Source organism: Paenibacillus sp. cl141a (assembly GCF_900109305.1).
GTDB lineage: Bacteria > Bacillota > Bacilli > Paenibacillales > Paenibacillaceae > Paenibacillus_AQ > Paenibacillus_AQ lautus_A.
Window position 1 is genome coordinate 230,687 of record NZ_FNZO01000004.1, and the last position, 230,686, is coordinate 461,372.

Genomic DNA, 230,686 nt, shown 5'->3' on the forward strand with positions numbered 1-230,686 from the left:
CGTTGGGACCTTCCATCATGCTACGGCGCAAAACGTGATGAAGGTCAACGTCAGCGAGTCTTATTTTCTGGAGCCGCTCACCCGGATCCATCTGGCCAAGAACAGCACGATTTTTCTGTTGAACGAGCAGGGAAGCCCGATTCTATCCCAGCAGGCGCATGAACTCGGCGCCGGAGCCCTATCGGAGATCGATCGCATTCGAAACGGCCCGCTGAAATCCGGCGTCGTCTATCTGACCAACGATGAGGGGCAGCGCGACATTCTGGTTTACAAGAAGCTGGGGCGCACCGGCTGGATGCTGGCCGGCCTGGCGCCGGAGAAGGAGCTGTACTCCTCTCTTCACAAACTTCAGAGCACGATTCTGGTGGTCACGGTCGTTCTGATCCTAGTCTCCCTGTTTGCCGCCGCATGGCTCTCCTATGGCGTCACCAAGCCTTTAACGCGTCTGGTGCTGGCCATGAGGCAGGTGCAGCGCGGAGCCTTCGACCAGGCCGAGTCCGTTCTGCCTCCTGACAAAAACGTAAAGAGCGAGGTCAGTTACGTCATCTCCACCTTCCGCTATATGATCAGCCGCCTGCGGCAGCATATCCAGAACGAATTCGAGCTGAAGCTGCTCCGCCAGCAGGCGGAATATAAAGCGTTGCTCATGCAGATCAATCCCCATTTCATGTTTAACACTCTGGAGCTGGTGAGCAGTCTTGCCATGCAGCGCCGGACGGACGATACCGTGCAGGTGATCGAGGACCTGGGCAAAATGATGCGCTTCTCCATGAATACCAGCGACGACCGGGTCCCCCTAACCGAAGAACTGGCCTATGTCCGCCACTATATCTCCATTCTGCAAACCCGCTTCGGGCATAAACTCGACATCTCCATCCACGAGGAAGGCCGGCTGGATTCGCTGGTGATGATCAAGTTCATTCTGCAGCCGCTGATCGAGAATGCGGTCAAATACAGCTTTCAGCATCAAACCACGGCACAGGTGGACATCCAAATCAGCAGGCAGGACAACCGCCTGTTTCTCCGCGTTGCGGATAACGGTCCCGGCATGCCCTCCGAGATCATCCGCAAGCTCCGGGATCCCGCAGCTGCCTCCCAGTTGGAGCCGATCCTCCGAAGCGAGAGCTGGCACATTGGACTCGGCAACGTAATTGCTCGCTGCCGCTTGCATTACGGCGACTTATTTGCCGTTCATATTCGGAACGGGAGCGAAACCGGCACATGCATCGAACTGATTCTACCGGTACAGGAGGAATATCATGTACAACGTATTGATCGCAGATGACGAGATCGAGGTTCGTGAAGGGCTGAAGCTGAAAGTCGACTGGGAAAGCATGGGCTTTGCCATTTCGGGGGAGGCCGGGAACGGCCTGGAAGCTGAAGAGCTCTTGAAATCCCATTCGTATGACCTGCTTATTACCGACATGAACATGCCTGTCATGGACGGCGTCCAGCTGCTGGACGTTTGCCGGAGCCACAATCCGACCATCCAGATCATCATCATTACAGGATACGAGGATTTTCAATACGCCAGAGCGGGCGTCCGCAGCCAGGCCATGGACTACTTGCTGAAGCCCGTTGCCCGGGACGACCTGAAATCCGCCTTAGGCAAAATCAAACACGAATTGGATAAGAACCGCAAGGTACGGGACGATTCGGAAATGATGCAGTGGCGGCTATCCCAATATTACAAAGAAATGAAGGAACGCTTCCTGCTGGATCTCGTGCGCGGCAACCGCCTGCCCCCCGCCTCCATGCCGGAACGGATTCGACTGTTTCACCTGGAGGATTGGCAGGACGGCCGCGTATGCTTCATCACCGCGGGCATGAGGGAATCCGGCATGCAGAAAGCATCCGAAGGCCGCGCGCCCGAGCAGCTCCGCCTTCCGTTTCAAATGGTCTGCCATGAAATCGCAGAGTCTTATCCGGGCGGCATTCAAGTGTTTCATGATGCAACTCATCCCGGTATCATGCATTTCATTGCGCTTGACGGCATTCAGCATGCATTCGCGGATAAACTCGCCGCGCAGGCATCCTCGTATTTAACCGTGGAGGTGCAGGTAGGATTAGGGCTGCCTGTGTCGGGGCTTGAGCGCTGGAAAGAGGGTTATATCCACTCCCTCCTGGCCTGGAATCTGGCAGGACGCCAGAACGGACCGGATCAGGCACCCGTAACCGACCAAAGTCCGTTGCTGCCGGACGAAACAAGCCGCGCGCTTCATCGCTGCCTGATCCGGGGCGAATTGGAATCCTTCCGCAGCATCATTCGGAGGGAGCTGGGCGAGGCATTCCGGCTATCGCCTTCCCGCTTGGTACGAAGCCTTTTTCAAATCACGCTGATTATGGAATCCGCCGCTTTCGACAACATACGGCATTCACGGGGAGGGGGGCCTTTATGGATTTCACCCGAATGGGTTTTATGGCTGGAGACCCCGGAGCAGGCGGAACGCCTGCTGATGCAGTGGGCACAGGATTTTGTTGACCACCACCTGGAATCCGGAGACGGAGACGCTACCCTGATTGAATCCGCCAAGCGGTATATCGAGGAAAATTATATGCAGGAATTATCGCTGACCTCGCTGGCCGAGCAGTATAACTACCACCCTACCTACTTCTCGGAAATGTTCAAGGAAGGGGCTGGGGTCTCGTTCATCCAGTACGTTACGGAGGTTCGGATGAAACACGCCGTACACCTGCTGCAGGAGACCCGATTGACGGTATGGGACATAGCCGAGCTGACGGGTTTCTCTTCACCCGGCTATTTCAGCTCCAAATTCAAAAAAATGTTCAATCAAAGCCCTTCCGAGTTCCGACTGTCGCAATCCGAAAAAATCGAACACGATGATCCGAAGAAATGAGATTCCGCCCTCTCTCCTCCCCCGGTATGATATGTTTACCGGGCGCACCGACATACCGATTGTAAGCGCTTCAGGCCATCAGGTAACCGCCCATGCTCATTCATCCTGAAGGGAGGCACATTATGAGAAAGCTGTCCAAGCCCTTATACGGCCAGCAGAATAAGACAGCCTACTTGTTTCTTCTGCCTTGGCTCATCGGCTTCTTCTGTCTGACGCTGGGGCCGATGATCGCATCGCTGTACTTGTCCATGACCAAATTCAACCTGCTGTCATCGCCGACTTGGACGGGACTCAGCAACTATGTCCAGATTTTTACCGAAGACGATACGTTTCAACGATCCTTGTGGCTAACGTTCTATTATGTATTCTTGTCCGTGCCGCTGAGACTTGCGTTCGCGCTGCTGATCGCCATGGCCTTGAACAAGGGCATCCGCGGACTCGGCATTTACCGGACCGTGTATTACATCCCCTCCCTATTGGGAGGCAGCGTTGCCATTGCCATCGTCTGGCGCCAAATCTTTGACGGCAGCGGGCTGGTCAATCAGTTCCTCGGCTGGTTCGGCATCACGGGCCCCTCGTGGATCGCCCACCCCGACTATGTGGTGTATACGATTATCACGCTGTCCGTCTGGCAGTTCGGATCGGCCATGGTCATCTTCCTTGCCGGTCTGAAACAGATTCCGACTGATTTATATGAAGCATCCGGCGTAGACGGTGCCGGAAAGATCCGTCAATTCTTCGGCATCACGCTGCCGATGCTGTCACCCGTTATCTTTTTCAATCTGATCATGAGCATGATCAATTCGTTTCAAGCCTTCACGCCGGCCTACGTCATCGGGGACGGGCGGGGAGGACCGCTCGACGCCACGATGTTCTACACCTTGTACCTGTATCTGAAAGGCTTCTCGTTCTTCGATATGGGTTATGCCTCGGCTCTGGCATGGATCATGCTGGTCATCATCGGGGTGTTCACCGGAATCGTTTTTCTTACATCAAAATTCTGGGTCTTCTACGGGGATAACCAGGAAGGGAGGTAATGGATATGCCGCTTAAGCGACAACTGGTTCAAGCCGGGAGGCATGCCGCCATTATTCTCCTCGGCCTGCTTATGCTCTACCCGGTGCTATGGCTCGTCTTCAGCTCGTTTAAACCGAATCATCTTATCTTCACCAACAGCAGCCTCATTCCGACGGCCTTCACGCTGGATCATTACGTGAACGGCTGGCGCGGGCTTCAGGGCATTTCCTTCGGCCGATTCTTCGGCAACTCCGTGCTGATCTCGGTCATGAGCGTCATCGGGAACATCGTCTCCTGTTCCCTGGCAGCCTACGCCTTCTCCCGATTGAAGTTCAAATTCAAAGGCCTGTGGTTCAGCATCATGCTGGTGACGATTATGCTGCCTTACCACGTAACGCTCGTGCCCCAATACATTCTGTATAACGAGCTTCATTGGATCAATACGTATTTCCCGCTCATCCTGCCCAAATGGCTGGCGCATGACTCTTTCTTCATTCTGCTGATGGTTCAGTTCATCCGCGGCATTCCGCGGGAGCTGGACGAGAGCGCGACCATCGACGGCTGCGGACAATCGCAGATCTTCTTCCGCATCGTGGTGCCGCTTCTCGTCCCTGCGCTGATTACGACGGCCATCTTCACCTTCATCTGGAGCTGGGACGACTTCTTCAGCCAGATGATTTATTTAAGCAAGATTGATTTGTTCACTGTACAGCTGGGGATCCGATCCCTGTTCGATCCTTCGGGGCAATCGGATTGGGGGGCGCTGCTTGCCATGTCCACGTTGTCGCTGCTGCCTGTGACAATCATCTTTCTGGTGTTTCAACGCTATTTTCTCGAAGGCATTGCCACGACCGGCCTGAAGTAATCTCTAGAAGCTCTGTCGTTCGAAGGCGTGCTGCAAATGAATCAATTTTGATTAGACTAGGGGGATTATCCATGTTGAAAAAATGTTTCGTTGGCATGTTGGCTTCGCTCCTGTTATTCGTCACCGCCTGTTCCGGAACGGATCACACGGGAGAAGGCGGGAATGCGGACGCAGGGGCCGAGCCGAGCAGCCAAGTCGAGCTGCGTTTGATGTGGTGGGGCGACCAGAAACGGGCCGATATTACGAACGAAGCCCTGAAGGTGTTCCTGAACAAACATCCGAACATCAAAATCGTCGGCGAATTCTCGCCTTCCTCCGGATATTTCGATAAGCTGAACACCCAGCTCGCTTCCGGCACCGCGCCGGATATCTTCTTCCTGGGCGGAAACGTGGTGGACTATGCCAAAAAAGATGTGCTGCTGAACCTGGATCCGTATGTCGGCAGCGAACTGAAGCTGGACGGCATGGATGCCACCATGGTGGAATACGGCCGCCTGGATGGGAAGCTGCAGCATATTTCGGCCGGCGCAAACGCCCGGGGAATCGTCATCAACAAGGCACTGTTCGAAAAGGCAGGCATTCCTCTGCCGGAGCAGGATTGGGATTGGGAGGACTTTGCCGCCATCAGCAAAGAATTGTCCGATAAGCTTGGCGACGGCGTGTATGGTACCTATAATTTCACCGTCGACGGAATGGATATCTTTCTGAAGCAGCGCGGAAAACAGCTGTATGATATGGAGAACGGAAAGCTCGGCTTCGCGAAGGAAGACATTCAGGAATGGTTCGAGTATTGGGAACAGGCTTCGAAGTCCGGCGGTGTCGTTACGCCTGAACTTCAGGTGTCCAATCCGCACGATGATACCAGCAAATCCTTGTTGATTACGGGTAAAGCGGCCATGAGCCTCCTCCCTTCCAATCAGCTGGCCGCATTCCAGAGCCTGACGGAAGATCCGCTCATCCTCCATCCGGTACCTAGAGGTCCGAAGGGTACGGGCGTGGTATTCGAGTCCAGCCAAGGACTATCCGGATATGCCAACACCAAGCATCCGAAGGAAGTCGCCACGCTCATGGACTTCTGGATCAATGATCCCGAAGCGGCCAAAATCCTCGGAAACGACCGCGGCGTGCCGGTGACGGAAGCCAACCGCAACCTTCTCCAGGAGGAAGCGGGTCCTGTGGAAGAGATTGTGTACAATTATACGAGCCTCGTATCGGAAGCCACGAAGACCGAGCCTTTTGACGTGAGTTATAATCCGCCGGGATTCGCCGAGTTCTCCAAGCTGGCCCAGACGACGACCCAGGAGATCGGTTTCGGCCGGAAAAACGTCGAGCAGGCCGTTGCGGACTTCTACAACGGCACCGTGCGCATATTTGAATCGAATCAATAACAAGCTTTCAAGGAGGCGGACATGACAGAAGCTATGCTGGACCGGCTGCGCCGGATTTCGATACCGGATCGGGTACAGCCGGGCAAACCGGAAGACCGGAAGCTGCTGCAGGAGTGGCAGGCGACAGGCGTCCGATTCGCGGCATCGGGCGGACGGCTGGAAACGGCTTATTATACCGCGCTGGAGAAGCTGCTGACCTGCATCGTGCCGATGAACGGCTGCGATCCGATTCTGCAGGAGGGCGGTATCTATCTCGGCTGCTGGCTGGAGAGCACCGGCACTATCAACGCGGAGCTGCTATCGCGACTGATTCCCTCGGTCTCGGGAACAACCTACCTCGCCTTTGCCGATCAGCAAAGAGAGGATGGGCTGCTCCCTTATAAACTGACGGAGAACGGCCCTTCGTTCCGCCAGATCCAGCTCGTCACGCCGCTGGCGCGCTGCGTCTGGAACCACTATGAGCTTCATGGAAGGGATCTCTCCTTCCTGAAGACCATGTACCAAGCCGTGTCGCGTTACGACGATTGGATCGCCCGTTATCGCAACACCCGGGGGACCGGATGCGTGGAGGCTTTCAGTACCTTTGATACCGGGCATGATCTGTCGCCCAGGTTCTGGCATGTTCCGGACACGCCATATAGGAACGATGCCGCCGCCTTCCACCCGGATTCCCCGATTCTGCCTTTCCTGGCACCGGATTTGACGGCCAACATCCACTGTCAGCGCATGTATTTGGCCCGCATGGCCGAAGAGCTCGGCGAATCCGGGGCCGATTGGAGGGCCAAAGCCGAAGCCAGCCTAGACAGCCTCTTCCGTCACTGTTATGACGAAGACGATCAATTCTTCTATGACCGGGATCGGAACGACGAGCTGGTCCGGGTCCAATCCGACGTGCTGCTGCGCGTGATGGCCTGCGAGGTGGGCGACGCCGAGCTGTTTGGCAACATGCTGCGGCGGTATTTGCTGAATACCGGCAAATTCTTCGCCAAATATCCGTTTACGTCCATCGCAATGGACGATCCGCGGTTCGATCCGTCCTCCGCATACAACAGCTGGGGCGGGCCGTCCAATTTCTTGAGCTTGATCCGGGCCCCGCATGCCTTTGAACATCACCACCGCTATGTCGAGCTAACCTGGGTGCTGCAGCCGATTCTGTCGGCCTTGTCCAAGGCCAAGCGCTTCCCGCAAACCTTGAGCCCTTGGACCGGTGAAGAGGGCTTTACCGAGGCGTATTCCCCTTCCATTCTGTGCCTGCTGGATTACGTGGAACGGCTCTGCGGCATCATGCCGATCGGATCGGATCGACTGTGGTTTACGGGATTGCTTCCGGTCGATATGGACCATGGCGAAGAAGTCGCCAGCAACACGGCCTATAGCCGAACCGTGAACGGGTTGCACTACGAACTGGTGAATACCCCGGACAACGTTACCGTATACCGGGAAGGCCGCGTTCATATTCAAGGCCCCGCCGGGATTCGGCTGGTCACGGACCAAAGCGGACAATTGGAGGGCGTGATCGGCATGAGCGCGCGTACCATTGAAGGCGAGCTCCGCTATCAAGACGCATCCATTCCGATCCGGATCAAAGGCAATGAGATGCAGCAGTATTCAGACGGAGAGTTGAGAACGGAGAGGGATATCGGCATCATCTATCCTGCCTATCGTTAATTGAAGGAGGTGAACGCTTAAGCGTGAAAACTGCAGACATTCAGCTTCGGGACCCCTATGTACTGCCTGACCCGACACAGCGAATATACTACATGTACGGCAGCACCGACAAAAATATCTGGAAGGAAGGAAACGGCTTCGATGTCTATATCAGCCGGGATCTAAACGATTGGGAGGGCCCTTATCCGGTCTTTCGCAAACCGGACGGTTTCTTCGCGGACGTGAACTTCTGGGCACCCGAAGTCTACAATTACCACGGGCGTTACATCATGTTTGCCACCTTCCGCCGAAAAGATAACGATCTGCTGGGCACTGCGGTGCTGTCGGCTGAACAGCCGACAGGGCCCTTCTCCCTCCATAGCGAAGGGCCCGTGACCCCTGTCGACTGGAGTTCCCTGGACGGCACGCTCTATATCGACGAAACGGATCAGCCGTGGATGGTGTTCTGCCGCGAGTGGCAGCAGGTCGGCAACGGCGAGATCTGCGCCATGCGCCTAAGTCCCGATCTCACGGAGGCCGCCTCGGAGCCCGTGACCCTGTTCCGAGCCTCCGAAGCCGCTTGGGCCACGCCGTTCCACTCGCCCCGTTTTCCCGGATCGGGAAATTATGTGACGGATGGCCCGTTTCTGTTTCGGACAACATCGGGGAGTCTGCTCCTATTATGGGCCAGCTTTGTGGATGGCCGATACGCGCTCGGCGTTGCCAAGTCGCCAACCGGCAAGCTGACGGGGCCCTGGCTTCAAGAGCCCGAACCCTTATATTCCAGCGACGGCGGGCACGGCATGGTGTTCCGCACCTGGAACGGGCAGCTGATGCTGACCGTGCATACCCCGAACCGCACGCCGGATGAACGGCCGATCTTCATTCCCGTCGCGGAAGATGGTGATAGCATCAAGGTGGATAGGATGTATCGGACAACGCGTATACCCAAGTAAAATCCCTATGCTTTGATTTGATTTGCAGTACAAACAAAAGGAAGCCGTACGCATACGGCCTCCTCTACACTCATTTATTACAGCTTCACGATTTTACCGGTCTCTTGGGATTCGAATGCACCCAGGATCACGTTCAAGGAGCGAAGTCCTTCCTCACCGGAAATGCTAGGCGGCGTGTTCGTGAGAATGGATTCGACGAACGCGTCGATGACGCCGCTCGGAACCTGCTTCTCATTGGTTGCCATGGCGCCTACCTTGTAGGTCTCCACCGTACCGTCGGTCAGCTCTACAACCACCTCGTCGCCGTTAACGGTACCGATCTTCATGGCACCTTTCTCGCACCACAATACCGTTCCGTTATCGCCGGATCTGTAATGCGTCCAGCTTGCCATCAGGGTGCCCACGGCCCCGCTCTTCATGCGAACGATGCAAGTCGCGTTGTCGTCCACATCGGTTCCTTCTTTATGGACCGTTCCGATAAAACCTGCCACTTCCACGATCTCATCGTTCAGCAGGTAACGGATAAAGTCGGATTTGTGCACGCCGAGATCACCCATGGCCCCCATAATCGCTTCTTCCTTGCGGAAGAACCAGCTGTCGCGTCCATCCAAGCTCCAGCCCTCCGGACCGCCGTGGCCGAAGGAAGTACGGAAGGTAAGCACTTTGCCGAGCTTGCCGGAATCCAGAATTTCCTTCGCTTTGACGTGCGGAGGCATGAGGCGCTGATTATGACCTACCATCAGGTACACCCCATTCTTGCGGGCGGCCTCGATCATTTGCTCTCCTTCTTCAGCCGTCGTAGCCATCGGCTTCTCCACCAGCACATGAAGGCCGGCATTCGCAGCGGCGATGCTCATTGGAGCATGCAGATAGTTCGGCGTACAAACGCTAACGGCGTCCAGCTTCTCGTTCTTCAACAGTTCTTGGTAGTCTGCGTAGGCTTTACCGCCATACTGGGCTGCCATCTCTTCGGCGCGTTCCTTCACCGGATCGGCAAAAGCAACCAGCTCCACGTTAGCATTGTTCGCGTATTCAGGAATATGTCTGCGCTGGGCGATCGCGCCGCAGCCAAACACTGCCACTTTAATTTTGCTCATTGAAAGTCTCCTTTTTTGCTTATAGATTAAAATTGGTTCAGGTAGTTCTGCTTCAGCCAGTTCATGCTGTTCTCCACGCTTTGCAGCGGCGGATTCTGACATACGTCCTGCTCGACGATCAGCCATTCCGTGCCTGCATCGGATGCAGCCTGAATGACGCCCGGCAGGTTAACCGAGCCTTGGCTCAGCTCCAGCGTCTTCATGTTGCCTTCCGCATCCTTGCTGAAGTCTTTCAGGTGAAGCAGCGGAAGACGTCCGGCGTATTTCGGAATGTAGGTGAGCGGATCTTGTCCGGCGAATTGTACCCAGCATACGTCCATCTCCACTTGCACGGCTTCCGGCGTCGTGGCGGAATACATCGCATCAAAAACGAACTGGCCATCAACCTCGGCTTCGAATTCGAATGCATGGTTATGGTATCCAAAGATCAGTCCCTGCTTGCGGGCTTCGGCCCCTACTTCCTCCAGGAAGGAGAAGAGGTTCTTCCAGTCCTCGGCATCTTTACGATCTTCTTCGGCCACGTATGGACACATCATATATTTAGCGCCAATGGTCTTCAGGTAATCAATTTCCTTCTGCAGGTCTGCTCGAAGCAGATGCAGACCCACGTGACTGCCGATCGCTTTCAGGCCAAGCTCTTGAAGAAGCGTTTTCATTTCCTCGGCCGGAATGTCTCCATAACCTGCGAATTCCACGCCTTCATAACCCAATTCAGCAACTTTGCGGAGCGTACCGCGGAAATCCTGTGCCGTTTCATCGCGCAGCGTATACATTTGCAAACCAATGTTCATTCTTCTCATTATAGCGCACCTCGATTCCAAAAATGAGTTACTGCTCTATCTGCTACTATCATACATGCAAATAGGCTAAAATGAACATAAACAATATTGCTGCAACATGAACTATCTGCTTATATTTTTACTGGGGGTTGTTACCATTATGGAAGCTAGGCTGCTCATCTGCGACTATTCCTATCACTTTCAGCAATTCAGCAACAGCCATCGCGGGGGTTTGACGACCTATCTGTTCCGACTTCAAACCGAAGGCTCCTGCGAAATCTATTGCAACGGCATCGAGCACCACGTGCAGGCAGGCGACCTGCTGCTGCTGAAGCCCGGCGATGAATACGAACTGCGGGTGAAGGAAGACGGCGAGGATGGCCGCGTGTCCAGCGGGGATTATTTTATATTCTGCGACGGCTCCTGGATCGATGATTGGTGGAACCGCATCCCCCGCCCTGTCGTCAGTCATGTCGGGCTCGACGATTATTTGCTCGGTCTGTGGAGACAGATGCTGCTGGAGAAGCGGCGCGGCCTTGAAGGGGAAATCGGGGAGCTGACCGACTACCTGTTGCGCAGTCTCTGCCTATGCCTGGACCGCGCCATTACCGAGATCAAGCCGACCGATCGCCTTGCCTTCACCGCCCTGCGGCTGAAGCGATTCGTGGAGGAGCACGCCACCCTAACCTTCAAGCTGGAGGAGGCTGCTTCCCATGTCGGGCTAAGCTTATCGCGGGCGGTCAAACTGTTCAAGGAGTATTACGGAAAAACCATGATCCAGTACGCCCTCGAGATCAGGCTGAACGCAGCCGTCGAACGCATCAAATACAGCACGATGACGTTGGAGGAAATCGCGGAAACCTGCGGCTTTGCAAGCTACTCCTATTTTCACCGGGTATTCCGGGCGAACTATGGCGTGTCCCCGGTGAAATTCCGGGAAACGGCAACGGTGCCGGCAAGGCCGGGGCAGGAGAAAAGCCCCCGCTGATTTTTTTCTACCATAATATAAAGAAGCAGCCCATCCTCCTCCTTAAAGGCAGGGCTAGGCTGCTTTGTACTTTAGTAACTCGAAATATTCTCCAAAATGCTTTTTTCGGCCACATTCATATCATCGCGGCCCAGGCGGCGGCAAAGACAACGCCGACCCCTATCAGATGATTCCGGAGGGAGACGTTCCAAATTATAGCATAGCAGGTGCTTCCCCGGGATTTGCGTTCCAGCCAATCGCCGAACATAAGAATCCCCATCCTTTATAAGGGAAGGGGATTCTTGGTTCCGGCACTCATGGACTGCTCATGATGCAGCAGCCACTGCTTTCGCGACAGACCGCCGCCATATCCGCCGAGCTCACCGCTTGTATTGATCACGCGGTGGCATGGAATGACGATCGCAAGCTGGTTGGGCCATTCGCTTGGGCAACGGCACGATACGCGGTCGGTCTTCCCATCGCCGCTGCGATTTCGCCATACGAAGACGTTTGTCCGGGGGGAATTCGCAGCAATCGGTCCCACACTTCTTGTTGAAACGGCGAGCCCAGCAAGAACAACGGCGTCTTGAATTCCGTTAACTTCCCATCAAAATACCTTGCGAGCTCCAGCTCGATCGAACGGATCGGAGCCGTATGGCCCGGAATGATCGCCGACTTGGTTCTCTGCCGGAGGCGTTCAACCTCACGCTCCAGGCCCCGGCGGTCCACGAATTCGAGCAGATACAGCGCCTCTTCATCCGCGATGGCCATCATCGGCCCGAGACGCGTGTCGATCCATGAAGCCTTTAAGATGTTATGGTGCCCCGATCGGCTAGGCGCCGCGCCCATGATGCGCGAAAATGCATCCCTAAAACCGCTGCTCGACTCGTAGCCGGTCGACAGCTGCGCATCGATGACGGCATGCCCCTCTCGGATTTGCTTCAGGGCAAGCCCCATTCGCCGAGCCCGTGCGTATTCAACGAAGGTCATCCCGAACCGCTTCTTGAATTGCCGCCGTGCCGTCGAAGCATCCACGGACAGCTTCTGAAAGTCCTGGTGGGTCCACCTTTTCTCCGGATTCTCCTCAACGGCTTCTACTAGCAGCCGGACCAGGTCCGATACCTGATTGGGGTGCGATAGCGGACGGCAGCGTTTGCAAGGCCTGAAGGATGCAAGCAGCGCTTCTTGAGCCGTCTCGAAAAATTCGCAGTTTTCCATCTTCGGTTTCCGGGCCGGGCATGTCGGGCGGCAGAACACTCCTGTAGTCTTCACGCCTACATAAAACACGCCCTCGTACTCCGATTTCTTTTCCAGCAGCGCCTGGTAATACTCCTGCTGATGGGCAGCCGATATCACTTGGGTTCCTCCCCGCTCTGATGTACTTTCTAAAGGGCCATTCGCTTGTTCGCCTTAATCATCATGCTCTCTTGTTCTCGTGTTTCTATTATATTTCTTTTGCCGGCATGACGTGGCCGAAAAACGTGCACGAATATTTTCGTGAGTAAATAGCGCCGACTCCGATGACCCTGATTAACCAATCATACGAAAAGCCCCTTCCGTTGACCAGAAGAGGCTTTTTCTTTCAAGAATATGAATTTCGCATGAAGTTTAACCTTTGATGGATCCTGCCACCATGCCCTTCATGATCTGCTCCTGCAGGATCAGGTAGGCCACGATCGTCGGAATGACCGCGATCGCCATCGCTCCCATCGTCAGGCTGTAATCCGTGCCGAAGCCGTCCGAGAACAGGGACAAGCTAAGCGGCAGCGTCTTTAATGCCTGCGTATTGATGAATACGAGGGCGAAAGAGAAATCATTCCAGAATCGGAGGAATGCCAGAATCGATATCGTTGCCACAATCGGCGTACAGAGCGGCAGAATCATTCGGCCGAAGATTCCCCACCAGCCGCTGCCGTCGATCATGGCCGCTTCTTCAATCTCTCTTGGTATGGATGACATGTACGCCATCGCCAGGAAGATCGCGATCGGCAGCTCAAACGCCGTATATGGCAGGATGAGTGCGCCGTACGTGTCGAGCAGGCCGATATTTTTCATCATAATGAACAGGGGCACCAGCGTACTGTGGATCGGAATCAGCAGTCCGGTCGTGAACAACACGACCACCAGCTTTTTAAACCGAAACTGGAATCTGGACAGCACATACGCCGCTAGTAAACTAAGCAGAATGGTCAGCACGACGGCCGTAATCGTTACAACCGTCGAATTGATCATCGCTCGGCCCATATTTCCGAGCTCCCATGCCCGGAATAAATTCTCGGTCATCCACTCCTTCGGCAAGCCGTAAGGGTTGTTGAAGAAATCCTGGTTCGATTTAAACGCGCTCGTAAAAAGCCAGTACAAGGGATAGAGCGTAAGAATCGCATACACAATCAGCAGCAATTTTACGAATCCGGTTAACCCCTTCGTGATGACGCGTTTCCCTGAGGCACTTCCGGTCCCGGTCGTTTGTAAATTCACATCGCTCCCTCCTTCATGTTAGCTTGACTTTCTGCGCGTTGCGAAATAGTTAAGCGCGATAAGAATGGCGCTGACGATCATGATCATCGTGGAAACGGCGGAGCCGTAACCGTAGCGGTACACGCTGAACGTGCTGTTGTACATATAGGTAGCAAGCAGCTCGGTCGATTGTGCCGGTCCGCCGCCTGTCATGACGATGACATGGTCAAAAGCTTTCAGGCTTCCCGAGATACAGAGCACAATGGTTACGACCACCGTGTTCCAGACCATCGGCAGCGTGATTTGCATCAGCTTGTTCCAGCCGGTGGAGCCATCGATTTTGGCCGCATCGTGGATCTCTGGCGAAATATTTTGCAGCGCTGCGATAAAGATGACCAGATAAGGGCCGATGTTCGCCCAGTTAATCGGGATCGATATCGCCAGCATGTTGACCTTCGGATCGGACAGCCAAGCACGGGTCCATGACTCCAGGCCGAGCATCTCCAGCGCATAGTTGGCAATCCCGAACTGCGGGTGGTAAATGTAACCCCAGATGAGACCGACAACCACCGTGGATAGAACCATCGGCATGAAGACGGCAGACCGGATGAACCTGGAGAAGAACGAATTCTTGAACAATACGATAGCCAGAATCAACGCGATTGGAACCTGGCCGATAATGGACGATACGACCAGAATCAGGTTGTTTCGAAGCGCCCGCCAAAAGATCGGATCCTTGAACATCTCTCTATAATTGTCAAGGCCGATGAACGTGGCGTCTCCGAACCCTTTCCAACTGAAAAATCCGTAGTATGCTGACCAAAAAACCGGAATGATGACAAATATCAGAAACAACAGAAGCGCAGGAAGAAGAGCTATGGCTATAAATCCTTTGCTTCTCATCGCTGTAGGCATGGCAGCCTCCTCCCTCCTAATCCTGATGCAGCAGTGAATCTATTCTTATGGAGTAGCGGATCGGGCTTGCGCATCCTGCAGCTTCTGAGCCACGCCTTCGACGGCACCGCCCATCATGATTTCCTGCAGGCCGTTGTTGATGACTTCAGCCGCTTCTGCTGACAGATAAGCATCGTATACCGGCGTAATGCCTGTGGATTTCACCAGGTTAAAGGCTTTGTAGTACAGGGAAGTAACTTTGGACTCGTCGATCTCGGTATCGTACATGACCATGGAGTTGCTCTCGGCAATCGCTTTTTGCGCTTCCGGTCCACTCACGGCATAAATCAGTTCGAGCGCCAATTCTTTTGCTTTCCCTTCCGTTCTGCTGCTAAGGGCCAGACCGCCGCCAGCTCCGCCGGAGATGGTGTTAGCTTCGCCTTTGCCTCCAGGGATCGCAGGCAGAGTCGTCACTTCAATATCCTTCATCTGCTCTTCGGAGGAAGAAGCCGCCAAGTTGGTGAGCGTCCAGGCGCCGCTGATCATCATTGCTGCATTGCCTTGGATGAAATACTGCTCGGCTTGCGTGTTGTCGATGCTGTTGGCACCTTCTTGGAATGCTTTGTTGTCGACGAGCTCTTTGAAATAGCCAAGCGCTTCGATAAACTCAGGATCGGTGAATTTCGCGCCATCCTGTGCTGCCGCTTTTTTGAACCATTCGGTGCCGGTCACGCGGTCGGCAATCGACCCGATAATGGTGGATTGCGCAACCCATGGCGCTTTGTTTCCGAGGGCGATCGGCGTAATGCCGTTATCGTTGAACGTTTTAACCGCCGCCATCATTTCTTCCCAAGTTGTCGGAACTTTTACGTTATGTTTGTCAAACAACGCTTTGTTGTAGTAGAGAATCGATGTTGCGGACATGCCCAGTGGAGCGGAGTAAATCTGGCCGTCCTCGAACTCGTATGGATCAAATGCGCCCGGCAGGAATTTGTCCTTCCAATCGGAATGGGCGTCCAACACTTCCGTGATCGGTTGAAGCAGCTTCGCTTGATGAAGCTCGGCCGACTGACTTCCCGCATAAACGAAGAACACGTCCGGCATTTCATTCGCAGCCGCAACGGTGCTCAGACGCTGACGGTAACCGTCCGGCGGAATCGCTTGCGCGTCGAGCGTAACTTCAGGATGGTCCTGAGCAAATTGATCGATAAAACTTCGGACTGATTTCGCGCGCAGGTCGTCACCGGCAAAGTTATGCCAGATGGTCAGCTTGACCTTTTCTTGATCGCCTTCGTTCCCTCCGGCCTGCTCTTTGCTTTGCCCGCCTCCGCAAGCTGCAAGAACCAGTGTCATCATCAGCAGTACAAGACCTATTTTACGTTTTGGTCTCATGGTCAATCCCCCTTTTAATATACGAAAATGATGAAGCTTCAAGATGATTAGCCCAAGTATAAAAGAGGATGTAACGCTTACATAGGGGATATAATTCAGTCCATAGAGGGACAAAATTCAGGATTCGGGATTTGCCCGATACTCCGAAGGGGTCAATCCGGTCCATTTTTTGAACAAGCGGTTAAAATATTTGATATCCTCGTAGCCGATTTCATTCGCGATTTCACTGATTTTGGCGGGCGTTTCCCGCAGCAGGTGCATCGCTTTCCGAAGCTTCGCCTGGGTTACGAATTCGATGTAATTCTGCCCGGTCTCCTTCTTGAACATTTCGCTGAAATAGTTGGGGTTCATATGAACATGCTTGGCCACTTGTTGGAGAGACAAGCTCTGTCCCAGATGCTCATGAATGAAGGAGATCGCTCGCTGGACAGGACTTGTCGTCGACACCATATCACGGTACTCCTTCATGATGAGCCCGAGCGAATCGACCAGCACCTTCTCCGGATTCTTGGTCAACTCCCGGATATCGTACGTCTCTTCCACTTTCACCGGACTGGTATAGCCGATAGACGTCGCAGCCCGTATGAGCCAGCGCTGTGCCGAAACGATCAGGGAATGCAGGTAAGCCTGAACCGAACCGGGCGTCGCCTGGCCCTGGCTTTGGATGCGCCGCAGCAGATCCGCCACCCATGCCTGCAAATCGGCGGATTCTCCCGAACGCAGCAGGGATGACAGTTTGGTTTCTTCTTCCATCGAACATACCGTGCGGATGCCTGTACGTCCTTCGATATCTTCATAACGGATATGCCGTTCCGATTGCAGCAGCCACTCGTAGGAGTTGGCCTCTACCGCGGTAGCCAGCGCAATGTGCAGCTCCCTGGCGCTTGCGACCCGTCGGCCGCTGGCAGCCGTGATGCGGCAGGCATGCGTAGATTCCATCTTATGCAGAGCGGAATCTACCCGCCCCCAGCCATGATTCGGCTCCGCCCGCACCAACAGAAGCAGGGAGCCGTTCCATTCCAGCCACGCGCATTGCAGCACTTCGGCCAGCTCCGTGCCGATTAATCGATGCAGCTCGCTAACATTCGATTGTTCCGCCTCTTCTGGATGCTGCGGATATACCGACAGCATCCAGATCTGCAGCACCGAACCGTTCGATTCCACACACAACTCCGGGTATCGCTCACACAATTCGGCCTCCGCATGCTCATCCAGCGGAGTGCCGGAAGCAAGCAGCCTTCGCAGAAAGCCCCGGTTAACCACCATTTCCTGGGCCTTCCCCTTCGCTTGTGTAAGCCTTCGCTGCAGCAGCCGTTCCCTGGCTTGGACAGCAGCCTCGATAATTTCCCCGGGCCTGCTCGTCTTCAGCAGGTAATCGCTCACGCCTTCCCGCATCGCCTGCTGCGCATACGCGAATTCATCGTATCCCGAGATGACGATGATCTCGATCTCGGGATGCTGCTGCTTGACTTGATGCGCCATCTCCAATCCGCTCAGGCCTGTCATGCGTATGTCCGTAAATATGATTTCGGGCATTTCCACGGGAATACGCTGAAGGGCTTCCTCCGCCGAAGCCGCGGGCGTCAGCACTGTAAAGCCGTTATCCGCCCAATTGATCACGGTACTCAAACCATTTCGAATGATCACTTCATCATCAACGATCATGACCTTCAATGTCGCCATCCCCTTTGCCGGATATTTCCGATTGTTGAATTTCAGGTGAATCAGGTATCGTAAACATCACCCGTGTCCCGGTACCCTCGGTGCTCTCCACACGCAGCCCCGCATCCTTCCCGTAATGCAGGAGCAGCCGCTTATGGACGTTCCGCAGCCCGTAGCTGCCGCGCGGGGTTTGTCCCTTCTCGTACTGCAACGGATTTTCGACCAACTGCTCCTGGAGCCATTTCAGGCGCTCCGCCGTCATCCCGATGCCGTCATCCTCCACCACGAAGCGGATCCCCTCAGGTTCGCGGTGTCCGCGAATCGTAATCGTCCCTATCCCGTCACGGCTCAGGATGCCATGCAGCATGGAATTCTCCACCAACGGCTGCAGCAGCAGCTTCAGCATGGTGTGCTGATACAAATCCTCTTCCACATGATCCTCAAACTCGAATTTTTCCGGATAGCGGATGGTTTGGATATTCACGTAGTGGCGGACATGCATGATCTCCTGCTGTATCGTGCAGTATTCCTGCCCGTTGTTGAGGCTGAACCTCAAAAAATCGCTGAGCGATCCCACCATCTCGGCAATCTTCACATCCTGGTTCATCAGCGCCAGCCAATGGATCGATGACAGCGTATTGTAGAGGAAATGCGGATTGATCTGCACCTGCAGTGCATGCATATCCGCCTCCTTCTTCAGCGACTCGTTCAGCTTCACTTCATCGGTAAGCTTCACGATCCGGGAACTGAGCCGGTTGTAACTGATAATAAGCTGCCCGACCTCGTCGACCGTCTTGACCGGCAGCGCCGGCAGCGGCTCTTCCGGGCTTGAGTTCTTGAGGAATTTCGTTAAGACGGACAGAGGATTCGTAATCTTCTGGATCAGGAAAAGAACCAGAACAATGGCAAGCAGGATGGCCACCGTGACCGCAACCGCCGTCAATTTGATAAAATACTGGTTCTGGGAACGGTATTCCTGCGAGGGAATGATGCCGACGAGCTTCCAGTTCACGCTGGACATTTTCTTATAGAGAATGGTCTTCTTGCTGCTTCCCTCGCCATAGTCAATATTGCCGCTGAGCCCCTCGAACTCTCCAATCTCAGGATAATAATCCGCCAGCGTCAAATTGGTCTCCATATCCGGCGGACCGGCGATAATCCGGTTATTCTCGTCAAGAAGAAGGACGAATCCGGTCTTCTCCAGAACGGCCTGCCGGAACTGATTGGCAATGACGCCCTGATCCAGATTGATCTGCAGGTTCCCGATCGGCTTGTATTTATCCGTGCTCCGAATCGGCCTGGCCAGCGTGATGACCTTCCTAACGCCTTCAAAGGTCCACTGCCGGTGAACAAAAGACCACCATTTGGGATGGTGTTCGTAATAATCGGGAACCATTTCGGTAATATTCCGGAACTCGGAGCGTACCAAGGATTTATGCGAAATCGCATCTTTGCTGCCGAGCGGTTCAACGATGATGTTGGCGATATAATCTTTGGAAAAGGCCAGGTTCGTCAAAAAATTAATAACCGTCGTCTGCTGAACGTAGTTGCTCTGCTCGGTCTTCAGATAGGCCTGAACACCGGTATGCCCGATGAGAAACAGCGAGATATTCTCCACGTCCTTGACCATCGTATCCAGGTAAGCTTCCAGCTGTCGGAGCGTATTCATCCCCGTAATTTTGGCCTTCTCTTCGGTCAGGCTTTTGGCTATGTTAAAGGAGAAAATACCCAGAAACAGCAGCGGCACCAGCGTAGCGATAATGATAAGCAACGACAATTTATGCTTTAGCGATTTCCCAAGCCATTGCTGCATACATACACCCCGTTTTAAAGCCCCTATGGTATGGACTTGTTATATTACTTAACATTGAATGCGTTTACTTCAAAATCAATCTCCATGATTCGCTAAAATGTGTCAGGTTTATTAACTATCTTAGAGGAATCTTAAGACTCAAGTAAATGGTAATAAAGTCCTATGATAGGGGATGAAATCTTCTTGAAACATATGGTGAACGCCCATTTCGGCGATCGGCTACGGAGATGTAAACGGCGTTGAATCTATAAAAACACAGCACAAAAAAGGGCGCCGCAGCGCCCCTCACATTCGCTATTCACATCATCCGACCGAAACCTTCCGCTTCTAACCCATGTTAATAATAACCTGCCGGAATGCGTTTGTGTGTAGTCCTAAAGTTGTATGATGAAAAACCGCTCTTACCCTCGCTCTTCCAAACGACGATATTCCATCTCATCCACCTCAAACCGGTTCAACTCTTCATTAAAACGGTATGTTATTCGGAGATCCCCGGCAAAACCGGCCGGGCTCATGCTTCCTGCCGCTTCCGTAAGAAGCCGTCCTTCCGCCAAACGATGTCTGACAACGGCTCCGAAGCCAAGCTTATCAAATAGATAGCTTTTATCTTTGGAATCGTCCTGGAACTTCTGGACAATTTCCTCTCCGTCAACCGTAACCTTAACCGTAAAGTGATCCGCTTCCTTCTCGATGCTGGATTTCACATGGCTCGATACGGCCTGCTCCAGCGATTCGATCGGGATTTCCTCCAGAGAACCGGCGTCCACTACATGCATCTCCCCCGCGTACAGACCGGTGCCCGTCCCGTCCACGTAGAACACAACAACGTCCGGCTTGCCATCCCCTGTGACATCCTGGTAATGAATGACGGGTTTACGCGTAGCCTCTCCTCCATGCCAGTCCTTAAAGACCCGCTTCCTGCCTTCTACCTCGACCACCATGCCTTCATATCTGCCATATTTCGATGCGCTGACCGGATACAGCTTCACATTGCTGTTCTCCTCCGCCGTCAACAGGTCAACCTCCGGCGTATAAATGTAAACCATGCCATCCTTCGTATCCAAGCGGACTTCCGCATCGTACAGTTCCGTCATGAATCGGGCGGGAACCATGACGCGACCATCCATAAGCTGCGCGGGAACGGACAGGGCGTAGGTCTTCTCTTTTCCCTCGGCAACGTCGCTTCCCATTTTCAAGGTGACCTGATCGGTGCCCGTGTTAACGGTTAGCGTCTTATTCTTGTTATTCCAGCGGAGCCCCATAGGCTTCAAGTATTCCTTGACCGTGTTCAGGGGGACCAGCACTGTGCCGTTCACGATGACGGGTTTGACATCCGGCGTCATTACATAATGATTAACGTTTAAAAATTCCAAGTCCTTCTTGTGCGCAGCCTGGGCCTGTACCGCCGCACTTAACAGCAGCGCGGCCGCTATAGCGCCGCTTGCAGCCATTTTCGTCCATTTCCGGGTTATCATGTTCGCTAATCTCCTTGGCTTGTAATATTCAGTAATGCATCTATATCTAAGACGCAAGGTGAACGCAATTGGTTCGTGCTTATCCATGAAAAATGACGAAAAACGTCTCCATTTCAATTATTTTTTGATCATCATCCGTAAAAATTGCCGCTTTTAAACTTAAATTCATGACCGCATTCCAGATGATATGTTAGAATCAGAAATGATTGTTATATTATGGAATATACTTGATTCAAGGTTCACGGCATTCATTCGGGATACCAACGATAAGTATGTCATGGATCGGGTACGAACCCACCTGTATCCGAGCTCCGAGCTTCAGCGGGGAGTCAAGCCATCGCCTGGTCTTAAGGATACGACAGCTGGAATCTTCGATATGATTCGTAAAACAGTACTTTGAAGGGAGGTGAGCTCCTTGAACCAGGGGATATCCTTTTTCGGCATGTTTTCCATGCTTAGCATTATCGTATACGGGCTATTCGCACTTCTCGGTTTATATGCTTTGTATCTCCTCATCAAATTGATGATCCGGGCCATAACCGCGCTGAACTCTACATCGACGAGAAACGCAACCGACGGTTGTAAAGGCAAACTTCGGATAAACCGAGTTTGAAACCACGGAACAGCCTATGGTAAAGTCTAGGCAGCCAGAAATGAAAGGGTGAACCCAAAGCCAATGATCTACTAATCCTGTCCCAAGCATTTGGAAAACACTTCGATTTCACGATACGGGGTTTTTCGGGATAGGATTCGTGCGGCTTTTTTTATATGTGACGGGTGGATGTTTGTAGACCTCCCCATGTAGAGTCCGCATCTTCTTGGTTCGTATTAGCCTCCTATTCCGAAATCTCGGAGCGGGAGGTTTTTTCTATTATATCAACACCAATTGAGAGGCTGGAGGTTATCCTTGACAGGAACTCATCCAAGCATCCAAGGGAGCCTTCCCCTTTCCGGGAAATCCGAACGCGAGATTTGAACACGCTCAATCTAATGAAGAATCCGCTTTAAGCATCCTAACAACTTTCTACAAGGAGGCATGTTTGCATGCAGATCACGGCACAGGAGTACAAAATAGCGAACCGGGAGTCGGGACCGTATGGCATTGCGGCAGGACGAGACGGGGCCATCTGGTTCACGGAGCAAAAAGGAAACCGGATCGGACGAATCACCCAGGGAGGGGATATGCGTACTTTCGATGTCCCGACGCCGGATGCAGGGGTCATGTCCATCCTCTCCGCCCCTAACGGTGACCTCTGGTTCACGGAGTACAAAGCGAATAAAATCGGACGGATGACAACGGAAGGGATATTCACGGAATTCGAGCTGCCGGAAGCATGCTCGTCTCCTTACGGCTTGACGGAGGGCCCGGATGGAGCCATATGGTTCACCGAGTTAATCGGCAACCGGATTGGCCGGATTACGACGGCAGGCGTTATCACGGAATACGATTTGCCACGAGCTGGCTCGTACCCTTCCTATATTACGGCCGGTCCGGACGGCGCGCTGTGGTTTACGGAAAACCAAAACAACTGCATCGGCCGGATTACGGTAGACGGGGAGATCGCCGAGTACCGGATTCCCACCGAACAATCAGGGCCTGTCGGCATCACGGCAGGTGCCGATGGCGCCCTGTGGTTCGTTCAAATCAACGGCAATCAAATCGGACGGATCACGACGGCCGGGGAGATTACGGAATTTAAGCTCCCGTCCGGGAATGCCAGACCCCATGCCATCGCGGCGGGGGCTCGCGAAGATTTATGGTTTACGGAGTGGGGAGCCAACCGGATCGGACGAATAACATGTACCGGGGATATTACCGAGTACCCGATCCCCACCCCCTCAGCCGAGCCTCACGGCATTACCGTGGATTCCGGCGGCGAGGTATGGTTCGCCGAGGAATGCGACCAAGTCGGCCGTTTCATCGTTCAATATGAGGATTCCTGATCGAACGCTCTACGCCGGGAAGCCCGTGCAGCCCGCTGCCGGGCTTTTCCAGCGCGAAGCTGCTCCGGCTGGTTTCTTCATCTAGGGGAATGTGATAGATTAAATGGATACTTAGAATTATTTCTCTTAGGAGACCGTCCGATGATGAACCCAAACTTAACTTTAGATGATCTGCAGTGGCAAACGCTCATTCAGCAAACTGCCGGTTATTTCAGCGATTTGACCATTAAACGGGGATTTCAATATTACAAGCAGGGCCGTGTCCACGCAAGCGAAAAGACGGATGCGTCCGGTGTGATCGAGGCTTCCGTGGATGGAACGGAAACCTACCGTATCAGGCTTCAGCTGCATTCCCTGAGCGACAGCGAATGCAGCTGTCCCGTTAACGAGGGCTGCAAGCATATGGTGGCCGTTCTGCTTGACTATGCCCAGCTTCAGGGGCGATCCATCCATGCTTTGGTTAATGCGCATTCCACTACGTATGCCGCATCTTCTTCGTATGACCGAAGCGAGCCCGCCTTGAGCCAAGGCCATGAACGGCTGCCTGCCGGAATTTCGAAATGGAGGGTCAAGGCCGACCATTTGCCCGAGCTGCCGATCTCCGCATGGCATGAGCTGTTCGAGGTTTGCACGGCTTCGCTGGGAGCTAATACGCAGAATTCGTTTTACGCCAAAAACGCGCTGGCTTCCCTCCATCACATTAAACCGCCGCTGCCGCCGGACATGGATCCGTTATACGAGCTCCATGCCCATCTCTTCATTCTCGAGAAGCTGGTCAAGCAGCCAGCCAGTGCTTGGAATGCCTCAGGCTCTTACATCGGCTATCATACGCAGGTAGCAGCGGATCATATCCTGGCCAGAATCGAGCGAATCCTTCATGAAGGGCTGGAGGACAGCGAGCCCGAAGAGGCATTCGGACAGCGGCTGACCGAGACGATTTCGTTTGTCCGGCGGAGCATGCTAAGCGAACCGCGGAACCGTAAATTTTACGCCCAGGTCTATATGCAGCTCTGGAGGTACTGGATTCATCCGTTGGCGAAAAAAAACGACGGCTTGATCAAGGAGGAATTGGAGCAGTTGCAGGCAGCCGAATCGGAACTCGGCAGCAGCCTTTCGCGCGCCTCATGGTATATGGCGCAGAGCTTCATGTCCTTCTATCTCGGAGAAGACGAATCGTCCTGGGACCTGATCAGGGCAGCGGAGAAGGTCAGCAGCCTGCCCCCGGCTTCCGTCCTGGGCTTCTTCGACATGCTGCATTCGGGACAAGACTGGGACCGCTTGGCCCGTTGGCTCCCGGAGATCGGCCCGCTGCTTGGCAGTCACCGCAACGAGCACCTCAGCAGCTATCAATTCTACTGGGATGCCGTCATAGAGCACCTGCCCGGGGAAGCGGAACGGATGTGGAGCAGTCTTGCCGACATGCTCCCTTATTCGAAGGACATCTATCAGAATGCCTTGATCACGCACGGCAGATGGCGGGAATGGATCGACTATCAATTAAGCACAGGCCGGGAGCCGCTGGAGCTTCGGGTCAGCGAACTCGCGCCGATCGAGAAGAATGCGCCCGAGCTGCTGCTGCCTTTTTACCATCAGGCCGTCGAACGCTATATCCTTCATAAGAACCGAGCCGGCTACAAAGCAGCCGTCAAGCTGCTCAAACGGTTGGCCAAGTTATATAAAAAGCTCAAACAGCAGGAGCGCTGGGATCTGTTCATTATTTCCTTGTCCGTACGCAACAGCCGGCTTCGCGCATTCCAGGAAGAGCTTCGGAGAGGAAAGCTGATATCATGAGCAGATACACGGAAACCATTACGGTCCATATGGCATTAAGCGAATACGGAGATGCCGTGATATACGGCTCTACCGTCATGCGGGGTTACGTATCCGGACAATACCTGAAGCACCGTTTATTCGCTTGGCATGAAGCCTCCTTCTACGGAACAGAGCTTACCGTCCAATCCGTTCAGGATATGGAAGTCATCATCTTGCCTTCCGAGCAAGTCATACCGTTCTTTGCGGACGGCCGGCTGCTCGAACATATCGAATGGGTTTGGGACGAGGATTGCCTTCCCTTCATTGAACTTGCGCCTTCGCTGGCAGCCTGCATTCAGGATAAGCAATACGCGCCCAGCTTGAGCGCCTTCAAGTCGGGCAAGCTGCAATGGATCTGGGATGCGGAGGCTTTCTCAGCCGAAGAGCAGGCCCGCCTCTCCGTCTTGAATGAAGACGAGATATGGAATGAAGGCTTGCGCGCCGCGTTCTCCGCCACCGTTCAAGAACAGTGGTACGGCAGCGAAGAAGCCGCGGCTGACCTGCGCAGGGAGTATCCCCTGCTGTTCTCGCCGAGTCGTACCGCTGCCGAAGGGATGGATGACAAGTCCTGGCTGATCTCCATCGGATGGCGGCCGGATACCGCTCCGTTCCGGCCCCTGCTGCAATTGCTGGAGCCGGACGAGGAAGAAGCCGAGTGGCGTCTTCGGCTCGTATTGCAGGACAAGCTGGACGCAGCGGCGCTTGCAGCCGTTCGTCTGGCCGAAGACGGGCAGGCATACGGATCGTGGCCGGAGACATGGACCGCCCATATCAAGGAGCGGTCCTCCGGCTGGCTCCAAGGTTTGCGGGCAGCACTGCCGGCCCGGGTGCTTCACGCTCCGGCTGAAGACATGCTCGGCGCACCGCTGTCCGACGAGGCCGCGTGGCAGTTCCTGACCGTCGACAGCCAGCGGCTCCTCCAGTCCGGATGGCTGGTGCTGCTGCCGGCTTGGTGGGAAGCCGCCAGCAGGAAGAAGCCCAAGCTGCGGGCGAAAGTCCGCTCCGGCGAAGGCGAGAGCGCGGAACGAAGCAGCGGCGGGTCCCTGTTCGGCTTGGATGCGCTGGTCAATTTCGATTGGCGCATCGCCATCGGCGAAGCTACCCTTTCCGAAGCGGAATTCGCCGAGCTTGTTGCCCGGAACGAACGACTGGTACGGTTCCGGGGCCAGTGGATTCCGCTCGATCCCGCTCTCGTCGCCCAAATCCGCCAGATGATGGCGGGCGTAGACCGTGAGGAAGGCCTGTCGTTTCAGGATATTCTGCACTTGCATCTGCTCGGGAACAGCGATGAGACGGAGCAGGTTCGTCAGGATGAGGAAGAAGCACGTGATCCGGAACGGATCAAACTGGAAGTGGAGCTGAACGAGCATCTCGTGAAGCTCATCGGCCAACTCGGCCGGCAAAGCGAATGGCCGAGCCTCCCTGTCCCCGCCGGTCTGAAAGCCGAGCTCCGGTCGTACCAGCATGACGGCTTTGCCTGGCTTGCCTTTTTGCGGCGTTACGGGCTCGGTGCATGCCTTGCCGATGATATGGGCCTTGGCAAAACCGTGCAGTTTATCGCCTACCTGCTGCACGTGAAGGAGACGACAATGGAGCGGGAAGAGAGACGCCTCCCTTCCCTGCTGATCTGTCCGACCTCGGTGCTTGGGAATTGGCAGAAGGAGCTTGAACGGTTCGCCCCGTCGCTCCGGGTCATGCTGCATTACGGTGGGAAGCGCAGCAGCAGCGACGATTTCTATCATGAAGCTTACCAAGCGGACATTATTCTTACTTCCTATGCGACGGCAACGCTCGACCAAGAGATGTTAAGGGACATGAAATGGGAAGCGATCGGCATCGACGAGGCCCAGAACATCAAGAATGCCGACACCAAGCAATCCGCCGCCGTGCGAAGCTTCCCGGCAAGGCACCGCGTTGCGCTTACAGGTACACCGATTGAGAACCGACTGTCCGAGCTGTGGTCCATCTATGACTTCATCAACCCCGGTTATCTCGGTAGCCTGCGGGCATTCAATCTCCGGTTTATCCAGGCCATCGAAAAAGACAAGAACGAGCAGCGCACAGCCGATCTTCAGAAGTTGATCAAGCCCTTCATGCTCCGCCGCAAGAAAAAAGATCCAGCAATTCAGCTCGACCTGCCGGACAAGAACGAGATGAAGACCTATATCCATCTCACGGCCGAGCAAGGCTCGCTTTACGATCAGACTGTGAACAGCCTCCTGGAACGCATGCAAAAGCTCGAGGGCATCGAGCGCAAAGGCGCCATTCTGGCAGCTCTGACGCAGTTCAAGCAGCTCTGCGACCATCCGGCTTTGCTCACGAAGGAGCCGCTCCCGGAACTCCCGGGGGGAGGCGGCTTGCTTGACACCGAGGTCGTGGTCAACCGTTCGGCCAAGCTGGAGCGGCTGCTGTCCATGGTGAAGGAACTGCGGGACGAGGGCGAACGCTGCCTGATCTTCACCCAGTATATCGGCATGGGCGAGATGATGCGGCAGGTGCTGCATCAGGAGCTGGGTGAGCCGGTGCTGTACTTGAACGGCAGCACGCCGAAGCGGACGCGCGATCGCATGATCGAGCAGTTCCAGTCCCGGACGCTCCCGCCCGAAGAGCAGCCGAACGTCATGATTCTCTCGATCAAGGCCGGCGGCGTCGGCCTGAATCTGACAGCGGCGAATCACGTGTTCCACTTCGACCGCTGGTGGAACCCTGCCGTGGAGAATCAGGCAACCGACCGGGCCTATCGAATGGGGCAGACCAAGGACGTCCAGGTCTACAAGTTCATCTCCATGGGAACGCTCGAAGAACGGATCGACGAGATGCTGGAGAGCAAGCAGCAGCTGAGCGATCAGGTTATTGCAAGCAGCGAGGGCTGGATTACCGAGCTGTCTACCGATGAGCTGAAGGATCTGTTCACGCTGCGGCGCGATTGGGCGTAATCGTTGTGTCAAGGAGTGAGCTGCTAGGCGATTGTAGAGCTCCGCTTCCGTTGGAGCATAGCGCGGAATGCCTGTGGAACGCCTAGATCGCTTCCAGTTGTCGCTCTATAACAACATCATTGCGCGTAGCAAAAAGCCCCGTGTGTGCAGACACGGGGCTTTTGTTATATGCGGGGTTGACGAGCTGCGAGAAGATTTGCATTGTTACGCGTTTGAAGCTTGTATGACAGGGCGATGTTTTCTATTAACGGACACAGAATACGCTATTAAGCCAAAACCCATGATACTGGAACACGAACCGGACTGTGAGTCCGTTATTTGCTCCAAAATATGATGAATATGCCGGTTATGAGCCCAATAACGGATCTTGTGTCCGATAAAGTTGTAATTAGGGCGTAATTTCGTCAAATAACGGAACTGGAGTCCGATTAGTCGGGAACAACAAGTAGTTTGGCTACTTCAAGAACAGTAAGTGCCGGCGCGGAGTCAGGAATTACTGGTGCAGCAAGCGCAAAATGCACGGAATCCATTCTTTCTGGCATAACAAGTACCATCAGTATCGCAATCCGTCACATCAAGCACCAAGCGCAAACGGCATGGAGCCCTATTACTTCGGCGTAGCAAGTGTATCCCGCATCCGTTACCTCTGGCGCAACGAGTGCACTCGCTCCCCTCACTTCTCCTCCATCAGCTGCCGCAGCTTCGCTTCCGTGGTCGTGTCGGGAGCCGGCGTATAGATGCTGCACCGCAGGTCATCATTTCCGTACACTTTGAGCGACGTGAGCTCATATACCATTTTCCCGGCCTTGGCATGCCGGAATTCCAGATGCACCTCCGGGGCGTAGCTGACCTGGCTCTGCTCCCACATGCGGTTGAAATCGGGGTGCCCGTTCTTCATTTCCTCCAAAAAATGGTCATACCATTCATCCTCGACATATTGACCGTAATAGCTTCGGAACATCGACAGGAAGCCGCTGGCAAACTGCTCCCAGTTCACCGCCAGTCGCTGGAATTCCCTGCGGGTAAAGAGCAGCCGGATCATGTTCCGCTCCTCGGGCGGGATCCGGTCAAAATCTAGGAACACGTACGCAGCCGCGCGGTTCCACCCCACGATATTGCACTTCCGATCGGATATCATGACGGGACAATATTTTAGCTCGGTGATGATTTTTTGCAGGGACGGGCTGATCTGCACCGCTTCGTGTTTGACCGTATACGGCTCCGCCCCGCTCTCCAGCGCCAGGGAGTACAGATATCTGCGCTCGTCCGCGTTCAACTGCAGCGCACTTGCGACGCAGTCCAGCACGGATGACGACACCTGGATGTCGCGCCCCTGCTCGAGCCAGGTGTACCAAGTGGTACTGACGCCGGCCAACTGGGCGACCTCCTCCCTGCGCAAGCCCGGTGTTCTCCTCCGGGTACCGGGCGGCAGCCCGACGGACTCGGGAGAAATTTTGGCACGCTGCCCTTTCAAAAAAGCGGACAACGCTTGCAGCCTAACCTGGGAATTCATCTATCATCCTCCTTCCTTCAACAAGGATAGCAGTTTTTATACTAGGATAAACGGTATCTTGTAATAGGATACTATACGTGACATTATAACCTTAAGATTGACAAGTTATAAAGTCCTAAGGAGGCTGTTCATCCATGGAAAGAGTCGTTATCACCGGTATGGGCGTCATATCGCCGCTCGGCCATGATGTTGATACGTTCTGGTCCCGGCTTGTACGAGGAGAGTCCGGTATTGCACATATAGAAAATTTGGACACATCAAGACAAAAGGTACAAATAGCAGGAGCCGTGAAAGAGTTTGACGCAAACGCGCTGTTCGGTGCGAAGGAAGCCCGGCGGTTGGACCGCTTCTGCCAGTTTGCGCTGGCTGCGGCGGATCAAGCGATAAGCCAGTCGGGCCTTGATCTTGATCAGATCGATCATGAGCGCATGGGAGTCTACGTAGGCTCCGGCATCGGCGGCATCCAAACCCTGATGAATCAGAGCGGCACGCTGTCGTCTCGGGGTCCCGAGCGGGTCAGTCCTACCCTGGTACCCATGATGATTCCCAATATGGCGGCCGCGCTCATCAGCATTAAATACAAGGCGCTGGGCTCTACGCTGGCACCGGTTACGGCATGTTCGATCGGCAATACGGCGATCGGCGAGGCTTTCTTTAACATCCAAGCCGGCCGGTCCGACATCATTATCGCGGGAGGATCCGAAGCCGCATTGACCGACATCTCGCTGGCCAGCTTCGCGAATGCCACCGCCCTGTCCTCCCGCAACGAGGAACCAGGCCGTGCCAGCCGGCCGTTCGATGCGGACCGCGATGGATTCGTCATCGCGGAAGGAGCCGGCATCCTCATCCTGGAGTCGCTTTCCCATGCCTTGCGCAGAGGCGCCGTCATACTGGGCGAAGTTATCGGTTACGGTGCCAGCTCGGATGCCTATCATATGGTCGCAACGCCGGAAGACGGCAGCGGCGCGGCACGTGCGATGAAGCTGGCACTGGCCGAAGCGGACCTCTCCCCGGCCGACGTGGACGTCATCAGCGCCCATGCCACCAGCACGGTCATCGGTGACCGTTCGGAGACGGCGGCCATCAAGCAGGCATTTGGCGAGGAGGCATACCGCATCCCGGTAACAGCCAACAAGTCGATGACTGGACATATGCTGGGCGCATCCGGCGGCGCGGAGGCCATTGCCCTCGTGAAATCCCTGCAAGAAGGCATCATACCGCCGACGATCAATCTGGATCATGCCGATCCAACCTGCGATTTGGATTATGTGCCCAACGAGGCGAGAAGCGCCAAGCTCCGCATCGGCATGTCCAATTCCTTCGGCTTCGGCGGACATAATTCAGCAATTATTTTAAAGAGATATGAGAACGAATAACCATGAGTCTACGCCCCCAGCGATAACTGGGGGCTTTTTCTTGTTGCGATAATTGGAGGATGGGCCGAATAATGGGACTGAAACAGAAACAACGGCTTTTATAAATTTTTTTTCGCAGAATCAAACTTTTTGAACGACTCGCACGTCTTGCTTCCGTAAATCAATTGCAATTGATGGTTACCCGCGCGGGCCCAAAGGAGTGTCATATTTACATGAGAGGCGGCCGGAAGCTTGAGAAGCTTCTTATCCAATGCATAACCGAAAATCAGGACAGCGCCTACCGGCTGGCATACAGCTACGTCAGAAATAAAGAGGATGCCCTCGATATCGTTCAGGACGCGATCCACAAAGCATTTTTATCCATGGAAAAGCTGAAGCAGACGGGTTCACTAAAAAGCTGGTTTTTCCGAATTATTGTCACAACCTCCCTGGATCTCATTCGAAAACAGAAAAAAGTCCGCGTCATGGACGACGAGAACCTGGAGTTCATCTTACCCTGCAGTCATGACCACTATCCGAATCTGGATCTGGCCCAGTCCCTGGAGGATCTGCCTGACAAGTATCGGGTCGTCATTATTCTCCGGTTTTTCGAAGATATGAAGATGGACGAAATTGCCGAAGTGCTCCATGAGAATGTCAGCACGGTGAAAACGAGGCTATACCAAGGACTGCAGAGACTGCGGGTGAACCTAAGCGAGGAAGACCAAGAGGAGGCACAACGATAATGCATGACAAGCTGAATAGGATGAAAGAGCAGTACGAGAGCACTCCTATTCCCGACGAACTAAGCTCGGTGGTCAACAAAGCCATTGCAGCCAGACGAACAAAAAATAGAGCAATGCCCTGGCTCGCCGGCGTGGCCGCTGCATGCGCACTGCTGTTTGCCGGCGTGAACGCAAGTCCCGCATTCGCCAAGGCCATGTCCGGTGTGCCCGTTCTGGGCGAGATCGTCAAGGTGATGACCATCCGCGAATATGCCGAGCAGGACGGCAGCACGGAAGTGCATATCGAAACGCCCGGCATTGCCAACCTGGGCAATCCGGAGCTTGAGCAAACGCTGAATAACAAATACCTGGAAGAGAACAAGAAGCTGTATGAGGACTTCAAAGACGAAGTCGCCCAGATAAATCATAAAGGCGGCGGGCATCTCAGCCTCGATAGCGGTTATGAAGTCGTGACCGACAATGAACAGCTGCTGACGCTTTCCCGCTACGTCGTAGAGTCCGCAGGTGGCTCCGCCGAGTCCAGACAATACGATACGATCGACAAGATCAACCATTTGGTGATCACACTGCCAAGCCTGTTCAAGGATGATTCCTACATCCAAGTCATCAGCGACAATATCAAGGAGCAAATGCGCCGGCAGATGCAGGATAATCCCGAAATCACCTACTGGGTAGAGCAGCCTGGCGTCCAATCCGATATACCGGAGGATCTATTCCAATCAATCGCCAAGGATCACAATTTCTATATTGATAAGCATGGCAAACTGGTCATCAGCTTCAACGAATACGATGTGGCTCCCGGCTATATGGGCGTCGTGGAATTTACGATCCCTACGGAGGCCATCGCGGATCAGCTCGTCAGCAACGAATACATTCGATAGATCCGTCTTCCATCACCAACATACGAATGCAGACCGTTCTTCCGATCCCTGTTGCCCCTAAATTTTTCTTTTTGAAACTTTATGAGTCCGTGGGAATCCGGAGGACAAGGAGACGCTTCGCTTCTCCAGAACGCTTCCGCCTTCTCAACCTTAAAGATATCAAACCATAACCCTGGAGGTAATCACGATGAAAACAATGAAGCATACCAGCCCACTGGCCAAAACACTCGCGGCTGCCGGATTAGCCGGCGTCCTGATGATATCCGCTTCGGGTCTGCCATCCGCTCATGTCCATGCCGAAACCCAAAACGCCGCGAGCACGGAACAAGTGAAGGCTCCGACCGCTCCCCCGCAACGGGTAACGTTCAAGACATGGCACTCCAAGGAAAAATGGCTCGAAACAGATATCAAGATTCCTGTATTCCAGGGTCTGGCCGATACCAAGTACCAAGATCAGCTAAATGACATCATCGAATCCCATGCTTCCAAGGATATCGCCAAATGGGAGAAGGAAGCTTCCGAGGCTGCGGCAAATGCGGAACAGAACGGCTATACCATGCACCCATATCAGCTGACGATCACCTATGAGCTTACATCGGATGGCACGGACGACAGCCTGATCTCCCTTAAGGTCATCACGGAAGGCATGGGAATGAACAATGGCGATCCCCGCGTGGATACGTATAACTTCACGAACGAAGCCGAAGCCCGGTGCGTGACGCTGGAGGACCTGTTCGGGAAAAATTACAAATCGATCGTGGATACGGCGGTCAAAACCGCGATTGCCGCGGATCAGGACCATTACTTCGCGAACGAAGACGGATTTCAAGGCATAGACGCGGAGCAATCCTTCTATGTCGCGGACGGAACAGCCTACATCGTATTCCAAAAATACAGCATCGCTCCAGGATCCACGGGAACGCCGGAATTTGCCGTGAAGCTGCCGGATACAGCACCCGAAGAGAAGCCCGTTTCCGCCGTCTTGAAGCCAGGCGCTTACTACAAGGATAACACCGGCAAGATGATGGTTCCCGCGGCCCGCGTGCTGCGTCAGCTCCAATTCGACGTCAAGTGGAACGGCAAGAGCAAAACCGCGGAAATCTCCAAAGGCGCCGTCTGGAGCGTGGTGACGCTGAACAAGGATGCGTACGCATTGGGCAAAACGGCTCCGCGCTCGCTAGGCGCGTCTCCTGCTATGAAAGACGGCCACGTCTATGTTCCGCTCGCTTTCCTCACGGACATTCTGCAGCTGCAGGCTGACCAAAGCCCATATGGCGAGATTACGGTGACGGAAGCACAATAGCTTTTTTCCACGCAATCAGATCGTCCCTGCTTTCCATAAAGAGCTGGCAAAGTCGGGACAACGGCACAGCAGCATGGCTGCAAAAAAAGAGGCCTCTCCAACACGGAGAGGGCCTCTTCTTATTTCAATGACTGGGGGAATTGCCTGACGCGGCTTTCAGTACCCCGTTTTCAGCAATGAATTGGTCAACAATGCCCCTCCGCCAAGGCTTCTCCAGCCCTGCCGCCCCATTCATCGTCCATCAAATATCGGGCTTGGACATACTCTCCTTCACGCACGAAAGTCAGACGGTAATACACCTCTTCATCCTCGCAAATCTCAAAATACAAGGCATACCGCCCTTCTTGCAGCGGAAGCTCGATGACGGCGTCTGACATGACGGATAGCAGCTCCAGCTTGCCAGGATCCAAAACGTCAAACGGCACGACCATTCGGCGCTGCGCGTTCGGGTCTTCCGTGAACGCCTCTGTCAGGGCCAGCTTCACCCAAGCGCCGAAAGCATCGTCAGGAATCGGATCAAAGGTCAGATAACCGGGATGAATGACCGCGCCCTGCTTGATATTGATTTCTCCCCACTGGCACAACTCCTCGTCAAAATCCCGCGAGCGGACTTGAATCTGATGGTGCGAGATGGTGAGATCCACCTCTTGGGTCATTTTTGTATGCTGCATTGTACGGCACCTCGTTCGTAAAAAAATTCTATTTAAGCTGCTCCATATGGATCGTGGCCAGCCGGCGCTCTTTATCCACCTGAACCCGCATGCCGATGCCCAGCTTCTCCTCGAACAATCGGGTAACATTCAGATACTTATCCTCCACCACGCCCGACCCTCCTTGGCCGTTAGAGCGCGTCATGCCTGCGGTGATAATCTCCTTCACCATATCCCCGTCCGCATTGGCTGTCGGGTCGTATGTAAATATGGGCTCTTTACGGTCATTATAAAAGATGATGTCCTGCCGATATTCCTTGGCGTTCACATACTCTTTCCGGGTCTCGATATAGTCGTTCTCCAGATGGTCATACTGGACCCTCCCTGCCAAGAACGGATTGTCCTCCGAAGCCTCCACCTCGAACTGTCCATATGCCAATTGATACAGCATGTTGAGGTCCGACCCTTCCAGTCTGTAATAGAGCGGGCGCAGCTCCCCCTTCTTATCGGTTGCGGCGAAGCCAGCCAGCAGCGGCCAAGCATCCACTTGTTCACCATCCACATCAACGGCGAGCTGGTATTTGGTCAAGACCTCCTCATGCTGAAAAAGCCCATACGTTCGCGCAATAAAATAGCCGGGTGTCAACAACACGGCCGCCACCAACAGGATGACTCCCCAGAGGACCCGTCTGTTGTTCATGCTGTCACCTCTCCTCGCTGGTTCTTCATCCGACTCCTAACAACCGCCTTTAGGCAAAGTTATGGGCATTAGGAGTGGTGTCTTCTGCTTCAATTAGTAGTCCACTTCTTCAATGTCGGTGCGCAGATTGCGGTTGGACCCCTGAAGCAGCTCCGTGAAGGAAGGCGCGATATAGTACACAAAATCAGGATCATGCACGTACATGATGATCTGCCCGGACGTTCCCGGCTCAGCCGGATCGAAATCCAGCATTAGATACAATGAACCGCCCGCCATCGTGGCAAACGGATACCATGCCTTGTGGAACAGGTACGGTTTAATTTCCGGATCCAGCCGCTGTACCTCCTCTGGACCGTAGTACGCATCGAGCCGTTCGTCCCGCTCGCAGAAATATGATTTGATTTCCCTCATCTCATCCAGGCTCATCAGATAGAACGGGGTGTATTCGCCATCTCCCTCGTTACCGGGATAGAGCACGTGGAATGCGTACCCGCTGCCGTCCTTCTTGCTGTAGAACGAACGGAAATCCTCCGGCAAAGCGATCCCGAAATCCTCTTCAAATTGCTTCAATCGATCCGAGGGCGCTCCCTCCAATTGTTTATATTCGCCCAGCAGATCCCGAAGATCTTCGGCCACCTTCTCCTCCAGCAGCTGCTCCAGCTCGGTCATCAGACCATCGATGACAGCATTCATATAAACATCCCCTCCGTTTACAGCATGTCCGCTCACTCCAAGCGGAACGCTTTCCCTTTACTAAAAAGTATATAGAACCCGCTCCAATGAAAACAACATGTCCAGCGGCATGCAAAAAAAGGGACAAAATCCCTGTTGAGATGTCTATTTTTGTTCTTTTATGAAAAAGCCCCGGGTATTTTCGCTTCCGGCTGCTGCGCTTGTCATCCATACATAAAAGGCCGATAATGGAAGCAGATTTCGATCACGAAGATAACTTGGAGATGGGGAGGCTAAACGATGGAATACGTCTATTTGGGAAGAACCGGACTTGAAGTATCCCGCTTCTGTCTGGGGACCATGACTTACGGAGATTGGGATTTGGACGAGAAGACCTCGCTCGGCATTATCGACAGGGTGCTGGATTCGGGAATTAATTTTATCGATACGGCAGATACCTATGGCAAGGGTACGAGCGAAGAAATTATAGGCAAAGCCCTTCAAGGACGAAGAGACCGGGTGATCGTCGCGACCAAATTCAAGGTGCGGACCGCCGAAGGACCGAACGGAGAAGGCGCCAGCCGTTACCGCATCATGAGACAGGTCGAGGCCAGCCTGAAACGGTTGAATACGGATTACATCGACCTCTACCAAGTGCATAGACCGGATCCTCATACCCCGCTGGACGAGACGCTGCGCGCGCTCGATGATCTGGTTGCCCAAGGAAAGGTACGATATATCGGCTGCTCGAACTTCGAGGCTTGGCGTATCGTCGAATCCCTGTGGACCAGCGAAAAAATGAACCTCGAGCGCTTCGTTACCAATCAGCCTTCATACAGCATCTTCAACCGATATATCGAGCAGGAAATCCTGCCGGCTTCACAGCGCCACGGCCTGGCTACGCTGGCCTACTCCCCGCTGGACGGCGGCTGGCTGTCCGGCAAATACCGTGCCGGGCAGCCGCTGCCGGTCAATTCGCGGGGCGAGCGCATGGATATGAATGCTCCCGGCAACCGCGCCAAACTGGACAAGGTTGAACGGCTCGCCCGGCGTGCAGAGGACAAAAGGATCACGCTGGGCCAGTTCGCGCTGGCATGGCTGCTGCAGCGCAGCATCATTCCCGTCGTCGGCATCCGCAGCGAGCAGCAGCTTGCGGACAATCTGAATGCACTGAACGTGCAGTTGACCGATGAAGACTTGAAACTGGTGGACGAGGTGTCCCCAAGCCCCTACCGGGACTTCTCCCAAGACGGCAGCTTCTGGTTCAATGAACCGCGTGCTTACCGGTTTAAGTAAGCTTAAGCGGGACCCGTAAGGCATCACCAAACCAAAAAAGCTATATTCAATGCTGCACGCCCGGCATCGGTCAATCGATTCCGGGCGTGCATGCTATGTGGCATCCACAAACTCCAGCCTTCCGAAACGCGAGGGGATATGGTAATTGACCTCTCCGGTGGGGCTCCATGCCTGATATTCCCGGTTTCCTTGGTCGTCCTCGTCAATGCGGTAAAAATTCACGTTCCAGCATCGTCCCGCTTGCGGCGGATTCTGAAAGTTCTGCGCCGGAATGCGAATCTCGTAAACCAAATTTCCCTTACCGTCGTTCTCTACCGTGGTCAGAAGGCCGGTAAGGTCCCACTCGACATCGCTGTCCGTGATCGACTTTTGCCCATCGTTACGGATCCGCGCATCAAATACAACATTGTTCGGGCTCACCTCAAGCTCGATATATTCCAAACCTTCCCCTGCTTCATCCATAAACAGCTCCACGACATCCTGCTCATACAGCGGGTCATCCCGATGCCGATACTCCGAGACGATATGTGAATCCTGGCAAACAAACTGCACGTAGAAGCATTCGGCGCTCCAGCAGGCGCGCACCTCCGTCGCTTCCTTCGCGGCAAGCCCGGTCACGGTGTCGCTCAGGGCCACAGCTTCATAGCGGCTCCAATCGACGCTTCCCCGATTCTCTCCCTGTTGAAGGTATATGGCGGGCTTGCATGGGTAAATAGCGGTATAACGCATGATCATCCCTCCGAAACATTTTCAATTGTAGTCATGATATCCTCTATGATAAGTCATACAGATTCGGTTCGCTAATCCGTGGTAAGAATAAGGAACATACGGAAATCCCATCTTTTGTTCTATGCTCCCATAGTGAAAAGAAGCGCATGCTGTGCTACAATAATAAAATTGCAAACTCTAGGGAGGGTTATGGATTCGCCATGCTCATAATTGGTATCGCCGGCGGCACCGGATCGGGCAAAACAACGGTTGCCCGCTCTGTCATTGACCGTCTTGGTTCAGATAAAGTCACGTTTATTTCGCAGGATAACTATTACAAGGATCATAAAGAGCTCAGCTTCGAGGAACGCGAAGCGATTAACTATGATCATCCGTTCGCTTTTGACAACGAGCTGCTCGTCGAGCATCTCGGCATTTTAAAAAGCGGACAACCCGCTTTCGCACCGGTATATGATTTTACCGCCCATGCCCGCTTCACGGATCAGACCATCGAGCTGAAGCCGAACAACATCGTCATCATCGAAGGCCTGCATGTGCTGTCCGATGAGAATCTGCGCAAGCTGCTTCACATTAAGGTGTTTGTGGATACCGATCCCGATGTGCGCCTGCTTCGCCGGGTCGTACGCGATATTGAGGACCGCGGCCGAACCATCCAGTCGATCCATAATCAATACCTGACAACCGTCAAGCCGATGCATGAGGCGTTCATCGAACCCTCCAAGAAATACGCCGACCTGATCATTCCCGAAGGCGGAGAGAATGAAGTCGGCATTCGCCTGCTCTCCATCTTGACCGAGAAATATCTGACCGGCGACCGCACGCTGTCGGGCGAATCATAAGACAAGCTTGTACGTCAGCCTTTAGGCATGCTGGCAGCATGAAAAAGAGCCCGCGGATCTGTAATGACAGGTCAGCGGGCTTCTTGACGTTGTCCGTTCGCTTACGCGCTAGTAAGCCAGCCTGCGCGTATGGCTTGCATTCTTCCGTTTCCGAGCGTTCTGCGGTCTGTGCGTTCTTTTTCTCCGGAATGTACGTCCGGTGTTTTTGTTCTCCGGAATGTTGCGTTATCCGCATTATCCGCGTTTTCTGCGATTCCTGCGTTTACTGCTTTTCCTGCACTTTCAGCATTCCCAAGTCTCCTGCGTCACCGGTCCCCTCAAAACATTCAGTTCCCGGCGCTTCAGCCGTCATACGCGCGGATCGTAATCCGCAACCAAGAGCACGTCCATATGCCTTGAGGATCGCAGCAGGCTCCTGATCCATTTTCGCCGAGCGAACAGCTTCCATCCGGCCATCTGCGGCTGGCCGATAATGAATTGGGTCGCCTTGACCTCGTCTGCTGCGGCGACCAATCGGCCAGAACAGGTGCATGCCGGTCCCCTTTTTACCGGCAGCGGCAGCATCGTGAAGGTGCCCCCAAGACGCTCCGTTAACGTCTGAAGCGCCGTCAAGCGCTGCTCTTCGTCATGAGACAGGCTGTGATGACGCTCCAGAGGGAATGCCACATACCAGGCTGCCTTCAGCCGATGGGCGATCCGGAAGCCGCGGCGAATGAGCCGCTCCGCTTGCGGCCCCCTGCCGACCACGACATAGATAATTTCCTCGCGCCGCCACGGCCCCCGAAGCGAGCCGCTGCGCTGCCAGGACTCCAACCTTTCGTCCACATCATCCGCAATCTCCCTTAAGGCAAGCTCTCTTAGGGCGATCAGGTTTCCCGTCTTGAAAAAATGGCTGAGCGCCTGATGAATTTTTTCCTTCGCATAGATGTTCCCATCCTTCATCCGCTGCCGCAGCGACTCCGGCGTCACGTCGACTAGTTGAACCTCACCGGCCGATTGCAGAATATGATCCGGTATCGTCTCGCGGACACGGACGCCTGTAATCTGCTCGACGGCATCATTCAAGCTCTCCAGATGCTGCACGTTCACGGTCGTAATGACGGAGATGCCGGCCGACAGAATATCCTGCACATCTTCATACCGTTTCTTGCGCTTGCTTCCGGGCACATTCGTATGCGCCAGCTCATCCACGAGGACCACGTCCGGCCTCCGGCAAAGGATCTCATCGGTATCCATCTCCTCAAGGCGCGATCCCTTGTAGTCCACCCTTTTTCGCGGAAGGGCCTCCAGATTGCCCACCTGGGACAGCGTATCCTTCCGGCCGTGCGTCTCCAGCAGACCGACGAGAACCGTCAATCCCTTCTTCAGCAGATCGTTGCCTTCCCGCAGCATCGCATAGGTCTTCCCTACGCCCGGGGCGGCGCCGATATATACCTTGAACCGTCCCCGCTTGACCTGCTCAATCTTCTGATCCAGCTCCTGTTCGTTCAAGCGGTGAAACGATTCGGAAGGGAGCCGCAGCGGATGGAGCCGGGCCGGAATGATCCGCTCCCCGTCATGTTCCGCCCGATCCGCCACCATAAAAATATCAATCCCGCGCGTTTTCTTGAGCAGATCCTGAATAATCGAACCCTGCCAAAGCTCTTGCATGCGCGTCTGCTTCGAATGGCCAAGCACAATGCGTGTAACGTGGTGCTCCAGCGCATACTGAACCAGCATGTCAGCGAGCTCCCTCCTGGAACGGAGGGGCAGCTCCTCCAGCTTGGCGCCGATCCGCACCGCGAGCTTCGCCATGGAGCGCTTAAAGGCGGCCTGTTCTTTCGTAAGCTCTACTTCCGGCTTCACAAACGTAACAGCCAACAGTTCGCCGTTTAAACGCTTCGCGATCTGCTGCCCGCGCCGCATATAGATGGAACCGTTCCAATGGTATTGGGTGGACACCAGTATTCGCTCATCGGCTCCCGATGGGCCGACGAGCCCCTGTTCCTTGCGGTACCGCTCCAGCGAATGGCTCACGCCTTCGGCAACGAGGCGGAGCGTCAATTCCCGGAGCACGGCCAAATTGCCCTGCTTCCATATGCTGCCGCCTCCAAGCAGGCCGCCTTGTGCCCGTTCCAGCATCGTTTCGGGCGTTACGTCAATAAGCACCACCTCGTCGGCGCTCTCCAGCGTATCGGCCGGTACCGTATGACTGGCTATAATGCCCGTCAGCTTGGAGGCAATGTCCTGCACATCCTCCAGCTCATACACGTTGACCGTTGTGATGACGCTGATTCCGCAGCTTAACAGGAATCGGATATCATCCAGCCGCGCAGCATGCCGCGCTCCCTTCCGGTTGCGATGGGCAAGCCCATCGACAAGCACCACCTCCGGGTTGCGCTGCACCAGCAGATCCAGATCAAGATCCTTCTTCTCTACGCCGTTCTCTATCCAATGAATGCTGGGCACCCGTTCCAAATCGCGGACCTGCTCCACCGTTTCCGGACGCTGCATCGTGGATACTGCGCATATGACGACATCGATGCCTTGCAGCCTCAAGGTCTGCCCTTCGCGAAGCATATGATAGGTTTTTCCCGATCCGCTCATAGCCCCGATATATACCTTGAGCCGTCCCTGATGGAGCTTGGAAATCGACCTTAAGAGCTCCTCCGGTGATTTTCTCCGAAAGGGATCCATGATCAGTTAAGGTTAAGAAGCTCTTGGAGCCCCAGATTCAGCTTCAACACATTCACGCGCGGTTCACCGAATACGCCCAAATCCCGTCCCTCCGTATGCTTCTTTACCAGCTGATCAAGCTCTGCTTCCGCAATTCCGGTCAGCTTGCTGATCCGCGGTATCTGAATATACACTGCCTGCGGCGATAGGTGAGGATCCAACCCGGAGCCGGAATTCGTTACCAGATCGATCGGCACCTCGCTCACCGGAACGTCCGGGTTGTTCTCCGTCCACGCTTCAATTGATGCCTTCGTTCGTTCAATCAAATCCGGGTTGGAAGGGGCATAGTTATTGCTGCCTGAGCCGGCCCCGTTGTATTCAATGCTGGACACCCTGCCGTGAAAATATTGCGGCTCCGTAAAGTCCTGGCCGATCAATTCCGATCCGACCACCTTTCCGCCCCGATCCGTGACCAAACTGCCGCCGGCTTGCTTCGGCATGAGCAGCTGCGCCGCTCCCGTCGTGACCAGCGGATAAAGAATTCCGCATAACACGATAAATACAAGACTCGTTCTCAGGGCCATGCCCAGAGAGACACGGGCCGCGCCCACCCTGACGCGAGGGGCCGGCGATGATTTCTGCAATGGCTTATTCATGGTTCCTCGATCCCTTCTTTCATATCTTCCTCTAATAGCAGCCTCCGGGATATCTCGATAGGACGGCTGCTGATTCCGGCCTAAATCCAGAGATGCACGATCATATCAATCAGCTTAATCCCGATGAACGGCACGATCACGCCGCCTAATCCGTAGACCAGCACATTGCGCTGCAGCAGCTTCGACGAGCTCATCGGCTTATAGGCCACACCCTTCATCGCAAGCGGAATCAGCAGCGGAATGATAATGGCATTAAAGATCAGCGCCGACAGAATCGCCGATATGGGAGAACCCAGTCCCATGACGTTCAGAACGTCCATGCTTGGAATAGCAGCCGCGAACATCGCCGGAATGATGGCAAAATATTTGGCGACGTCGTTCGCGACGCTGAAGGTGGTCAGCGCGCCGCGCGTCATCAGCAGCTGCTTGCCGATGGCAACCACCTCGATAATCTTCGACGGATCCGAATCCAGATCCACCATATTGGCCGCTTCCTTGGCTGCGGTGGTACCGCTGTTCATCGCCAGCCCCACATCGGCCTGGGCCAGCGCCGGGGCATCGTTCGTCCCGTCCCCGGTCATCGCCACCAGCTTGCCTTCGGCTTGTTCTCGGCGGATGACGGCAATCTTATCCTCGGGCCTGCTCTCCGCGATGAAATCATCGACGCCCGCTTCACGGGCAATCGTCGCCGCGGTGAGCGGGTTGTCGCCCGTGCACATAATCGTCTTGATGCCCATCCGGCGCAGCTGGTCAAACCGTTCCTTCATGCCCGGCTTCACGGTATCCTTCAGGTAGATCAAACCAAAGATGCGGTTATCCACGGCGACGGCAAGCGGGGTTCCCCCCTCTGTGGCGATGGCATCGCTATTTGGCGACAAATCCGAAGGGATGGGGCCTCCTTGCGACTGCACCCACGCCTTGACGGCATCCACCGCGCCCTTGCGGACTTTCCGGCCATCCCTCAGGTCCATGCCGCTCATCCGGGTCTCTGCCTTAAATTCGATAAATTCCGCCTCAGCTGTCATACTTTCATCTACTTCGATACCTTCCTTCTTCAGCAGCTCCAGTACGGAGCGTCCTTCCGGCGTCTCATCTTGCAGCGAGCTCACGGCCGCCCACTGGGAAACCGAGGCGAGCGATTCGCCGCCGACGGGAATCAACTGGCTGGCCATCCGGTTACCAAACGTAATGGTACCCGTCTTATCCAGAATCATCGTGTTGATGTCACCGGCGGCCTCAACCGCTTTGCCGGACATCGCCAGCACGTTGAACTGCGTTACCCGGTCCATGCCGGCAATCCCGATCGCTGACAGCAACCCCCCGATCGTGGTCGGGATCAGACATACCAGCAGCGAGATCAGCACCGGAACGGTCAACTCGATGCCAAGATACTTCGCTATCGGAGCGAGCGTAACGACAACGATCAAGAAGATCATGGTTAACACGATCAATAACGTGTTCAGCGCAATTTCATTCGGCGTCTTCTGACGGGAAGCTCCTTCAACAAGCGAGATCATCCGGTCGATAAACGATTCCCCCGGATCGCTCGTAATCCGGATGCGGATCGTATCGCTGACAACCCTGGTCCCCCCCGTGACCGAGCTGAAATCGCCGCCGGCTTCTTTAATGACGGGGGCGGATTCCCCGGTAATCGCCGATTCGTCAACGGATGCAAGGCCCGCAATCACTTCCCCGTCCCCGGGAATCATCTCGCCCTGCGCGACAATCACGATATCCCCTTTGCGCAAAGCCGTGGACGGCACGGATTGTGCCCCGCCGTTCTCCATCACTTTGCGGGCTGTCATTTCCTGCTTCGACTGCTTAAGGGAATCGGCCTGCGCCTTGCCGCGCCCTTCGGCAAGCGCCTCTGCGAAGTTTGCGAACAGCAGCGTGAACAGCAGGATGACGAATACGGCCAGGTTAAATCCGATACTGCCCTCGGTACCGAAATAGGACGGAAATACCGTCATAAGCAGCACAACCAGAGTCCCGGCCTCAACGACAAACATGACCGGATTTCTCATCATCAGGACGGGATTCAGCTTCGTGAAGCTGTCCTTCAGCGCCTGACGGACCATCTCTTGGGACATCGCTTTTTTTCTCGTATTATTCATGGTAATAGGCCACCTTTTCTATTTAACGAATCGTCAGATGCTCGGCAATCGGTCCCAGCACCAGCACAGGCAGGAAGGTCAAGGCACCGATGATCAGGACCACCGCGATGAGAATGCCGGCAAAAAGCTTATTATCTGTCCGGAACGTTCCGAGCGTCTCGGGAACCCGCTGCTTCCGCATCAGTGAGCCGCCTACCGCCAGCAGGGCAATCATCGAAATATAGCGCCCGATCAGCATGACCAGTCCGGTGCTGATGTTCCAGAACGGCGTGTTATCCGCAAGGCCCTCAAACCCGGAGCCGTTATTGGCGGCGGATGACGTGTATTCGTAAAGCACCTGCGAGATGCCGTGAAAGCCCGAATGGGCAATGCCCGCCTGTCCCGCATCCGTCATGAGCGCGAGCGCCGTCGGAGCAAGGATGATCAATGGGTGTACCAGAATGACAATCGCGATCAGCTTCATCTCCCGGGCCTCGATTTTTCTGCCGAGAAATTCGGGGGTACGGCCAACCATAAGACCGGCCAGGAACACCGCCAGGATCGCGTACATGAGCATATTCATCAGCCCGACGCCTTTTCCGCCAAAAACGGAATTCAGCATCATCAGGGACAGCGGCGTAATCCCGCCGAGCGGCGTGAGCGTATCATGCATGTTATTGACCGACCCGGTCGTGGCCGCGGTTGTCACCGTCGTAAACAGGGAGGATTGGGCGATCCCGAACCGGACCTCTTTGCCCTCCATGCTGCCTTGCGAGGCGTCGATGCCCAGCTGGTTTAATGCCGGGTTGCCGTTGGTTTCCGCAGCATAGTTCAAGGACAGGAAGCCGATAAACAAGGTCATCATTACCGAGAATATGATCCATCCCTGCTTGCGGCTCTTCGCGAACAAACCAAATGTGTAAGGAAGCGCCGCCCCCAGACTCCACATGGACAGAATCTCGATCACATTGGTCAGCGGGGACGGGTTCTCGAACGGATGCGCCGAGTTGGCCCCCATAAAACCGCCCCCATTGGTGCCCAGATGCTTGATCGATTCGAGCGCAGCCACCGGACCCGCCGCTATTTGCTGCTCGCTTCCTTCCAGCGTCGTGACGCTGAGCGTAGGCTTCAGGGTCTGCGGCACCTGCAGCGCCACCAGCACCATCGCAATGATGAAAGCAGCCGGAATGAATACCCGGGTATGCGCCTTAACGAAGTCCTCAAAAAAGTTGCCGACGGTCGTGCCCTTGCTGGTCACCGCCCGGATAAAAGCAATCGCCACGCACAGCCCGGTCGCTGCAGACGTAAACATCATCATCGTAATGACGGCCATCTGGGCCAGATAAGACAATCCCGACTCGCCGCTGTAATGCTGAAGATTCGTATTGGTCATAAAGCTGATAATCGTATTGAACGACACGGTCGGTTCCATAGGGCCAATGCCGTTCGGGTTCAACGGCAGCACCTTCTGCAGCCGCAGAATCAAGTAGCCCGCCGCAACCAGCACGATATTCGTTAACACAAAGCTGACGGTATATCCTTTCCATGTCATCCCCTTGCGTTCTTTCAAGCCGATCAGAGCAAAGATCGGTTTCTCCGCCCAGGAGAACCATCTGTCCGTTCCATTGCTTTCATAACGAAACACCTGATATAGATAAGTTCCCAGCGGCTTGACCAGCAGCACCAGAACGAGTATAACGATGGCAATTTGTAAAATGCCCATGACGAATGCCTTCCTCCTTCAGCCGTTTCCCTAGAATTTTTCAGGGTGAATCAGCGCATAAATCAAATAGAGAAAAATAGAAATCGTGAATATCAACATGATCATCACGGCTGATCAGCCTCCGGTTCCGAAACCACGCGCCCGCACCAGGACATAAACAGCATGAGCAGTCCGTAGGTTCCTCCCAAAATGAGCACCATATATAAATCCTGCATGAATGTAACCTCCCCTAACTCTTGTGGCGTCAGTCCACACGCTTAGCTCATTACGGATGCCATCAGAAAGGACACCTGATGATGATTCGTATGAAGCACCACATCGGCACCCAGCCCTTTGTATATCAAGCGCGGATTGCCGGAATGGGTGATCACGTAAATCGACTCCGAGGTCCATGTCCGGCAGATCCGTAAATAGCGGCAGCACAGATTCAAGCTGCTTTCGAACAGAAACACCTTGCTGACGGGAAACTCGGGAATGATCCAGGTCTGCTCGTCTCTTGTATCAATCAAAATGATGGGTTTGCAGCCCAGTTCTCGCAGCCTCTGCTGCTCAGCCCGGTTGTTGGCTATGGCCGCAAACGGAACACGTTTGTGAATCAGCTGGCGGACGAATTCCTCCCCGGCCTTGTTCGGCGCGGATACCAGGATGAATTCCTGTGGTTTCTCCATCTTCGTTTCTCCTCCTAAGGTCAGAAAGAGAAGGCAACAACAAAGAAGCCTGCGGAAAGAGAAGAACTCTTCCCGCAGGCTTCTTAACAGGACACGGTGAAATACACCGTAGCCCAAGTCCACGACAATCGTTGCCTCTCTCGATACGCTTACGAGGTTAGCTGACGGATTCGGGCGTGAGAGTCGCCCTACCCATAGACCGTTATCTTGTCTATAGGATTCACCCCAGAGAGATCAGATTTATCTCCCGACTGGTTCCCCCGTTCCTTTTCCATTCAAGGACTCAGCGAAAATTAAAAACGAGTAGCATGTTATTCTATTAGCCATTGACTTGTCATCCAGACTGGGCATAACAGCACAGCAACAGGAGGTTCACGCGGTGAGAGTCGCCTCTACCTTCAAATCTCAGCAAGGCCCATGGTGCCTTCTCCTAAGATTCGATCCATATAAAGAACCCGGCGTAGCTCTCACACTGCCTTTAGATCTTTGTGGAACGACTGTCCGTATGCCTTGGTCGTTGATGACCGTCAATTCATAGTTCGTATCATACGTCCGGCCCTGCAGGATGTAAATGTGAGCAAAAACACATCTGGCGTTATGTCGAACAGGAACCAAGCAGTATTTCGTCTTTATCTTCCGAATACTGCTCTATACTATGTATTTCTCTTGTTTTCTCTTATTTATCGCAATCCAACGAGATACCGAGTTTTTGCCACGATAATAGATGACACGGCCGATTGTACGCGTTTTCTTTTACCGTTTTCATCACATTTCGGAATCTATTGGTCCCATACGGTCATTTACTTTTCGTTTCCTCCGGCGTATGATTCATCCATCTATTCGAAACACGTTATACGCCGAGCTCCCGACAGACCGGGAGACGGGGGAACCAAAGTCACCAGTCTTCGATTGGTGACTGGGGTGAATCCGCTGCGCCTAGGATCGAAGGGCCCAGTGGTAGGGTGCTCTCAGTCCGAATCCGTCAGCTAACCTCGTAGGCGCGTTGTTGAGAGAGAATACCATCCAAGCTTTGGCATAGCGGCCGCCGGTATTGGGCCTCTAACCATAAATAGGCCTGGAGAGCATCTCTGCTCACCAGGCCTATTTGCCGTGCATATAACATGCTTATAAAGGAGCGTAGATCATATCATGACGAAACTCATCGAGGCAGCGCTTACACCCGTCATCGAAACCGCAGTGCCTGCATTAGGTGAAGAGACTATCGGCCATATGGAGATATTTCGTTTCGATCGGGGCTCGGCCGAATGCTTTATCCCCTGGAGCGATCAAGGCTGGAACTGCGGCTTGTTCAAAGTCAGCTGCAAAGACGCGGCAGGATATGTCGAATATGCCCTGCCAAGCACGAGAGAATTTTCGGACCTGGTCCGCTGGGCATCCGTCTTCTCAAGGCTGAGAGGCATGTCCGTGACTGAGGCCATTCGCTATGCCCGAAAGCAGCAGCAGTGGGGACCCGCACGGATGCAACTTGCTGTATCCGCCCTCGCCGATCTGGAGATCAACCTGCATCGGCACATCACCCGAGAGCGGTTAGGCGGACTGCCACTGGAGCGCTCTTTCCTTATGAATTGCTCGGAGGCGTATTATCATTTCTAGGGGCAACAGCTACAGAGAGCTACTATCCCCGTTTCCTTTGGATTGGGCACTTCTAAGCAGCCTGATGTTTTTTGAAACCATGAAGAACCCCGTCAAAAAGCCGCTTATTTTATCAGGCATTTTGACGGGGTTCTGCAATCGGATCCCGCTCACTTGAACATATTTTTGAGCACCATCATCAGGTTGGCCGGCTTCTCTGCCAGCCTCCGGGTGAAATACGGGTACCACATCGTTCCATAGGGCATATAACACCGGATACGGTAGCCGTCCTGCGCAAGCGCTGCTTGATCGTTCATCCGCAGTCCATACAGCATCTGAAATTCATAGTCCTGTTTGTCTATGCAACTCTGTTCGGCAAATACCTTCACCCAGTCGATGATGTTGTCATCATGCGAGGCAATCGCGACGTAGGAACCTTGGTCGAAATGCATTTTAATCAATTTCTTGTAGTTGTCAATGACCTCCCGCTTCTGCTGAAAGGCGATGGTCCCCGGTTCTTTGTACGCCCCCTTCACCAGCCGCAGATTAACGCCGGCCCTGAGCAGGTTCTTCACGTCCTCCTCCGTACGGAACAAGTAGGCCTGCATCACGGTCCCCACATTCGTCAGCCCCTCCTTATGGAGGCGGAGTGTCATATCGATGGTCGCCTGGGTATACGGCGAATCCTCCATGTCCAGGCGAACGAAGTTCCGGTACTCTTTTGCCTTTCTTACCACTGACCTGATGTTTTCGTAAGCCTTCTCGGGGTCCAGGGCCATGCCCATCTGTGTCGGTTTCAAGGATACGTTCGATTGCACTTCGCGCTTCGCAATCCCTTCCACCAGCTTCAAATATTCCTCTCGGTACCCGGCCGCTTCGTCCAGCGTCGTAATGCCCTCCCCCAAATGATCCAACGTAACGAGAATGCCCTTCGCGTTCAGCCTCTCGATTTCGTCCAGCGCCTCATCCAAGGTATCGCCGGCAATGAATCGGCCAGCCAATTTCCGGCCGTACTTGATCGACAGCCATTTCACGAGTTTATTGCCGGACACCGTCAGGATCACTTTACGGTACAGCTCGGTTCCGTCCATGCGCGCGCCCCCTTTGCAAGGTAAACCAAAATGCACTCTATCTAACTCATATGCAAAAATCATGACGGCATGCAGGAAGACATACATATTTAAATAGAGGTTTTCACCAGGAGATCCTATCATGCCACCATGACGATCCGCAGCTGGACCATTTGCCTGAAGCTTCGATTCATATCATGTTAAGGAGGGGCCTCCCCATGCGAGCACCTTTTCGGAACGAACCATTTATGGACTTCAACAACGAGTGGAACAACAAGTTATACGATGCGGCGTTATCCGGGGTCGAAGCCGAGCTTGGCCAATCGTACCCCTTGATTATCGGCGGTGCCAAAATCCATACGGAACGTACCGCAAAGTCGGTCAATCCGTCGCGCAAACGCCAAGTCATCGGCGTCGTGTCCCAAGCGGATACCGAGCTTGCCGAGCAAGCCATTCAGACGGCGGCGCGTACTTTTGAGACGTGGAAGCACACCGAGGCGAACGAGCGGGCACGCTACCTGTTCAAGGCCGCGGCAATCATGCGGCGGCGCAAGCTCGAGTTCTCCGCGCTGATGACCCTCGAAGCCGGCAAGACGCGTGCCGAAGCGGACGCGGATACGGCCGAAGCGATTGATTTCATGGAGTTCTATGCCCGCGAAATGCAGCGCCTGAGCGCGCCCCAGCCGCTGACGGTCCACGAGGAGGAAGAGAATCATCTCGATTACATCCCGCTTGGCGTCGGCATCGTCATTCCGCCTTGGAACTTCCCGCTCGCGATTATGGCCGGTATGACCACGGCGGCCATCGTCTCCGGCAACACCGTTGTGCTGAAACCGGCGAGCACCACCCCGGTCATAGCCGCCAAATTCGTGCAGCTTCTGGAAGAAGTCAGCCTGCCTCCGGGTGTCGTTAACTTCCTGCCTGGTCCGGGTCAGGAAGTGGGCGACTATTTGGTGGATCACCCTTTGACCAGGTTTGTCAGCTTTACGGGTTCCCGCGACGTTGGACTGCGAATTCAAGAGCGTGCGGCCAAAACACAGCCGGGGCAGCGATGGATCAAGCGCGTCATCGCCGAAATGGGCGGGAAAGATGCCATCATCGTGGACAACGAAGCCGATTTGGACCTTGCTGCGGATGCGATTACCGCTTCGGCCTTCGGTTTCTCCGGCCAGAAATGCTCCGCCTGCTCCAGAGCCATCGTGCATGAGGACGTCTATGATACCGTGCTGCAGAAGGTCATCGAGCGCTCCAAGAAGCTGGTGATCGGAAACCCCTCCCATGCCGAGGCTCAGGTGGGACCCGTCATCGACGATAAGGCGTACCGTAAAATTCTCGACTATATCGAAATCGGGAAAAGCGAAGGCAAGCTGGTACTTGGCGGATTTCCGGGCGATCCGGAGGGGTATTTCATTCAGCCTACGATTTTTGCCGATGTGGACAGCACTGCCCGTATTTCCCAGGAGGAAATCTTCGGCCCGGTGGTGGCCTTCACGAAGGCAGTCTCCTTCGACGAAGCGATTCAATTCGCCAATAATACCGATTATGGGCTGACCGGCGCGGTGATCTCGAACAACCGCGCGCATCTGGAGCAGGCACGGCGCGATTTCCATGTCGGCAACTTGTATTTGAACCGGAAATGCACCGGCGCCTTGGTGGGCACCCACCCGTTCGGCGGCTTCAATATGTCCGGAACGGATTCCAAAGCCGGCGGCCGCGACTACCTGCTCCTGTTCACGCAGCCGAAGGTGGTATCGGAACGGTTCTGAATACGGCGTGCCAAAAAAACCTCTCCATGATCATGGAGAGGTTTTTAATGTTCCTTGTTTTGTCGGCATTATGCCCTGGCTTTGCCCTTAATCTCCCGGACCACTTTGCCCTCGAAGGATTGGTTCATCCAGTAGGCAAGTTGAATGCCTTCCTCGCTGAAGGTGCATTCCGTCGTTAAGTAGAACGGCGTCTCGGTCAGCCTGACGGTCAGCTGCAGCGTCCGGTCATCCTTCCAGGTCATGGAGGCAGCATACGCTTGATCCGTCATCATGATCAGCTTCGTGGTTCCTGACTTCCACTCGCTCCGGCCTAGGGCAATCGAGTTGACGCCATGTTCCCCCGTAAACTCCATCACTCCGCCATCCTCTTCAAACCGGACGGAGAACGAATGCAGCTTCTCCTCGTTCTCTTCGAGATCATAGACGATCCCGGATACGTCCTTCTCCATCGGAGATAACGCCTTCTCGCTTGGCGGATCCAGCTTAAGCGCTTGCAGCGTTCCGGCAAGGGATGAGGCCGCGTCGGCATCGGCCGGCAGCGGGTCTGCTCCCATCGCCGGCAGCACATGCTCCCATACCTCATTCAGCACGGCCTGCATATCTCCAAGGCCGGAGGTGATCGCCAGGACTGCATCCTGCTCTGGGAACACGATGCAGAATTGTCCGAACGCGCCGTCGCCGCGGTATGCTCCATGGCGGCACATCCAGAATTGATAGCCGTATCCTTCAGTCCAGTCCGAAGAGGAATCCGCAGGTCCGTTGGATATCTGCTTGGAGGTCGCTTCTTCAATCCAAGCCTCCGGAATCAGGCGCCGGCCATCCCATTCTCCCTTCTGAAGATAGAGCTGGCCAAACTTGGCGATGTCCTCGGTCTTCAGCTTAAGACCCCAGCCGCCGGTGTTGATTCCCTGCGGGCAGCTTTCCCATGCAGCCCCCTGAATGCCGAGCGGTTCGAACAGACGGGGCTGCAAATAATCCAGCAGCGTAATGCCGGTGACCTTCTGCAGAATGGCCGAGAGCATGTATGTCGCTGCGCTGTTATATACAAAGTGGGTTCCAGGTTCATGCTCGACTGCTTGCTTGAAGAAATCATCCACCCAAATATCGGACTGGATGGCAGGCTCCTGGGCATGTCCCGTGCCCATGATCAGCAAGTCGCGTATCGTCATCGCGGACAGATTCGGGGACGGATCCTCCGGTTTATTTTCCGGGAAAAAGCCGATCACCCGATCCTCCAGCGTAATCCGGCCCTCCTGGACCAGGAGTCCAATCGCGGTAGAGGTAAAGCTCTTGCTTAGCGAGAACAGCATATGCGGTTTGTCCGCGTCGTACGGCTTCCACCAGCCCTCCGCAACGGAATGCCCGTGCCGAACCAGCATGAAGCTGTGTAGCTCAAGCTCCTTCTCCTGAATCGAGTCGATAAAACGTTTGATGGACTGAGATGAGATTCCTTGGTTTTCGGGGGTACTTCTTGGCAATAATCGAACCGTGTTCGTGTTCATCCTATTCCGCCTCTCCCTATATAACAAGATAAATTCATCATGACTCTTCCATTATACACCAGATATCGGCACCGCTTCATCATATCGCACGGCACGGAAGCCCCAACGTTCGCTAATCTCGTTCAAGTCCTCCCGTGCAAGGAAAGCGGCCTCCTGATCACGCCCTCGTGCCAGCTCCTTCCCATCCACTTGAGCATTGCCGCACTGCACCATTTCCTCCGAATACAGCGCCGGATGGGACAGGAAGAAGTATTGTTCGTCCGTCAGGCCGCCAAGCACCCTTTCAAACGACTCGGCCCCGTCCGGAACGCCGCCGGGGAAAAAGTTGTAGTAATATCGGTGGTTGATAAGCCCCTTCGCTTCCATCCAGCGGTCCAGCTCCGCTTGCAGCCCGGGAATGAAGCGCTCGGGCAGCATGTGGGAATCCGCGTAAGAAATGTTGAAGCCAGCCGCAGTCAGTTTATCCAGCTGCGCTTCGCACTCTATAAGGATCTCCTGCAGCGAAGGCGGATGATGTTGAAACAAGCTCGGGTCCTGATAGAAATACCCGGCCCGATCGACAAGCGAAGGGACCTGTTCCTTCGCGGCAACAGGTCCCCAGCGTACGTTATCCCATTCGGCGTTCAGCGTCATATGGAAGCCGAAGCAGATGTCCTTGCGATGCGCCAGCAGCTGCGCGGCCTCGGCAAGATAAGGACCGGGCGCCATGATGGACACATTTTTGATGAATCCGGCCTCTACGGTCCTGGCAATCGCAGCATTCGCGGATCGGCTGGAAGCATAATCGTCGGCTCTCGTAATGATCCGCCTCATTTCACAGCACCTGCGGCAATCCCTTTGATAATGTATTTCTGCGCGAAAACGTAGAAAATGACAACCGGGATGATCGTCAGCGTCAGACCGGCCATCGCCTGGTTCCACACGATCGTGAATTCTCCGAAGAAATAGAAGGTCGAGAGCGGGATTGTCCGCAGCCCTTTGTCCGACAGCGTCAGCGATGGAAGCAGATAGTCGTTCCACAGCGCGATGACGTTCAGGATCGCGATGGTCACGCTGATGTTCTTCAGCAGCGGGAACACGATCCGCCAGAACACGCCCAGCTTGGAGCAACCGTCAAGCGTAGCCGCCTCCTCCAGCGCAACGGGCACGGATTTGATGAACCCGTGGTACAGGAACACCGCCATACTGGACGTAAAGCCGACGTTCATATAGATCAAGCCCTCATGGGTGTTGAGCATCGGAATGTGCAGATTGGTGCGGATCCAGTCCATCACCTGCATCAGCGGCATCATTAGCGTCTGGAACGGAATCAGCATGGTCGCCACAAACGTGAAGAAAATGACCTTGCTCAGCTTATTGTCCGTCCGCACCAGCATCCATGCCGTCATGGAGGCGAGCACGATGACGATGATCACCGAGATGACGGTGACATACAGCGAGTTACCTAGTGCCGTGAAGAAATTCATCTTCTCCATCGCGGATTTATAATACTCAAAGCTGAAGGAAGAAGGCAGCGCAAGCGCATTCTCATACAGCTCGGCACGATCCTTAAAGGAGTTGATCAGCATGATGAAGACCGGAGATAAGAAGACCAGCGAGGCGAGGAACAGCAGGATATCGAGCAGCCATTTCCCTGATTTCTTCATTACATCTGCACCTCTCTTCTCTTCGTGATGATGACTTGCGTCAGCGTGAGTCCGGCCACAATCAGGAAGAAGATGATCGCTTTCGCCTGACCTAATCCATAATTACCGTAAGCGAAAATTTCGTTGAAAATATTCATCGCAAACATCTCCGTCGCATTGCTCGGACCGCCCTTGGTCAACGACAGGTTCACGTCATAGATTTTGAACGCCCCGGACAGCGTCAGGAACAGACAGATCGTGAACGAAGGCATTAACAGCGGGAACACGATGCTCTTCAGACGCTGCCACAGGTTGGCGCCATCGACCTTCGCCGCTTCCATCAGCTCATCCGGAATCCCCTGGATGCCCGCGATGTAGATGATCATCGTATAACCTGCCAGCTGCCAGGTGAATACCGCAACGATCGCATACAGCGCAAACTGCGGATGCAGCAGCCAGTTAAAGAACACGCTGTCGAATCCGGTCTTCTCTCCCAGGAAGCTGAACGCATCCGTAAAAATAAACTGCCAGATGTAACCCAGAATCAGGCCGCCGATCAGGTTCGGCATGAAAAACATCGTCCGCGCCGCATTTCTCGAGCGGAGCTTTGTCGTCACCAGCAGCGCAAAGCCCAGTCCCAGTACGTTGACGCATACCAGCGCGAGCAGCGTGAATTGAACCGTATGCCAAGCCGATGACAGGAATCGGTCGTCCTGGAACAGCTGAACGTAATTGTCGAACCCTACGAATACTTTCGGATTCGCCGGAATGCCGTCCCAATTGACGAAGGAGTACACGATCCCGATAATGAACGGGATGATGACCACGGTCGTGAAAATAAACAGAAGCGGCACCGTAAACAGGGCAAACCAGGCTTTATCCTTTCTTTTGCTCATAATCCATACCTTCTTTCCGTTCCGGATGATTCCCGCAAGGCGGCATCAAACCTTGAAGTCGTGATAGAAAAAACAAAAGCCTAACGCTCATCATCAGAACGTCTGAGGCTAGGCTTTCGTTTTCATGGAATTGTGATATCAGATGATTGCCTTTTCGGCTTCAATTAGATTATTTCGATGCTTTCGCCCATACTTCATCGAGTTTCTGCAGGAACTGCTCGCCTGTCATGCCCGGATTCATGAAGTACTCCTGCGTAGCCGGAGCCAAATCGTTGGTGATGATACCCGATGGGAAGTAATTCAGCGCCCAAGTGATCGTCTCGCCCTTCGTGGTTGCTTCGTGCACCGCTTGAGACAACGGATCCAGATCGCCTGCTTCAATGTTCGTTAGAGCCGGGATGAATTTGAAATCGTCCACGATGGCCTTCTTGCCCGTCTCGCTCGTGAAGAGCCAGTTCAGGAAAGCGTTTGCGGCTTTGACTTCCTCGGCGTCCGCCTGGTTGTTGACGACCCAGTAGCTGGCTACGCCTACGGCGATCTTATCGTTGCCGGCAAGCGGGAACGGCATCATGCCGACTTTGGAGCCGAAATCGCCGAAGTCCGCAAGCATGGAATAACTCCAGTTGCCCTGATGCACCATAGCCGTTTTTTCCGTTGCAAAGTCGCCCATCTGGCTATCGTATTTCACTTCCAGCGGATTCTTGGTGTTGGCCTTGATGACATCCATGAATTTCGCCCATTCCTGGAACTCCTTCGTGTCGGCCATTTTCACTTCGCCCTTGTTCAGCTGGTCGATGAAGGCCAGCGGATCGGATTGAAGCGCAAACGGCGTGTTGATGATGTGTCCGATCAGGAAGTAAGCCTCCTGGGACAGGCTCAAACCGTTCTTGCCGTCAGCCTTCAGCTGCTCCAGCGTCTTGGTGAAGGAATCCAGGTCCTTCATGTTAGCCGGATCCACCAGATCCTTGTTGTATACGAGACCGAAGCCTTCTACGCCGTACGGAACGCCGACGGTCTTATCTTCGACCTTCAATTCCATGTCGGGCGCAATGTTCTTCACGTACTCCTCCCCGCTCAAATCGGAAAAATAGGATTTCAGCTTCTCGGACTCGGGTCCAGGAGCCACGCTGAATATCGTTGGGCCCTGGTTGCTGCTGAGCTTCGCCACCAGCTGCTGCGAATAAGCGTCGCCAGCGGCACCCCATACTTCAACCTCGTTGCCGGTTTCTTCTTTATAGGTTTTAACCAAGGCTTCAAGAGGTTCCGTAATTTCGACTTTCGATTGGAAGAGGGTAATTTTCTTCAGCTTATCTCCCCCATCTCCTCCGGCTGCTGCTCCAGAATCTTTGTCAGATGTACCGCCGCAGGCCGCGAGTGTCGCAACCAAAGCCGTTGCCGTAAGTATGCTCAATACCTTTTTTACTTTTTTCAAGTGACACGCCTCCCCCTCAAGGACTCTATAAAGTAAAACGTTTACAAACCCATCATAGGGCGGTTTACCTAGAATGTCAATAAAAATGTACGCGTTTTCATAAAAATACTAAGTAAAAAAACTAGTAAAATTTATGATATTTTACTCGATGTAAAAATAAAGTTTATCTCACCGTTTTTCTCCACTGGATCGTGGCATTCAGTTTAAAGGGCTCCCTGCCCGTCGTTCCCTTAATCATCTCGAGCAGCTCCTTCGCCGCCAAATAACCGCTTTCATAACGCGGGATCGCAATGGTCGTCAAGCCGGCCATCGCCGCCGCGTCCGAATTATCGAAGCCGGTGATCGAAATGTCCTCCGGCACCCGTATGCCGTTCTCTTCGAAAGCTTTGATCGCGCCCAGCGCCATATTGTCGTTAGCGCAGACCAGCACTTCCGGCAATGCGTTGCTAAGGATCAGGATCTTGGCCGCCTGATATCCGCTTTCCTCGCTGTAATCGCCATGGAAGTAATTCCGCCTGTCAAACGCGATGCCATTCTTCGAAAGCGTATCCATAAATCCGGCGAAGCGTTCCTTATGATCCAGGGTAAACTCCAGTCCGCCAATGTATCCAAAGATTCTGAACTGTTTATCCACCAGCGCCTGAACCATTTCGCACATCACGGGGTAATTGTCCACGATCACGCTTTTGGTATTGGCATACTCGTTATCGATAATCCGGTCCATGAGAACGACGGGGAACTGCGGCGTGGCTACCGAGACTAAATATTCGTCCGTCATGTTTCGGTCGAGGCTTATGGTACCGCTTGCAAACTTGCTGCGCATAAAATTGGTGCTGGATTTATTCGTGCAGATGATGAGGTCATACCCATTCTCCGTGAGGCAATGGCTGATCCCCTTGATGATTTTTAAATAATAATCGCGATCAAAGTCGCTGAAGACGAATATAATCGTGTTGCTTTTATCGGATTTGGTTGACTTATGCGGAAAATAGCCGTGCTCCGAGCATAACCTCAGCACCCGCTCCCTCGTCTCCCGCCCCACGTTCTTGCGCCCGTTCAGCACGTTGGACACCGTAGACACCGAGACCTCCGCGAGCTTTGCAATTTCCTTCAAACCACTCATGAATCCTATCCCCTCTCCAAAGGCGTTAGTAAATTTAATATAACATGGATTTATTTTTAATAAAATTTACTTATTTTGCTGGGACAAAATTTTTCTTGGATTTTCCCTTGTCATAACTTATCGTGATACCTGCTCAGGCCAGAAAACCTTTGCTTGTCATGGCAAAAAAGCAGGCCGCACGAATGGCATCGTCGCGACCTGCTAAATTCGAATATATTAGATTTCTTGCCTTTATGCGGTACCGCATCGCTCCTTGATCATGAATGGATCCTTTGTTACGTCCACTCGTCCAGGCCGGTTCACCAGATAAATGCCAAGCCCAATACACACTGTGCCAGCCAAAGTGTACCAGTGCAGCTGCTCACCTAGTATAAGCCATCCGGATAATACGCCGAACACGGGAATGAGGAACAGATAAACGTTGGCTTTATTGGGATCGCTGTTGCGCAGCACATAATACCAAGTGACGAATTGGGCAATCGAGCTCACCAGAATCATCCAGCCCAGAACAAAGAGCTCCTTGACGATCTGGGACGAATCCCATACAAAATGCGGCTGCTCCAGCAGCGGGCTTGCGATGAGCAGGAGGATTCCTCCGATCAACATCTGATAGGCAGCCATGACCCAAGCGTCAAACTCCTTGCCCCAACGGGAACTTAGCAGCGTCGCCATGCCCCAAGCCATCCCCGCGCCCAACGCAAACCAGAATCCGCTCTGCATCTGCATCTGCAACCCTTGCGTAATGAACACGCCGACAAAACCAATAATTACGCCCGCCCACTGAAGAAGACGGTACCTTATACCGAAAATCAGGAAGCTGAACACGATGAACCAGATCGGGTTGCTGGAGGATAAAACCGAGGAGCTGCCGGAGGAAATGGTCTGCATGCTCAGGTAGATGCCACTCATCACGAGTGCCGATTGAAACAGACCGATCGCGGCCAGCTTCAGCCAGGCAGCGCCGCCCCTGGGATGGGGCCTTCTTACAATGAAAGGTAGCATCAGAAGCCCCGCTCCCACGAACCGGATCGCCAGCAGCACGAATGGGGAACCGAAGGACAGCGCAATTTTGCCGACCGGGAAGTTAAGTCCCGCGACCAGCATCGTAAATATCGTCAGAAACAGCATACGCGGTTTGCTCATGCCAATGATTTCCCCTCTCCTTAACTAAGTGTATCCACAGTTTATTCCGACCTTCATATCATGTAAAATAATTAAATAAGATTCGAACCATCACTGTGAATGATGGATATAAGGAGGCTGCTAAGGTGGAGAGTGGGGATCTGAAGATATTCCAGGCCGTTGCCCGTGAAGGAAACATAACCAAGGCTGCCGCAAGCCTGGGTTACGTGCAATCGAACGTGACCGCTAGAATCCGGCAGCTTGAATCCGAGCTGAACACGCCCCTGTTCTATCGGCTCAGCCGCGGCGTTGCCTTAACCTCGGCCGGCTGTAATCTGCTCAAGTATGCCGATCAGATTACGCGTTTGCTTGACGAAGCCGTGAAATCGACGCAATTCTCGGAAGAACCGTCGGGACCGCTGCGAATCGGCTCATCGGAAACCACAGCCGCGGTACATCTTCCCGGTATCATGCTGGATTATCATAAACGCTACCCTAATGTGAAACTGTCATTGATTACAGGCCATAGGGCCGACTTGATTCGAGCCCTGAACGAATATGAACTGGACGGGGCGTTTATCAGCGGACCTCTGGATTACCCGGACTTTAACGAAATCCGGGCCTTTGACGAGGAGCTTGTCCTCATCTCGGAACCCACGGAAGCTGCGCTTCGCGATTTGCTCACCAAACCGCTGCTGTTCTTTGGCAGGGGCTGCTATCACCGTAAACGGTTGGAGCAATGGCTTCATGAGGAGAATGTGGGGCCCATGAACATTATGGAGTTTGGCACGCTGGAAGCCATCATGGGCGGTGTGGCCGCCGGGCTGGGTATCTCGCTGTTAACGCGTTCTTCCGTCCAGGACTGGGTGGATGACGGGAAATTGCAGGCCTTCCAAATTCCTAAGCGTTACCGCAGCTCCAAGGTCCATTTTGTATTCCGGCGCGACCTGTTTCGCACCAGCGCCTTTAATCATTTTATTGAGCCGTTTGAGAAGACCGAATAAATACTTCGACCGGAACAGGAAACAAAGAAACCGTGGCCCTAAGGGTCACGGTTTCTTAATGAGCCAAGCACGCTTATCCCGGAATTCGATCTGCCGAAGGCAACAGAAAACCCGACACCTCGGGAGCCAGCACTTCCGGCGCCATCACGACGGCAGAATGGTCCTGACCAGGCAGCATTCTGTGCTCACACTGAGGGAGCAAGTCGACCAATGCGCTCGCGGCCCCATGGAACATAGCTCCGCTGTTCTCGCCCGTCATCACCATGACCGGGACATCGACAGCCCAGCGATCCGTCGGCAGCGGTTGACCGGATTGCGTGCTCCCCATAATCATGCCGTCATAGGCCAATGTATGCGCCATGCCCTCCATGACCTGCCAAGAAGGATCTGCCTTCATGAATTCTACATATTCAGCGGGGATCCCCAGCGCTGCTGTCATGAAATATTCTACGGCTTCGCTGCGCCGATTCCCTGCCATCAGCGCATTCAATTGCTGCACGTATTCCGCCGGTACGGGTGCACGGCTGTCGTCAATGATAAACGGCGGCTCGTATAGAAACAGTTTACTAACTTTACTGCCGCCAAGTCTGCTCGCCGCATCCAGAGCCAGAACAGCGCCCGAGGAACTTCCGAATACATACGCGCTGCCGCCCGCCTCCTGAATAAGGGCATCGATATCTTCGATCTCACGTTCAACGGCATACGGAGCCGCATCCGTGCTGCTGCCCCGTCCCCGCCGATCATAATTGTAGACGGTGAAATGTTCAGACAGAAACTCTCCAAGGCGCGTTGTATCGTTGTGATCCGAAGCTGCGGCAGCTACAAGAATGACAGCCGGACCAGTCCCTTTCTTTTCATAAAAAATACGGGTACCGTCATTAGACATCACGTAATTCATGATCATCTCTCCTTTTATTGTCCTTTATGTACAAACTTATTTCGTTCTCAAACCGTTCCAGCGTATCCGCGTATCCTTCCACCATTCCCATGCCTCCAGCAGCCTCAAGCTGCTCTTCGCTCGCAAAATGGGTGATGATGCTTAATCGGGTCCCATCCTTGACTGCTTCGAAGGTAACCGAGGTCAACATGTCGCTGCCTGCAACGGGGTTCCAGTCCTGATCGGTAAATGTATCCGTATAAACGAGCTTCGATAACTCCGCCACTTCGGAGTACGTCGCCTTGCAGAAGGCTTCTTCCCCTTCTCCCGCCGCATCGGGAGCCAGTCTGTAGCGCCATACGCCGCCAGGTCTGACATCCATCTCATATACCGTGGCATTCCAGTTTTTTGGTCCCCACCAGCGTTCGATGTGTTCCGGCTTCGTCCATCCCTGCCAGGACAGCTTCAGAGGTACCGATACGACACGCTCTACGGTCAGCTTCCGCTGCTCCCGGTCTTTCGTGATGATGGTCTTCCTGCCCATGTGAATTCCTCCTATCTGTGAAATCGGCTCTGCGTGCAGAGCCGCATCTTCCTGTGGAGCTAGTAAACGAATTGGCTTAACTCTCCTCTCCGTTAAAGTCGCTCATATAGTCCTCGAACTTGTCGAGTCGCTCCTCCCACAATCGGCTGAACGAATCGAGCCAGACGTCCAGCTCCTGGAACGGCTGGGCTTCGAGACTATAAATGCGCTGCTGTGCGTTCTTGCGGACTTTCACGAGCCCGGCCTCGCTCAGTATCCGCAGATGGCGGGATACTTGAGGTTGGCCGATACCCAAAGCCTCTACGATGTCGCTGACCGATCTCGACCCTTGCTTTAAGAGTTCAACAATGTTGAAGCGGTTCGGCTCCGAGATCGTGAAGAGGGTTAATTGCATAGCTGAAGTATTCATGGCTATAATATACACCAATGCGTATATACACGTCAATGTATATATTATTTTTTTCAATATGCTTTTGACATCAAAAAACGAGACAGCACATCAACTCCCTTCGCTCGCAAGCTGCATGATCTATCGGATGCCCGAAGAGGATGATCATGAACCATTGGCTGGTGAACCCTATCTCCTGTCCCAGCACCGAACAACATCAAAAAAAGAGGCCCCCGGATAGGAGCCTCTTGCTGTAGATTCTCTTCATATCATGACGATTCAAAGCTATAAAGCTTTCAGGACGTCCTTATGGCTGAATGGACACTTGATGCAGCTGCATAATGCCGTTCGGATGCCGCCAGAAGCCCTCCACCTTGCTGCTGACTCCGTTTAGATACTCCTGATGATGGATATACAGCATCGGCGCTAACTCAACCAGCTTCTCCTGCGCCTGCTTATAGATGAGCTTGCGTTGCTCCGGATCGTTCTCTTTACGCCCGGCATCCAGCAGTTTATCCAGTTCCGGATCCTTCGTGAAGGTACGGTTGCCCGGCTCCCCTACATTCTTGGAATGGAATAACTCATACATGCCATAGTCGGCATCGGCCGTTACCGTGGACCAGCCGAGAACAAACATGTCGTGCTTGCCTTCTGCGGTTTGGGCCAAATACGCACCCCACTCGACCACTTCGATTTTGACTTCGACGTTCAATTCCTTCAGCTTGGATTGTACGTACTCGGCGATCTTAATTCGTTCCGGATTGTCATTGGTCCAGATGGTCGTCGAGAAGCCACCCTCGTATCCGGCCTCTTTCAACAGCTCTTTCGCTTTGTCGATGTTATGTTCGATCGGCTTAACGGAAGCATCATAGCCATTCACGTCCGGTGCCAGCGGACCGACGGCAGGAATGCCCGTGCCTTCGTAGATGCCCGAGATGATGTCATCCTTATTGATGGCCATCGACAAGGCTTGCCGCACCCTCACATCGTTAAACGGCTCCTTGTCGTTATTAAATCCGATATAAGACAAGCTGAGCGAAGCCTGGCGGTTCAGGGACATGCCGTCCGTGCTCTCGATACGACTGATGCTGCTCGGCGACACCGGGTCGATAATATGCGCATAACCGGTTTCCAGCTCCGCGATCCGCGTTCCCTCTTCGCTCACCACTTTGAACGTGACCCGTTCAACCTTCGCTTTATCTCCCCAATAATCGGCGTTCGCCACCAGCTTTACTTCCTGTCCCGGGTTCCAGCTCTCTAGTTTGAATACGCCTGTGCCAACAGGGTTCTGCGCCAGATAAGCACCTGCCTTCTCGCCTGCCTTCAGCTTCTCGTAATCCAGCTTGATGGCTTCCGCACTAACCATGCTGACCGCAGAGTGGGCCAGATGGGCAAGCAGCGGCGAGAAAGCATACTCGGTCACGAGCTGTACCGTATATTCGTCAACGACTTTAACCTCTTTAATCATGCTCACGAGCGAAGCGCGCGGAGAAGCTACCTCCGGATCCTGCATACGGTCGATGTTGGCTTTGACCACCTCTGCATTGAAAGAAGAGCCGTCCGTAAACTTCACGCCTTGTCTCAGCTTGAACTCCCAGGTCAATTCATCGATTGCCTTCCAGCTCTCGGCGAGCCCCGGTTGAATATTCAGATCCTTATCATGAATCACCAACGTGTTATAAATATGCGTTGTCATTACGCTCGTTTGCTGGTCCGTCGACATATGTGGGTCCATGGATGGCGGATCAGAAAGCCAGGCAATCACAAGCTCATTCGCACCGGTGTCGGTTGTTCCTTCGGGAGGATCTTTAGCCCCCGGTTCAGGTGCCGGCGTATTGGTGCCGTTTGGCGGCGTTTCCGGGTTACTGCTCTTGCTTGGACTGCCGCACGCCGACATCAGTACGGTAAGCATGACCAGAATGCAGACAAGCCATTTGAATCTTCTATTACCTGTCATGTGAAACAAACTCCCCCTTCTCAATCAAAATAGGAAAATATTTTATACACAGTTAACATATATTTTACTATTTGATATTTATACCAGAAGAAGCCAGATTTACCTCACGTTTATACGACACCAATTCTGACATCCATACTTGGAGAAAGGATGATTTCACGTGCCTAACATGACCGCTGATGCCAGAACACCAGAATCGCTCCCTAGTGGAACCCGCCTTGTACAATGGAAATCTTTCTACCACCGTCTGAAGAAGAACAAAGCGGCCTTATTCGGGGGCTATTTTCTCCTGCTGATGATCCTTATCGCGATTTTCGGCCCCCTGCTCACCCAGTATGATCCGACCAAAGTGGATTATTCTACGAAACTGCTGAAGCCGTCCGCCGACCATTGGTTTGGTACGGACCACAACGGCCGAGATATTTTCACGCGGATAATTCATGGCATGCGTCTCACGCTCTCGGTCGGTTTTATCTCGGTGATCATCGGGGCTGCCTTTGGTGTCGTGCTCGGAATCATCTCCGGCTATTACGGAGGTAAATGGGATGCGCTCATTATGAGAATGACCGATGTCATGCTGGCGTTTCCCGGCATTCTACTGGCATTGGCGGTTGTCAGCGTCCTTGGAAAAAACCTGTTCAACGTGATCATTGCCGTCAGTATTTTTTCGATCCCCACCTTTGCCAGAGTCGTTCGGGGCTCCACGCTGGCCGTCCGCAAGCTCGAATATGTTGATGCCATGCGTTCGCTGGGCGCGAGCGATGGCCGAATCATCTTCGGGCATATTTTGCCGAATATCACATCCCCTATCATCGTGCAGGCGACGCTGCGGATTGCGGTAGCGATCCTGACCGCCAGCGGCCTGTCCTTCCTCGGTCTTGGCGCGCAGCCGCCCACGCCGGAGTGGGGAGCCATGCTGAATGATGGGCGCAACTATATCATGGACCACCCTCATGTGGCCCTGTTTCCCGGCTTGTCGATCGTGTTCGTTGTCATCGCATTTAATCTGCTGGGTGACGGCTTGCGGGATGTCCTTGACCCGAAAATGAAAAAATAATGAAGGGAGCTGCCGGGCCATGCTCATCTATTCCATTCGAAGGCTGATTCAAACGATACCTGTCGTCATTGGCGTGACCATCGTTGTCTTCCTGCTGATGCACCTCATTCCGGGAGATGCGGCGCAGGTCATTATCGGGGAAGGGGCGCCTAAGGAGCAGGTCGAGAAGATCCGCGAGAACCTCGGATTGAACGATCCGCTGCCGCTTCAGTATTGGAACTACGTGAGCGGATTGCTTCAGGGGGATTTGGGCGATTCGATCCGCAGCAGCCGCCCCATCGCCGATGAAATTTTCAAAAGCCGATTCTGGATCACCGTTGAGCTTGCCGTGTACTCTACGATCCTGGCTGTATTCCTCGGCATTCTGGCCGGCATCATCTCCGCCGTCAAAAAAAGCTCCCCTGCCGATATCGGCGTCATGTTCATCGCCCTGTTCGGGCTGTCGATGCCGAACTTCTGGCTGGGGCTCATGCTGATCCAATATTTTGCCGTGGACTTAGGCTGGTTCCGTCCCTCCGGCTGGGGCACGTGGTCGCAAACGGTTCTGCCCGTGATCACGCTCGGGACCGGGGGCGCCGCGATTATTGCCCGAATGACCCGGTCCAGCATGCTGGAGGTCATCGGCCAGGACTACATCCGAACCGCCCAGGCGAAGGGCGTCCGAGAGCGCGTCATCATCTACCGGCATGCCTTGAAAAATGCCATGATTCCCGTCATTACCGTCATCGGGCTGGAATTTGGAGGCCTGCTGGGCGGGGCGGTGCTGACCGAGTCCGTATTTGCCGTGAACGGCATGGGACGGTACGTCATCGACTCGATCCGGGCGCGGGATTTCCCGGTCGTACAGGCAACCGTGCTTGTGCTCTCGATCATGTTTGTGCTCGTAAATCTGCTCGTGGACATCTCCTACCGGTACTTCAACAAGCGCATTGATTTTGATTGATTGGCGATTTTTCGTTGATCACGGGTTGAGTGTAGGCGGACACGGCGGGATTCACTATCTGCCTAAAAATGAGCTGTTTGGGGCTCATTGCGGACACCCAACCCACTAGTTGCTGTATTGGAGTCGTTAGGCAGCTCATCCGGACACACGATCCACTATTTGCCGATAATCGACCTATTTTCGAGGCTATGCGGACACACGATCCGTTAATGCGCCCGAAATCACCGATTAATCCCGGAATTTCTCGCAATAGCGGATCTGGTGTCCTCAACCTGCTGCTAAAAAGGCAGAAAATCAAGTAATAGCGGAACCAGAGTCCTCAACTATGCTAATGTGGCCAACTGAGTTCATTTTAAGTCCATGCACACCCGAGATTACAGCAGCTACGGGCCATTGCGGATTTTTAACCCACTAATCACTGTAATCCAGCCGTTTGGGAGCCCATCCGGGACACACAATCCGCTATTCGCAGATAATCGACCTATTTTTGAATCCACGCGGATATTTACCCACTAGTTACTGTAATTGAGCCGTTGGATAATCGGTGCACACTTACGATCTGCTAATCGAGCCGTTTGGGGAGCCCACCGGACACACGATCCACTATTTGCCGATAATCGACCTATTTTCGAGGCTATGCGGACACACGATCCGTTAATGTATCCGAAACCACGGATTGATTCCGGAATATCTCGAAATAGTGGATCTGATGTCCTCAACCTGCTGCTAAAAGGCGGAATTTAATGAAATAGCGGAACCAGAGTCCTCAACTAAGCTAAAGCGGCGAACTGAGCCGTTTTCAGTCCATGCACGCAAAAGCGGAAAATCAAAAATAGCAAAACTATAGTCCTCAACATCGGCAAATACAGTCAAACCAATTGAATGCGAAGGGAGCTACGACAAGATGGAAGAGCACGCACCAAACCTGCTGACGATCAAGAACCTGCGCACCTCTTTTTTTACCGAACTGGGCGAAGTGAAAGCCGTGGATGATATCAGCCTAACCGTACGCAAGGGGAGGACGCTCGGGGTCGTGGGCGAATCCGGTTCAGGAAAAAGCATACTGTCCCTGTCCATCCTGCGGCTGATCTTTGATCCGGGGCGAATCGTCGGAGGCGAAATCCTGTATAACGGCGAGAATCTGCTCAAACAATCGGACCGGCAGATGCGGAAAATCCGGGGCAACCAAATCTCGATGATCTTCCAGGAGCCGATGACTTCGCTCAACCCGGTCTTCACCGTCGGCGACCAGATCGCGGAGGCCTATCAAATCCATGAAAATCTGAGTAAAAAACAAGCCATGGACAAAGCCGTCGAGATGTTGAGGCTGGTCGGCATCCCCTCCCCGGAAAAGAGAGTCCGGCAGTACCCTTTTCAGCTGTCCGGGGGTATGCGCCAACGTGTCATGATCGCCATGGCGCTGGCATGCAATCCGGATCTGCTCATTGCAGACGAGCCGACCACGGCGCTGGATGTGACCATTCAGGCTCAAATTTTGGAGCTGATGAAGGAGCTGCAGCGGAAGCTGCAGATGTCGATTGTTTTTATCACCCATGACCTGGGCATCGTCGCGGAAACCTGCGATGACGTGGCGGTCATGTACTGCGGAAAGGTGGTGGAATACTCCGATGTGCGGACCCTGTTCAAGCATCCGAAGCACCCCTACACCATCGGCCTAATGAACTCGCTGCCGCGGCATGATATCGATAAGGAAACGCTCGAGCCGATTAAGGGCTCGGTTCCGAGCCCCTATGATCCGCAGGAAGGCTGCCGCTTCGCCCCACGCTGCCCCCATGCAGCCAAGCTGTGTTACGACAAACTGCCGGAGCTTCAGGTACTGGATGATAACCAACAAGTCAGGTGCTGGAAATACACCGATCAGTGGGAACCGGAAAGCGAGGTGAACGTTCTGTCATGAGCAAAGAGCTGTTAACCGTCAAAAACCTCAAGCAGTATTTTCCGATCAAAGGCGGCATCTTGGGCCGTACCGTCAACGTCGTCAAAGCCGTGGATGACATTTCGTTCTCTGTGCACGAGGGGGAAACGGTCAGTATCGTGGGTGAATCCGGCTGCGGTAAATCAACCACGGGCCGGGCTATTCTGAGACTGGACGAACCGACCTCCGGCGAGGTACTGTTCGAGGGAACCGATCTGCTCACCCTGAACAAAGCGCAGATGACCCGAAGGCGTAAAGACCTGCAGATGATTTTTCAGGACCCCTACGCTTCGCTTAATCCCAGAAAAACAGCCCTCCAAGTACTCGAAGAAGCGATGGACATCCAAAATGTCGTGCCAAAGAAGGATCGTCGGTCCCGTGCCATTGAGCTTTTGGAAGCGGTCGGCCTGGCCGCCTATCAAGCCAATCGGTACCCTCATGAATTCAGTGGCGGACAAAGGCAGCGAATCGGGATCGCCCGTGCCTTGTCCGTGAACCCCAAGCTGATCATCAGTGATGAAGCGGTCTCCGCGCTCGACGTGTCCATCCAGGCACAGGTGCTCAATCTGATGAAATCGCTGCAAACCGAATTCAAGCTGACCTATCTGTTCATCTCTCATGATCTTGGGGTCGTCCGGCATATTTCGGACCGAATTATCGTGATGTATCTGGGGACGATCGTGGAAATCGCGGATAAACACTCCCTCTTCCGGCGCCCGCAGCATCCCTACACCCGCGCTCTGCTATCGGCCATCCCCACAATGGATCCCGAGCGCAAGAAGGAACGCATCATTCTCAAGGGGGATGTTCCGTCCCCGATCAACCCGCCTTCCGGCTGCCGGTTTCATACCCGCTGCATGTATGCCACGAATCGCTGCCGATCCGAGGCGCCGATGCTTCGGGAAGTCGAAGAGCAGAGAGGCCATCAGGCGGCCTGTCACTATATTGAAGAGATCGCGGCCGGTGCGTTGGAGAAGGTGTAGTTATACGCCAGCGAACAAATGATGACGCTTCTCTATAAACGAGAAAAAAGCGAGAGCCCAAGATCTCGCTTTTTCTTTTACAAAATTTTAGCCCGCTAACCGAAATCGAAGAATGATCTTCAGCGACCTCCACTAAGCTACTCTCATCGGAGCCGCTTCTCCCATCTCGCTTGGGATCATGTTTTTGCGTCTGTAAATGGAGAGGAGCAGGCCGACTATGGCAAAATCCAGCATGTTGTTGACGCCGCCATACGAGATAAAAGGAAAGTCCAGGCTCACAATGGGTACCACTCCCAGTCCCATCAGGATTGGCATGAGCAGGCGCAGTCCCATGACCACGATGACGCCGGTCACGATATTTTTTCCGTAGGAATCGTGAAGTACATGGGCTATGCTCCACATTCTGGCGAGGAACAAAAGAACGACCATGCCCACCACGATGCCAAACATCCAACCGAAGCAATAAATCAGATAGGGGTATATGGAGTCGCTATAAACGTACGGGATCCCTGGATTCGGCGCAGCAAAGCCTTGACCGAACCAGCCGGCGGAAGAAACGGCATCCGCGATGACCCGCATGAGATAACCGCCATCCCCTTCGCGGTCTGCGAGCCCCTCCAATCTCCACATGAGGTATACCCTTTTAGTAAACAGAATATAGACCACACCCATAAACGACAGTAATGTTAGTATCGCAAATTGTTTAATATTCCTTTTCGTCGTCCAGGTCAGTACCAGGAATCCCAGCAAATAAATGAACATATACACCATCGAACCACTCATGCTGTAGAGTGCGATCGGCAGCCCACCCCGATACAGGATGTGGAATACGGTCTCCCATGGTCCCCACCGATTCGCAGGCTTCATGCCTGCCAAGGAGAAGAGGAGAATAAAGACGGAAACCGTTCCAAGCATGGGAATCACAATAGGCCCGACGTGAAGATAGAGGTTGGCTCCATTTATATTCGTCCCGAAAAATTCCGTCATCGCCATCAGGCATAGCATGATAAAAAACAAAGCCCTTGAATATTTCTTCAGCTTTCTGTAGTCCAAGAAATAGAAACCGATGAGAAGGATCAAGCCGATACCGAAGAACACCACTTTTCTCGCGAACATATCTGTGATCTTTTCCGTACCGGAATAATCCACGCTCAGTGCCCCGAACAACCCAATCAGCGAAAGTAAAGCCAGCAGGATAAGCAGCTTCCAATCCAACTGAGGCCGATGGGCCAAATGCAGGCTTTTGCCGATATCCCCCGGATCCCCCATCTGTTTCACCGCTTCCTGCACCGCCGGCTCCTCCGCATTGCCCTCCAGCATCAGAAGCTCCGTCCGCTCCTCAATATGGCCGAGCAGTTCTTCGCGGATTTCCGGATGCATGGCTCTTGCGCGTACCTGCTTGCACACCTGGGTCAGGAAGTCTTGGACAACCTTGTATTCTTCAACCGGTCGCACGCTAGCTTCCCTCCCCGATGACCGTATCCACCGCCGTCCGGAATTTGACCCACTCCTTGGTCTTCTCATGGAGCTGCTCCCTGCCGCGTTCGGTAATCCGGTAATATTTCCGTTTGCGTCCATCATGCTGGCTCCAGGAGGAATCCAGCCAACCTTCCGCCTCCAGCGTGTGCAGAATCGGGTATAACGTGCCTTCCTTCATCAGGAACACCCCATCTGAGTTTTGCTCAATCTCCTTGATCAGCTCGTACCCGTACATTTCCCGCTTGTTCAAAACGGTAAGCAATAAAATGACGGTACTGCCTTTCAGCAGCTCTTTGTTAATGCCCATTTCCCTATCACTCCAATACCTAGATAATCTATGTATCGTATAACTATGTATATGAGTATAGAATAAGCGTCTCCATAATGCAACGCATGTTTTCAAATTATTGGGCGATTCGTCAATTTGCCAGAACACCGAAAAGCCCGGCAGCTTTTGCCGCCAGGCTCATGTATCAGCCATTCATTTCTTCACTTTCAATGAGCATCCGCCGCCCATAACCACCAATTGTAGTTTGGAGCATACAACCTGCCGTTTTGCCCATCATACCGGTAATCGAACCATCACTTTAGAAGACAGGAACTTTCGTTTTCATTAGTAGCCCTTATCCGGCCCTCACCGCTCCTGTCACGTGCAGCGCAAAATCCTCCGCATGACGCCGCAGCTCTTCATCTGTCAGCTGCATGGCATTATGCACGGTAAATACCGGCAAGTAGACCGCCCCTACCAGACTGGCCGTCACTTCAAAAGGCCGGGTGAGCTCTTCCACCGTGTATCGGTTATATCCTGCGTTGCCATAGGCTTCCGCTGCTCCGCCGGTCGTCACGGCCACGCCCCACTCTTTCCCCCGGAGCTTGTCGCCGCCCGGGCCATAAGCCCATCCGAAGGTCAGCACCTCGTCGAACCAATGCTTCAGAAGAGGCGGCGAGCTGTACCACCAGAAAGGGAATTGAAACACGATGCGGTCATGCCGAAGCAGCAATTGCTGTTCGGCCGCGATGTCGATGATGCCATCCGGATACCGCTGATACAGGTCATGCACCGTCACCTCAGGATGATGTCCCACCGTTTCGGTTAGCTCGCGATTGATCCGTGATCCCTCATGCAGACCCGGATGTGCAACGATCACTAGTGTTTTCATGTATGATCCCCACGCTTTTCTCGCCTAGCGTTATGTATACAAAAAGTATCAAGCCTCGGCAACGCCCGAATATGAGAAATGTCACAGGTAGCCTTATCTGTCTGTGATACTGTATCAAGGAACATAGCGGGCGGAAAAAGTACGCCAAGGGAGGAGAATGAGAACGTGGCCCTTGTTATTCAAAATGTCAGACTGGCCCATCGCATCTATCGACTTACCGTTCAAGGCAGCTATTCGGCACGAATGGGACAGTTCTTCATGCTTCGCTGCTGGGATGCCTATCCCGTGCTGTCACGGCCGATCAGCGTTCATAACCTGACGGAGGATTCCGTTTCCTTCTTATATCGCGTGCAGGGAACCGGTACGTGGCTGCTGTCGGCGCTTCAAGCGGGTGACAAAATACAGCTGGAAGGGCCTTTCGGGCAAGGGTTTCCTGAACCCCAAGGACGGACGGCATTGGTGGGAGGCGGTATTGGAGTCGCTCCGCTGCTGCTCGCAGCTAAGGAAATTCCCGAAGCCAGCGTGTATCTGGGATACGCCGGCGTTCCCTTCGGAGTCAACGGATTCCACGAAATCAGCCGGGATGTCACGGTGAAGTCCGGCGGCACCATCGTCGATGCCGTGGACCCGAGCCGCTATGACACGATATTTGCCTGCGGCCCGGTTGGGATGATGCACAGCTTGGCGCAAAAAGCCGAAGGTACAAACGCGAAGCTCCACATCTCCATCGAGAAGCGAATGGGCTGCGGCATCGGGGCATGCAACAGCTGCACGTTAACTGCCGCGGGTTCGAACCGCAAGGCGTGCACCGACGGCCCCGTATTTCTGGCGAAGGAGGTGAACTGGAATGATCTCCATCGATTGTGAACTGGCCGGCGTGCCGCTGTCGAATCCGATATTGGCTGCCTCCGGCACGTTCGGTTTCGGCAAACCGTATGCGGATCTGTATCCGCTTCGCAAGCTCGGCGGCATTGTCTCCAAGGGATTGACCCTGACCCCGCGGCTAGGCAATACGGGTACGCGGATCTATGAAACGCCATCGGGCATCATGAACAGCATCGGCCTGGAGAATCCGGGAATCCGGGCTTTTCTGGAGCACGAATTATCCGACATGGCTTCGCACGGGACGGCGGTCATCGTCAATCTCGGCGGCGGCACCATACGGGAATATGCGGAGGGGGCCGAGCTGCTTACCGAAGCCAGCCGCAAGCTGCGCTCAGCCGGCAAACGGGCGGTCGACATGATCGAGCTTAACATCTCCTGTCCCAACATCAAGGAAGGCGGGCTTGCCTTCGGCATCGAGAATGAGCAGGCACGAGAGGTGGTTCGCGCAGTCCGCAACGCCACCACGCTGCCTCTGCTCGTCAAGCTCTCTCCCGGGGCGAAGGATTTGAGGGAAATGGCACGGATGTGTGAAGCCGAAGGGGCCGACGGCCTCTCGCTAATCAATACGATTCAGGCGATGGCGATTGATATTCGGGAACGCCGCAGCGTTTTTGACAGAGCCTACGCCGGATTATCCGGGCCGGCGATTAAGCCGATCGCCCTGCGGATGGTCCATCAGGTAGCCCGGTCGGTGTCCATCCCGGTGGTGGGAATCGGCGGCATCTGCAGTGCCGAGGATATCCTCGAATTCATCATGGCAGGCGCTGCAGCCGTACAGATCGGTACGTACAACTTCATCAACCTCCGTGCGGGGGATACCCTCGCTGAAGAACTGATTCAACTGATGGAGAACGAGGGCATTCAATCCCTGGATGACATTCGAGGCATTATTTGACGGATGCTCAACTTCCTGAAATTCAGCATGATCGCCCGAACATGAAGCACCGTGTCAGTTTGTGATTTTTTTCACCGATAACTATTCTTTTTCAGAATACAATGAACTCAAGAACAATATTTGTGAAGTAATTCACAAAATTATAGGAGGAAACCAGAATGAAAAGGACACTCTCTCTATCCCTCTCCGTCATGTTGATGTTTGCGCTGCTCGTAGGCTGCGGAGGCAACGGAGACAAAGAGCCTGTCACCACGGACAAACCGGCAGAGAGCCAAAACACGGATAATGCCGGAAACGCGGAGCTACCGGCCCAAGAAGGAACGGCCCTGCAGGACGGCTTATATTACGCCGAAGGCGAATTTGCCGAGGATTCCGGCTGGAAGGAACTCGTCGCGATTAAAGTCGAAGGCGGTAAAATCGTCAACGCCAACTGGAACGGTCTTCATAAGGACGGCGGGTTGGACAAAAAGACATTTTCCGAAAAAGGCTTCTACGGCATGAAGGAAAAAGGCGGCGCTCAAGCGGAATGGCATGAGCAGGCAGCCAAGATGGAGGAATACCTGGTAGCTCAGCAGTCGGTTGAAGGCCTCGCCTTGAACGACGAGGGCCGTACGGATGCTGTATCCGGGGTGTCGATCCATGTCAACGGTTTTACGGAACTGGCAGCCAAAGCGCTGGCCGCGGGACCTGTTGAAGCAGGACCATACAAAGACGGCAGCTACCACGCGGAAGCGGCTGACTTCGATGCCAAATCCGGCTGGAAGGAAACCGTCGACGTGACCGTAATTAACGGTAAAATCGCTGCAGTCAGCTGGAACGGCGTTCATAAAGACGGAGGCACCGACAAAGTCACCCGTTCCAAATCAGGCGAGTACGGCATGAAGAACGGCGGGGCTCAATCCGAATGGCACGAGCAGGCTTATCAAGCCGAGCAGTATCTGATCGAAAAGCAAGACCCGCAGGCCATCGTAACGGGTGAAGACGGCAAAACCGATGCCATCTCCGGTGTATCCATCCACGTCAACGGATTCGTAGAACTGGCAGCGAAAGCGCTCGAAGGCGCCAAATAAGCCACAAGTACGATAGAAAGAAGACAACTATTCCTTGAGGGGAGATTCGCATGAAACAGATTATCGTGCTGGGCGGCGGATACGGCGGTATACTTACCGCCAAGAAGCTGGCTAAACGACTGCGCAAACAGAAGGATTTGCGGATAACACTCATCGACCGCAAACCGTATCATACGCTGCTGACCGAGCTTCATGAAGTGGCCGCCAACCGGGTCGAGGAGGATTCCATCAAAATCGACCTGAAAAAAGTGTTCTCCGGATTCCGCAATGTAGACGTGGTGCTGGATGAAATCGGCGGCATTGACTTTGACGGTCAAACACTCCGTGGAGAGAAACAAACCTACAACTACGACTATTTAGTCATCGGAACAGGCAGCAAGCCAACCTTCTTCGGCATACCGGGTGCGGATCAACACGCCTTTACCCTGTGGTCTTACGATGATGCGGTCCGCCTGAAAGAACATACCCTGAATATGTTCCGCAAAGCGGTTCTCGAGCGCAACCCGCAGGTCCGCAAGGAAATGCTGACCTTCGTCGTTGTCGGCGGCGGATTCACCGGCGTGGAAATGATCGGCGAGCTGGCCGAATTCACCCAGCAATTATGCAAGGAATTCTACGTGGACCCAAGCGAGGTAACGCTTCACGTTGCCGACATGGTCGACAAGATCCTTCCGATCCTGCCGGAGCCGTTAATACGCAAAGCCGAGAAGCGGCTGCGCAAAATGAACGTCAACATCATCACGGGCTCCAAGATTACGGAGGTTAAGCCGGACGGCGTTACCGTCGGCGGCAGCGACATCAAATCCCGCACCGTTATCTGGACCGCGGGGGTGGAAGGCTCCGATGTGGTCGGCAGCATGGATGTCGAGCAAAAAGGCCGCAAGCGGATTTTGACCAACGACAAGCTGCAAGTTCCTGCTCATCCGAACGTATATGTCGTCGGGGACAATATTTTCTACATTCCTGAGGGCGCGGCTGCACCCGTACCTCAAATGGTGGAAAACGCGGAACTCGCGGCCCCGGTCATTGCGCATAACATCGTCGCTGAAATATCGAACAAACCGATGAAATCCTACAAGCCGACGTTCCACGGCACGATGGTGTGTATCGGCAGCCGCTACGGGGTAGCCAACGTCGGCGTGCCGGGCCATATGTTCAGGCTCAGCGGCTTCCCGGCCATGCTGGTCAAACATCTGATCAACATGCTCTATCTGTTCCAGGTTTGCGGCTTCAACAAGGTATACCATTATATGCTGCATGAATTCTTCCATGTCCGGAACAACCGCAGCTTCGTGGGCGGGCATTTTGCCAAACGCTCGCCGAATTTCTGGCTCGTTCCGCTGCGGATTTTTGCCGGATGGATGTGGCTGTCCCAAGGGTGGGATAAGATTCACAAGATCATTGACGATCCGAATAAAATATTCCTCATTCCTGCCAAAGCAGCTGACGGCGTAAGCGCAGCTTCCGCTGCAGGCGCCGATGCAGCCGGAGCCGGTGCGGCAGACGCGGTGTCCGCCGCCTCCGCTTATACCGCAGAAGCGGTCTCCGCCCTTCCGGTGCCGGATTTCTTGAAATCCATCGTCGACTGGTCGATGGACCTGATGTTCTATACCGGAGACGGCGGCTATACTTCGCTTGCCTATGTGTTTCAGACCTCGATGGTATTGGCTGAGCTGATCGTCGGCATCCTGCTGATCGTCGGATTGTTCACGGCACCTGCAGCCGTAGCCAGCGTCGCCATGGGCGCCATGGTTTGGGTATCGGGTATGGCACCTAACGAAATGCTGTGGTACCTGGCAGCAGGAATCGCCTTGATCGGCGGATCGGGCAGCACGTTCGGACTTGACTACTATGTGTACCCTTGGCTGAAAAAGGTGTGGAAGCGAATACCGATCGTAAGGCGCTGGTACGTGTATACGGACTAATTCTTCTCTATTCAATAGAACGGCTGATCGTATCGTGCTTTGCCGAAACATGCTCAAGCCCTAACCGTTCTGCCGGCATTCACACTCTGATCAACACGAGCCTTCCGGAAGGAGTCAATAACGATGGATATGAAGCTATTACAGGATACGATCGACCTGCTTCGGTCGCATATCGATTCCGGAACGGATATCGATTGGATGGAGATGGATAACAGACCGGTGAGGGACATCGCCGATATGCTCAACGCTTATGAACTCGCCTATTCACGCAAAATGACGGTGCTGGCTTGCTGCATCCTGATTCATACTGCGCTAAACAAGCATGGCAAGCTGCAAGCGAAGGATAACGAGAGACTGACGCGTTTGCTGCTGGACGGCGATTATTTGACCGGACTCATGTACCGGATTGCCGTCAAGCGAAAGGAATGGAAGCTGCTGTCCCGGCTTCTCCCCTTTCATAAGCGCATGCAGCTCAGCCTGCTCAAGAACGTTTCACCCGAAAGGATATTCAACGAGCTGAAGCGCGAAATCCGCAGCTATCTGGAGCAGCGGAGCGCGTAAGGATCCATCCATGGAAAGGGGCACGGATACAGATGAACCTTCATAACCGAATCGGAGTGGATCTCGCTTCCTTCGATCGCCTGCTCCGGGAGGTCGTCAGCTCAGACCGCGACCTCCCCCCTTCCTCTGTGGTGCTGAGCAGCGTCATGGATCTCATTAATGCCGGCGGCAAGCGGCTGCGCCCGCTTATGGTCGTGCTCGGCAGCCGTTTCGGGGAAAGCGGCCATGAGCCGGCCGTCATGAAAACCGCCGTACTGCTTGAATATCTGCACATGGCCTCGCTGGTGCACGATGACATTATCGATCAATCCGATATGCGGCGCGGCAGGCCGACCCTGCACGAGACGACCGATGTCCAGACGGCGGTGCACATCGGCAACTACATGATTGCCCGTGCCATCGAATGGGCCGCCGGTCATCCGGGCGGCGACCCGGACGGGAGCAGCGAAGACGTCTCCGAAGACGAGGCCTACCGATTAGCCGAGCTTGCGGCGCTGGTCACCGAGCTCTGCATGGGAGAATACGATCAGCTTCAACACCGCTTCGACTTCGGACTGACGATGGAGCAGTATTTGGAGAAAACGCGCTGCAAAACGGCCCTGTTGATGGCCCACTGCCTGAAAGCGGGCGCGGAAGCAGCCCATGCGGATGCCGGAACCGCTGAACGGCTCTTTCAATTCGGAGAGTCGCTCGGCATGGCCTTTCAAATCCGGGATGACCTGCTCGATTTCACGAAGCCCAAGGAGGCCATCGGCAAGCCGGCTGGCGCAGACCTGCGAAACGGCAACATTACGCTGCCGGTGCTTTACGCGCTAAACGATCCTGCCCTTGCACCGAGGATCAGGCAGCTCGGCCCTCATTCCGCCGCCGCAGACATGGATGACGTCATCCACCGCATCGCCGCAAGCGGCGCGATCGAGCAGAGCGAAGAGCTTGCCCGTTCCTATGCGGAACATGCCCGGCGCATGATCGGCGACTTCGCGGATCACCCCGCTCAGCATGATTTGCAGGCATTGCTCCATTATTTCCTGCCCTAAAGACAGACATGAAGCCATATACTCCAAACGAACAGGGATACGTCCATCATGGATGCATCCCTGTTCGATATGAAAGGATGTTTAAGAGACATGCATCGCACACGAATCTGGCGGTGGCGAATTGCGCTGACGGCCTTCCTGCTCCTGCTTGCTGCCGGGGGCTTCATGCTATTCAGGACATCTCCTCTTGCGGAACAGGAGACCGTTGACACGCAAGTGAGCTCCATCGCCATCTTTGCGCTCAAGGGCTGCGGCGGCTGTTCCAAGGCGCTGGGCGTCATGGAGCAGATGGAAGCAATCTCGCCGGACTACCGTTACCAGTATTTCAGCATTTCGGAGGATACAGAAGCCGTTAACCGGTACGGTATTACGAAGCACCCGACCATCCTGTTCCTGAACGCTCAGGAGGAAGAACTCGGAAGACTGACCGAAGATATATCAAGCGACGGAATCCTGCGCGAGCTGGAAGATATCGCTGCGAACGGTACACGTCCGCCCAAGGGGACGATTCTCTCGGCCATCCCCAGCACGATGCCCAGCGTAACCCTCCATGCCTATGACCCGCATTCCGGTTTATTCACGCCGGTATCCCAGTACGTGCAGACGGATACCTCCGTCCGCTATCCCAAAGTCAGTGCCATGACGATGCTGACCCAGCTTTCGGATCTGCTGCCGCCCGAACTTGAAAGTGCCATCCCGGCCGGCGTAAACTTCGTAGAAATCCGAACCGAACACGGAGTGACCGTGGTGGAGCTGTCCCCATCGTTTCGTGCCTTTACCGGCTCCGAGGAGGGAGAACGGGCGGAAGAAGCCATCGCGCTTACGCTGCAAACCTTTGAAGGCGTGAACGTTGTTCAAGTAGTAAGCGGCGCGTATCGCAGCGACATCCTCTATGCGGAAGCCCTTGCTGGCCGTTCCGACGGAAAAACCGACTACCTGCTGCATCCCGATACGCCTCTACCGCATATGTCCAGCGTGAGGGAATACAATGCAGCCATCCTCCATGCCCGCCACTTGGCCTTTATGCCCTGCTTCTGCGGATGCGGCGATGCCGGCCATAGCAGCAACCTCAATTGCTACTATGCTCAAGAGGAGGACGGCAGGCTCACGCCAACCACGCACGCGAAATTCTGCCAAACCTGCTTGGACGTCACGAACATGTACCTGGACGGCAGGCAGCAGGGGCTGAGCCTAAAGGAAATCCGGCAGTCCGTGGACCGGGCCTACCAGGGGATCGAGCCGACGGATACGCCGATGCCGATGAATGAATAGGCATGACAAAAACACCGTTCCGTAAAGGATCGGTGTTTCTTTACCCCAATCAGGGAAATTCAATACCAATCAACATGTCCCGCCGTTACAGCAGCGCGGCTGCGGCCACGGGCAGCAGAAATGCCGCCACGAATATCGTGTCCGCCCGCTGCCATACAAACGACCTGAACCTGCTTCGCGGCGCACCCAAGCGATAGCCCCGGGCCTCCATGGAATCGGCCAGCCCGATCGCGCGCCGGAACGCGCCTGTCGTTACCGGGACCAGCAGGGCAGTGATCAGCCGTGCCTTCTCCCTCAGCGGGCGGGATGACAGGTCCAGTCCCCGGGACTGCTGGGCCTTCCACAGCCGCTCGGCTTCCTCGAAGATGGTCGGTATGAACCGGAGGGCAATGCCGAGCATCAGCACCAGCCGATCCGTCGGCACGCCGAGGCAGGTCAGCGGCCGCAGGAGGCTGCCGAGCCCCTGGGCCAGCTGCTCCGGCTGGGTCGTGAAGGTCAGCACCGCCGCCAGCATGATGAAGAGTCCCATCCGCGAAGCGGACACGATGCCTTTTTCCAATCCGCCGGCATATACCTTGAACGCGCCCACATCCAGCAGTTTCCCGCCTCCCGCATCATAAAGGATGTGAAATACCAGGATGAACAACAGCAGGAACATCAGCGGTTTCATGGCTCTGATGTAATAGCGGTACGGGATGCGCGTGGTCCGGATCACCACCGCAGTGAACAGCAGCAGCGCGAGCACCCCCATATATCCGTCCACCAGGAACACGGCCATCATAAAGAGCGGCATGGCCGCCGTCTTGGCGCGGGGATCCAGCCGGTGAACCCATGAATCGCCTTCCATATATCGGCCCAGAATGATTTTTCGTTTCATGTCGGCTCCCTCCCCTATCTCCTCTGCCTAGCCCTGTCCTATGATCCCAGCAGTTCCGCATACCATTCCGCCAATGCAGCCGCATCCGGCAGCATTTCCGCGGGTTCGATTCCAAGCTGTGCGGCCAGCATACCCGCCATCCGCACGGAGGAAGGAGCCATCAGGCCCCCCTGCTCCAGCACCTCCTGCCGGTGTACAAGCTCCCCGGCCGTTCCTTGAAACAGGACCTTGCCGTCCTTGATTACCACGAATTCGTCAGCAAAGGCCACGATTTCCTCCAATCGGTGAGTGACGACGAGGACGGTTTTGCCTTGCATCCTCGTTAACCCATGCAGCCGCTGCATCAGATCCTCCCGGCTGGCAGGATCGAGGGAGGCCGTTGGCTCATCCAAAGCCAATATGTCGGGATCCGCCGCCAGTACGGCCGCAACCGCCGCTTTCCGCATTTGGCCCGAGCTTAGCTTGAAGGGACTCTGTCCCAGCAGCTCTTCATCCAATCCGACGAAGGATGCCGCTCTGCGGACCGCCTCTGCGGCTTCGGCTGGACTCCGTCCGAAATTAAGAGGTCCGAACAAGAGATCCTTCTCCACCGTTTCTTCAAACAGCTGCTGCTCCGGATTTTGAAACACCAGGCCGACCCGCTGCCGCAGCCCGGCGGGAATTTTCTTGCCGTCGCCCGATGCAAGGCGGAAATCCAAAATGCGAATCAGGCCGTCATCCGCCCGAATCAAACCGTTCATATGCTGGAGAAGCGTTGATTTCCCCGAGCCCGGCGCACCGAGGACGGCAATCATTCGGCCTTCCTCCAGCTCCAGATTCAGGCCGTCGAGCCCAAGAACCGGACTCATCCCCCGGTCCCGGTAGCGGTAAGAAACCTCTTCGAATGATATGACCATAATGCCTCCAGCACCTCCTTCTCCCTGACCAGCTCGCCGATATCGATTCCTCTCGCTTTCAGCTCCCTGCACAGCTGGAGGGCAAAAGGCGCCTTCAGCCTGCACCGCCGCAGCAAGTCGTCCTGCAGAAGCAGCTCCTTTGGACTGCCGTCCGCTGCCACCATACCGCCGTCCAGCACGATCATCCGGTCGGCTTCGGCCATCTCCTCCACATCATGGGTGATGGAGATGAGCGTGTACCTGCCTTCGGCGTGCATGGCCCGCATCAGGCCCAGCAGTTCATTCTTGGCCTTCTCATCCAGCATGGAGGCCGCCTCGTCCATGACAATGATGGACGGCTCCATCGCCAGCACAGCAGCGATGGCCGCCCGCTGCTTCTGTCCGCCGGACAGAGTGGCCGGATGCCGTTGGAGCAGATGGACGATATCCAGCCGCTCCGCACAGGTTCGAATCCGCTGCTGCATTTCTTCCCGGCTCAGGCACAGATTTTCCAGGCCAAACGCGATATCATCCTCTACGGTGAGGCCGACAAACTGATCGTCCGGGTTGGCAAACACCATGCCGATATGACGGCGAATGTCGCCCAGCGTGCGGCCGTTCAGCTCCAGCCCATCGATCAGAATGCGTCCCCGGCTCATGAGGAGCAGGCCGTTCAACAGCCGAATGAGCGTGGACTTGCCTGCCCCGTTCCTTCCGGCGATGCATACCCACTGTCCATGGGGGATCGCCAGCGAGACATCTTTGAGCACGTTCGTGCAGCCCTGTCCGTAATATACATGCTTGAGCTTTACTGCATGCTCTGACTTATCGGTTATGCCCGCCATGCCTAACGCCTCCCCCTTAGCTTTCTGTGTGAAACATGCCGAACGGATCAATACGCCGCAGGGATTCGATCAGATATTTTGCGGCCCATCCGACGAAGATCCCGGTCACCACGCCCGCCCCGAGCAGAAAGGGCAGGTAATAATAGATTTTTGCCGTCCCCAATACCAGCGAGGCTGCCGTCAATTGCCCGATATTATGAGCGATGCCGCCAGCGATGCTCACGCCGGTTAAGCTGAAATTGCTCCCCCCGAGCCTCAGCATGACATACATCACCAGATAACTCGCCAGAGCGCCGAACATGCTGAACAGAAAGGTCGAGAAGCTGCCGAGTATAAAGGCGGTCAATAATGTTTTTAAGACAATGAGCCACAGGGCATCCCTGCCCCCAAGGCAGACCAGACAGGTCAGAACCATAATATTGCCGAGCCCCAGCTTTGCGCCGGGTATCGTGACCGCGAACGGAATCAAGGCTTCCACAATGCCCAGCACCACCGATAATGATGCGCAGATGGCGATCACGACCAGCTTGCGGAGCGCATAGGGATCAGGAGACAACGGCATCCGGCTCACTTCCTTTAATTTGTTCTCCGGTCACTTCAACGAACACGCGATTGGGCAAACATACGATGGTGCCATGGATGTCGTGAACGTGGCCGAACCCGATGCAGAGCTGATCCGGACAATCCGACTCCACCATCTCGATCCCTTCGCGCGAGATCCTCAAGAGGTTGTATCCCCGCTCCGTCCGGATTTCTATGTCTCGGGGCTCTTCCGTCAGCGCCACCGTATCATAATGCTTTCCATTCACCTCGATCATGGCATAGGTTCCCTTTCCCGTTCCGTCTTCCCCCATAAACTTGGATATTCCAAACCAGGCGACAGCCGCTATCAGCACAAGCGCTATTCCAATATCTCCGCGTTTCATCAGCATCTCTCCACTTCGCTTTGCTTATCTTCATTATCAGGGCTGCACCAAGCACCAGAAATGATTTTTCTCACATTCAGCGGGGTAAGGGTCTGATACGCTGAGATCATCGGAACTCGATGCAACAACAGCATCAGAATTCGAAGAGGAGGCACTATCATGTATAGGAAGTTTCTTTCCTGCGGCAGCCTGTTGATCATGCTCACCCTGCTGATGACGGGAGCGATCGGCTGCACAACCAAAGCGGATCAGAAGACAGCCGCCAGCACCGAACCCGCAGCCGAACGTTACTTTATATTCGATACCATTGTAAGTCTCCGCGTTTACGATGAACGGATGACACCCCGGCATTTCGACGAGGTTAGGGCTCTGCTGGAGCGGATCGACCAGCGCATGAACCGGCAGCTGGCGGGCAGCGAGATCGATCAGGTCAATCAAGCGGCAGGCAAATCCGAGATCAGCGTTTCGGAAGAGTCCTTCAAGGTGGTCCAGACCGCCATCGATTACGCAGCGGCTTCCGGCGGACATTTCGAACCGACCGTAGGCCCGCTGGTGGATCTCTGGGGCATCGGGGGCGAACACCCTGCGGTGCCAAAAGAAGATGAGCTGGCCGCCGCCATGCAGCGAATGAACTACAAGGATGTGATTTTAAATCCGGCATCGAACGCCATCCGGCTGAAGAAGGAGGGAATGTCGCTGGATCTAGGCGCCATTGCCAAAGGATATGCCGCAGATGTCATCGCGGACTATTTGCAGCAGCAGGGTTTTCGCTCCGCCATCATTGACCTCGGAGGCAACATCCTGGCCATGGGTTCAAAGCCGGACGGCTCAACGTGGAATATCGGCATCCAGGACCCTGAGAAGGATCGCGGGCAATCCCTGGGAACGCTTGAAGTCGTCAATAAGACGATCGTAACCTCCGGCGTGTACGAGCGTTTCTTCGAAGCAGGGGGAAAAGTGTATCACCATATTCTGAGCCCCTTCACCGGTTATCCGGTCGATAACGACCTGCTCAGCGTAACGATTGTGACCGACACGTCCATGGACGCCGATGCCATGTCGACATCCGTCTTCTCGCTTGGGCTTACGGAAGGTCGGAAGTTCGTCGAGAGCCGGGATGACGCCGAAGCCATTTTCGTCACCACCGACCATCAAATCTATCTCACCTCAGGCCTGACCGATACATTCAAACTGACGAATGACCATTATCAGCTTGCCGAATAAGTTACGAAAAGGAGAAGATCGTATGAAACAGATTCGATCTGCAAGGTCCGATGCGAAGGATGGAGGGCTGTTTCCTGCGGGCACTTCCTCCGTCTTTTCGCCGCCGCATCTCGCTTTAATCCTGGAAATGGCCGAGCCAATCAGTTTGTTTGCCGGCGATTGTCTGTATCAGGAGAACGATCCTGCCGACCGGCTGTACTTCGTAAACCGGGGAAGCCTGAAGGTATCCAAGCTGCTGGAAGGCGGATTGTCGGCAACCTTGTCGCTCCACATCCCGGGCGATCTGTTCGGTGAGCCCGATCCGTTCGGACGAGCCGTGCATCATTTCGAAGCCAGGGCCATGGAGGATAGCGAGGTCGGCGTCGTGCCCCAGACCGAGCTGGATAAAATCATCCGCATCAACGGTGACTTTGCCGTGGAATATACGGGCTGGATGGCGCTCATGCAGCGTACCACGCAGAGCAAGCTGCGCGATCTGCTGCTGCATGGCAAATCCGGCGCCCTATGCTCTCTGCTGCTGCGGCTGTACAATATGTACGGCACCGGCGGGACCGCCAAGGATCACAGGGCTATCATCGGCAAGCGGATCACGAATCTGGAGATGGCGGAGATGATCGGCTCTACTCGTGAAAGCGTCAACCGTATCTTGAACGAGCTTAAGGATCTTGGCGTGATTACGACCGAGCGGGGGCGAATCGTGCTGAATGACCCCGCCTATTTGCGGAATATTTGCCACTGTGAGGACTGCCCCAAAGAGATTTGCCGAATGTAACGGACATCAACAAAAAACCTCTGAATGGAACACGGAGTCAACAGCAATCTCTCACCCGTGCCCAAACAGAGGTTTCTTATTCTCATGACCCCTTTCATGAATTACATTTACACGCCAGCACCCAAGGATTCGTGATCACCACATGATTCCATTACCCGCTCTAGAAAAACGAATTCTCTCCTGAAATGATACTGCCGTCTGATTAACAACCTCCCTTCAAGCATGCAGAGGTTCGGCAACCATTCGAGATTTCCACATGAAAACTGCGCTAATTCTCGGTGTATCATGACTCCGCCTTGCGCGCTATGATGGAGTTGGTTTAACGGTTTATAGGGAATCGCCCACTTGTTGCATGTATATCTGAGAGCGTTTCCATTCCAACTCTGCTTAGAAATGAGGTTTTGCCCATGAAATATCCGTTCCAGGATCCGGATCTACCGCTGGAAGAGCGGGTTCACGATCTGGTATCCCGATTGACCTTGGACGAAAAAATCGAATTAATGTGCCAATACCAAACGGAAGTCCCCCGTCTCGGCGTGCAAAAATATAAACATGGCACCGAAGGCGCCCACGGCGTGGCATGGCTTGGCGAAGCGACGGTCTTCCCGCAAAACACCGGACTTGCGTGCACGTGGAATCCCGAGCTGATGCGTGAAATTGGCTCGGTCATCGCGGAGGAAGCCCGGGTCTATTACCAGCGCGACCGGGCCATCAACGGACTGACCATCTGGGCGCCGACAGTGGATCTGGAACGCGACCCCCGGTGGGGACGAACGGAAGAAGCCTACGGGGAAGACCCGCACCTGACCGGGGAACTATCCACCGGGCTGGTGAAGGGCATGCAGGGAGACCATCCCTTCTACTACAAAACGGTAGCTACCCTGAAGCACTTCTACGGCAATAACAATGAAGCCGACCGCGGCAGCGCCTCGGTAAGCATCGATCCGAGGAACAAACGCGAATATTATCTGAAAGCTTTCGAGGCTCCGTTCCGGGAAGGGAAAGCCGGTTCCATGATGACCGCGTATAACGGCATCAACGGCACGCCGTGCAACCTGAACCATGAAGTGAACGATATCGTCAAGCAGGAATGGGGCATGGACGGATTCGTCGTAGGGGACGCGGGTGACGTGCTGGGTACCGTCATGGACCATCATTATGTCGCTTCCTACGCAGAGGCCGTTGCGGGTTCCGTCAAAGCCGGAATCGACAGTATCACCGACGATCAGGACATCTCCTTCCGCGCTCTCCGCGATGCTTTGGAGCAAGGATTGCTGGAGGAGCAGCATCTGGACCGTGCCCTCCGCAATACCTTCCGCGTCCGATTCCGCCTTGGCGAATTCGACCCGGAAGAGCGGAATCCATACAGCCGCATACCGGAGACGAAGCTCTGCGCGCCGGAGCATGCCGAATTATCTCTTCGAGCCGCCCGTGAGTCGATCGTGCTGCTGAAGAACGACGGTTTGCTGCCCCTTCCGCGTGATCCGTTCAAATCCGCGGCCGTGATCGGACCGCTCGCCAACGAAGCGTTCACGGATTGGTACAGCGGCACGCCTCCCTACCGGATTACGCCGCTTCAGGGCGTGCAGGCCAAAGCGGGAGACCGCAACGTTCAATTCCATACGGGATTGGATCAGGTGCGCCTTCGTTCTGCCGTCAATGGTACGTATGTCGCCCTGTCTTCCGAGGAGCAAGGCATCCTGCTTGCAGGCACGTCAGCATCCGCCGATGCCGCCGTATTCGAGCGAAACGACTGGGGCTGGGGCTCTGTCACGCTCCGCCTGGTCAGCAGCGGCAAATTCGTGACCGAAACGGAGACGGGACTGCAAGCTGCGGCCGATGAGGCTCGCGGCTGGTTCGTGAAGGAGGCTTTCGACTTCGATGCGTTACCGGATGGAAGCTTCCTGATGAAAAACTGGGAAGGCAAACCGATCCTGCTCGATGAGCATGGCCGGCTTGTTGTTGGCGGCATCGAGGAAACGGGAACGCCGTTTACCATCGAAACGGTTCAGGACGGCATCGCTGAAGCCGCTGCAGCGGCCGCATCGACTGAAACGGCCATCGTCTTCGTGGGAAACAGCCCGTTCATTAACGGCAAGGAAACGATCGACCGTCCCGACATCACCCTTCCGCCTGCACAGCAGGCCTTGATACAGGCGGTGTTCGAAGCTAATCCCCACACGGTGGTGGTCATCGTAGGCGGGTATCCGTTCGCGGTGAACTGGGAACAGGAGCATGTGCCGGCCATCCTCTTTACGTCTCACGCCGGGCAGGAGCTGGGCCATGCGGTGGCCGACGTTCTGTACGGAGATTATAATCCGGGCGGCCGCTTAAACATGACGTGGTATAAGTCAACCGAACAGCTTCCGGACATCATGGATTACGACATGATCAAGGGAAAACGGACCTATCAATATTTCGACGGGGATGTACTCTACCCGTTCGGTCACGGCCTCAGCTATTCCCGCTTCCAATACAGCGGTCTGTCGCTGAGCCAGCCGAAAATCACGGCCGAAGGCGGCGTAACCGTCACCGTTGCGGTAAGGAACGAGAGCCGGCTGGCCGGGGATGAGGTGGTTCAGCTGTATGTGAAGGCTGACTCCTCCCGCGTCATCCGTCCTCTCAAAACGTTGAAGGGCTTCCGCCGCGTTCATCTGGCTCCAGGCGCTTCGGAAACGGTAACCTTTGAGCTCAAAGCCGAGGATCTGGCCTTCTGGGATGTCACCCGGGAGCGCTACTGCGTGGAAAGCGGGACCTATACGCTCATGGCTGGACCATCCTCCGGCCGCCTGCCGGTCACCGCAGTCCTTCAAGTCGAAGGAGAGACGATCCCGCCACGCACGCTGCGGGAGCCTGTTCGGGCAGTGAATTATGACGACTACCAGGGTGTCTTCCTGGATGAATGCCGCGAAAGCGGCGAAAGCATCCGTTTACACGGCGACTCGGGATGGATCGCCTTCCATGATGCCGATCTCGGCAATTCTCCGGCCACGTTCGAGGCCAGGGTAAGCGGACATATCAAGGGCGGCGACATCGTCGTTACGACCGGCAGCCCGAATGGCCCCGCAGCCGGAAGCTGCAGGGTTCTGCCGACCGGAGGACGCCAGGCCTGGACGACGGTTCAGGCCGATCTGACGGGGTTAGCAGGACGGGCCGACGTCTTCCTGATCATGAAAGGCGAGGTCCAAATCAGCTGGTTCCGCATAGCTTAAGCTGCCAGCGATAAAGTGATAAACTCTGTAATATGTGAATCGGTGGTTCTTACGAGCCTGCCAGCGGCACCCTATCTTACAGATATCCATAGAACATCTGCGCTACGTTTTTATACGGTGGGCAGATGTTCTTTTTTGTTAGAATGAAGTCAATCCGAAAATATAAGATAATGTCCCCGCCTTCGTTATAAGGCCACCTCCGCAAAAAAATATGAACCCTTTCCAAGGGTCATTTGTTTATTAGACATAACGCAAAGAAAGGAGTGCCTTGGATTGACGGAACGCGAGTTATTCGATTCATACAACAAGGACGTGTACCGTACCTGCTACTACATGCTGCGGAACGCCCAAGATGCGGAAGATCTCTGCCATGACGTATTCGTCACCGTATTTCGCCAGGATTGGAGAAGCGTAGAGCATACACGCGCCTGGATCATGCGCATCGCGATGAATCATTGCCTGAACCTGCTTAGAAGGAATCAGACCCAGCGGGAAAAGCAAAGCCAGGTCGAGTGGCTCCACGAGCAGACCGCGGCATCGGTTAAATCCGTGGACACCATCGTATTGGAAAAAGCAGCGGCGGCGGAATGGGAGAGCCTGCTGCGGCAGCTTCCGGACAAGCTGATGGCCGTGGTTACGCTCCGCTATATCGGCGAGCTGTCGATGGCGGAAATTGCCGAAACGTTGAAGATTCCTGTAGGAACGGTTAAATCAAGGCTACACAAAGCATTGAAAATCATGCGCAAAAAGCTCGAGCATCATAACGGCTTTTGGCTGAAGGGGGAGAAACAATTTGGAACGTTTTGAGAACAACCTGAAAAATCAGATGAACACAGCGAATAACGTGTCTTATCCTGATTTTGACCGGATGTGGAGCAGCATACAGCAGGACGAATTGAAGGTGGCCGGAGGGGAATCCATTCCGATTCGTCCGCGTAAGCGAAAGCGGATTGCGATCATTACCGGGATATCCGTCGCCCTAATGGCCACACCGGTCTATGCAGCCTTGAATTATGACTGGTCCCATCTTCTGTCTTACAAGGCCGGGATCCAGACTGCGCTAGAACAAGGGCTTGGCCAGACGATTGAGAAATCCGTTACGAAGGATGGCATCACGCTAACGGTGCACACGGCGTTTATCGATGAGAACCGCACGTTCCTGCTCTACAGCCTGGATCCTGGCTCGACGCGGGCCGGCGAACAAATCGCTTTTGATCGAATCGGGCTTAAAGATAAGGAAGGTCATTCCGTCGAGGGCCATTATTCTCATCAGTGGAACGAGGAGTTAGGCGTATTCCAGGGGTATTTCGAGACCGATTGGGTTGCTGAGGGCCAGATCGCGGATATCGAGTTTGCGATGGAGAATATCCGTTTTACCGGCGACGGAACACAGTCCATTCCTTACGACCCTCAAAACCCGAATACGCAGGTATTCCCCATTCAAAAGGATGGCATTGACAGCGTGACCCTGCAGTCCTTCGAGCAGGCCGAGGGCAATGTCCTGCTCCAATCGGCCATTAGATTTACGGACCCTGAAATGAACAGCAGAAGCTGGGTGCGAATTCAAGCGACCGATGACAAGAATGAGATGATTAAGGAGGTTAAACCTTCTACTTTCGGAACTCCGGCAGCCACCGGAGAATACCTGGGCCAGCAAATATTCAATTCCGATTCCCTGCGTGCGGAAGGCACGACATTCCAGCTGGCTTATGATCGCACGCTGCAAAGCGCAGACGGTATCTGGAGCTTGAATATGGCCCTGTCCAAGAAACAAATGGCCAACGGCACATGGAAGGACGTGCTGAATATCCCTGTAGATCAGGTGCCTGGCGAAACGAAGATCCATGAAATGATCGTGACGCCAACCCAAGTCCGGCTGATCTTGACCCATGAAGAAAAGTATACCCGTTTTCCTTTCATGGATTATCAACTAGATATAGGCGGAACGCTGTTGAACGGAGGTGTATGGTTTATTCAGGGACAATCCAATAAAACAGAGCTTCGCTTTGAAATGGCCGGACTGAATGCAGCCTCCCTGGCGAACCAACCGGTGTCCCTGATCGCCAAGCACCGCGTCGACGAATTCGCCGGAGATAAGAATCCGATCCGCTTGACCGATATTTCGGCTGAGCATCAGACCTTAACATCCAGTATCGCCGGCTATCCGATCACGTGGACCTATTACATGAAGGACCACAACCTCTATGTGGAATCCTTGAGCTCCGACCCGGCGTTCGGCGGCGTCAACCAGACTTATTATCTGGACGGCGAAGATCGGAACTATGGCATGCCGGCCATAATCGGCCTGCTCGGCGATGACAATAATAAACATATGGACGTGTATGAGAATTTCGACAAGACCGAACTCGAGGTGTATATTTCGAACTATACCACCCATAAACGAGACGATGTCTTGCGCATACCGCTTAAGGCTGGAAAATAATATATAACGCGTAATAAACGACAAAAGAAACCCTCAGGATGAACTTGAACGCTCCCCCGGAACGGCGCTTCTGCCAAGAAGCGCCGTTCCTCTTTCGGTCTTTCGTTCTCCACCATTTGAGGATTTATTTCTTTTTTTCGTTAGAACATGTCACAATTCTGGGCGGCAGACTGTCATATTGGTGAACATCAATCATCAAACGTAAAGGGGAACTGAACATGGAACTGCGAATGAATTACCGGTCGGCCAATCCCGAAGCCTTCAAAACCCTGCTTGCCCTGGAGCAAGCGGCTCAAAAAAGCGGACTGGATCATAAGCTGTACGAGATCATTAAGCTCCGGGCGTCCCAGATCAACGGCTGCTCCTTCTGCGTGGATATGCATTCGAAGGATCTGCTCTCCATGGGCGAGAGCGTGGACCGTCTCCTCCTTCTGCCGATGTGGCGCGAAGTGCCGATCTATTCCGACGAGGAACGGGCCGTCATCGAATTGACGGAGTGCGTGACCAAGCTGACCGAAGCCGGCGTTCCGGCCGAGGTATACGAACGCGTGCGCAAGCATTTTGACGAGAAGCAATTCGTCGATCTGGTCATGGCGATCACGACCATCAATGCCTGGAACCGGATCGGCGTTGCTACAGGGCTGTTCCCGGGCTGTTTTGATTAAACAGCTGCAATTTATCCGGATTGACCACAAGAAAGATCCGGCTGATGCGGGACAAGTCGGGTTCCCACTCTGCCGTAAGCACCATGGAGACCCTGCCTTCCCGCTTCAGCAATACGCCGGGCTCCCCATTGACGGAGACGGGTTCAAACCCTTCCCGAAACGAGCCTTTGGCGGACAATCCCTCGAAGAAAGCCCGTACCCGCTCCACGCCCAGTATCGGATTGATGGCTGCTTTTGCTTTGCCGCCGCCATCCGACAGCAGCGCAACCTCTTCCTTCAGGAAAGAGAGCAGCGGTTTAAAATTTCCCATATCGGACGCCCGCAGGAAGGCTTCAACGAAGCGTTCCTGCTTTTCCGTACGGGTCCCCTCTCCCACCGGCCTCTCCGTATGTTGGCCCATTTTTTGCTGGGCACGGCTGAAGGTCTTGCGGCAGCTGATCTCCGTCTTTCCAAGCATCTCCGAGATTTCATGATATTCGAGGCCCAGCGTATCCTTGGCGATATAGATGGCACGCTCCAGCGGCGTCAGGCGTTGAAGCAGCACCAGATAGGCATAGCCGATATTCTCGCGGCGTTCCGCAGGATCGGACTGCTTTATCATGTCATAATCCGGCATCGGCTCCGGCAGCCAGGGACCGGTATACGTTTCGCGCTGGCGCCTGGACGATTTCAGCAGGTTGATGCAGCAGTTCGTTGTCATTTTGGCCAAATACGCCTTCTCGTTTAACACCTCTCCCCGATCCATCTGCACAAATTGGGAAAAAACATCCTGCACGATGTCCTCGGCATCCGCCGCACTCCCCAGCATCCGGTAGGCCAGGCCGAACATCATCGGCTTGTATTCGATATAGATTTGATCCCATAACATCAGGCACACCTTCTTACTCTGTATATTGTCGGCAGTAAGCTACACCACATATAAGACAGATGAACACTACCGTCTGTGACATCAAGACGCCCTAATCCTACACTATCCTATCGATCCTGATCTCTGAAAGGGGCAGTTTATCAGGGAGTTTGAGGGTTAAACCCCGCTCCGTTCCCGATCCAACATAAACATTGTGGACAAGGTACGATAAATCTATCGACATTTGGGTAATTTTTAAATAACATATGGGATGACCAACCACAAACGTAAAAGGTTTAAGAGCTTAGAAAGTAGGGAAATACATGAAAAAATCCACCCCTTTACGCCGCGTCGAATTCGGTTATTTTCTGCTGATTGCTCTTGCCGTCGTCCAGCAGGCGTTATTATTTTGGCACATCCATGTAAACCAAAGTTTTACTTTCATGGAATTTATGTTTAGCGCCGGGTCACTGGCCGCTTTACTTATCGGGTTCTTTCTGCCGGTCGGCGTTTCGACGGTTGCCGTTTTTGTGTATTTGGTCACGTATTTTGTCTGGTTGTCCACGCTGGCTCCAATCCACGCGCTCACGCTGTCCTGGATTTTGCTGCTGCCCGCCAACACCGCTATTGCCGTCTTCATTAAGCTGGCTCTCGTGCGAAGCCGAAGATTTATCCGCCGTCTCGAGCAACTGAGGAAAACCAACCCGGACATCGACATCGATACCTCGCTCGGCAGCAAGGAGGCTTTTGAAAGCACGCTGGTGAAACAAGCAAATCTGGCAAACCGGTATTCCGATCAATACGGATTCTGCATTATGATGTTCAAGCTCGATTTCCTCCCCCTGACCAGAGAAAACGTCGGCTCTCACCGCTTTGCCAGGCTGATAGTGGAATTGTCCAATACGATTCAGAAGCAGATCCGTTACGAAGACTATAAGTTCTCCATCGGCGAAGGGCGGTTTATCATTCTATGTCCGCTCACCAAGCCGGAATACCTCAAAAGCCTCATGGACCGCATCAAAGTCGCCATGATGAACGTCCCCTTCCGGGATAAAAAAGGCATGTCCCTCAAGCTAGTGGTCCGAGCCGGCGGCCTCGTATTCCAGAAAGAGCAGTTCAGCCGATACGAACATATCGATGATGTCATCTCCGCTTTAGAACGTAATACCGAGACCGACCTCATCGGTGAATATATTTAACGCCATGAAAAAGGAGGCTTGCAGCCGATGTGGTATACCCATTGGTTTATCCCTCTGTGCATCGGGGTCAGCATCGTGTTCTCCATCGCCATCATGATCCTGACGGTCGCAACCTTAAGCTTCCGTTCGAAAATCAAACGAAAGTACGATCGGGGGAAGTTTAGTGACTGACTTTTTCCTTGTTATCTCCATCATCAGCATATGGATTGCCGTACTGGAGTCGATTATTATCATGGCCGGCGCCATCGTGTTCATTCATAAACAAAGCCGGCAGAAGCTGGGGAATCCCGGCAATTTGGAGGATTATCCCACCGTGACGGTCATGGTGCCCGCGCACAATGAGGAATTGGTCATCCAGGCAACGGTCGAGCACATTTTGCAGATGAATTACCCTCACCACAAAATGCAGCTGATTGTCATCGCCGACAATTGCAAGGATCATACGGCCGAGCGGTTACAAGCGCTGAAAGCGCATGAGCGTTACCGGGACCGCGACTTTCTGATCCTGGAGAGAGAGGGAACCGGCGGCAAATCGGGCGCTTTGAACGACGCGCTCAAGCAGGCAACGGGCGATTGGATCTGTGTCTACGACGCCGACGCCGCTCCCGAGAAAAATGCGCTGTTGTTCCTCACGCAGAAGGCGATGGAGCAGCCCGAACGCTACGGGGCCGTCTTCGGACGCAACAAGGCCCGAAACCGCGGGCAGAATTTCCTGTCCCGCTGCATCAATCTGGAGCTGGTGACCATTCAGCGCGTGCATCATACCGGGTTATGGCAGCTGTTTAAGCTGGGTACCATTCCCGGCACGAACTTTATCGTGAAAACCGCGCTCATTCAGGACATCGGTGGATGGGATGAGCATGTGATCACCGAAGATACCGCGATTTCGTTCGAGATCCTGACGAGAGGGCAGCTGATTGCCCTGGCTCCCCAAGCCGAGGCTTATCAGCAGGAGCCCGAGGATCTAAAGGTGTACATGAAGCAGCGCGAACGCTGGGCCAAAGGCAACTACAGCGTCGTCACGGATAATATTCATCATCTGTTCAACCGGAGCAGCTGGCGGATTAAGCTGCATGTGCTGTATTACGCGGCCAGTTACTTCTGGTTTATGATGGCCATCATCATCTCGGATATTATATTTATCGCCAATATCGTGTATCAGATCATCGCGCTGTTTAATCCGGCCGTCATCTCCCCTTTCCGGTTTGAAGGGGATGTCTACATGTATCTCGTCATTGCCTGGGCCTTAATGTATTACATCTACGTCCTGCAGATTAACCTGGCGCTCGCAACGGACATCGGCCAAAGCACCACGCGCAACTTCATTCTATCCTGCGTGTCGTACTTCACCTACGCTCAGCTGTTCCTCGTCATATCCATCAAGGCGTTCTACTCCATGATCGTGGACAAGATTACGGGCAGGGAGTCGAAGTGGTATAAGACCGAGCGGTTTGGATAGAGGGCGCCATTTATATTTGGTGTTAGAAAAATCATGACCACCCGTCCAACGGGTGGTTTGCTCTTGGGGTATAACCCCTTGTTGCCAAACTGCGCCTAAAGTCGCTAGCCTGACCACAAATCCGTTCAGGCTCAGTGTTTTTGTCACTTTCACTTACCAGTTAAACTGGTTTATTTCTTCTTGCTCCTGTTGCTACTGAACGGATCTTCGTACTCTTTTACACTCAGCTTATCTACCGCTTGGTCATGTGCTTCTTGTTCACGAATATACTTTCTTACCGTTGCTTCATTTAACCCTACCGTACTCACATAATATCCTTCTGCCCAGAATTTTCGATTCCCGTATTTATATTTGAGCTGGGCATGCATCTCAAAGATCATGAGCAAACTTTTTCCCTTTAGATACCCCATAAACGTGGAGACTGCAATTTTAGGTGGAATCGCTACCAACATGTGTACATGATCCGGCATCATAGGCTGTAGCTCTTGGTTGCCATGAATGACCATTTCTTTCTTTTTGAGCCTGAACATCTCAATTGTATTGGAATGGTCTTAGTGGTCAACCCTTAATCCCTCCACCCGTAGCAGGTGGTTTTTTTTTTCGCGCGTTTCACGCACTCAACTGGCTAAAGCCATAACAAAAAGCCTCCGTGAGGAGGCTTCAGCGTTGTTTATCACACAACATTTTTGGCTTTATTTTAGCGGAACCTTCATTTCCAGCTCTTCAATGTAATTTTTAACGATCTTCCCATCGGCATCCAGCTTAAACGCGCCATTTGCTGCACCAGGTGCTTCCATCTCGGGATAGAACGGTTTAATCGTGATAAATTTAGCATCACTATGGATCGGAGTTAACACGATGTCATTATAAAGTGCTTTTTCTTTATTGTTATCATCTGTACCAAACGCTGTCAAGTAATCCAGCTGACGGCCGCTGTCATCCACAACCTCATACTGCATACCAAAAAGCCGCTCTGTTGTATCTCCCTTCGCAATCAGTTGAACACGAGTTGAAGTTGATGTAAGGCTTATTTTACCAAGCTTAAGAGTTAGGTTCCCAGCCTGTTTGGTCAAGCTGTCTGTTAGCACCACTGGTTTGTCTGCTGTCTTTTGCATTGGAAGTTCAACAATGTAAGGTTTATCCACCCCTGTAAGTTTTACCTTTAGTTTAAGCTGAAACTTCTCTGGAAAAGTGTAGCCTTTGCCGCCTAACCATGAAGCATCCTTAAGAAGAACACGAGCACTTTCCGGCGTTTCTCCAGATCCCCACTTCAGACCCGGTCTTTGGCCCAACCCCCCTCCGCCAAGCTCAATAATAGATTTTCCGTCAATAAACCCATCGATGGACTCGAGACTTCCATGTTCAATTTGAGCACTTCCTTCATCTTTTGTCCCCTTGTGCACAAAGCTGCTCTTTAGTTCCTTGCCGCTTCGGTTGAGTGAAATATCAATGAAGTTTCCATCAAATTGTGCTTTTGCCACCTCAAGGGTAATGCCGCTCTGAGTTACTTGAACGGTTTTCGCTTTACTCGCAGTCGCAGCCTTTCCTTTTTCTCCAGCAGCTTGAGCTGCCGCAGCATCAACCGTTGCTGCTTGATATCCCCAAGCCCCGCCTCCAACTAACAATCCTGCTGTCAAAGCTGTTACCGCAATCATTTTAGATGTGTTTTTCATGGTTTATCGTCTCCTCTAGTTTCGGATGAAATCTCGTATAGTTTCTGTATTTCTGCTTGATCAACCGGAACGGTGATCTCCAACTCGTTGATATAATTTTTAATGACTTCCCCACGCTCGTTTAGCTTAAAGCTTCCTGAAGAGGATGAAGAATGCTCCATTTCAGGCAAAAAAGCTTTCAGTTTGATTGATGAAGGAGCCTTTGCCATACGTTCAAACAGCACATTATAACGAAGCTCTCCTGCGCGGCCGGTTTCATGCGCACCATATCCGCCAATGACACCCAGCACATTGCCACTGTCATCCCACAGTTCAAACCATAGCCGACGCTGCCATTCCTGATCATCCGAAACAACACTTAACAACACTTGGGTTGTAATCGGTGTGAACTGGATTTCGCTTAAGGTCAGCTTGTGGCCTCTCCATTCTCTCGACTTCTGAATGGTGGACATAACTTTGGCCTGGTGTTTACGTACAGGAAGTTCCAACATAAATTGTTCTTCAACCCCCTCCAGACCGACCTGAATTGTTAGCGTAAATGCATCTGGAAGTTCTGATGTAAGCTGCTTTGTTACGGAGTGTGACGTAAGTTCGTAAATAGCTGTATTTGGATCGGAAGTGGGTTTTGCTTTAAAACCCATATTCCATCCATTATTTTGACGAGAGATGGGACGTCCATCGATCTGCGCCTCGAAGGAATGAATGGCTCCTTTAGGATATTTGGGCTTTGTTCCGTTTCCCGTAGAAATTTGGTCAAGAATACTGCCACTTAGTTTTTCTCCATCACGCGTAACTACCATGGATAGCCTTGTGCCATCGTAGACAAGCTCTGGAATACGGAGAGTGATTCCATCATGGGTGGCGCTGGCTTCCACGACATCTACAAGACCGCGCTCCTCCAAGGTTTGCAGGCCTAAGTCGTCGGCGGCCAGCTTAAACAGACTGCCGATGAGTGGAACACTTTGCAGTGCTGCTGCTATGGTCGGTGATACAGCAGCACCGCCCAGCAAGCCACCGATCGTAACAATCAATACCGCTGCAGCGGTCAAAAGGATACGGCGAACCCGGGACACAACACAATCAGCCTTTTTACGGTGACTGCGTTCCTGCATTGGGAAAGTTTCCAGAGCGGCATACACCTCTTCTTGACGGCGACGAATAATATCGGGGACCTTGCCTGCATCCTTACTCCCCAACTCCCGCAGCTGCTGTTCAAGATCTCGTTTATTCATACGCCACTCTCCCCTTTCCAATTTCGTTGACTTGCTTTGCCAGCACTCCTCGAGCTCTGTGTAACCGGGCTCTAACAGCTCCTTCTGACAGATCAAGGACACTTGCAATATGTTTGATCGATAAATCCTGATAATAGAACAGATGAACAACCAAACGTAACGATTCGTCCAGATTCTCCACAGCTTCCCGTAAATCAAGCTGCCGGCTGTTCACAACATCTTCTTCCTTGCTGCCCGTCCTGATCTGCTCGGGCAGTTCCGCCATGGCGACGGTTCGTTTGCGCATACGCAGCACCTGATTACATTCGTTGATCAGTATACGGATAAGCCACGTTTTGAAATAAGCTGTCTTCCTTAAGCCGGCTATACCTTTATATGCTTTCAGCGTCGTTTCCTGAAGAGCATCCGCGCAATCCTCATCCCGTCCCACAATGGACTTTGCCAAACGATACAACTCGGGCTCCAGCCTCCGGAGCAACTGAATAAATGCTTCACGATCTCCCTGCTGTGCTCGTTTGACTTCTTGTACCATAGTTTGCTGCACGAATTTCATCTCCTTCTGAGGGCCCTCCATAGATTAGATGGACAAGTACTACAAAAGGTTATATACCGTTCAAAAAAAGTTTTATGACTGGTTTTACTTCTTTTTGTTCCGATTACTGCTGAATGGATCTTCGTGTTCTTTTACACTCAGCTTATCTACCGCTTGATCATGTGCTTCTTGCTCACGAATGGGATCGCTACCAACATGTGTACATGATCTGGCATCATATGACCTTCTATGATCTCTACACCTTTGTACTTGCATAAGCGTTTGAAAATTTCAATCAGATCTCTTCTCACTTGATTATAAATCTCTTTCCATCTATACTTCGGGGTGAATACAATTTGGTATTTGCACATCCACTTTGTGTGAGCTAGGCTGTAGCTCTTGGTTGCCATCTAAGACCATTCCTTTCTTTGAGCCTGAACATCTCAAGTTTAGCGGAATGGTCTTAGTGGTCAAACCCTCAATCCCTTCACCCGCATAGCGGGTGGTTTTTTGTTCCGTGCGTTTCACGCACTCAACTGGCTAAAGCCATAATAAAAGAAGAAGGATCGCCATGTCATGGCGATCCTTCTTCTTGTTCCACTATGTTCACCATGCTGTGTAAAAGCATTTACATCGTCATGGCTATTCGATTTTCCAGTTCTTTTGCTCATTGCGAAGTTTCTCAGGTGTCACGTCATTACCGGCGGGATCCACGATGCTTAATCCCGAAAAGGTGCTCAGCACCTGTCCGCGAATTTCGCGCAGGTATTCCGTGCGCAAAACTTCCTGTTCGGCTCTTTCCGCAGCAGTGAGCACTCCTTCCCGCTGTTTTTGTGCCAATTCGTTAATCCGGGTTAAGCTTTGGATCATGATATCCCTCTTTTCCGTGATTTGTTTGTTTATTTATCTTAATATAAAGATAAATTATTTAGAGGTATTTGTCAACCCCTGCCAACCTCATTGCCGTCAGGCGCATTTGTGATTATTTCCCTATCAAAAGTCCCTTCCTTTCCTTAAACTTGGTGTTTAAGGTTTATTTATTTACAAATCGTGGTTAATGTTAGTATTGAAAACCTGGTGTTCGCAGCATAATACAAATGCAGGTCTTCATCCCTTAGGAAAAATTGCTTATGCCTTTCTGGCAGAACATGAAATATAATAGAGGAACTTAACTTTAAAACAACTGGGGGAACATCTATGAAATCTCAGCTCAACAACCCAGCATCACCGGGGAAAAGCGATCGTTTTTCCTCTGCTGGATTCATCCTGGCCGCGATCGGGAGCTCCGTCGGCCTCGGAAACATGTGGAAGTTCCCGTACATTACGGGAGAACACGGCGGCGCAGCTTTCTTCCTGCTCTTCATTATCTGTCTCATCGTGATCGGTTTGCCCGTCCTGCTGGCGGAGCTTGCCATCGGACGAGCCGGCCGCGGGAGTGCCGCGACTTCCTTCGTTAAAGCGGGCGGACCGAAAGTCTTCGGACAGCTTGGATTGCTCCAGGTTATCGCGCCGTTTCTCATCCTGACCTTCTATGTCATTGTGGCAGGCTGGACGCTTCATTATGCCGTCATGTCGTTTAGCGGCAATCTGTACAGCAACACCGATTTCGGCGGTCAATTCACCGCATTTACGGAAGGCTACATGCCGATCATTTGGCAGATTGTCGCTATTGCGATTACAGGATGGGTAGTGGCTAAAGGCATCTCCGGCGGAATCGAAAAATTCAACAAGGTCCTGATCCCGGGACTGATCATTCTGTTAATTGTGTTAATGATCCGTGCTGTAACCTTGCCAGGGGCCGGAGCAGGGGTATCGTTCTTCTTGAATCCTGACTTCTCGAAGCTGAGCCCGGAAGCGGCACTCGTCGCGCTGGGACATGCCTTCTTCTCCCTCTCGCTTGGGATGGGGATTCTGTTGACCTACGGGGCTTATGTCGATAAGCGGCAATCCCTTGGTCCGGCTACCCTCGCCATCGGCTCAGGCGACCTGATCTATGCATTTATTGCCGGGCTTATCATATTCCCGACAACCGCTTCGTTCGGGATCGAGCCGAATGCCGGCCCTTCCCTTGTCTTCATTGCCTTGCCGGCTGCCTTCTCGGCCATGCCGCTGGGTGCTTTTTTCGGAGGATTGTTCTTTGTCCTTCTAGCTATCGCCGCTTTAACCTCCGCGGTCTCCTTGCTGGAGGTTCCGACCTCGTATGTCATGGACCGCTGGCATTGGGGACGCACCAAAGCCGTTGTGGTTATCAGCGCACTGGTTCTGCTGGTCGGCTTACCCTCCGCGTTGTCATTCGGCATCGTGCCTGGGCTTACCGATATCGGCGGCAAAAATTTCTTTGATTGGCTGGATTTCATTACATCCAACATCCTGCTTCCGATCGGGGGCCTGATCACCACCCTCTTTGCGGGATACTTCTGGAAGAAGGCCGCTGATGCCGCCGGTCTGAAAGCAGGCTGGTTCCGGGTATGGCTGTTCATGCTCCGTTATATTGCGCCGATTCTCGTATTTCTGGTGCTGCTTCATACCACGGGGCTCATCACATTCGAATAATTATCCTCTCGGCAGCCCCTTGGCCCTTCCCGGTCCAGGAGGCTGCCTTTTCTGTGCGACTTGGTCACCCGGACGGCCGGAGATGACGGAACACTTGCAGATTGGCACACCTCCCATGAAGCGGATCATATACTGTTCTAAAGGAGGTGTTATTCCCATGCCGATTCAATTGTTGGACATGCGTCTATCCGTCCATATGCCGATGCGGGCCAGCGACCGTAAACCCATCGATATTTCCGAGCCGCTCCTTATCGGAGATATCGGACTTCAAACCATCCCGGCGCTTGGAACGGTCAACGTCACGGACGTGCGCGTATGGCTGTCCGGCACGGTATCCTTGTTACGTCCGGCCACAACCGAGGCAGCGCCTTCCTCTATGACTCTATTAATTGAGCGCGACGGCAGCGGAACGCCGGGTTCCGGAACGAACATTTACGAGCAGGTCGTCAATCCCGGGAACCTCTCGTTCCATATGTTTCCCATCTCCCTGGCGGCCGGTGATTTCCCTCCCACCGCAGTCGTTAACCAAGGATTGATCCGGTATACACTCTATATAGTCTCCCCCGGCGAAAATTCACTCCAACTCAGCGGTCCGGTCTCCTTCAGCGGCATTGCGGTCGCCGGATCCGGTTAAGGCGAAGTTTGAACGGCAAGAAGGTCTTCCCCGGTTCGCTTTGATATGGCCTGTTCCAGCACCATGGTCGTGAGACGATCGCTTTGCCTTCCTCCATCAGAGCTGGTATCAGATTACGAATGATATAACTTGTCTCCAGAATGACATTTTGCTCCGGGTCTTCCATGAACAAAACCTGCGGATTATGTACAAGTGCACGTGCGATGGACAATCGGCGCAATTCCGACGGTGTCAATTGCAACACCCGGCTGTTTTGCTTCTCTGCTAGTCCTAACCGCTGCAATAACAGCTCCATGTCTGGCTTCGTCTCATAGAGACGAGCATAAAAATGGAGGAATTCACGAACCTTCAGACGCTCGTATGCCGCTTCCGATAACAGCTGAATCCCTATTTTTTCTCTAATATTCCGTGTATGTTCCGGTGTCAGCGCCTCTCCCTGAATCCAGATGGAATCCTCCGATATCGGCGTCTGCCCGATCATGGCGAGCAGCACTTGATGTCCTAATTCGTGATTGCATTGAATGGCAACGCATTGACCTGCGCTCACCTCAAGGTTGATGTGTGGAATTAATACGGTACTGCCGGATGTCTTCTGCACGTGTCGTAGCTGTACTGTGCTCATCTGATTTTGTATCCCCTAGAACGTTGATTCAACAGTCCTATTTTAATGGAATGATTTGGCTGAAACTACTGTTTATTGTCGGATCATTCGCTAGCAGATGCTATTTCCCGAGAAATAATGACAAGGGATGACCATGAATGAAACAAAAAAGGACTTCTAGTTTAAGAAGTCCTTTTTTGCCTATTTTTTTATATTATGTAAATGAATACATACATTTTTCCAGAACGGCAGAATTTTCTCGCAACAGTGTTCCAATGTAACCCCGGCCATCTTTTTCAGGAGGAAAACCGATTCTTTTCTTGTGATATGCAGTAGGCTCGGTTCCGCAATCTTTGCCAGAACGAATAAGGAAAACAGATCATTCCTTTGGTGGTCTGTTCTCATGGCTTGCCTTGGTATCGACGTTTTCGGAACATCTGCAACAAGCACTTCCTATTCATGACGATCATCGTAGTTGTACCGAACATATTTTAATATAAATAGAAGGGCAGCGCGACAAATAGTGAGTGGTGTCATTAAATTGCCATATGACATCAATCAGATTTTAGGGAATGACAGAGGTTTGCCAAATCGCGGTGACGGTTGATGAGGGTAACTTTGGGAAAGGACTACGGTTTCGGTCTTGATTTCAGGGTTTTCCAAGTTGAATTTATGAATGTCAATTCCTAGCTGGATACAAACGTCCTCTATTTTCAAATTAATGGACATACATCACCTCATGAACGGATATGACCTTACTTCACAGAGCATCTGAAATCATATTTCGTATCCAAGCCAGGATGTGATTTACCTCATAAATATAACGCATGGCCCGCGCGACCAACAGTGTGTGTTGTCATGAATATTGTCATATGACAATCATCTCGAATTGGTGGAACAGGAAATAAAATGAAGAAGAGCACGCCGATTCGCGCGCTCTTCTCCAATCATTCACAATACGCCATCATCGCCGACAGCGAATCAAGGCTATTTGTTCAACAAGGCCGCCGCCTCCGTCAGCATCATTCCGCTCAGCTGCACGCTCAGTTGAACGGGAAGCGTCGGCAGAGCGTCCCAGGCAGGGCTGCATAAACCAGCATCCTTAAGCATTCCCTTCTCCCACAGCGTTTCCGCGTTACACTGAATCATTCGGCGTACGCCGTCCTCTTCAGGCGCCTCTTCAAGCAGCACCAGCAGATAACGGATGAGGATGCCTTTAAACAGCCCCGTGTCGTCAATACCCTCATCGGGCAGAAGCAGAGTGTTTGGATCGCACAGCTCCAGCATGCACGCATCAGCAGTCCGTTTAGCGTCCTCGAGATAGGACTTATCCCCCGTACAACGGTATAATTCCACTCCGGCACCGAGGAACACGCCCTGGCAATACGTGAATTTCCAATCGTAATCGATCTCACCGTCGCCCAGCCGGTTCATGCCATCCCATACAAACCCGGTCGATGGATCGACAAGCCGGCTTTTGTTCCATTCATAGATGCGCTTGGCCCAGTTCAAATCTTCTCCGTTCCGCTCTAAAAGATACAGCCTCGCCGCCAAAATGGCGGCAGGCGCGTTAGCCGGCGTGTTTTTGTAATCCAGCTGATCCTTCTTCCACGCCATGCCGCCCCCGCAGTGATCGTTCCAAGCGGTCTTGATGTCTTCCCACAGCGTCAGCGCCTGCTCCTTATACCACTCGCTTCCGGTAGCCTGATGCGCACGCAGCAGCGCAAGTGCCGTCCACTCCATGTCATCGTAATAATTATGGGTGAACGTATGGCCGTTGTACTTGTACAGGCTTCGGCTGAATGCCTCCATTCGGTCGGCATACACCGGCTTCCCCGTGCGATGATAAGCATCCACCAGCACATCCAGCACATGCGCCTGCCACCAATAATAGAAATTCTCGCCTGCCGCGGCATGTTCCCGCGGAAACCATTGATCCATTATGCCGCTGTCCGGGTTTCCGTAATTTCGGTACATGGCCTCCTGCAGCAGGTCTGCTCTCTCATCCCAGTTCGCCGCAGAATGCCGACCAGCGCTCCCCCCAGCCTGCCCCGCGGATTCCAGCACGGCCGCACATTCAAGCAGCATCACGCCGCTCAGCTGCGAGCTGAGCTGAACGATAGCGTCAGACGGTGGACGGCTCTTCCAATCGGTCCCGAACAACGCGCCATCTGTAGTCTTTCCCTGTTCCCAGAGCACATTGGCGTTCCGGCTCAGCCACCCTGCAGCTTCTGTTGCTTCAGGCCACACCTTGATGGCTTCCGTTACATAACGGATCAGGATGCCTTTGAACAATCCGGCGTCGCCTCCGCCTTCGTCCGGGAGGATGCCTTCTGCCGAATCCGCCAGCTCTACGCGCATCGCTTGAAAGGTCCGCTTGGAGTCCTCAAGGTACGCCGAATCATCCGTAACCCGAAACAGCTCGACCGCTGCTCCGATAAATACGCCTTGGCAATACGTGAATTTCCAATCTTTATCGATGGCCCCGTCCCCGGTCCGGTTCATCCCGTCCCAGACAAAACCCGTGGCAGGATCCACGAGGGCATTCTTCTGCCAAGCGTAGATTTTCCGAGCCCATTCCAGGTCGTCCGGGTTGCCGAAAGCCCGATACAGCCGTGCCGCCAAAATAACCGCAGGCGCATTTGCCGGGGTATTCTTATAACCGAGCTGCTCCTTGTGCCAAGCAATCCCCCCGCCTTGAGCATCGTTCCAGCCGGTTTGAATATCCTCCCAGAGCGTCAGCGCCGCTCGCTTGTACTTCTCCAGCCCCGTCGCCTCATAGGCGCGCAGCCATGCCAGCGCCATCCATTCCATGTCATCGTACAGCTCATTCGGCCATGTGCCGTCATTCCGGCGGAGCACTCCCTCATACAAGTGCTCCAGCCGCTCCGCATACAACGGATCCGCCGTGCGAACATAACCGTCCACCAGCACATCCGCCGCATGCGCCATCCACCAATAATGGAAAATCGTGTTGCACGCCCCGTCCGGGCACGGCGTTTCTATATTGTACATACGGATCGAATCATTCCAGAAATGGCGTTCCAGCGCGCGCTGCGCCTCATCGGCCCTTTTGGTCCATATACCGGACACCGTTATCATTGTCGAAATCACTCCTGACATCTCAATATGCAAGTTTCTTTTTCCATGCGTTAAGCATATCCAGTTTCCATCCCGCTAGCCTTTGATCCCGCTAAATGCGATGCCCTGAATGAAGTACCTCTGCAGAGCCAGGAACAGGACAAGGATCGGCAAAATAGCCACCAGCGCCCCGGCCATCATCGGGCCGTAATCCGTCTGGAAATTGAACGAGAACGCCTGGAGCCCCATCTGGATCGTCGCCTTGTTCGGATCGTTCAGCACGATCATCGGCCACAGGAAGCTGTTCCAGCCAGCCTGAAACGTGAATATGCTCAGGGTTGCCAGCGCCGGCTTGGTCAGAGGCAAATAGATGCGCCAAAAAATTTTGAATTCGCCGCAGCCTTCAATCCGCGCCATCTCCATCATGTCGGAGGGAAGCGTCAGGAAGAACTGCCGCATGAAAAACACCGCAAACGTGCCGGAAGCCCCCGGAAGAATGATCCCCCAGAAGGAATTCATCAGCCCCATGCCGCCGCTTCCGAACAGGTCGTTGCCCCCCATCAGCGGTATATGGCGCAGCACATACACGCTCGGGATCATCGTGACGATGCCCGGGACCATCATCGCGGCCAGCAGCACGCGGAAGAGTCCCGAGTTGCCTTTGAACTTCAGCTTGGCAAAAGCGTAGCCGCTGAGCGAACCGAAGAACAGGTTGAGCAGCACGCCGGTAATGGCCAGAAAGAATGAATTCCAGAAATAAAGGCCGAAGGGTACGGTTGTGAACGCCTTTTTATAGTGCTCCAGCGTGATTTCCGTAGGGAACCATTTGATCGGCATCGAGAACATATCCTCATCCGGCTTAAAAGAGGTCATCACGCTCCAGTAGAACGGGAGAAACATGACGATGGCGATCAGAATGGCACCGATATAGAAGACGCTCGCGGTAAGGATTCGCTGCCGCTTGGCCTGACTCTCAATTGCTCTCATCTCTTGTCTTCCTCCTCTAAGCCCCGATTACACAATCGATTCTTCCGATTTATTGATCTTCATGCTGATCAGCGAGAAGACCAGAATCGCCATCGCCAGCACGAAGGCCTGCGATGATGCATACCCCATCTGCAGCTGGTTAAAGCCCTGCTGATAAATGAGATAAACCGGCGTTTTCGTTGCATTGGCGGGTCCGCCCTGCGTGAGCACGAATGCCTGATCAAACAGCTGCAGCGCGCCGATAATCGACATCGTGCTGACAAGGAACGTGGTCGGCCGCAGCTGCGGCCAGGTAATGTAACGCAGGCAATCGAATTTGCTGGCACCGTCCAGACGAGCGGACTCGTACAGATAATCCGGCACGCCCTGAAGTCCGGCCAGGTAAATGATCATATTGGAGCCTACGCTCTGCCATAGCGTCATCATGATAATCGACAGCATGGCGGTATCGGTCTGGGACACCCAGGCCGGGCCCGTGATGCCGAACAGCGACAAGATCCCGTTAACGAGCCCGTATTCGGGATGCAGCATCCAGATCCAGACGGTGGCCGCCGCGACCGCCGACGTCAAGGTCGGAAGATAGTAAAACGTCCGCAGCGCCTTGACTCCCCTCGCCGCCCGGTTCAGCAGAATCGCCAGCAGAAGGGAGATCAGTACGTTGAGCGGCACGAACACCACCGCATAGATCATCACGTTAACGAAGGTTTTCCAATACAAATCATCGCCGAACAGTCGCCTGTAATTGTCCATGCCGACCCAGTCGTTCGAGCTGAGCACGTCATAATTGGTAAAACTCAGGTACAGCGCCATTCCAACCGGGATCACCATGAATACCGCAAATAACAGCATTGTCGGCATAATGAACAGGTAGCCCATCCTGGCCTGGTGTTTGCCAAGCTTCGTGACGGAAGCAGACTTGGCGCTGACTGGCTTCGTGGCGGAAGTCATCCTCATGCTCCTTTCTGTAGCTCCTAGAATCCCCGAATGCGTTAACGGGCAACGGCATTTTCCTTCAGCTGCTTATCGCCCTGCTCCTGGCTGAGCCGGAGGGTCTCTTCGGCGCTCTGCTTGTTCTGCATGAACAGTTCCAGATTCGGAATGACGGCGTTCTCCTCCATGACGGAGTAACCCGGATGCGTCGGCCGTGTTTTGGCAAATTCAAGCGTCTCCATAAACGGTATCCATTTCGGATCGTCCGCGAAGAACGGATCTTCAAAGGCAGGCTTGAAGCCCGGCATATTCAGGCTCGTTTTGGCCCATAACACGGCATTGTCCTTGTTGGCTGTCCACCATTTGATAAACTCCCAAGCCTCCTCCGGATGCTTTGAGCCTTGCGGAATGACAAGCCCAAAGCCGCCCATAACGCTTCCCTTATCGCCGTTCGGTCCGGCCGGTGGCGGCACGATGCCATATTCCAGGTCTTTGCCGTATTTATCATAGGTGCTCAGCATCCATGGGCCGGTGTACAGCATGGCGACTTTTCCGGTGACAAACGCATCCGTTCCTTCGCCCAAGCCGTCCTCGAAACCGATCTTGTACACCTTGTCCTCATTCAGCAAACGTCCCCAGAAGTCCAATACCGCTTTGCCCTTCTCGTTGTTCACGTTCATCGTGTTGTCCGAGGTGAGCATCGTTCCGCCCGCCTGCTGCAAATACATGTTGAACAGTCCGGGATCCCCCATCGACAACCCCGCCGTTTCGAGCTTGGTCCCGTTCCACTTGGTCGTGGCTTTGGCTGCCGCCTCAAGCTCATCCCAGTTCGTTGGCGGCTCAAGCCCGGCTTCCTCCAGCATTTTCTTGTTGTAGAACAGGGCCCGCGCGTCCACCGTCAACGGCAATCCGTACAGCTTGTCTTCATAGGTAAGCTCCTTCAGAGCCTCTTCGTAAAAATCCCCCTTGTTGACGCCGTCGCGCTCCAGGTATTCGTCCACGGGATGAAGCACGTTCTTAGGTGCATAGAGTGCGGTCCGCCACCGGTCCCAGAACACGACATCCGGCGTCCCCCCGTTCGTGGCCGCGGTCAGAAACTTCGTCACCACGTCCTGCTGGAGAGCATATTTCACCTCGATTTTATCTTGGGATTTATTAAAAGCATCCACCATCGTTTGGATCTGTTCCTGCCCTTCTCCGCCCCAGTCTCCCCAGAAGGTCAGTACCGTTTTGCCGCCGCTGGCTTCTCCGCCGGAGGAGCCGCCGCTGCCTCCTGAGCAGCCCGCCAGAAGCCCAATCACAACTATCATCGACCATACGATCTTCCACTGCTTTTTCATTCGTTAACCCTCCCTTATGAATTCCAAGCTTGGTTTGCCGCTTCATCCCGCTGCTAGCTTTACCGTTTAACCGCGATACCGGAGCACAACAGCACCAGTTCGCAAAACATCATATTGGCCCATGAAAACCAAGGCCGGGTATACTGCTGCGGCCGATCCACATGAAACCCTTCATGCATGAGTCCGGTTCCTCCGTCCGTTGCCAGCAGCAGTTCAAGGAGGCGCTGCCGCTCGGCTTCATCCTGTTCGGTCATCCCTTGCATCGCAAGCGCAATATGCCATATGTATTGATCCGGCGTATGCGGACTGCCGATGCCGGATGCAGCCGTCCCCGAGAAGTAGTACGGGTTCTGCTCACTCAAGATAAACCTCCGCGTATTCGCGTATATCGGATCTTCCGCATTTCGGTATCCCAAGTACGGAATGGACAGCAGGCTGGGCACATTCGCGTCGTCCATCAGGTTAATCGAACCCAGTCCATCCACCTCGTATGCATAGATAGGACCGCATTCCAGATGTTCCACAATGGCGTACCGCTGTATGCCGGCTTCGATCTGTGCCGCGAGCTCTGCGGCCGCCGCTGCCAGCTCCCGATCCTTCAGAATCTCCTCGGCAATCTCCGTCACATACCCCAGCACAACGACCGCAAACATGTTCGACGGAACCAGGTAACCGTAGGCACAAGCATCGTCGCTCGGCCTGAAGCCGGACCAGGTCATGCCGGTATATGCCGTCTCCGCTCCTTTTCCGCCACGGACCAGCGTATCCGACGGAGGGCAGTTGCTCCGCTCGAAGGTGTAAGCCGATTTCTGTTCATGGTGCTGCTCTGTCGTCCACAACTCGATAATCTGCCGCACGCCTGCCCGAAAGGTTTCGTCAAAATGGCCGGTCCTCCCGGAGTTTTTCCACAGCAGGTAGCTGAGCTGGATCGGGTAACACAGCGAATCGATCTCGTATTTCCGTTCCCAAATCCACGGACTCATCTCGGTTGCATCATCCTGATGTCCCATCCCGTTGGCAGACTCATTGAACGCATTGGCATACGGATCCCGCAGAATATAGTCAAACTGGCGTCTGACCACGCCCTGGATCATGTCGCCGATCTCGCGGTCCTCTCCAAGCACCAGGAAGGGCCTGACCTGCGCAGCCGAATCGCGCAGCCACATGGCAGGAATATCCCCGGTAATGACAAACGTCGTGCCGTCCTCCATTCGCTTCAAGGTGGTATTCCAGGTATTGGCTAGGCATCTCTCGAACATGTCAGCCGTTCGTTTCGGCTGCTTCGCCCGAACCATGTCCGATAACCGCCTAATGGCCTCTGGCAGTTCAGTTATGGATTGCACGTGATGTTCCCCTTTCACTTGATGGAATTATGAAACCGTTATCACGGATCAGTATATTGTTATCTAGTTAATATGTCAATATATAAAATAAAATAAATGTTATATTAGGCATTAGGTAAACATCGGCACAAAAACAACGCTGCTCCTCACCGGATTAAGAACAAAAAAAACCATGCGCTCACAGGTTCGTGAGCGCATGGTTTGCATGCGTACATGGGTAAGGGAAGACATTACAAACATTCCGTATTCACGTTTCCTGTTTGTAAGGTTCAACCTCCAAGATTTTCGTTATCGAATTCGAATTTTGGTCGGCCAGGGAATTACCAATGCGCCGGTCACTTTCCAACACACTATGCATCGAAGGCTGCGCCAGCTGCCCAGACGTTTGAACAAGTTTCTGCTATTCCTTGACAGGACCGGTAGATGCGCCAACCACCAATTCCGCAGGCAATCTCTTCTCGACCGCAACCGCGTCGTGGTTCATGATGCCCAGCACCGTCTCGATCGCCAGCCTTCCCATCTCTTCCTCGTTCTGTCGCATATGGGTAAATAAATACCCCTCACCGATATTTAATTGCGGACTGTCGAAGCATATGATCGATACATCCTCCGGGACCCGCAAACCGAGACGTTCAGCTGCAACCTTAGCAAGCAATGCAATATTGTACTCAATCGCAAAAAAAGCGGTAATCGACGGATGATCCTGCAAATGCTGCATGATCCGCTGTATTTCCCGTTCAATATTGCTTTCGTAGAAAGCATTGGGCAGCGTGGCCGTTACGTCACTGATCCAGATTTCCTTGTCAAACGCGATGCCCCGGGCGGCATGAGCCTGGACGAAACCTTCAATCCGCTCTTCGACCGCCGTCGTATCCCTCGGCGGAGGAGACAGCAGGCAAATATGGCGGTGACCCAAATCGAATAAATGCTCCACCGCCTGCACGGCTGCCCCAAGATTATCCGTGCTGATGGAAGCCGCAGCGACCCCCTTCAGCTTGCGGTCAATCAGGACGAGCGGGAAGCGGGCAATGACCATCTTCAATATTTCGGCATTAAAATATTCCCCCTGCGCGGGAAATACGATAAGACCGTTCACGCCGAGATTGCGCAGCTTCTGGATGGACAATTCCTCATTATCCTGGTCCCCGAACGTTCTGCGCAGGACCAGAAAGCAGTCATTCTCCTTGGAATACTGCTCCATGCTGTAGATCAGCCGCGTCCCGTAGCTTGAAGAAAAATCCGTGATGACCAGGCCGATCATTTTCTCCCGGCCGGCCGTTCCGGTTTCTGTGCTCTCTGAGGAGATGGGTTCCCTGTGTACCACAGGCTCATCCGGATCGGCTACGAACGATCCCTTGCCCGGCTTGCGCACGATCACGCCTTCTGCCGCCAGCAAATCCAAGGCTTTCTTGCTCGTGATTCGGCTAACTCCGTACTCATCCGCAAGTTCCTTCTCTGATGGAACTTTATCTCCAATCCGAAACATATGGGTTGAGATCTTTCGCTTCATCTCGTTAAAAATCTGTTCATACATCGGCTTCGTGGAAGCTGCATCTTTCAAATTGATATCCCTCCAACGGTACTCCAAAACCTGCTAATTTATATAACAATATAACATGATATATTTAAATTGTCCATGTTGAACGATGATCGCACACAGATTCATCACATCCCCTATTGGCTTAAAACAGCACCATACAAACTCATAACTTGCACAATGCATGATCAACCCAACCATTGCCCATCCTATAATCCATATCCTTAAGTTTTTTGCGGGGGGAGGAAGATTAGTTGGAGCGCTTTGACCCGGAACTCGTCTTTTTTGAGCCGGATGCGTTGGAGTATCCGCTTGGGAAAAAGCTGCAAGCATGGTTTGAGGAATTAGGCACACTCATCAAAATGACCACCTCCCATAATCGGGTAACCGGCATTCCGGGGGAGACCGAAACCGAAAAATACCGAAACGCCAAACGCACCCTAGTCGTTGGGATCAGGAAGACCTTGGATTTCGACACGTCCAAGCCTTCTGCGGAGTATGCCATCCCGCTGACCACGGGATGTGCAGGACATTGTCATTACTGCTATCTCCAAACCACCATGAGCTCGAAGCCTTATGTCCGGATTTATGTCAACCTGGATGAAATTCTGGACCGAGCGAAGCAGTATATCGCTGAGCGGTCGCCCGAAATCACCCGGTTCGAGGCCGCTTGTACCGGCGATCCCGTATCTCTGGAGCATTTGACCGGGGCACTGGCCTATTACATTGAATTTATGGCCAAGCAGGAACATGGCCGACTGCGATTCGTGACGAAATTCGCCAACATCGATTCCCTGCTGAATATCCATCACGGCGGCCATACCAGGGTACGCTTCTCCATCAATTCCGATTATGTGATCCGTTATTTCGAGCCGGGTACCTCTTCCTTCGAAGAACGCATTGAAGCCGCTGGGAAAATTGCCGAAGCCGGGTATCCGTTAGGATTCATCATTGCCCCGATCGTCAAATATGACGGATGGCAGGAAGGGTACTGGCATTTATTAGAGAAGCTCCATGAGCGATTGAGCCATGTGGAGGTTAAGGATCTGACATTTGAGCTCATTCAGCACCGGTTTACCAAAACGGCCAAAAACACCATTTTGAAACGGTACCCCAAAACCAAGCTGGACATGGATGAGGAGGACCGGCAGTTAAAGTGGGGAAGGTATGGAAAATTCAAATACGTCTATAAGGCCGAAACCGTCGAGGAGTTTCAGCAGCTGTTCGAAAAGGGAATCCAAGAATATTTCCCGCGAGCGGAAATTGCCTATTTTGTCTAAAATAACCGGGAACGCCAGTCATTTGATGTACCCGAAAACAACATAACGGACACCTCGCGGTGCCCGTTATTCTTATGAACGATATACATTCGTATCCGCTCTTTCATCGAAGGGCCGCGAACTCTTCGGCCTTGTGATCTTGGTCGTACATCCAGACCTCAATCTCATGAATATCCATCGGCTTTCCGTAATAGTAACCCTGCATGACATGACACCCGAGCCCTGTCAAAAAGTCGATATGCTCCTTATTCTCCACGCCTTCGGCAATCACGTCAAGATTCAGCTTTTCCGCCATAAGAACGACGGCGTTGACGATGGCGCGCTTGCTGGGCGTGTCCAAATCATTGGTGAACTGGCGGTCCAGCTTCAGGGCATCAATCGGTATCCGGTCCAGGAGCCCTATCGAGGAATAGCCGGTTCCGAAATCATCCATGGAGACCTTAACCCCTAAGGATCTGATGCTCCCAAGCTGACGGATGATATCGTTCACATCGTGCAGCACCATGGACTCCGTAATCTCCAGCTCTAACAACCGCGGCTCCAAATCCGCCTGGCGCAGCACGTTTTGAATCAGCTCCAGCAGATTGTCGCCATGAAATAAACGGACCGATAGATTCACCGAGACCGGCTGGACAACCCCGCTATCCTGCCACACCCTGCACTGCTTGCATGCTTCTTCAAGCGTCCATCGGGTCATCGGAATAATCAGCCCCGTCTCTTCCGCTATCGGAATGAATTCCTGAGGGGAAATCACGCCGAGTCGAGGATGCTTCCAGCGGAGCAGCGCCTCGAATCCGACCAAGCGGTCGCTTTGCACATTCCATTTCGGCTGATACACGATGAAGAACTCCTTCATCTCCAGCGCTCTTTGCAGGTCCTTCTCCAATTCCATCTTGCGAACCTCTTGAAGACCCATCTCCTCGTCATAAAGGCATTGCTGATTCTTGCCGAGTCCCTTCGCTTTATACATGGCGGTGTCGGCATTCTTCAGCAGCGTCGTACGATCCGAGCTATGGACGGAACCGATGCTGATGCCGATGCTAACCGTCACATACAGCTCGTTGCCGTCAATATGGTACACCTTTTTAATTTGTTGGAGTATATCATCGGCTAAGCGCTGGGCATAATTCGGGTCGCTTTGCTTCAAAATAACCAGAAATTCGTCGCCCCCGATCCGGAACACCTGCTGGCCGCTTCGAATGAATTGACGCAGCCGCTTGCCCACTTCCTCGACCAGCAAATCCCCGACATTATGACCCAGCGTATCGTTGATGGCCTTAAATTGGTCCAGATCCAGAAACAGGATCGTAATCTTATCCGTTTCGGCATTCGTCCTGAAGAACCGATTCATCTCATTGCGGTTGGGCAATCCCGTGATTGTATCCTGATAGGCCAGCTTTTCCAGCACATGCCGATCAAAGAACATCGCGCCCCAGGAAATCAACAGAATAGCAAAAATCGCGACCGTCACGCAGTACAGGAGGAAGAAATCCACAGACTGCGGCTGATGTGTCATCATGCCGGTATGTGCTTCAAAGCGCGCCGCCTTCATCCCTGTATAATGCATCCCGCACACGGCGAATCCCATCACAACCGCCGAGCCCCACTTGAGAAAGCTGGACTTGGAATGGTTGCGAAAACGAAGAAACAGTAATAAGGCCGCATAGGAGGCTGCCAGCGCAATGACGGCGGACAATATCCAAAAGACGGGATCGTAACGGATGTCGGCGTGAACGACCATGGCTTCCATTCCCATGTAATGCATCGTCACGATGCCGCTCCCCATAACGACACCGCCGATCGCGATTTTGGACCAGTTAATATCCTTGGGCATGGTGATATAAAACGCGATGAATGAGGAAATCACGCTGGCCAGCATCGACATGATGGTCAGAAAGGCGTCGTACGTCACGTTCATATTCATGTGCATGGCCAGCATGCCGACAAAATGCATGGACCAAATGCCGCTTCCCATGACCATGGCTCCCCCGAATAGCCAAAAAAACTTGGATTTGCCGTTCGCGTCCGAAATTTTGGACGTAATATTCAAAGCCGAGTATGAAGCAAGTATAGCGATCGCAATTGAAAGCCCAACAATATACAAGTTATAATTGCCGTCCATCTGAGCTGTGCACACTCCTTTTGTGAGTAATCCTTAGGTCCTATGAAGTTCATACGTTACCTGAGATACAAACGTTTCTATTAATTCAAGGATGGCTCTCCCTGCATATCCAAGGTGATTATTCTTATGGTTACGGCCCGCCCGGCCCTGAGTCTTCCTCCTATTATATCTTTAGTAACTATTCAATTTCTCGACAAACTCCGTTTTGGCTGAAACTTTCGGAACCTGCATGAGTCCAAAGGACTATATATTCCACAATCTCCCTGTCTTTCCTTCTAATCGATTTCAAATCACGGAACGCCATACGGACATTCCATTTGGATGGATATTGAAAAACAAAAAAAGCTGCCGACTTATTCCCTCAGGTCAGCAGCTTTTATCATGACTTCATGGAGCACTTACCTTCGTTTCTCCATTCATATACTTCTCGCCCCACTCACAGATTTGATCCAGGATGGGCTGCAGTGAAACGCCCAATTCGCTCAGCTCGTACACAACCTTCGGCGGCACTTGATTAAAGACCGTTCGCGTAATAATCCCATCCTCCTCCAGTTCCCGAAGGGTCTGGGTTAACATCTTCTGCGTAATATCCGGCATCTCTTTCTTAATTTCACTCGTACGCTTGGGCCCATAACTAAGGTGGCACAGCACAACGATCTTCCACTTGCCGCCGATCACCTCCATGGTGGCTTCGGACGGAATATGGTATTGCCGGTCACGATTCATAAGATCCTCTCACCTCCCGTGCGTAAAATTACTGCGACTATGAAGGGCACTTTAGGGTGCTAATAGCACTTTTAGGTACCTATAGAACAAATAAGTGCGTACTTCCTTCCAGCCATTATATGATACATAATCCCCTTATACCAGTACTGCAAGAAAACAAAGCACATTCAACACATTATAGAAGAAAGCGAAGGTGATTCATGATGAAAGTACTGACCGTTGTCACTCATCCCAGAGTGAACTCCTTTACATTTGCTGTCACGGAGCGATTTGTGCAAGGGCTTCAAGATGCCGGACATGAGACGGAGGTTCTGGATCTTCACCGCATCGGTTTCGATCCGGTTCTGTGGGAGGCGGACGAACCCGATTGGTCTGATCCTGGCAAGGTTTTTTCCGCCGAGGTTGAAAACGAGATCGCGCGAATGAAACAGCACGACGCGCTGGCCTATATCTTCCCGGTATGGTGGTACGGGGTTCCGGCTATGCTGAAGGGGTATATCGATCGTGTCTGGAATCACGGCTTCGCATATGGCGGCGGTTCCAAGCTCCATCACAAGAAGGCGCTATGGATCGCATTAGCAGGAGCGTCGGAGGACCATTTTGCCAAGCGGAGCTATGATACGATGCTGTCCCATTCCCTCAACGTCGGCATGGCCAACTATTCCGGAATCGAAGATTCCCGAGTGGAATTCTTCTATGACACGTTGGAGGGCAGACCGGAGCACATGGAGAGCCTGCTGGAGCGGGCATATCAGCTGGGATTGCATTATGCGGATTCTGGCGTGAGCGTGAAATGATTGCTTTATAATTAGCCGAATTTATAAAATCGACCTCAAGAGAGGTCGATTTTTATTTACAACACTTCTGATTGATGATTCCCACAATATTGGTACGTCAGCAGGCTTGGAGGAATATAGGTTGGCATCAACCATTGATAAGACATCTCTAAATTTAATTGTCCCAACCATAATCTGCCTTGAACGGCTACCCTTAGGAACCGCCGTCACTCCTCCACCATCTCTCGCAATTCCTCATACAGCTCCCTCGTCTTCGCCGAGTCCTCATCGTTATAGAAAATGTGCAAGTCATCCAGCACGAATTGGATATAGGGCGGATTGTTCTTGAAGATGTACAGCCTCGACTTTCCGATGTCCTTCAGGCGGAAATGTCCCCGGGCATGCTTATCCGTGGATTCACCATTGGTCTTGGAACCGGAAGGCACGCTCTCGACTAGCGTCAGCTGCCGGATGTCCGTCATATCGAAGCTATAGGAATACATCGGGTAGTCAATCTCGATCCGTTGATCCGACGTAACCGTAAGCTTAGGCGAGGTCATCTCGGATCGGATGAGCAGGAACGAAGTACCGAAGATAACAGCCGCCACGAGAACGCCAGCACCCCATACGATCATTTTCCCTACCGGGGTGGCCGTATTGACGGTCTCTCCGACACCCACTCGCTTCGTAACAAAGATACTTTTATCGTTCGGATTATGATAGGTGAAGCCGTTCGCCCAATATTCATCATCGTCCGTGTAGACGGTTTTGCCGTCATTAGTCAGGATCTCCTGCTCTTGAATGTGGAGCCTTCGATAAACATAAATCACGAGCCCTGCCGGAATAGCCGTGAATAAGAGTACCATCGTAACCCATATGCCGTTCATGGCCGCATTTTCATTCATAACCAACAGAAGGAGAATAAGGAAAAGGATATTCTCAAGAATCGCTACGAATAACCACAACAAAGAAACGGCTCGGCGTCTTGCCTGATTCAATACGAGATTGGTTTCGCTGTTCATGCTGTACACCTTGGCCTTCGTCCTTCTCATCGACAGCGAGACCAGGAACAGAATGACGGTCATCACCATTCCGCCAGCCGAAACGCCCCACAACTGCGGGTCCTTGGACACGGACCACAGCGTCAGTCCGATCGACATGGCCCCTGGAATGAGAAACAGCCATGGGGAGGCAGATCGTTGATTCTTCCACTGCGCTACACGCAGGTCGCCCAGGATTACCCGCTTGGTCCCGACGAACCATTCTTCCTCGCGCTTCAGTGCCAGCGTTTCGCGGAATGCCGTTCTGAACGGAAGCACTATCACGACCATAAAGACCATGAGCCATACAAAAAAATAAATCGTCTGGTACGCAAACCATGGACGGAGAATTACAAAGGGGATGTAGGCTGCCAGCATCCATATGCTCGCAAGGTTCATCCTTCTATTGAATTTGGCTTGAACTTGGCGAATGCCGTCATGCTCCATGGCATGCGGCGGCAGGGTAACCGCGAATAACATGCCGTTTCTGTATTTGGCCTGCGGTTTATACGTGGCAAGCAATGCAACGTAACAGATGATCGCGGTAATGGACAGGATTACGGTTAGCAGGAAGATCACCTCTCTTCATTAGGACTGAGGAAACGTCATTTTGGAAAAAATGCGGGAGCACAGCTCCTGAAACCCGGAACGGTCAATCCCTTGAATCGCTGCTTGCGCAATGATCAATTGAAGCTCTTCCTCCAATTGCGGCGAAGGCTCGGGGTTGTGGGGCTTAGGCGGGCTCACCTTGGCCCCGTGCCGGCGGTCTATCACGATATAGCCCTGCTGTTTCAGAAGTGAATACGCTTTGTTCACCGTCATTGTATTGATTCCGAGTTCATCCGCCAATTGGCGGACGGTTGGCAGCTTTTCTTCCCGAGCAAGCTCACCTGTAGCAATACCGACGACAATCTGATTGCGCAGCTGCTCGTATAGAGGAACCCCACTGTCCAGTTGTAAAGAGATCATCATCTTCAGGCACGCTCCTCTGCAAATATATTCACATGAATAAGCATCATCTTATCTATCATTAAGTATTAATCATTATAATACAAATAATACTTATAGCGGAAGAGGGCACTCCTAAAATTTGAAACATTTCTGTCATTCTTACCGTACATATAATCAATGGAAAAATAACGGAACAGGAGGAGTGCCGTCGATGATGCCCCAAGGAATGTCTTTTGGCGGAAGTTTTGATTTTATGTTTACGCTGGTTCCCATTCTGATCGGGATTGTATTCGTGATTGTGATCGTGGGCTTCATCTCCAACGGTGCCCGCTATCTTAAAAATGCCAAGTCCCCGCGCAATTCCGAGTTTGCCCGGGTCGTCTCCAAACGGATGGATGTCCGCCATCATACCAATCACCACAACAACGATAACGGAATGATGCACGCCAACCATTCATCCCGTACGTACTACTACATCACGCTCGAATTTGATAATGGAGAACGCAAAGAGTACCTTGACGTCAAGAACCTGTACGGTCTTGTCGTGGAGGGAGATACCGGCTATGCCGCCATCCAGGGCGACTGGATCGTCGCGTTTGAGCGGAATATGCAGCCGCAGTCGTAACCGGACGCGTTTACAGTAAAAATGAAGAAGCATCACGTCTCCGTATTTTATTCGCACGGTCCCTTAAGAACAGAAGAGCCTTAGTCCGCGGTCAAACCCGAACTAAGGCTCTTCTTGTTGAATCGACTTGAACGATTAATATTTCATCTTATCCATTACGCATTGCTGCTCGTTTTGATAGACTCATTCACTTCGATCAGTTCGACGACGGCCTCGCTTTTCAGCGTATTGCCGATCGTGCATGCTCGCTCAACAACGGATTTTAGCTTCTCCTTGTAGGCAGGCTCCAGTGTTGGCGGCAGCGAGACAAGGACGTTGAAATGCGAGAACTTATTGCTTTTATCCTCTGCTTTTACTGATGACACTTCGATATGAATGGAAGACTTATCATATTCCACGCCGTCGTAAGCCATGATTTTTTGGAGCGAGATGGATACGCACAGCGCCAGGGACGCTTCCAGCAGCTCTCTCGGAGACAAGCCGCCCTCCAAATTCGGGCCGTGGTTTCCTGCAATCTGAAACCCGGCCTCATTGAATATCCGATCCTGGCCTTCTACGATTTGTAACGTTGTCATGGTCCTTCTCTCCTTTTGGTTGGGGTTGCGAACTTATCTGTTCTAGTCAACAAGATGACAGGCGACCTTATGGCCCGGCCGCACTTCTCTTACAGCCGGTATGTCGGTTCTGCATACATCGGTTGCATAGGGACAGCGCGTGTGGAAAACACAGCCGCTCGGCGGCGATATCGGGGACGGGATTTCCCCCCGCAACATGATCCGTTCCTTTAACCGGCTGCGGTTAAAATCCGGTACGGCCGAGAACAAAGCCTTCGTATAGGGATGCAACGGCTCATGAAACAAATCGTCCGTCAAAGCCTCTTCCATTATTTTTCCGAGATACATAATGCCGATCCGATCCGAAATATACCGAACCACGCTGATATCATGCGTTATAAATAATAGCGTTAGTTTCATTTCACGCTGCAGGCGCTTGAGCATGTTCAGAATTTGCGACTGGATGGACACATCCAGAGCGGAGACCGGCTCGTCGCACACGATGATTTTCGGATTCATGATAAGCGCGCGCGCCAAGCCCAGCCGCTGGCGTTGCCCGCCCGAGAATTCATGGGGAAAGCGAAAGGCATGCTCCGGCTGCAAGCCGACGGTTTTCAGGATGCGAAACACGGTTTCCTGACGCTCCGCCTTATCCCCCATTTTATGAATGATCAAGGGCTCCTCCAGCATCCGGCCGATTCGTTTCCTCGGATTGAGCGAAGAGAACGGATCTTGAAAAACAAGCTGCACGTCCTTGCGGAAATTCCGCATTTCCTCCCTCGTCATGGCCGCCAATTCCCGATCCCGATACAGGATCTGCCCTTGGCTCGCCGGCGTTAATCCGAGGATGGTGCGTCCCGTGGTGCTTTTGCCGGAGCCTGATTCGCCGACCAGGCCGTAAGTTTCTCCCTCGTTCAATTGCAGGGAAACGTCCGTGACCGCGTTGACGTATGCTTTGGCGCCCCCTATCTTGCCGAATGATCCGTACACCGGAAACTGCTTGTGAAGGGAGCTTACCTTCAAAATCGAACGATCAGCTGCTTGTTCCAACGGTTGTCTCCCTCCCTTCCGGCTTGTTTAGGGCTTCATAATGCCAGCACTTCACTCGATGGTCCGTTTGGGCCGATTGCATCGGCGGCTCGGAGGTACGGCACAACTCGTCGGCATAAGGACACCGCGTTGAGAAGCCGCAGCCCTGCGGAATATCCGCCAGGGATGGCACCGTTCCCTCAATGACGTAAAGTTCATCGTCCCTGTCTCCCTCCAGCTTGGGGATAGATTGGATCAGCCCCTGGGTATAAGGATGCAGCGGCGTTTGGAACAGCTGTTCCGTGGGAGCCTCCTCAACAATCTGTCCCAAGTACATCACCTTCACGCCCGTGCAAATTTCCGAAACCACGCCCAGATCATGCGTAATGAACAGCACGCCCATGCCCATTTTGCGGTTCAAGTCGGCGAGCAATTCCAGGATTTGTGCCTGAATCGTCACATCGAGCGCGGTTGTCGGCTCATCCGCGATCAACAGCTTCGGCTCGCAGGAGAGTGCCATGGCAATCATCGCCCGCTGCTGCATTCCCCCCGACAGCTGATGGGGATATTCGTTAACCCTTATTTCGGGCGAAGGAATGCCCGTCATCCGCAAAATTTCGATGGCTTGCTGATGGGCTTCCTTCTTCGACTTCTTCTGATGAAGGCGAATGGCTTCTCCGATTTGGTTTCCAATCGTATAGACAGGGCTCAGGGAGGTTAGCGGATCCTGAAATATCATGGATATTCGATCTCCCCGGATCGCCCGTAATGTAGAATGCGGGAGGGACAGCAGGTTCTGATTCTCGAATACGACCTCTCCCTCGTACTCGATTGCATCCGTATGATCTAACAATCTCATGATGGATTGGGACATCACGCTTTTTCCGCTGCCGGACTCTCCGACGATACCGATGATGTCGCCAGTATTCATGGAAAAGCTGACTCCGTTCACCGCCGTCACTTTTCCGCGCTCGGTATGAAAATGCGTTTTAAGATTTTTCACTTCCAATAGAGGCTCTTTATTCATGGAAACACCTCCAGCCTTATATTCATCGCTTTCTAAACTTTTGCTTCACGCGGGGGTCCAGCAAATCGCGCAGCCCGTCTCCCAGCAAATTCAGGCTAAGGACGGACAGGACGAGCGTGGCCCCGGGAAATACGACCATCCACCATGCCTTGTAAATAACAAGCTTGCTTGCCTGCAAAATGTTCCCCCAGCTGGCTTCGGGCGCAGGAATGCCCGCACCGAGAAAGCTGAGCGCGGCCTCCGAGATAATCGCCTCGGCAAATACGAAAGTCGCCTGTACCAGTAGTGGAGACAGCGTGTTAGGCACGATGTGCTGCCATATAATGCGCGTGGGGCTGGCCCCCTGGACATGCATCGCTTCGATGTAGGTTTGCTCGCGCACCACCAGTGCTGCTGAGCGAACGACTCGGGCAATATTCGGCGTGAACACGATCGTCAGCGCAATGATAACGTTCAAAGCGGATGCGCCGAGCGCGGCCATTAAGGCAATGGCGAGCAAGATTCCCGGAATCGCAATCAACCCGTCGCAAATGCGCATGAGAATATGATCCAACGTCTTATAATACGTTGCATAAACGCCGATCACGAGTCCCAGAGCGGAGGACAGCAGCGCAACCGCCAGTCCGACGCTAATCGATACCCTGGCCCCGTAGAGAAGCCTCGTTAACAAATCCCGTCCGAATTCGTCGGTACCCAGCCAATGCTCGGCCCCTGGCGGAGTTAAACGGTCCACAACCTTCATGTCGTACGGACCGTAGTTCGTGAAGAGCGGTCCGATCAGCGCCAGAATCACCAATACCACAAAGATAGTCGCTCCGATCAATAGCCCGTAGTTGGACTTCAGGCGGCGATATCCTAAGGCTCGCTGCTCTTTTTTCAGCTTTTTGCTGACTTGAGCGACATATTCCTTTTCCTGAACTGTAGCCATCCCGTTACACCTCTTTTATTTGCGATCCAATCGAACGCGCGGATCAACCGCGCCGTATAACAAGTCGATGATCAAGTTGATGGTGACGTACATCAGCGTGACGACGAGCACCACCCCTTGGATCACCACAAAGTCCCTTCTGGCAATGGAATTCAAGATCAATTGACCCAGACCGGGAATGTTGAATATGGCCTCCACGACCACCGCTCCCGTAACCAACGTGCCGAAGGTTTGTCCAATGACGGTCAGAATGGGCAGAAACGCGCTCCGAAACGCATGTTTGAACAGCACCATCATTTCATGCAGGCCTTTGGATCTGGCTGTCTTGATGAAATTCAAATTCAGCACTTCCAGCATGGACGAACGGGTCATCCGCGTAATCAGGGCCGCCTGTATGGTTCCAAGGGAAATGCCGGGAAGAATCAGATACTTCACATGTTCCCATAGCCCGCTGCTAAGCGGTTCATATCCAGCGACCGGCAGCCACTGCAGCTTGACGCCAACGAACAGCATAAGGAACAATCCCAGCAAAAAACTGGGCAAGGCCATGCCCAGCAAGGATATCCCCATCAATGTATAATCGGCGACGGACCCTCGCTTGTAAGCGGCGATAATCCCGAAGGGAATCGCGAGCAGGATCGCGATGACCTGTGCCAGAATGGCCAGCGATAGCGTGGGGGTAATATGCTCCGCAATGGCTTCGCTGACCGGCTGATTCATGAAAATCGAATCCCCCAGATCCCCCTTGAACACGTTGGCTACCCAGCTCGTATATTGTTCAAGTATCGGGCGGTCCAGTCCAAGGTCCTGATTCAGCTGCTCTATTTCCTCCTGCGACGCCTCCATTCCCAAGATGGCCGCCGCCGGATTCCCTGGCGTTATGTGGATGATCAGAAATATAGCGATGGTGACAACGGCCAGTACGGGAATCAGCGACAAAAGTCTTTTCGTAATATAAGCCAGCACGGCAAATCCCTCATTTGTACATGGTCTATGAATCCAATTTCAAAAAAGGAAGGTGTTATCGAAGTTACTCCGGTAACTTGTAACACCCTCCATATACGCTTACTTCGCTACTTTGGCATTCCAAACCACCGGTGCTTCGAACAGCTCGAAACCTTCAAGCTTCTTCGATGTGGCGACGACGCCATTATAATGGCCGATCACGGTGGAGGAAGCGAATTCGTACAGGAAGCCCTGCAGCTTCTCCCATTCCTGCTTGGCGGCTTCCGGCGTGGCTGCGCTGCGAATATCGATCAGTGCCTGCTTGACCGTTTCATTGTCGAGTCCGGCCCAATCCGGATTAACGGCCAGCAGCTGCGGCGGAGTAAGCTGATAGCCCGTGCTGGCAACAAAGATGTCCCACTTGGAACGGTCGTTCTTCGTTTCCAGGAACGTCGGGAAATCGAAGTTCTCCACTTTTACGTTCATGCCGATCTGACGAAGCTGTTCCTGGATGACCAAGGTAGCCGTGTACATTTCGTTATAGTCCTTGGTCGTCAGCAGCGTGATTTCTTCGCCGTTATACCCGGCTTCTTGCAGCAGCTGCTTGGCCTTATCCGGATTGGACTGGTTGTAATACTCCGCTCCGGCTTCAGTCGACCATTGAACTTGATTCGTATTCAGATAACCCGGCGCTAAAGAGTACAAATCCGGCTTGGCGAAGCTCGCCAACATGATCTCCTCATTATTGAACGCGGCGAGAATGGCCTGGCGAATCTTCACGTCCTTTAACAATCCCTCGCTGGTATTGAAAAATGCCGTCAGGGCACCGCCAGGGAACGAAAGCAGGTTGATGTTGTTGTCGGCAGCCAGTTCATCATAGCTTTCGATCGGAATGCTGTCCGCCACATCGTACTGGCCGGTCTTCACGCCTGCAATGCGCGTGGAGTGGTCCGTGACGAAATGGAAATACAGATCTTTGGCGGGAGCTTCTTTTCGCCCGTCAAATCCGCTTGGCTCCGCATCCGACACCTGCTGATAATCGTCGTTTCGCACCAAATGGATGTACTGATCCTGCTTCCATTCCTGGAATTTATAAGGTCCTGTACCGATGTACTCCTTGATTCCGTCAGCCGGCGCTGCGTCCACGATCTCTTTCGGCATGATGGAAGGGAACTGCGCTTGCGATGCAATAAGAATCAACACGTCCGACGTAGGCGACTCTACGGTCAGCTTCACGGTATACGCATCGACGGCTTCGAATTTGGCATTCGTCAGCAGCACCTTCGCCCGGGACGAAGTCACCAGCCAGCGGTTCATCGAGGCTACAACATCCTCGGACGTCATCTCTTTCCCGTTGTGGAACTTCACGCCTTGGCGAAGAGCGAACGTATACGTTAAACCATCCTCGCTTCGTTCAACCGACTCTGCCAGAGCCGGTACGGGCTCATAGTTTGCATTCAGCGTGTAGAGCTGCTCGAAGATATTGCCGGCGGTATCCAGTGCAACCGCCGATACCGTCAAGGCCGTATCCAGCGTTGGCGGCTGAGCTGTAAGCGCGATGTTCAGCTCGTCTTTGTACTCTTGCTGTTCGGCTTGCTTCTCGCTTCCTTTGTCTTCGGCTGTGCCCTCTGCCGCCGGATCGGAGCCGTTGCCGCATGCCGCGATCAACAGCATCAGCACGATCGACGATAAGAGTAAACCTAACTTTCTGGCTTTCATTGTAATCCCCCCATGTAGTAGACATATGCATACGAAATGTATGCATCATGCTCTGTCAAAAACTCGTAAAACGAACGCACCCCATAAATCTAAGTTATCTGGTAGGTTTAATAAGCTATGCACATACTAATAGATTCGCTTTGGGCTGTCAATGCAATAATTGATCGCACTAGAATTAATTTCCTATTGGCGAAAATTAATAGATCTGAGTTGCAAGGACTTCGTTCCTCCCCATCGCCTTAACCGCCGCAGCCAGCCTTCCCCCGAAATATAAACAAGCCTTGGTCCGTCTTTCGAACCAAGGCTCTTTATTAAAGTGACAGATCGCTTTGCAAAATCTTTTCCCTGCGCCCTTTCATATACCACTGTCCCCAGGGATGAAGTTTGTCGAAATTTCCGCGGCAGGCATGGAACAGCTTCATATACCGCCCCATTTCTCTCAGCTTCATGAAATAGGGGATTTCCTGAAGCCACTCCTCCTCCAGGCAACGCTCCAGACGGTATCCTTCCAGGAAAGGGATCAGGAACTTACCTCTCTCCGGATCGGCCCCTTCGGTCAAACCCGAGAAGAAGGCGGCGACGGCTATATCATCCACGAACCATGAATAACGGCTTGCATCGAAATCAATCAGGCACAACGCATCCCCCTGGACAAAAAAATTGCCGTAATGAAAATCGGCATGGATCAATCCGTAAGTCTCCCTAGAAACCGGGAGCTTCGATATATACTGGCACAAGGCTTGATAACGAAAAGCAATTCCCTTCTCAGAGGGCGGTAAATCGAGATGTCGAACCTTCTCTGCCTCGTACGACCAATTGGGCCGTCTCGTGAAGGGGTCCTGATGGATATACTCTTGGGTGATACGATGCATGCCTCCCATGAATTGGCCCATCCGCCTGTATAAATCCTCGCCGGCTTCGTTCTCCCCAACCGGACGCCCCTTGGCTTCCTCGTAACAGACCGCCGTATATTCCCGGTCCTCCATCCGGATTCGCTCCGCAAGGTTCCCGGCTGCCGAATGGAGCGGCTTCGAAACGCAAACGCCCTTACTCCCAAGAAACTCTACCCACCGCACCTCCCCGGCAATCTTCGCATAGGGTTTGTGGGACTCGTCGGTCAAGCGCACATACACGGTCTTCTCGTCCCTTCGATAAGAACGGACAAGGCTGTGTTCGGAAAAATGCGTCTGGCGTCTATCCCGCTCCAAAAGTCCGAACCTGCTCGCAGCCGCGGCCATAAGCTCGCTCCGTCGTTCCACTCGCAGCGCCTCCCTTCAAGCCGGATGATATTGAAATCAATGATGAATGATTTCTGCAAATATGTAAGCGGCTCCTGCATGCAATGCCGAGCCCTCATGAATATTCCATTGGAAAAACGCCATCAAACAGCGGTCCTTGTGCCGGCCGCTTTCTCCGCCGATGTATACGCTCTTGTTGTCGTCAAAAGGGTGGGAGGATATAATACGGGTAACATAAAATCGTCATGCAAGAAAGAGGGCCTTATTATGAATCCCGAAACCCGAAACGCCCGAACCCAACTCATCATCGAAGCAGCCGAGCGCGTATTTACACATAAAGGCATTGAAAAAGCCACCATGCAGGATGTAGCCACCGAGACTGCCATGGGCGTAGCTACCGTTTTTCGTTTTTTTCCCCGCAAAGAGAAACTCGTCGTTGCCGTTGCCACGAAAATGCTGGAGACCGTTCGCGAGACCTTCCGCTCCGTCGCGGAACAGCCGATTTCCTGCATGGAGAAGCTGGAGTTGCTGTTCGACCATTTTATTTCCCTGCTGGAGCAGCAGACCAGCTCGAACGTGAAACTGCTCGAGAACTTCGAGAGCTATGCGGCTCAGTTTACAGAGCCTCTTGAGAACATCGAGCTGTTTAACGCCGTCTACCGGGATATATCCCAGGTATTCTCGACCATCGTGGAGCAGGGCATCGAGGATGGATCGGTTCAGGCCGATCTTCCGATTGCCGAGACGCTGACCACCATCGTGAATACATTCGGCATTTTTGCCAGAAAGCTGTCCCTTCAGAAAAACATTCTCGTGGTCGAGCCGGACCTCGCGCCCGAGAAGCAGCTGGCGATTCTGAAGCACATTCTGCTTAATTATTTGCGGACATAAGAGACTTGGTGCCAAGTAAAAAGAGTGCGCAGCATTACGTCTGCACACTCTTTTCTTGATGGTATCCCTGGCTTCTCCTACAAGCCGAGCTTCTGTCCCCGCTCCAGGCGCTGAATCTGCTGCTCGCCCGTGACCGCCAGCTCACTGAACTGATGGATCGTCTCGCGCATGCGCGGGAGAGCCTCCTGTTTGTAAGTGCTAATGGAATCAAGCGCTGACAGCACATCCGTGAACGCTTGCTTCAAGGTATCAACGGAAATGCTCGTTTCCAGCGATTGCTTGTGAATCGCCGCGCCCTGATCCTTCAGCATTTTGGAGGTGGCGCTGATCAGGTTGTTGGTGGTTTCGTTCAGCAGCTCGATTTTCTTCAAGACAATCTTCTGGTTGTACAGGGCGCTTGCCACCGTGACCGATATTTTCAGCGCCGTTACCGTTACGTTTCTCGCCCGATCCACGCCGCGAATTAATTCTTTGTTGTTCCGAATGACCACTTCAATCGCCATAATTCCCTGCTGGTTTACGACCAGCATCTGCTGCAGGTCCATCACGCGCTGGCGCAGCGGGAACAGCACCTCTTCGGTAATAAACCGGATTTTATCCTCCGACTCCTGCCGTATTTTGGCCGCCTCGACCTGGGATTCGATCTCCGCGTCCATGAGCATGCCCAGCTGAATTTCCTTTTGCAGCTTTTTGGTGAGCTCGCGGAGGGTTTGCTGTTCAATCTCCAGCGTGGTGTTGTCATTCTTTAATACGGTTTTTCCTTTATCCAGAGAAATGATGATGTCCGAAATGACGGCATCCGCCTTTTGGAACTTGGCAAAATATCGGCGCAGCGGGTTAAACACCATGCCCAGCAGCCCGCTCTTCGCAAAATCCACGACGCTAGGATCCAAATCCTTCAGCTGCAGCTGCAGCTCCGTTAACCCTTTAGCCACTTCGCCGCCTTCGTCCCCGGTTTTCGATAATCTCCCCACCTGAACCTGCAGGAGCGCGTTCTTCTCCGAGGAGGATCTCATCGTGCTGATGCCAAAGCTTTCAATGGATTGCAATACCTGTCTTCGCTTCTCGAGCGATTCGATATCCAGCTCCATGATGGCCTGCACATTGTTAGCCGCCAGCTCCTTCAGCTGCGTGACTTCTTCCGGCTCAGGCTTCACCTGCTCCTCAATCGCCGTCTTGATCTCCTCAGGACTTATGACTTCCATCGTAAATGACAATATAACCCCTCCTTCAAGTTTCTGATAAACCGATATCGTTATGAAAAATTGCTACATTTGCACATTCAGCAGCTGGCCGATTTTGTATACGACATCATCGGTATCGGCGTTGATGCTGGCAGCTTCATTGATGCTGGAAATGCTTTGGAGCGCCTGAATGTCGGCATTATAGCCAATCGTATACACCGGGATTTTGAAGGCTTGGATCAGTCCGCGGATATCGTCAAGAGAATGTCCCACGTTCGTCTCCCCGTCACTCAGCACAAAAATCAGGGGTTTCACGTCCGGATTCGCCGCCATCTCGTCCTGCAGCATCTTCATCGCCACGACGATGCCGTCAAAGGTCGCGGTATTCCCGCTGGCCTCGAGGCTGTTGATCGCACCGACAAACATCGACTGCTGATTCAAATCGTATTTGCCGATCGGAAGGTTAATCGTAACGTCCGTGGAATACGATACAAAGCCGATGCTGTTGTCCCGGCCCAGATATTTCTGTCCCGTCAACAACGATTCCTTGAGACGGTTTAACGGCTCGCCGTCCATGCTCCCCGATACGTCCGCCACGAACACGGCCGCAACCGGCTTGTTGCCATCCTTCTTCTCCTTCCAGAGCTTCTGGGCGGACGGCAGCAGGCTGCTGTCGACGACCTCGAGCTCGGATTGGTAATCATTAAGACCGTTGAACCCTTTTTTGTCGGCCATCTGCTGGTATTTGTCCTGCTCAACGAATTCCGCGAATTTCTTGATGATGTCCAGCTTCTCCTTCGGCAATTTCCCGAGCGCGTACAAAGGGCTGTCGTGCCTTACGCCAAACGGGGTAAAGACGTAACCGCTTTTCATATCCGCCGCGTTGACAAAGGTCTGATACTCCAGGACAAAGGCATCCAGCATGCCGGACTTCGCCGCATCGCGCATCTGGATCGTGGTGGAAGCCGTGAAAGGAACGTTCGCTTGGAATTTCTCGAAGCCCTGTACCGCCTTCTCACCCAGTATGTCGTTGCTGTCGAACGTTTCAAGGGCCGTGATCAGGAAGTTGAGACCCGTGGAGCTGGCAAAAGGATCCGTGTATCCCATCGCCAATTCATTATTCGCTATCGCATCCGTCAGCGTCTTGACGTTCAAGGAGCCGTACTTCTCCACCAGCTCGTCGTATTTGGCTTTTCGGGTGACGACGCCGGTGACGTTCCCCGTCAGGCGCTTGGATACCAGCTCGGCTTTGACGCCGTATTCCTTGACCATCTCCCCCCACAGCTCATTGGAAGGCGTAAAAGCGTCCGGTACGTACTTCCCGGATGTTATGTAATCGGTTGCGGTTCCCGAAGCGATATTACGGATCTTCACGGATACCGGCTTGCCATTCACTACCGGCTTGGATTTGTTGAATTCCTCTGCCACTTCGTTCAGCCATCCGTCAATGCCCGGTCCCGCCTTCTCAGGCGAGGAAAAAATCTCCACGTACAAGTCCGTCGTATTCTCGACCGAGATCGGGAACTTGGATATATCGGGCAGGGAATCCGCGACGGCCACCGGGTCCAGATCGACTTGGCCTTTGATGGGATCGGCTGTCGTGACAGTTATATCCTTGTAGATTTTGTTGATCTTTTTAGCCGCGCCTTCCGAATCGACCTCGGCTTGGCTTTTGCCCAGATTGGAGGTCAATGTGATCCCCGCGTACACTAGAACAAACACGACCACTGCAATGGCCACTAATACGACAAAGGCACTACCCTTGCTTCGCATAATCATCTCCCTCTCTTATTGCTTGTATAATTTGGTTTGCTTGATTAACGCATCGATTTCCTTCATGCACGGCATATCCTCCACATCCCGGTAATCGGTGCTGCCGAGCAAAGAGATCTCCAGCAGCAGCTTATCAAGCTTGAGCATGATTTCCTCGTTCGCCTCCAGATAACCGGTCACGTAAGCCAAGTACTCTTGGTATAACGCCGTTTTTTTCTGCGCCACCTTGCTGGACAGCTGGGAGGCTTTCGGCTGATCCGCCATGCGGGCGAAATCGGATGCGGCGAAGACGCCAAGCTTGTTCAGTATCCCTCGGATATTGAGGTAGAACAGCTTCTCGACTTCATCGATGACCCCCATGAATTTCTTGTAACTGAGCTCCGTTGGCTGAAAACGCTGACCCAGAACGCCCAGCAGCGCGTTTCTCTTCTTCTCGATTCGCTCCAATTGGTCCAGGGCAAGAGCGATATCATTCTTCAGCACTTTCACATTGCGGTAATGGTGAAGCGCCTCTATGTAATCCTCGCGGGTCTGAATCGTTTGGATCGGTTTTGCAGCCGGAGACTTGAACAACAAAACATAACTTCCATAAAAGAGTGCAAGCATACTGACCACCCATACGGTGATGACCAGTGCAGACTGGAAAGCGTTATCGCCGCCGACTTGGAAGCCGAGCAGCCCGGGCGAAACCAGGACAATATTCACGATCGCGATAACCGCCATAAGCAGGAGCAGCTTCGCGGACTTCGAGCCATTCAAGAATTAACACCTCCCCTACTCCTATAGAGCGATGACTGATTCGACCTATAACCGCTTATAAAACATCCGTAAAAACATAGGTAATTAAAGGATATAACACATACTACGTCTCAATTCGAAGTTAGATGCATTTTCCTCTCCAGGCAGCCCTGCCGATATGTAATCCATTCATTTCTTTATCGGATTTTCACTTGGATAACATGATGCGGGCATGACCGTCCCGTGTTTAAGAAAGCCATGGTGGATACGTAGAAAACGGCGGTAAAACAGAGGGGCCAGGCCGAGGCGAGCAAGTTCATAGAGGTAGGGTAACTATTTGAACCTCTCATCACTAAAGTGACGAGATTCCTAAGTACAGGGTTCTATCGAACCCTAATTAATTAGGCTATCCCCGTAAATTCCTACGGTTACTGCACAACGACTCACTACAACTGTGCAGACAGAAGTCTTTTTCCTTCATGGAGGATATTCTTACTTGCATTCCAATCTCGATCGTGATGAGAATAGCACACTGGGCAAGTCCATTCACGAAGCTTCAGGTTTTTAACCTCTTTGTTCTTAAACCCACAACATGAGCATAGTTGTGAAGATGCGAACGTTTTGCATACAGCGACCACTGTGCGTCCATACCATTTCGCCTTGTACTCTAACATCGTTCTGAATTGCGTCCAAGATACTTCGCTAATTGCCTTTGCTAGTTTGCCGTTTTGCAGCATATTCTTTACTTGCAAGTCTTCAATCGCAATGTTGTCGTGGTTTTTGACAATATGCGTTGAAATCTTATGTAAGTAATCTGCTCTCGAATTGGCAATACGTTCATGGATTCTAGCTACCTTAAGCTTTTGCTTCTGATAGTTTCTCGATTCAGCAAGAGATCTCTTTTGTATCAATGCTAATTCTTTCCTTCTTGATAGAATACGTTGTTCTTTAGCTAGTTTTGCTTCTAGCGTTCGAAAGAACTTAGGGTTTGGAAAGTTTCCCCCATTAGTCAGAACGGCAAATTTCTTCAATCCCACATCGATTCCAACCGAAGAGTTCGTCTCAGCCAATGCTTCCACTTCTACTTCAGCACGTATAGACACAAAATACTTACCCGTGGGGTTGCGTCTGACTGTAGCATTCAATATACGCCCTTCTATTTCTCTGGATTTTGCAAATTTAACTAAACCTAACTTTGGAAGTTTGATTTTGTTGTCTATTATAGCGATATTGTTGTTGGTGAAGTTGGTTTGATAAGACTGAACAGGGCTCTTCTTGCTCTTGAATCTTGGAGCATCATTCTGCTTTTTGAAGAAGCGAGAATACGAGTCTGCTAAATTCTTTAGTGCGTTCTGCAAAGAGAACTTATCGGGTTCTTTGAGCCAATCCAGCTCCTTCTTAAGTTTGGTTAGTTCGGCTGAACATGTTCCGTAAGTAAGTCCCTTGCCCGTCTCTTTGTAAGTTGTATTCCACTTCCCCAGAAAGTGATTGAACACAAAGCGACTACAGCCAATCGTCTTAGAAATGAGGACAGCTTGCTCTGTTGTAGGATACATGCGGAACTTGTACGCCTTGTGTACTAGCATGGATATCACTTCACTTTCTGGTTTTGTATATATTGTCTAATTTGAGATTCTGTATTTTCGCTAACTGTTGCTACAAAGTAAGATGGGTTCCAAAGATTGCCTCCCCAAAGCTTCTTTTTTAGCTGAGGAAACTCTTTAAACAACAATCTTGCGGATACTCCCTTCAATGCTTTAATGATAGAAGGGATAGCGTGTTGTGGTGAGCATTCGACCAATAAGTGAACATGATCACTGTCACTTTCGATCTCAACGATTTCAAAGTTGTTGTCTGATGCTATCTGACAAAGCATCTCTTTAAGTCTTTTGTCTACACCGTTAAGCAACACCTTATGGCGGTCTTTCACACACCATACGATATGATACTGGATTGAGTATACGTAACCTCGTCCATGTTTAATTGCAGACATATATTACCACCTCTTGTTTAGAGTAACATATGTCATAGCAAAAAGAACCATTTTTTTATTGTTTCACAGGCGTAAAAGTTAATTAATGACCAAACATATGTCGGACAATCGACGTATCATATGGCACGCTTTGTCCGAAGCTTTCTAACGCACGACTAATTTGCGAAAGCTGGCTCATCAAAATTACATAAATAATCCAATGGTTCTGCGACAAAAGACGCAAAAAAAGTCCTTCAGGGCGTGCCTGAACGACTTCTATTAGGGATGGCTGCCGGCGGAACTATAAACCTTCAAGCTTTGCCTCTGGGCAGCTTATCCGCATATCGGGTCCGCAACTCGACCAAGTAATCCAGCTTGCCGAGCACCTTCTCTTTATTCAGCATGCCCATGCTAAGAATGAGCTGCTCGATCAGCAGCAATGGCGTCACCATGGAATGAAATTCGCCCATATCCCCCCGACTGACAAAAAAGGAGATCTGCGCCGGCGTTCCATACCGGAACTCCTCCCGGTCCGTGATCATGATCGCCGCATTCTGCACGCGGCTTACGCAGTCCAGGATGACCTCCGTTTCCGGGAGCATCCGAGTAAAGCTGAAGATCAGCACAACATCTTCTCTTTCTACATGCGCGAGCGATTCCAGCAGTTCATGACCGCTGCCGGCCATGATTCGCACCGACATGCCGAACCGGGATAAACGGTACGATATCAGCTCGCCCAGCGAGAGGGACGGACCAGGCGCATGCACATACACGCGTCTTGCCGAGGCCATTAGACGGGCTGCCTCCTCCAGCTCGTCCGGGCGGTTCTTCTCCATCGTGTCTTGCAGATGATGCTTCGCCTGTTCCAGCATTTTCGCGGGCAGACTGGACGCGTCCAGCCGGGATATCGTTTTTTCCAGCTTTACGGCAGGCGTCGTATCCGAGGATTCCCGCAGCTTCAGCTTGAACGCCTTGGCATTCTCGTGCCCGACGGCACGCCAAAACCGGGAAACGGTCGCAATGCTGGTGCCAAGCCTGTCGGCGATTTCCTGCTCGGTCATGAACAGCATCTCCTCGGGATTACGTTCGATAAAATCGGCGATTTTGAGCTGGCTCGGCGACAGCCCGGATGTATCGGGAAACAGATTCTTCAATGATGCTGCACTCCTTCTGCAATGAAATCATCGTAATTGGGCATGAGTTCATCATACGCCGTGATTTTTATGTAAATTTTATTTCATGATTATATTTTTGTAAAAAATATTACAATACGTTGACATAATACTCCGTTCATTTTAATAATCGCCTCCTATACTGATAGCAAATCCCATTCCCAAGGAGGCTTCTCTCTAATGGCAAGCAATTCACGGGTCTATACCCTGACCTCTTCGCAGAAAATGATGATTTTCGTGCTGTCCATGTCGCTGTACGGCCTGTCCAACATGTTCACCGAGCTCATTCCCGCGTTTCGCCTGGGTCCGATCGAGCTTTCGGTCGAATATTTCGCGTTCATTCCCCTAACCCTCTGCATGCTGTTTCATCCTTTTTATGCTGCTGTGGGGGCTGCGCTCGGCGAAGTCATCTTCGGTGAACTGATGCTCGGGCAATTCGGCGGTCTCGGAGAGCTGGAGAAGTTTCTTACCTTCTCCTTCGCCATGTACGTTGCCGGCCGTCTGGTCAAAAACCCCCTCAGCCGCGCTCAGGTCGGCATCGCTGCCATGTCGGGCGTCATCATCCACCAGCTGTGCAGCTCTCTGGTGGATATCGGCAAGGTCTGGATCGGCGTCGAGGAATTCGAAGCCGTGCCCGGGCTTGCACAAAGCGTGGTCCTTGTCGAAGGCATCGGTTTCCTGAACGATGTGCTGTTCTCCGGCATTCTGTTCGCTCTTCTGCCTACATTATATCTGGTTCCAAGATTGTATGGAAAAATCGAGCCGCTGCTCGGCATCAAACCCCGCCAGAAGCTTACCCAATACGAAGCCGCCGGCATCGTCTCGCCCAAGCTAGTTCTGGCTGGAATCGTTTTGGCATTGATTGCCTTCGGAGCGGAATCCCTTTCGGAAACGGACTGGAACCTCGGCGAGTGGGACAGCGGATTTGCAGACCGGTTCGGCATCGGCGCGATCTGGATCAGCATCGGTGCAGCCGCCATCGTGGCCGTTGCAGTACTGGCTTTCATGCGGGCCAAAAGAAACCGCGGCCTTCACGAAGAGAAAATGCCGGAGAACCCGCCTTATGCCTAATCCGTTCGTTCATGACCATCCGGCCATCCGAATCGCAGGCGTCACCTTTGCCTATCCCGGTTCGGAGCAGCCTGTGCTGAAGGAAGCTTCCCTTCATATTCGCCGCGGCAGCTTTACGGCGATCATCGGAGGGAACGGCTGCGGCAAATCCACGCTCTGCAAGCTGTTCAACGGATTGATTCCCTACTATTATTCAGGCGATTTCACCGGTACCGTCGAAATCTGCGGGGTTTCCGCCGAGAATCGGACAGTCTCCGAGCTATCGCGCATGGTGGGGTATGTCTATCAAGATTTTGATAACCAGCTAGTCCGCCCCACCGTCATGGATGAAGCCCATTTCGCTCCGCTCAATTACGGGCTCCCGGACTACCGGGCCATGGGCGCCAGGGCACTCGAAATGTGCGGATTAACCCATCTGAAGGACCGCTATATATGGGAACTGAGCGGGGGACAGAAGCATCTGCTCGCCTTGGCGGGAGCCCTCTCGCTGGAGCCGGACATTCTCGTGGTGGATGAGCCGGTATCCCAGCTCGACCCCCAGCACGCCAGGCAAGTGTATGATGTGCTCCGCCAATTGAATCAGGTTCATGGAAAAACCGTTATCGTGATTGAGCATCATGCGGAGTTTATTGCCGACTACTGCGAGGAAGTGTGCCTGATGGAGCAGGGGAAGGTGCTGTGGCAACGCCCGGTCATTGAAGCGCTGAACAGCCTTGAGGATCTGGAGCGGCTGGGCATCCAGCCGCCCCAGGTGACCAAAGCCGCGGTACAGCTGTCTGCGATTCTGCTGAATGGCGGCATGGCCCCCGGCAGTCCGCAGGATAGGCACTCGATAACGGACGTCTCCTGCTCTCATTCTATGGAATTGTCCGGATATCGGCTGAAGCAGCCTTACCCTATTACCGCCGAGGAAGCCGAAGCCTATTTTGGAAAGCTTCTGAACAGACACGCGGATACTCCGTTGCTGCTTGATCATCCACCAACCGACGCTAGAGCTGACGATGCTTCATCCGCTGACTCAACCGCGAAGGACACGGATTCCGACCAGAACCGCATCCTGCAGGGCGATGAATCGGAACGGCAAGGGGGACAGGGCGCGCTGGTGGAGTTCCACCATACCGCACTTCGCTACCGAACGATTCATAAAACGGAGCACGAGGTTCTCCGAGGCATTGATCTTATCCTGCATGAAGGCGAACGCATCGCGCTTGTCGGCAACAACGGCGCTGGTAAATCGTCGCTTCTGAAGCTGATCGCCGGCATCGCCAAGCCTTCCGGCGGCTCTGTCGCATTCATGGGCAGGAATACAAAGGATGTATCGATGGAGCAAATATCCGCTAACGTGGCTTACGTCTTCCAAAATCCCGAGGATATGTTCATTGAAGACAATGTGTATCAAGAAGTGGCCTATGGCTTGAAGAGCCGCCGTTACCCGGGTGCTGAGGATAGGGTTCATCGCATGCTGACTCATTTCCGGCTTCAGCCTCTCAAAGAACGGGATGCCCGTCTCCTCAGCGGTGGTCAGCAGCGCCGCGTATCCCTGGCTATTGGAGCTGCCATGATGCCCCAGCTGATTCTGCTGGATGAGCCGACGGCCAATCTGGACATGTCCACTCGCGAAGAGCTTTTGGATACGCTGCAGGAGCTGGAGGACCATGTCCGTACCGTTGTCATCGCCACCCATGATATGCAGCTGGTTCACGAATGGGCGACCAGAGTGATCGTCTTGAATCAAGGCGTCGTGGCCGGCGACGGTACCGTCTCCGAGATTTTCGCCGATTCGGAGCTTATTTCCCGGGCCGGGCTCGCACCGACCCAGATGATGGATTTATCCATAAGGCTTGGCGTCGTGCCCGCGACCAGCTCGCCGGACGAGTTTGCCCGGCATATGTACGGCATTCTGAGCGGAAAGGAGATTCACTGCCATGCAGCTAGTCCGCAACTGGTTTAACAAGATTTCGATTGAACGGATTCAACTCGAGTTGATGAATACCGCCTACGGGAGCGGCCATGTCGCCCTTTCCCGGCTCGATCCCCGATGCATGCTGATCTGGTACCTGTTCTTTGCTATAGCGCCCTGGTTTATTTCAAGCATTACCGTGCTGGCCGGATTGTTTCTCATGATGGTGGTCACCACCATTCTGTCGCGGGTTACACCGTTTATTATCGTCGTACTTTGCTTGGGCCTGATCGGCCAGGTCGGCTGGCTGTTTGTGGTGTCCCTCTTTTTCGGCGGGGACGTCAGCTCGGCGCTTCCGCTGCTGAAACTCACTTTAAAGCTGTCGGTTGTATCGCTTGCAAGCATTACGGTGTTCTCCGGCATGGATCCCGAGAAAATCAGCGACGGGCTGCTTGCGCTCGGCATGCCTGCCGCCTTCTCGTTCAGCTTGTCGTACGGCTATCGGATACTCCCCGTATTGTTCGAAGAATTTCGCCATGTGCTGCTCTCTTACCGGCTTCGGGGAAAAGCGCCGGAACATCCCGGTTTTCTCTACTGGCGGCTCGCGGCCTATTACATGAAACTGCTGATGCTATCCTTTTTCCCTTTGATGCTGGCGACCGCCAAACGGTCCCGCACGACGGTAGAAGCGCTGGAGACCCGCGGGTTCTCCTACGGCATGAAGAATCCGGCTGCCAAGAAGCTGAAGCTGTCCCACCTGACCCTGTCGGCGCGGGATGCGGTGTTCCTGACCGGAACGGCAGCATATACCGCATTATTGTTCTGGTTCGGCTGACCTTAAAATTACTGACTTTGACAAGGAGTGTTCGAATATGAAAATTGATCTCCATACTCACGCCAAATTGTCCAAAGCGTCCGATTTCTCTAAAAATTATTATGAGGAGATGATCCGGGAGGCGCTGGACAACGGACTTGATGCGCTCGCTTTGACCGAGCATTTTAACACGCGCCATTTTGACGAGGTGTACCGGCAGCTTGACTGCATGTTTCCCTATAATGGCGAATACTACGATGCAGGCGGATTGAAGATCTTTCCGGGGATGGAAGTGGACATCCGGGAAACCGGCCACATTCTGCTGATCGGCCGGAAGGAGTTCATTCTGGAAACCCGCCGTCGCCTGGACGGGTATACGGAGAAGGGCGCTTTCATCCCTTTCGATGATCTGATGGACTTGGCCGAAGGCTTCCCGCTGCTCAAGATCGGAGCCCATCCGTTCCGGGAGAGCACGCCGCTCCACCATCTCACGCGCAGCCAGTTGAGCCGCCTGGACGCCTTTGATCTCAATGCCAAGGATATGTACCAATACGGCAGCGAAGCCAATCAAGATCAGGTTCAACGTTTCGCCGCCGATCTCGGCAAACCTGTTACGGCGGGAAGCGATACGCATCAATGCCTCCAATTCGGAAGCGTCTATAACGAGCTGCAAATGCCTTGCGAATCCGCCGCCGATCTCAAGGATGCCATTATGCAAGGCGCTTACCAGCTTCATGTCTCGGACAGCCTGCCTATTAAGGTCAAAGCATCCGTCATGCTGAAAAAGCTCATGAAGGAGATCATCCGCCTCCAGTCCCCCTCAGCCGTCATCTAGCTAGTGAAACGTGAACTACGCCAAAGTTCATTAGGCCCCCCGCCGTGTATTCATTTACATTTCATGTACGAAAAAGAAGCCTGGTCATGTATCCATGTCCAGGCTCCTTGCGTTTCCGAAAGATTGTTTCATTGCGACTCGATCCCATGTCATTCCCGTCCGAACCGGCTCTCTACCCCCATTCCAGCGTTGCACGAATCGGCGGGATGGGCGGAATTACTGCAGTCGGTCCAACAGATTCAGCATGGCTTGCGCGCTTTCCGCACGGGTGGTCTTGGCTTGAGGCGTAAACATGCCATTGGCATGCCCCTTCATCAAGCCAAGGGCCAAGGCTTCATTCACCTCTTGGAGTGCCCATGAAGAAATTTGCTGCTGATCTTTCAGGTCCGGTGCTTCCTCTAAAGAGGAAGCGTCTCCCTTGGTCTGATAAGCACGATAAAGCATCACAGCCAGCTCCTCGCGGGTGATGGCCGCGTTCGGCGCGAACGTCTCCTTGCCTCTGCCGTTCACCAGCCCGTGCTGGGAAGCCGCCGCAACCGCCGAAGCATACCATGCATCCCCTTCCACATCCGTGAAGGTCGTGTCTTGGGTGCTTTCAAGGCCCAGGGCACGAACGAGCATCGCGGCGAACTGTGCGCGCGTCAGCGGCTGATGCGGACTGAATTTCGTATCACCGGTGCCATTCACTATATGCTTGGCTGCCAGCTCTTTTACCGCTTGCTCCGCCCAATGGCCGGCAAGGTCGGCAAACGATTTGTCGTATTCCAGCACGGCATAGTAGCTCAATTGACTGACTTCAGCCGTCAGCTGCCCGTTTACCGGCTTGCCGCCGGCATATTTCAATGGTCCCCATTCCGAAATGCCGTAGATGCCGGCCAACTCGCCGTGAATGGCGCTGTCGACTGGAAAAGCAATCATTACAGGTGCTATGAAATGCTCCAGCTTATATGCCTTGCCGTCTTTCGTACGGACGTTAAGATCTAATTCGTACATCTTGCTGCCCTGCTTCAGTTTAGCCTTCCCGGCAGCAGCTGCTTTGGCTACGAGAGAGGCGGCTGTCTGCGATCCAACCTCCTTCAGCTTAAACGAGATGACCGCATCCTTAGCCTGCTCGGCCGGTACGAGCTGGCGCAGCGCTTTGAGCAGCGCGGACGGAAGCTGTACCATCACGCCGTCCTGCTTCAGCTCCAGCGGCTTCGCCCCCAAAATATCCCCTGCCGTCAGCGGCAGGAGAACTTCGATATCCTCGGCACCTAGCTGAATCGTTACTTTCTCTTGCCCGCCGCGCAGCGATTCTTCGTTAACGATCCGCTGACCCTGATTTGGCTTCGTTCCCGGATCGGTAGGCGGATTGCCGCCTGTTCCCCCGCCTCCGTTTCCACTGCCGGGGTTGCTGCCGTTGCCGCCGCCTTCAGCTGGCACTGCAGCCAGAATGACGGTACCGCCATCCGACATGGCAGGGAGAGTCAGCGTCACTTTCTGATCGGCCGTTACGTTATACACACTGCCGCCGTACAAATCCTTCGCCTTGCTGCCCGCCTTAAACGGCACAGACAGGACGACTTCTTTCGGTTCGTTCTTCACATGAATCGCGGTAACGATATGCTGTCCGTTATACTGCTTGTCGAATGCAATATAACCATCCGCATTCGAAGCCGCAATGGATGTGCGCGTTCCTTTTGAAAATACTTTCGAGTTTGCCGCTCGAATGTTCAAGAGCTTCTGGTAATGCGTGAGCAGCTTCTTCTCGGCCTCCAGTTGGTCCCATGGCATATCGCCACGGTTCTCGCTAAATTCGCCTTTGCTCATATCCCCGGCATTCTTGCCGGAGCGCCCAAGCTCTTCGCCATAATAGATGACCGGCTGGCCTTTGGATGTAATTTGCAGCGCTGCGGCCGCCATCAGCTTTGCCTTGTCGCCATCCACGTAGTGGGTCAGGAAGCCATCCTCGTCATGACTGCTCAGGAATTGCCCCATCATTCGGGTGTTATCCAGCTTCGATTCGCGGTCAGCCAGGTAGGCCTCAACCGATTCCACGCTGCCGTTCACGAATTCCTTGGCCTTTCCTTTGAAGCCGAAGTCCAGCAAGCTGTCCATCTGTCCGCTCTGAAGCGTTCCGCCATCGCTGTCAACCGTAGCTCCGAAATATTCACCAATCATTTTGAAGCTCGGATCGAGATGGGTCAGCGCATTTTTGAACGCCTTCCATGTCGTTTCATCCACGTGTTTCACCGTATCCACGCGGAAGTAGTCGATTGTGTCTCCGCGGTCGGTTTTGGCACGCTCCAGCCAGCCTGCCTGCCAATCGATGATCTGCTGGCGGACAGCCAGATTCTCCGTTATGAAATCAGGCAGCCCCGCTAATTCGCCTTTGATCGGGTCCGTATCGGCCGACAGACCGTCTGTACGGAGCATATCTTTAAACCGGTCCTTATCTTCCTGCGTGATACCGGGCGCACTGTCTCCCGGCTTCAGGCCATATCCCGTATGGTTGACCACGACGTCCACCATAATTTTGATGCCCCGGTCATGCGCCTTATCGATTAGCTCCTTAAAAGTATCCAGATCGCCCAAATGTTCATCGATCTTCGTAAAATCTTTGGCCCAATAGCCGTGATACGCATATTGCTTGCCGCCGAAGCCTGCACCCTGATTGAAATCGATGTTATCCACAATCGGCGTGATCCACAGCGTGTTCACGCCCAGATCCTCGATGTAATCGAGTTTATCGATCAGTCCTCTGAAATCCCCGCCATGATAAGCTTCCGGGTGATTCTTGTCAACATTTGCATTGTTGGAAGCATCCCCATCCATGAAACGGTCGGTCAGCACAAAATAAATGCGCGCCTCGTCCCAATCGAAATCGAGTTTGCCGCCTGCGATTCTTGGCTTCACCGTTACCGCGGCTTCGCCGGTATGCCTATTGCCGTATTGGTCGACTAGCGTGATTCCAATTTTCTTGCTGCCGGCCGTGACCGTATCCTTTACGGCAATACTGTGCTCCAGCAGCTCTGTATCAACCTTCGCTCGGGCCGGTCCTCCCAGTTCCGTCAGGTCGACGAACGCTTCCTTGTAAGCAACGGGCTCCGAAGAGGTTACATTCAAGTTTAGCACCGCATTTTCATCATAAGAGATGGAACCAGGGGTTACCTTCGCCCCGATGGTCACGGTCGGATCGCGGTAAACCACCTGCGACTTTCCGTTCACCGTGTTTTTCGGATCGGTGACTTCCTTCGTGGTTCCGTTATGATTGACGATGAACGTGTATTCGTACGTTCCGGGAGCAACGCCCTTAAGCGTATAACTGAACCATTCCTTGTCAGGAACGTAGACCATCGTTTCCAGCTTCCCGTTAATCTTCACTTTCACGTCAGAGATGCTATCCATCCGGCCGTCCCTGAACAATTGATCGTCCCGATAATGGAACGTAATGTTACCGCCTTCAAGCGTCGGCCCCGTAATGCTCGGCAAAATCTCCAGCTCATGCACCATGCTGGTCACATTCACTTTCGTGAAGGCCTCGCCTGGCTGAAGCGGAATGATCCGGTCATCCGGGATATCCTGCTTGGCCGTATCCCAATTCGTTCCTTTGCGCAGAACGAAACCAACGCCTGTTGTTTCGGGTGCCACCTCAATCTGTACGGTAGCCACGCCATTCTCTATCTTTTCAAAGTCAATCTCACCGTTCGTTGCCCCCGTATTCCAAACCCACAAATTCCAATCCGCATAATCCTGATCCGGCCGAATGTAGTTAAGCTGCACATACCGTTTATTGTCCACTGCATCGGCTGTAACGGTTACGGTAATCTCTTTCTGGAACCCCCGGTAGGAAACGGTTATGACCGCCGTTCCTTCCGAAACTCCCTTCACCATGCCTGCGGCCGTTACCGATGCCACCAGCGGGTTGCTGGATGCATAAGTTGCTTGTTTCGTTACGGCTCGCTTGCTGCCGTCCTCGTATTCAGCGTATACCGCGGTTTGATGCGTCTTACCCGTCTGCAAAGAGTAACTATCTTGGTCTACCGCTATCGCGCGGAGTACGGCTGCCGCGGCGTCCGTCTTGATCACAACGGCCGTCAGAGGCTCAAGCGTGATCGAGCCGGAGGTTAACGTGAAGCCGGACTTCGCTTTGACGCCGGTCGTGCCGGCTTCATCGTTATCGACCACCACTGTGCCGGAGCTCAGATCCTCGCTTAGCGTAAGCGTTCTCGACTGATTATCCGCATTAACGAACACATAATAATGACCGGTTCCGTCCGTCGCTTTATTCTTATATGCAATGACCAGATCCTGCGCCTTTACTTCGGGAATCTGCAGCAGCGTTACGTTCGAATTCACCATCGACTGATCGCCGAGACGGAAAGCATCGGACGATTTTCTTAACTCGATCAGTCCGGTCGTATATGCCCGCGTCTTGTTATTCTCCGGATATTTGGCTTCATCCGTCGCTTTCTCCCAATCGAACATGTTGATGGCATCGGAGGAGTCGTAGGAATCATGGATGAAATAACCGAAACGGTTTCCTGCCTCATCCTCTAATTCATGGTATTTCTGCTCGGGAACCCCTGGGCCCAGCCATTGCTTGGTCCGCCCGTACTCCTGTCCTGCATGGAGGAACGCCGTTCCTTGCGAGGTCAAGGTGAGCAAGTTGCCCAGGCGAATGCGCTTATGGATCTCCAGATCATTCCCTGCAACCGACGGGTCCTTTTTGATGGACTGCGCAATAATGTCGTACAGCGGCAGATTGTCATGGGCTTCAATGTATTGAACCATGTCACCCGGATCGTCTTCCTTCGTGTTGCTCGGCTGCGCCTTGATATTGTTGAAAATGGTTTGGATGTCGCGCGCGCCGCCTGTAATGAATCGAGGCTCGCCTTCATTGCCGAAGCCGGATTTCAGCTCGTTGCGGAACTCATCGGAGAAAACGCCGACGTCGTCCGTTTTATCCATCCAATTCTGGTCCGCACCCTTGCCTGCCAGGGAGGGATCCGACAGATGGCCGCCGAACGTGACCCAGCCCTCGCCGATAAACAGCGCTTTCGGGTTGATGGCTGCAGCGGCATCATAAGCGTTCTGCACGGCTTCATAGGTGGCGTCGCCCATCATGTCCCAGCGCATGCCGTCGATTTTGTATTCGTCGAACCAGTATTTCACGGAGTCCACCATCAGCTTCTCGGCCATCTTGTGGTTGGTCGCCAGATTGTTGCCGAAGCCGCCGATGAAATTGCCGTTGGCATCCTGGAATGCATAATAGTTCGGCACGATATCATTCAAGAAATCTGCCTTGGCCATATGGGTGTAGACCACGTCCAATACGACGCCCATGTCCGCCTCGTGAATGGCGTGGATCATCGCCTTCAATTCTTTGATGCGAAGCTCGGGATCCGTTGGATCCTCGGAGTAAGCACCGTCAGGGGAGAAATAGCTGTGCGGGTCATACCCCCAGTTGTACTCATTGTCTTTGGCCGAATAATCCAGCTCCCTGTTCTTCATGGCCGCTTCGTCACCGTAATACCAAGCCATCACGGGCAGCAGCTGAACATGGGTGACGCCCAGGGACTTGATGTATTCGAGCTTCTCTTTGAACGCGTCGTAGGATCCCCAAGTCGCGTTATGCAGGTCGTTCTCAATCGTCGGATCCGACGTGAAATCCCGGACGTGAATCTCCCAGATGATGGCGTCTTCCCGCTGCTCGTAGCCCGGAATGTCCGCAAAATCCAAGCCGGCGGGATCCGTTTGACTCAAATCGACGATCGCGGCTTTGCCGACGGTATCGCCGTCCGGTCCAACTTCGCCCTTGGTGTTCACTCGGAATTGCGCCATGGATTTGGCATATGGATCCAGCACGGTTTTCGTCACGCCGTTGTTGGTCACTTCATATTGATAGAAATATCCTCTAAAATCTTGGATGCCGAGGTCTCCCGGCTTCAACCGAACCGACCATACCCCTTTATCACCCTTTTGGAGGGCGACATTGCCGATAAACAGCGTGGCATCATCCTTGCTGTACACATTTGCGGTGATTTCGGTCGCCGTCGGTGCCCACAGCTTAAGCTCGGCTCCTCCAGCCTGATAAGTCGCCCCGAGGTCATCGCCGTCGTAAGCGTACATCTCATCCAGCATTCTCCAGCCAGTGGAGGCGGATACGGTTTTGCCGGCGTAAGTTACGCTTAGCGGTATCTGATCCAACTGAAATGATGCTGATACTTCGATGGTCGTGTTTCCGGTAATCTTCACGTTTTGAATGGCAACCGGATGGCCGTCCTTATTCTTAATCAGCAGCTCATTCTTCAGCGTATCCGCTTCCAAACCATCGGTCATGGTAAATCCGAGCTGGAGCTTTCCGGGAGCCAATACCTCGGCCGAGACCAACCCGGTAGGCACTTCCCCATACGGGGATGTGTAGACGGTGTTGTCGCCTTCTTGAATGAATAGATGCTGGTATCGGTCTACCAGGGTGAAGCCTTTGTCGCCTCCGTCTTTGCCGGCGTCTCCTTTGGCCGGATCCAGCACGAGGAAGTTAATCTTCTGGGCCCCCGGCTTCATTGGAATGTCCACATAAGCGCCATATCGGTCGGTTTGGCCTGAAGGGAACATGGTAGCCCCCGTCGGCCAGTCTTTCGAAGGCGCAGCGACATCGTCGCCCCATATCCACAAACCGTACGGATCGTAGTTTTGATCCTGCCGTTGATAGTGGATGCGCACGGTATCCGCCGGCAGGTCAACAGGCTCAAAGCTGTATACCGTATCGGAGCCTTCCTTGAGCCATACTTCGTTCATGTCCGGCGAGGCTAGGTTGAATTTCTTGTCGCCGCCGTCTTTATTGCCGCTGATGCGATCGACAACGACGATGCCGACTTTTTGGGCGCCGTCCTTGAGCGGAATGTCGACGAAGGCCCCGTAGGCGTCCTGCTGCCCGCCAGGGAATGGCGTTGCGCCTGCCGGCCAATTGGCGGACGGAGATGCGACGTCATCGAATATCCACAGTCCGACGCTCCCGTAATTCGCGTCAGCCCGGTTGTAATGGACGCGCAGATGGTTAGCCGGCACCGGCGTTCCCGGATCGGCGGGTACCGTGAAATGAGCGGCAACGCCGTGATTGGCCGCATCGTAGCTGAACGTAACCTTAACGTCCTTCGGCAGCTGAAGCGCCTCCCGATTTGCGGGGTGAACCGGACTTGCCGCATCGCTGCCCAAAGCGATTTGGTACTCATGATCCCCTTCGTACACGTCGGCCGTCACCGTGTATACATGGTCATAATCGGAATCCTGCATGATTAATCCCGCATCCGCAGGCGACCAGTCTGCCGCTTCTCCGATGCCCGATTGGAAGCTGCCGATCACTCGGGGAAGCTTATCCGCCTCGATCGGAGCGTAGTATGTAGAATCCGCGATCCGGTGGGTCCCATGGTTGTAATAAAAGGTAACCTGGGAATCTTGAGCGAGCGTTATGAGGATGTTGCCATCCTTGTTCGCTCCGCTCGGATTGGAATAATGGGCGGAGCCGTAATTCTCGTCCCACTTGCCGTCGATCGCGATCTTGTATTCGTACGATCCCGCAGGCAAGCTGCCGGTGAACCTGTATTCTCCGTTCCCCATATCGTTCATGGTTGTCGCGGCGGCAGTCGGATCCCAATCCCCGCTATGGCCTAATTCGGATTGCAGAGTCCCCACCAGCGTAACCTGGCTTGGGGCGTTATTGGCATCGGCCGTTGATGGCGGAATGCCGAGCATGGAGAAAATCAGCGAAACAATCATGATGATGGACCACGTTCGTTTGCTTGAAACCGTCATTCTCATGAAACAAATAACCTCCTTCTGTTCTTGGATTAGATACAGCTGATACGATGTTGATGCCAATCATTGCGCAAACGCTTGCATAAACAGGTTTGAGCTTCCATCAAATAAAGTACGACAATTAATGACAAGAGTTAGAGAATATGTTCGAAATATAGAGCGAAACAAAATAGATGAAAGCGATTACAATGGAAACGTTTGCATCATTTATTGTAGTATTGAGGCTCCATCTCGTCAACCACATTTTGACCTGTTTTCATCATGAATTTTGCGGCTCACCAAACAAAGGATTGATTTACAGCGGCGATTCCCCTAACATTAAACATTATAATGATATAATGTTTAATGTTCGCAAAATCATGGATGCAGGGGGATTTCCTATGAAATTTCGTTTCGAGGGCGCTGTTACGGATGTCATGCCAGGCATTGAGCTGCTGCTGGATGAGCTTGGCGTCGAATTGGTGGAAAACGGCATCCCCGTTGAGGTAGCCTTGTCCGATGGCGATCTGGAGGTCGGCAGGGACCGAGACCACGCCTATATTCGTTATGGACGAAAACATCAATTTTTCCGGGGACTCGGCTTGCTGGTTCAACATAGCCGCCAAAGCGATGCGTTCCACCTTCACGAACGCCAGCAATTTGACCAAATCGGCCCGATGTTCGACCTGTCCCGCAACGCCGTGCTGACCGTGGACAGCTTCAAGCTCATGCTGAATAAAATGGCCCTGATGGGCATGAACAGCGTGATGCTGTACATGGAGGACACCTACCAGATCGAAGGCGAGCCGTATTTCGGTTATATGCGCGGTCGCTACACGCAGGCGGAGCTGAAGGAGATGGACGATTATGCCGATCAATTCGGCATCGAGGCTTTTCCAAGCATTCAAACCTTGGCGCACCTGGAGGAGTTTCTGAAGTGGGAGCCCATCAAGCATTACCGCGATACGAAGGGTGCCCTGCTCGTCGGCAGCGAGCAGACCGATTCCCTGATTGAACGGATGATCGAGGCTGCCAGCACTCCGTTCCGCAGCAACAAGATTCATATCGGAATGGACGAAGCGGAGGAGCTCGGACGAGGTAAATATTTGGATCACAACGGTTATGTGAGCCGTTTCGACATTATGATCGCCCATCTGGACAAAGTCCTGGCTGCCGTTCGCAAGCGCGGCCTGAAGCCGATGATGTGGAGCGACATGTTCCTGAAGCTCGCTGCCGGCGGAGGCGGCGATGCGGCATATTACGACAAGGACACCTCGATTCCGGAGGATATGGCCCGCCGCATTCCGAAGGATGTGGACATGGTGTACTGGGATTACACCCACATGGAGCCGGCGGACTATGAGAAGCTGATTGCCAATCACCGCCCGCTGGGCTGCAACCTCGTGTTTGCGGGAGCCGTCTGGATCTTCAATACATTCGGCGTCAACTACGGGTTGTCCCTGAACGCTTCGAATGTTGCGCTTCAAGTGTGCAAGCAGGAAGGAATCCGCGAGGTATACGCCACGATGTGGGGCGACGACGGCAACGAAGGAAATCCGTTCGCAGCGCTGCTCGGTCTGCAGCTTTACGCCGAGCATGCCTACTCGGAACAGGAGCCTTCCCCGGCGCAGTTGGCGGAACGGGTAAAATTCTGTACGGGCATCGACATGGAGGCGTTCCTCCTGCTGAAGGATCTGGACGAGATTCCCGGCCAGGAGCCGAACAATGCCAAGCAGAGCAACCCGTCGAAATTTTTGCTGTATCAGGATGTGCTCCTCGGGATGTTCGACAAACAGATCGAAGGCCTGGACCTCTCGAACCACTATGCCGAGCTGGAGCAAAACCTGCGCGCGAAGCGCGATAACACGGCCGAGCTGGACTATCTGTTCGAGATGCCGGAGAAGCTGAGCACCGTCCTCAAACGCAAGAGCGAAATCGGCATTCTGCTGAAGCAAGCCTATGATGCCAAGGACGTCGATACCTTAAGGCATATGGCCAAAAACGTGCTTCCTGCCATCTCCAAAGCTGTCCAAGAGCTGCGCATTGCCCACCGCACGCAGTGGCACCGCATGTTCAAGCCCTTTGGCTGGGAGGTCATCGACATCCGCTATGGCGGCGTCATCACCCGCTTGGACACTGCGGCGTTCCGCATTCTGGAATACGTGGAGGGACGGAAGGCACGGATCGAGGAGCTTGAGCAGGAACGGCTGGTGTTCAGCACGACCAACCGCGACAATCACAAGGGCGTCGGCTGGTGCAGCCATTATTACCGCATGGCTTCGCCAAACGTGTTCTACCATGTGCTGAATCCTTTTTAAGGGTTCCGGCTGTCGGATTCTGCTGATACCCTGTCATATCAGCACATAAAAAAAAAGCCCCGTTGCCGGAGCTTTTTTTGCATTTATCGCTGAGGCTTAGATGATATGCTCTATTCACGCTCAGGATCCGTGACGCTGCACTTCCTTATACCAGTCTCGCACATCCCGGCTAAGCCGTTCCACGATCTCCGGGTAACGGTCCGCCAGGTTGGTGCGCTCCCCGGGATCCCTGGACAGATCGGACAGGTGAGCCTGATCCGGAACCACGCGGTCAAAATCGAGTTTCCCGTTCAGCACCAGCTTCCAATCCCCTTCCCGGACAGCCAGTTGGCCTTGATACTCCCAGAACAATTGCTTATGCGGCGACGGCTCGCGCATTTGCAGCATTTCCTTCAGGCTGCTTCCGTCCAGCGCAACGCCTTGAAGCGGTCCTGCCGCCGGATCGACGCCGGCCAGATCCAAAAAGGTCGGTGCGATATCCATCATAGCCGCCACTTCATCTCGCACTTGCCCGCCTTCCCATACGTTCGGCCAGCTCAATATGGCAGGCTCGCGGATTCCGCCTTCGAACAGGCTTGCTTTATGCCCCCGGAAGATCCCCGCGCTTCCCCCGTAATACACGTCCTCCGTTCCGTCCAGCCAGTTCCGGCTCTCGGAGGACGGTCCGTTATCGCTGGAGAAGAAAATGACCGTATCCTCATAACAGCCGGCTTCCTTCAGGGCCTTCACAATCTCCCCGACGCCGTCGTCCACCGCGGCAATCATGGCGGCCATGACCTGCCGATCCCAAGGCAAATTCGCAAACCGGTCCATGTATTCCTGCGGCGCATGCATCGGATAGTGCGGCGCATTGTACGACGCAAACAAGAAGAACGGAGCCTCCTGCTCCCGCGACCGCTGAATGAAATCAACCGATCGTTCCGTGATCAGCCCGGTCATGTACCGGCCGTTCTCCCAAACCTCCGTTTCATTTTCCCATAGATCATGCAGGGGGTTGACGCCATGGGCTTGGCCCCAATAAAAAATGTGCGAGTAAAAATCGACGCAGCCTGCCTTGAATCCGAAAAACTCATCAAATCCATGCGCATTCGGGCTGGTTTCCTCGGACAAGCCCAAATGCCATTTTCCAAACAGCGCTGTCCTGTACCCGGCAGGCTTGAGCGCCCTGGCCAACGTCACCTCGTCGGCAGGCAGTCCATGCGAACCGCGCTTCGCCCCCAGAATCTCGCCGACTCCCGCTCGGGCCGGATACTTGCCCGTCAATAAAGAGGCTCGTGACGGAGAGCAGACCGGGGAATTCGAATACCAATTCGTAAAACGAATGCCTTCATCAGCCAACCCGTCCAGATGCGGGGTTTTCACGGTGTCCGAACCGTAGCATCCAAGATCTCCATAGCCTAAGTCATCGCAATAAATCACGATAAAATTCGGTTGTTTCATATCTCCATTCACCTCTACTATGCTCGACTTGTTCCTCATCATCGTACCTTTTGGCGGACGAATGCGGAATGCTCCATCCTTGCAATCGTTATACAATATGTTGCATCATAGCAGTAACAAAAGAATTGATCACTGTAGGTGGAAGGAGGACACATGAGTTTAACAGTGAATCAGCGGCCATCCCGAGAAGAATACTTTAACAACCCGGCTCACTTTGAGACCCAACTGGGATTATGGATATTCAAATCCGGATCCCACCCCTTTTTCACCGAAAAAGTCGGTCCCCGGTCCGTCGAATTTTATAGTATACATTTCGTTGCCAGCGGCAGGGTGCGGTTCGGATGGGACGGCAGCAGCGTCTCCCTCTCGGAAGGCGATCTGTTCTGCCTCTTCCCCGGCTCGGTCTATACGTATGTCAAGGACTGCGACGAGCCGTCTACCATGATCACCTGGACGGCATTTATGGGCGAGTTGATGCCGTCCATATTGAAGCATGTCGATTTATGTCCGGAACGGCCCTATCGTCAAAATGCCTTCAGGGACGATGCCTTGGCTGTCATCAAGGACATTCAGCGATTGCTCCGGCAGCCCCAGCAGGACCATAGCCTTCAGCTGATGTCGCTGGGATTCCAGTTGATCCACAGCATCGATCCCAACCGGGACCAGCACCTCACCGCTGCTTCGGTTGCTTCGGACTGGCTCGAGTCTGTCCCCGGATATATAGGGCTTCATTGCACGGAGAACCTGTCCGTGGAGGAGCTTGCCGCCTGGGCCGGCGTGCATCGCAGTCACTTCACCCGTGCGTTTACCCGCCGATACGGCATCTCTCCGTCCCGCTACATGCAGCAGTTGATCATGGAGAAAGCGACCCGCCTGTTATCCGCCGAGGGAACCAGCATCACGCAGACCGCTTTATCCCTGGGCTATTCGGATTTGTTTACGTTCTCCCGCGCCTTTACCCGGTATTTCGGAATGACGCCAAGCGCATTCGTGAAAGCGAACAGCCCATTATCGAGAACAAGCGAATAACAAGGAACCGCCCTACGATAATAGATAAAGGGAACACCATTATCGATCCTACAGCAACGAAAAGAGGCCATCCGATTAGGGATAGCCTCTAGTCTTTTTACATACCTATTTTTCGTGGCTACAAACGGTAAGAACCTATTCCTCCATCAGCCCCCACAGCGTGGTAAATGCCGCACCTTCCAATTGAAAGAACACAGGCGCATTGGCATATCGCACATATTGGCCGCCTTTGAACAGTCTTAACTGGACTTCCGTCCCGTCCTGCAGCTGGATATACAAAAATTTCTGCTCGCTAGGCCCGGTCTCGTAGATCCCTTGCTCAAACAAAGGTTCGGCCGCGATCGGCTTCGCTTCATATAAAGCTTCAACGAAGGCTTGCACCTCCGCATCGGCGGAAAGCTCGCGCAGTTTGTTCTCGCCCATGTTCCAGCTGTCGAAATCCTGCCATTTGACCGAAGTCATATTCCCCATCAGATTCAGCTTGCCGATGATATCCTCGCCCTTGGCCACCGTAATCCCGTTCAGATGCTCATACAATTCGGCGTAGACTTCCCCGTCGTGCTCCATGTAGGACATGATTCTAAAATCGGCGTCATATCCCTTAACCGTGAATATATCCATTTCGCCGATTGTCGAAGCAAGCTCCGTGTAATCATCGGAGGTGCTCCATTCCGTAATCCCCGACTTCGACCGTCCGAGCTTGTCGCCCCGCAGCTGCTTGGCGATTTCCGGCGTGATTTGCGTACCGGTTTGGGTGTAGATATTGCCCTGGTATACAACCAAACCGATCATGTCGGCTTTGACGTTGCTCTCGCCCGGAAGCTCGATTTTCGGAATGGTTACCGGATCGTGACCAACCTTCGCGGTCGGCGGGGTATTCGCCCCAGTCCCTTGTTGAACCACCGGAATATCGCTGACCGCTGGCTCGTTCTCAAGATTCAATACCAGCGAAGTCACTACCACCAGCCCCAGCATAATGGCCGCGGTGACGCCGGCGACCCCCATTCGGCTCATTCTTGTCGTTTGACGCTGATTTTGTTTCATTCCTTTCATGATTCGCTCCTCCAATCCTTTATCAGGTTCTATTCGATCTATCAATGATTTGTAGTCATTCCGATTCATCAATCGTCCTCTCCTTCCAAGTCCATACGCAGCAGCTTCCTGCCGCGCTGAAGACGCATCTTGACCGCAGACTCGTTAATCTGCAAAATCCCGGCGATTTCCTTAACGGAATAATCCTCGTAATAAAACAGATGGATGACCGACTTATACTTGAACGGCAAACTCATGACGTTATCCATCAGCGTCCGTTCCGACGGTTCGACAAAATAATCGTTCATATGCTCCATCTTCGTTACCCGCTTGCGCCACAGGCTCCCTTGCATGTTCTTGCAGTGGTTCGTAATCACCCGGATGAGCCAAGCTTTCTTATGCTCCTGGTCCCTGAAGTCGGGCGCTTTATATATCAGTTTAATGAACGTCTCCTGAATGGCCTCTTCGACATCCTGTTTGTTCCCAAGGTACACCATTGCTATTTTAAAAAGCATATCGCCATATAATTCATAGATTTCCGTAATATCTCCGCCCGGCCGGAGCGAATCGATCTGCATCGCCTTTAGACCTCCTTTTACCCTTAACACAGTTATGGACGCGGATCGGTCACATTTTGTTTTTAAGTTTTTCGGATTAAAAAAGAGGGGGTCCAAAAAGCTCTTAGATCTGGTGTGCCCCCTCTTTCTGTTAGGAGACGCTCCGTGTACGAATCGTTCCTCCCACCGCTGTTGTCCCCAAATTTCTTGCAATGATTGTAAGTAAGGGAGAAATTCGGGGACAAAGCATATGCTTTCGATGCGAGCTTTCCGTTGGAAAGCTTTCAGACGAACGCTGGCACTTGACCGGAATCGTTTCGTATCTCCGCTACCCTCAGAAAACACTTCATTTAGACATATGAAGAGAACCACATCTTCACAAAATGGGTGTGTGACCCATTTACGTAAGAAATAGTGTAACAAAAAAGCAAAAAAATAGCGGTGCTAAGGATGATTCCTAGCACCGCCATTTCTATATTTTCAGCTTTTGATCGATTGGAGCGTTCTTCAGCAGATTTTGCTGTTAACCCCCCTTGTATATCTCAAACGCAAATCCATTAATCATTCCACCTGCTATAGAACCTGTTTATTTTACGTACGTCAAATCCTGCATCAAACGATGGAGCACAGCGGCGCTTTCGCCGCGGGTGGCATTCGATTTAGGATGGAAGCGCTGCTTCGGATCTCCGTTCAGAATATCAAGCGCCGCCAATTCATACACCGCCACCTGAGACCAAGCACCAATCGTGGACGCATCTGCAAAATGAGCTTTTGCCGCGTTGACGGGGTTGTATCCGGCATACTCCAGCGCATTGTAGGCCATCACGGCCATCTCTTCGCGCGTGATCGTCCGATTCGGCTTAAAGGTGCCGTCCGTGTAGCCGTTAATGATATCGGCATCGACGGCTGCCTGGATCGCTCCCGCGTACCATTCGGATGAGGCCACGTCCTGGAAGCTGCCTGACGCAGCGTCTGCAGAAAGTCCCAGTGCCCGGACGACAAGCGCTGCGAACTCGGCCCGAGTGACTGGAGCATTCGGAACAAAGGCCTGCTCCGTGCGCCCGGTTACGATCATTTTGGCCGCAAGCGATTCAACGTCACCCTTCGACCAATGCGACGCGATGTCCTGGAACGTTACCGGGTTCCGCAACACCAGGTATGTGCTGTTGGTTCGGCTATAGATATCGATTCGTTGGCCGTTCACTTTGAACGGCACCGGTGTGTATTCATTCCCGTTTCCATCCACTCGAACAACTGCAATGTCCGTCAACGCATGCGATTTGTCGACATTCAGGGACCGCTTCACATACGATTGGAACGAATCCAGCGTGATAGTCTTGCCATTGCCGGACTTCACCTTCACGGTGTAGCTCACGGCTTGCAGCGCATGATATCCTTTGGACGCCGCTGATTTAAGGGCATCCGCATCGACAGCAAGCTGAATGACCAATTGAAGGCTGTTCATGTCCGAGCCGGCTTGGGCTGCCAGCGCTTGAAGATCGATCTCCGTCTTCGGAAGTTCATAGCTTCCGTAAGGCGTCGCTACCACCAGCACCTGCGCGCTTGTCTGATCAAGCCACGCACGCAGCGCTTCATTCTCGATGGTAACGGATGAAGAAGAGATGGGCTGCGTGCTTGTTACCTCTACGGTAACTTTTCCACCCGTAGGCTGTTTCAGGGCTTCCTTCATGGCCGCTCCGGTCACGCTGCCTGTAGCCATACCGTTCTCCACCTTCACCGGCACCTTAATCTTGCCTGGCTCCGCCGGCGGCGTCGTGCCAGGGTTGGAAGGATTCACGGGAGGCGTCGTCGGGCCTGGAGTTCCAGGGTTGCCCGGCCCAGGCTCTCCCGGACCACCCGGAAGCGGCGCTCCCTTCAAGTCCGTAATCCGTCCTTCCACGGCGGAGGTCTTGGCCGTGATGGTGCCTACCTTTTTCACATAGTTCGAGAACACCTCATAGTCAGGCTTATAAAGCAGGTTCACGCGCCCTTCCAGATAAGCCTTCTCGAGCGAAGCATAGAAATCGCCGCCCTTAGCGGTAAATGCGTTCGTCGCTACTTCATACGATTTATTCATGTCGATCGGCTCGTATCCGTTCTTGCCTTTCACCTCGATGCGCAGGACGCGTGATCCAACCGGCTTGGTCGAATCATAATAGAACCTCATGCCCGCGATATGCGGAAAGCGCCCGTCCTGAGCAGGGGTTTTGGAGACCCCGTTCTCCATGGCTTCTTTAATCTCGGCGCCCGTTAACGTGATCGTGACGAGATCATTGTTAAACGGAAGCACCGTCATGACGTCACCCATCGTGATTTTGCCTGCTTCAATCGATTCGCGGATGCCGCCGCCGTTCTGCAGGGCGATGACCGCATTCGTGCCGGCGGCTTGCGCCGCATCCAGCATGCCATCGGCAATCAGATTGCCGAGATTCGTTTCCTTCGTGCGGACATCGGCGCGGACGCCGTTAAGCTTCACTTCTGTCGTGCCCACCTCCGTTTGTTTCAGTTCCTCTACGCCCGGCTTATATTTGGTATTCAGAATTTGCAAGGCTTCGGGATCCGGCTGAATTACATACTGCTCATTGCTATCTTTCTCGTCAACGGAAATGAGGCTGCTGTTCCACTCTTGCAGAACACCCTCGTCATCAAATACAACCTCAAGCTGGCCTAAGAATTGACCTTTTTCACCCGTCTGCACGATCAGCTTCGGTTCGCTGTCCGTACGGTCCACGACCGCCTGATCCAGCTTGGTATGACTGTGACCGCCCACGATGATGTCGATGCCCTCGACTTCCTTCGCAAGGTTGACATCCACGTCATAACCGAGGTGCGACAGTACGACGATTTTGTTGATACCTTCATTCCTCAGCATCGCTACGGTGTCTTTTGCCTTTTGCACCGCATTCTCAAAGGTAACGTCTCCCGGCGAAGCGATGTTTGCCGTGTCTTCGGTTGTCAGTCCGATGAGGCCAACCTGCTCCCCGTCTACCTCCATGATGATGGCCGGGTAGATGGTTCCATCCTTGGCATCCCGGGTCACTTCATCCTTGAATTTCTGGGTCAATAAAGCATCGGCCGAAAAATTCACGTTCGAGGAAACAAACGGGAATTCCGCATGCTCGATGAAATCGTTCAGCACCTCGGAGCCTTTATCGAACTCATGGTTACCGAAGGTCATGGCATCATATTGAACCAAATTCATGAACTCCAGATCGGCAAGCCCCAAATATTGATTAAAATACAGCGTGCCTGAGAATACGTCTCCCGCATCCACGAGCAGTGGATTGACCGCATTCGCTTTGGCTTCCTTGATTGCCGTAACCCGGCGCGCAATATTATCCGGCGAGCTTACGGTGTCCAGATTGGCATGCGTGTCATTGGTATGCAAAATCGTCAGCGGGAAGCCGTCCACGGCTTCTTCCTTCAGGTCGATCTGGGCGACGACCGGATCATGATCCGATACGCGGCCCTTGGAGGCCGGGAAATCGGCGTTCAGATGCACGATATCGACTTGCGTAGAACGGGTCAGGTTCTTGCTGACCAGAATATGATCCAGCACCTGCGAGTTTCCGTCATACGTGTACGTGTACTGCTCCATGAGCGGAAGCGTCTCGATCAGGTTGTCTAATTCGTTGCCCTTTAAAATGTTCGCCGTCTCGGTAAATTGGAAATCATTCAAATCCCCCAGCACGACGACGTTCGCATCAGGATTAGCGGACACCACGTCTTTCACGAATCCGTTCACGACCGCTGCGATCTGATGGCGCTGGGTTTCACTGGAGAGAACCGGCGGCTGGGTATTGCCGAATGGCCCTTGATCTCCGGATTTCGAGTTAAAATGATTCGCGATGACGATCACTTTTTCCCCTTGAAATTCGAACTGTGCTGCCTGCGGCTTGCGCGATGCGTTGAATGCCGCATTCTGCGGATCAATCCGGCCCGGATTCAGGGTTAACTGATCCTTCGCCGCATCATACGCCACGGATTCCGTCGGGGATCCCTTCTTGCCCTGAACGCTGTCCGATAACTGGACGCGATCCGCGTTGTAGAGGAACCCGACCCGGATGTTGGCTCCCGGCGCTCCCCCGTCGTTATTATTCTCTGGTTCAATGTCGGTAAAGCTGTAAGTTGGTCCGCCGGCTGCCTTGATGGCGTTAATCAAGGTCTGGTAGCTTTGATCGGCCGCGGTGGTTCCGTTGTTCTGCTCTCCGTTGTTATCCTGTACTTCCACGAGACCGATAATATCCGGAGACTTGATGTTGTCTACGATCGATTCCGCCAGCTTGTTGATTTTGGCGGAGCTTACGCCCGGGTAGAAATTTTCAATATTATACGTCGCTACTCTGAGCTGTTCGGCATTCACGTCAATAGTAGATACCTCTTGCTTAAAAGAGCTGCTGTCGATTGGAGGCAAGCTGTCTTTGGCAGGGATCACCTTGAAGTTCCCGCCGTTATACCCGATCACGCCGATCACATCATCGGCAAACGTATCGCCCGTGCTCACTTCCTGACCCGGATTGCCGTAAGCAATCAAAAGACGCTGCGGGTTGAAATTGCCGTTCTCTTTCAGAACCAGCCCGCCCGCCGGCGTAATGACATCGGCGACATCATTTTCGACCCGGGTCGCAATGTTGTAGGTTCCGCTGCTTGTCCAATAGGGACTAATGATCGTTGGCTGCGGAAGTCTGACCAACATGCCCTCCAGCGACTCGTAGAAGTCGATGGCATCCTCCTCCGGATCGAACGTGGTCATGCCGTCATTATCGATAATGGCAGCCGGAATCGGACGTCCGCCTTTGCCTAATAGAACAGGGCCCGGCAGCTGCTGTGCCTGATCGAGCTTCTTGAACGATTGCAGCTCGATTTGAGTGGAAGTCAGGTTGCTGGAGCTTCCCTCGTTATACTCGGCCACTTTACCGGCTACGCTTACCAGATCTCCGATTTGAGGACGGTTTGGATCCGTGGAATACACGAAAATGGCGTCCGAGGTATTCGGATTGGAATCCGGCTTCGGATCCTGGATATAGAATCCCTTAATGCTGCCGTTAGAGAACGTATAACCGTACTGGGTTACAACGCCTTCAATATCGGTTACCGTCTGTCCGTTATACGGCGAAACATGGTCCTCGCCTTGGATATCCGCGATGCGCGGCTGCTGAGTGGCCTTGTAAGCAAATTCGTATACCTTGCTCACATCCACACCCGAGACGACGATCGCTTTGATGGTCGTATCACGGTCAATCTGAATCGGTGCGCTGTACAGCGTGCTTGCTGTCGTAGGAACCGATCCATCAAGCGTATAATAGATGCTTGCGCCTTGCGTAGGGCTGGACAGCGTCACCGTTCCCCCGGTAATGATCGGTCCGGCACCCGGACTTGCGATTACGGAGAACATCTCTTCGATTAAGGCATCCTCGCCTAACGGAATCAGCTCATAGATATTTCCGAACTGCTTCACCACGCCCGTGATGCGGCTGAAGGTTTTCACCGTCTTCAGCTTGGACAAGCCGGAATAGATGATGAATTCATGCCCGCCTTGCTCGGCTGTGTATTCCCCAGGTCTATTCTCGGATTTGATGGTGACATCATTCAGGGAGACTAGTCTTGCCTCATAATTCTCCCCTGCAGCTGAAGATAGATCAGCTCCGGTAATTGGGAGAGCCTGCGGCACTCCGACTTGGTTCCCCGTTACGTCGTGCGGCAGCAAGGCGTGCGGTTTGATCTCCTGAAGATTGTTGTAAATCTCCATCACGCCGGCCACGCTCACCCGGTCGCCAACGCTGGCATTAAGCGGGTAATCATAGAGCACGATACCTGCCGTATCGTCTTGAATATAGGTCTCTCTCCCTTCGATATGCGTAATGATACCTTCCGTCCAAACATGCTCGCCTTTCGCCTTGCTGCGGGCATCAGCGACGGACGTTTGCGTTAGAATATCGTATTGGAACGAGGAGACCGGCCCATCCGGCTGGCCATCCTGGGCTGCATAGGCATCCACCCGCGTAGGCTCGTTAAGGATGATCGGGCCATTGACGAGCTGGAATCCGGACCCGTTCCCGCCGGACAAATATACATCCGCATATACGGAAGCGCCTACCGTAGGCGGATTCAGCGTAATCTCCGTTCCGGCTGGCCAGGCATTCGGCACCGGATTGGCCGTTACCGCTCCCAGGCCCGAGCCAGGCGTGACCGGCGTAACGGGACTCGCACTGTTCCGGGGATCGGGCGTCATAACGGTAAAATCGGCCGCATTGTTATCCGTGTCGCGGCCGCGGTCATTTTGACCAACGGTCAATTCCTTGCGGATCGCTGCCGTGCTGTTGGATAGAGCTGCGGTCGGACTCGTTTCATACTCTGAAGCGGACCCATAGCCAATGAGGTCGATGCGATCGCCAGCGGCGTTCACCAGATCTACTTTGCCATTGGAGCCGCTAAGGTTCAATGCTCCTGCAGCATCAGCTGTCGGCAAAGAAGCACCTACCGAGCCGCTACTCTGCTGTTGGATTAAGTAATAAGCATAAGGTTCTATGGTACCAGTTAAAGAGGTCGTGCCGTTAAAAGTGCCTGCTGCGCTTGCATAACGTACCTTCCAGCCTGTAAGGTCGACCGGACTGCTGGTCGGATTGAACAATTCGATAAAATCATGAGTAAAAGATGCCCCGCTATTCCCGCCGCCACCGTACACTTGGCTGATCACAACCTGGTCATGTCGGGGAGAAGCCTCCGCCACCTTCACGGGACTGAAAGGAACGATGATACTCAGAAGCATCACGATAACCAAAAGCACACTTAACGGCCTTTGGCACCTATGTAATCGAATGCGCATTCAGGTGTTCACTCCTCTATTCTATTAAATTTTCTTACCTTATTTACTATATATACCAGATATGTTTTGGGAGTTCTAACCTAAAGTATGCTGGATGTAAAAAAACCTCCGATAGACCTAAACCCAAAGCTGGATAGGCATATCAGAGGTTCTATTTGTCTTACATCGACTTGCGCAATGCGTTACCGTTTACCTGAATCGAACGGCTCCCCTACCGCTTTCGGCGCATTCGAGGATTTGGAGAAAATCACGAGCGCGATCAGCGTGACGATATAAGGGAAGATCTTGAGAATGACCGGCGGGATTACCGCCAAGGACGGAATGACTTGGGATACATTGGCTACCGTCGTGGCAAATCCGAAGAACAAGGTCGCCAGCAGGATGCCGAGCGGCTTCCATTGTCCGAAAATGAGGGATGCCAGGGCCAGGAACCCCAGTCCCGCAACGTTCCCCGTAAATTCGCCGGAATACGTCAACAGAATGACAGCCCCCCCGAGTCCGGAAAAAGCACCCGAGATCATGACGCCGACATACCGCATGGACTGTACCTTAATACCTGCTGCTTCCGCTGCGTGCGGATGCTCGCCGCAGGACCGGAGTCGCAGACCGAACGGTGTTCTGTACAATATTAGTGCGCTGAGCACTAACACTAATAGAACAAGCCAGGTTGTTGCATAAGTTTTGGTAAAAAACAAATCACCGATGACCGGTATTTTCGACAGCACGGGCACATCAAACGATTTGAAACCACTCGTAATGCTGATCTTGCCGCTCCCCGTAATGTTACGGGCAAGGAAAATCGTCAGGGCGCCCGCGATCATGTTGATCGCCGTACCGCTTATGATCTGGTTGGCACTGAGGTTGATGCTGGCAAAGGCATGCAATAGCGAGAATAGCGCGCTCGCCGCCGCCGCCGCCAACAGGCCTACCCATAATACCCAAGATTGGCCGGGCCATTGGGCCTGCATTTTGAATATGACAAAAGCTCCGATGAAAGAACCGACAATCATCAAGCCGTCAAGGCCGATATTGACGACCCCGCTTCGTTCACTGAACAGCGCGCCCAGGGCGGTAATCAAAAGCGGGATCGTGTAAGCGATGGCATACGGAAAAATCTGTTCAATCGTTGTCCACATATGTCCTTACTCCCCCTGCTTTTTATTCGCCGCGCGACGCAGCTTCAATTTACGGTATAGACGCTCGATCAAGATGCTGGTTGCCGCAAAATAGATAATGATGGCGATGATCGAATCGGCGATTTCCGGCGGAATCTCCGTCATGGCACTCATAAACCCTCTGCCGGAGTAGAGAATCCCGAAGAACAGTGCCGACACCAACACACCGATAGGTGCGTTGATTCCAAGCAGAGCGACGGCAATCCCGTCAAATCCCTGGCTCGGCAGAATGCCGATCTGCATGCTGGAGGCATTACCCGTATACTGTGCAACACCCGCAAGACCCGCGAGGCCGCCGGAGATGAACATGGACAACACGATGCTGCGTTTGACAGCGATACCCGCATATTCGGAAGCATGCCGGTTGAATCCGACCGCTTTCAATTCGTATCCGAGCGTTGTTTTATTAATAAGGAAAGCGACGACCAGAACGGCGATCACCGCGATAAATAAGCCCAGATTGACATAGGAACCTTGGAACATATCGCTGAGCCACTGCTGATGCAGCATGGCTTCCGGCGGAAGCTGGCGCGATTCCGTCTCCAGGCTCGCCCCTTTGAAGTAACCCGGAATGACATAATACACGGTCCAGTAGGCCGTCCAGTTCATCATGATCGTGGATACGACCTCATGCACGTTATACTTAGCCTTCAGGAAACCTGGAACAACCGCCCATAGCGCACCGCCCATAAACCCGACCAAAACCATAACCAACAGGAGCAGAGCCCGCGGCAGATCCAGCAAAAGGCCGACAGCCGTTGCACAGAAACCACCAAACAGCATTTGGCCCGCAGCACCGATATTGAACAGCCCGGTACGGAAGGCAAAAGCCACGGACAAACCGGTCAGAATAAGCGGAGTCGCCGTCGCAAGCGTATTTCCAATCCGCTCCGGATTTTTGAGCCCGCCTTGGAGGAGATACTTATACCCTTCTACCGGATTATGTCCGGTCAGCGCCATAAGCAGTGCCCCCGCGATGAGTCCGAGCAGGACGGCAAGCAACGATTTTACGCTGTTATTCATGTGGTGCCTCCTCTTTTTGATACCCGGCCATCATCAGTCCGAGTTCTCTTTCGTTCGTTTCGGAGGTTTTTACGATACCTACCAGTTCACCGTTATTGATAACGGCTATGCGGTCCGACAGATTCAGCACTTCATCAAGCTCCAGGGAAACAAGCAGAACGGCTTTCCCTTTGTCACGCTGTTCGATCAGACGACGGTGAATATATTCAATCGAGCCTACATCAAGTCCTCGGGTCGGCTGAACGGCAATAAGCAGATCCGGATCGCGCTCTACCTCGCGGCCGATGATTGCTTTTTGCTGGTTACCGCCGGACATCGAACGCACGATCGACCGGCCGCCCGTTCCGGAACGCACATCAAAGCTCTGAATGATATGCTCCGCATGCTTGCGGATCGCTGCCGGCTGCAGCAGCCCGTTCTTGGAATACGGTGGGCGGTTATACACCTCAAGGATTAAATTCTCTTCAATCGTATAATCCAGCACGAGGCCCCTCTTCTGGCGGTCCTCCGGAATGTGGCCGATTCCGCTCTCGTTCCGCTGGCGGACGGATAGTCCATTAAGCGCCTTACCATTCAGACTCACCGTCCCGCTCTCCGCTTGACGCAGTCCGGTAATGGCTTCCACCAGTTCCGTTTGACCGTTGCCGTCCACGCCGGCAATGCCCACGATCTCGCCCGCATGCAGATCCAGGCTGAAACCTTTAAGCGCTTCGACTTTTTTACTGTTCTTCACGGTAAGCGACTGGATCTCTAGCACGGTCTTGCCTGGACGGCTATCCTGTTTGTCCACCTTAAAGGAAACGCTGCGGCCCACCATCATTTCGGCCATCGCTTCGCGGCTCGTGTCCGCCACCTCAACGGTGCCAATCGTTTTTCCCCGGCGGATGACGGTGCATCGGTCCGCAACCGCTTTAATTTCTTTCAGTTTGTGCGTGATCAGAATGATCGACTTGCCTTCGTTGACCAGATTCTTCATAATGCCCTGCAAATCTTGGATTTCCTGAGGGGTCAGCACCGCCGTGGGCTCGTCAAATATGAGCACTTCCGCATCGCGGTACAGCATTTTGAGAATTTCCACGCGCTGCTGCATCCCTACCGAGATATCCTCGATTTTGGCATAGGGGTCTACGTTGAGCCCGTATCGTTTGGACAACTCCTCCACCCGCTTGGCTGCGGATCTTACATCTAAACCAAAGTAATACTTGCGCGTCTCGCTGCCAAGAATAATATTCTCGGTCACCGTAAACGGCTCGACCAATTTAAAATGCTGATGCACCATCCCGATTCCAAGTTTGTTCGCGACGTTCGGATTCGAGATCCGCACGTCCTTGCCATTGACTTTGATTACGCCACGGTCAGGCTGGTACATGCCAAACAGGATGCTCATCAGGGTCGACTTGCCCGCGCCGTTCTCGCCGAGCAGCGCATGAATCTCGCCCTTCTTCAGTTGAATCGTGATATCGTCATTGGCCACGATCCCGGGAAATTCCTTGCGGATGCCCACCATCTCGACAACATAGTCCATGGTTTTGGGTCCTCTCCTTCTTATGTGTTGATATCTTCCTGTGCATAAATTGCTTTAAAAAAACGCGGATCGACTCACTTCCAAACAGCCAGAACGCAGTTACATAGATCGATTCTACATTCCATATCAGGATGCAATCGCTTGCGCCGGTGATACGGTCTGATACCTAAAATAGCCCCACAAAGTGGAGCCTATGCTTCGATGCTTGTTCCAAATACTTTGCGGAGGCCTCAAAACATATACATGCGATTACAGAATTGCTTACGCTTCGCTGAAATAACTTATACATTCTAATACCTTAAAAAAAGACGGAAGGGAATCCGTCTTTTTTTAAGTATCGCTGCTTTTCAAGTAAGCCTATCCACGTTCCGTAGATAACCTTGATGTCTTGATTACTTAATCAAATCGCCTTGCTCTCCAGCTACTTTAATTTCGCCGGCTTTGATCTTGCCAAACACTTCGTCTACTTGCTTCAGTACGTCCTCGCTCAGATTCGGATTTTTATCTGGGAGGCCGACCCCGTCATTAGTGGCATCCAGCGTGATCGTTTGTCCACCCGGGAATTTGCCTTCGATTTCGGCTTTGATCATATCGTAAGCCGCATGGTCGATTTTCTTAACTGCCGAAGTGAGAATAACGGACTTGTCGCCTTCGTATACGCCGTCTTGGTACTGATCAACGTCGACGCCAACGATCCAAACCTCGGATCCTTTCTGCACGCGAGCCTTCGCTTCGTTAATCGCGCCGACGCCAACGCCGCCTGCTGCTGCGAAGATCACGTTCACGCCACGGTCATACATTTGAGCCGCCAATTGGCTGCCTGCTGCAACATCGTCAAAAGATCCTTGATACACAACGTTCTCTTTATTAATCACCAGTTTCGTGCCAAGATTCTCGTTGGCATAAGCTACACCCTGCTGGAAGCCCCAGTTGAACTTCTGTACAGGAGGGATTTCCATGCCGCCGATAAAGCCTGCTTGTCCATCCTTCACATGAAGCGCAGTCGCTACGCCAGCCAGGAAGCCGGACTCCTGCTCTGCGAAGAAGATGGATACGGTATTTTCCTTAACGACTGGATCGGCGTCAGCTGTAGGGCGTGGTGATCCGTCGATAATAACGAATTTAGCGTCTTTATACTTGTCTTGTGCTTTAAACACCGCTGTTTCAAATTTGAAACCTGGCGTCACGATGAATTTATATCCGGCATCGTAAAGGTTTACAATTTCCTTCGAATAGTCAGCCTCTGTCTGTCCAGCTGGCTTCTGGTATCTATACTTCATGTTGAAGTCCTTATTCGCCTTCTCAATACCTTCATATGTGCCTTGGTTAAACGACTTGTCATCGATCGTTCCCGCGTCCGTAACCATCCCTACCATGAAGTTTGCCTTAGGTGCGTCGCCGCCTGCGCCGCCGCTTGGCTCTGACGCCGGTTTGTCGCCGCAACCTGCCAGCATCGTGACAGATAACGCCAAACTGATTAAAGATATGACCCCTTTTTTCATTAAGGATAACCCTCCTAGGTATATATGCCCGAATACGAGATTCGCGCTATTTACAATATATTAATAAAAGTGACCCTTTTCAACATAAATTTGGGTGAATCTGTCAAACTGCATCTGTGCCGCGGTGAAACGTTTAAGACATGTTTTATTCCAATTTTAGTAGAGATAGGGAGACGTAATTTTCGCATCGTTGATTTAACGGTTTTTATAGATAACACGGGGGTTACAGGCGATGTGATACGAAGCGTGGACAAGGATTCAGACCCTTTGATTTGGTAAAAAATAAATGCGCTTTACGAAAAGAAAGCACCTTGGCCAAGGTGCTTATAAACATGCAGTTCATTCGATGAATGGCTGTGAATGATTATTCACTTGCGACGGACTTTCATCATGCGGTTATATGTAATGAATGCGGCAATAATCATCGCGATAAAACCCAGATTGCTCGCCGACTCCGGCGACATGCCGAACACGCCCGCCAAACTCGTAACCAAGTTATTCGTAAGCAGCGCCACCGCAATCAGCATGACCGGACGCCACACGCTGTACCTTTTCATCCTCGCAACACCCCCAGGCAGTTTCGAAACCATTCAAACGCAAACCACTTAAGTCGCTTAGCTTCATCTATTAGATGCATTATACCATGAATAAGTATGCGTTTACATTAATCTTAACTTTCGCAGTATGAATTTTTCAAATAGCCCGCAATTACTTCATTATATGAGACGTGTTCATAAACATCGGGATGCACCACCTATTTATCATACGGTCATCAAGACCGATTCGAAAGCAAAAGCCATAGGTCACAGCGTGGAAATCACGCTGCGTCCATGGCTTTATTTTTACGAAACATAAATTATCATTCATTATGCCCCGACAGAATTTATCACGGAATGCCCTCATCCTAAATCAAAATCATAGAAATCAGGCCGCATGCCATCGGAATCTGAGCTCGTGCTGGAATAACTCATCAGTCCTTTTTATTGTACTCGAATGAAACCTTAACAGGAGCCGGCATTCCCTCCATAGAGAGATAGGCGTCGCAGGTTCCCTTTAAATTGCCGGTAAGCTTGATCGTAAATTGGAAACTTCCCGTTTCCGTACTGGTCGTCTGGCCTTCGTACCGAACTTTCCCTTTCGAATCGAGTATTTTCAAATTCACTTGGGACTGACTGCCGTTCACGACCAGACCGTCGATCGTCAATTTCTTCGCAGCGGCATCCACCACAGCTCTCGCGCCGTCGATCGCAGCGCCACCCCCCGCAAGTCCATCAACGCCGAGAACTTCGATTTCATCAAGGAAGACCCAGACGTTGACCGGGAATTCGACTTTGACATACCGGGCGTATACTTTATCGGCTCCCGCTTTACCCGGCACGCCGTCTGTTATTCCGCTCCAACCCACGAACTCGGCCGAGGCAGCAACTTGTGCCGGTGGCGGAGTAACGGTTGCCAGCGTGCTCCAGGATTCGCCGTCAGATGAAACGGAAAAAGTGACGTTCGGAGGGAAATAGATGCCGGGTCCTTTATCCTGAAGAAAATGGGCTCTAATGGCCCCGATCGATTTGTTGCCGCCCAAATCAAATGTGATGGTGCGGCTTCGTTCGTCAGGGTAATCGCTCCCCGCATGGGCCTGCCACTGCTCGGTGCGGTAATCCGTCCCGCCGAATCGGCCGTCCGTAAGTTCGTTCCCGGAATCGGGATAGTTGCTGTTAGGAGGCAGCGAAACCGTGTAATTTTTGCCAAGAACCAGATTGCTGAGTCCCCAGCCATCAGACCAGGTATGAATGAGAACTTGGGCGTAGGTATCAAGCAGCGTTGCTGCCGGAGCGGAAATCAGCCCTTGCGCCTGCACGGCCGGGTCGTGAATGTGCGCGAGAAAATCCTGCATGTACGTTACGGCATCCTTCGGCTTGTTATCGTCCAAAAGAAGTTTGATGGTCTGCAATCGATACAACAACTCATTGCCAAAAGCCGAATTGATTTCGTTCGACGCGACATAACGCTGTACAAGCTCCGTCATCGTCTCCGGCGCCGGGCTGCTGTCCATGGCGTACGTTCCGTTCAAATACTGATACAGCCAGTCATACATTAAACGCAAACTTGGATCCTTGCTTACCCCTAAGTTGTAGACTGCATTATTGCCTTGATAGTGAGCTCTGAAGCCATTTTGCATCAGACCGGATCTGACGCCGCTGTCCAAGTATTCGATAAAGCGCTCGCGAAGTACGGGATCCGTCAGCATTCCGTCATCAAATTCAACTTCGTTCCCCATTCCGTACCGCTTTGCAGTATTCGTAGCATCGTCCAGACGGTCGGAATCCATTCCGCCGAAGAAATAGTTAGGCTGAAGCGCAGCGGCATCGAACCCTGCGTCTTTCCACATAAACATTTTGTAAGCATATGAGTGTGGAATCCAGAAAACCTTCATGTTCATGGTGTGCACTTTATCCGACACCATGCGAGCTATGTCCGGTCCCGATTCGGATATGTCGATTTGTTCCGGCATCCAGTACATGCCGACAAGCTCAAGATTGGAGTAGTTGGCAGCTTGCCATCTTTGCCGGGTCTGGTCCAGCCACCACTGCACCGCTTTTCCTCTGTTTTCAGACGCTTTTTCTTTGCCTACGACAGAGTCGTTGAAATTCAAGGAACCGCTGCCGTCAATGTCGCCAAAATCCGTTAGGGATTCCCCTGGATTCGGAATCATTAACACAACCTTGACTTGATGATCGGGCTGTTTCAGCTTGGCCCCCACTTCCTTGGCAGCCTCATTCAACTGCTGCATATCGCCCGTTGCTGCAAATGTTTTATCCAAATACCATTTCCAATCGTCCAGGTTCGTTTGTCCCAGACCGAAATCGCGGCCGGCAGGCGAAGCAATCCCGAGATATAGAACGCCGTCATAAAGCCAATCGACCGGCTCGCCGTCTTTATTTACATAGCTGATATTAGGGATAATCCGTTCCTTCTTCCAATCGCCCAAACCATTCGCGTATTGTCCGTTATACAGCAGATTCAGATTTCGAATCCCGGCGGTAGCTTCACCCGGCTCCAAAAAACGAGGCTGCTCAGCAGGAACCTTTACGGCCCCGTCAACCTCGCCGTCCATACCCAAAATTTCGATTTCATCAATGTATTCCCACTGTGTAGGATGCATAAAAAAGGTCACCTTCACATAACGGGCATAAGCCAGCTTGCCATCCGTATTCCCGCCTTTGATTCCATCCCGGCTGCCATCCCATTCAAAAGTCTCATGTCTGGGCGGTCCTTCTCCCCACAGAAGCTGCGTAGCGTTATGGGAAAGCAGCCCCCAATTTTCCTTATCGTCGGAGACATACATCGATACGGACAGCGGCACGAGAATCGAATTCGTAGGAAAATCTTGAAAGAAATTAGCTGTGATCTTTCCAATTGACTTTTCCTCACCGAGATCGAACACGACTTCGCGGGTCTTTCCGCGCAGATGTCCTACCCATGCCGGGTCGTTCATATCCAATGCGCCGTATTTTCCGTCCGTAAGCTTGTATCCCTCATCGGGATGCGAAGCTTCCGGAGCTTCAGACCATTCATACGGAAGGCCTGCCGCGAGATTGCGGAATTGCGTCTCTTTCACAGCCGAAGATATTTGATTTTCGTCTATTGCTTGTGGTGCCTGTTCCGCTGCCGGTTCACCAGCATCCGTCAGTTGATCTAGATCTAGTTCGACCTGTGGATGACCTGTGTCCTTTCCTGTTTCCGTCTGGTCTGCACCTGCCGCCTGCAGGACAGTTACATCCGGAACAAGCGATTTTGCCTGAACCGCAGAGAGCGGAGCCAGTAGTAATACGGCTGCCATGAATCCGGACAACCATTTTTTATTCAAATTCATCAAGGCCAACTCCTCTTCTTTATTCTCGAGTACAGAAATATCAAAAACTTTAAACCCTTATTTCTGTTCCGGGTGAACGCTAGATTTTAATCCCCCCTTTCGCGAATTCCACCATAAGCAAGCAGCAAAGCGTATAAGATCGGCTTCCTCCGAAGAGGAAGCCGTCACCACCGCGTCCAGTGCCGCCAGCGGGGCGAAGTTTCCAGTGGGCAACGGCAGTAGTACAGCGCAGCCAAACACTCCACACTTCGAGCGATCTGAGGCGTGGATAAGCAACCTTCGGTTTATCCGTGTTCAAATGATTCTGTTCTATTTCGCCTTCGCCGCCAGGAACTCGTCAATTTGCTTTTGCAGTTCCTGCTGAATTTTTTTGAGGGCAGGGCCGGCTCCCGCTTCAAATTTCTTCAATGTCTCGTCCGGATCGATAACCCCGTTGAACAGCGCCGTGTAGTATTGCCCATCGACTGTATTGTACTGGCTGACCTCGTTCTGCACCGGGGTACTGTCAAATTCGAAGCCGGCCAAAATATCGGTCGTGAACATGTCGGCATCCTTAAGCACAGCGTTCAACTCCTCATTCTCGCCCTTCACATCACTCCGCTCATCGACGGGATTCCACAGCCAAACATAGCCGAAAGCAGAGTAACCGGATGTATCCAGGGTTTTCATTTTGTCGTCGCCTACCGCTTCCCAATGCTTCCCTTCGATTCCGTAAGAAAGCAGGTCGTAGTTTTCCTTCTCATTGGCCCAGTTCAGGAACATAATCGCCCGCTCCTTATTCTTGCTTACCTTCGGAACGGCTAGAAAGTTCCACTGTTTGAAGTCGGTGATGTTCGCGCCCTTCTCCGGATTAAAGAAGGTGACCGTCTCCAGCTCGCTGTCCGGCACATTGTTCTTTAACGTGTTCTTGAGGGAATCGCCGATGCCGAACGCGCCGTTCGTGACGATTGCTACTTTGCCTGCCGAAATCGGCTGGTGAAAATCTTTTGTCGTCAAAATGTCCTTGAAGATCAGTCCGTCTTTAAACCACTTGTGCGTGTTCGCCAGCCACGTTCCGATCGGCTCCCGATCCTCCAGCAAATTGTAAACTTTGCCGTCGTTGTTCTTGTAATAGAGCATCAGGCTGTTGCCCAGGGCGTGGGTCGGTCTGACATGGGTTTCGTAATCGTTCAGCGCATGGTGAGCGACAAATGAATAAGTGCCGGAGCCTGCGGTCATCGGGATGATGCCTTTCTCCTGCTCTTTCACCTTGTAGGCGAAAGCGATCAAATCTTCATAGGTTTTAATCGGCGGTACGCCGAGCTTCTCGCGAATATCTTTGCGCACCATGTAGGAATTGCCGGACATGTAGCTGACGCCGAGCGGAACGGCCATAATTTTGCCGCCGTATTTGTTGTAGTCCCACATTTGCTGCGGCCGTTTCTCCAGCACCGTTTGGCCGTACTGGGCCAACAGGTCATCCAGTGGTTCATAGAATCCGTTTGCAATCATCTGATTGATGTGCAGCCATGGCGCATCGAAGATGAGATCGATGTTTTCGCCGGAAGCAAGCGTCACCTGTGTCTTTTGCGCCAGATCGGACCAGGGTACGAAGACAACGTCGAGTTTGACGTTGATCGTATCCTTCATCCGCTTTTCTGCCTCGGCGATGACCAAATCCATATCCGACGGCCGATCGCCGGGAATCATGATTTTCAGGGTCACCTCTTCAAGTTTGGCGTCACCGCCGGCGCTGTCTCCGGTTTGCCCCGACGGCTCAGGTGCCTTCCCTTCCCCTTCCTTCTTGCCCGAACAACCGGCAATCGCGACGAGCGCGATCAATAACACAAGCGCGATGGACAATAATCTTTTCATGGTTCCTTCCCCCTGAATCAATAATAGAGAAAACAGACGGATGAGCCGGTTCATAAACAACAGCGGTTGAAAGCTCGAACCGGCCAAACGCCTTCACGTTTGCCGCTCTACCCTTTTACCGAACCAAGCGTCAAACCTTTAATAAAGAAGCGCTGTATGAACGGATAGACGAACACGATCGGGCCGATGGTAACGCAGACGATCGCCAGCTGCATGCCATAGGTCGGCACGACGACGTTGTACTGCGTCTGGCTCCCGCTCACATAAGCCATAACATTCAAGTTGGACATAAGCTGGCGGATCATCATCTGCAGCGGCAGCATTTTGTGATTGTCGATAAACAGCAATGACAAGTACCAGTCGTTCCAATATTGCAGCGCGTAAAACAGGCTCACCGTGGCGATAACAGGCAGCGAAATCGGCCAGATGATGCGAAAGAAAATATAGAGATCATTGGCGCCGTCCACAGTCGCAGCTTCATTCAATTCATACGGCAGCGTCCGGTAGTATGAGACAAGAATGAAGGCATAGAACGGATTAAGCAGATAGGGCAAAATGAGCGCCCACACCGAGTCCTTCAGATGCAGCCAGTTGGCGATCAGCATGTAAAAGCCGACCAGTCCTGCGCCGAACAGCATCGTCAGGAAGGTTAGAAATGATAAAATATGGCGGTACTTCACTTTCCGGTGGCTCAGCGTGTACGCATAGGCAGCTGTCAAGAGTACGCCCAGCGCCGTGCCGGCGATCGTCACGATAATCGTAATGCCATAGCTTAGAAACACCTGCTTGCCGGAAAGCAGAAATTTGTACGCATGGAGGCTGAATTTGCTCGGCAGCAACTGGTATCCCGCCGTCTGCAGAAGCGATTCATCGGCGAACGAGTTGATGAACACAATCCAGAACGGAATGAAGCAAAACAGCGCAAAAGCACCCAGCACTCCATACATCAAAACAAGAAACAACCGTTCTCTCACTTCGATCACACCTTAACTGGTTGGGACTGAAGCAAAGGGCCGGTTCGGAGCTGGAGAAACGCAAGTGGTCGCCTTTGTTCCCGAATCGTATCCGCTTAACGAGCTTATACGATCATAACGATTCGGGAACAACAGCGATCGGAAGCCCGAATCCGGCCTCATGCCAACTCGCCCAACCTTCCTTTTAGAATAGTCTTGAATCCGCGTCCACCTTGCGCGCGATCGCATTGAAGATCAGAATCGTGACAAGCCCCATGCAGGACTGGTACACAACAACGGCTGCGGACATGCTGAAATTCCCCAGCTGCCTCAGCGCACGAAACGCATACGTATCGATGACATCTGTCGTCGGAAAGAGTATGCCGTTATCTCCGATGATCGCGTAAATCATGCCGAAATCGCCGTAGAAAATACGGCCTATGCCAAGCAGCGCCAATATCATGACGGTCGGCCGCATCAACGGCAGCGTTATGTAGAGCATCTGCTGCATCCGGCTCGCGCCTTCTATTCGGGCGCTCTCGTAGTATTCCGAGGAGATGCCCGTAATGACGGCCAAAAAAATAATGGAATTATAGCCGGCAATCTTCCAGGCGCTAATGACGGTTAAAATATACGGCCATACGCCAGGCGTCAAATACCAGTCCACTCCTTCGTAGCCAAGGGCGGCAAGCGCGCGGTTAATGAGCCCCTCGGATGTGCTGAATAGCGTCAACGTCATCATGCTGACGACAAGCCAAGAAATGAAATACGGTAAAAAAATTAACGATTGCGTGATTCGCTTGAACAGCCTGTTACGGATTTCGTTCAGAAAGATAGCCAGCACGACCGCACTGCCGAGGCTGGTTACGAGAAACAGTGCATTCAGGAAAACGGTATTCAACGTCACCCGCAGCCAGTCTTTCCCATTGAAGAAAAACTCGAAGTTTTTAAATCCGACCCATTCGCTCCCCCATATTCCATCGGATAGCCGGTAATCCTGGAAGGCGAGCAGATGCCCGGCCATGGGCATATACGCAAATACGACCAGAAACGCAATGCCGGGCAGCGCCAGCAAGTACAAATACCGGTTCCGCGACAGCTCGCGCACAAACGACCCGCCAAACCTTCTACGTCGCTCCAAAGAGCGTCCCTCCTTTCTTGTGCGGCTTGCAGGATTTGAACGGAGCCATCGTAGCATTCACGGCTGCTGCTTGCCTAGTTCTCATTGGCCGGATTCGGTTCTCGCGCGGCCGATTCGCGAGCGTTCGGCCGGTTGTTATTGGTCTGGCCGGTTCTCTATCGCCCGCTGACCTTTCTAATTCGCAGAGTTCCCAGCTATCTGCCGCGTCCGTTCCATCCGCTCGTCCGCCTTGCTGTCGCGGTATTGGCTCGGCGTCATGCCGGTCGCTTTTTTAAATGCGGTGAAAAAGTGGCTTTTGGTCTGAAAACCGGACTGCTCTGCAATTTCGGTGATCTGCATGCTGGTCTGCTCCAGCAGCTCCTTAACCTTCCCGAGCCGCTCGTTCAAGATGAAATTCGATAGTGGCATGCCATATTGTTCGTGAAACAGCTGCCGGACGTATTTGGCCGACAAAGCGATATGGTCAGCGATATCGTCTACCGACAGCATCGGGTCATGGGTATGGTAGCGGACGTACTCGATGATTTCCCCAATCAGCTTTTCCTTGCGATTGAATCCCTTTTGGTCGCTAAGCTGCCGGATAATCCGCCCTGTCTCTTCCTTCAGCCATTCGCGGACCTCGGTAAGCGTGGCGAACTGCCTCAAGTGGCGCTCAATCCCTTCAACACTCTGGATCGACATCACTTTGCTGAACGACTTGACGATCGCAAACAGAAGCAGCTTCAATTGGAATTGGCACTCGGTATATTTCATCGTCTGCAGGCGCGTGAACACCTCGTCCAGCATCGCAAGCACCTTCTCCTCTTTGCCGCTGCGAATCGTCTGGATCAAGCTTTCATGCACGGCAGAGTCGATCGGCGCCTGTAAATCGGCATACCGTTCAAAGTCTTGTTCGACGTAGATTTTGTCATCACCGCTGACAAACTTGAATAATGTCAGTTCGTTCATGTCGTCGTATACTTTGCGTAAATCGTCATGTACGCGCCGCGCTTCGCTTTCGGCGATCGTCACGTCCAGCTTTACGTAACGGCTGACTTGACGGCTAAGCTCCTTGAGCTCTTGGGTCAACTCGGAATCAGGGAGGGAACTGGCCGTGCCAACCATCACGACCAGATGGTCGGTCCCAAAATCGACCACTTCGATCGGCCGTTCTGGTGTGCCAAGCAGCTCCTCTGCGATATTGCCGATTGCATACTTGAGCAGCTTGCGAGAGAAGAAATCATACCGCTCGGATATCTCGTAATAGGAATCGATCTTGATAACAGCCAACCGAAGCCACTCATAGTCAAGCAGGCACGATTCGCGGACAATCGCCGCTCTGGCGCCATCGCTCAGCCTCCCCTGCAGTAGCCATTGCCGCAAATATTCGGTCTTGATCAGCGGATAATGATCGCGAAGCATAACGACGCCCTGCTCGATAACGCCGTAATCGTTCTCTCCATTCACGCCCAGCTTCCGCTGCAGTTGATCCGCCAGCCGGCGGAATGGCCCGACGAAACGGCGCGAATTCCAATAGGCGACCAGGAGCAGCGCCACGAGCAGCAGGAGCGAGCAGACGATGATGACTGTTTTGAATGCCCCGGCCTTTTCGCGGAATTGCTTCATTTCAGTGACAGATATAATGGTCCACTCCGGCGATCCCATCCGCGCATAGTTGACGAACGCTTTCCCTCCGGCGCTGTTTATCTCGAATGATCCCCGCTTCTGCCCCGTCTGGATGTTATCGATGGTCTCCTCGAGTCGACCATCCCCTTCGCCCAGAATCAATCTTCCTCGATCATCCACGATTGAAAGCAGCGTATCCGCCCTTTCGTCGCCTGAGATCAAATGCTTCTGCAGCTCCTTCTTGTCGAACAGGACGACAAGATACCCGTCCCGGTTTTTCTGCACAGGAGTCGAAGGAAGCTGAAGCGCCAAATACGAATGGCTTCCTATCCGGTGATCAAAATAGCGGAGGAAATTCCCGGGAGTGCGCTCGATCCGCTGCAGCATTGTCTGATCGGCAAATTCCTCGAACGAAAGTAATCCAGCTTTGGCGTCGATCACCTCACGTTTGCGGATGCTGATTAAGTAAGCGGTTTCAATATAAGACTCATGAGATAAATATTTAGATAACACCCCCATCGTGCTGGCATTTTGAAGCAGATTGTCGGCTGAAGCATACATCCAGTTTTGCACGGACAGATCCTCGTACATGGTCAGGCTGTACCATTTCAGCTTGGCCAGGATGTACTCGACCCGCTCCGCCATTTCGTCGATGCGGTCCTGATTAAACGTTCCCATCTGCGAGTATGCGAAATGAGAAAACCGGTTGGCCAGAAACAACGAGAACGGTATGATGGTCATTGCAAAAAAGATGCCGCTTATCACAAATATGCGCCAGGATGTCGATCTGAACATAGTATCCCCCTGTCCCCCTTCGTCTTTCGGAGTTCTCTTATGACCGATATGTCCTATCATAATGTACCCCTTTTCCGTTTGCCTAGTTCTCATTTGTCCGTCAAGTTCTATTTCTCCGGATTCACGCTGCAGCACCTTCCTTCCTGCCCTCGGAGGCTGTTCTTCCTTCCAGTTGTGAGCCACTTCCTGGGGAAAGGTAGATACATAACTCAGCTACGGCGTTCATAGCAAAAAAGCCCCCTCACTTCATAAGTGAGGGGTGCTGTCGTGAGTTAAATGGACTTTTAATAGAAGAAATAACGCAGTTCGCATCGTTTTAACCGTGACATCAAAACCTTTAGGTCCATCCCAAGGTTGCGCATTTCGTGCTGCTAGCCGCAATTTCAGCCCAGCTTATGACCACAATTCGGACAGAAGTTCGCCCCTTCGTTCTTCGCGCCGCAGTTCGGGCAGAAATTGGGCTTCTTGTTTCCTTCGGAAGAGGACGAGGCTGCCGGGGCGGATTGCTCCTTCGCGGCCGGAGACTGCTGGCTTTGATTCTGATTGTTTTGTCCCTGGTTCTGATTCATATTTTTCATCATTTCATTGGCCATGTTCATCCCCATCATCATGCCTGCCATATCCGAAGCCGCACCGCCGCCTTTCACCTTGCCGGACGCGATCCCGTCCGTCATGCTGACCTGCTGGTACTTTTGCAGATTGCCGATCATTTCATGGGAGGCCGTCTTCGTGATCATGTCCTGAATTTCCTTCGGATAATTGAAGCTCATCACCTGGAAGCCGGTAATCGTCATCCCGTTGTCCATCACTTCCATGTCGAGGTCTTCCCGAATCCCTCTCGCGATGTCCGAAGCGTTCGCCTGCAGATTGAACATATCCTTGCCTTCGCGGCTGATCCACTTCATCAACAATTGATCGAGCACCGAACTGATCCGGATTTTCACATCCTCCACAAGGTAGCTTTCTTTGATCCCGGCAATCTTGTCGATCAGCGTTACGTAATCGTTCACTTTAAAATTTAACGTGCCGTTGGCACGGATCGGCATGCCGCCCGGCAGCTGCGGCGTCGGGATCAGAACCGGATTCTGCGTACCCCATCGAACGGTGAATTCCTTGGTGTTCACGAACAGCACTTCCACGCGCATGCCGCTGTTAAAGCCGAATTTAAATCCCTTTAGGGTAGAAAGGAACGGGATGATATCCGAATCGATGTTATATACGCCTTCATCCTCGAAAATCCCTTCGATTTTGCCGTTATTGATGAATATCGCATCCTGACCGGAGCGAATGACCAGCTTGCTTCCTTTTTTGATCTCCCGGTTGCGCCATTTCCAGAAAATCATGTCATCTCTAAACTCTTCCCATTCCACTACGTTGGAGAATTGGTTCTTGAAAAATCCCATTGATGCTACATTCCCTTCCCATTAAAATTTTCCGCTGCTGCTGCTGTGCGAATGGCCGCCGCCGGTGACGCCGCCTCCGCCTCCGCCGCCCGAGCCGCTGCTCGTGTTGCGCTCTATTTTCCGCTTTGTTACGGTCGTTCTAATATATCGGTCCTGCTGATTCAAGATCCCCGATGTGCTGGCATCCTCATAGGTTCGGCTGTTGACCGTCACCCGGCCGCCGGAGCGGTAAGCCATGATGCCCACGGCGATCACACCGATGGCCGCAGCTGTTCCTAGCTGAAACCAGAGATTAAATATAATATTATCCGGGTTCACGTCCGGCTCAAAGCCCATATACCGATGAGCGGTTTTGATGTATTTTTCAAAAGCCTGCTTGTAATTGCCGTTCGATAAATCAGGCGTAATCTTGTTGCGTATTTTGGTCAGTCTCCCGGAATCGAGATACTTCTCAGCCTTATAATAACCTTCCAAATGCACATCGCGGGTATCCAATACGATGGTCAAAATGACGGTATTGCCGTGCCGCCTGTCATACCCAGGTGCATATTCATCGTAAAAGTTTTCCGTCCATGCCTCAACTTCATCATTTTCTACACGGTTAGTAGTTAGGATCATAAAATCCGTCTCGCGTTCGGCGCCGTACTCGTTGGCCATCGCATTCAGCTCATGGCGTTCTTCCGGACTGAGCAAATTCGCCTCGTCAAAGATCAAAGGCTTATCATCCGCAGCTTTGACGATCCCGGAGGGCGCTATCAAATATACCGTTAGTAAAAATAAGACCGTCCATAACGCATATCGTCTTCTCACAGGAACCCTCCTCCCATTGCCCAGGAGATCAGCTTCAAGGATAGCAAGGAGACGCCCGAAATGCCCGCGAACCACCCGGCCACCTTCGCTTTGCTGATCGGCGGCTTGCCGACCACCTTGCCCGTCTGGCCGTTCATCGCAAACGTATACTCCGATTTGTTGTAATCATAGTGCACCATCCATACTGGAAGGAGAACGTAATCGGCCTGTTTCTTAGTGGTATCGATCCGTTTGTTGGTATAACTCACGGTCGTGTATCCTGAGACCGCCGACGAAATATACGAATCAATGAAGGAGCTGATCTTTTCCTTAGCGCGCGGAAGAAGCTGCTCGTCGTCATGGCTGTATTTTTCCGCTATGTACCCGGCCAGATAAGGCGTCTTAAATTCCTTCAGCTGCTGATAGGGAAAAGGCTCCAGTTTATCCATCAGCTCATCGTTCATTTTCTCGGAAGCATCGATCGGCACCTTCACATAATTCAAGCGAATCTTCCGGTAGATGTCGAAATGCTCGGTCTCCGTGTACTGGTAATCTCCTTGCGTGTATGTTCTCACCTTGGTGCCTTGGCCATGAACCTCAACCCGATTATGCAGCTCATACAGCCAGAAGGGGACGTAGATCCCGGTGATGCCCTTGATCCGGTCCGCTGTCATAAATCCGCTTGGCGTCAAAAGGCCGTTCCGGCACCATTTCTTGAATGCCTTCATCGCCTCTTCCTTCGTAATCGAAAAAGGGATGACCTTCACCGGAGCAAGCTCGCCGCTCAAGCGGTCGCTGAGCACGACGGCCGATCCGCAGAAGCTGCAGGTGGTTGCGCTGGTCTCCGGCTCGGTCACGATCACGGCTCCACAGCTGTTGCAATGGTACTCCTTTACCTCATCTTCCGCGAACACCTGCTTCTTCAGCGGGTCGGGGATTTCCTCGATATTGTCTTTTCGTCCGCAGCTGGGGCAAGACAACATTCCCGTATCGCCGTCAAAAACCATGCCGCTGCCGCAGTTCGGACATTTGTATTCAATAACCGGCATTTGCTCACCTCGATAACAATGAAATGGTTACTCCTTCTTGTTCAGCTTTTCTTTGATCGCTTCCAGTTCATCCTCGGCATTAGGAGGCGAAGTCGGGGCAGCTCCGTCCTTGCCCATGTTCTTCTCCAACTCCGCGATCAAATCGTCCAGGTCGTCTTCCTTCGCTCCTGCGCGCAGCTCAGCCAGGGCCTCCGCTTCATCCAAAGCACGGTTCGCTTTCTCCTCCATGGTATGGAATGCCGCGTTGGCACCGCCCAAGGAGGATCGGCCGGCATTCAGCTCCTGCTGGGTTTTGGCAGCCGCCATCTTCCCTTTCAGCTCCGCATATCGAGCTTCCAGCTGGCTCATATCCGATACCAGCTTATCCTGCAATTGCTTCATCCTGACGGCGTTTGCGTAAGCCGATTCGTGGGCTGCCTGCAGGTCGCTTAGCTTCTCGGCCTGCGCCGCTTTTCGCTCCAGGAACTTCAGGGCATCGCCTTCATTCCCCGCTTCCACGGCCTTCTCCGCATATCGCTGCAGCTTCTGGATTTCGGCGCTGCACTCATCCAGTGCCCGCTTCGCTCTCCGCTCATCCGAGAGCACGGAAGCGGTCTCCGCTTTCACCTTACCCAGATCGCCGTTCAAGCTCCGCATATAGGTATCGATCGTTTTCTCCGAATCTTCCGTCCGTTCCAATAACGAATTCACATTCACCCTCATAATATCCTTAAACCTCGATAAGATTCCCATCATGTGCGTCCCCCTCGAAAAGTTTACATTTAACTTATAATACCCTATATACTCCCGATAGGTTTCATTTGCCGAAATTCATTGGCATATATGTAAATTTATTACTAAGAAAACACAAAAAAATAACCCCCGACCTTTTGGATCGGAGGGCATATAAATTAGATATCATCCCGGATCTGAATGCGTTTCTTACCAGGGTCAGGCTTTTTTGGTATTTCAAGCTTAAGGACTCCATCCTTCAGGGAAGCGTCGATTTGGTCCTCGGCTATGTTCTGAACGTAAAATCTGCGCACATACTCGCCGTAACGGCGCTCCTTGCGGACGATGTGCTGGTTCGTATCCTCCACGCTCTGATCTTCCCTGCGCACGGCTTTGATCGTTAAGTAAGGGTCAGCGTAGCTGATTTCGATGTCTTCCTTGCGAAAACCGGGCAGCTCCGCCTCAACCAGATAAGCGTGCTCCGTCTCCTTGACGTCCGTCTTAAACGACATCATCGAACCCTTGAACGGCGCGAATACATCATCAGGAAAAGCGTCGTTAAAGGCATCATGAAATGACTTCATCAGTTGTCCGAAGGCATCCTCTCTGCGTTTGCCGAATGGCATCAATTCAAACATCATGAATCCCCCTTTCTTTGACCTTATTTGACCTTATGCTTTTATTATATGCCCGGAACGTTTAAATGCCAAAACCGATGATGCAGGAAATCGCGTTAAAATAGCTCATTATCGGCCGGTTTGACAAAAGAATTTGTTTGGATCTTTAAATTTGACCTTTTTTGACCTTTAAGGTGATTGGTTTAAAAATTCCACCGATCGACTGGAGGCATGAAATAAAAAGGAGCGCCCTTAGGGCACTCTCTTCTCTTACATATTTATATGGAAGATCGATACTGATCGGAGAGCTTGACTGTCTCTGTATAAGCACAATACTGCTCTATTTTATTGCTTTTCCATAATCCGATCGATTTCACTTTTCAACAAAAGGTATCGATGCACGCTTCGCATGATCGGAACCTTAGTCAGCTTATTCTGATCGACATAGATCTTCATTTGATCTTTGGACAGACCTAACAAATGACCTGCCTCAGAAACGGTTAATACCTCCTTGTTACTTGTAGCATTAAACGTTTTTTTCACCTTTTGATTCCAATCTTCGAATGCCTGCATGAAATCTCAACCTTTCTTGTACGCAACGAACGAGACAGGATGGTGATGGGACCGTGAGAACTGCCCTACGACTTCGCGTCCTTGCGCTGATTCTTGCGGTAAAGCTTGATTTGCTGATCCGACGAAACGAGAATCGGCAGGATTTTATTGCTGCTGACCATGGACGACGCGCACTGTGAACAAACGGGAACATCCTTGAACGAGAAGTTGTCTCGGATCCAACCGTTACACCCTTCCTTCGTACAAGACCAGATGGCGGTCATCTCCTCCGGCAGATTTTCCAGCGGTTTATTCCAAGAATAAGACAATGCATTTCCCCCTCAGCTACATATTTTTAACGCTTTCGTTCCTTAAACTGGCAAGCAGAAAAACGTCTATCGACGTACTCTCTAAGAAAACTTTCTGATATCTTAAAAAAAATCCCCAAACGATACGTTTGGGGATCCTTTCACGAGTCTACAGTTTTACAACGTTCTCGGCTTGCTGTCCGCGGTTGCCTTGGACTACGTTAAATTCAACGCGCTGTCCTTCGTCAAGCGACTTGAAGCCGTCACCAGTGATTGCACTGAAGTGTACGAATACGTCTTCGCCGCCTTCAACCTCGATGAAACCAAAGCCTTTTTCTGCGTTAAACCATTTCACTGTTCCTGTTTGCATAGAAACACCTCCTAAATTTATATGATTTTCTCATTTTTGGTTAAAAAACAAAAAATTCACATATTGCACAAGGTTCCTAATCAAAATAATAACCCTCTGCAATATGTGAATCTCAGGTCAAAATCCCAATAAACTTATTATACCTCAATGGATGTGGAATAGCAAACGACGAATGTTTCCCCATTCACAGCCGGAATTTTTAAGAAACCCTAAAAGGTGGCCCGCTCCATGAGCGGCCACCTTCATTATGTTGAAAAGAGAAGCATCGGACATTTACAATTTCATGTATCAATGAATCAAGCTTTTTCCTAAACGGTTTACTTTGCGATGTCCCATAGTGTTTAGATCTAAACCCGTTTAAATTCAATCCACTCGATCTGCAAGCCCGGCTTGACGAAGTCCAGCTTCATCTCGTAATAACCCGCTTCCAGTTCCACTTTGACAAGCTTCTGCTGAATCCATCTGCCGTCGGTGCCATTCGTTTGAATCGTGGTTACCGGCTGATCGTTCAGCGTGACGTTGCAGGCGCTTTGGGCCAGTTCCGATTCCGGCGACATGATGCGCACAATGATTCGGTACTCACCGGATTCCTCCACCTTCATATATATTGATCCAGCTGCAGCCGGCTTCACTTGCGTGCTCTCCGATAAGGCTTGCGCTGATACCGACTCGAGGGAAGGATCGGCTTTAAATGAACCCACGGCTTCCTCGATCACCTGCTTTCTAGAGAAGACCGGCGCATGCATCAGGAATTGGCAGATGTTCATGGCGCTGCGCTGCAGCTCTCCACGGGTCAGCGTACCATTTTCCAAGGATGCCAGCGTATTGTCTTCCCAGGCGTTGATTTCTGCTCCGTAGTTCATGACCACCATGTACAAATCGTTTTGGGCACGGACCATCCAGTTCGTGTTTTTCCGATCGGCCGGGCCTCCGTTCACCACGTCGTTCATAATGGCCCACCAATCCGTCATGACGATGCCCTGGAATCCCCACTCTCCGCGCAGAATCGTGGTGTTCAGATCATAATTGGAGGCCGCCCAGTGCCCATTGATCGGGTTATACGAGGTCATGATGGAGTTCGCCCCGCCCTGCTTCACCGCGATTTCAAAGCCTCTCAGATAAATTTCCCGAAGAGCTCGTTCGGATACGACGGCGTCGACTTTGCTCCGATGCTTCTCCTGGTTATTGCATGCAAAATGCTTCAGCGTGGCGTTGGAGCCGCCCTTCATAATCCCGCGCGTGCACGCCGCAGCAAAGGCGCCGGAGATGAGCGGATCTTCCGAGAAATACTCGAAATTGCGACCGTTCAGCGGGCTGCGCCGAATGTTCAGACCAGGACCAAGCAACGCATCGATGTTGTAGCTAAGCAGCTCCCGGCCTTCCATCACATAGAGCTCTTCGACCAGCTCCGTATTCCACGTAGCTGCAAGCAGGGTGCCAATCGCCACCTTCGTTGCCTGCTGCCCGCTGTCCATCCGTATACCGGACGGTCCATCCGCGGTGCAAGCCACCGGAATACCGTAGTCGAGCAGGCGGTCGCTCACGCCGCCAAAAGCCGATGCCGTCCCTGCCGTAACCAGCGGACTGCTCATGCCCTCCCCTCTGACGATGACCGCCAGATCTTGATCGCTAAGCTGGGCGATGAAAGCCTTTATGCTGACTTTCCTCTCATGGACGTCCCTTAAGGTATAGCCTCGACTGCCCGTCTGCTCCAAGGACGGCGGCAGGTTTTGGTGAATGCGCTCTTCCATGGCAATGGTGCGCTTCGGCACCTCCGCAAAAGTAAGCTCGTACGAGCCGTCCTCCCTGCGAACGCCCGGCTTCATTCGCGTGAAGCTCTCCGTTGGCGCCATGGCTTCCTGGAGCTGCTCGACAACTTGCGGCGTTTCTACAACATAACCTTCTTGACCATCCAAGCCGATAGGCTGCACATTTCTCACGCTGGCTCCCGCGTACAGACGGTACGTTCCGGCCTCCAATACATAGGCTGAACGGTGGCCCGTCACGCCTGCATCGTCATAGGAGGCCATGGCATGAACCGGGAACTGGAGCGTTAGCTGCTGCGATTCCCCCGGCTGTAGCTCCTGTGTCTTCCCGAAAGCGGCCAGAACTTTGGCAGGCTGGCCCAGCCGTCCTTGCGGTGCTTCATAATAAACTTGCACAACCTCTTTACATAAATATCCTCTTGATACAGGTTCTTAAGCTCATTGCCATAATTGCGGGTCGATGGATAATCCTCGATGGAATAAGCAATCGTATCCGTCAGTTTGCCGCTGGGCGTCACCTCGCCCGCCAATACGTCTGCAATGGCGTTGCCGCCCTCCATGCCGCCGTGCCAAGCATAAATGACCGAAGAAATCGGATGCCCATAACCTTCATCGAGCAGCCAGCTCATATCGATAATGTTGGACACATTCAGCACCACAACGGTTTGCTCGAAGTGCTTGGTTACCTGCTGCAGCATGGCTTTTTCTTCGGACGTTAACTGGTAGCTGCCCGGCTCATTGGCGTTGTCCTGATCTTCTCCGGCCGTCCGTCCGATGACAACGATCGCCTTGTCGGATGCGCGTCTTGCCGCGGAGACCAGTTCATCGGTCAAAGGCATTTCCTTCTGATGCCACGGCTCAGCCGCCCAGCCGCCCCCGCCGTTATCGAAAGGATTCTGTTCGATCCATTTCATATAAATAGCAGCCAATTCTTCATTGACGCCGATGCCCTTCTTATCCCGAAGACCGCCCAGCAGATTCGTTGTATGGGAAACATGAACGCTGCCTCCCGACCCCGTACCGCTGCGGTAATAATGGATCTGCGTCCTGCCAAAAACGGAAACGGTTTCGTTCGGCTGCAGGGGCAGAGCCTGTCCTTCATTCTTTAACAGTACGGCACCTTCGGCGGCGACTTTTCGGCTGAACTCGGCAAAGCCTTCCAAAGGAGCTGCTCCCACTCTCTGTGTATTCAATTTGTTCCCTCCTGTTTGTTTTCTCCAAATCACCAAACCATGTAAAGAAAGATTGTAAATGCCTGACGAATTCCAACAATAGGCATTAGGCATCTATGTACTATCGTAGCAACAAATTCCGTAGGGGAATACAGTGCAATGTTCGCAGGATGCGATGAAGTTGGCTATAATAATGTAAACATCGATATTCCGCGATCACGGGATATGCGATTGGATGATTTTGAATGAAAGCAGGATCAGTTATGCGTATACGTGTCCATATGATCGCTCCTTATGAAGCGATGGTTCCCATCATACAAGAGTGCATTCCTCTGTTTCCCCAGTTAGACATACAATACGCCGTCGGCGACTTGCAAAAAGGGGCCGAGCTGGCAGCTTCGGCTCAAAACAACGGAGCCGAGGTCATTATCAGCCGCGGCGGAACGGCCCAGCTGATTAAAGCCGCGGTATCGATCCCCGTCATTGATGTCCACCTGTCCGGATACGACATGATCCGTTCCTTGACGCTGGCGAGCCAGTTTAACGGAAAAACCGCCATTGTCGGCTTTTCCAATATAACATCAGGTGCCCAATCGATTATTGATTTAATGGATCTGCCTTTAAAAGTGTATACCATACACAGCTCCGAAGATGTGGCACGGTTATTGCTGGAGCTGAAAGCTGCCGGATACCGCCAGGTTGTCGGGGATGTCATCACCGTCCATACGGCCGAGGCTTACGGGTTAAAGGGACTCCTCATCCATTCCGGCAAGGAATCCATCATGCGAGCCCTGGACGATGCCCAGCTCATCTACCGCTACCTGAGCAACAACCATACCGTCTCAGCCATTCTGAACGATCTGGTTGCCAAAGAGCACCCCAATCTCGTGATCTTTAACGATCAGAATGAAATCGTATACGAGCAATTGGCCGATTTTGAGCACAGCCCTTTGACGGAAAACCATATCTATCTGATCAATACTAACGTGGAATTCCACAAATCCCAAGTGCAGAATGTTTTTACGATGGACGATTACCAGCTTTCGGTCACAGCCTATGAAACCTCATTGGAGAACAGAAGCTATAAAGTATACTCCTTGGAAAAAGGGCGGCCCTATGAATTTGCGCAGTCAGGCATCAAAGCCTACGCTGAACCATTAGCAGAGCCGATGATTGCCGAGTCCGCTGCCATGCGCACCACGTTGGCTAGCATCCAAGCTCTGTATCAGCATCATGAGCCCATCCATCTGCTTGGCCGGGAAGATACGGGCAAGTCCTTCATCGTGAAGTATATTCATCAATTGTACTCGGACGGCGGTTTGCTGCTCCAGATCGATCTAGCCCAAGTTTCCCCGGATCAGTTAGGAACCCTTCCGTTGTCCAAAGCGCGAACCGTGGAATTCATCCATGTGGAAGAATGCATCCAGGATCCGAATGTGATAGCTTTTGTGGAGTCTTGCCTGCATAAAGAGATTGGCGTATTCATACTTAGCGAACAGGCGCTTGACCAACAGAGAACCCCCAACATGAAGCTGAATACAATCCTCATGCCTTCGCTTTCGGACCGTTTGGAGGATCTGCCTTCGCTTATTCAGCTCTTTTTAAGCCGATACCATCAAAAATACGGGACCGCGGCGGTCAAAATAAAGGAAGAGGCCTTGCAGCTGATAAGGCAGAATGCTTCGCACATGACGATCGGCCAATTAAAGCAGCTCATTAAACAGTCTGCGATGAACGAAACCGACTATGTGATTTCAGCCGATACACTAGCACGCTTGCTCGATCATCAGCCTCCAGCCTCAAACCCTATTCCGTTGAAAGGGACTCTTAAAGAGATCGAGAAAGACATTATTCAATACGTACTCCTCGAGGAAAAGAATAACCAATCTAGAGCAGCCGAACGATTAGGGATTAATCGGGCCACGCTTTGGCGTAAACTTAAAGAATAAATTTAAGTTTACGCTTTTTTTTCATCTTTAGTGTTGCAATTTTAAACAATTTATTAGATTTATCACATTTACAGAAATTATATGTTGCTAAAATAAACAATTTGAACTAGTATAATTACTGCAAGCGCTTCAATAAAACGATTACACAAGGAGCTAACATTATGAAAATTAAAGCGACATTAGATCGTATCCCTGGCGGTATGATGGTTGTTCCCCTCCTCATCGGAGCGTGCATCAATACATTCGCACCAAACGCTTTGCGGATCGGCGGGTTTACGGAAGCCTTATTCGTGAACAGTTCGAGTACGCTCATCGCCCTCTTCTTATTGATTGCCGGCACGCAGATCACGTTCAAAACGGCGGGTTCGTCGGTGGGAAAAGGCGTCACGCTGCTAGTGTTTAAGTGGACGATCGGCGCGCTATTAGGTTTGGTCGCCATCCTGTTTGCGGATTCCAACGGATTATTCCTGGGCCTTGCCCCTCTGGCCATTATCGCGGCCATGACGAATTCAAACGGCGGACTGTATATTGCGTTAGCCGGACAATACGGAAAAGAGGATGACAAAGCAGCCTATCCTTTCCTGGCATTAAGCGACGGACCGTTCTTGACGATGGTCGCGCTCTCGATCTTCGGCGCCATGGGTTTTGCCAACGGCATGTTCTCGGCGATGTCTTTCGTTGCCGTACTGCTTCCGCTGCTGGTCGGTGTCGTGATCGGAAACCTGGACCGGAGTATGGCCGATTGGCTGCATAAAGGCAGTGACAAGCTGGTTCCGTTCTTCGCCTTCTCGCTCGGTATGGGCATCAATTTCTCATCCATCATTCAAGGCGGACTAAGCGGTATTCTGCTTGGCGTGCTGACGGTCCTGCTCACGGGCGGCATTGGTTTTCTGCTGTTCAAGGCAATCGGCTGGAATCCGATTGTCGGTGCTTCCGAGGGCTCCACAGCGGGTAATGCGGTAGGCACGCCGGCTGCGATCGTCGCCGCGAATGCTTCCTTCGCGCCGATTGCCGAAATCGCGACCGTGCAAATCGCCGCGAGCGTCGTGACGACCGCCATACTGCTGCCTGTCTTTATTGGTTTCCTGTCCAAGCGACTGGAAAAATCAGGCGGCGTCGAAAAATACAACAACCCTGCAGCATAGAGGTTATCCCTAACCCCTCGAATGCATCGTTTTTCTCAAGGAGGAGGTAAACTGCATGAAATTAGCCATCATTGCAGATGATTTGACTGGCGCCAATGACAGCGGGGTCCAACTCGCTCGTCATGGCCTTAAAACAAGCGTTCTGTTCGATATGGACAAAGACAATATTCGTCATTACGATGCCGTTGTTTTCGATACGGACAGCCGTTCCATAACACCCGAAGAAGCTTATCAGCGAGTAAGCCGGGCCGCTCGATTTTTAACGGATGCCGGGTTTGATACGATATTCAAAAAAATGGACTCCACCATGCGCGGCAATATCGGGACAGAAATCGATGCGCTGTATGATGTTGTGAAGCCGGACTTTATGATGATCGCTCCGGGCTATCCCAAGAACAATCGAACCATTCTCAACGCTACCCATTACTTGAATGGAGTACCGTTAGCCGAAACCGAGATTGCCCATGATCCCAAAACGCCTGTCACCCACTCCTATCTTCCCGACTTGCTGAAGCTGCAAACCAAGTATGCCGTCGGCGAGATCTCAGTCCGTGATCTGGAGGCTGGAGCAGGCCGTATTGAAGGCAAATTAAAAGAGTTTCAAGAACATAACATACCGTATGTGCTGATCGATTCCACGGAAGAAGCTCATCTGGAGTTCATCCTGCACATCACCGGGCAGCTTCCATACAAGTTCGCATGGGCCGGCTCTGCAGGCATCGCCAATTATCTGCCCGCCCATTACCATATTTCGTCCAAACCGAGGGAGCTTGCGATCGCGCAGAATCAGGGACCCATCCTTACCGTGGTCGGCAGCGTGAACAAGAACTCCCGTGCCCAGCTGAAGCTTTTGCTTGAGCATACCGACGTGGTTCCCGTGCAATTCGTGTCTTATAAGGCTGTGTCGGATTCAGCGGAGCGCACGGAAGAAATGGATCGCGTCTATCAAGAAGTCAAGCTGCACGCACAGGAAGGCAAAGATATCGTAATCTATTCGACGGCGGAGTCTTCCGACATCGAACGGGCCCGTGCCGTAGGCGAAGCCCGCGGGCTCAATCACACCGAGGTCAGTAACGAGATTGTCCGTGCCATGGGAGAAATCTGTGCCCAGCTGCTGGAGCAAGGTTATTTCAAGGGCGTATCCATGACAGGCGGAGACACGGCCAAACAAATCTGCATGCAATGGAGCATTAGCGGCTTCGAATTGCTGGACGAGCTGGAAATCGGCGTGCCGATCTCGAAATTTATAGGGATTGACGATCTGTATGTGGTCACCAAGGCAGGCGGATTCGGCAAGCCGGACGTATTTATCCATGCGATTCAAACGATAAAAGGAGGTAATCCAGCATGAAACCGACGGTTGGAATTACGATGGGCGATGCGGCAGGCATCGGACCCGAAATCATTATGAAGGCCTTATCCCATCAGGAGATGTACGATAACTGCAACCCGCTCGTAATCGGCGACGCCAAAATATTAGAACGCGTGCTGCCGATTATCGGCTCAAGCCTGAAGGTGAACGCCATTCCAGAGCCCTCCGAGGCAAAATACGAGTTTGGCACCGTAGACGTCATCGATCTGGACCTCGTGCCGGCTGACCTTGCATTCGGGGAGGTATCGGCCGTCGCGGGAGATGCCGCTTTTCAGTTTCTGGCCAGAGCCATCGATCTGGCGAAGCAGCGGAAGATCCATTCCATCTGCACGGCTCCGCTGAACAAGGAAGCTCTGCATCAAGGCGGACATATGTATCCGGGTCACACCGAAATTTTGGCTGATCTCACGGATACCAAGGATTTCTCGATGATGCTGACGACCCCGAACCTGCGGGTCATTCATCTGACGACGCATATGGGATTGATCGAGGCCATTCAGAGCATCAACCCGGAAAGAACGTATACCGTCGTCAAACTGGCCCACGATACCTTGAAAAAGGCCGGTTTCGACAATCCAAGAGTCGCGGTCTGCGGAATCAACCCGCATGCGGGCGAGAACGGACTGTTTGGCAACGGAGAAGAAGAGGAGAAACTGTTCCCGGGCATCGAGCGTGCCCAGCGGGAAGGCATTAACGTGGTCGGCCCCCTCCCTGCGGATACGTTGTTCTTCAGAGCCGGCCGAGGCGATTTCGATATCGTCGTGGCCTGCTACCATGACCAGGGACATGCCCCGATCAAGGTCATGGGCATCGAAGAGGGCGTGAACATTACGGTCGGACTGAAAGGCGGCATTATCCGCACCTCGGTCGACCACGGCACCGCCTTCGATATTGCAGGGAAGAACATCGCCGATGACAAGAGCATGCTCGCTGCGATTCGTTCTGCCATTGAACTTGCCCCGAAGGACCAAATATAATTTTGATGATCGAAGATGTTATATGTAGAAGACCCGGCTTCCGCCGGGTCTTTTTTTCTATGCCTGAGAGAACAAATCCAGGCCCTCGTTCAAGCCAAAGCTGTAGTTACGAATAGCTGCATGACCGCCAGCACATAATAAACATCACAATCGATTCCAGTAAATAAGGAGGACCTTTCCATTGAGCACGAACCAACCGGACAAGAACCTGATCAACACGGTGGAACAACTGGCAGAGACACCCGTGAACAGCCATGAGGCCCAGCAACAGCAGCAAGCCCGCAATGATCGCCGGAAACAGGCTCTGCATGACAGCGACGGCAAATATAAGGAGAATGAGTCCAAGAACTATCACTAGGGCAGTAACTTCGTAGAAAAGCGACCGATTACGGTCGCTTTTCTACTATTTTTCCCATCCGATAGTTAACCTAAGAATGCAATAGAACGCTTTACTTTTCTTGCAAATGCAATGGGATCATCGACGGACTCCCAGTGAACATACATCAGGCGGGGATTTTCAAACAGCCAGTGATTGTGGACGGCCGTTACTTTAATCCCGTTCTTGCGAAGATTCGACAGCAATCGATTCACTTGTCCTTGGAAGAGAGCCGTTTCTCCCAAACAAAGCGCGCGACCGGAACTGTCCAGCGATTCAAACGAGAAGAGTTGGTAACGGATCAAAGGAGAAGTGGTACGTCTGCCTAAGATAGATGCGTTTACTCTTCTATTTCTGGAGACAAAGCAAACCGGGCCTTTTGTAATTTCATGCTCCGTTCCGCCTAAAATACTTGAGAATTGGTCACATAATCTTCTAAAGCGAGGACTTGCTTGCACTTCCGCCATACGTAATCATCCTCTCATGAAATGATAGAAATATGAGCGATATGACTCAACCGCATTAACCTAAGAATGCAATGGATTCTTTTGTTTTTCTGGCAAACGCAACCGGATTGTCAATCGATTCCCAATGCATATACATTAAACGAGGCTGTTCTTTGAGCCAGTGATTATGGAGCGCCGTTACTTTAATCCCCCGTTTGCGGAGATTCGACATCAATCGATTTACCTGGTTTTGATGCACGGCAGTCTCACCCAAACAAAGCGCGCGGCCCGACTGATCAAGCGATTCAAACGAAAACATTTGCATTTGAACCAAAGGGGAACGCGTTCTTCTTCCCAAAATCGTCTCTCTTAAGTTCGTCATCCGCGTGACAAAACAAACCGGACCTTCTTCAATTTCCGATTCGCCGCCTAGGATTCTTCCAAATTGGTCGCAAAGCCTTTTGAATTGCGGGCTCACTCTAACCTGTTCAGCCATGATAAGTCCTCCTTTAATCATATTCTAGGTATCATATGATCGAGGGAGAAAATAGTATTGGACCAATAACTTATTTATAAGAATAAAAAGATATTAATATATCTGCATCTATATCCAACTCTAAAACTTAAAGACGACACCCTTATGATGCTGTCGTCTTCAAATTTTGTATGTATGCCGTTTCGCAGGACCAAAACGGCTATCCCACGGAAAAAGACCACCTTAAAAAAGGTGGTCTTTAAAGTATGCGAGCAGGCGAACCGTGACTATTTACAGCCACAATTCGCTGACGCCCCTATTCCTTCCAATCTTCAATTCCGGTTTCAAGCTGCTCAAACCCATGCGGAATCGAAGCTTCCATAATGTCTGAATAATAGTCGTGGTTTACCGGAACATCGGTCCACTTCGGTTCAACCTTGATATCCCAAGGTTTACGATCCAGCAGTTGGTTCAGGATTCGAACAACCTCTAATCTCGTAATCGGCTGATTCGGATGGAAGGTCTCCTCCGTGAAATCGAACAGCACACCTTGCTCCTGAGCCGTTGCAATGGCTTTTTCAGCCCAGTGTCCCGCTGCGTCCGTGTATGTGCTCTCCTGGACAGCGTCCCATTTATACAAATTCATGAGAATCTGTGCAAATTCCGCCCGCGTGATCTGTTTCTTCGGTTTGAATGTATTGTCGCCGAAACCGACCATCCATTTATTGTTGGTTGCGGTCGTAATCGCGTTCGTTGCCCAATGTTTCGCACTCACATCCGAATACGATACTTTCTTCGAGCTCGCTGCGGATGTATACAAACGGGACAGGATCGCAGCCATTTCGGACCGGACAATGCCACGATCCGCTTGGAACGTGCCGTCAGGATATCCGACCATGTATGCGCGATGATCGCCTGCGGCCTTCACTTTCGGCTCCTGGGAGAAGCTGAATTTCACGATCGTGTCGCCGACGTGGATGACTCCGTCCTTAATATAACTGTCAGCGCCAAAGCGCTCTTCACGCTTATCGGTACGGCTGTCAAAAACAACGTATCCGTTCTTCTCGCCCAAGAAGTAGTAATCGCCATTGGCGTAAACCATCCAGCCATATTGACCGCTGTCTGAGCTCATTTGCGGGTTATGGTTCTTGTTGGGTGCAAAATCCGGAAGCTCAGGCAAATGGACAAGCGTTCCCGGCACTCTGCCTTTGGAACGATTCAGCTCCGTATCGGCCCAATACAATTGCATCTTCACGCCTGCAACAGGCTGTTCCGTCACCTTATCGAGAATCGTGCCATATGGATCGACTAGATCAACCGATAACTTGGCATTTCCATTGTTATCGACGCTCAGCTTGCCGGCAGGACCAGCCAGCTTCTCCCCGTTAGGCGCGATCACGTTCAGCGACAACGTATATTGGCCTGGTGCAACTTTTGGAAGCGTAAAGCTGCCGTCCTGATTCATGACGATATTCGGCAGATTCAATTCTTGACCGTTTGCTGATTTTATTTTCCCCGATACTTTCAGACTGTCTCCGACGAGCTTCGTAATTTTGTCCTGAACGACCTTGCCCCCGTTGGCTTGATCGGAAACAACAACGTCCGTTTTCATAGTAGGTGCAGGTTGCTGAACGACGTTTGTATTCCCTGCAGGCGGATTTTCTACCGGTACCGCAGGCGCGTTTGGCTTGATGCTAACCACATTGGACAAACCTGCATGTGGACCGGATTCGACGTTTAACCGGAAATGGTAGGTTTCACGGCTCGATAAACCGGCTATGGTTGCACTCGTGGAACCGGCATCCAAGGTCTCCACTGGATTGACCGGCGTGAACGTGGTGCCGTCCGTAGATTTTTCCACAATGATGTTCGTTGCCCCCGTTAAAGCAGGGAAATTCAATGTCACTTGTCCAACGCCCGCAACGGCCGACAACGTGGTGATCGGTTCCGAAGGGGAAGCCTGAACCACATTGGACAAGCCAGCATATGGACCCGATGTGACGTTCAATCGGTAATGATAGGTCTCGCCGTTCGTCAATCCGGTTACGGTTGCACTTGTAGAAGCAGCATCTAATGTCTCCAACGGGCTAACCGCAGTATACGCGGTGCCGTCCGTAGATTGTTCAACCACAATGCTCGTTGCCCCTGTTAATGCCGGGAAAGTCAATGTCACTTGCCCATTGCCTGTATCGGCCGATAACGTGGTTAACGATTTCGACGGCGAGGCTTGGACTACGTTGGATACGCCGTCATATAGTCCGGATTCGACGTTCAGTCGGAAATAGTAGGTTTCACCGTTCGTTAATCCGGTTACGGTTGCGCTTGTTGAAGACGCATCCAGCGTCTCCAATGGTCTTACCTGCGCAAAGTTGGTACCGTCGGTAGACTGTTCAACCACGATGTTTGTTGCCCCTGTGAGAACAGGGAAATTCAATGTCGCTTGCCCATTGCCCGCAACAGCGGTCAATGTGCTTAAAGGAGCCGGATCTGCGGCAAGAACGTAGACGGTAAACGTCTTCTCGCTTGTCAGCCCGTCTTTGGTGATGGTTGCTGTCAAGGTCACATAAGTTCCCGACTGGTTCGTAACCGGTCTCGTCACGGTTCCATCAGGTGCAATGACCGACGGCTGGTCGGAGGACCAGACGGTGGTGACGTCATCGTCTTGCTTCAATGTTAAATTGTTTTTCACCGAATTTTTCGTGTCGCCGGGATGATACTCGATATCGGTTTTGTCCTCTGCCGTTTCAATGGCTTGAATGGCTTCTTTATAATCGGAAACAAGCTGATCCGCGATACGATTCGCAATTTCTTGAATGATGTCGTCGGTGGATTTGTCGGAATCGACATGCAGTCCGCCTTCGTTCAGGCCGCGGATAAAATCATCGTTGGTGTCCGTATAAGTCGACTCCGTAACGCCGATATACTGTGTGCCTTTGTTATTGAACGACTCCGTCAGCTTGGATTGGTTCGTTCCCTGATCCAAATCCCCGCGCGGGTCATCGTTAATGTTCACGACATAACGCAGCGGCGACGTCCCCCACAGGATATTATCGACCGCTACATCCAACGGCTTGCTCGAAGTTGAATACAATTTCATATTGTCGAACGAAAAAATCGAAATGATCTCGCAGCCATGGCCTATGTGGCTTACGATCGGACCAAATTCATCTCCGTAAACGTCCGGGAGGGCTAGATTACGAATGATTTGGTCGCCATTATCCCACATGCTCAGCGTTGTATCCGTTACGACGATTTTAATGCTGTGGTGGGTGGATGCCCCTTTCGGAAAACTTCCGATGGAGGTAACGCCTGACATGGAACTCAAAGGACTCCACGTTTCATTGTGCAGAGCGGCTGCGTCTACGCCATCGATCTTATATACATTAATGGAACCTTGAACATATAAAATCGCATACCCGCTTAATTTACCGCTGACGTCGATTTGGGTATTAAATAGAAAACCGCCGCCTTCCATGCTGTGGTAATCCACTTTGGATTCATCCATGTCGAAGGTAATGATCTTCTTGCCTGAAGGGCTTCCCTGCGTCAGCATGAAATCCTTATACGCAGGCGAGGTATAACCATAGAAGGTTAACGTGTTGCCGCCGTTGGAAGCTTGAACGTGATTGTAATCGGCAGTTTCAACCGCCGGGGGAATCGCATAGCCAAATTGATTTATATACCAGCTGTCATATCCGGCATGCACATACGTCGTATCCGTTACCGTTGTCCGGTCTGCGCTCGCGTCCATGATGGACACATATTTAGGATTTACGCCTTGTGCGCTCAACCGGGCTTTAATTGCATCATTCAACTGGCTCTCAAAATCACTGGAATCATAGATGCTCGTTCCGGCATTATAGTAAACCTCTGCTACCGGCGAGAGCGCATATGCCATTGGCATATTCGTAACAATTAACAGCGTTGCCACGATCATTGAAATTATCTTTTTCTTCAACTATTTCACCCATCCTGTAAGTTAGTAATCGTATGACATCCAACAACGACCCTTGACCCCTTGTCCCATTCAGATATAAATTTGTGCGGATAACTCCCTCCAACGAATCAGATTGTAAAAATTGTTAATTTCAACATATCAGAAGCATCTCTCAAAAATCTCTCAAATTTCGACTATTATCGACAGGTAGATTTTTGAGAGATCTTTGCCATATGATAGAGTCCATAAGGGTGTGACTATACATGAAGAAATGGATGGGTTATCTGGGTGCAATTTGCGCCTTAATCGCCATTCTCTATATGATTTTTAGCGACCGGGACACGGGTGCCGTCCATATCAAAGCCGTAGACGGCGTGCTTGACTTGCGAGAGCTCAAGGATTCGCCGTTTGTATCGCTAGCCGGCGATTGGAAATTCACCGCCGAATCTTTTGTCGACCCGGCTGACTTTTCAAGCGAAACCGATTATCTTTCGGTACCCGGTCCCTGGGCATCGGATGTCGAGTGGGGATCCTATCAGTTAATCGTCTACCTGCCGGACCATTGGACCGATGAGATCGGTCTCCGTGTTCGGAATATTTGGTCTGCCCATATCATCTATATTGATGGCGTACCCCTATCGAAAATAGGGACTGTGGCAGCAACCAAACAAGCGACAGCCCCGGACAATCCTGCCTATGAAGCGTTTTTTAAACCGGAGGGCCGGCAGCTGCTGATTACCATTCATGCCTCCAATTTCTATAACACGAGAGGCGGCATCGTCCTGCCAATCGATTTCGGCGACGCCGAGCAGATGAAGGAAGACGTGCAGCGGGATCTTTCCCTGGAATGGACGGCTACCTTATGTTTGCTGCTGTTCAGCATGTTCCATATTACGATCTACATGCTGCGAACGAAGGACGAGGCCTTCTTGTACAGCGGACTGCACTTTCTGCTATTGGCATGGGTCATCGTGCTGCGAGGAGAGCGGCTGTTCATTCGGGAGTTTCCGTCATTTCCCTTTGAGCTCTATTTTCGCCTGCAGGACAGCTTGACCTTCTTGGCCTCCACCTTGCTGATTGTCTTTTTCGTCAAAATGATTCCATCCATCATGAGCCGAAAGACGATGTATCTGCTGTTTCTGCCGATCCTGGCCTACGCGTTCTTCAATGCAGTTCTCCCGGCCAGAACCATATCGGTTACGCAGTATCCGCTCTTTTATTACAACGATGGATTAATCCTAGGCATTATTATTCGCATCTTCTATCTGACGATTAAGAAGCGAATCAACATCCGTAAGAATGAAGCCGTCATTCTCATGTCGATGCTTCTGTTTCTAGCCGTATTCGCGATAAGCGCTTCATCGGATAGCTTATTCTTCACCGGGCGCAACTATATGAACCGAATCGGGCTGGTCGGGTTTGTCATGACGATGAATGTTTTTCTGGGCATACGCCTCATGAACCGGGCCGAGGAATCGGAGCAGCTGAGCACCAGGCTGCAGAAGGCTAACGATGCGAAGGATGCCTTCTTGAAGGTCACGACGCAGGACCTGCAGAGGCCTCTGCACGATGCCGTTCATCTGGTGGGGGCCATCAACCGGGAGCCCCATCGCGAGAAGCAAGGCGAGCAATTGTACTTGGCTGAACAGCTGATGGGGAACATGGTGTATTTATTGAGGGATCTGCATGATTTCACCCGCATTCGGTTTGATGATTACGCGATCCAGCTCAAATCCACCAATGTTCGGATGGTCATGCTCCATGTCATTCAGCTGATGCAGTTTACCTTCACGAAGAAAAAGATCGCAATCAACGAACAGATTCCGAAGCAGCTTTACGTATGGGCGGATGAGCAGCGCCTGACGCAGGTATTCATCCGAATCATGACCGAGATCTCTCACGATACCGTAGATGATCAGCTGAGCATTGAAGTCGTACAGGTGGGCACGGAAGTCCTGCTTCGAGTGACGTCAAGCGGCGAATCCATGGCAGCGAATCGGGAACGCCCGCATTCTTCGGGGCTCATGATGACGGAAGAACTCGTCCAACAGATGAATGGAAGCATCGCATATGAACGCCTGCAGCGCGGCATTCGCTTTACGGTCACCCTGGCTTTCAGCGAATGTAAAGAGCCGGTTAACGCAGCGGAGCATGAATACGATCTACAGTCTGCGGCGCACGCAGAAGATCGGACGTTAGGAACGCTCCTGATTGTGGATGATGACGTGATGCATGCGGAAGTCATGAGGGATATGCTGGGGGACGCTTACAAGGTACGAATCGCTTATTCGGCTCAAGAAGCGCTTGACTACTACAGGAATCATCCGGAAATCGCGATGATGATCATGGATGACATCATTCCAGGCGACATGGATAGTCTGGAATTGCTTCGGCAAATCCGTACACAGGCATCCTTAATGGACCTGACGATTTTGATGATGATTTCTTCCGAATATCCCAGACATGTTGAAATGATTTTTGCAGCCGGTGCCAATGATTATTTGCTAAAGCCTTTTTCCAAAGAGACCTTGATGGCCCGCTTGAACGCTGCGGAACAAACGAAGCAGTCGATGCTGAAGGCGATTGAGTATGAAATGGCATTTCTGCAGACCCAAATTAAACCACATTTTCTATACAACGCACTTAGCAACATCATTGCCTTTTGTTATACGGATGGGGAGCGTGCAGCCTATCTTCTAACCATGCTCAGTTCTTTCCTGCGTTATATCTTTGAGACGAGCCGGGATGGGCAATTCTCCGCCCTGCAGAAGGAGCTGGAAATTATCGAGGCCTATGTCGAGGTGGAAAAAGCCAGATTCGGCGAACGGTTAACCTTCGCTTATGACATCGATCCGTCCATTGCTGCGGAGCATGTTCGGATTCCTAGCCTGCTCCTGCAGCCTTTAGTCGAGAATGCGATACGCCACGGCCTATTCGACAAGGAAGGTCCCGGACATGTCCAGGTCACCATTTCCTTGCACGCATCCTGCTTGAACATACGCGTCGCTGATGATGGCGTAGGCATGTCGGCCGCGCAGTGCGCTCAGTTGATGGGGGGAACGGCCGCCAATGCCGGGATCGGGTTCACGAATGTACGCCGGCGCGTACATGATCTTACCCAAGGAAGCCTGGAGCTTCACTCGTCGCCGGGCAACGGAACAACCATTCAAATAACGATTCCCGTGAAGGAGGGACAAGGGTAATGTGGAAGATCATTATCGTGGAGGATGAAAAACCGATTCTGGGCCTGCATGCCCGTTTGCTTGAAACGCACGGCCCGTTTCAGGTTGTAGGCTGCTACGAATCGCCGTTCGATGCGCTGCAGGAAATACCGAAGCTGGATCTGGACGCACTCGTGCTCGACATTGAAATGCCGAGAATGACGGGACTTCAGTTGGCTCAGAACTTGGTGGAGAACGGGATCGACGTGCCTGTGATCTTCACGACCGCTCACCAGCAATATGCCGTGCAAGCCTTTCGCGTGCAAGCCCTGGATTATCTCTTGAAACCGATGACCATCAATATGGTGAAGCAGCTGGATGAACGCCTTCAGAAGTATTACGGCCAGAGACCAAAGCAGGCCCAGAAGAAGGAACTCGACGTCCAGTTATATGGGGAAGCTTCCGTTATGAAAGGCGAGCAGCTTGTAAAATGGCCTACCCGCATCACCGAGGAGCTGTTTTACTATTTGCTGCTGCATGAGAATAAATTGTGCCCGAAGTGGAGAATCCTCGATGATCTCTGGGCGAACGTGGAGGAAAAACGAGCGCTTTCCAACCTGTACAATACGATTTACCGGATGCGCCAGCTGTTTATGGAACTCGATATTCCCATCGTCATCGAACGACTGAATGATGGTTATATCATGAATGCGAACAACAGCATCGTCATGAAGCCGAAAGAAAGGCCGGATGCCCTTCTATTGGAATCGAAGGGATATCTGTGGGCCTACGCTTTCGAATCGGGCCGTTAGAACAGCAAGAGTCCATTCTTAAGTAAACGAAAACCACATCCTCATGCGGATGTGGTTTTTTGTTTAGATACTATCGCTTGCGGAATGCAGAGGTTTCGCTAATACCCTCTCCTACCGCTTACAAGTTCGGAATCTGCCAATCCACTTCCTGAAGCCCCATACTGCGTAGAAATTCGTTAGCGCGAGAAAACGGCTTGCTGCCAAAAAAGCCACGATGCGCAGACAACGGACTCGGATGCGGCGAACGAATCAGTTTATGCTGCCGGTTCGTGATGAGCTCTGCCTTCTTCTGGGCGTGGCTTCCCCATAACAGGAACACGACAGGTTCATTTTTCCGGTTGATCGTCTCAATAACCTTATCCGTAAAACTTTCCCATCCCCTGTTTTTATGAGAATTCGCTTCATGGGCCCTTACGGTGAGCACCGTATTTAGAAGCAGCACCCCCTGCTTCGCCCATGTTATCAGATGGCCGTTATTGGGAATGAAGCAGCCCAGATCATCCTGAAGCTCCTTGTACATATTTTGCAAGGAAGGAGGCGTGCTGACACCCTCTTTGACAGAGAAGCTTAGGCCGTGGGCCTGTCCCGGTCCATGATAAGGATCCTGGCCCAAAATGACCACCTTGGTGTCGGCCAGCGGCGTATAGTGCAGCGCGTTAAAAATATCGTATTTATCGGGAAAAATGGTCTTCGTCCGATATTCCTCAATAAGAAATTCCCGCAGCTGTAGGTAGTATGGCTTCGTAAACTCCTGCTCTAAATATGTCGCCCAGTCATTCTTCAATATCGCCATCGGGTGCATTCCTCCTGCCATGGTCATAAGAATAAGAAATAACTAGATTATATCATACGGATGATTTCCGGTATTTGCCTGACACCTATCCCTCACGAAGACGCAAAAAAAGCGACCGATTGCACGAGTCGCTTTTTCACCCTTGATTCCCCTAAGTCAAGTCATGATGATCGGCTCAATCTTGCCGTTGCCGATCCGCATCCGATCTATGCATAACTGGCGATGGCCCGGCTCGGTGTCCCCAATGATTCGGCGGTGGTACACGATAAGCCATTCATCTCTCTCCTGCAAATGCAAGTAGCCGTGGTGGCCGGGTCCTTCGGCAATCGGCTCCTGACGCTCCAGAATCGTGCCTTCATTCTTGAATGGACCGAGCAGGCTGTCGCTTACGCCATAGGCTACGCGATAGGTTCCATTCGTCCATCCGCCCATGGACCACATCAGATAATAAAGTCCATCCTTCTTAATCATACAAGGACCTTCCACGTATCCCTCCGGCGTAATGGAGCGGAAAATTTCATTGTCGTCGTCGGCCAATGGAACGAATCCCGTCATCTCTTCGTTCATCCGCGCAACGTTGCAATGCCCCCATCCGCCATAATACAGATAAATCGTTCCGTCTTCGTCCTTGAATAGATGCGCATCGATCGGCTGTGCCTGATGAATGAACTTATCCACGAGCGGCTTCCCCAAGTAGCCTCTATACGGCCCCTCCGGACGGTCCGCAACGGCAATTTCCAAGCCGCCGGTTTCCTCGTTCGATTGGATATCATTTGATGCAAACACGAGATAATATTTCCCTTGGTGCTCGATATGGGTCGGCGCCCAAACCGCCCTCCATATCCATGGGAAATCCGCCATCTCGATAATGCCTTCATGTTTCTCCCAATGGATCAGATCTTCGGAACTGAATGCGTCCAGATTCATCTGCATCGTATATTCCGTGAAGGACCGCGTCGCATAAATCCAGTGCTTCCCCTCATACGTTCTGGCTTCGGGATCTGCATACCAGCCGGGTATGATCGGATTGTTGATGTTCAATGGTAGACACTCCTTTCCTGTGCTGGGCATGTCGAGTACGAGCGAGAGGGCATCGCCCGCCGACCAATGGCGCTTGATTGACGACAGCCTCGTTCTACCATTGCTTCTACACCGGATAGCCAATCTCCTCCCGCGTGAAATCCTTGTAACTCGTTCAACTACCCTCTGAATCGTTCTCAATAACCCCGGGAATATTCCGGGCTTTCTTTGAGATGGACGATGTCGTGGCCGGTTGGATTTTGGAAGGCACGAAGCCCGAAGGTCGGCGCGACGGCAAAGATATGGTCAAAGATATCCGCTTGAATCGATTCATACACACCCCAATTGGTATCATTGCTGAACGCATAGATTTCCAAGGGCAGTCCGTTATCTCCCGGCGCTAACTGCCTGACAATCAGCGTCATATCCTTATGGATTTTCGGATGATTCCGCAGGTATTGATGGATATATTCCCTGAACACGCCCACATTCGTAAGCTGTCTGCCGTTCACGTTGCTTTCCGTATTGATCTGATTCTCGATGTTGTATGCGTTAATTTCGTGTAATCGGGTCGTGACATAATCGGAAAGGTAGTGAATCTTCCGGAATTCCTCAATCATTTCCTGGGTACAAAAACAGATGCTCGTCGTATCGACATAAAAACTTCGCTTGATCCTTCTGCCCCCGGATGCTTGCATGCCCCTCCAATTTTTGAACGAGTCGGAAATGAGCGCATAGCTTGGAATCATGGTGATTGTCTTATCGAAATTCATCACCTTCACCGTGTTTAAGGTAATGTCGATGACGTCGCCGTTCGCATCGTATTTCGGCATTTCAATCCAGTCGCCGACGCGCACCATATCATTCGATGATAATTGAACGCCTGCCACCAAGCCCAGAATGGAATCTTTGAAAACCAGCATCAGAACGGCCGATAGAGCACCAAGCCCGCTGAGAATGATCAAAGGATTCTGCCCGATGAGGTTCGAGATCACCACAATGCCGCCAATGATGAACAGAACGATTTTCACCACCTGAATGTATCCCTTAATCGGTCGGATCTTGGAAACTTCAAATGAACGATAAATGTCATCAAAAGCATTAAGCAGCGCATTCAACACCGTGATGGTGACGATAATCATGTACGTCATGGCCGCTTTTTCAATCAGAATTTGGTACGCCGGAAAGATGGACGCCGAAAAATAAATAATGATTGCCGGCACAAGATGCGACAGCTTGTGGAATACTTTTTTCTCCACGATGATATTGTCCCATGTGTACCGATTGTTGTTGACGATATGAATGATCGTCTTCAGCACGATTTTTTTGGTAATAAAATTGGCAAGTATGGAGACCACCGCGATAAAAACGACCATGATCATATTCGAGAGATATCCAATGGTTTGTTCGCTCATGCCATATCCGTCTAGTTGATTTTTGATAAAGTCCATTGTTTCCTCCTGACGCAGTTTAAGATTAGCCTATTATTATAGAGGAGATTCTAGTACTGCGCAAAGTTCAGAATCAGACATCGCTGGGTTGATTTGGAAGATGCTTGGTGTAAGACGGTCTGTTTGAAACACAAAAAAAGAGCACCGAAAGGGTGCTCTCTTGGTCTGATTCGATCAGATCTATTTCGTTTCCTTTCCGTTACGACTGATCAACCCTCGCAGGCGCTTCAGGACAGAATGAATTTCGGTATCGGTCAACAAATAATACGTACTCACTGTCCAGGTCTCTCTGCTGTTCAAATGAAAAATCAGCACAGGAAATTTCGGAAGCAGCCACTTCCGAATGGAAGGGCCGCTATAGCTGATACTTGTAATCTCCGTCCAGGCCACGGTCCGCGTACCGTCTGAAATGGAATGTTGATCGTAGATCAACAGCTGCGTGTCTGATTTCAGCGCCTTTGGCAAGCTGACAACCAAATATCCTCCAAAAAACGGAATCCCTATTATGGCTGATGTGATGCAAAAAAACTGACGAATAAAGGAAGTATCCATAAAAAAGGCCGCGTACATCAGAAACAGGCAGGCCAGCACAAACAGTAAACTGCCAAGTGCTTTGCCCCATGCCACGGATTTTCGATAAGATATCGCGTTCATGATTCAGCGCCTTTCTAAAATTATTTGAACAGTCCTTTAACCAGCTAACTCCACTTTCGACTGCTTGAGCTGTGCCGTGGTGATACCTCTATTGTATCAAAGAGCCGTTTCTTTTACTTTCAATATATAATGATGAAGCTCTATCTTGTTTACTTCTCTAAACTAGCATTCTCATGCTCCATCACTTGTGATTAAAGGCACAAGGGTAATGAAAATTCATTGAACAAAGAAAGATAATTCCACTTCTTCGAAAAAGTCTTTCTCCAACTTACCTCTGTATTCCAGGTATTTCCTGCACGCTGTCTAATCCGAACTGTCTCCCCTCCTAACCTAATCACGGCCGCTTTTATATCGGTATGAGAGAGGCGAGGGATCTTAACCCTGTCCGAAGACGACACCACATAGGCCACAGATTTAATGTCGGCAACATGAATGAGCGCGTGACGATTTCTGCATAGACTTCGGTCGGTCAAAACAACAATTCTAAGCCTTTACTTAAGTGCCTCTTTTTTTCAATTGACGATGCCTGTATTTAGCTATAAAGATACGCCAGCTAAGCTTCATAAGATTTGGAACAGCGTGTGCGTTTTCTTTGAGAAAGGACAATGCAGAACGGTTTCCTCGTTTCGTATTGCATTCGCTGCATGAAGCGATCAGGTTGTGCGGAAGATCCGAGCCGCCTTTGCTTGAGGGGATCATATGGTCCACTGTCGTGGCGGGTCGTCCGCACCACAAACAAGTGTGATGATCTCGTTTCAGTGCAGCTTTGCGATAGTCCCGAAATAAGAACGGATTATAAAGCAATTGGATCGTCTGCTCATCAACCCAGACAGCTCGCGATCGCTCAACTTCCCGCCAAGCCCGATGGGGCAAACATGGTGTCAGTTGTTGACCATCCATATTGAGTACCGCTATCAATGGTTCTTCTCCATCACGGCTACGACTCATCGATTTCACTCCATCTGTACGACATACTTTAACCTATAGTATTAATATAAAACAAAAACACCATCCTCATGCGGATGATGTTCATCATGGTGAAGGCGAGGGGAGTCGAACCCCTGCCCGAAGATAACGACAACACACAAGCTTCTACGGGTTTACCTAGAGTTCTTGTTAGCAAGTGTCTGCTGAGAATGAGTTGCCCTTTTTTGACTCAATCCCAAGGAAGACGAACAAAGCCCCCTAATCATCTAGAGGACTTATTTTCCATTAATAGGTGAAAGTTGGTTTGAAAATATTTATAATATCCATTACTTCATCTTTCAATGTTCTGGACTCCAAAAAGTAACAGTGCAGATTGGAGAATCAAAATCAAGAGCAGCAACAACCTGCTTCTTCTAGCCCGCGTCTCTTCACACAATCGCCCCTTGGGCGTGCAGCATCTCCCTGAGCTGCGATGCATCGACTTCCGCCGCGGTGATTCCCGCCTTGCAGGCCAGGGCCGCCGCCGTGCCCGCCGCTTCTCCCGTAGCCATGCAGCTTGGCGTCAAGCGCGTGGTCGCCAGTGCTTCATGCGTAGTGGAAATGCAACGCCCCGCCGCGAGCAGATTTACTGGCCCTCGGGCCACCAGGCAGCGGTAAGGAATGCTGTAGGAACCGTCATTCTCGATGGTAGCCTCCATGATCCCTTTGCCTGACGGATCATGCAAGTCAACCGGATAACCGCTCCTCGCAATGCCGTCTTCAAAATGTCGTCCTGTCACCACGTCCTCCATCGTTAACCGGTACAGACCGTCGATTCGGCGCGACTCCCTAATTCCGATCTGGGGAGCAACCGAGGAAATGGAGGCCTCGGCAAATCCGGGCACCCGCGACTTCAAAAATTCCGCCATCATCAGCACCTGCTTGCGCCCTTCCTCCTCCGCCAAGGTCAGTTCCTCGACATCGGTCGCGCTTAAGCCTTGTACCCGCGTACAATTAATCAGCACTTCATCCTTCTCCGGTCCGATAAACAACAGAACCTGATCACGGTTGATCGGGACCTCCGCAGCCTTCCACTCCTTATAAAAGCCGGAAACCCCCGTGAGCGGAATAAGCTCCTTCTCTAGCTCGGCAAACGGCGTCTTGTGATAAAAGTTGTCGGGATCAGCAAGCATCGCCTTCCGAATCGCTTCCACGTCAACACCCCGCATCCGGAATTTCATCGTCATCGGCTGCGACAGCCCGTCGCTTTCGCGTCCCTGAAGCGTCGGCGCTCCCGCCAGATAAGCGACGTCCGCATCCCCGGACGCATCGACGAACATCTTCCCGTCCACCTTGATTCGCCCCGATTTTCCAGTAAGGGTCACGGACTGGATGTATTCGCCTTCACGTCCGACTTCGTCAACGAAGCTGTGCGAGACGAGTTTCACCCCCGCTTCGCGCAGCATATCGACGGCAAGCACCTTATATATCTCTGGATGGTACGGCGTCAGCGTATGCACGAAACCGACGGTATCGCGAAGATGGCCGGGCGAGCCCCCGCGCTCCATCAGGCGCTCCACAATTTCCTGTGCAATGCCGCCGATGACCCGTTCCCCTTGCTGTGTATGAAACGTCATCCAAGGATAAACTCCGGCAGCCGTAGACATCCCGCCGACAAATCCGTACCGTTCAATCAGGATGACGCTTGCCCCCTGCCTGCCGGCGGCAATGGCGGCGGCAATGCCCGCCGGCCCCGCACCTATAACTACCACGTCCGCCTCCATGATCCTTTTCCTGCTGTCCATCTCTTGTTACTCCTCCTTTTAAGCGTGATTTACCCTATTCCTTGAGACCCGTCATGGATACCCCTTCGACAAACTGCTTCTGCGCAAAGAAAAACACAATGAGCAGTGGCAATGTCGCCATAACCGAAGCGCTCATCAGCAGATGCCACGATGTTCCCGACTCGTCGGTAAACAGCGATAATCCCAGCGGCAAGGTCATCAGCTTACGGTCATTAATAAAGATCAGCGGATCAAAAAAATCGTTCCAGCTCGTCAAAAACGTGAAAATGATCAGCGTGGCGATCGCGGGTTTTGCTAACGGCAACATGATGGTGGAATAAATCCGCAGCCGCGAGCAGCCGTCGATCATCGCCGCCTCCTCCAGCTCCTTCGGAATCCCCAGAAAAAATTGCCGCATCACAAACACCCCGAACACGCCGCCCGCGCCGAATATAGGCAAAATAATCAGCGGTAAATGCGTATTGATCCAACCCAGCTCACGCATAAACAGAAACATCGGAATGGCTATGACCTCGTTCGGAATCATCATCGTGCTCAGCAGCATCAGAAACACCAGGCTTCTCCCCCAAAAAGGAATTCGTGCGAAAGAATACCCCGCCATGGAAGAGAAAAGCACGGTGCCCACGGTAACCAGAAGGGCGATATAGACGCTGTTGCCATAAAATAGATGGAACGGGATCGTCTCCAGCACTTCCGCATAATTTGCCCATCGGATCGGCGACGGAATCAGTTGCGGCGGAAAAACAAACACATCAGCCGGCTGTTTGAGCGAAGTAGAGACCATCCACACGAACGGGGTCATCATGACCACCGAAACGGCAAGCAGCAGCAGATAATGGAACAGGTTCCCGCCTGCCGGGTTGCCCCTTTTAGCAAATAGACTAGCTTTCATTCAGAACCCACCTTTTTCTCATCTGCCATTGTGCCAGCGTAAGCAGCAGGGTGATGATAAACAGCACATAAGCCAGCGCAGAAGCATATCCGAACTCGAACAGCTTAAAGGCTCGTTCCCAAATGTTGTAGACGAGCACCTTCGTGCTTCCGGAAGGACCCCCTTGGGTCATCACGTAAATTTGTCCGAACACCTTCAGCGAACCGATAATGGTCATCATCAGGGTCAAAAAAATTGTCGGCGTGATCATGGGTACGGTAATTCGGAAAAAAATCCGCATTCTCCCTGCGCCATCGATCCTGGCCGCCTCGTAGAGCTGCGCCGGAACCTGCTGCAGCGCCGCAATGAACAACACCATATTCAAACCGACATTTTTCAGGAGACTGGTCACGATCACAACGGGCATGGCAAGCCGGGTATCGTACAGCCAGGCCGGTCCGGTAATGCCGATCATACGCAGCAGCTGGTTAATGAACCCGGAATCCGTGGCAAACATATACTTCCAGACAATCGACCAGACCACCAGCGAGGTCATAACCGGAATAAAGATCAATGTCCGGAAAAAGCCGGCTCCGCGAATATTTTTGGATAACGGGATTGCAAGCAGCAATGCCAAAATAATGTTCAGCGGAACAAGTCCGGCGGCAAAATAAAGCGTATTGCCCAGCACGCGCCAAAATTCTGCGTCCCCCGCAATCGTGCGGTAATTCTCGAATCCGATGAGCTTGGCCTCACCCAGCAGCGGCCAATCCGTAAAACTCATATAAAGCGCCATCATGAGCGGGACAAGCAGCAGCAGAACGAACCCCAGCACCATCGGCAGCACAAACAGCCAGCCCGCCAAATGGTCTCCGCGGTTTAAAGACCTGGTCTTCCTTGCCTTCCTACGGAATGGACGGCCGGGCCCTTCAGATTTTATCGTTTCAAGTGTGGTCATGTCGCTTTCCTCCTTGTGGGGCACCTCTACAGACGATCGATTGCATTCCGTAAAGCGGCAACCTCCCTAAGGATGCCTTCCGCTTCATTGCCCGTGACCACCGCTCCGACCAACAGCACCTTGACGCCGCTATCGGCCAAGGCCGGGATATCCTCCGGGCCGATGTTACGCTGCGTTGGCACAATGACCGGCAAACCGCCGTGTGCCGCCAGCCAGCGGTAATGAAGCAGATCGGCAAGGGTAAGCCTGGTACCATATTCATGGCCGGGAACGATGGAAGCCTCAAGCGCGCTCATGCCGAAGGTCCGGCCTCCTTCCACGAGGTCCCGGTCGAACTCGCTATCAATCGCAAACGTTCTTGCCAATCCCGGGGCCTGCAGCAGAAAAGCAGGATGATGAAAGGCATAAATCGAGTAGAAATCGACGCCAAGCTCAGGGAGCCGGGTGATTTCCTCCGCGTTTACCTCTTCCACCGAGCCTCCGGGCACAATTCCAAGGGGGCCGTTAAAGCGGGAGCGAATGTCCTTGAACATGTCGGCATAGCTGTCCAGCGTGCCGAAGCGATTGCCGCTGGCCCGGTGCCCTACGTTGATATGGACTTTCAAACCGTCGGCGCCCGAAGCCAAGGCTGCCTCTGCAAGCTTGATGTCATTGGCCGGGAGGCTGACGAACAGCTGCAGCCCCGGCGCTTCGTTTAATGCTTTATCCAAACGATTCATGCCCGTTCCTCCTAACGTAACTGCCTCTATTTGCTCAGCAGAGCATCCACCTTGCTTTTTACCTCATCCTGAATTTTCTGCGGTTCGCCCTGCCCGGCAAATAACTCGTCAAAGCCCGTCAAAATCTCCGTGTCAATGTTTTGCCAGCGGATATGTCCCGGCTGCACGACCGCTTTAGGCATTTCGTCGATGACCGCCTGCTTGATGTGCCCGGCATCCGGGTTGCCCTCCACGCTCAGGAACTCATCCGAGTTCAACACCGATTGGCGCGGCGGCACGAAGAAGGCCGACGTTTTCTGCACACCCTCTTTGCCGGCAAGGAATTTCAGCAATTCCTTGGCTTCCTCCGGATGTTTTCCCTCTTTAAATAGCACGTAACCCGCCTGACCCATCATCGGAACGCTGCCTTTCGAGCCCGATGGCATTGGCGCAATGCTCCATTTGAAATTTTGGATCTCCCTGGCTTTGGATACAAAGCTATAGTTGTCGAAAATCATGCCGATTTGCCCGGATTCAAAATTAACCTGCTCTCCCGCCTTCGGATGCGAGCCTTCCGTAAACATCATGCGCTTCAGCATGTCCAAGGTTTCTACCCCGTATTGATCATTCCAAGTGTATTCCGTCATCTCTGGATTAAATGGTCCGCTCCCGTTTGACCAAGAATACGAAGCGAGAATAATCCATGTCTTCCAGTCGCGGAAAAAGTTAGCCCCGTAAACGTTCGATGAAGCAGCGCTCGTCTTGATCGTTTTTGCGGCTTCTTCGAACGTTTCCCACGTCCATTCTCCTTTTTCCGCAAGCTCATTCGGCGTACTTAAGCCCGCTTGCTTGAACAAATCCTCGTTGTAGAACACCACGCTGGGCGGAGTGGAAAACGGCAGTCCGTATAGCTTGTCGTCCTGGCGAAACAGTTCAAGCGTCGAAGGTATAATGTCATCGATGTCAAAAGCATCATCCTGAACGATATCCGTGACATCGGCCAGAATGTCGTTGGCCATAAATTGCGGTACCATCCGCTCCGATACCCAGGCAATGTCGGGCAGCTCCTGGCCTGCCGCCAGTACGGACATTTTTTGCTGATAGTCCGCAAACGGGATCGTGTCAATTTGCACCTCAATATTCGGATGCTCCTGTGTGAAAGCGTCGGTCAGCCCTTTGTACAGCTCAAGCTGCGCCGGATTTCCCCATGTCGCGAATTTGAGCAGTACCTTCTCACCACTGGCTTCGCCTGGCGTATGATTCGGCTGTTCTTTCCCGGCGCAGCCCATGAGCCCCACACCAAGTGTTAATGCCAATAAACCGGTCAACCATTTTTTCATATACCGCTTCCCCCTCTGCATTGTTCAAGTTAAGATTGTGATGAGGTTAATTATATTTACATATGGTCATATAAAAAATCACTAAACGTTCAGAAAAGGTACGATTTTTTTAGGTTATTTCCGTTTTAGTCCATAAAAAAGAACTACATAACATAATTTGTTATGTAGTATTACACACTATAATGCTCCCGGTAGGTTCCCGGCGTCATTCCGGTATGCTGTTTAAATACCAACATAAAATGCTTCGGACTTTGGTATCCTGATAAACGGGCGATGTCGTACACCTTCAGATTCGTCGTCTCCAGCAGCTTGCAGGCTCGCCGGATGCGCGTTTCGGCGATATAATCGGACAAATTGCCGCCCCCTTCCTGCTTAAAGAGCTGGCTTAGATAGGAAGGATTTAAATGCACCATCTCCGCTAACGTCTGCAGACGCAAATCACCGTCGGGGTTTTCAGTGATATACGCTTTCAGCTTCCGGATCATCCTGCGCCCCTCGCTGGATGGCGGCCCCCCGTCCGCCTCGCTATGCGGCTCAGCCCCACCCGCATATCGATTTGAAGAATTCAAGGTTAGCCGAATCTTGTCCAACGCAACCGTAAAATCCTTACGGTCTATGGGCTTCAGCAGGTAATCGGCGATCCCGAATTGCAGCGCTTTTTTGGCGTATACAAAATCTCCATAACCGCTGATAATGACAATCGGCATCCCATGGCCTGCGGTCCGCAGCTTTTCCACCATCTGAAGCCCGTCCATCTCCCGCATTCGAATATCCGTAATGAGCACATCCACCACATTGCGTTCCAGGTAAGTCAGCGCTTCCTTGCCGTGAGCGGCTTCGTATACAACCTCAAAATCTGGAGCCATACGACCGATCAAATCGCGGATGCCTTTACGGATAATGTCCTCGTCCTCTACCAACATGAGCTTGATCATGGATGACCTCCTACTTTTCTTGTTTCGCGAACGGCAGCGTCACGGTAAAAGCCGTACCTTGTCCCAAGCTTCCATCGATTTCGAAGTCGCAGTCCCGGCCGTAAATCAAACGCAACCGCTGATTAATATTTTTTAGCGCCACGCCATGACCGCGTAATGGCATCGCCGGCGTTTTTGCTGCCACATCATCCCCGGCCTCTTCCAAAGAAGCTTGCAAAGCCGCCAATTCATCCTCCGACAAGCCCCGCCCGTCATCCCGAATGGTCAACAGCACCTCATCCTCAAATCGCGCCACCGTAACGTATACCGTGCCCCCTTGCTCGCGGTCTCCAATCCCGTGCATAATCGCATTTTCAATGATTGGCTGGAGCAGCAGCTTCGGGACCAGGCAATCGTCCAACCCTTCTTCGATATCGAACATAGCCTGCAGCCTGGAACCATGGCGCATTTTTTGGATGCGGATATAGGACTCCGCCGTCTCAAGCTCCTCGCCAAGCCGGATGAGGCTTCGGTCCTGCTCCACTGCGCTGCGGATCAGTCGTCCCAAAGCCGTGGCCATTTCCGAGACGTCCTCATTATTGCGCTGCCGGGCAAGCATGCTGATCGACTCCAGTGTATTATATATAAAATGAGGTTGGATCTGGCTTTGCAGTGCGGCTAGCTCCGCCTCTCTTTCCCTCATGCCGAGCACGTATACTTCATGGACGAGCCGGTCGATTTCCTCTACCATCCGGTTGAAGCCGGAACCAAGCCGACCGATTTCATCCTCAGTTACCGGCACGCTCTGCTTGAAATCGCCGAGCTCCACGAGTCGCATTTTTCGTACCAGCGTCCCGAGAGGTTGGGTCAGCCGGTAAGAGAAGTAGATGGCTAAGGCTCCGGCCAAAACGAGACATATCAGGCCGGCTAGAAGCGTAAAATTGCGAAGTTCCTTGGTCTCCACAAGCAGGGATGCCACCGGAATATAGCTGACGATATTAATATCGGAATATCGGGAATAGTTGGAGACAACCAAATACTTGCTGCCCTCCATATGCAGAATCTCGCTGGCCGTTTCCGAACGCCCTGAAAGGCCGAGAATCCGATCCGAAAGCAGCTTGGAGGCTTCCGTATCCCCATCTGCGGTCGCCGTGTAGAAAAGCTCTTCCCGGCTATTTTGCACGACGATGCCGCCGTTCTCTTCCAGCCTGACATTTTCGACAAGCTGCTTAAACAAGGTCTGCTTCAAATCGATTTTAACTAACCCGAGCGTCCGGTTGGTATTCGGCTCACGGATCAGCCGGGCTACGGAAAAATAGCTTTGATTGCCGTCCAGATAGTAAGAAGGCCGATGCGGCGGAAGCAGCACCCAAGCCCCTCTCGCTTCCACCACGCCAGGGTACCAGGGCTGCCGCTCCACGTCCGTATAGGCAGCGATCGCGCTAGGAGCCAGGCTCGAGAAGGTGTAACCGCTTCCGGCGAAAATCTGGATACTGTCAATCTCTGGCCTGTCGAAGGTCATGCTGGCGATATAAAGCTGCATTTTGGAGCGTTCTTCCACCGTAGGCTGCTGATGAAGACTGTCCTCCTCCCTGTACTTGCGCAAGATGGACAATACCCCCGAATCGTATAAAGGCATCAACGTCAATCTCTGCATCTCCATCAAGGTCCTGTCCAAATTCCGGTTGATCTGGTCCACCAATTGAGCGGTATAATCGGAGGTTCTTCGTTCAACGGAGTTGGAGAAACCCACGTAGGTAGCCACGCCCTGCAGGCTGAGCGGAATCGAAATGAGCAGCAGGAAGATCAGCAAAATTTTAGCGCGAAGACTCCAGGATTTAAGCGGTTTGAACCTGAAAGACACGCTGGCCACACCCCTTTTCGCCAGTCCCGTTTATTTTCACTTCATTGTACAGGAACATGGTGGGGATGACTATGGGGTACTAAATCGAATCCCGAAGTTGGCTAGAGGTTAGACTGTGAATATCGATTTCATAATTGTATAATTGTTATAACGATTGAGGATTTTACGGTAGATATGATTAATCATAAATATCAGTTTCCCGGCTTAGCAGCTACATTTCAGAAGCATGGTGTCCCAATAACCAAATCAACAGATAAAATATAAAAAGCGACCGAATCACGGTCGCTTTTTATATTCGTATGAGAGACGCGCGGGAGCACAAACCCTGTCCTGCTCTACTCCAACGCCATATAAAAGAGATTCGTCGTATGATCTTTGGTAATCGTATGCGCTCCTGGAGCAAGCGACACCCTGACAACACCATCCGTCATCGGATAACTCGTTCCATCAATCTTGATCTTGGTTCCGTCTGCCGAATTAAACACTAATGTTAATGTTGCCGTTTCCGTAGTGGTGAAGGTAATACGGGTTGAACTCTCGATTTTCAAACATTGGGTTAGCGTCAAGCCGTTATACACCACAGTTCCCTTGGTTGTAGAGAGATTCCCTACAATATCAAAGAAATCGCTTGCCAATCCGGACGTTGTAAAGTTGTGAACTTGTTCTCCGGTAGAAGGTTCTGGTTCCGGCTCCGCCCCGGTTGAATTCCCGCCTACGGATACGAGTTGCGTGATGTAGCTGCGTATTTTAGCCATAAGAGCTGTATTAAGGTCATAGGACGTGTCGTCAACGGCATCATTGAATTCCCAGGTGAAGTCCCCGTTATTCAGGCGTCCGGCTTGTGCAGTAACGATTTGCTCCACATCGCTGACATTATCGATGTCGGCGCTATTTACTCCCGTATCGACGCTTGTATCGAAATTATTATACGCCGTTCCTCCCACGAACGCTTTGTAAGAGCTTGGTACGGTTTCATTTCTTGATGAAGCCAAGTATGCATCGAATGAAGTTGCATTTGCCTGAGCTGTTCCTGTATTGGAATTTGCATAAATCAGGCTGTCTGCATCTACGATCCGATTGTTATAGGCCTTAATCACGCCTCCGTCTTCGCCCGAAAATGTCCCTTCCCCTAAAGCATCCGTACCTTGCAAGGAACTCAACATCGGGTACTTGGCATGTCTAAAGTAATTGGATTCCACAAAGGCCGAAGCTCCCGTTGTTACACCGACCCCATATTTTGAGACTCCGTCATAGAAGTTATTATAGATGTGAACCGATGCCAATCGGATTCGCGGATGGCGGGAGTCCGAGTGATCAAACCAGTTATGGTGGAAGGTGACAAAGAATTCCTCCGATTCACTCAAACCGACCAAAGCAGCCTTGCCGGAATCCCAGTAGTGATTGTAAGAGAGGGTAATATAGGTTGATCCTTTTTTCAGGTCTGTTGAACCATCGCCCTTGGCCTGGTCGGCATCTCCTCCTGCGGTTCCATAAAACAGATCGTTATGATGCACCCACACGTTGACGTTTCCTGTATCCATGGAAATCCCGTCATCAGGGAACAACATGAACCCCAGGTTTCTTACTTCCACATTCCCGACATATCTAAGGAGCAATCCCCACCCATAAGCATAAGCGTCGTCTCCGATCCCTTCGATCGTCACATTCATTTCCGAATCATCATTTTTGCCTTTTACTTGCAGGTAGCCGCTGCTATTCAGTTGTCCGTTCATGTCGTCATCGGTAACTTTTCCAACAAACCGGATGGCAAGAGGGGTTGTATCATAGCCTTTTTGCCTTAGCGTCAATATTTCGCCAATCCCCACGCCCGTTTGAACCCGGCCCGAGCTATTGATTTTCACATCAAGGGTCATGGTTCGCGCCGTCTCGGAGGTCACATAAATAACTTGTGCACCATTCTTAAGTGTTCCGTCATCATTATAGGCACCCGAGCCTGTCCCGTAGGGCGAGTCTGAGGAAAAAGCAAACCCGGATCGATCGTGCGACGCTACGGACAGGTTATTCGAAACGGCACTTACCGTTGAGCCATCCGTCAGCCTGGCTTCAACCTTCATCACATAATTTCCTGCTGCAAGTCCAACGGCATCTGCTCTCCAATAGGAAGGGTATTGCCGGATCAGCTCATTATCGATTTGTTGATAGCTGGAATCCGGGGAGCCTGCGTGTTTAACATATACATTGTATCCCTCCGCATTACTCACGGGTGACCATTCTATATATGCCGTTTCATTCCAGCCCCCACCGCCGATGATCGAAAGACCGGCAGCATGGACCGTTGTCGTATTCGCCCACCCTCCCGCTATGAAAGATAGTGCCAGAGAAAACAACAACACCATGCCGGTTACCTTTGCAACGCTGTTCTTCATTTCATCTCCTCCTTTTTTTATTGGCCTGGAATTTTGTAACCGCTTGCAATTCATTGGACCTTTCTTATCAGCCTCCTTTGCTTATGGACCATGTCTTTCAGAACCAATGTCCTTATTAAAAAAACAAATTCTGGAATTTCACCCACAGCATATCAGCCGGGAAAGCAGTTCCGAAATAATCATTTTCTCATACTTTGCACATTCCGTGATATTCTGAGTTAATGATTATAGGTCAGGGGAATGACACCTTACTCTTGGAGCACATCCTTGTCGCATGGTCGTAAACGGCTGAAAGCTGCAGATACAAGGCATAGATCGGGCTATATTTCAGGCTTAAACTGGACGCAAAAACGAAAAAGCGACCGGTTAAGGTCGCTTTGGGGAGAGCCTCTAAAGCTCTCTATGGGCTGGCTGCATCATCCCTTGAGTGGGATGATCCTCTGGGTACTCGTAATATTGGGACTGAACGGGCGCATGGATTTGTGCTTCCATCGGCGGCACGGACGGCTGCTGATAGGGCTCATCCACATACATGATTCTGCGCAGAATTTGCATAAGCCCATTCACAACACGCAGCGCAACCCAAAACAGGATAAGGCCTAAGCCTACGTACAGCAGGTATTGCTGATTATAGGTCCAATCGATATGAAAATAACTGAACAAGCTATTCTCCAAAATATCAAGCTGCAGTTCATTCATCAAAATGATATGCACGACCGGAAGAGCAATCAATCCGAGTCCCAGTGAAATCACCGTTACCATAATAACAAAGAATACGATGCCGGTAACAAATCTTAGTAATACGAGCAGCAGATTTCGAATAAAGAGCGCTCCGTCAAATCCGCTCACCATTCGTTTCAACCAATTCTGCCCAGCTTCAGACTGGTGATTGTAGGTATACGATACAGTAGGATTAGGTAAACCTAAAATTTGTCTAATCATGCTTTGTTCAAAAATCACAATCCCATTCAACAGCTTAGCTACTCCAAAAAACAGCGGTATTCCGATAAATATCGGAGTCAAACCGATGGATAATGTAAGTCCCGTTATCGCTACTGTAAAATAAATAATCCCTAATGGGAGAGATAGCAATAAATAGAGAATCGTTGCATAGGTTTTCGGATTAAAAAGCACCCAATTCACCTTGCCTGCCCGCGACATTGAAGTCGCTTCTGTTGCCTTCATTTTCAAACACCCCTTATGGCTTCATAAGTCACGCTCCGAGTTATAAATCCATTATATCCGCGTTATTTGGCTGACATAACCGTCTTAGGGGGTATCTGAACCTAGACTTTAGGCTAGGAATGGGCCTGGCTCTGATGAACTTATTGAAGCGAAGACACTATGACCAACTCGCCGAACGACATTTAAACACAATATTAACTATAGTGAAAAATCGGTAGCGCCCTTCTTATAGGCATACTTCAGAGTATAGGTTTCTTCTTCTTTTCCATAGGGCATGTCCCCATATCAAAGCCATCAACATGGCCTAGATCAGCATCCGCTAGAGATAATTCTAAATATTCCATCACTTTTTCTCTTAACCAGTGGGTCACGTTGGCTGCCTTTTGCACTTTTCAGAGGATACTGTACCACTAACCAGAATTTTTCGCTCATTCCAATTCACCAGCCAATCTTCAGTTAATGTGGACATTTCGGGTTATTATACCACAAATGGAAAAGCCACCAACCCGAACTCGGGCCGATGACTTTTGCATACAATTTATGGACAATCTATACTTCTGGATCAGCAAATAATCTTTGAGTGGGGAATGGAGCCTCTGTCCTTTCAATTTTTGTAGGTGGCTTCAAGTTCCTTTAAATCCTCATCAGAAATGTCTTGGTAAGCTCCGTCTTGTTGGGGAAAAGCCAAACTCGCGATGATGTCTGCCTTGAACGTCAATCCTCCATTCCCGTTGTCTTGCTCCGGCGAGATCCTGACCAGAACCATTCCGGTCGGATACCCATCCTGTTTACGAACGACGGTGACCCATGAGGTTCCAATTTCGGCGAGATCAGCCGGAGCGTCCCCGCAGAGGGGGCTCCAGTAAAATTGCTCTCCCGCTTTCCTTGAGGTTCCCGTCTTGCTCATGCTTTCAAGCCTGCCCTTGATTTCCGCGCATAAGTAGTCGGTATCGCCTGATATGTCATACGCGATTTCATCACTGCCGCTCAGTTCAAACGGAATGCCCCGAGTGACGCTAATGGCCGGTGACCATCCTTTATTCCAAAGTATGGCGATCATTTCTTCCGCAGGTACGTTTACAACCTCCGGTTTCACATCTTCCTCCGTCTTCGGAGCGCACCCGGCGCCAAGCAGAATCAATCCCAGGCCCGCACAGATGAACAGTAATTTAAGTCCGCCGACTTTGATTATGTTGGACATCAACCCGGCACCTCCTGTGTACAAATAAGGATAAAATCAACTTCAAATCACCGATAAGTGGAAAAGGAAATTCCTTTGAATCCAAAACCTCCAAGAAAAACAATTCCTATTCCTTAGGATTAGCTCTTGACGCAGGCGACTACTGGAAAGGAATCGCCTTTTTCACTCAAATTGCAAAATCAATCTTGTCAGGCTGTGGACCGACGTTTTTAGGCCAGTAGATGATGTAATAAATGGAGCTATTATAGGTAATGTCTCCTTGATAACTTACATTATTGTAGGAATATTCATTTGTCCACGTTTTATACCCAGGCGAAGAATAATTCCATCTCAAAGGATTCGTCCCTCCTGGCTTATGAGTCCAATCCGAAGCTGTCGTCGTTCCTTTCATGAAATGGTAATCGACGCTTCCTTTTCGGATTGCCACCACACGTTCGTAATTAGCCAACGATGATGGTTTAGTCGCTGTCTTATAACCCCAATATCCAAGGGCCTCCAGATCATCAACGACTAAATCTGCCATACTTGCAATCGATAGATTCATGTTGAAGCTCTGATTGGAATGATAGCCTGGATTTTGAAAGACATGCACGCCTATGGAATACCCGTAGCAATTATATCCTGTATAGCTGTTCGACCATGTTCCGATTACCGTACTATCTTTTAACGTATAGTTCGCTAAAGCAGATATGCTTTCTTGCCCGGACACATCCAAGATTCTCTTGGCCAGCTCCGCTAATTCCGTATAGTTATACGGTATGCGGTCTACGGTCGTTACTCCTCGCTGAATATCAGCTACGATCGTTTTTACGGCATTTACCGTATACTCGTCTTGTCCAAATGCTTCAGGCATTACGAGCCCATTTTCTAAAAGGGCATTTAACTGTTCTTCACCGCTTAAGTACGTCAGCTTTTCGATTGCAACCGGATCACGATCGGCATTGGCCTGGGCTGCCGGTATAAAGGAAATGAATAGTATGACGAGCGCTAATAGGCCAGAGAGTGTTTTTAAACTTTTTTTCATACGCGTTCCTCCTAATATTTTTAATTGAAATCTGTTTTGTCTTCCTATGTATTGACTGATTTGAGAGCCGCGCACCAAAATCTTCTTGTTTAAATAGCAAAAAACTGTTCTATTATTCCATAATATGGATCACCTCCTGTTTTTTAGTATATACTATTTTAGTGAAATTGGAATATTTTCCCTCAAAAATCTATTAAAAATCTATTATTTGAACCCATATCAAATTAAAAGATTGCCCATTGATAGAAAGACGTTCTTCTTTTAACTTATACAGAACCCTAAATACAACGAGAAAAAACCCGCTCATTGAGCGGGTTTTTATGGGGGTATGAAGGGAGAAGGTATAATTTCACATAGGCTTCTACGAGTGTAATGACAGTTTTGATGTCTCCCAAGAAACTCCCCGGCACATGCGCAATGAAAAGAGAGTACATTCAGTATTTTGGGAGCTCGGAGACATTGCCTCTTCACAGCAAGAAAAGCGACCGATAACGGTCGCTTTTCTGATGGTATGTATGGAGGCGAGGGGAGTCGAACCCCTGTCCGAAGATAACGACAACACAAGCTTCTACGGGTGTAGTGACAGATTTGATGTCACCCGAGTATTTTTTGAAAAATTATCTGATGAGCTGTAGTTCGTTGTATAACTGTTTTTTTGTCATGTACTCAAAACCGTAATGTTTTAGCTGAACGGCACTTAAAACATTTATTTCTTCATTATTATTAAACCTTTTTCTCCATGCTTTCATATAATCATATAAAGCTTCTGAGAAATCCATATTATATCTCGTCTTAAAAACTAAAGAACGTAAAATGTTAAGTTCAGGAAACGGATTTTGTTCAAGAACAATATCCAATTTCTTATTCTCTTTAGCTTTTTGATAATCTTCATCATAGACCTCACCAGTTGTTAAATCATAAACAACGGAATCGTAATTTAAAAACACAGTTTTAGTCAAATTTTCCACGTTGGGATTTTCTACCATACCATTTTTAAAAGCCCAAGTTGAATTAATGCTCCAAATGTCGAAAGCCACCGGGTAAATATTTATTTTATATCCACCATATCTATTACGAGTATAGGGAACATTATAAAAGTATTGATCAAGTTCGTCATTTTTTGTACAAACTACAATGTCAAAATCACGAGGCATTGTACTAAACTGATTTTCATAATAGCTTCTTATAGCACCACCAAACAAAAGAAGGTTCCCTTCCTCTAATAACCTAAATACTACATTTTTGGCAAGAGGAAAGTTTTTTATTTTATTGTAAAATTGATCCCTCAATTCAAAGTTTTTAGGATACACAGCTTTCTAAACCTCCTTACAACTTTAAGCCAGAAAGACGCTGATACAGATCAACCGCATAAGAGTCTGTCATACCCGATATAAAATCAGTGATAAGTAATAGCCTATCATACATACTTAAATCTTGTATAGTCCTTGTCGGCTTACCAGATGCATCCAACTTCTGCACGTACCTAAAGTTCTCAGATATAAGATGGAAAAGCTTGTTTTCTTTTTTCTTAGCCCCCTCTTCCTTATTAACCAAAATTACTGCATGTACAAACATATCCAACAAACCTGAAAGTACACTGTCCCCAACTAATTCAAGTTGAAGCACTTCCTTGCTTGAATAACAATATTTACGTGCTATTTCATCTAACTTATCTTTTATATCGGTTGCGGTTGAAATCTTTAACAATTCCTTATCAATTTCCCCACTTATGATTAATTCATAATTATTAATGAAGGCCTCAGAACATGCCTTAAACATTTCTCCTTGTGCCCACACCCTGAAATTCTGTGCATTAACAAGATCGATGTCAGGTACATTATTTTCCTGTGCTTTCTTGCGTAAAGATTCTAAATAGTCAAATCCCGCTTTATAACTCTCATACAAAGCTTCTTTAACATCTGCATAAACAATTTCCCAGGGAACAATGCCTTTTTTGACACCATCTTCTACATCAGCTGCAGAGTATGCTATGTCATCAGCCGATTCCATTAGATAAGTAAGCGGGTGTCTGTATTTGCCAATCCCTACTTTTGTTTTTATGTCCTCAAATATGTCCTTTTCTGAACTAAAGTACCCAAATTTTGTATAACTTTTCAATTCACTATCCTTCTCTTTTTCTAATGAATTTCTCGGATATTTAAGTAGAACAGCTAAAGTCGCATATGTGAAGTTAATACCATATTCGTCATTCAAGAATTGTAGCCTAGTAAGAATTCTAAGAGCTTGGGCATTGCCTTCAAAATTAATAAAGTCATTTTTTTGTTGGTCATTTAAGAGAGCTCTGCGGTTATTTTTAAAATACTCTTGATCTAAATTTTTAAACTCATCACTTGAGAACCATTTATCAAACCATTTTTGAATAACATCCTCTCCAAAATGACCGAATGGTGGGTTGCCAATATCATGTACTAAACAGGTTACTGAAAGTATTGATGCAATTTTTCTAGGGAAATCCTCAATATTAACTTGTCCAGTTTCGACTAATTTTTGTCCAATATCATAACCAAAGGACCTTCCAAGAGATGAAACCTCTAGAGAATGTGTCAATCTAGTACGAATAAAATCATTTTCCTGAAGTGGGAACACTTGTGCCTTATCTTGTAATCTTCTCAGAGATGAGGAGTTGATTATTCGGTCATAATCTTTCTCAAATTCATTCCGGTGATCTTTGGCTGCCTTAGATTCTCTTCTCCGATTTTCATTCAACAATAACGACCAATCCATTACAAAATCCCCCATGAATTCTCCTCCTTATCCAATATAGAAACTGAAGCCTTGCTATGATACTAATACCAAATTCAATCGGCAACTTCAAAATATTGGAATGTAATAAACCTATATTCCCATAACGTGGACTCGCTGTCAAAAGAATTATCGGCTATTTCGTATTCAATATGCCAGCAGTACAAGCTACAACACGCTTAATCTGTCAATAGTTATACTCCTGTTGTAGCCACACATGCAACAGCGGGTAATCTGTACGACAGCGTTTCTGCTTACAACGGAAAACTGTACATGACTACGGCTGCACCGTCTACGATATGGAGACAGACGGTACATCAGTACATTTATCAACGGGATGACTTAATCTACAAAGACGGAACACCTCATAGTAAAATGAAACAATTTAATATGACACGAATGGCAACATCATTTTCTACGATGACAATAGCAGGTCTATCCGCAAAATTAATCTGTAAACTATCAGCACATTGGAAATGGAGGTTAGTTAGCAAACATCTCTAATCCCTCGTCTCATACCGTCATTAAGGAGGACTACGAAGAACTTTATTACAAGAGTGATTGCTTTTTTTATGCCGAGTGCATTGGCTTCAATATCGCTGGACTGTTCATCATATCCTATTTTCTCGTCATAGATTTTGTTGTAGGCAGTTTTGCTGAGGAAAACATGAACGGCATTATCATCGTTACAGGTATATACATTCCGGATTTCTTCTATCTATTTATCAATACCCCGTTGAAGTACGCGTTGATTATCACGGCATTACTGGTCTCTGTAGTGGACTTGCCAAGGAACTCGGAACCGATGCCACCAAAAATCCATTGAGGATGAACTGGAACGAGTTTAACTGTAGGCAGCTATTAATGAATTTGGACAGATAACAAAATCACAAAATATATTACATTCAAATGACAATATGCGGATGCAGTATCCCCTTGATTAAGTGGAAACTATTCGAGACAACAGCATTAATATTGAAGATCATCGGCGCAATCATCCAGTCTGCCAGCGTTCCATACACGTACACGGTGATCAGGAATAAAAGAAAAAAGAATATCTTAATTGGACTTGCTGTGTTTGTCGTTGCTTCTCTGATTTTAACTCAGTCGACCAAGATTGAGGACAGGCTGATGGGAGGCTATTAAATATAGATACATTGTTGCGGAAGAATATTGTAATTGAGAACGTAAGGCGGTGGGTTCATCATGAAGGGGATTAGATTGATTTTGCTAATTAGCGTATTGTTGTCTCTGCCAGCTCTATCTGGTTGTTCTATTGTAGAGCGTGTATTTACAGAAGGAGGGGGAGACTCAAGGACTGATGGCATTTTCACCGAACTAAACCTTGCCATTCGGGAGGCTGATATCAATAAAGTTCCTGTGCAAGATGGTGCGGATACTATTGGAGGCAGGGGCTAATTCCGGCAGACGATTTCCCTACGATGGATGATACAGTTGAATTGGCACTCTGGACGTTGTCGAGTTGATGCTACCATACGGGGTTAATAGAAATGTATGGTCTGCAATCGGCGGTCAGCTACAACAATGCGTATATGACTCGTCTGATGCTGAACTATGGTACTGATCCTAATAAAGCAGTAACACTGGCGAGGGTTTTTCAGAACACAGAAATTCCAAACAGTTACTTGGCGGAGCTGAGACAATAGACAACATGCCAAGATATGAGGCACACCCCGAGGACTCCATTAAAACAGAAGATAGTGACATGGTGCGAATACGGTGATGAAGATCGGTAATTTGAACAGCGTTGAGGATATAATTTCCCTTTCCGCTGCTTGCTGTTTAAAAGACATTCACCACAAGGCTGGATATTCGAATTCAACGCTTTTTAGTAGGGTTATATAGAATAGATGATTAGCTGCAACTGGTCCACCTCGACTCGAAAAGGGTAAAATTAGAAATTTCGTATAAGTACATCAGGAAAATTAGATCCCTTCACCAGTTTAACCCAATACAATCGGCCACAGTCTAATAATGTGGCCATTACTTGCATCATAAAATCATCACAAATTCAGTAATTAGAATGGCAAATCATCATCAGTAATATTAATTTTAACGCCACCTAAACGAGTTTGAATATTATCAAGTACAATTTTTTGCTTGTATGGATCTAATCTTACCAATAATTGATAGAAATTTTTCACATGTTGGACTTCTATATCACATCTTTTATTATATACATAGCTTCCTTTAATGAAACATCTAATAAGCTGAGAGTTATCTTGTATAAACGCTTCAAGTGAACTACTACGGATTAGAGTCCCTAATTTATTGAGTATACTATCAATATCATTTATTGGCTCGTATTTATCGTTATAGTAAGAAATGTGACTAACTAACGCATCAGCAAACTTTTTATACGTATCCTTCTCAGTTCCTGAGAAATCAATCTCACTTATCACTCCTTCAGAAATGGCTTGGGAGATATCGTTAAACGATGCATAACGTTCGTATTGTTCTAATTTAGTCATCTTATCTAAAATATGATTAAACTTAAACCTCTCTAACTCTCCTTTAGCTCTAAGGATGTTCTGAAACAGTTTCCCAATAAAATAAATCTCAGATTGATGGTTATAAATGCCTTCTAATTGAGTCTCGTTAGGCCATTGAGTAACTGGCCAATTAAGAAATACACTTTCTCCCCCAGTCTCTTCAAACTCCAATCTTTTACCGAACCCAAAATCTATAATCTTCACATTTTCATTCTTGTCTATCAGTATATTTGCAGGACGAATGTCTCTGTGTAATATATTCTTTTCTTCTAAGTATTCAAATGCATATATAACTTCTTTAAAAATGTCTTCCCAATCTTTCCAAAAACTTGGCTCAAACTCATGAATAGCTATTCCTTCCACATACTCCATTTGTAAATAGCCCGTCTTGGCTTCGGAATACAAATAATAATTATAAACCCTTACAATATTGTTGTGAGAAATGTTAAATAGAATTTTTATCTCGTCAACAAAACGTCGATAGGTATCATCTGAGTTGTTCCCATCTTTAGGAGCATATTTTTTAAACGCAAACAGCATATCAGTTGTTTCATCCTTAAAAAGGTGAGCATCTCCAGTTCCACCAGATCCCAATGGAGAAATATACCTGAAATTTTTCATGCTGTCGAATTTGACAAGTTCTCCTGGCACCAACATAGTAATCCCCCTTATATCAACTTGAAAAATATGGTCTCATAACTTAATTGAGGTTGTCAATGCAGAATTATCTTAATGTACTCCACTACGATTCACTGTCAACTCTCCGCCTGTGGCGAACAGAGGAAGACAAACAGTCTGGCCTGATGAAAAGCCAATTACAGGACGTTGCTAGAGTGACAACTGCTACGTACAGAGGTGCCGACACGTACATAATCAGAAATATATCGGGTAGCAAAGCCAGAAAGCCTAGAGCCAGTTGTTTATCCCCCTTCAATTTCCGAACAAGCAAAAAAGCGACCCCACGAGGTCGCTTTTCTAATGGTATGTATGGAGGCGAGGGGAGTCGAACCCCTGTCCGAAGATAACGACAACACAAGCTTCTACGGGTGTAGTGACAGATTTGATGTCACCCTAGGAACTCCCTGTCACCGGATTCCCTTCAGGTCAGCCTGATTGTCTTCTTCAGCTAGCCCCAGGCGGAGACTAGACAGCGTATCCCACTAAAGTTGAGCCCTCATCCCGGTACATGGGCGATACAGAGCGAGAGCACGCTCACAGGTTATTAAGCTGCGAAAGCGTAGTTGTTTTGTTGTTTGCCGTTTAATTGGCTTTAGCGTTGATGAAGTGGACGCGTCCCCACTACCCGCTACTCATGCCCGAACTATCCCCGTCGAATCCAAAAACGCCCCCTTAAGTTGGAGAAATGCCGGCGCTTCGCACCTTAAGCGTTCCTGCCAAAAAGGGCTATCGGATTAAATCAAGAATATTCAGCCATAGCAGTCGATCTATGCCGCAGACTCTTTCCCTCCAAGAAAGAAGAATGCGCCAACTGTATGCTGATTGTCAAAGATCTTATTGATCTCTCTTACATCACTTAGTATATCACATTTGATATCAAAATGATATATACATTGCAGGTAACACAGCTAAAAGCTGCCATCCCACAACGTTCATTACACATGACGCCGATTTCTTAATCGACATGCCACGGATAACCGTAATTACCTTGCAATCTTCTGCTTCTCGCGCAGCGCACGCTGGATATCGCGTTGTGCATCCTTCTTGGCGGCATCGGCACGCTTGTCGTACTGACGCTTACCTTTACCGAGGCCCAGCAATAACTTCGCATAGCCGTTACGGATATAAATCTTCAGCGGTACGATCGCGTAGCCTTCCTGTTTGGACAGGCCCAGCAGCTTGCGGATCTGCTCCTTGTGCAGCAGCAGCTTCCGTGTACGCGTAGGGTCCGTCGGGTTGTTGCGGTTCCCTTGCTCAAACGGGCTGATATGCATGTTATGGATATGAATCTCGCCATTCCGAATGGTGGCAAACGCATCTCCAATATTGGCACGGCCGTTCCGTATGGATTTGATCTCCGTTCCGGTCAGCACCATCCCGGCTTCATACGTATCCTCGATGAAATAATCATGGGAAGCTTTTTTGTTCTGGGCCAGAACCTTCCCGTCACTTTTCTTACCCATGGTCTCACCCCTTGTCATCAACAATGATAATGGAAAAAGGACTTCCGGCAGACCGCCAATATGCAATCTCACCAGAAGTCCATTGTATCAAACGTCAGCCTCCAAAAGCAAGGCGGGGCAAGCGACTCCCTCGATGGATCAGGAGAGCATCTTACTTTTTCTTCTTGCGGACAAAAGCGGCCGTGCCGTTTCCGCCCTTACTCTTCCGTTTGCGGCCACCGCCGCCGGAGTTGCCTCCAGCGTTACCGCCGCCCGGCGTTGGACCTTCGCCGATGAAAATGCCGCTGCCCGACGTCTTCTTCCGTCGGCCCTTCCCGCCGGCGCCGCCGGAGCGAGCGTTGCGGTCAAAGCCGAGAGCGCCGCCGCTGGCGGAGTTGTATCCGCCTTTGCCGGAGCCAAAGGCGAAGCTCGACGCCTGCTGTTCGCCAGCGCCAGCACCAGCGCCCGCTCCAGCCGGCGCCTCCCCGCCGCGCTTGCCGCGGCCGCCCTGGCCGCCGGCGCTGTCACTGCGGCGTCCGCCCGGCGCGCCGCCTTCAGCCGCGCCGCGTTTACCGCCGCGGCCCTTGCCCCCGCGACCTCCGCCGTCGCGGGCACCGAACCCGCGGCCGCCATTGCCGCCGCGGTCGCCTTCGCCACGCCCTTGGCGGCGCGGCTTCATGTCCACCATCTCAAAATCGATGGTGTGCTCATCCATGTTCACGTTCGCCACGCGAACCTTCACATCGTCGCCGATGCGGTATACCTTCGACGTACGCTCCCCGATGAGAGCCATATGGCCTTCATCGAAATGGTAATAATCGTCGGTCATGGCGCTGAGGCGGATCAAGCCTTCCACCGTGTTCTCCAGCTCGATGAACATGCCGAAGCTGGTGACGCTGCTGATAATGCCTTCGAATTCTTCGCCGACCTTATCCAGCATGAACTCGGCCTTCTTGAGCGCTTCCGTATCGCGCTCCGCGTCCACGGCTACGCGCTCGCGTTCCGAGGATTGCTGCGCAATGTCGGCCATCCGGCCGGCCAGCTGCTCATGACGACTCTCATTCAGCGACCCGCCGTTCTCCAGCACTTCCCGGATGACCCGGTGAATGACCAGATCGGGATACCGCCGAATCGGGGACGTGAAGTGAGAATAGTATTCCGCGGCAAGGCCGAAGTGACCCGTGCTCTCCGCATCGTATTTCGCCTGCTTCATTGAACGGAGCATCATCGTGCTGAGGACGGTCTGCTCCTTCGTGCCCTGAATGTCGTCCAGCAGGCTCTGCAGCGCCCGCGGATGGATCGCGTTGCCACGCCCTTTGACGTGATAGCCGAAATTGGCCGCGAAGGCCATGAAGTTCTGCAGCTTCTCCTGATCCGGATCCTCGTGGATCCGATAAATGAAGGGAACCTTCATCCAGTGGAAATGCTCCGCTACCGTTTCGTTGGCCGCGAGCATGAACTCCTCGATGATCTGCTCCGCGATGGAGCGTTCTCTTTTGACGATATCCACCGGTTTGCCGTTCTCGTCCACGATGACCTTCGACTCCACGAAGTCGAAATCCACCGCGCCCCGGCGCATTCGGCGGTTCCGCAGCTTCAGGGCCAGCTCGCGCATCAAGCGGAAATCCTCCACGAGATCGCCGTAGCGCTCGATCAGCTCCGGATCCTCATCCACCAAAATTTTACGCACGTTGTTGTACGTCATCCGTTCTTTCGTGCGGATAACACTGGTGAAAATATCGTGCTTCACGACCTTCATCTGCTCATTGAACTCCATCTCGCAGGACATCGTCAGACGATCCACCTGCGGATTCAAGCTGCATATGCCGTTGGACAAACGATGAGGGAGCATCGGAATGACCCGATCCACCAAATACACGCTGCAGCCTCGGTTATACGCTTCCTTATCCAGCTCGGACCGATCGCGCACGTAATAGCTGACATCGGCAATATGAACGCCCAGACGGTAATTCCCGTTCGGCAGACGCTCCACGTTCACCGCATCATCCAGGTCCTTGGCATCTTCGCCGTCAATCGTCACGATGTTCAGACCTCGCAGATCGCGGCGGCCCTGCTGCACGATCTCTTCTTCCGTAATCGCATCGGGCGCTGCGTCCGCTTCGGCCAGCACTTCCTCCGGAAAGCCCTCCGGCAGCTGATGCTTGCGGATAATGGACAGGATGTCGACGCCCGGATCATCCTTATGCCCCAGAATCTCCACGATTTCGCCTTCTGCTGCAGCTCTTCCTTCCGGATAGCTCACCAGCTTCACAACGACCTTCACGCCGTCAACGGCACCATTGATCGCATGCTTCGGAATAAAAATATCCCGGTTAATCCGTTTGTCGTCCGGCAGCACGAAGCCATAGGCTTCATGGTTCTGGAACACGCCCACCACCTGGGTAACGGCGCGCGTCACGATGCGGACCACTTCGCCTTCCATTTTGCCGCCGTCGCTGCTTTTGGAACTGATCCGAACCAGCACGGTATCTCCATTCATCGCACTCTTCAGGTCATTGGCATGAATGTACACGTCCGGATGCTCGCGGTCATCGGGAATCAGAAAAGCAAAACCCTTCGCGTGGGCCTGCAGCCGTCCGCGCAGCAAAGACATCCGTTCCGGCACGCCATAGCGCTCGGTGCTCGTCAGAATGATTTTTCCGGATTGCTCAAGTTCATTCAGCAGCTTCAGGAACTCCCTGAATTCATGGGCATCCTCAATCGCAAAATGCTGCTCCAGCTCCTGGTACGTCATCGGTTTGTATGCAGTTTCCCGCATAAAGTTCAGTAATGTTTCTTCAGTTATCATGTTATCACCTCGGGAACCTGCAATTTCATCGTTCCTCTATCCATTCTTTACCTTTATATACTCATACCCTAGTATACACGAATTTAATCCTCGGTATCCTTCCGAACACCGTCCTTACCTATGTAATCCGAAATTCAGGCAATAAAAAACCCCCGCTCTTCCAAGAGTGAAAAAGCGAGGGTAACGCAATTGTTATTTCAACATGGCAACAACGATGGCCAAAATCATAAATCCTGCTGCAAGACCTACCGTTGTACGCTGCAGTACGAGATCCATACCGCGAGCCTTCGTTTTACCAAAAAGATGTTCCGCACCGCCGGAGATGGCACCGGCAAGACCTGCGCTTTTCCCTTTTTGGAGAAGAACGACAGTAATCAACCCGATGGAGAAAATAACGAGCAATACTTCAAAAAATACAACCATGACTTCCACCTCCTACGTATGTAAACATCTAAATTTATGATCTGAAGAGACATTCTAGATTCTACATGAAAAACAGCATTCTTATTGTACCACAGCTTTAGTGGCCTGACAAGAAGTGCGGAGAACAATCCCGACAAAAAATCTGCTCGGCCAGCCGGTTGGAAGTCGCCTAACATCGTCGATTGGCGGCATGGACTGATGCTTCATATCCGGTCACACCTTGATTCGCTCATCCAAAAAATAAATGGCCTGCCCCTACTGAGATGACAGACCATCCGTTTCTTAGCAGCAGAAAGCTGCATTATTTCACTCGGAACGACCCTGTGCTGATCGCGACAAGCTCGCCCTTATCGTTCGTTATCCTGCATTCCGTCGTGACCGAACGGTGCGTCTGATGCACGATGCTTGCCGTAACCGTAAGGGTTCCGGCCCTGGCCGGCATGACAAAATGCACGTTCAGATTGCTTGTCACCGTCGATTCGCCGGGACGCTCCAGCATGACGGCAATGCCCATGGCGTTATCCATCAGTGAGGAGAGTACGCCGCCATGCACGATGCCCATCATATTCATATGATGAGGCTGCGCATCCAGCGTGACAACAACCGCCTCCGGGCTGGCTGACGCAAGCTTGCAGCCGAGATATCCCCAGAAGGTGGGCTCTGCCGCTTTGGTCATGGCCTCGATGTACGCCTCCCGGTCGAATGCCGGCTGTTCGGCCTTCGCGTCGGGGTTGACATTGGTATGATTCATCAGGCCGCCTCCTTTTTTCTTCTGACGTCGTTAGATACTGTATCCATTCCTGCGGGATAACATGAATCGTTAATCGGGCCTACACTGCTATTCTGCTTCAGCCCGTTCTGCCTTCCTCTTCCTCCTCCAGCAGTTTGCGGCGCAGCACCTTGCCTACCATCGTCTTCGGCAGCGAATCGCGAAACACGTACTCGCGCGGCACTTTATAGGCCGCCAGCTGGCTGCGGCAGAACTTCTCAAGACCCGAAGGGTCCGGAGACGCGCCATCCTTCAGCACAATATAAGCTCTTACGGTTTCGCCGCGATAATCGTCCTTGGTTCCGACCACGACGGCTTCCTTCACGGACGGATGCTCATACAGCACTTCCTCGATCTCCCGAGGATAAATATTGAAACCGCTTGCAATGATCATGTCTTTCTTGCGGTCAATGATCGTAAAATACCCCTCTTCGTCCATCGTGGCCATGTCGCCTGTAAACAGCCAGCCGTTGCGGAGCGTATCAAACGTATCCTCCGGCCGGTTCCAATATCCCATCATCACCTGCGGACCCTTCACGATCAGCTCGCCCGGCTCACCGACCGGCATTTCTTCGCCCGTCTCCGGATCCACGACCTTCGCGTCCGTATCCGGAACGGGGACGCCGATGGTGCCGATCTTCCGCCTTCCCCATATCGGATTCACATGGGTAACCGGGGACGCTTCGGTCAGGCCGTAGCCTTCGATCAGCCGACCTTTGGTCAGCTCCTCGAACTTATCCTGCACCTCGACCGGAAGCCCGGCAGAGCCGCTGACGCAGGCATTGATCGAAGAGAGGTCGTATTCCCTGATCTTGGGATGATTAATCAATGCGATATACATGGTCGGTGCGCCCGGGAAGAGCGTCGGCTTCATTTTTTTGATCAGGTTCAGGATCATCGTCACTTCGAATTTCGGTACCAAAATCAGCATGCCGGCACGATAGATCGCCTGGTTCAGCAGCACGGTCAGACCGAACACGTGAAAGCACGGCAGAACGGCTAAATACCGCTCCTTCCCGTCCTCCACCTGAAAGCACCAGTTCGCGGACTGTACGGTGTTGGCGATCAGATTCATATGCGTCAGCATGACGCCTTTGGGAACGCCGGTCGTGCCGCCAGTATACTGGAGCAGGGCCAAATCCTTCTCCGCTTTGACGGATTCGCAGACGGGATCATTCGGCGCGCCCGCAAGCAGCTTTTTGAAGGCATGGACGCGGCTTCCATAATCGACAACCGGAAGAGGGCCTTCCTTCTTGGCTTTGATCGGGTAGAGAAGATTCTTGGGGAACGGCAGATAATCCGCCACGGACGTGACGATCATATGCTCCAGATCCGTCTCCTCGATGACTTTTTCAACGCGGGATACGAACATATCCATCGTAATGATGATCTTGGCACCGGAATCCTTCATCTGATGCGCAATTTCCCGCTCCATATAGAGCGGGTTGGTCATGACGGCCACGGCTCCGGCCAGCAGCACGCCATAATAGGAAATAACGACCTGCGGGCAGTTGGGCAGCATGATCGCTACCCGGTCGCCCTTCTTGATCCCTTTGCTGCGGAGCGCGTTCGCCATCCGGTAGGACGCATCCAGCAAACTTCTGTAGTTGATCGTCTTTCCCATGAAATACAGGGCCGGACGATTCGGAAACTTCTGCGCCGACGTTACGAGAAATAATGCCAAATTCTGTTTCGGATAATCAAAAGCGGGGGCTACTTCGGGCGGATAAAACGGCAGCCAAGGCTTTGTATCCATACAAAACCAACCCTTTCCTAAGGAATGCTCCTTCTTTCCTACTCCAAGAAAATCTCTCTCTTTTGCGGTTACTTACGCATCGTATTGGCGTTGACGCCTAGTTACACCGTGTACCGCTCGTTCTTCACCACGCGGGCTGCGATGCTGCGCTTGAGGGCCACCGTATCGACCGGCGTGCAGCGCGTCAGCTTCTTGAGCACCGACAGCTGCATCCGCAGCATATCGCCGGTTTCCACCGAAGCCAGCGTTTCTTTGGCGAGCGCTTCAATGCGCTGGAACGCCTCGTAAGCAAACACCTGCGTCATCTCGATCATGCTCGCTGCCTTTTCCTCCGAGGTGCGTTCGATTTGCTTGCGGGTGCGCAGCAATGCGCTTTCGAGGGCATAAATGTCAATCATCATATCCGCCAGGTTGGATAAGGCCTCCTGCTCCTTCTCCAGCTTCGTGCCGAACTTCTGAACGGCCAGACCGCCAGCGAGGAGGAAAATCTTCTTGCTCATGTCCAGGAAATGCGCCTCCTGTTCCAGCGTTCCTTCAAAGGTTTGGCCCGGTACCAGCTGCAGCAGCTCCCCTTGCAGACCTTGCGCTTTTTGCAGGAGCGCGATTTCGCCTTTCATCGCCTTCTTCACGAGCGTGCCCGGAATGAGGAGCCGGTTGATCTCGTTCGTGCCTTCGAAGATACGGTTGATGCGGGAGTCCCGATAGATGCGTTCCACTTTATACTCTTGGATATACCCATAGCCCCCGTGAATCTGCACCGCTTCGTCTGCCACGTTATCCAGTCCTTCGGAACAGAACACCTTGTTGATCGAGCATTCGATGGCATAGTCGGAGATCGCAGCCGCCGAGTGGATGCCTGCATCTTCGCTGTTGTAATCGATGTCCTGCATCGCTTCGTCCAGCAGTCCTGCGGTACGGTACACCATGCTCTCCATTACGAAGGCGATGATGTTCATGTCGGCCAGCTTTTTGCGCATGAGCGGGAACTGCGAGATCGGCGTATCGAACTGTTTGCG

The 230,686-nt window shown here is 52.1% G+C and carries 180 protein-coding genes, 1 other RNA gene, 4 pseudogenes and 2 riboswitches (2 of these 187 cut by a window edge); of the genes and pseudogenes, 61 read left to right on the forward strand and 124 right to left on the reverse strand.

Annotation, left to right across the window (positions count from 1 at the left end; all coding sequences use genetic code 11):
- From BMX45_RS13790 to BMX45_RS13820, 7 genes are all read left to right on the forward strand, one after another.
- Positions 1 to 1,285 carry the 3' portion of a cache domain-containing sensor histidine kinase gene (locus tag BMX45_RS13790; RefSeq protein WP_090910161.1) on the forward strand. Its footprint begins 533 nt before the window's first position, so 1,285 of the gene's 1,818 nt are visible here — the last part of the coding sequence; its start codon lies beyond the left edge, outside the window; it ends in the stop codon at positions 1,283 to 1,285.
- Positions 1,260 to 2,858, forward strand: a complete 1,599-nt coding sequence (locus tag BMX45_RS13795; RefSeq protein ID WP_090910162.1) for a response regulator — start codon at positions 1,260 to 1,262, stop codon at positions 2,856 to 2,858. Before BMX45_RS13790 ends, BMX45_RS13795 begins: the two co-directional genes overlap by 26 nt.
- Positions 2,859 to 2,980: 122 nt before the next feature.
- The gene (locus BMX45_RS13800; protein WP_009595490.1) at positions 2,981 to 3,895 is read left to right on the forward strand and encodes a carbohydrate ABC transporter permease; all 915 of its coding nucleotides are present in this window, start codon (positions 2,981 to 2,983) and stop codon (positions 3,893 to 3,895) included.
- Positions 3,896 to 3,900: 5 nt separating this feature from the next.
- Positions 3,901 to 4,740, forward strand: coding sequence for a carbohydrate ABC transporter permease (locus tag BMX45_RS13805; protein ID WP_090910410.1), 840 nt, complete (start codon positions 3,901 to 3,903; stop codon positions 4,738 to 4,740).
- Between the two features lie 71 nt (positions 4,741 to 4,811).
- Complete coding sequence (locus BMX45_RS13810; protein ID WP_090910163.1) at positions 4,812 to 6,128, forward strand: ABC transporter substrate-binding protein; 1,317 nt, start codon at positions 4,812 to 4,814, stop codon at positions 6,126 to 6,128.
- 21 nt (positions 6,129 to 6,149) lie between these two features.
- Complete coding sequence (locus BMX45_RS13815; RefSeq protein ID WP_090910164.1) at positions 6,150 to 7,796, forward strand: MGH1-like glycoside hydrolase domain-containing protein; 1,647 nt, start codon at positions 6,150 to 6,152, stop codon at positions 7,794 to 7,796.
- A gap of 23 nt (positions 7,797 to 7,819) precedes the next feature.
- A complete protein-coding gene (locus BMX45_RS13820) occupies positions 7,820 to 8,731 on the forward strand; it encodes a glycoside hydrolase family 43 protein (protein WP_090910165.1) in 912 nt (303 codons plus the stop codon).
- Between the two features lie 77 nt (positions 8,732 to 8,808).
- Here the strand turns inward: BMX45_RS13820 and BMX45_RS13825 are convergent, their stop codons facing one another.
- Positions 8,809 to 9,828, reverse strand: a complete 1,020-nt coding sequence (locus BMX45_RS13825; protein ID WP_090910166.1) for a Gfo/Idh/MocA family protein — start codon at positions 9,826 to 9,828, stop codon at positions 8,809 to 8,811.
- 26 nt (positions 9,829 to 9,854) lie between these two features.
- Entirely contained in the window at positions 9,855 to 10,628 is a 774-nt protein-coding gene (locus BMX45_RS13830) for a sugar phosphate isomerase/epimerase family protein (RefSeq protein ID WP_012818676.1), read from the reverse strand.
- Positions 10,629 to 10,767: 139 nt separating this feature from the next.
- Here BMX45_RS13830 and BMX45_RS13835 point away from each other — a divergent pair, with 139 nt between their 5' ends.
- Positions 10,768 to 11,595, forward strand: a complete 828-nt coding sequence (locus BMX45_RS13835; RefSeq protein ID WP_071222296.1) for a helix-turn-helix domain-containing protein — start codon at positions 10,768 to 10,770, stop codon at positions 11,593 to 11,595.
- 262 nt (positions 11,596 to 11,857) lie between these two features.
- Here BMX45_RS13835 and BMX45_RS13840 read toward each other — a convergent pair.
- The 7 genes and pseudogenes from BMX45_RS13840 to BMX45_RS13870 form a co-directional block, all read right to left on the reverse strand.
- Positions 11,858 to 12,930: pseudogene (locus tag BMX45_RS13840) on the reverse strand (bifunctional transcriptional activator/DNA repair enzyme AdaA).
- A gap of 252 nt (positions 12,931 to 13,182) precedes the next feature.
- The gene (locus BMX45_RS13845) at positions 13,183 to 14,052 is read right to left on the reverse strand and encodes a carbohydrate ABC transporter permease (protein WP_090910167.1); all 870 of its coding nucleotides are present in this window, start codon (positions 14,050 to 14,052) and stop codon (positions 13,183 to 13,185) included.
- A gap of 18 nt (positions 14,053 to 14,070) precedes the next feature.
- Positions 14,071 to 14,946 carry a carbohydrate ABC transporter permease gene (locus tag BMX45_RS13850; protein ID WP_090910168.1) on the reverse strand — a complete coding sequence of 292 codons (876 nt, stop codon included), beginning with the start codon at positions 14,944 to 14,946 and terminating at the stop codon, positions 14,071 to 14,073.
- 45 nt (positions 14,947 to 14,991) lie between these two features.
- Positions 14,992 to 16,317 (reverse strand): extracellular solute-binding protein, encoded by a 1,326-nt coding sequence (locus BMX45_RS13855; RefSeq protein ID WP_009595478.1) that lies wholly within the window; start codon positions 16,315 to 16,317, stop codon positions 14,992 to 14,994.
- A 117-nt stretch (positions 16,318 to 16,434) separates the two neighbouring features.
- Positions 16,435 to 18,000, reverse strand: coding sequence for a response regulator transcription factor (locus BMX45_RS13860; RefSeq protein ID WP_254778070.1), 1,566 nt, complete (start codon positions 17,998 to 18,000; stop codon positions 16,435 to 16,437).
- A complete protein-coding gene (locus BMX45_RS13865) occupies positions 17,972 to 19,792 on the reverse strand; it encodes a cache domain-containing sensor histidine kinase (protein ID WP_090910170.1) in 1,821 nt (606 codons plus the stop codon). Before BMX45_RS13865 ends, BMX45_RS13860 begins: the two co-directional genes overlap by 29 nt.
- Before the next feature lie 401 nt (positions 19,793 to 20,193).
- Positions 20,194 to 21,267 carry a copper amine oxidase N-terminal domain-containing protein gene (locus BMX45_RS13870; protein ID WP_090910171.1) on the reverse strand — a complete coding sequence of 358 codons (1,074 nt, stop codon included), beginning with the start codon at positions 21,265 to 21,267 and terminating at the stop codon, positions 20,194 to 20,196.
- 202 nt (positions 21,268 to 21,469) lie between these two features.
- On the opposite strand from BMX45_RS13870, the gene BMX45_RS31320 reads away from it, so the two are divergent.
- The 4 genes from BMX45_RS31320 (at position 21,470) to BMX45_RS13885 (ending at position 27,959) form a co-directional block, all read left to right on the forward strand.
- Positions 21,470 to 21,667: a hypothetical protein gene (locus BMX45_RS31320; RefSeq protein WP_175495108.1), complete on the forward strand. Its 198-nt coding sequence runs from the start codon at positions 21,470 to 21,472 to the stop codon at positions 21,665 to 21,667.
- 644 nt (positions 21,668 to 22,311) lie between these two features.
- The gene (gene vgb(C) / locus BMX45_RS13875) at positions 22,312 to 23,211 is read left to right on the forward strand and encodes a streptogramin B lyase Vgb(C) (protein WP_090910172.1); all 900 of its coding nucleotides are present in this window, start codon (positions 22,312 to 22,314) and stop codon (positions 23,209 to 23,211) included.
- Positions 23,212 to 23,352: 141 nt separating this feature from the next.
- Entirely contained in the window at positions 23,353 to 25,002 is a 1,650-nt protein-coding gene (locus BMX45_RS13880; RefSeq protein ID WP_090910173.1) for an SWIM zinc finger family protein, read from the forward strand.
- Positions 24,999 to 27,959 carry a DEAD/DEAH box helicase gene (locus BMX45_RS13885; RefSeq protein ID WP_090910174.1) on the forward strand — a complete coding sequence of 987 codons (2,961 nt, stop codon included), beginning with the start codon at positions 24,999 to 25,001 and terminating at the stop codon, positions 27,957 to 27,959. Before BMX45_RS13880 ends, BMX45_RS13885 begins: the two co-directional genes overlap by 4 nt.
- A 673-nt stretch (positions 27,960 to 28,632) precedes the next feature.
- Here the strand turns inward: BMX45_RS13885 and BMX45_RS13890 are convergent.
- Positions 28,633 to 29,472: a helix-turn-helix transcriptional regulator gene (locus BMX45_RS13890; RefSeq protein WP_012818663.1), complete on the reverse strand. Its 840-nt coding sequence runs from the start codon at positions 29,470 to 29,472 to the stop codon at positions 28,633 to 28,635.
- Between the two features lie 134 nt (positions 29,473 to 29,606).
- On the opposite strand from BMX45_RS13890, the gene fabF reads away from it, so the two are divergent.
- The 4 genes from fabF to BMX45_RS13910 all read left to right on the forward strand — a co-directional run bounded on the left by fabF (position 29,607) and on the right by BMX45_RS13910 (position 33,757).
- On the forward strand, positions 29,607 to 30,848 hold the full coding sequence (gene fabF / locus BMX45_RS13895; protein ID WP_090910175.1) for a beta-ketoacyl-ACP synthase II: 1,242 nt from the start codon (positions 29,607 to 29,609) through the stop codon (positions 30,846 to 30,848).
- 212 nt (positions 30,849 to 31,060) lie between these two features.
- Positions 31,061 to 31,573, forward strand: a complete 513-nt coding sequence (locus tag BMX45_RS13900) for an RNA polymerase sigma factor (RefSeq protein WP_090910176.1) — start codon at positions 31,061 to 31,063, stop codon at positions 31,571 to 31,573.
- On the forward strand, positions 31,573 to 32,454 hold the full coding sequence (locus tag BMX45_RS13905; RefSeq protein ID WP_090910177.1) for an anti-sigma-V factor RsiV: 882 nt from the start codon (positions 31,573 to 31,575) through the stop codon (positions 32,452 to 32,454). Before BMX45_RS13900 ends, BMX45_RS13905 begins: the two co-directional genes overlap by 1 nt.
- A gap of 187 nt (positions 32,455 to 32,641) precedes the next feature.
- On the forward strand, positions 32,642 to 33,757 hold the full coding sequence (locus tag BMX45_RS13910; RefSeq protein WP_090910178.1) for a stalk domain-containing protein: 1,116 nt from the start codon (positions 32,642 to 32,644) through the stop codon (positions 33,755 to 33,757).
- Positions 33,758 to 33,942: 185 nt separating this feature from the next.
- Here the strand turns inward: BMX45_RS13910 and comJ are convergent, their stop codons facing one another.
- The 3 genes from comJ to BMX45_RS13925 form a co-directional block, all read right to left on the reverse strand.
- On the reverse strand, positions 33,943 to 34,428 hold the full coding sequence (comJ, locus tag BMX45_RS13915) for a competence protein ComJ (RefSeq protein WP_090910179.1): 486 nt from the start codon (positions 34,426 to 34,428) through the stop codon (positions 33,943 to 33,945).
- Between the two features lie 28 nt (positions 34,429 to 34,456).
- Positions 34,457 to 35,107 (reverse strand): hypothetical protein, encoded by a 651-nt coding sequence (locus BMX45_RS13920; protein ID WP_090910180.1) that lies wholly within the window; start codon positions 35,105 to 35,107, stop codon positions 34,457 to 34,459.
- A 93-nt stretch (positions 35,108 to 35,200) separates the two neighbouring features.
- On the reverse strand, positions 35,201 to 35,800 hold the full coding sequence (locus tag BMX45_RS13925; protein WP_090910181.1) for an SMI1/KNR4 family protein: 600 nt from the start codon (positions 35,798 to 35,800) through the stop codon (positions 35,201 to 35,203).
- A 279-nt stretch (positions 35,801 to 36,079) separates the two neighbouring features.
- On the opposite strand from BMX45_RS13925, the gene BMX45_RS13930 reads away from it, so the two are divergent.
- Complete coding sequence (locus BMX45_RS13930) at positions 36,080 to 37,075, forward strand: aldo/keto reductase (protein WP_090910182.1); 996 nt, start codon at positions 36,080 to 36,082, stop codon at positions 37,073 to 37,075.
- 93 nt (positions 37,076 to 37,168) lie between these two features.
- Here the strand turns inward: BMX45_RS13930 and BMX45_RS13935 are convergent, their stop codons facing one another.
- Positions 37,169 to 37,804 carry a carbohydrate-binding family 9-like protein gene (locus BMX45_RS13935; protein ID WP_090910183.1) on the reverse strand — a complete coding sequence of 212 codons (636 nt, stop codon included), beginning with the start codon at positions 37,802 to 37,804 and terminating at the stop codon, positions 37,169 to 37,171.
- Positions 37,805 to 38,004: 200 nt separating this feature from the next.
- On the opposite strand from BMX45_RS13935, the gene udk reads away from it, so the two are divergent.
- Positions 38,005 to 38,643, forward strand: coding sequence for a uridine kinase (gene udk / locus BMX45_RS13940; RefSeq protein WP_009595891.1), 639 nt, complete (start codon positions 38,005 to 38,007; stop codon positions 38,641 to 38,643).
- 348 nt (positions 38,644 to 38,991) lie between these two features.
- Here udk and BMX45_RS13945 read toward each other — a convergent pair whose 3' ends face one another.
- The 6 genes from BMX45_RS13945 to BMX45_RS13970 all read right to left on the reverse strand — a co-directional run bounded on the left by BMX45_RS13945 (position 38,992) and on the right by BMX45_RS13970 (position 46,438).
- On the reverse strand, positions 38,992 to 41,319 hold the full coding sequence (locus tag BMX45_RS13945) for a histidine kinase (RefSeq protein ID WP_090910184.1): 2,328 nt from the start codon (positions 41,317 to 41,319) through the stop codon (positions 38,992 to 38,994).
- 2 nt (positions 41,320 to 41,321) lie between these two features.
- Positions 41,322 to 41,954: a potassium-transporting ATPase subunit KdpC gene (gene kdpC, locus BMX45_RS13950; protein ID WP_090910185.1), complete on the reverse strand. Its 633-nt coding sequence runs from the start codon at positions 41,952 to 41,954 to the stop codon at positions 41,322 to 41,324.
- Positions 41,955 to 42,034: 80 nt separating this feature from the next.
- Positions 42,035 to 44,068, reverse strand: a complete 2,034-nt coding sequence (kdpB, locus tag BMX45_RS13955) for a potassium-transporting ATPase subunit KdpB (protein WP_090910186.1) — start codon at positions 44,066 to 44,068, stop codon at positions 42,035 to 42,037.
- Positions 44,069 to 44,090: 22 nt separating this feature from the next.
- On the reverse strand, positions 44,091 to 45,770 hold the full coding sequence (gene kdpA, locus BMX45_RS13960) for a potassium-transporting ATPase subunit KdpA (protein WP_090910187.1): 1,680 nt from the start codon (positions 45,768 to 45,770) through the stop codon (positions 44,091 to 44,093).
- A 30-nt stretch (positions 45,771 to 45,800) separates the two neighbouring features.
- Positions 45,801 to 45,875, reverse strand: coding sequence for a potassium-transporting ATPase subunit F (locus BMX45_RS32240; protein ID WP_090910411.1), 75 nt, complete (start codon positions 45,873 to 45,875; stop codon positions 45,801 to 45,803).
- Between the two features lie 152 nt (positions 45,876 to 46,027).
- Positions 46,028 to 46,438, reverse strand: a complete 411-nt coding sequence (locus BMX45_RS13970; protein WP_090910188.1) for a hypothetical protein — start codon at positions 46,436 to 46,438, stop codon at positions 46,028 to 46,030.
- A 130-nt stretch (positions 46,439 to 46,568) separates the two neighbouring features.
- Positions 46,569 to 46,737: riboswitch (cyclic di-AMP (ydaO/yuaA leader) on the reverse strand.
- A gap of 546 nt (positions 46,738 to 47,283) precedes the next feature.
- Positions 47,284 to 47,456, forward strand: a riboswitch (cyclic di-AMP (ydaO/yuaA leader).
- 131 nt (positions 47,457 to 47,587) lie between these two features.
- Here BMX45_RS13970 and BMX45_RS13975 point away from each other — a divergent pair.
- Entirely contained in the window at positions 47,588 to 48,052 is a 465-nt protein-coding gene (locus BMX45_RS13975; protein WP_090910189.1) for a hypothetical protein, read from the forward strand.
- Between the two features lie 149 nt (positions 48,053 to 48,201).
- Here the strand turns inward: BMX45_RS13975 and BMX45_RS13980 are convergent, their stop codons facing one another.
- Positions 48,202 to 49,122 carry a proline dehydrogenase family protein gene (locus BMX45_RS13980; protein WP_090910190.1) on the reverse strand — a complete coding sequence of 307 codons (921 nt, stop codon included), beginning with the start codon at positions 49,120 to 49,122 and terminating at the stop codon, positions 48,202 to 48,204.
- A gap of 197 nt (positions 49,123 to 49,319) precedes the next feature.
- Between BMX45_RS13980 and pruA the strand changes: the two genes are divergently transcribed.
- Positions 49,320 to 50,867, forward strand: a complete 1,548-nt coding sequence (gene pruA / locus BMX45_RS13985; RefSeq protein ID WP_090910191.1) for an L-glutamate gamma-semialdehyde dehydrogenase — start codon at positions 49,320 to 49,322, stop codon at positions 50,865 to 50,867.
- Positions 50,868 to 50,935: 68 nt separating this feature from the next.
- Here the strand turns inward: pruA and BMX45_RS13990 are convergent, their stop codons facing one another.
- The 7 genes from BMX45_RS13990 to BMX45_RS14020 all read right to left on the reverse strand — a co-directional run bounded on the left by BMX45_RS13990 (position 50,936) and on the right by BMX45_RS14020 (position 58,588).
- The gene (locus BMX45_RS13990) at positions 50,936 to 52,369 is read right to left on the reverse strand and encodes a serine hydrolase domain-containing protein (RefSeq protein ID WP_090910192.1); all 1,434 of its coding nucleotides are present in this window, start codon (positions 52,367 to 52,369) and stop codon (positions 50,936 to 50,938) included.
- A gap of 51 nt (positions 52,370 to 52,420) precedes the next feature.
- Positions 52,421 to 53,182, reverse strand: a complete 762-nt coding sequence (locus tag BMX45_RS13995; RefSeq protein ID WP_090910193.1) for a polysaccharide deacetylase family protein — start codon at positions 53,180 to 53,182, stop codon at positions 52,421 to 52,423.
- Positions 53,179 to 54,015: a carbohydrate ABC transporter permease gene (locus BMX45_RS14000; RefSeq protein WP_009595886.1), complete on the reverse strand. Its 837-nt coding sequence runs from the start codon at positions 54,013 to 54,015 to the stop codon at positions 53,179 to 53,181. Before BMX45_RS14000 ends, BMX45_RS13995 begins: the two co-directional genes overlap by 4 nt.
- A complete protein-coding gene (locus tag BMX45_RS14005; RefSeq protein ID WP_012818642.1) occupies positions 54,015 to 54,890 on the reverse strand; it encodes a carbohydrate ABC transporter permease in 876 nt (291 codons plus the stop codon). The genes BMX45_RS14000 and BMX45_RS14005 overlap by 1 nt, the downstream gene beginning before the upstream one ends.
- Before the next feature lie 169 nt (positions 54,891 to 55,059).
- On the reverse strand, positions 55,060 to 56,322 hold the full coding sequence (locus tag BMX45_RS14010; protein ID WP_012818641.1) for an ABC transporter substrate-binding protein: 1,263 nt from the start codon (positions 56,320 to 56,322) through the stop codon (positions 55,060 to 55,062).
- A gap of 163 nt (positions 56,323 to 56,485) precedes the next feature.
- Positions 56,486 to 57,445, reverse strand: a complete 960-nt coding sequence (locus BMX45_RS14015; protein WP_090910194.1) for a LacI family DNA-binding transcriptional regulator — start codon at positions 57,443 to 57,445, stop codon at positions 56,486 to 56,488.
- 231 nt (positions 57,446 to 57,676) lie between these two features.
- Complete coding sequence (locus tag BMX45_RS14020; RefSeq protein WP_090910195.1) at positions 57,677 to 58,588, reverse strand: DMT family transporter; 912 nt, start codon at positions 58,586 to 58,588, stop codon at positions 57,677 to 57,679.
- A 125-nt stretch (positions 58,589 to 58,713) separates the two neighbouring features.
- On the opposite strand from BMX45_RS14020, the gene BMX45_RS14025 reads away from it, so the two are divergent.
- Positions 58,714 to 59,571: a LysR family transcriptional regulator gene (locus BMX45_RS14025; protein WP_090910196.1), complete on the forward strand. Its 858-nt coding sequence runs from the start codon at positions 58,714 to 58,716 to the stop codon at positions 59,569 to 59,571.
- A 73-nt stretch (positions 59,572 to 59,644) separates the two neighbouring features.
- Here BMX45_RS14025 and BMX45_RS14030 read toward each other — a convergent pair whose 3' ends face one another.
- From BMX45_RS14030 to BMX45_RS14050, 4 genes are all read right to left on the reverse strand, one after another.
- Positions 59,645 to 60,469, reverse strand: coding sequence for an alpha/beta fold hydrolase (locus BMX45_RS14030; RefSeq protein ID WP_090910197.1), 825 nt, complete (start codon positions 60,467 to 60,469; stop codon positions 59,645 to 59,647).
- A complete protein-coding gene (locus BMX45_RS14035; protein ID WP_090910198.1) occupies positions 60,450 to 60,992 on the reverse strand; it encodes an SRPBCC family protein in 543 nt (180 codons plus the stop codon). The genes BMX45_RS14030 and BMX45_RS14035 overlap by 20 nt, the downstream gene beginning before the upstream one ends.
- Before the next feature lie 76 nt (positions 60,993 to 61,068).
- Positions 61,069 to 61,401: an ArsR/SmtB family transcription factor gene (locus BMX45_RS14040; RefSeq protein WP_119850358.1), complete on the reverse strand. Its 333-nt coding sequence runs from the start codon at positions 61,399 to 61,401 to the stop codon at positions 61,069 to 61,071.
- A gap of 286 nt (positions 61,402 to 61,687) precedes the next feature.
- Positions 61,688 to 63,337 (reverse strand): glutathione ABC transporter substrate-binding protein, encoded by a 1,650-nt coding sequence (locus tag BMX45_RS14050; RefSeq protein WP_090910200.1) that lies wholly within the window; start codon positions 63,335 to 63,337, stop codon positions 61,688 to 61,690.
- 160 nt (positions 63,338 to 63,497) lie between these two features.
- Here BMX45_RS14050 and nikC point away from each other — a divergent pair, with 160 nt between their 5' ends.
- The 4 genes from nikC to BMX45_RS14070 all read left to right on the forward strand — a co-directional run bounded on the left by nikC (position 63,498) and on the right by BMX45_RS14070 (position 68,256).
- The gene (gene nikC / locus BMX45_RS14055) at positions 63,498 to 64,394 is read left to right on the forward strand and encodes a nickel transporter permease (RefSeq protein WP_090910201.1); all 897 of its coding nucleotides are present in this window, start codon (positions 63,498 to 63,500) and stop codon (positions 64,392 to 64,394) included.
- Between the two features lie 19 nt (positions 64,395 to 64,413).
- Positions 64,414 to 65,337, forward strand: coding sequence for an ABC transporter permease (locus BMX45_RS14060; RefSeq protein ID WP_012818632.1), 924 nt, complete (start codon positions 64,414 to 64,416; stop codon positions 65,335 to 65,337).
- Between the two features lie 904 nt (positions 65,338 to 66,241).
- Positions 66,242 to 67,255 carry an ABC transporter ATP-binding protein gene (locus BMX45_RS14065; protein ID WP_090910202.1) on the forward strand — a complete coding sequence of 338 codons (1,014 nt, stop codon included), beginning with the start codon at positions 66,242 to 66,244 and terminating at the stop codon, positions 67,253 to 67,255.
- Positions 67,252 to 68,256, forward strand: coding sequence for an ABC transporter ATP-binding protein (locus BMX45_RS14070; protein ID WP_090910203.1), 1,005 nt, complete (start codon positions 67,252 to 67,254; stop codon positions 68,254 to 68,256). Before BMX45_RS14065 ends, BMX45_RS14070 begins: the two co-directional genes overlap by 4 nt.
- 132 nt (positions 68,257 to 68,388) lie before the next feature.
- Here the strand turns inward: BMX45_RS14070 and BMX45_RS14075 are convergent, their stop codons facing one another.
- The 3 genes from BMX45_RS14075 to BMX45_RS14085 form a co-directional block, all read right to left on the reverse strand.
- Positions 68,389 to 69,711: an FtsW/RodA/SpoVE family cell cycle protein gene (locus BMX45_RS14075; protein WP_090910204.1), complete on the reverse strand. Its 1,323-nt coding sequence runs from the start codon at positions 69,709 to 69,711 to the stop codon at positions 68,389 to 68,391.
- Between the two features lies 1 nt (position 69,712).
- On the reverse strand, positions 69,713 to 70,042 hold the full coding sequence (locus BMX45_RS14080; protein WP_090910205.1) for a PadR family transcriptional regulator: 330 nt from the start codon (positions 70,040 to 70,042) through the stop codon (positions 69,713 to 69,715).
- A gap of 316 nt (positions 70,043 to 70,358) precedes the next feature.
- Positions 70,359 to 70,895, reverse strand: coding sequence for an NAD(P)H-dependent oxidoreductase (locus BMX45_RS14085; protein WP_090910206.1), 537 nt, complete (start codon positions 70,893 to 70,895; stop codon positions 70,359 to 70,361).
- A 165-nt stretch (positions 70,896 to 71,060) separates the two neighbouring features.
- Here BMX45_RS14085 and BMX45_RS14090 point away from each other — a divergent pair, with 165 nt between their 5' ends.
- The 7 genes from BMX45_RS14090 (at position 71,061) to BMX45_RS14120 (ending at position 78,540) form a co-directional block, all read left to right on the forward strand.
- Complete coding sequence (locus BMX45_RS14090) at positions 71,061 to 71,762, forward strand: dihydroorotate dehydrogenase electron transfer subunit (protein WP_090910207.1); 702 nt, start codon at positions 71,061 to 71,063, stop codon at positions 71,760 to 71,762.
- On the forward strand, positions 71,743 to 72,675 hold the full coding sequence (locus BMX45_RS14095; RefSeq protein WP_090910208.1) for a dihydroorotate dehydrogenase: 933 nt from the start codon (positions 71,743 to 71,745) through the stop codon (positions 72,673 to 72,675). Before BMX45_RS14090 ends, BMX45_RS14095 begins: the two co-directional genes overlap by 20 nt.
- Before the next feature lie 158 nt (positions 72,676 to 72,833).
- A complete protein-coding gene (locus BMX45_RS14100; protein ID WP_090910209.1) occupies positions 72,834 to 73,745 on the forward strand; it encodes an FMN-binding protein in 912 nt (303 codons plus the stop codon).
- Positions 73,746 to 73,795: 50 nt separating this feature from the next.
- Positions 73,796 to 75,670, forward strand: a complete 1,875-nt coding sequence (locus BMX45_RS14105) for an FAD-dependent oxidoreductase (protein WP_090910210.1) — start codon at positions 73,796 to 73,798, stop codon at positions 75,668 to 75,670.
- A gap of 123 nt (positions 75,671 to 75,793) precedes the next feature.
- Positions 75,794 to 76,231, forward strand: a complete 438-nt coding sequence (locus BMX45_RS14110) for a hypothetical protein (protein ID WP_009593826.1) — start codon at positions 75,794 to 75,796, stop codon at positions 76,229 to 76,231.
- A gap of 32 nt (positions 76,232 to 76,263) precedes the next feature.
- On the forward strand, positions 76,264 to 77,268 hold the full coding sequence (locus BMX45_RS14115) for a polyprenyl synthetase family protein (RefSeq protein WP_090910211.1): 1,005 nt from the start codon (positions 76,264 to 76,266) through the stop codon (positions 77,266 to 77,268).
- A 90-nt stretch (positions 77,269 to 77,358) separates the two neighbouring features.
- The gene (locus BMX45_RS14120; RefSeq protein WP_254778071.1) at positions 77,359 to 78,540 is read left to right on the forward strand and encodes a PCYCGC motif-containing (lipo)protein; all 1,182 of its coding nucleotides are present in this window, start codon (positions 77,359 to 77,361) and stop codon (positions 78,538 to 78,540) included.
- A gap of 85 nt (positions 78,541 to 78,625) precedes the next feature.
- Here BMX45_RS14120 and BMX45_RS14125 read toward each other — a convergent pair whose 3' ends face one another.
- Genes BMX45_RS14125 through BMX45_RS14145 form a run of 5 tightly spaced genes read right to left on the reverse strand, consistent with a single transcriptional unit; the run spans position 78,626 to position 82,063 of the window.
- Complete coding sequence (locus BMX45_RS14125) at positions 78,626 to 79,417, reverse strand: energy-coupling factor transporter transmembrane component T family protein (RefSeq protein ID WP_090910213.1); 792 nt, start codon at positions 79,415 to 79,417, stop codon at positions 78,626 to 78,628.
- 38 nt (positions 79,418 to 79,455) lie between these two features.
- Entirely contained in the window at positions 79,456 to 80,313 is an 858-nt protein-coding gene (locus tag BMX45_RS14130) for an ATP-binding cassette domain-containing protein (protein ID WP_090910214.1), read from the reverse strand.
- Positions 80,262 to 81,137 carry an energy-coupling factor transporter ATPase gene (locus BMX45_RS14135; RefSeq protein ID WP_090910215.1) on the reverse strand — a complete coding sequence of 292 codons (876 nt, stop codon included), beginning with the start codon at positions 81,135 to 81,137 and terminating at the stop codon, positions 80,262 to 80,264. Before BMX45_RS14135 ends, BMX45_RS14130 begins: the two co-directional genes overlap by 52 nt.
- A 16-nt stretch (positions 81,138 to 81,153) precedes the next feature.
- Positions 81,154 to 81,699 (reverse strand): Gx transporter family protein, encoded by a 546-nt coding sequence (locus BMX45_RS14140; RefSeq protein ID WP_009593823.1) that lies wholly within the window; start codon positions 81,697 to 81,699, stop codon positions 81,154 to 81,156.
- The gene (locus tag BMX45_RS14145; protein WP_090910216.1) at positions 81,683 to 82,063 is read right to left on the reverse strand and encodes a NusG domain II-containing protein; all 381 of its coding nucleotides are present in this window, start codon (positions 82,061 to 82,063) and stop codon (positions 81,683 to 81,685) included. The genes BMX45_RS14140 and BMX45_RS14145 overlap by 17 nt, the downstream gene beginning before the upstream one ends.
- 159 nt (positions 82,064 to 82,222) lie before the next feature.
- Between BMX45_RS14145 and BMX45_RS14150 the strand changes: the two genes are divergently transcribed.
- From BMX45_RS14150 to BMX45_RS14175, 6 genes are all read left to right on the forward strand, one after another.
- Positions 82,223 to 83,287: an FAD:protein FMN transferase gene (locus tag BMX45_RS14150; protein WP_090910217.1), complete on the forward strand. Its 1,065-nt coding sequence runs from the start codon at positions 82,223 to 82,225 to the stop codon at positions 83,285 to 83,287.
- 22 nt (positions 83,288 to 83,309) lie between these two features.
- Positions 83,310 to 84,059, forward strand: coding sequence for a Crp/Fnr family transcriptional regulator (locus BMX45_RS14155; protein WP_090910218.1), 750 nt, complete (start codon positions 83,310 to 83,312; stop codon positions 84,057 to 84,059).
- 407 nt (positions 84,060 to 84,466) lie between these two features.
- The gene (locus BMX45_RS14160; protein ID WP_090910219.1) at positions 84,467 to 87,271 is read left to right on the forward strand and encodes a glycoside hydrolase family 3 protein; all 2,805 of its coding nucleotides are present in this window, start codon (positions 84,467 to 84,469) and stop codon (positions 87,269 to 87,271) included.
- Positions 87,272 to 87,544: 273 nt separating this feature from the next.
- Positions 87,545 to 88,078 carry an RNA polymerase sigma factor gene (locus BMX45_RS14165; protein WP_090910220.1) on the forward strand — a complete coding sequence of 178 codons (534 nt, stop codon included), beginning with the start codon at positions 87,545 to 87,547 and terminating at the stop codon, positions 88,076 to 88,078.
- Positions 88,065 to 89,714 (forward strand): DUF4179 domain-containing protein, encoded by a 1,650-nt coding sequence (locus BMX45_RS14170; protein WP_090910221.1) that lies wholly within the window; start codon positions 88,065 to 88,067, stop codon positions 89,712 to 89,714. The genes BMX45_RS14165 and BMX45_RS14170 overlap by 14 nt, the downstream gene beginning before the upstream one ends.
- Before the next feature lie 218 nt (positions 89,715 to 89,932).
- Positions 89,933 to 90,379 carry a carboxymuconolactone decarboxylase family protein gene (locus tag BMX45_RS14175; RefSeq protein ID WP_090910222.1) on the forward strand — a complete coding sequence of 149 codons (447 nt, stop codon included), beginning with the start codon at positions 89,933 to 89,935 and terminating at the stop codon, positions 90,377 to 90,379.
- Here the strand turns inward: BMX45_RS14175 and BMX45_RS14180 are convergent.
- Positions 90,348 to 91,247: a sigma-70 family RNA polymerase sigma factor gene (locus tag BMX45_RS14180; RefSeq protein ID WP_090910223.1), complete on the reverse strand. Its 900-nt coding sequence runs from the start codon at positions 91,245 to 91,247 to the stop codon at positions 90,348 to 90,350. The genes BMX45_RS14175 and BMX45_RS14180 overlap by 32 nt on opposite strands.
- Before the next feature lie 302 nt (positions 91,248 to 91,549).
- Between BMX45_RS14180 and BMX45_RS14185 the strand changes: the two genes are divergently transcribed.
- Genes BMX45_RS14185 through BMX45_RS14190 form a run of 3 tightly spaced genes read left to right on the forward strand, consistent with a single transcriptional unit; the run spans position 91,550 to position 93,884 of the window.
- Entirely contained in the window at positions 91,550 to 92,425 is an 876-nt protein-coding gene (locus BMX45_RS14185; RefSeq protein ID WP_090910224.1) for a GGDEF domain-containing protein, read from the forward strand.
- Positions 92,426 to 92,452: 27 nt separating this feature from the next.
- Positions 92,453 to 92,596 carry a hypothetical protein gene (locus BMX45_RS31325; protein ID WP_175495109.1) on the forward strand — a complete coding sequence of 48 codons (144 nt, stop codon included), beginning with the start codon at positions 92,453 to 92,455 and terminating at the stop codon, positions 92,594 to 92,596.
- Positions 92,589 to 93,884: a glycosyltransferase family 2 protein gene (locus BMX45_RS14190; protein WP_090910225.1), complete on the forward strand. Its 1,296-nt coding sequence runs from the start codon at positions 92,589 to 92,591 to the stop codon at positions 93,882 to 93,884. Before BMX45_RS31325 ends, BMX45_RS14190 begins: the two co-directional genes overlap by 8 nt.
- A 170-nt stretch (positions 93,885 to 94,054) precedes the next feature.
- On the opposite strand, the pseudogene tnpA (BMX45_RS14195) reads toward BMX45_RS14190, so the two are convergent.
- The 6 genes and pseudogenes from tnpA (BMX45_RS14195) to BMX45_RS14220 form a co-directional block, all read right to left on the reverse strand.
- Positions 94,055 to 94,357, reverse strand: a pseudogene (gene tnpA, locus BMX45_RS14195) (IS200/IS605 family transposase); the annotation flags it as partial.
- A gap of 219 nt (positions 94,358 to 94,576) precedes the next feature.
- Positions 94,577 to 95,557: a DUF5643 domain-containing protein gene (locus tag BMX45_RS14200; RefSeq protein ID WP_090910226.1), complete on the reverse strand. Its 981-nt coding sequence runs from the start codon at positions 95,555 to 95,557 to the stop codon at positions 94,577 to 94,579.
- Positions 95,554 to 96,789 (reverse strand): DUF4179 domain-containing protein, encoded by a 1,236-nt coding sequence (locus BMX45_RS14205; RefSeq protein ID WP_090910227.1) that lies wholly within the window; start codon positions 96,787 to 96,789, stop codon positions 95,554 to 95,556. The genes BMX45_RS14200 and BMX45_RS14205 overlap by 4 nt, the downstream gene beginning before the upstream one ends.
- On the reverse strand, positions 96,782 to 97,342 hold the full coding sequence (locus BMX45_RS14210; RefSeq protein WP_090910228.1) for an RNA polymerase sigma factor: 561 nt from the start codon (positions 97,340 to 97,342) through the stop codon (positions 96,782 to 96,784). The genes BMX45_RS14205 and BMX45_RS14210 overlap by 8 nt, the downstream gene beginning before the upstream one ends.
- 84 nt (positions 97,343 to 97,426) lie before the next feature.
- Positions 97,427 to 97,731, reverse strand: a pseudogene (gene tnpA, locus BMX45_RS14215) (IS200/IS605 family transposase).
- Positions 97,732 to 97,963: 232 nt separating this feature from the next.
- A complete protein-coding gene (locus tag BMX45_RS14220; protein WP_090910229.1) occupies positions 97,964 to 98,191 on the reverse strand; it encodes a DUF896 domain-containing protein in 228 nt (75 codons plus the stop codon).
- Positions 98,192 to 98,518: 327 nt separating this feature from the next.
- Here BMX45_RS14220 and BMX45_RS14225 point away from each other — a divergent pair, with 327 nt between their 5' ends.
- On the forward strand, positions 98,519 to 99,874 hold the full coding sequence (locus tag BMX45_RS14225; protein ID WP_090910230.1) for a sodium-dependent transporter: 1,356 nt from the start codon (positions 98,519 to 98,521) through the stop codon (positions 99,872 to 99,874).
- A 157-nt stretch (positions 99,875 to 100,031) separates the two neighbouring features.
- Entirely contained in the window at positions 100,032 to 100,508 is a 477-nt protein-coding gene (locus BMX45_RS14230; protein ID WP_090910231.1) for a hypothetical protein, read from the forward strand.
- Here the strand turns inward: BMX45_RS14230 and BMX45_RS14235 are convergent.
- The 7 genes from BMX45_RS14235 to BMX45_RS14265 form a co-directional block, all read right to left on the reverse strand.
- Positions 100,477 to 101,130 carry an ATP-binding cassette domain-containing protein gene (locus BMX45_RS14235; RefSeq protein ID WP_254778072.1) on the reverse strand — a complete coding sequence of 218 codons (654 nt, stop codon included), beginning with the start codon at positions 101,128 to 101,130 and terminating at the stop codon, positions 100,477 to 100,479. The genes BMX45_RS14230 and BMX45_RS14235 overlap by 32 nt on opposite strands.
- A gap of 966 nt (positions 101,131 to 102,096) precedes the next feature.
- A complete protein-coding gene (locus BMX45_RS32245; RefSeq protein ID WP_090910232.1) occupies positions 102,097 to 104,211 on the reverse strand; it encodes a glycoside hydrolase family 76 protein in 2,115 nt (704 codons plus the stop codon).
- A gap of 75 nt (positions 104,212 to 104,286) precedes the next feature.
- Entirely contained in the window at positions 104,287 to 105,177 is an 891-nt protein-coding gene (locus BMX45_RS14245; RefSeq protein WP_090910233.1) for a carbohydrate ABC transporter permease, read from the reverse strand.
- Between the two features lie 27 nt (positions 105,178 to 105,204).
- The gene (locus BMX45_RS14250; protein ID WP_090910234.1) at positions 105,205 to 106,125 is read right to left on the reverse strand and encodes a carbohydrate ABC transporter permease; all 921 of its coding nucleotides are present in this window, start codon (positions 106,123 to 106,125) and stop codon (positions 105,205 to 105,207) included.
- 41 nt (positions 106,126 to 106,166) lie between these two features.
- Positions 106,167 to 107,447, reverse strand: a complete 1,281-nt coding sequence (locus BMX45_RS14255) for an ABC transporter substrate-binding protein (RefSeq protein ID WP_090910235.1) — start codon at positions 107,445 to 107,447, stop codon at positions 106,167 to 106,169.
- A gap of 59 nt (positions 107,448 to 107,506) precedes the next feature.
- Positions 107,507 to 108,742 (reverse strand): glycoside hydrolase family 125 protein, encoded by a 1,236-nt coding sequence (locus BMX45_RS14260; RefSeq protein ID WP_090910236.1) that lies wholly within the window; start codon positions 108,740 to 108,742, stop codon positions 107,507 to 107,509.
- Between the two features lie 448 nt (positions 108,743 to 109,190).
- A complete protein-coding gene (locus BMX45_RS14265; protein ID WP_090910237.1) occupies positions 109,191 to 110,351 on the reverse strand; it encodes a GntR family transcriptional regulator in 1,161 nt (386 codons plus the stop codon).
- Positions 110,352 to 110,581: 230 nt separating this feature from the next.
- On the opposite strand from BMX45_RS14265, the gene splB reads away from it, so the two are divergent.
- Entirely contained in the window at positions 110,582 to 111,607 is a 1,026-nt protein-coding gene (gene splB, locus BMX45_RS14270; protein WP_090910238.1) for a spore photoproduct lyase, read from the forward strand.
- Between the two features lie 103 nt (positions 111,608 to 111,710).
- Here splB and BMX45_RS14275 read toward each other — a convergent pair whose 3' ends face one another.
- Together BMX45_RS14275 and BMX45_RS14280 are read right to left on the reverse strand one after the other, a co-directional pair.
- On the reverse strand, positions 111,711 to 113,729 hold the full coding sequence (locus BMX45_RS14275) for a bifunctional diguanylate cyclase/phosphodiesterase (RefSeq protein WP_090910239.1): 2,019 nt from the start codon (positions 113,727 to 113,729) through the stop codon (positions 111,711 to 111,713).
- Between the two features lie 387 nt (positions 113,730 to 114,116).
- Positions 114,117 to 114,455, reverse strand: a complete 339-nt coding sequence (locus tag BMX45_RS14280; RefSeq protein WP_009593955.1) for a winged helix-turn-helix transcriptional regulator — start codon at positions 114,453 to 114,455, stop codon at positions 114,117 to 114,119.
- A gap of 203 nt (positions 114,456 to 114,658) precedes the next feature.
- On the opposite strand from BMX45_RS14280, the gene BMX45_RS14285 reads away from it, so the two are divergent.
- The gene (locus BMX45_RS14285; protein WP_090910240.1) at positions 114,659 to 115,252 is read left to right on the forward strand and encodes an NAD(P)H oxidoreductase; all 594 of its coding nucleotides are present in this window, start codon (positions 114,659 to 114,661) and stop codon (positions 115,250 to 115,252) included.
- 206 nt (positions 115,253 to 115,458) lie between these two features.
- Here BMX45_RS14285 and BMX45_RS14290 read toward each other — a convergent pair whose 3' ends face one another.
- Both BMX45_RS14290 and BMX45_RS14295 read right to left on the reverse strand, forming a co-directional pair.
- The gene (locus BMX45_RS14290; protein ID WP_254778073.1) at positions 115,459 to 116,850 is read right to left on the reverse strand and encodes a DUF5808 domain-containing protein; all 1,392 of its coding nucleotides are present in this window, start codon (positions 116,848 to 116,850) and stop codon (positions 115,459 to 115,461) included.
- Positions 116,851 to 116,859: 9 nt separating this feature from the next.
- Entirely contained in the window at positions 116,860 to 117,243 is a 384-nt protein-coding gene (locus BMX45_RS14295) for a GntR family transcriptional regulator (protein WP_090910241.1), read from the reverse strand.
- A gap of 190 nt (positions 117,244 to 117,433) precedes the next feature.
- On the opposite strand from BMX45_RS14295, the gene BMX45_RS14300 reads away from it, so the two are divergent.
- Positions 117,434 to 117,847 (forward strand): DUF2500 domain-containing protein, encoded by a 414-nt coding sequence (locus BMX45_RS14300; protein WP_090910242.1) that lies wholly within the window; start codon positions 117,434 to 117,436, stop codon positions 117,845 to 117,847.
- A 155-nt stretch (positions 117,848 to 118,002) separates the two neighbouring features.
- On the opposite strand, the gene BMX45_RS14305 is transcribed toward BMX45_RS14300, so the two are convergent.
- From BMX45_RS14305 to BMX45_RS14335, 7 genes are all read right to left on the reverse strand, one after another.
- Positions 118,003 to 118,422 (reverse strand): OsmC family protein, encoded by a 420-nt coding sequence (locus tag BMX45_RS14305; protein WP_090910243.1) that lies wholly within the window; start codon positions 118,420 to 118,422, stop codon positions 118,003 to 118,005.
- 42 nt (positions 118,423 to 118,464) lie between these two features.
- Positions 118,465 to 119,451 (reverse strand): ABC transporter ATP-binding protein, encoded by a 987-nt coding sequence (locus BMX45_RS14310; RefSeq protein WP_090910244.1) that lies wholly within the window; start codon positions 119,449 to 119,451, stop codon positions 118,465 to 118,467.
- Positions 119,435 to 120,457: an ABC transporter ATP-binding protein gene (locus tag BMX45_RS14315; RefSeq protein WP_090910245.1), complete on the reverse strand. Its 1,023-nt coding sequence runs from the start codon at positions 120,455 to 120,457 to the stop codon at positions 119,435 to 119,437. Before BMX45_RS14315 ends, BMX45_RS14310 begins: the two co-directional genes overlap by 17 nt.
- A gap of 22 nt (positions 120,458 to 120,479) precedes the next feature.
- On the reverse strand, positions 120,480 to 121,385 hold the full coding sequence (locus BMX45_RS14320) for an ABC transporter permease (RefSeq protein ID WP_090910246.1): 906 nt from the start codon (positions 121,383 to 121,385) through the stop codon (positions 120,480 to 120,482).
- Positions 121,386 to 121,400: 15 nt separating this feature from the next.
- Complete coding sequence (locus tag BMX45_RS14325) at positions 121,401 to 122,351, reverse strand: ABC transporter permease (protein ID WP_090910247.1); 951 nt, start codon at positions 122,349 to 122,351, stop codon at positions 121,401 to 121,403.
- Between the two features lie 99 nt (positions 122,352 to 122,450).
- Positions 122,451 to 124,049, reverse strand: coding sequence for an ABC transporter substrate-binding protein (locus BMX45_RS14330; protein WP_090910248.1), 1,599 nt, complete (start codon positions 124,047 to 124,049; stop codon positions 122,451 to 122,453).
- A gap of 311 nt (positions 124,050 to 124,360) precedes the next feature.
- Entirely contained in the window at positions 124,361 to 125,308 is a 948-nt protein-coding gene (locus BMX45_RS14335) for a phosphotransferase enzyme family protein (RefSeq protein WP_254778074.1), read from the reverse strand.
- Between the two features lie 246 nt (positions 125,309 to 125,554).
- Here BMX45_RS14335 and BMX45_RS14340 point away from each other — a divergent pair, with 246 nt between their 5' ends.
- Complete coding sequence (locus BMX45_RS14340) at positions 125,555 to 126,178, forward strand: TetR/AcrR family transcriptional regulator (protein WP_090910414.1); 624 nt, start codon at positions 125,555 to 125,557, stop codon at positions 126,176 to 126,178.
- Positions 126,179 to 126,255: 77 nt separating this feature from the next.
- Here BMX45_RS14340 and BMX45_RS14345 read toward each other — a convergent pair whose 3' ends face one another.
- The 6 genes from BMX45_RS14345 to BMX45_RS14370 all read right to left on the reverse strand — a co-directional run bounded on the left by BMX45_RS14345 (position 126,256) and on the right by BMX45_RS14370 (position 132,999).
- On the reverse strand, positions 126,256 to 127,395 hold the full coding sequence (locus BMX45_RS14345) for a toxic anion resistance protein (RefSeq protein WP_090910249.1): 1,140 nt from the start codon (positions 127,393 to 127,395) through the stop codon (positions 126,256 to 126,258).
- Between the two features lie 51 nt (positions 127,396 to 127,446).
- Positions 127,447 to 129,135, reverse strand: coding sequence for a vWA domain-containing protein (locus tag BMX45_RS14350; protein ID WP_090910250.1), 1,689 nt, complete (start codon positions 129,133 to 129,135; stop codon positions 127,447 to 127,449).
- 15 nt (positions 129,136 to 129,150) lie between these two features.
- Entirely contained in the window at positions 129,151 to 129,894 is a 744-nt protein-coding gene (locus BMX45_RS14355; RefSeq protein WP_012818581.1) for a hypothetical protein, read from the reverse strand.
- Positions 129,895 to 130,319: 425 nt separating this feature from the next.
- Positions 130,320 to 131,459: an IS200/IS605 family element RNA-guided endonuclease TnpB gene (gene tnpB / locus BMX45_RS14360; protein ID WP_090910251.1), complete on the reverse strand. Its 1,140-nt coding sequence runs from the start codon at positions 131,457 to 131,459 to the stop codon at positions 130,320 to 130,322.
- 5 nt (positions 131,460 to 131,464) lie between these two features.
- Positions 131,465 to 131,866, reverse strand: coding sequence for an IS200/IS605 family transposase (gene tnpA, locus BMX45_RS14365; protein WP_090910252.1), 402 nt, complete (start codon positions 131,864 to 131,866; stop codon positions 131,465 to 131,467).
- Positions 131,867 to 132,156: 290 nt separating this feature from the next.
- A complete protein-coding gene (locus tag BMX45_RS14370) occupies positions 132,157 to 132,999 on the reverse strand; it encodes a MurR/RpiR family transcriptional regulator (protein ID WP_090910253.1) in 843 nt (280 codons plus the stop codon).
- Between the two features lie 198 nt (positions 133,000 to 133,197).
- Here BMX45_RS14370 and BMX45_RS14375 point away from each other — a divergent pair, with 198 nt between their 5' ends.
- Genes BMX45_RS14375 through BMX45_RS14390 form a run of 4 tightly spaced genes read left to right on the forward strand, consistent with a single transcriptional unit; the run spans position 133,198 to position 137,637 of the window.
- Positions 133,198 to 134,088, forward strand: a complete 891-nt coding sequence (locus BMX45_RS14375; protein ID WP_090910254.1) for a DUF8171 family membrane protein — start codon at positions 133,198 to 133,200, stop codon at positions 134,086 to 134,088.
- A complete protein-coding gene (locus BMX45_RS14380; protein ID WP_090910255.1) occupies positions 134,081 to 136,039 on the forward strand; it encodes an ABC transporter ATP-binding protein in 1,959 nt (652 codons plus the stop codon). The genes BMX45_RS14375 and BMX45_RS14380 overlap by 8 nt, the downstream gene beginning before the upstream one ends.
- Positions 136,014 to 136,823: an energy-coupling factor transporter transmembrane component T family protein gene (locus tag BMX45_RS14385; protein WP_090910415.1), complete on the forward strand. Its 810-nt coding sequence runs from the start codon at positions 136,014 to 136,016 to the stop codon at positions 136,821 to 136,823. Before BMX45_RS14380 ends, BMX45_RS14385 begins: the two co-directional genes overlap by 26 nt.
- 37 nt (positions 136,824 to 136,860) lie before the next feature.
- Positions 136,861 to 137,637: a PHP-associated domain-containing protein gene (locus BMX45_RS14390; RefSeq protein ID WP_090910256.1), complete on the forward strand. Its 777-nt coding sequence runs from the start codon at positions 136,861 to 136,863 to the stop codon at positions 137,635 to 137,637.
- Positions 137,638 to 137,853: 216 nt separating this feature from the next.
- On the opposite strand, the gene BMX45_RS14395 is transcribed toward BMX45_RS14390, so the two are convergent.
- Positions 137,854 to 145,437: a pullulanase gene (locus BMX45_RS14395; RefSeq protein WP_090910257.1), complete on the reverse strand. Its 7,584-nt coding sequence runs from the start codon at positions 145,435 to 145,437 to the stop codon at positions 137,854 to 137,856.
- Between the two features lie 377 nt (positions 145,438 to 145,814).
- On the opposite strand from BMX45_RS14395, the gene BMX45_RS14400 reads away from it, so the two are divergent.
- Positions 145,815 to 147,731, forward strand: coding sequence for a beta-N-acetylhexosaminidase (locus BMX45_RS14400; RefSeq protein ID WP_090910258.1), 1,917 nt, complete (start codon positions 145,815 to 145,817; stop codon positions 147,729 to 147,731).
- Positions 147,732 to 147,851: 120 nt separating this feature from the next.
- On the opposite strand, the gene BMX45_RS14405 is transcribed toward BMX45_RS14400, so the two are convergent.
- Positions 147,852 to 149,171 carry a sulfatase-like hydrolase/transferase gene (locus tag BMX45_RS14405; RefSeq protein WP_175495110.1) on the reverse strand — a complete coding sequence of 440 codons (1,320 nt, stop codon included), beginning with the start codon at positions 149,169 to 149,171 and terminating at the stop codon, positions 147,852 to 147,854.
- A 153-nt stretch (positions 149,172 to 149,324) separates the two neighbouring features.
- On the opposite strand from BMX45_RS14405, the gene BMX45_RS14410 reads away from it, so the two are divergent.
- Complete coding sequence (locus BMX45_RS14410) at positions 149,325 to 150,200, forward strand: helix-turn-helix domain-containing protein (protein WP_090910260.1); 876 nt, start codon at positions 149,325 to 149,327, stop codon at positions 150,198 to 150,200.
- Positions 150,201 to 150,335: 135 nt separating this feature from the next.
- Here the strand turns inward: BMX45_RS14410 and BMX45_RS14415 are convergent, their stop codons facing one another.
- From BMX45_RS14415 to BMX45_RS14525, 22 genes and pseudogenes are all read right to left on the reverse strand, one after another.
- Positions 150,336 to 151,253 (reverse strand): hypothetical protein, encoded by a 918-nt coding sequence (locus BMX45_RS14415; protein WP_254778075.1) that lies wholly within the window; start codon positions 151,251 to 151,253, stop codon positions 150,336 to 150,338.
- A 68-nt stretch (positions 151,254 to 151,321) separates the two neighbouring features.
- Complete coding sequence (locus BMX45_RS14420) at positions 151,322 to 151,810, reverse strand: RNA polymerase sigma factor (RefSeq protein ID WP_090910262.1); 489 nt, start codon at positions 151,808 to 151,810, stop codon at positions 151,322 to 151,324.
- 565 nt (positions 151,811 to 152,375) lie between these two features.
- Entirely contained in the window at positions 152,376 to 158,558 is a 6,183-nt protein-coding gene (locus tag BMX45_RS14425; protein WP_254778089.1) for a 5'-nucleotidase C-terminal domain-containing protein, read from the reverse strand.
- A gap of 239 nt (positions 158,559 to 158,797) precedes the next feature.
- The gene (locus BMX45_RS14430) at positions 158,798 to 159,751 is read right to left on the reverse strand and encodes an ABC transporter permease (RefSeq protein WP_090910264.1); all 954 of its coding nucleotides are present in this window, start codon (positions 159,749 to 159,751) and stop codon (positions 158,798 to 158,800) included.
- Positions 159,752 to 159,757: 6 nt separating this feature from the next.
- Positions 159,758 to 160,813, reverse strand: coding sequence for an ABC transporter permease (locus BMX45_RS14435; RefSeq protein WP_090910265.1), 1,056 nt, complete (start codon positions 160,811 to 160,813; stop codon positions 159,758 to 159,760).
- Positions 160,806 to 162,338, reverse strand: coding sequence for an ABC transporter ATP-binding protein (locus BMX45_RS14440; protein WP_090910266.1), 1,533 nt, complete (start codon positions 162,336 to 162,338; stop codon positions 160,806 to 160,808). The genes BMX45_RS14435 and BMX45_RS14440 overlap by 8 nt, the downstream gene beginning before the upstream one ends.
- Positions 162,339 to 162,730: 392 nt before the next feature.
- Positions 162,731 to 163,840 carry a BMP family lipoprotein gene (locus BMX45_RS14445; RefSeq protein WP_090910267.1) on the reverse strand — a complete coding sequence of 370 codons (1,110 nt, stop codon included), beginning with the start codon at positions 163,838 to 163,840 and terminating at the stop codon, positions 162,731 to 162,733.
- A gap of 368 nt (positions 163,841 to 164,208) precedes the next feature.
- A complete protein-coding gene (locus tag BMX45_RS14455) occupies positions 164,209 to 164,397 on the reverse strand; it encodes a hypothetical protein (protein ID WP_090910269.1) in 189 nt (62 codons plus the stop codon).
- A gap of 413 nt (positions 164,398 to 164,810) precedes the next feature.
- Positions 164,811 to 167,711: a DUF4855 domain-containing protein gene (locus tag BMX45_RS14460; protein WP_090910270.1), complete on the reverse strand. Its 2,901-nt coding sequence runs from the start codon at positions 167,709 to 167,711 to the stop codon at positions 164,811 to 164,813.
- 309 nt (positions 167,712 to 168,020) lie between these two features.
- On the reverse strand, positions 168,021 to 169,565 hold the full coding sequence (locus BMX45_RS14465; protein WP_090910416.1) for an extracellular solute-binding protein: 1,545 nt from the start codon (positions 169,563 to 169,565) through the stop codon (positions 168,021 to 168,023).
- A 107-nt stretch (positions 169,566 to 169,672) separates the two neighbouring features.
- A complete protein-coding gene (locus tag BMX45_RS14470) occupies positions 169,673 to 170,539 on the reverse strand; it encodes a carbohydrate ABC transporter permease (protein ID WP_090910271.1) in 867 nt (288 codons plus the stop codon).
- A 184-nt stretch (positions 170,540 to 170,723) separates the two neighbouring features.
- Complete coding sequence (locus BMX45_RS14475) at positions 170,724 to 171,659, reverse strand: ABC transporter permease (protein WP_090910272.1); 936 nt, start codon at positions 171,657 to 171,659, stop codon at positions 170,724 to 170,726.
- Positions 171,660 to 171,833: 174 nt separating this feature from the next.
- Positions 171,834 to 174,059, reverse strand: a complete 2,226-nt coding sequence (locus BMX45_RS14480) for an AraC family transcriptional regulator (protein WP_090910273.1) — start codon at positions 174,057 to 174,059, stop codon at positions 171,834 to 171,836.
- A gap of 383 nt (positions 174,060 to 174,442) precedes the next feature.
- Positions 174,443 to 175,462, reverse strand: a complete 1,020-nt coding sequence (locus BMX45_RS14485; RefSeq protein WP_090910274.1) for an SPFH domain-containing protein — start codon at positions 175,460 to 175,462, stop codon at positions 174,443 to 174,445.
- A 21-nt stretch (positions 175,463 to 175,483) separates the two neighbouring features.
- Positions 175,484 to 176,272, reverse strand: coding sequence for a TPM domain-containing protein (locus BMX45_RS14490; protein ID WP_090910275.1), 789 nt, complete (start codon positions 176,270 to 176,272; stop codon positions 175,484 to 175,486).
- The gene (locus tag BMX45_RS14495) at positions 176,269 to 177,300 is read right to left on the reverse strand and encodes a TFIIB-type zinc ribbon-containing protein (RefSeq protein ID WP_009593950.1); all 1,032 of its coding nucleotides are present in this window, start codon (positions 177,298 to 177,300) and stop codon (positions 176,269 to 176,271) included. The genes BMX45_RS14490 and BMX45_RS14495 overlap by 4 nt, the downstream gene beginning before the upstream one ends.
- Positions 177,301 to 177,327: 27 nt before the next feature.
- Positions 177,328 to 178,032 (reverse strand): PspA/IM30 family protein, encoded by a 705-nt coding sequence (locus tag BMX45_RS14500; RefSeq protein WP_175495116.1) that lies wholly within the window; start codon positions 178,030 to 178,032, stop codon positions 177,328 to 177,330.
- Between the two features lie 158 nt (positions 178,033 to 178,190).
- Complete coding sequence (locus BMX45_RS14505; protein ID WP_175495111.1) at positions 178,191 to 178,649, reverse strand: Hsp20/alpha crystallin family protein; 459 nt, start codon at positions 178,647 to 178,649, stop codon at positions 178,191 to 178,193.
- 324 nt (positions 178,650 to 178,973) lie between these two features.
- On the reverse strand, positions 178,974 to 179,201 hold the full coding sequence (locus tag BMX45_RS14510) for a helix-turn-helix domain-containing protein (RefSeq protein WP_090910278.1): 228 nt from the start codon (positions 179,199 to 179,201) through the stop codon (positions 178,974 to 178,976).
- Positions 179,202 to 179,266: 65 nt separating this feature from the next.
- Positions 179,267 to 179,509, reverse strand: a complete 243-nt coding sequence (locus BMX45_RS14515) for a cold-shock protein (protein ID WP_012818545.1) — start codon at positions 179,507 to 179,509, stop codon at positions 179,267 to 179,269.
- Positions 179,510 to 179,657: 148 nt separating this feature from the next.
- Entirely contained in the window at positions 179,658 to 179,858 is a 201-nt protein-coding gene (locus BMX45_RS14520; RefSeq protein ID WP_006207692.1) for a cold-shock protein, read from the reverse strand.
- Between the two features lie 347 nt (positions 179,859 to 180,205).
- Positions 180,206 to 182,817, reverse strand: a pseudogene (locus BMX45_RS14525) (glycoside hydrolase family 3 C-terminal domain-containing protein).
- Between the two features lie 242 nt (positions 182,818 to 183,059).
- Between BMX45_RS14525 and BMX45_RS14530 the strand changes: the two are divergent.
- The 5 genes from BMX45_RS14530 to BMX45_RS31330 all read left to right on the forward strand — a co-directional run bounded on the left by BMX45_RS14530 (position 183,060) and on the right by BMX45_RS31330 (position 188,597).
- On the forward strand, positions 183,060 to 184,745 hold the full coding sequence (locus BMX45_RS14530) for a sigma-54-dependent transcriptional regulator (protein WP_090910417.1): 1,686 nt from the start codon (positions 183,060 to 183,062) through the stop codon (positions 184,743 to 184,745).
- Between the two features lie 161 nt (positions 184,746 to 184,906).
- Positions 184,907 to 185,890, forward strand: a complete 984-nt coding sequence (locus BMX45_RS14535; RefSeq protein ID WP_090910279.1) for a 2-keto-3-deoxygluconate permease — start codon at positions 184,907 to 184,909, stop codon at positions 185,888 to 185,890.
- A 55-nt stretch (positions 185,891 to 185,945) separates the two neighbouring features.
- On the forward strand, positions 185,946 to 187,241 hold the full coding sequence (locus BMX45_RS14540) for a four-carbon acid sugar kinase family protein (RefSeq protein WP_090910280.1): 1,296 nt from the start codon (positions 185,946 to 185,948) through the stop codon (positions 187,239 to 187,241).
- A complete protein-coding gene (gene pdxA / locus BMX45_RS14545; protein WP_090910281.1) occupies positions 187,238 to 188,239 on the forward strand; it encodes a 4-hydroxythreonine-4-phosphate dehydrogenase PdxA in 1,002 nt (333 codons plus the stop codon). The genes BMX45_RS14540 and pdxA overlap by 4 nt, the downstream gene beginning before the upstream one ends.
- A gap of 181 nt (positions 188,240 to 188,420) precedes the next feature.
- Complete coding sequence (locus BMX45_RS31330; RefSeq protein WP_012818538.1) at positions 188,421 to 188,597, forward strand: hypothetical protein; 177 nt, start codon at positions 188,421 to 188,423, stop codon at positions 188,595 to 188,597.
- Between the two features lie 65 nt (positions 188,598 to 188,662).
- Here BMX45_RS31330 and BMX45_RS14550 read toward each other — a convergent pair whose 3' ends face one another.
- The 3 genes from BMX45_RS14550 to BMX45_RS14560 all read right to left on the reverse strand — a co-directional run bounded on the left by BMX45_RS14550 (position 188,663) and on the right by BMX45_RS14560 (position 193,494).
- Entirely contained in the window at positions 188,663 to 189,082 is a 420-nt protein-coding gene (locus BMX45_RS14550) for a DUF1259 domain-containing protein (RefSeq protein ID WP_012818537.1), read from the reverse strand.
- Positions 189,083 to 189,137: 55 nt separating this feature from the next.
- Positions 189,138 to 189,557, reverse strand: a complete 420-nt coding sequence (locus BMX45_RS14555) for a DUF1259 domain-containing protein (protein WP_009592413.1) — start codon at positions 189,555 to 189,557, stop codon at positions 189,138 to 189,140.
- Positions 189,558 to 189,852: 295 nt separating this feature from the next.
- Complete coding sequence (locus BMX45_RS14560; protein WP_254778076.1) at positions 189,853 to 193,494, reverse strand: S-layer homology domain-containing protein; 3,642 nt, start codon at positions 193,492 to 193,494, stop codon at positions 189,853 to 189,855.
- A 242-nt stretch (positions 193,495 to 193,736) separates the two neighbouring features.
- Between BMX45_RS14560 and BMX45_RS14565 the strand changes: the two genes are divergently transcribed.
- Entirely contained in the window at positions 193,737 to 196,676 is a 2,940-nt protein-coding gene (locus tag BMX45_RS14565; protein WP_090910282.1) for a histidine kinase, read from the forward strand.
- Entirely contained in the window at positions 196,676 to 197,446 is a 771-nt protein-coding gene (locus BMX45_RS14570) for a response regulator (protein WP_090910283.1), read from the forward strand. The genes BMX45_RS14565 and BMX45_RS14570 overlap by 1 nt, the downstream gene beginning before the upstream one ends.
- Before the next feature lie 118 nt (positions 197,447 to 197,564).
- Here BMX45_RS14570 and BMX45_RS14575 read toward each other — a convergent pair whose 3' ends face one another.
- From BMX45_RS14575 to BMX45_RS14665, 18 genes are all read right to left on the reverse strand, one after another.
- On the reverse strand, positions 197,565 to 198,239 hold the full coding sequence (locus tag BMX45_RS14575) for a uracil-DNA glycosylase (protein ID WP_090910284.1): 675 nt from the start codon (positions 198,237 to 198,239) through the stop codon (positions 197,565 to 197,567).
- A gap of 156 nt (positions 198,240 to 198,395) precedes the next feature.
- Positions 198,396 to 199,280, reverse strand: a complete 885-nt coding sequence (locus tag BMX45_RS14580; protein ID WP_090910285.1) for a glycoside hydrolase family 43 protein — start codon at positions 199,278 to 199,280, stop codon at positions 198,396 to 198,398.
- Positions 199,281 to 199,456: 176 nt separating this feature from the next.
- Positions 199,457 to 200,710 carry a mechanosensitive ion channel family protein gene (locus BMX45_RS14585; RefSeq protein WP_090910286.1) on the reverse strand — a complete coding sequence of 418 codons (1,254 nt, stop codon included), beginning with the start codon at positions 200,708 to 200,710 and terminating at the stop codon, positions 199,457 to 199,459.
- A gap of 180 nt (positions 200,711 to 200,890) precedes the next feature.
- Positions 200,891 to 201,364, reverse strand: a complete 474-nt coding sequence (locus BMX45_RS14590) for a DUF5381 family protein (RefSeq protein WP_090910287.1) — start codon at positions 201,362 to 201,364, stop codon at positions 200,891 to 200,893.
- A gap of 495 nt (positions 201,365 to 201,859) precedes the next feature.
- On the reverse strand, positions 201,860 to 202,312 hold the full coding sequence (locus BMX45_RS14595; protein WP_090910288.1) for an HNH endonuclease: 453 nt from the start codon (positions 202,310 to 202,312) through the stop codon (positions 201,860 to 201,862).
- Between the two features lie 407 nt (positions 202,313 to 202,719).
- Positions 202,720 to 204,075, reverse strand: coding sequence for an FAD-dependent oxidoreductase (locus tag BMX45_RS14600; protein ID WP_090910289.1), 1,356 nt, complete (start codon positions 204,073 to 204,075; stop codon positions 202,720 to 202,722).
- Between the two features lie 34 nt (positions 204,076 to 204,109).
- Positions 204,110 to 204,967, reverse strand: a complete 858-nt coding sequence (locus tag BMX45_RS14605; protein WP_012818521.1) for a carbohydrate ABC transporter permease — start codon at positions 204,965 to 204,967, stop codon at positions 204,110 to 204,112.
- Positions 204,957 to 205,904, reverse strand: a complete 948-nt coding sequence (locus tag BMX45_RS14610) for a carbohydrate ABC transporter permease (protein ID WP_090910290.1) — start codon at positions 205,902 to 205,904, stop codon at positions 204,957 to 204,959. Before BMX45_RS14610 ends, BMX45_RS14605 begins: the two co-directional genes overlap by 11 nt.
- A gap of 26 nt (positions 205,905 to 205,930) precedes the next feature.
- Positions 205,931 to 206,623, reverse strand: a complete 693-nt coding sequence (locus tag BMX45_RS14615) for a hypothetical protein (RefSeq protein WP_090910291.1) — start codon at positions 206,621 to 206,623, stop codon at positions 205,931 to 205,933.
- Between the two features lie 26 nt (positions 206,624 to 206,649).
- A complete protein-coding gene (locus BMX45_RS14620) occupies positions 206,650 to 207,942 on the reverse strand; it encodes an ABC transporter substrate-binding protein (RefSeq protein WP_090910292.1) in 1,293 nt (430 codons plus the stop codon).
- 170 nt (positions 207,943 to 208,112) lie between these two features.
- A complete protein-coding gene (locus tag BMX45_RS14625) occupies positions 208,113 to 208,877 on the reverse strand; it encodes a response regulator transcription factor (RefSeq protein WP_090910293.1) in 765 nt (254 codons plus the stop codon).
- A gap of 10 nt (positions 208,878 to 208,887) precedes the next feature.
- Positions 208,888 to 210,720 carry a cache domain-containing sensor histidine kinase gene (locus tag BMX45_RS14630; RefSeq protein WP_090910294.1) on the reverse strand — a complete coding sequence of 611 codons (1,833 nt, stop codon included), beginning with the start codon at positions 210,718 to 210,720 and terminating at the stop codon, positions 208,888 to 208,890.
- 335 nt (positions 210,721 to 211,055) lie between these two features.
- Positions 211,056 to 213,107 carry a pectate lyase family protein gene (locus BMX45_RS14635; protein ID WP_090910295.1) on the reverse strand — a complete coding sequence of 684 codons (2,052 nt, stop codon included), beginning with the start codon at positions 213,105 to 213,107 and terminating at the stop codon, positions 211,056 to 211,058.
- A gap of 390 nt (positions 213,108 to 213,497) precedes the next feature.
- Complete coding sequence (locus tag BMX45_RS14640; protein WP_090910296.1) at positions 213,498 to 214,292, reverse strand: sensor domain-containing protein; 795 nt, start codon at positions 214,290 to 214,292, stop codon at positions 213,498 to 213,500.
- Positions 214,293 to 214,896: 604 nt separating this feature from the next.
- Complete coding sequence (locus tag BMX45_RS14650; RefSeq protein ID WP_090910297.1) at positions 214,897 to 215,493, reverse strand: hypothetical protein; 597 nt, start codon at positions 215,491 to 215,493, stop codon at positions 214,897 to 214,899.
- A gap of 166 nt (positions 215,494 to 215,659) precedes the next feature.
- Complete coding sequence (locus BMX45_RS14655; protein ID WP_090910298.1) at positions 215,660 to 216,517, reverse strand: hypothetical protein; 858 nt, start codon at positions 216,515 to 216,517, stop codon at positions 215,660 to 215,662.
- A gap of 617 nt (positions 216,518 to 217,134) precedes the next feature.
- Entirely contained in the window at positions 217,135 to 217,827 is a 693-nt protein-coding gene (locus tag BMX45_RS14660; protein ID WP_090910299.1) for a hypothetical protein, read from the reverse strand.
- Between the two features lie 16 nt (positions 217,828 to 217,843).
- Positions 217,844 to 219,277, reverse strand: coding sequence for a deoxyguanosinetriphosphate triphosphohydrolase (locus BMX45_RS14665; RefSeq protein WP_090910300.1), 1,434 nt, complete (start codon positions 219,275 to 219,277; stop codon positions 217,844 to 217,846).
- A gap of 1,209 nt (positions 219,278 to 220,486) precedes the next feature.
- Between BMX45_RS14665 and BMX45_RS14675 the strand changes: the two genes are divergently transcribed.
- Positions 220,487 to 220,699 (forward strand): hypothetical protein, encoded by a 213-nt coding sequence (locus BMX45_RS14675; protein WP_090910302.1) that lies wholly within the window; start codon positions 220,487 to 220,489, stop codon positions 220,697 to 220,699.
- Positions 220,700 to 221,319: 620 nt separating this feature from the next.
- Here the strand turns inward: BMX45_RS14675 and BMX45_RS14680 are convergent.
- The 8 genes from BMX45_RS14680 to BMX45_RS14715 form a co-directional block, all read right to left on the reverse strand.
- On the reverse strand, positions 221,320 to 222,450 hold the full coding sequence (locus BMX45_RS14680; protein WP_090910303.1) for a protein kinase family protein: 1,131 nt from the start codon (positions 222,448 to 222,450) through the stop codon (positions 221,320 to 221,322).
- 328 nt (positions 222,451 to 222,778) lie between these two features.
- Positions 222,779 to 223,143: a transfer-messenger RNA gene (ssrA, locus tag BMX45_RS14685) on the reverse strand.
- Positions 223,144 to 223,454: 311 nt separating this feature from the next.
- Positions 223,455 to 223,934, reverse strand: a complete 480-nt coding sequence (gene smpB / locus BMX45_RS14690) for an SsrA-binding protein SmpB (RefSeq protein ID WP_036664873.1) — start codon at positions 223,932 to 223,934, stop codon at positions 223,455 to 223,457.
- A gap of 151 nt (positions 223,935 to 224,085) precedes the next feature.
- On the reverse strand, positions 224,086 to 226,722 hold the full coding sequence (rnr, locus tag BMX45_RS14695; protein ID WP_090910304.1) for a ribonuclease R: 2,637 nt from the start codon (positions 226,720 to 226,722) through the stop codon (positions 224,086 to 224,088).
- A 192-nt stretch (positions 226,723 to 226,914) separates the two neighbouring features.
- Positions 226,915 to 227,145 (reverse strand): preprotein translocase subunit SecG, encoded by a 231-nt coding sequence (gene secG / locus BMX45_RS14700; protein ID WP_009593367.1) that lies wholly within the window; start codon positions 227,143 to 227,145, stop codon positions 226,915 to 226,917.
- A gap of 301 nt (positions 227,146 to 227,446) precedes the next feature.
- Positions 227,447 to 227,896, reverse strand: coding sequence for a PaaI family thioesterase (locus tag BMX45_RS14705; RefSeq protein ID WP_090910305.1), 450 nt, complete (start codon positions 227,894 to 227,896; stop codon positions 227,447 to 227,449).
- Positions 227,897 to 227,993: 97 nt separating this feature from the next.
- Complete coding sequence (locus tag BMX45_RS14710) at positions 227,994 to 229,670, reverse strand: long-chain-fatty-acid--CoA ligase (RefSeq protein ID WP_090910306.1); 1,677 nt, start codon at positions 229,668 to 229,670, stop codon at positions 227,994 to 227,996.
- A 101-nt stretch (positions 229,671 to 229,771) separates the two neighbouring features.
- Positions 229,772 to 230,686: the 3' portion of an acyl-CoA dehydrogenase family protein gene (locus BMX45_RS14715; RefSeq protein WP_090910307.1), read on the reverse strand. The gene runs 876 nt beyond the window's last position; 915 of the gene's 1,791 nt are visible here — the last part of the coding sequence; its start codon lies beyond the right edge, outside the window; it ends in the stop codon at positions 229,772 to 229,774.

Excerpts from the sequence above, each read along its gene's own strand:
- BMX45_RS14280 (WP_009593955.1), bottom strand. The coding sequence starts at position 114,455 with ATGAATCGTGACCGGCAATACCATATTCCGTCCGAAGCCACCATGGAG.
- BMX45_RS14435 (WP_090910265.1), bottom strand. The coding sequence starts at position 160,813 with ATGAATAACAGCGTAAAATCGTTGCTTGCCGTCCTGCTCGGACTCATC.
- BMX45_RS14615 (WP_090910291.1), bottom strand. The coding sequence starts at position 206,623 with ATGAATCGTTTGGATAAAGCATTAAACGAAGCGCCGGGGCTGCAGCTG.
- BMX45_RS14140 (WP_009593823.1), bottom strand. The coding sequence starts at position 81,699 with ATGCCGTTGTCTCCTGATCCCTATGCGCTCCGCAAGCTGGTCGTGATC.
- BMX45_RS14710 (WP_090910306.1), bottom strand. The coding sequence starts at position 229,670 with ATGGATACAAAGCCTTGGCTGCCGTTTTATCCGCCCGAAGTAGCCCCC.
- BMX45_RS13870 (WP_090910171.1), bottom strand. The coding sequence starts at position 21,267 with ATGATAACCCGGAAATGGACGAAAATGGCTGCAAGCGGCGCTATAGCG.
- BMX45_RS14070 (WP_090910203.1), top strand. The coding sequence starts at position 67,252 with ATGAGCAAAGAGCTGTTAACCGTCAAAAACCTCAAGCAGTATTTTCCG.
- BMX45_RS13900 (WP_090910176.1), top strand. The coding sequence starts at position 31,061 with ATGAGAGGCGGCCGGAAGCTTGAGAAGCTTCTTATCCAATGCATAACC.
- BMX45_RS13910 (WP_090910178.1), top strand. The coding sequence starts at position 32,642 with ATGAAAACAATGAAGCATACCAGCCCACTGGCCAAAACACTCGCGGCT.
- BMX45_RS14235 (WP_254778072.1), bottom strand. The coding sequence starts at position 101,130 with ATGAGCACAGTACAGCTACGACACGTGCAGAAGACATCCGGCAGTACC.
- BMX45_RS14510 (WP_090910278.1), bottom strand. The coding sequence starts at position 179,201 with ATGCAGGCATTCGAAGATTGGAATCAAAAGGTGAAAAAAACGTTTAAT.
- BMX45_RS14595 (WP_090910288.1), bottom strand. The coding sequence starts at position 202,312 with ATGAGTCGTAGCCGTGATGGAGAAGAACCATTGATAGCGGTACTCAAT.
- BMX45_RS14410 (WP_090910260.1), top strand. The coding sequence starts at position 149,325 with ATGAGTTTAACAGTGAATCAGCGGCCATCCCGAGAAGAATACTTTAAC.
- BMX45_RS14220 (WP_090910229.1), bottom strand. The coding sequence starts at position 98,191 with ATGATCCAAAGCTTAACCCGGATTAACGAATTGGCACAAAAACAGCGG.
- kdpC (WP_090910185.1), bottom strand. The coding sequence starts at position 41,954 with ATGAATAAGCCATTGCAGAAATCATCGCCGGCCCCTCGCGTCAGGGTG.
- BMX45_RS14175 (WP_090910222.1), top strand. The coding sequence starts at position 89,933 with ATGGAACTGCGAATGAATTACCGGTCGGCCAATCCCGAAGCCTTCAAA.
- BMX45_RS14315 (WP_090910245.1), bottom strand. The coding sequence starts at position 120,457 with ATGAATAAAGAGCCTCTATTGGAAGTGAAAAATCTTAAAACGCATTTT.
- BMX45_RS14500 (WP_175495116.1), bottom strand. The coding sequence starts at position 178,032 with ATGGGAATCTTATCGAGGTTTAAGGATATTATGAGGGTGAATGTGAAT.
- BMX45_RS14155 (WP_090910218.1), top strand. The coding sequence starts at position 83,310 with ATGAAACAGATTCGATCTGCAAGGTCCGATGCGAAGGATGGAGGGCTG.
- BMX45_RS14150 (WP_090910217.1), top strand. The coding sequence starts at position 82,223 with ATGTATAGGAAGTTTCTTTCCTGCGGCAGCCTGTTGATCATGCTCACC.
- BMX45_RS14200 (WP_090910226.1), bottom strand. The coding sequence starts at position 95,557 with ATGAAAAACACATCTAAAATGATTGCGGTAACAGCTTTGACAGCAGGA.
- BMX45_RS13885 (WP_090910174.1), top strand. The coding sequence starts at position 24,999 with ATGAGCAGATACACGGAAACCATTACGGTCCATATGGCATTAAGCGAA.
- BMX45_RS14640 (WP_090910296.1), bottom strand. The coding sequence starts at position 214,292 with ATGAAGGCAACAGAAGCGACTTCAATGTCGCGGGCAGGCAAGGTGAAT.
- BMX45_RS14050 (WP_090910200.1), bottom strand. The coding sequence starts at position 63,337 with ATGACAGGTAATAGAAGATTCAAATGGCTTGTCTGCATTCTGGTCATG.
- BMX45_RS14185 (WP_090910224.1), top strand. The coding sequence starts at position 91,550 with ATGAAAAAATCCACCCCTTTACGCCGCGTCGAATTCGGTTATTTTCTG.
- BMX45_RS14260 (WP_090910236.1), bottom strand. The coding sequence starts at position 108,742 with ATGGTTCGGGCGAAGCAGCCGAAACGAACGGCTGACATGTTCGAGAGA.
- BMX45_RS14295 (WP_090910241.1), bottom strand. The coding sequence starts at position 117,243 with ATGATGATCTCTTTACAACTGGACAGTGGGGTTCCTCTATACGAGCAG.
- BMX45_RS14555 (WP_009592413.1), bottom strand. The coding sequence starts at position 189,557 with ATGGCTGAACAGGTTAGAGTGAGCCCGCAATTCAAAAGGCTTTGCGAC.
- BMX45_RS14565 (WP_090910282.1), top strand. The coding sequence starts at position 193,737 with ATGAAGAAATGGATGGGTTATCTGGGTGCAATTTGCGCCTTAATCGCC.
- BMX45_RS13865 (WP_090910170.1), bottom strand. The coding sequence starts at position 19,792 with ATGCAGCAATGGCTTGGGAAATCGCTAAAGCATAAATTGTCGTTGCTT.
- BMX45_RS14230 (WP_090910231.1), top strand. The coding sequence starts at position 100,032 with ATGCCGATTCAATTGTTGGACATGCGTCTATCCGTCCATATGCCGATG.
- BMX45_RS14535 (WP_090910279.1), top strand. The coding sequence starts at position 184,907 with ATGAAAATTAAAGCGACATTAGATCGTATCCCTGGCGGTATGATGGTT.
- BMX45_RS13980 (WP_090910190.1), bottom strand. The coding sequence starts at position 49,122 with ATGGACGGAACCGAGCTGTACCGTAAAGTGATCCTGACGGTGTCCGGC.
- BMX45_RS14430 (WP_090910264.1), bottom strand. The coding sequence starts at position 159,751 with ATGTGGACAACGATTGAACAGATTTTTCCGTATGCCATCGCTTACACG.
- BMX45_RS14675 (WP_090910302.1), top strand. The coding sequence starts at position 220,487 with ATGAAGGGGATTAGATTGATTTTGCTAATTAGCGTATTGTTGTCTCTG.
- BMX45_RS14105 (WP_090910210.1), top strand. The coding sequence starts at position 73,796 with ATGAAACAGATTATCGTGCTGGGCGGCGGATACGGCGGTATACTTACC.
- BMX45_RS14135 (WP_090910215.1), bottom strand. The coding sequence starts at position 81,137 with ATGGCGGGCATAACCGATAAGTCAGAGCATGCAGTAAAGCTCAAGCAT.
- BMX45_RS13990 (WP_090910192.1), bottom strand. The coding sequence starts at position 52,369 with ATGAACACGAACACGGTTCGATTATTGCCAAGAAGTACCCCCGAAAAC.
- tnpA (WP_090910252.1), bottom strand. The coding sequence starts at position 131,866 with ATGTCTGCAATTAAACATGGACGAGGTTACGTATACTCAATCCAGTAT.
- BMX45_RS14035 (WP_090910198.1), bottom strand. The coding sequence starts at position 60,992 with ATGGGCAGGAAGACCATCATCACGAAAGACCGGGAGCAGCGGAAGCTG.
- BMX45_RS14570 (WP_090910283.1), top strand. The coding sequence starts at position 196,676 with ATGTGGAAGATCATTATCGTGGAGGATGAAAAACCGATTCTGGGCCTG.
- BMX45_RS13835 (WP_071222296.1), top strand. The coding sequence starts at position 10,768 with ATGGAAGCTAGGCTGCTCATCTGCGACTATTCCTATCACTTTCAGCAA.
- BMX45_RS13995 (WP_090910193.1), bottom strand. The coding sequence starts at position 53,182 with ATGAGGCGGATCATTACGAGAGCCGACGATTATGCTTCCAGCCGATCC.
- BMX45_RS13880 (WP_090910173.1), top strand. The coding sequence starts at position 23,353 with ATGATGAACCCAAACTTAACTTTAGATGATCTGCAGTGGCAAACGCTC.
- BMX45_RS14665 (WP_090910300.1), bottom strand. The coding sequence starts at position 219,277 with ATGGGGGATTTTGTAATGGATTGGTCGTTATTGTTGAATGAAAATCGG.
- BMX45_RS13930 (WP_090910182.1), top strand. The coding sequence starts at position 36,080 with ATGGAATACGTCTATTTGGGAAGAACCGGACTTGAAGTATCCCGCTTC.
- BMX45_RS14275 (WP_090910239.1), bottom strand. The coding sequence starts at position 113,729 with ATGGACGGCAATTATAACTTGTATATTGTTGGGCTTTCAATTGCGATC.
- BMX45_RS14000 (WP_009595886.1), bottom strand. The coding sequence starts at position 54,015 with ATGAAGAAATCAGGGAAATGGCTGCTCGATATCCTGCTGTTCCTCGCC.
- pruA (WP_090910191.1), top strand. The coding sequence starts at position 49,320 with ATGCGAGCACCTTTTCGGAACGAACCATTTATGGACTTCAACAACGAG.
- BMX45_RS14330 (WP_090910248.1), bottom strand. The coding sequence starts at position 124,049 with ATGAAAGCCAGAAAGTTAGGTTTACTCTTATCGTCGATCGTGCTGATG.
- BMX45_RS14225 (WP_090910230.1), top strand. The coding sequence starts at position 98,519 with ATGAAATCTCAGCTCAACAACCCAGCATCACCGGGGAAAAGCGATCGT.
- BMX45_RS14005 (WP_012818642.1), bottom strand. The coding sequence starts at position 54,890 with ATGAGCAAAAGAAAGGATAAAGCCTGGTTTGCCCTGTTTACGGTGCCG.
- BMX45_RS13825 (WP_090910166.1), bottom strand. The coding sequence starts at position 9,828 with ATGAGCAAAATTAAAGTGGCAGTGTTTGGCTGCGGCGCGATCGCCCAG.
- BMX45_RS14465 (WP_090910416.1), bottom strand. The coding sequence starts at position 169,565 with ATGAAAAGATTATTGTCCATCGCGCTTGTGTTATTGATCGCGCTCGTC.
- BMX45_RS13805 (WP_090910410.1), top strand. The coding sequence starts at position 3,901 with ATGCCGCTTAAGCGACAACTGGTTCAAGCCGGGAGGCATGCCGCCATT.
- BMX45_RS14400 (WP_090910258.1), top strand. The coding sequence starts at position 145,815 with ATGAAATTTCGTTTCGAGGGCGCTGTTACGGATGTCATGCCAGGCATT.
- BMX45_RS13810 (WP_090910163.1), top strand. The coding sequence starts at position 4,812 with ATGTTGAAAAAATGTTTCGTTGGCATGTTGGCTTCGCTCCTGTTATTC.
- BMX45_RS14495 (WP_009593950.1), bottom strand. The coding sequence starts at position 177,300 with ATGCCGGTTATTGAATACAAATGTCCGAACTGCGGCAGCGGCATGGTT.
- BMX45_RS14085 (WP_090910206.1), bottom strand. The coding sequence starts at position 70,895 with ATGAAAACACTAGTGATCGTTGCACATCCGGGTCTGCATGAGGGATCA.
- tnpB (WP_090910251.1), bottom strand. The coding sequence starts at position 131,459 with ATGCTAGTACACAAGGCGTACAAGTTCCGCATGTATCCTACAACAGAG.
- rnr (WP_090910304.1), bottom strand. The coding sequence starts at position 226,722 with ATGATAACTGAAGAAACATTACTGAACTTTATGCGGGAAACTGCATAC.
- BMX45_RS14505 (WP_175495111.1), bottom strand. The coding sequence starts at position 178,649 with ATGTTTGAATTGATGCCATTCGGCAAACGCAGAGAGGATGCCTTCGGA.
- BMX45_RS14600 (WP_090910289.1), bottom strand. The coding sequence starts at position 204,075 with ATGGACAGCAGGAAAAGGATCATGGAGGCGGACGTGGTAGTTATAGGT.
- BMX45_RS13935 (WP_090910183.1), bottom strand. The coding sequence starts at position 37,804 with ATGCGTTATACCGCTATTTACCCATGCAAGCCCGCCATATACCTTCAA.
- BMX45_RS14110 (WP_009593826.1), top strand. The coding sequence starts at position 75,794 with ATGGATATGAAGCTATTACAGGATACGATCGACCTGCTTCGGTCGCAT.
- BMX45_RS14405 (WP_175495110.1), bottom strand. The coding sequence starts at position 149,171 with ATGAAACAACCGAATTTTATCGTGATTTATTGCGATGACTTAGGCTAT.
- fabF (WP_090910175.1), top strand. The coding sequence starts at position 29,607 with ATGGAAAGAGTCGTTATCACCGGTATGGGCGTCATATCGCCGCTCGGC.
- BMX45_RS13945 (WP_090910184.1), bottom strand. The coding sequence starts at position 41,319 with ATGGATCCCTTTCGGAGAAAATCACCGGAGGAGCTCTTAAGGTCGATT.
- BMX45_RS14245 (WP_090910233.1), bottom strand. The coding sequence starts at position 105,177 with ATGAGAGCAATTGAGAGTCAGGCCAAGCGGCAGCGAATCCTTACCGCG.
- smpB (WP_036664873.1), bottom strand. The coding sequence starts at position 223,934 with ATGGGTAAGAAAAGTGACGGGAAGGTTCTGGCCCAGAACAAAAAAGCT.
- BMX45_RS13970 (WP_090910188.1), bottom strand. The coding sequence starts at position 46,438 with ATGGAGAAACCACAGGAATTCATCCTGGTATCCGCGCCGAACAAGGCC.
- BMX45_RS14320 (WP_090910246.1), bottom strand. The coding sequence starts at position 121,385 with ATGGCTACAGTTCAGGAAAAGGAATATGTCGCTCAAGTCAGCAAAAAG.
- BMX45_RS13905 (WP_090910177.1), top strand. The coding sequence starts at position 31,573 with ATGCATGACAAGCTGAATAGGATGAAAGAGCAGTACGAGAGCACTCCT.
- BMX45_RS14095 (WP_090910208.1), top strand. The coding sequence starts at position 71,743 with ATGATCTCCATCGATTGTGAACTGGCCGGCGTGCCGCTGTCGAATCCG.
- BMX45_RS14145 (WP_090910216.1), bottom strand. The coding sequence starts at position 82,063 with ATGAAACGCGGAGATATTGGAATAGCGCTTGTGCTGATAGCGGCTGTC.
- BMX45_RS14015 (WP_090910194.1), bottom strand. The coding sequence starts at position 57,445 with ATGAGTGGTTTGAAGGAAATTGCAAAGCTCGCGGAGGTCTCGGTGTCT.
- BMX45_RS13975 (WP_090910189.1), top strand. The coding sequence starts at position 47,588 with ATGACGAAACTCATCGAGGCAGCGCTTACACCCGTCATCGAAACCGCA.
- BMX45_RS14520 (WP_006207692.1), bottom strand. The coding sequence starts at position 179,858 with ATGCAAACAGGAACAGTGAAATGGTTTAACGCAGAAAAAGGCTTTGGT.
- BMX45_RS14680 (WP_090910303.1), bottom strand. The coding sequence starts at position 222,450 with ATGTTGGTGCCAGGAGAACTTGTCAAATTCGACAGCATGAAAAATTTC.
- BMX45_RS14655 (WP_090910298.1), bottom strand. The coding sequence starts at position 216,517 with ATGAAAAAAAGTTTAAAAACACTCTCTGGCCTATTAGCGCTCGTCATA.
- BMX45_RS14040 (WP_119850358.1), bottom strand. The coding sequence starts at position 61,401 with ATGAATACTTCAGCTATGCAATTAACCCTCTTCACGATCTCGGAGCCG.
- BMX45_RS14120 (WP_254778071.1), top strand. The coding sequence starts at position 77,359 with ATGCATCGCACACGAATCTGGCGGTGGCGAATTGCGCTGACGGCCTTC.
- BMX45_RS14390 (WP_090910256.1), top strand. The coding sequence starts at position 136,861 with ATGAAAATTGATCTCCATACTCACGCCAAATTGTCCAAAGCGTCCGAT.
- BMX45_RS14585 (WP_090910286.1), bottom strand. The coding sequence starts at position 200,710 with ATGGACTTTATCAAAAATCAACTAGACGGATATGGCATGAGCGAACAA.
- BMX45_RS13860 (WP_254778070.1), bottom strand. The coding sequence starts at position 18,000 with ATGGCGACATTGAAGGTCATGATCGTTGATGATGAAGTGATCATTCGA.
- BMX45_RS14540 (WP_090910280.1), top strand. The coding sequence starts at position 185,946 with ATGAAATTAGCCATCATTGCAGATGATTTGACTGGCGCCAATGACAGC.
- BMX45_RS14210 (WP_090910228.1), bottom strand. The coding sequence starts at position 97,342 with ATGAAATTCGTGCAGCAAACTATGGTACAAGAAGTCAAACGAGCACAG.
- BMX45_RS14480 (WP_090910273.1), bottom strand. The coding sequence starts at position 174,059 with ATGTTCAGATCGACATCCTGGCGCATATTTGTGATAAGCGGCATCTTT.
- BMX45_RS14300 (WP_090910242.1), top strand. The coding sequence starts at position 117,434 with ATGATGCCCCAAGGAATGTCTTTTGGCGGAAGTTTTGATTTTATGTTT.
- kdpA (WP_090910187.1), bottom strand. The coding sequence starts at position 45,770 with ATGGGCATTTTACAAATTGCCATCGTTATACTCGTTCTGGTGCTGCTG.
- BMX45_RS14160 (WP_090910219.1), top strand. The coding sequence starts at position 84,467 with ATGAAATATCCGTTCCAGGATCCGGATCTACCGCTGGAAGAGCGGGTT.
- BMX45_RS13925 (WP_090910181.1), bottom strand. The coding sequence starts at position 35,800 with ATGAATGCTGTCATCGATGGTCTGATGACCGAGCTGGAGCAGCTGCTG.
- pdxA (WP_090910281.1), top strand. The coding sequence starts at position 187,238 with ATGAAACCGACGGTTGGAATTACGATGGGCGATGCGGCAGGCATCGGA.
- BMX45_RS14445 (WP_090910267.1), bottom strand. The coding sequence starts at position 163,840 with ATGAAAAAAGGGGTCATATCTTTAATCAGTTTGGCGTTATCTGTCACG.
- BMX45_RS14705 (WP_090910305.1), bottom strand. The coding sequence starts at position 227,896 with ATGAATCATACCAATGTCAACCCCGACGCGAAGGCCGAACAGCCGGCA.
- BMX45_RS14650 (WP_090910297.1), bottom strand. The coding sequence starts at position 215,493 with ATGTCCAACATAATCAAAGTCGGCGGACTTAAATTACTGTTCATCTGT.
- BMX45_RS14605 (WP_012818521.1), bottom strand. The coding sequence starts at position 204,967 with ATGAAAGCTAGTCTATTTGCTAAAAGGGGCAACCCGGCAGGCGGGAAC.
- BMX45_RS14205 (WP_090910227.1), bottom strand. The coding sequence starts at position 96,789 with ATGAATAAACGAGATCTTGAACAGCAGCTGCGGGAGTTGGGGAGTAAG.
- BMX45_RS14635 (WP_090910295.1), bottom strand. The coding sequence starts at position 213,107 with ATGAAGAACAGCGTTGCAAAGGTAACCGGCATGGTGTTGTTGTTTTCT.
- kdpB (WP_090910186.1), bottom strand. The coding sequence starts at position 44,068 with ATGAATAATACGAGAAAAAAAGCGATGTCCCAAGAGATGGTCCGTCAG.
- BMX45_RS14285 (WP_090910240.1), top strand. The coding sequence starts at position 114,659 with ATGAAAGTACTGACCGTTGTCACTCATCCCAGAGTGAACTCCTTTACA.
- BMX45_RS14115 (WP_090910211.1), top strand. The coding sequence starts at position 76,264 with ATGAACCTTCATAACCGAATCGGAGTGGATCTCGCTTCCTTCGATCGC.
- BMX45_RS14065 (WP_090910202.1), top strand. The coding sequence starts at position 66,242 with ATGGAAGAGCACGCACCAAACCTGCTGACGATCAAGAACCTGCGCACC.
- BMX45_RS14130 (WP_090910214.1), bottom strand. The coding sequence starts at position 80,313 with ATGGTCATATCATTCGAAGAGGTTTCTTACCGCTACCGGGACCGGGGG.
- BMX45_RS14440 (WP_090910266.1), bottom strand. The coding sequence starts at position 162,338 with ATGGACTATGTTGTCGAGATGGTGGGCATCCGCAAGGAATTTCCCGGG.
- BMX45_RS14020 (WP_090910195.1), bottom strand. The coding sequence starts at position 58,588 with ATGAGCAAACCGCGTATGCTGTTTCTGACGATATTTACGATGCTGGTC.
- BMX45_RS14125 (WP_090910213.1), bottom strand. The coding sequence starts at position 79,417 with ATGAAACGAAAAATCATTCTGGGCCGATATATGGAAGGCGATTCATGG.
- BMX45_RS14250 (WP_090910234.1), bottom strand. The coding sequence starts at position 106,125 with ATGACTTCCGCCACGAAGCCAGTCAGCGCCAAGTCTGCTTCCGTCACG.
- BMX45_RS14100 (WP_090910209.1), top strand. The coding sequence starts at position 72,834 with ATGAAAAGGACACTCTCTCTATCCCTCTCCGTCATGTTGATGTTTGCG.
- secG (WP_009593367.1), bottom strand. The coding sequence starts at position 227,145 with ATGGTTGTATTTTTTGAAGTATTGCTCGTTATTTTCTCCATCGGGTTG.
- BMX45_RS14080 (WP_090910205.1), bottom strand. The coding sequence starts at position 70,042 with ATGGGCATTAACAAAGAGCTGCTGAAAGGCAGTACCGTCATTTTATTG.
- BMX45_RS14255 (WP_090910235.1), bottom strand. The coding sequence starts at position 107,447 with ATGAAAAAGCAGTGGAAGATCGTATGGTCGATGATAGTTGTGATTGGG.
- BMX45_RS14415 (WP_254778075.1), bottom strand. The coding sequence starts at position 151,253 with ATGAAAGGAATGAAACAAAATCAGCGTCAAACGACAAGAATGAGCCGA.
- BMX45_RS14455 (WP_090910269.1), bottom strand. The coding sequence starts at position 164,397 with ATGAAAAGGTACAGCGTGTGGCGTCCGGTCATGCTGATTGCGGTGGCG.
- BMX45_RS13920 (WP_090910180.1), bottom strand. The coding sequence starts at position 35,107 with ATGAACAACAGACGGGTCCTCTGGGGAGTCATCCTGTTGGTGGCGGCC.
- BMX45_RS14375 (WP_090910254.1), top strand. The coding sequence starts at position 133,198 with ATGGCAAGCAATTCACGGGTCTATACCCTGACCTCTTCGCAGAAAATG.
- BMX45_RS13815 (WP_090910164.1), top strand. The coding sequence starts at position 6,150 with ATGACAGAAGCTATGCTGGACCGGCTGCGCCGGATTTCGATACCGGAT.
- BMX45_RS14460 (WP_090910270.1), bottom strand. The coding sequence starts at position 167,711 with ATGAATTTGAATAAAAAATGGTTGTCCGGATTCATGGCAGCCGTATTA.
- BMX45_RS31325 (WP_175495109.1), top strand. The coding sequence starts at position 92,453 with ATGTGGTATACCCATTGGTTTATCCCTCTGTGCATCGGGGTCAGCATC.
- BMX45_RS14385 (WP_090910415.1), top strand. The coding sequence starts at position 136,014 with ATGCAGCTAGTCCGCAACTGGTTTAACAAGATTTCGATTGAACGGATT.
- BMX45_RS13800 (WP_009595490.1), top strand. The coding sequence starts at position 2,981 with ATGAGAAAGCTGTCCAAGCCCTTATACGGCCAGCAGAATAAGACAGCC.
- BMX45_RS14620 (WP_090910292.1), bottom strand. The coding sequence starts at position 207,942 with ATGAAAAAATGGTTGACCGGTTTATTGGCATTAACACTTGGTGTGGGG.
- BMX45_RS13795 (WP_090910162.1), top strand. The coding sequence starts at position 1,260 with ATGTACAACGTATTGATCGCAGATGACGAGATCGAGGTTCGTGAAGGG.
- BMX45_RS14030 (WP_090910197.1), bottom strand. The coding sequence starts at position 60,469 with ATGAATTACGTGATGTCTAATGACGGTACCCGTATTTTTTATGAAAAG.
- BMX45_RS14305 (WP_090910243.1), bottom strand. The coding sequence starts at position 118,422 with ATGACAACGTTACAAATCGTAGAAGGCCAGGATCGGATATTCAATGAG.
- BMX45_RS14060 (WP_012818632.1), top strand. The coding sequence starts at position 64,414 with ATGCTCATCTATTCCATTCGAAGGCTGATTCAAACGATACCTGTCGTC.
- BMX45_RS14590 (WP_090910287.1), bottom strand. The coding sequence starts at position 201,364 with ATGAACGCGATATCTTATCGAAAATCCGTGGCATGGGGCAAAGCACTT.
- BMX45_RS14395 (WP_090910257.1), bottom strand. The coding sequence starts at position 145,437 with ATGAGAATGACGGTTTCAAGCAAACGAACGTGGTCCATCATCATGATT.
- BMX45_RS14340 (WP_090910414.1), top strand. The coding sequence starts at position 125,555 with ATGAATCCCGAAACCCGAAACGCCCGAACCCAACTCATCATCGAAGCA.
- BMX45_RS14420 (WP_090910262.1), bottom strand. The coding sequence starts at position 151,810 with ATGCAGATCGATTCGCTCCGGCCGGGCGGAGATATTACGGAAATCTAT.
- BMX45_RS13830 (WP_012818676.1), bottom strand. The coding sequence starts at position 10,628 with ATGAGAAGAATGAACATTGGTTTGCAAATGTATACGCTGCGCGATGAA.
- BMX45_RS13890 (WP_012818663.1), bottom strand. The coding sequence starts at position 29,472 with ATGAATTCCCAGGTTAGGCTGCAAGCGTTGTCCGCTTTTTTGAAAGGG.
- BMX45_RS31320 (WP_175495108.1), top strand. The coding sequence starts at position 21,470 with ATGATTGTTATATTATGGAATATACTTGATTCAAGGTTCACGGCATTC.
- BMX45_RS14485 (WP_090910274.1), bottom strand. The coding sequence starts at position 175,462 with ATGGGATTTTTCAAGAACCAATTCTCCAACGTAGTGGAATGGGAAGAG.
- BMX45_RS13850 (WP_090910168.1), bottom strand. The coding sequence starts at position 14,946 with ATGCCTACAGCGATGAGAAGCAAAGGATTTATAGCCATAGCTCTTCTT.
- udk (WP_009595891.1), top strand. The coding sequence starts at position 38,005 with ATGCTCATAATTGGTATCGCCGGCGGCACCGGATCGGGCAAAACAACG.
- BMX45_RS14425 (WP_254778089.1), bottom strand. The coding sequence starts at position 158,558 with ATGCTTCTGAGTATCATCGTTCCTTTCAGTCCCGTGAAGGTGGCGGAG.
- BMX45_RS14610 (WP_090910290.1), bottom strand. The coding sequence starts at position 205,904 with ATGACCACACTTGAAACGATAAAATCTGAAGGGCCCGGCCGTCCATTC.
- BMX45_RS14625 (WP_090910293.1), bottom strand. The coding sequence starts at position 208,877 with ATGATCAAGCTCATGTTGGTAGAGGACGAGGACATTATCCGTAAAGGC.
- comJ (WP_090910179.1), bottom strand. The coding sequence starts at position 34,428 with ATGCAGCATACAAAAATGACCCAAGAGGTGGATCTCACCATCTCGCAC.
- BMX45_RS14350 (WP_090910250.1), bottom strand. The coding sequence starts at position 129,135 with ATGCGAAGCAAGGGTAGTGCCTTTGTCGTATTAGTGGCCATTGCAGTG.
- BMX45_RS14380 (WP_090910255.1), top strand. The coding sequence starts at position 134,081 with ATGCCTAATCCGTTCGTTCATGACCATCCGGCCATCCGAATCGCAGGC.
- BMX45_RS13855 (WP_009595478.1), bottom strand. The coding sequence starts at position 16,317 with ATGAGACCAAAACGTAAAATAGGTCTTGTACTGCTGATGATGACACTG.
- BMX45_RS14575 (WP_090910284.1), bottom strand. The coding sequence starts at position 198,239 with ATGGCGATATTGAAGAATGACTGGGCGACATATTTAGAGCAGGAGTTT.
- BMX45_RS32245 (WP_090910232.1), bottom strand. The coding sequence starts at position 104,211 with ATGATAACGGTGTCCGGTATATGGACCAAAAGGGCCGATGAGGCGCAG.
- BMX45_RS14530 (WP_090910417.1), top strand. The coding sequence starts at position 183,060 with ATGCGTATACGTGTCCATATGATCGCTCCTTATGAAGCGATGGTTCCC.
- BMX45_RS14550 (WP_012818537.1), bottom strand. The coding sequence starts at position 189,082 with ATGGCGGAAGTGCAAGCAAGTCCTCGCTTTAGAAGATTATGTGACCAA.
- BMX45_RS14180 (WP_090910223.1), bottom strand. The coding sequence starts at position 91,247 with ATGTTATGGGATCAAATCTATATCGAATACAAGCCGATGATGTTCGGC.